Annotated in this window: 221 protein-coding genes, 1 tRNA gene and 5 pseudogenes (2 of these 227 only partly in view); 113 read left to right on the top strand and 114 right to left on the bottom strand. The window is 63.5% G+C overall.

What is annotated here, in order from left to right:
- Positions 1-433 carry the 5' portion of a response regulator transcription factor gene (locus tag FQ775_RS22080; RefSeq protein WP_146299331.1) on the bottom strand. It extends 230 nt beyond the left edge of the window, so the window shows 433 of its 663 coding nt (coding positions 1-433); its start codon is at positions 431-433; its stop codon lies off the left edge, out of view.
- Between the two features lie 239 nt (positions 434-672).
- On the opposite strand from FQ775_RS22080, the gene FQ775_RS22075 reads away from it, so the two are divergent.
- Both FQ775_RS22075 and FQ775_RS22070 read left to right on the top strand, forming a co-directional pair.
- Positions 673-1,086, top strand: coding sequence for a hypothetical protein (locus tag FQ775_RS22075; protein WP_146299332.1), 414 nt, complete (start codon positions 673-675; stop codon positions 1,084-1,086).
- A gap of 206 nt (positions 1,087-1,292) precedes the next feature.
- Positions 1,293-2,141 carry an acyl-CoA thioesterase gene (locus FQ775_RS22070; RefSeq protein ID WP_146299333.1) on the top strand — a complete coding sequence of 283 codons (849 nt, stop codon included), beginning with the start codon at positions 1,293-1,295 and terminating at the stop codon, positions 2,139-2,141.
- Between the two features lie 6 nt (positions 2,142-2,147).
- Here FQ775_RS22070 and FQ775_RS22065 read toward each other — a convergent pair whose 3' ends face one another.
- On the bottom strand, positions 2,148-2,579 hold the full coding sequence (locus tag FQ775_RS22065; RefSeq protein ID WP_146299334.1) for a nucleotide exchange factor GrpE: 432 nt from the start codon (positions 2,577-2,579) through the stop codon (positions 2,148-2,150).
- Positions 2,580-2,708: 129 nt separating this feature from the next.
- Between FQ775_RS22065 and FQ775_RS22060 the strand changes: the two genes are divergently transcribed.
- Together FQ775_RS22060 and FQ775_RS22055 are read left to right on the top strand one after the other, a co-directional pair.
- Positions 2,709-3,056 carry a DUF952 domain-containing protein gene (locus FQ775_RS22060; protein ID WP_146299335.1) on the top strand — a complete coding sequence of 116 codons (348 nt, stop codon included), beginning with the start codon at positions 2,709-2,711 and terminating at the stop codon, positions 3,054-3,056.
- Positions 3,053-4,135: a quinone-dependent dihydroorotate dehydrogenase gene (locus tag FQ775_RS22055; protein ID WP_146299336.1), complete on the top strand. Its 1,083-nt coding sequence runs from the start codon at positions 3,053-3,055 to the stop codon at positions 4,133-4,135. Before FQ775_RS22060 ends, FQ775_RS22055 begins: the two co-directional genes overlap by 4 nt.
- A gap of 64 nt (positions 4,136-4,199) precedes the next feature.
- Here the strand turns inward: FQ775_RS22055 and FQ775_RS22050 are convergent, their stop codons facing one another.
- Positions 4,200-5,564, bottom strand: a complete 1,365-nt coding sequence (locus FQ775_RS22050) for an MATE family efflux transporter (protein WP_146299337.1) — start codon at positions 5,562-5,564, stop codon at positions 4,200-4,202.
- Positions 5,565-5,738: 174 nt separating this feature from the next.
- On the opposite strand from FQ775_RS22050, the gene FQ775_RS22045 reads away from it, so the two are divergent.
- Positions 5,739-6,668, top strand: coding sequence for a histone deacetylase family protein (locus FQ775_RS22045; protein WP_146299338.1), 930 nt, complete (start codon positions 5,739-5,741; stop codon positions 6,666-6,668).
- On the opposite strand, the gene FQ775_RS22040 is transcribed toward FQ775_RS22045, so the two are convergent.
- Both FQ775_RS22040 and FQ775_RS22035 read right to left on the bottom strand, forming a co-directional pair.
- Positions 6,658-6,924, bottom strand: coding sequence for a DUF6460 domain-containing protein (locus FQ775_RS22040; RefSeq protein WP_146299339.1), 267 nt, complete (start codon positions 6,922-6,924; stop codon positions 6,658-6,660). The genes FQ775_RS22045 and FQ775_RS22040 overlap by 11 nt on opposite strands.
- Before the next feature lie 76 nt (positions 6,925-7,000).
- Entirely contained in the window at positions 7,001-8,083 is a 1,083-nt protein-coding gene (locus FQ775_RS22035; RefSeq protein ID WP_146299340.1) for an AbrB family transcriptional regulator, read from the bottom strand.
- Between the two features lie 156 nt (positions 8,084-8,239).
- Here FQ775_RS22035 and FQ775_RS22030 point away from each other — a divergent pair, with 156 nt between their 5' ends.
- Positions 8,240-9,505, top strand: coding sequence for a DUF2254 domain-containing protein (locus FQ775_RS22030; protein WP_146299341.1), 1,266 nt, complete (start codon positions 8,240-8,242; stop codon positions 9,503-9,505).
- Between the two features lie 10 nt (positions 9,506-9,515).
- On the opposite strand, the gene FQ775_RS22025 is transcribed toward FQ775_RS22030, so the two are convergent.
- Together FQ775_RS22025 and FQ775_RS22020 are read right to left on the bottom strand one after the other, a co-directional pair.
- The gene (locus FQ775_RS22025; RefSeq protein ID WP_146299342.1) at positions 9,516-10,718 is read right to left on the bottom strand and encodes a serine hydrolase domain-containing protein; all 1,203 of its coding nucleotides are present in this window, start codon (positions 10,716-10,718) and stop codon (positions 9,516-9,518) included.
- Positions 10,719-10,887: 169 nt separating this feature from the next.
- Positions 10,888-11,601, bottom strand: a complete 714-nt coding sequence (locus tag FQ775_RS22020) for a DUF1868 domain-containing protein (RefSeq protein WP_146299343.1) — start codon at positions 11,599-11,601, stop codon at positions 10,888-10,890.
- A gap of 335 nt (positions 11,602-11,936) precedes the next feature.
- On the opposite strand from FQ775_RS22020, the gene FQ775_RS22015 reads away from it, so the two are divergent.
- From FQ775_RS22015 to FQ775_RS22000, 4 genes are all read left to right on the top strand, one after another.
- Positions 11,937-14,126, top strand: a complete 2,190-nt coding sequence (locus FQ775_RS22015) for an anthranilate synthase (RefSeq protein ID WP_146299344.1) — start codon at positions 11,937-11,939, stop codon at positions 14,124-14,126.
- A 47-nt stretch (positions 14,127-14,173) separates the two neighbouring features.
- Positions 14,174-15,082 carry a cation diffusion facilitator family transporter gene (locus tag FQ775_RS22010; protein ID WP_146299345.1) on the top strand — a complete coding sequence of 303 codons (909 nt, stop codon included), beginning with the start codon at positions 14,174-14,176 and terminating at the stop codon, positions 15,080-15,082.
- 125 nt (positions 15,083-15,207) lie between these two features.
- Positions 15,208-15,468 carry a hypothetical protein gene (locus FQ775_RS22005; protein WP_146299346.1) on the top strand — a complete coding sequence of 87 codons (261 nt, stop codon included), beginning with the start codon at positions 15,208-15,210 and terminating at the stop codon, positions 15,466-15,468.
- A gap of 113 nt (positions 15,469-15,581) precedes the next feature.
- Complete coding sequence (locus FQ775_RS22000; protein ID WP_146299347.1) at positions 15,582-16,259, top strand: DUF1236 domain-containing protein; 678 nt, start codon at positions 15,582-15,584, stop codon at positions 16,257-16,259.
- A gap of 74 nt (positions 16,260-16,333) precedes the next feature.
- Here the strand turns inward: FQ775_RS22000 and FQ775_RS21995 are convergent, their stop codons facing one another.
- A complete protein-coding gene (locus tag FQ775_RS21995; RefSeq protein WP_146299348.1) occupies positions 16,334-18,013 on the bottom strand; it encodes a formate--tetrahydrofolate ligase in 1,680 nt (559 codons plus the stop codon).
- Between the two features lie 293 nt (positions 18,014-18,306).
- On the opposite strand from FQ775_RS21995, the gene FQ775_RS21990 reads away from it, so the two are divergent.
- Positions 18,307-18,642: a hypothetical protein gene (locus tag FQ775_RS21990; protein ID WP_146299349.1), complete on the top strand. Its 336-nt coding sequence runs from the start codon at positions 18,307-18,309 to the stop codon at positions 18,640-18,642.
- On the opposite strand, the gene FQ775_RS21985 is transcribed toward FQ775_RS21990, so the two are convergent.
- The 3 genes from FQ775_RS21985 to FQ775_RS21975 all read right to left on the bottom strand — a co-directional run bounded on the left by FQ775_RS21985 (position 18,639) and on the right by FQ775_RS21975 (position 21,355).
- Positions 18,639-18,872, bottom strand: coding sequence for a hypothetical protein (locus FQ775_RS21985; RefSeq protein WP_146299350.1), 234 nt, complete (start codon positions 18,870-18,872; stop codon positions 18,639-18,641). The two genes, FQ775_RS21990 and FQ775_RS21985, sit on opposite strands and share 4 nt — an antisense overlap.
- A 69-nt stretch (positions 18,873-18,941) precedes the next feature.
- Complete coding sequence (locus FQ775_RS21980) at positions 18,942-20,051, bottom strand: DUF2333 family protein (RefSeq protein WP_146299351.1); 1,110 nt, start codon at positions 20,049-20,051, stop codon at positions 18,942-18,944.
- A gap of 17 nt (positions 20,052-20,068) precedes the next feature.
- Entirely contained in the window at positions 20,069-21,355 is a 1,287-nt protein-coding gene (locus FQ775_RS21975) for a DUF6638 family protein (RefSeq protein WP_146299352.1), read from the bottom strand.
- Positions 21,356-21,618: 263 nt separating this feature from the next.
- Here FQ775_RS21975 and FQ775_RS21970 point away from each other — a divergent pair, with 263 nt between their 5' ends.
- Complete coding sequence (locus FQ775_RS21970) at positions 21,619-21,888, top strand: ribbon-helix-helix domain-containing protein (protein WP_146299353.1); 270 nt, start codon at positions 21,619-21,621, stop codon at positions 21,886-21,888.
- The gene (locus tag FQ775_RS21965; protein WP_146299354.1) at positions 21,885-22,241 is read left to right on the top strand and encodes a type II toxin-antitoxin system RelE/ParE family toxin; all 357 of its coding nucleotides are present in this window, start codon (positions 21,885-21,887) and stop codon (positions 22,239-22,241) included. Before FQ775_RS21970 ends, FQ775_RS21965 begins: the two co-directional genes overlap by 4 nt.
- Before the next feature lie 72 nt (positions 22,242-22,313).
- Here FQ775_RS21965 and FQ775_RS21960 read toward each other — a convergent pair whose 3' ends face one another.
- The 4 genes from FQ775_RS21960 to FQ775_RS21945 all read right to left on the bottom strand — a co-directional run bounded on the left by FQ775_RS21960 (position 22,314) and on the right by FQ775_RS21945 (position 27,266).
- Positions 22,314-24,224: an ATP-binding protein gene (locus FQ775_RS21960; protein WP_146299355.1), complete on the bottom strand. Its 1,911-nt coding sequence runs from the start codon at positions 24,222-24,224 to the stop codon at positions 22,314-22,316.
- Positions 24,225-24,257: 33 nt separating this feature from the next.
- Positions 24,258-25,403 carry a hypothetical protein gene (locus FQ775_RS21955; protein WP_146299356.1) on the bottom strand — a complete coding sequence of 382 codons (1,146 nt, stop codon included), beginning with the start codon at positions 25,401-25,403 and terminating at the stop codon, positions 24,258-24,260.
- Between the two features lie 9 nt (positions 25,404-25,412).
- Positions 25,413-26,501 (bottom strand): hypothetical protein, encoded by a 1,089-nt coding sequence (locus FQ775_RS21950; protein ID WP_146299357.1) that lies wholly within the window; start codon positions 26,499-26,501, stop codon positions 25,413-25,415.
- A 135-nt stretch (positions 26,502-26,636) separates the two neighbouring features.
- Positions 26,637-27,266, bottom strand: a complete 630-nt coding sequence (locus tag FQ775_RS21945) for a thymidine kinase (protein WP_146299358.1) — start codon at positions 27,264-27,266, stop codon at positions 26,637-26,639.
- 399 nt (positions 27,267-27,665) lie between these two features.
- Here FQ775_RS21945 and FQ775_RS21940 point away from each other — a divergent pair, with 399 nt between their 5' ends.
- From FQ775_RS21940 to FQ775_RS21885, 12 genes are all read left to right on the top strand, one after another.
- Positions 27,666-28,610, top strand: a complete 945-nt coding sequence (locus FQ775_RS21940) for a choline ABC transporter substrate-binding protein (protein ID WP_146299359.1) — start codon at positions 27,666-27,668, stop codon at positions 28,608-28,610.
- Positions 28,611-28,694: 84 nt separating this feature from the next.
- Positions 28,695-29,549 carry a choline ABC transporter permease subunit gene (gene choW, locus FQ775_RS21935; RefSeq protein WP_146299360.1) on the top strand — a complete coding sequence of 285 codons (855 nt, stop codon included), beginning with the start codon at positions 28,695-28,697 and terminating at the stop codon, positions 29,547-29,549.
- A complete protein-coding gene (gene choV / locus FQ775_RS21930) occupies positions 29,546-30,727 on the top strand; it encodes a choline ABC transporter ATP-binding protein (protein ID WP_146299361.1) in 1,182 nt (393 codons plus the stop codon). Before choW ends, choV begins: the two co-directional genes overlap by 4 nt.
- A gap of 428 nt (positions 30,728-31,155) precedes the next feature.
- Entirely contained in the window at positions 31,156-32,274 is a 1,119-nt protein-coding gene (locus FQ775_RS21925) for an ABC transporter ATP-binding protein (protein WP_167813191.1), read from the top strand.
- Between the two features lie 136 nt (positions 32,275-32,410).
- Positions 32,411-33,499, top strand: coding sequence for an ABC transporter substrate-binding protein (locus FQ775_RS21920; protein WP_146299363.1), 1,089 nt, complete (start codon positions 32,411-32,413; stop codon positions 33,497-33,499).
- Positions 33,500-33,573: 74 nt separating this feature from the next.
- The gene (locus tag FQ775_RS21915) at positions 33,574-34,833 is read left to right on the top strand and encodes an ABC transporter permease (protein ID WP_146299364.1); all 1,260 of its coding nucleotides are present in this window, start codon (positions 33,574-33,576) and stop codon (positions 34,831-34,833) included.
- Between the two features lie 10 nt (positions 34,834-34,843).
- Positions 34,844-35,695 (top strand): ABC transporter permease, encoded by an 852-nt coding sequence (locus FQ775_RS21910; RefSeq protein ID WP_146299365.1) that lies wholly within the window; start codon positions 34,844-34,846, stop codon positions 35,693-35,695.
- A gap of 223 nt (positions 35,696-35,918) precedes the next feature.
- Positions 35,919-36,680: a 3-hydroxyacyl-CoA dehydrogenase gene (locus tag FQ775_RS21905; protein WP_146299366.1), complete on the top strand. Its 762-nt coding sequence runs from the start codon at positions 35,919-35,921 to the stop codon at positions 36,678-36,680.
- A 16-nt stretch (positions 36,681-36,696) separates the two neighbouring features.
- Positions 36,697-37,854: a CaiB/BaiF CoA transferase family protein gene (locus FQ775_RS21900; protein WP_146299367.1), complete on the top strand. Its 1,158-nt coding sequence runs from the start codon at positions 36,697-36,699 to the stop codon at positions 37,852-37,854.
- Positions 37,855-37,886: 32 nt separating this feature from the next.
- Positions 37,887-38,678: a HugZ family pyridoxamine 5'-phosphate oxidase gene (locus FQ775_RS21895; protein ID WP_146299368.1), complete on the top strand. Its 792-nt coding sequence runs from the start codon at positions 37,887-37,889 to the stop codon at positions 38,676-38,678.
- A 151-nt stretch (positions 38,679-38,829) separates the two neighbouring features.
- The gene (locus tag FQ775_RS21890) at positions 38,830-39,150 is read left to right on the top strand and encodes an ArsR/SmtB family transcription factor (protein WP_146299369.1); all 321 of its coding nucleotides are present in this window, start codon (positions 38,830-38,832) and stop codon (positions 39,148-39,150) included.
- Positions 39,151-39,191: 41 nt separating this feature from the next.
- The gene (locus tag FQ775_RS21885; protein ID WP_146299370.1) at positions 39,192-40,037 is read left to right on the top strand and encodes a TrmH family RNA methyltransferase; all 846 of its coding nucleotides are present in this window, start codon (positions 39,192-39,194) and stop codon (positions 40,035-40,037) included.
- Here the strand turns inward: FQ775_RS21885 and FQ775_RS21880 are convergent.
- Positions 40,003-41,250, bottom strand: coding sequence for a coiled-coil domain-containing protein (locus FQ775_RS21880; RefSeq protein WP_146299371.1), 1,248 nt, complete (start codon positions 41,248-41,250; stop codon positions 40,003-40,005). The genes FQ775_RS21885 and FQ775_RS21880 overlap by 35 nt on opposite strands.
- 137 nt (positions 41,251-41,387) lie before the next feature.
- Positions 41,388-41,963 (bottom strand): DUF1134 domain-containing protein, encoded by a 576-nt coding sequence (locus FQ775_RS21875; RefSeq protein WP_146299372.1) that lies wholly within the window; start codon positions 41,961-41,963, stop codon positions 41,388-41,390.
- A gap of 320 nt (positions 41,964-42,283) precedes the next feature.
- Here FQ775_RS21875 and chpT point away from each other — a divergent pair, with 320 nt between their 5' ends.
- Together chpT and FQ775_RS21865 are read left to right on the top strand one after the other, a co-directional pair.
- Positions 42,284-42,913 carry a histidine phosphotransferase ChpT gene (gene chpT, locus FQ775_RS21870; RefSeq protein WP_146301911.1) on the top strand — a complete coding sequence of 210 codons (630 nt, stop codon included), beginning with the start codon at positions 42,284-42,286 and terminating at the stop codon, positions 42,911-42,913.
- 163 nt (positions 42,914-43,076) lie between these two features.
- Positions 43,077-43,445: a response regulator gene (locus FQ775_RS21865; RefSeq protein WP_146299373.1), complete on the top strand. Its 369-nt coding sequence runs from the start codon at positions 43,077-43,079 to the stop codon at positions 43,443-43,445.
- Between the two features lie 121 nt (positions 43,446-43,566).
- Here the strand turns inward: FQ775_RS21865 and ctrA are convergent, their stop codons facing one another.
- On the bottom strand, positions 43,567-44,262 hold the full coding sequence (gene ctrA / locus FQ775_RS21860) for a response regulator transcription factor CtrA (protein ID WP_146299374.1): 696 nt from the start codon (positions 44,260-44,262) through the stop codon (positions 43,567-43,569).
- A gap of 440 nt (positions 44,263-44,702) precedes the next feature.
- Here ctrA and FQ775_RS21855 point away from each other — a divergent pair, with 440 nt between their 5' ends.
- Positions 44,703-45,080: a flagellar export protein FliJ gene (locus FQ775_RS21855; protein WP_146301912.1), complete on the top strand. Its 378-nt coding sequence runs from the start codon at positions 44,703-44,705 to the stop codon at positions 45,078-45,080.
- A gap of 46 nt (positions 45,081-45,126) precedes the next feature.
- Here the strand turns inward: FQ775_RS21855 and FQ775_RS21850 are convergent, their stop codons facing one another.
- The 6 genes from FQ775_RS21850 to FQ775_RS21825 all read right to left on the bottom strand — a co-directional run bounded on the left by FQ775_RS21850 (position 45,127) and on the right by FQ775_RS21825 (position 52,365).
- A complete protein-coding gene (locus FQ775_RS21850; RefSeq protein ID WP_146299375.1) occupies positions 45,127-45,801 on the bottom strand; it encodes a hypothetical protein in 675 nt (224 codons plus the stop codon).
- A gap of 1,310 nt (positions 45,802-47,111) precedes the next feature.
- Positions 47,112-48,245: an ABC transporter permease gene (locus tag FQ775_RS21845; RefSeq protein WP_146299376.1), complete on the bottom strand. Its 1,134-nt coding sequence runs from the start codon at positions 48,243-48,245 to the stop codon at positions 47,112-47,114.
- 85 nt (positions 48,246-48,330) lie between these two features.
- Positions 48,331-49,248 (bottom strand): ABC transporter ATP-binding protein, encoded by a 918-nt coding sequence (locus FQ775_RS21840; RefSeq protein WP_146299377.1) that lies wholly within the window; start codon positions 49,246-49,248, stop codon positions 48,331-48,333.
- A gap of 139 nt (positions 49,249-49,387) precedes the next feature.
- Complete coding sequence (locus FQ775_RS21835) at positions 49,388-50,374, bottom strand: HlyD family secretion protein (RefSeq protein WP_146299378.1); 987 nt, start codon at positions 50,372-50,374, stop codon at positions 49,388-49,390.
- A complete protein-coding gene (locus FQ775_RS21830) occupies positions 50,371-51,075 on the bottom strand; it encodes a CerR family C-terminal domain-containing protein (protein ID WP_146299379.1) in 705 nt (234 codons plus the stop codon). Before FQ775_RS21830 ends, FQ775_RS21835 begins: the two co-directional genes overlap by 4 nt.
- 87 nt (positions 51,076-51,162) lie before the next feature.
- Positions 51,163-52,365, bottom strand: a complete 1,203-nt coding sequence (locus tag FQ775_RS21825) for an MFS transporter (RefSeq protein WP_167813105.1) — start codon at positions 52,363-52,365, stop codon at positions 51,163-51,165.
- Between the two features lie 180 nt (positions 52,366-52,545).
- Here FQ775_RS21825 and FQ775_RS21820 point away from each other — a divergent pair, with 180 nt between their 5' ends.
- Positions 52,546-53,451: a C40 family peptidase gene (locus FQ775_RS21820; protein ID WP_146299381.1), complete on the top strand. Its 906-nt coding sequence runs from the start codon at positions 52,546-52,548 to the stop codon at positions 53,449-53,451.
- Here FQ775_RS21820 and FQ775_RS21815 read toward each other — a convergent pair.
- Positions 53,415-54,203 (bottom strand): LytTR family DNA-binding domain-containing protein, encoded by a 789-nt coding sequence (locus FQ775_RS21815; protein ID WP_146299382.1) that lies wholly within the window; start codon positions 54,201-54,203, stop codon positions 53,415-53,417. The two genes, FQ775_RS21820 and FQ775_RS21815, sit on opposite strands and share 37 nt — an antisense overlap.
- A 110-nt stretch (positions 54,204-54,313) precedes the next feature.
- Between FQ775_RS21815 and FQ775_RS21810 the strand changes: the two genes are divergently transcribed.
- Positions 54,314-54,838 carry a DUF2306 domain-containing protein gene (locus FQ775_RS21810; protein WP_146299383.1) on the top strand — a complete coding sequence of 175 codons (525 nt, stop codon included), beginning with the start codon at positions 54,314-54,316 and terminating at the stop codon, positions 54,836-54,838.
- Positions 54,839-54,868: 30 nt separating this feature from the next.
- Here the strand turns inward: FQ775_RS21810 and FQ775_RS21805 are convergent, their stop codons facing one another.
- The gene (locus FQ775_RS21805; protein WP_146299384.1) at positions 54,869-55,495 is read right to left on the bottom strand and encodes an FMN-dependent NADH-azoreductase; all 627 of its coding nucleotides are present in this window, start codon (positions 55,493-55,495) and stop codon (positions 54,869-54,871) included.
- A 127-nt stretch (positions 55,496-55,622) separates the two neighbouring features.
- Here FQ775_RS21805 and FQ775_RS21800 point away from each other — a divergent pair, with 127 nt between their 5' ends.
- Positions 55,623-56,558 (top strand): LysR family transcriptional regulator, encoded by a 936-nt coding sequence (locus FQ775_RS21800; protein ID WP_146299385.1) that lies wholly within the window; start codon positions 55,623-55,625, stop codon positions 56,556-56,558.
- A 10-nt stretch (positions 56,559-56,568) separates the two neighbouring features.
- On the opposite strand, the gene FQ775_RS21795 is transcribed toward FQ775_RS21800, so the two are convergent.
- From FQ775_RS21795 to dut, 8 genes are all read right to left on the bottom strand, one after another.
- Positions 56,569-58,341, bottom strand: coding sequence for a SulP family inorganic anion transporter (locus FQ775_RS21795; RefSeq protein ID WP_146299386.1), 1,773 nt, complete (start codon positions 58,339-58,341; stop codon positions 56,569-56,571).
- A 4-nt stretch (positions 58,342-58,345) separates the two neighbouring features.
- Positions 58,346-58,606, bottom strand: coding sequence for a helix-turn-helix domain-containing protein (locus tag FQ775_RS21790; RefSeq protein ID WP_146299387.1), 261 nt, complete (start codon positions 58,604-58,606; stop codon positions 58,346-58,348).
- An 82-nt stretch (positions 58,607-58,688) separates the two neighbouring features.
- A complete protein-coding gene (locus FQ775_RS21785; protein ID WP_146299388.1) occupies positions 58,689-59,027 on the bottom strand; it encodes a hypothetical protein in 339 nt (112 codons plus the stop codon).
- Between the two features lie 141 nt (positions 59,028-59,168).
- Complete coding sequence (locus tag FQ775_RS21780; protein ID WP_146299389.1) at positions 59,169-59,783, bottom strand: LysE family translocator; 615 nt, start codon at positions 59,781-59,783, stop codon at positions 59,169-59,171.
- A gap of 90 nt (positions 59,784-59,873) precedes the next feature.
- Positions 59,874-60,851 (bottom strand): proline racemase family protein, encoded by a 978-nt coding sequence (locus FQ775_RS21775; RefSeq protein WP_146301913.1) that lies wholly within the window; start codon positions 60,849-60,851, stop codon positions 59,874-59,876.
- Positions 60,852-60,874: 23 nt separating this feature from the next.
- Entirely contained in the window at positions 60,875-61,678 is an 804-nt protein-coding gene (locus FQ775_RS21770; protein WP_146299390.1) for an isocitrate lyase/PEP mutase family protein, read from the bottom strand.
- Positions 61,679-61,799: 121 nt separating this feature from the next.
- A complete protein-coding gene (locus FQ775_RS21765) occupies positions 61,800-62,456 on the bottom strand; it encodes an HAD family hydrolase (protein WP_146299391.1) in 657 nt (218 codons plus the stop codon).
- Positions 62,456-62,926 carry a dUTP diphosphatase gene (gene dut / locus FQ775_RS21760; protein WP_146299392.1) on the bottom strand — a complete coding sequence of 157 codons (471 nt, stop codon included), beginning with the start codon at positions 62,924-62,926 and terminating at the stop codon, positions 62,456-62,458. The genes FQ775_RS21765 and dut overlap by 1 nt, the downstream gene beginning before the upstream one ends.
- Before the next feature lie 138 nt (positions 62,927-63,064).
- Here dut and FQ775_RS21755 point away from each other — a divergent pair, with 138 nt between their 5' ends.
- The 3 genes from FQ775_RS21755 to FQ775_RS21745 are packed head-to-tail and all read left to right on the top strand — an operon-like array spanning position 63,065 to position 64,481.
- The gene (locus FQ775_RS21755) at positions 63,065-63,403 is read left to right on the top strand and encodes an ArsR/SmtB family transcription factor (protein ID WP_146299393.1); all 339 of its coding nucleotides are present in this window, start codon (positions 63,065-63,067) and stop codon (positions 63,401-63,403) included.
- Positions 63,400-63,876 carry an SRPBCC family protein gene (locus FQ775_RS21750; protein WP_146299394.1) on the top strand — a complete coding sequence of 159 codons (477 nt, stop codon included), beginning with the start codon at positions 63,400-63,402 and terminating at the stop codon, positions 63,874-63,876. The genes FQ775_RS21755 and FQ775_RS21750 overlap by 4 nt, the downstream gene beginning before the upstream one ends.
- The gene (locus tag FQ775_RS21745) at positions 63,873-64,481 is read left to right on the top strand and encodes a glutathione S-transferase C-terminal domain-containing protein (protein ID WP_146299395.1); all 609 of its coding nucleotides are present in this window, start codon (positions 63,873-63,875) and stop codon (positions 64,479-64,481) included. The genes FQ775_RS21750 and FQ775_RS21745 overlap by 4 nt, the downstream gene beginning before the upstream one ends.
- Positions 64,482-64,511: 30 nt before the next feature.
- On the opposite strand, the gene FQ775_RS21740 is transcribed toward FQ775_RS21745, so the two are convergent.
- Together FQ775_RS21740 and FQ775_RS21735 are read right to left on the bottom strand one after the other, a co-directional pair.
- Positions 64,512-65,696 carry an MFS transporter gene (locus FQ775_RS21740; RefSeq protein WP_146299396.1) on the bottom strand — a complete coding sequence of 395 codons (1,185 nt, stop codon included), beginning with the start codon at positions 65,694-65,696 and terminating at the stop codon, positions 64,512-64,514.
- 96 nt (positions 65,697-65,792) lie between these two features.
- Positions 65,793-66,263, bottom strand: coding sequence for an Lrp/AsnC family transcriptional regulator (locus FQ775_RS21735; RefSeq protein WP_146299397.1), 471 nt, complete (start codon positions 66,261-66,263; stop codon positions 65,793-65,795).
- A gap of 124 nt (positions 66,264-66,387) precedes the next feature.
- Here FQ775_RS21735 and FQ775_RS21730 point away from each other — a divergent pair, with 124 nt between their 5' ends.
- Positions 66,388-66,609, top strand: a complete 222-nt coding sequence (locus FQ775_RS21730) for a DUF6356 family protein (RefSeq protein ID WP_146299398.1) — start codon at positions 66,388-66,390, stop codon at positions 66,607-66,609.
- Positions 66,610-66,662: 53 nt separating this feature from the next.
- A complete protein-coding gene (locus FQ775_RS21725; RefSeq protein WP_146299399.1) occupies positions 66,663-67,466 on the top strand; it encodes a class II glutamine amidotransferase in 804 nt (267 codons plus the stop codon).
- Positions 67,467-67,475: 9 nt separating this feature from the next.
- Here the strand turns inward: FQ775_RS21725 and FQ775_RS21720 are convergent, their stop codons facing one another.
- The 3 genes and pseudogenes from FQ775_RS21720 to FQ775_RS24205 form a co-directional block, all read right to left on the bottom strand.
- Positions 67,476-69,044 carry a tryptophan halogenase family protein gene (locus FQ775_RS21720; protein ID WP_246730211.1) on the bottom strand — a complete coding sequence of 523 codons (1,569 nt, stop codon included), beginning with the start codon at positions 69,042-69,044 and terminating at the stop codon, positions 67,476-67,478.
- Positions 69,045-69,302: 258 nt separating this feature from the next.
- A pseudogene (locus tag FQ775_RS24210) lies at positions 69,303-69,437 on the bottom strand (glutathione S-transferase family protein); the annotation flags it as partial.
- Positions 69,434-69,781 (bottom strand): MerR family transcriptional regulator, encoded by a 348-nt coding sequence (locus tag FQ775_RS24205; protein ID WP_146299401.1) that lies wholly within the window; start codon positions 69,779-69,781, stop codon positions 69,434-69,436. The gene FQ775_RS24205 and the pseudogene FQ775_RS24210, both read right to left, overlap by 4 nt.
- Before the next feature lie 280 nt (positions 69,782-70,061).
- On the opposite strand from FQ775_RS24205, the gene FQ775_RS21710 reads away from it, so the two are divergent.
- From FQ775_RS21710 to FQ775_RS21685, 6 genes are all read left to right on the top strand, one after another.
- Positions 70,062-70,721, top strand: a complete 660-nt coding sequence (locus tag FQ775_RS21710; protein WP_246730406.1) for a pentapeptide repeat-containing protein — start codon at positions 70,062-70,064, stop codon at positions 70,719-70,721.
- A gap of 71 nt (positions 70,722-70,792) precedes the next feature.
- Positions 70,793-72,385 (top strand): peptide chain release factor 3, encoded by a 1,593-nt coding sequence (locus tag FQ775_RS21705; protein ID WP_146299402.1) that lies wholly within the window; start codon positions 70,793-70,795, stop codon positions 72,383-72,385.
- Between the two features lie 65 nt (positions 72,386-72,450).
- Positions 72,451-72,609, top strand: a complete 159-nt coding sequence (locus FQ775_RS21700) for a YqaE/Pmp3 family membrane protein (protein ID WP_146299403.1) — start codon at positions 72,451-72,453, stop codon at positions 72,607-72,609.
- Positions 72,606-73,001, top strand: a complete 396-nt coding sequence (locus FQ775_RS21695) for a DUF4112 domain-containing protein (RefSeq protein ID WP_146299404.1) — start codon at positions 72,606-72,608, stop codon at positions 72,999-73,001. Before FQ775_RS21700 ends, FQ775_RS21695 begins: the two co-directional genes overlap by 4 nt.
- Positions 73,002-73,344: 343 nt before the next feature.
- Positions 73,345-74,241 (top strand): hypothetical protein, encoded by an 897-nt coding sequence (locus FQ775_RS21690; protein ID WP_146299405.1) that lies wholly within the window; start codon positions 73,345-73,347, stop codon positions 74,239-74,241.
- 451 nt (positions 74,242-74,692) lie between these two features.
- On the top strand, positions 74,693-75,844 hold the full coding sequence (locus tag FQ775_RS21685; RefSeq protein WP_146299406.1) for an adenylate/guanylate cyclase domain-containing protein: 1,152 nt from the start codon (positions 74,693-74,695) through the stop codon (positions 75,842-75,844).
- A 22-nt stretch (positions 75,845-75,866) separates the two neighbouring features.
- On the opposite strand, the gene FQ775_RS21680 is transcribed toward FQ775_RS21685, so the two are convergent.
- Entirely contained in the window at positions 75,867-76,340 is a 474-nt protein-coding gene (locus tag FQ775_RS21680) for an OsmC family protein (protein ID WP_146299407.1), read from the bottom strand.
- 276 nt (positions 76,341-76,616) lie between these two features.
- On the opposite strand from FQ775_RS21680, the gene FQ775_RS21675 reads away from it, so the two are divergent.
- From FQ775_RS21675 to FQ775_RS21665, 3 genes are all read left to right on the top strand, one after another.
- Positions 76,617-77,276, top strand: coding sequence for a peroxiredoxin (locus FQ775_RS21675; protein WP_146299408.1), 660 nt, complete (start codon positions 76,617-76,619; stop codon positions 77,274-77,276).
- 112 nt (positions 77,277-77,388) lie between these two features.
- The gene (locus FQ775_RS21670) at positions 77,389-77,742 is read left to right on the top strand and encodes an ArsR/SmtB family transcription factor (protein ID WP_146299409.1); all 354 of its coding nucleotides are present in this window, start codon (positions 77,389-77,391) and stop codon (positions 77,740-77,742) included.
- Positions 77,739-78,209 carry an SRPBCC family protein gene (locus tag FQ775_RS21665; RefSeq protein ID WP_206064795.1) on the top strand — a complete coding sequence of 157 codons (471 nt, stop codon included), beginning with the start codon at positions 77,739-77,741 and terminating at the stop codon, positions 78,207-78,209. The genes FQ775_RS21670 and FQ775_RS21665 overlap by 4 nt, the downstream gene beginning before the upstream one ends.
- A gap of 154 nt (positions 78,210-78,363) precedes the next feature.
- Here FQ775_RS21665 and FQ775_RS21660 read toward each other — a convergent pair whose 3' ends face one another.
- The 6 genes from FQ775_RS21660 to ubiE are packed head-to-tail and all read right to left on the bottom strand — an operon-like array spanning position 78,364 to position 83,296.
- Positions 78,364-78,912 carry a GNAT family N-acetyltransferase gene (locus tag FQ775_RS21660; protein ID WP_146299410.1) on the bottom strand — a complete coding sequence of 183 codons (549 nt, stop codon included), beginning with the start codon at positions 78,910-78,912 and terminating at the stop codon, positions 78,364-78,366.
- A 37-nt stretch (positions 78,913-78,949) separates the two neighbouring features.
- Positions 78,950-80,182 carry a bifunctional phosphopantothenoylcysteine decarboxylase/phosphopantothenate--cysteine ligase CoaBC gene (gene coaBC / locus FQ775_RS21655; protein WP_146299411.1) on the bottom strand — a complete coding sequence of 411 codons (1,233 nt, stop codon included), beginning with the start codon at positions 80,180-80,182 and terminating at the stop codon, positions 78,950-78,952.
- Entirely contained in the window at positions 80,179-80,604 is a 426-nt protein-coding gene (locus FQ775_RS21650; RefSeq protein WP_146299412.1) for a type II toxin-antitoxin system VapC family toxin, read from the bottom strand. Before FQ775_RS21650 ends, coaBC begins: the two co-directional genes overlap by 4 nt.
- A 5-nt stretch (positions 80,605-80,609) precedes the next feature.
- Positions 80,610-80,888, bottom strand: coding sequence for a FitA-like ribbon-helix-helix domain-containing protein (locus FQ775_RS21645; RefSeq protein WP_146299413.1), 279 nt, complete (start codon positions 80,886-80,888; stop codon positions 80,610-80,612).
- 49 nt (positions 80,889-80,937) lie between these two features.
- Positions 80,938-82,506 carry a 2-polyprenylphenol 6-hydroxylase gene (gene ubiB, locus FQ775_RS21640; protein ID WP_146299414.1) on the bottom strand — a complete coding sequence of 523 codons (1,569 nt, stop codon included), beginning with the start codon at positions 82,504-82,506 and terminating at the stop codon, positions 80,938-80,940.
- 13 nt (positions 82,507-82,519) lie between these two features.
- On the bottom strand, positions 82,520-83,296 hold the full coding sequence (gene ubiE / locus FQ775_RS21635) for a bifunctional demethylmenaquinone methyltransferase/2-methoxy-6-polyprenyl-1,4-benzoquinol methylase UbiE (protein WP_146299415.1): 777 nt from the start codon (positions 83,294-83,296) through the stop codon (positions 82,520-82,522).
- 107 nt (positions 83,297-83,403) lie between these two features.
- Between ubiE and FQ775_RS21630 the strand changes: the two genes are divergently transcribed.
- The 3 genes from FQ775_RS21630 (at position 83,404) to FQ775_RS21620 (ending at position 85,798) form a co-directional block, all read left to right on the top strand.
- A complete protein-coding gene (locus tag FQ775_RS21630; RefSeq protein ID WP_146299416.1) occupies positions 83,404-84,375 on the top strand; it encodes an adenosine deaminase in 972 nt (323 codons plus the stop codon).
- 119 nt (positions 84,376-84,494) lie between these two features.
- Positions 84,495-85,124, top strand: coding sequence for a uracil phosphoribosyltransferase (upp, locus tag FQ775_RS21625; RefSeq protein WP_146299417.1), 630 nt, complete (start codon positions 84,495-84,497; stop codon positions 85,122-85,124).
- 110 nt (positions 85,125-85,234) lie between these two features.
- On the top strand, positions 85,235-85,798 hold the full coding sequence (locus tag FQ775_RS21620) for a retropepsin-like aspartic protease family protein (RefSeq protein WP_146299418.1): 564 nt from the start codon (positions 85,235-85,237) through the stop codon (positions 85,796-85,798).
- A gap of 9 nt (positions 85,799-85,807) precedes the next feature.
- On the opposite strand, the gene deoA is transcribed toward FQ775_RS21620, so the two are convergent.
- The 9 genes from deoA to FQ775_RS21575 all read right to left on the bottom strand — a co-directional run bounded on the left by deoA (position 85,808) and on the right by FQ775_RS21575 (position 96,132).
- A complete protein-coding gene (gene deoA, locus FQ775_RS21615; RefSeq protein ID WP_146299419.1) occupies positions 85,808-87,127 on the bottom strand; it encodes a thymidine phosphorylase in 1,320 nt (439 codons plus the stop codon).
- 152 nt (positions 87,128-87,279) lie between these two features.
- The gene (locus FQ775_RS21610; protein ID WP_146299420.1) at positions 87,280-89,700 is read right to left on the bottom strand and encodes an aldehyde dehydrogenase family protein; all 2,421 of its coding nucleotides are present in this window, start codon (positions 89,698-89,700) and stop codon (positions 87,280-87,282) included.
- 7 nt (positions 89,701-89,707) lie between these two features.
- Positions 89,708-90,736: a deoxyribose-phosphate aldolase gene (gene deoC / locus FQ775_RS21605; RefSeq protein ID WP_146299421.1), complete on the bottom strand. Its 1,029-nt coding sequence runs from the start codon at positions 90,734-90,736 to the stop codon at positions 89,708-89,710.
- Positions 90,733-91,530: a purine-nucleoside phosphorylase gene (locus FQ775_RS21600; RefSeq protein WP_146299422.1), complete on the bottom strand. Its 798-nt coding sequence runs from the start codon at positions 91,528-91,530 to the stop codon at positions 90,733-90,735. The genes deoC and FQ775_RS21600 overlap by 4 nt, the downstream gene beginning before the upstream one ends.
- Positions 91,527-91,919 carry a cytidine deaminase gene (cdd, locus tag FQ775_RS21595; RefSeq protein WP_146299423.1) on the bottom strand — a complete coding sequence of 131 codons (393 nt, stop codon included), beginning with the start codon at positions 91,917-91,919 and terminating at the stop codon, positions 91,527-91,529. The genes FQ775_RS21600 and cdd overlap by 4 nt, the downstream gene beginning before the upstream one ends.
- A gap of 20 nt (positions 91,920-91,939) precedes the next feature.
- Complete coding sequence (locus FQ775_RS21590) at positions 91,940-92,911, bottom strand: ABC transporter permease (RefSeq protein WP_146299424.1); 972 nt, start codon at positions 92,909-92,911, stop codon at positions 91,940-91,942.
- A 1-nt stretch (position 92,912) separates the two neighbouring features.
- Positions 92,913-94,055: an ABC transporter permease gene (locus FQ775_RS21585; RefSeq protein WP_146299425.1), complete on the bottom strand. Its 1,143-nt coding sequence runs from the start codon at positions 94,053-94,055 to the stop codon at positions 92,913-92,915.
- A complete protein-coding gene (locus tag FQ775_RS21580; RefSeq protein ID WP_146299426.1) occupies positions 94,052-94,603 on the bottom strand; it encodes a cysteine hydrolase family protein in 552 nt (183 codons plus the stop codon). Before FQ775_RS21580 ends, FQ775_RS21585 begins: the two co-directional genes overlap by 4 nt.
- Positions 94,600-96,132: an ABC transporter ATP-binding protein gene (locus FQ775_RS21575; RefSeq protein WP_146299427.1), complete on the bottom strand. Its 1,533-nt coding sequence runs from the start codon at positions 96,130-96,132 to the stop codon at positions 94,600-94,602. Before FQ775_RS21575 ends, FQ775_RS21580 begins: the two co-directional genes overlap by 4 nt.
- A gap of 131 nt (positions 96,133-96,263) precedes the next feature.
- Here FQ775_RS21575 and FQ775_RS21570 point away from each other — a divergent pair, with 131 nt between their 5' ends.
- The 4 genes from FQ775_RS21570 (at position 96,264) to FQ775_RS21555 (ending at position 98,892) form a co-directional block, all read left to right on the top strand.
- On the top strand, positions 96,264-97,439 hold the full coding sequence (locus tag FQ775_RS21570) for an iron-containing alcohol dehydrogenase (RefSeq protein WP_146299428.1): 1,176 nt from the start codon (positions 96,264-96,266) through the stop codon (positions 97,437-97,439).
- Positions 97,440-97,453: 14 nt separating this feature from the next.
- The gene (locus tag FQ775_RS21565; protein WP_146299429.1) at positions 97,454-97,891 is read left to right on the top strand and encodes an acyl-CoA thioesterase; all 438 of its coding nucleotides are present in this window, start codon (positions 97,454-97,456) and stop codon (positions 97,889-97,891) included.
- Entirely contained in the window at positions 97,888-98,094 is a 207-nt protein-coding gene (locus FQ775_RS21560; protein ID WP_146299430.1) for a SlyX family protein, read from the top strand. Before FQ775_RS21565 ends, FQ775_RS21560 begins: the two co-directional genes overlap by 4 nt.
- A gap of 81 nt (positions 98,095-98,175) precedes the next feature.
- On the top strand, positions 98,176-98,892 hold the full coding sequence (locus FQ775_RS21555) for an anti-sigma factor domain-containing protein (RefSeq protein ID WP_146299431.1): 717 nt from the start codon (positions 98,176-98,178) through the stop codon (positions 98,890-98,892).
- Positions 98,893-98,908: 16 nt separating this feature from the next.
- Here the strand turns inward: FQ775_RS21555 and FQ775_RS21550 are convergent.
- The 6 genes and pseudogenes from FQ775_RS21550 to FQ775_RS21525 form a co-directional block, all read right to left on the bottom strand.
- A pseudogene (locus FQ775_RS21550) lies at positions 98,909-99,253 on the bottom strand (VOC family protein).
- Complete coding sequence (locus FQ775_RS21545; RefSeq protein WP_146299432.1) at positions 99,241-100,479, bottom strand: MFS transporter; 1,239 nt, start codon at positions 100,477-100,479, stop codon at positions 99,241-99,243. Before FQ775_RS21545 ends, FQ775_RS21550 begins: the two are co-directional and overlap by 13 nt.
- A gap of 124 nt (positions 100,480-100,603) precedes the next feature.
- Positions 100,604-101,593, bottom strand: coding sequence for a BMP family lipoprotein (locus FQ775_RS21540; protein WP_146299433.1), 990 nt, complete (start codon positions 101,591-101,593; stop codon positions 100,604-100,606).
- A 177-nt stretch (positions 101,594-101,770) separates the two neighbouring features.
- Positions 101,771-102,436 carry a peptide-methionine (S)-S-oxide reductase MsrA gene (gene msrA / locus FQ775_RS21535; protein WP_146299434.1) on the bottom strand — a complete coding sequence of 222 codons (666 nt, stop codon included), beginning with the start codon at positions 102,434-102,436 and terminating at the stop codon, positions 101,771-101,773.
- A gap of 13 nt (positions 102,437-102,449) precedes the next feature.
- A complete protein-coding gene (locus tag FQ775_RS21530; protein WP_146299435.1) occupies positions 102,450-102,788 on the bottom strand; it encodes a hypothetical protein in 339 nt (112 codons plus the stop codon).
- A gap of 115 nt (positions 102,789-102,903) precedes the next feature.
- Entirely contained in the window at positions 102,904-103,611 is a 708-nt protein-coding gene (locus FQ775_RS21525) for a hypothetical protein (RefSeq protein ID WP_146299436.1), read from the bottom strand.
- 308 nt (positions 103,612-103,919) lie between these two features.
- On the opposite strand from FQ775_RS21525, the gene FQ775_RS21520 reads away from it, so the two are divergent.
- Positions 103,920-104,009 (top strand) — tRNA-Ser (locus tag FQ775_RS21520).
- 436 nt (positions 104,010-104,445) lie between these two features.
- Here FQ775_RS21520 and FQ775_RS21515 read toward each other — a convergent pair.
- The 4 genes and pseudogenes from FQ775_RS21515 to FQ775_RS24065 form a co-directional block, all read right to left on the bottom strand.
- Positions 104,446-105,747: a hypothetical protein gene (locus FQ775_RS21515; RefSeq protein WP_146297815.1), complete on the bottom strand. Its 1,302-nt coding sequence runs from the start codon at positions 105,745-105,747 to the stop codon at positions 104,446-104,448.
- 40 nt (positions 105,748-105,787) lie between these two features.
- A complete protein-coding gene (locus tag FQ775_RS21510) occupies positions 105,788-105,979 on the bottom strand; it encodes a hypothetical protein (RefSeq protein ID WP_146297814.1) in 192 nt (63 codons plus the stop codon).
- A 20-nt stretch (positions 105,980-105,999) separates the two neighbouring features.
- Positions 106,000-107,070, bottom strand: a complete 1,071-nt coding sequence (locus FQ775_RS21505) for an IS3 family transposase (RefSeq protein ID WP_246730405.1) — start codon at positions 107,068-107,070, stop codon at positions 106,000-106,002.
- Positions 107,037-107,189, bottom strand: a pseudogene (locus tag FQ775_RS24065) (transposase); the annotation flags it as partial. The pseudogene FQ775_RS24065 and the gene FQ775_RS21505, both read right to left, overlap by 34 nt.
- 38 nt (positions 107,190-107,227) lie before the next feature.
- On the opposite strand from FQ775_RS24065, the gene FQ775_RS21500 reads away from it, so the two are divergent.
- From FQ775_RS21500 to FQ775_RS21380, 25 genes are all read left to right on the top strand, one after another.
- Complete coding sequence (locus FQ775_RS21500; RefSeq protein WP_146297812.1) at positions 107,228-107,953, top strand: AAA family ATPase; 726 nt, start codon at positions 107,228-107,230, stop codon at positions 107,951-107,953.
- 695 nt (positions 107,954-108,648) lie between these two features.
- Positions 108,649-110,241 (top strand): hypothetical protein, encoded by a 1,593-nt coding sequence (locus FQ775_RS21495; RefSeq protein WP_246730209.1) that lies wholly within the window; start codon positions 108,649-108,651, stop codon positions 110,239-110,241.
- Positions 110,238-110,969, top strand: coding sequence for a hypothetical protein (locus FQ775_RS21490; protein WP_146297810.1), 732 nt, complete (start codon positions 110,238-110,240; stop codon positions 110,967-110,969). The genes FQ775_RS21495 and FQ775_RS21490 overlap by 4 nt, the downstream gene beginning before the upstream one ends.
- Complete coding sequence (locus FQ775_RS21485; RefSeq protein ID WP_146297809.1) at positions 110,969-111,979, top strand: dipeptidase; 1,011 nt, start codon at positions 110,969-110,971, stop codon at positions 111,977-111,979. Before FQ775_RS21490 ends, FQ775_RS21485 begins: the two co-directional genes overlap by 1 nt.
- A 56-nt stretch (positions 111,980-112,035) precedes the next feature.
- The gene (locus FQ775_RS21480) at positions 112,036-113,151 is read left to right on the top strand and encodes an ABC transporter substrate-binding protein (protein WP_146297808.1); all 1,116 of its coding nucleotides are present in this window, start codon (positions 112,036-112,038) and stop codon (positions 113,149-113,151) included.
- A 105-nt stretch (positions 113,152-113,256) separates the two neighbouring features.
- Entirely contained in the window at positions 113,257-114,366 is a 1,110-nt protein-coding gene (locus FQ775_RS21475; protein WP_146297807.1) for an ABC transporter ATP-binding protein, read from the top strand.
- Positions 114,359-115,315: an ABC transporter permease gene (locus tag FQ775_RS21470; RefSeq protein WP_146297806.1), complete on the top strand. Its 957-nt coding sequence runs from the start codon at positions 114,359-114,361 to the stop codon at positions 115,313-115,315. Before FQ775_RS21475 ends, FQ775_RS21470 begins: the two co-directional genes overlap by 8 nt.
- Before the next feature lie 12 nt (positions 115,316-115,327).
- Positions 115,328-116,143, top strand: coding sequence for an ABC transporter permease (locus FQ775_RS21465; protein ID WP_146297805.1), 816 nt, complete (start codon positions 115,328-115,330; stop codon positions 116,141-116,143).
- Between the two features lie 45 nt (positions 116,144-116,188).
- Positions 116,189-116,905 (top strand): IclR family transcriptional regulator, encoded by a 717-nt coding sequence (locus FQ775_RS21460; protein ID WP_146297804.1) that lies wholly within the window; start codon positions 116,189-116,191, stop codon positions 116,903-116,905.
- 243 nt (positions 116,906-117,148) lie between these two features.
- The gene (locus tag FQ775_RS21455; RefSeq protein ID WP_167813104.1) at positions 117,149-118,396 is read left to right on the top strand and encodes a site-specific DNA-methyltransferase; all 1,248 of its coding nucleotides are present in this window, start codon (positions 117,149-117,151) and stop codon (positions 118,394-118,396) included.
- A 343-nt stretch (positions 118,397-118,739) separates the two neighbouring features.
- Positions 118,740-119,219 carry a phage terminase small subunit P27 family gene (locus tag FQ775_RS21450; RefSeq protein ID WP_167813103.1) on the top strand — a complete coding sequence of 160 codons (480 nt, stop codon included), beginning with the start codon at positions 118,740-118,742 and terminating at the stop codon, positions 119,217-119,219.
- 425 nt (positions 119,220-119,644) lie between these two features.
- Positions 119,645-120,838, top strand: a complete 1,194-nt coding sequence (locus FQ775_RS21445; protein ID WP_146299976.1) for a CaiB/BaiF CoA transferase family protein — start codon at positions 119,645-119,647, stop codon at positions 120,836-120,838.
- A gap of 28 nt (positions 120,839-120,866) precedes the next feature.
- Positions 120,867-121,631: an enoyl-CoA hydratase/isomerase family protein gene (locus FQ775_RS21440; RefSeq protein WP_146299975.1), complete on the top strand. Its 765-nt coding sequence runs from the start codon at positions 120,867-120,869 to the stop codon at positions 121,629-121,631.
- Between the two features lie 2 nt (positions 121,632-121,633).
- Positions 121,634-122,428 (top strand): enoyl-CoA hydratase/isomerase family protein, encoded by a 795-nt coding sequence (locus tag FQ775_RS21435; RefSeq protein ID WP_146299974.1) that lies wholly within the window; start codon positions 121,634-121,636, stop codon positions 122,426-122,428.
- Position 122,429: 1 nt separating this feature from the next.
- Positions 122,430-123,824, top strand: a complete 1,395-nt coding sequence (locus FQ775_RS21430; RefSeq protein WP_146299973.1) for an MmgE/PrpD family protein — start codon at positions 122,430-122,432, stop codon at positions 123,822-123,824.
- 11 nt (positions 123,825-123,835) lie between these two features.
- Positions 123,836-125,893 (top strand): acetate--CoA ligase family protein, encoded by a 2,058-nt coding sequence (locus FQ775_RS21425; protein ID WP_146299972.1) that lies wholly within the window; start codon positions 123,836-123,838, stop codon positions 125,891-125,893.
- Positions 125,894-125,900: 7 nt separating this feature from the next.
- Positions 125,901-126,668 (top strand): enoyl-CoA hydratase/isomerase family protein, encoded by a 768-nt coding sequence (locus FQ775_RS21420; RefSeq protein ID WP_167813102.1) that lies wholly within the window; start codon positions 125,901-125,903, stop codon positions 126,666-126,668.
- A 19-nt stretch (positions 126,669-126,687) separates the two neighbouring features.
- Positions 126,688-127,119: a PaaI family thioesterase gene (locus FQ775_RS21415; RefSeq protein ID WP_206064794.1), complete on the top strand. Its 432-nt coding sequence runs from the start codon at positions 126,688-126,690 to the stop codon at positions 127,117-127,119.
- Positions 127,120-127,192: 73 nt separating this feature from the next.
- Positions 127,193-127,621, top strand: coding sequence for a DUF3870 domain-containing protein (locus tag FQ775_RS21410; RefSeq protein WP_146299969.1), 429 nt, complete (start codon positions 127,193-127,195; stop codon positions 127,619-127,621).
- 273 nt (positions 127,622-127,894) lie between these two features.
- Positions 127,895-128,956, top strand: a complete 1,062-nt coding sequence (locus FQ775_RS21405; protein WP_146299968.1) for an alcohol dehydrogenase catalytic domain-containing protein — start codon at positions 127,895-127,897, stop codon at positions 128,954-128,956.
- A 75-nt stretch (positions 128,957-129,031) separates the two neighbouring features.
- Entirely contained in the window at positions 129,032-130,246 is a 1,215-nt protein-coding gene (locus FQ775_RS21400) for an ABC transporter substrate-binding protein (RefSeq protein WP_146299967.1), read from the top strand.
- Between the two features lie 85 nt (positions 130,247-130,331).
- Positions 130,332-131,219, top strand: coding sequence for a branched-chain amino acid ABC transporter permease (locus FQ775_RS21395; protein WP_146299966.1), 888 nt, complete (start codon positions 130,332-130,334; stop codon positions 131,217-131,219).
- Between the two features lie 52 nt (positions 131,220-131,271).
- Entirely contained in the window at positions 131,272-132,984 is a 1,713-nt protein-coding gene (locus FQ775_RS21390; protein ID WP_167813101.1) for a branched-chain amino acid ABC transporter ATP-binding protein/permease, read from the top strand.
- A gap of 3 nt (positions 132,985-132,987) precedes the next feature.
- A complete protein-coding gene (locus FQ775_RS21385; RefSeq protein WP_146299964.1) occupies positions 132,988-133,713 on the top strand; it encodes an ABC transporter ATP-binding protein in 726 nt (241 codons plus the stop codon).
- A 12-nt stretch (positions 133,714-133,725) separates the two neighbouring features.
- Positions 133,726-134,658, top strand: coding sequence for a hydroxymethylglutaryl-CoA lyase (locus tag FQ775_RS21380; RefSeq protein WP_146299963.1), 933 nt, complete (start codon positions 133,726-133,728; stop codon positions 134,656-134,658).
- Between the two features lie 422 nt (positions 134,659-135,080).
- Here the strand turns inward: FQ775_RS21380 and kce are convergent, their stop codons facing one another.
- From kce to FQ775_RS21325, 11 genes are read right to left on the bottom strand one after another with little or no spacing between them, the layout of a single operon-like run.
- Positions 135,081-136,010, bottom strand: a complete 930-nt coding sequence (kce, locus tag FQ775_RS21375) for a 3,5-dioxohexanoate:acetyl-CoA acetone transferase (protein ID WP_146299962.1) — start codon at positions 136,008-136,010, stop codon at positions 135,081-135,083.
- Positions 136,011-136,034: 24 nt separating this feature from the next.
- Positions 136,035-136,955 carry a 3-hydroxyacyl-CoA dehydrogenase gene (locus tag FQ775_RS21370; RefSeq protein ID WP_146299961.1) on the bottom strand — a complete coding sequence of 307 codons (921 nt, stop codon included), beginning with the start codon at positions 136,953-136,955 and terminating at the stop codon, positions 136,035-136,037.
- A gap of 50 nt (positions 136,956-137,005) precedes the next feature.
- Complete coding sequence (locus tag FQ775_RS21365) at positions 137,006-138,055, bottom strand: branched-chain amino acid ABC transporter permease (RefSeq protein WP_146299960.1); 1,050 nt, start codon at positions 138,053-138,055, stop codon at positions 137,006-137,008.
- Positions 138,055-138,939 carry a branched-chain amino acid ABC transporter permease gene (locus FQ775_RS21360; protein ID WP_146299959.1) on the bottom strand — a complete coding sequence of 295 codons (885 nt, stop codon included), beginning with the start codon at positions 138,937-138,939 and terminating at the stop codon, positions 138,055-138,057. Before FQ775_RS21360 ends, FQ775_RS21365 begins: the two co-directional genes overlap by 1 nt.
- A complete protein-coding gene (locus FQ775_RS21355; protein ID WP_146299958.1) occupies positions 138,939-139,664 on the bottom strand; it encodes an ABC transporter ATP-binding protein in 726 nt (241 codons plus the stop codon). The genes FQ775_RS21360 and FQ775_RS21355 overlap by 1 nt, the downstream gene beginning before the upstream one ends.
- On the bottom strand, positions 139,651-140,370 hold the full coding sequence (locus FQ775_RS21350; RefSeq protein ID WP_146299957.1) for an ABC transporter ATP-binding protein: 720 nt from the start codon (positions 140,368-140,370) through the stop codon (positions 139,651-139,653). Before FQ775_RS21350 ends, FQ775_RS21355 begins: the two co-directional genes overlap by 14 nt.
- 36 nt (positions 140,371-140,406) lie before the next feature.
- Positions 140,407-141,582, bottom strand: a complete 1,176-nt coding sequence (locus FQ775_RS21345) for an ABC transporter substrate-binding protein (protein WP_146299956.1) — start codon at positions 141,580-141,582, stop codon at positions 140,407-140,409.
- Between the two features lie 34 nt (positions 141,583-141,616).
- Positions 141,617-143,362, bottom strand: a complete 1,746-nt coding sequence (locus FQ775_RS21340; RefSeq protein ID WP_146299955.1) for a hydantoinase B/oxoprolinase family protein — start codon at positions 143,360-143,362, stop codon at positions 141,617-141,619.
- A gap of 10 nt (positions 143,363-143,372) precedes the next feature.
- Positions 143,373-145,442 carry a hydantoinase/oxoprolinase family protein gene (locus tag FQ775_RS21335; RefSeq protein ID WP_146299954.1) on the bottom strand — a complete coding sequence of 690 codons (2,070 nt, stop codon included), beginning with the start codon at positions 145,440-145,442 and terminating at the stop codon, positions 143,373-143,375.
- Positions 145,443-145,473: 31 nt separating this feature from the next.
- Entirely contained in the window at positions 145,474-146,781 is a 1,308-nt protein-coding gene (locus FQ775_RS21330; protein WP_206064793.1) for an aspartate aminotransferase family protein, read from the bottom strand.
- A gap of 46 nt (positions 146,782-146,827) precedes the next feature.
- Complete coding sequence (locus tag FQ775_RS21325) at positions 146,828-147,598, bottom strand: SDR family oxidoreductase (RefSeq protein WP_167813100.1); 771 nt, start codon at positions 147,596-147,598, stop codon at positions 146,828-146,830.
- 213 nt (positions 147,599-147,811) lie between these two features.
- Here FQ775_RS21325 and FQ775_RS21320 point away from each other — a divergent pair, with 213 nt between their 5' ends.
- A complete protein-coding gene (locus tag FQ775_RS21320) occupies positions 147,812-148,516 on the top strand; it encodes a GntR family transcriptional regulator (RefSeq protein WP_146299952.1) in 705 nt (234 codons plus the stop codon).
- Positions 148,517-149,110: 594 nt separating this feature from the next.
- Here the strand turns inward: FQ775_RS21320 and FQ775_RS24060 are convergent.
- Entirely contained in the window at positions 149,111-149,212 is a 102-nt protein-coding gene (locus FQ775_RS24060) for a YgjP-like metallopeptidase domain-containing protein (RefSeq protein WP_246730208.1), read from the bottom strand.
- Positions 149,213-149,395: 183 nt separating this feature from the next.
- Positions 149,396-149,650: a hypothetical protein gene (locus FQ775_RS21310; RefSeq protein ID WP_167813099.1), complete on the bottom strand. Its 255-nt coding sequence runs from the start codon at positions 149,648-149,650 to the stop codon at positions 149,396-149,398.
- A 269-nt stretch (positions 149,651-149,919) separates the two neighbouring features.
- Here FQ775_RS21310 and FQ775_RS21305 point away from each other — a divergent pair, with 269 nt between their 5' ends.
- The 10 genes from FQ775_RS21305 (at position 149,920) to FQ775_RS21260 (ending at position 160,597) form a co-directional block, all read left to right on the top strand.
- Positions 149,920-150,489, top strand: coding sequence for a helix-turn-helix domain-containing protein (locus FQ775_RS21305; RefSeq protein ID WP_349291489.1), 570 nt, complete (start codon positions 149,920-149,922; stop codon positions 150,487-150,489).
- A gap of 52 nt (positions 150,490-150,541) precedes the next feature.
- On the top strand, positions 150,542-152,656 hold the full coding sequence (locus tag FQ775_RS21300; RefSeq protein WP_146299950.1) for a hydantoinase/oxoprolinase family protein: 2,115 nt from the start codon (positions 150,542-150,544) through the stop codon (positions 152,654-152,656).
- A gap of 3 nt (positions 152,657-152,659) precedes the next feature.
- Positions 152,660-154,465 (top strand): hydantoinase B/oxoprolinase family protein, encoded by a 1,806-nt coding sequence (locus tag FQ775_RS21295; RefSeq protein ID WP_146299949.1) that lies wholly within the window; start codon positions 152,660-152,662, stop codon positions 154,463-154,465.
- Complete coding sequence (locus FQ775_RS21290) at positions 154,462-154,752, top strand: acetone carboxylase subunit gamma (protein WP_146299948.1); 291 nt, start codon at positions 154,462-154,464, stop codon at positions 154,750-154,752. Before FQ775_RS21295 ends, FQ775_RS21290 begins: the two co-directional genes overlap by 4 nt.
- A 3-nt stretch (positions 154,753-154,755) precedes the next feature.
- Positions 154,756-155,361 (top strand): helix-turn-helix domain-containing protein, encoded by a 606-nt coding sequence (locus tag FQ775_RS21285; protein WP_146299947.1) that lies wholly within the window; start codon positions 154,756-154,758, stop codon positions 155,359-155,361.
- Positions 155,362-155,376: 15 nt separating this feature from the next.
- On the top strand, positions 155,377-156,042 hold the full coding sequence (locus FQ775_RS21280; protein ID WP_206064791.1) for an isochorismatase family protein: 666 nt from the start codon (positions 155,377-155,379) through the stop codon (positions 156,040-156,042).
- A gap of 69 nt (positions 156,043-156,111) precedes the next feature.
- A complete protein-coding gene (locus FQ775_RS21275) occupies positions 156,112-157,068 on the top strand; it encodes a BMP family protein (RefSeq protein WP_146299946.1) in 957 nt (318 codons plus the stop codon).
- Between the two features lie 7 nt (positions 157,069-157,075).
- A complete protein-coding gene (locus tag FQ775_RS21270) occupies positions 157,076-158,644 on the top strand; it encodes an ABC transporter ATP-binding protein (RefSeq protein ID WP_146299945.1) in 1,569 nt (522 codons plus the stop codon).
- Positions 158,638-159,663, top strand: coding sequence for an ABC transporter permease (locus tag FQ775_RS21265; RefSeq protein ID WP_167813098.1), 1,026 nt, complete (start codon positions 158,638-158,640; stop codon positions 159,661-159,663). The genes FQ775_RS21270 and FQ775_RS21265 overlap by 7 nt, the downstream gene beginning before the upstream one ends.
- A 4-nt stretch (positions 159,664-159,667) precedes the next feature.
- On the top strand, positions 159,668-160,597 hold the full coding sequence (locus FQ775_RS21260) for an ABC transporter permease (RefSeq protein WP_146299943.1): 930 nt from the start codon (positions 159,668-159,670) through the stop codon (positions 160,595-160,597).
- 186 nt (positions 160,598-160,783) lie between these two features.
- On the opposite strand, the pseudogene FQ775_RS24200 reads toward FQ775_RS21260, so the two are convergent.
- The 7 genes and pseudogenes from FQ775_RS24200 to FQ775_RS21225 form a co-directional block, all read right to left on the bottom strand.
- Positions 160,784-161,064, bottom strand: a pseudogene (locus tag FQ775_RS24200) (trimeric intracellular cation channel family protein).
- A 41-nt stretch (positions 161,065-161,105) separates the two neighbouring features.
- Positions 161,106-162,104, bottom strand: a pseudogene (locus FQ775_RS21250) (TRAP transporter large permease); the annotation flags it as partial.
- 130 nt (positions 162,105-162,234) lie between these two features.
- Entirely contained in the window at positions 162,235-162,513 is a 279-nt protein-coding gene (locus tag FQ775_RS21245; protein ID WP_146299941.1) for a hypothetical protein, read from the bottom strand.
- A 168-nt stretch (positions 162,514-162,681) separates the two neighbouring features.
- Entirely contained in the window at positions 162,682-163,068 is a 387-nt protein-coding gene (locus FQ775_RS21240) for a hypothetical protein (protein ID WP_146299940.1), read from the bottom strand.
- A complete protein-coding gene (locus FQ775_RS21235) occupies positions 163,065-164,390 on the bottom strand; it encodes a recombinase family protein (protein WP_146299939.1) in 1,326 nt (441 codons plus the stop codon). The genes FQ775_RS21240 and FQ775_RS21235 overlap by 4 nt, the downstream gene beginning before the upstream one ends.
- Entirely contained in the window at positions 164,387-164,884 is a 498-nt protein-coding gene (locus FQ775_RS21230; RefSeq protein WP_167813097.1) for a DUF2924 domain-containing protein, read from the bottom strand. Before FQ775_RS21230 ends, FQ775_RS21235 begins: the two co-directional genes overlap by 4 nt.
- Positions 164,885-165,071: 187 nt before the next feature.
- Positions 165,072-166,409, bottom strand: coding sequence for a phage/plasmid primase, P4 family (locus tag FQ775_RS21225; RefSeq protein WP_167813096.1), 1,338 nt, complete (start codon positions 166,407-166,409; stop codon positions 165,072-165,074).
- Positions 166,410-166,794: 385 nt separating this feature from the next.
- Here FQ775_RS21225 and FQ775_RS21220 point away from each other — a divergent pair, with 385 nt between their 5' ends.
- The 3 genes from FQ775_RS21220 (at position 166,795) to FQ775_RS21210 (ending at position 169,457) form a co-directional block, all read left to right on the top strand.
- Positions 166,795-167,517, top strand: a complete 723-nt coding sequence (locus FQ775_RS21220) for a hypothetical protein (protein ID WP_146297701.1) — start codon at positions 166,795-166,797, stop codon at positions 167,515-167,517.
- A 362-nt stretch (positions 167,518-167,879) separates the two neighbouring features.
- Positions 167,880-169,127, top strand: coding sequence for a site-specific DNA-methyltransferase (locus tag FQ775_RS21215; protein ID WP_167813095.1), 1,248 nt, complete (start codon positions 167,880-167,882; stop codon positions 169,125-169,127).
- Positions 169,128-169,202: 75 nt separating this feature from the next.
- Complete coding sequence (locus FQ775_RS21210) at positions 169,203-169,457, top strand: P27 family phage terminase small subunit (RefSeq protein ID WP_206064789.1); 255 nt, start codon at positions 169,203-169,205, stop codon at positions 169,455-169,457.
- A gap of 54 nt (positions 169,458-169,511) precedes the next feature.
- On the opposite strand, the gene FQ775_RS21205 is transcribed toward FQ775_RS21210, so the two are convergent.
- The 7 genes from FQ775_RS21205 to FQ775_RS21175 all read right to left on the bottom strand — a co-directional run bounded on the left by FQ775_RS21205 (position 169,512) and on the right by FQ775_RS21175 (position 178,230).
- A complete protein-coding gene (locus FQ775_RS21205; protein WP_167813093.1) occupies positions 169,512-169,676 on the bottom strand; it encodes a hypothetical protein in 165 nt (54 codons plus the stop codon).
- A 26-nt stretch (positions 169,677-169,702) separates the two neighbouring features.
- Positions 169,703-170,632, bottom strand: coding sequence for an electron transfer flavoprotein subunit alpha/FixB family protein (locus FQ775_RS21200; RefSeq protein WP_167813092.1), 930 nt, complete (start codon positions 170,630-170,632; stop codon positions 169,703-169,705).
- 156 nt (positions 170,633-170,788) lie between these two features.
- On the bottom strand, positions 170,789-171,538 hold the full coding sequence (locus FQ775_RS21195; protein WP_167813091.1) for an electron transfer flavoprotein subunit beta/FixA family protein: 750 nt from the start codon (positions 171,536-171,538) through the stop codon (positions 170,789-170,791).
- Positions 171,535-175,047 carry an indolepyruvate ferredoxin oxidoreductase family protein gene (locus tag FQ775_RS21190; RefSeq protein ID WP_246730207.1) on the bottom strand — a complete coding sequence of 1,171 codons (3,513 nt, stop codon included), beginning with the start codon at positions 175,045-175,047 and terminating at the stop codon, positions 171,535-171,537. Before FQ775_RS21190 ends, FQ775_RS21195 begins: the two co-directional genes overlap by 4 nt.
- Entirely contained in the window at positions 174,963-176,171 is a 1,209-nt protein-coding gene (locus tag FQ775_RS21185; protein WP_146300953.1) for a CaiB/BaiF CoA transferase family protein, read from the bottom strand. The genes FQ775_RS21190 and FQ775_RS21185 overlap by 85 nt, the downstream gene beginning before the upstream one ends.
- Positions 176,172-176,188: 17 nt before the next feature.
- Positions 176,189-177,352 carry an acyl-CoA dehydrogenase family protein gene (locus FQ775_RS21180; protein ID WP_206064788.1) on the bottom strand — a complete coding sequence of 388 codons (1,164 nt, stop codon included), beginning with the start codon at positions 177,350-177,352 and terminating at the stop codon, positions 176,189-176,191.
- Between the two features lie 62 nt (positions 177,353-177,414).
- Positions 177,415-178,230 carry an enoyl-CoA hydratase/isomerase family protein gene (locus FQ775_RS21175; protein WP_146300952.1) on the bottom strand — a complete coding sequence of 272 codons (816 nt, stop codon included), beginning with the start codon at positions 178,228-178,230 and terminating at the stop codon, positions 177,415-177,417.
- A 76-nt stretch (positions 178,231-178,306) separates the two neighbouring features.
- Here FQ775_RS21175 and FQ775_RS21170 point away from each other — a divergent pair, with 76 nt between their 5' ends.
- From FQ775_RS21170 to FQ775_RS21160, 3 genes are all read left to right on the top strand, one after another.
- The gene (locus FQ775_RS21170) at positions 178,307-178,660 is read left to right on the top strand and encodes a DUF1330 domain-containing protein (protein ID WP_246730206.1); all 354 of its coding nucleotides are present in this window, start codon (positions 178,307-178,309) and stop codon (positions 178,658-178,660) included.
- A 24-nt stretch (positions 178,661-178,684) separates the two neighbouring features.
- The gene (locus tag FQ775_RS21165; RefSeq protein WP_146300951.1) at positions 178,685-179,638 is read left to right on the top strand and encodes a dihydrodipicolinate synthase family protein; all 954 of its coding nucleotides are present in this window, start codon (positions 178,685-178,687) and stop codon (positions 179,636-179,638) included.
- A 102-nt stretch (positions 179,639-179,740) separates the two neighbouring features.
- Positions 179,741-180,364: a TetR/AcrR family transcriptional regulator gene (locus FQ775_RS21160; RefSeq protein ID WP_146300950.1), complete on the top strand. Its 624-nt coding sequence runs from the start codon at positions 179,741-179,743 to the stop codon at positions 180,362-180,364.
- 31 nt (positions 180,365-180,395) lie between these two features.
- On the opposite strand, the gene FQ775_RS21155 is transcribed toward FQ775_RS21160, so the two are convergent.
- From FQ775_RS21155 to FQ775_RS21115, 9 genes are all read right to left on the bottom strand, one after another.
- The gene (locus tag FQ775_RS21155) at positions 180,396-182,021 is read right to left on the bottom strand and encodes an AMP-binding protein (protein WP_146300949.1); all 1,626 of its coding nucleotides are present in this window, start codon (positions 182,019-182,021) and stop codon (positions 180,396-180,398) included.
- Positions 182,022-182,078: 57 nt separating this feature from the next.
- On the bottom strand, positions 182,079-183,221 hold the full coding sequence (locus FQ775_RS21150; protein ID WP_246730205.1) for an ABC transporter substrate-binding protein: 1,143 nt from the start codon (positions 183,219-183,221) through the stop codon (positions 182,079-182,081).
- A 36-nt stretch (positions 183,222-183,257) separates the two neighbouring features.
- On the bottom strand, positions 183,258-183,965 hold the full coding sequence (locus tag FQ775_RS21145) for an ABC transporter ATP-binding protein (RefSeq protein WP_146302051.1): 708 nt from the start codon (positions 183,963-183,965) through the stop codon (positions 183,258-183,260).
- A gap of 50 nt (positions 183,966-184,015) precedes the next feature.
- The gene (locus FQ775_RS21140; protein ID WP_146300948.1) at positions 184,016-184,777 is read right to left on the bottom strand and encodes an ABC transporter ATP-binding protein; all 762 of its coding nucleotides are present in this window, start codon (positions 184,775-184,777) and stop codon (positions 184,016-184,018) included.
- The gene (locus FQ775_RS21135; protein WP_146300947.1) at positions 184,774-185,763 is read right to left on the bottom strand and encodes a branched-chain amino acid ABC transporter permease; all 990 of its coding nucleotides are present in this window, start codon (positions 185,761-185,763) and stop codon (positions 184,774-184,776) included. Before FQ775_RS21135 ends, FQ775_RS21140 begins: the two co-directional genes overlap by 4 nt.
- On the bottom strand, positions 185,763-186,620 hold the full coding sequence (locus FQ775_RS21130) for a branched-chain amino acid ABC transporter permease (RefSeq protein ID WP_146300946.1): 858 nt from the start codon (positions 186,618-186,620) through the stop codon (positions 185,763-185,765). Before FQ775_RS21130 ends, FQ775_RS21135 begins: the two co-directional genes overlap by 1 nt.
- Positions 186,621-186,743: 123 nt before the next feature.
- A complete protein-coding gene (locus FQ775_RS21125; RefSeq protein WP_167813090.1) occupies positions 186,744-187,514 on the bottom strand; it encodes an SDR family NAD(P)-dependent oxidoreductase in 771 nt (256 codons plus the stop codon).
- A gap of 74 nt (positions 187,515-187,588) precedes the next feature.
- Entirely contained in the window at positions 187,589-188,380 is a 792-nt protein-coding gene (locus tag FQ775_RS21120; RefSeq protein WP_146300944.1) for a 3-ketoacyl-ACP reductase, read from the bottom strand.
- Complete coding sequence (locus tag FQ775_RS21115) at positions 188,380-188,838, bottom strand: MaoC family dehydratase (protein ID WP_146300943.1); 459 nt, start codon at positions 188,836-188,838, stop codon at positions 188,380-188,382. The genes FQ775_RS21120 and FQ775_RS21115 overlap by 1 nt, the downstream gene beginning before the upstream one ends.
- Positions 188,839-188,928: 90 nt before the next feature.
- Here FQ775_RS21115 and FQ775_RS21110 point away from each other — a divergent pair, with 90 nt between their 5' ends.
- Positions 188,929-190,338, top strand: a complete 1,410-nt coding sequence (locus tag FQ775_RS21110) for an FAD-binding oxidoreductase (RefSeq protein WP_146300942.1) — start codon at positions 188,929-188,931, stop codon at positions 190,336-190,338.
- A gap of 38 nt (positions 190,339-190,376) precedes the next feature.
- Positions 190,377-191,207: a shikimate dehydrogenase family protein gene (locus tag FQ775_RS21105; protein WP_167813089.1), complete on the top strand. Its 831-nt coding sequence runs from the start codon at positions 190,377-190,379 to the stop codon at positions 191,205-191,207.
- Between the two features lie 14 nt (positions 191,208-191,221).
- On the opposite strand, the gene FQ775_RS21100 is transcribed toward FQ775_RS21105, so the two are convergent.
- Together FQ775_RS21100 and FQ775_RS21090 are read right to left on the bottom strand one after the other, a co-directional pair.
- A complete protein-coding gene (locus tag FQ775_RS21100) occupies positions 191,222-192,232 on the bottom strand; it encodes an NADP-dependent oxidoreductase (RefSeq protein WP_146300940.1) in 1,011 nt (336 codons plus the stop codon).
- 1,241 nt (positions 192,233-193,473) lie between these two features.
- On the bottom strand, positions 193,474-194,577 hold the full coding sequence (locus FQ775_RS21090; RefSeq protein WP_349291488.1) for a LysR family transcriptional regulator: 1,104 nt from the start codon (positions 194,575-194,577) through the stop codon (positions 193,474-193,476).
- Between FQ775_RS21090 and FQ775_RS21085 the strand changes: the two genes are divergently transcribed.
- From FQ775_RS21085 to FQ775_RS21060, 6 genes are all read left to right on the top strand, one after another.
- On the top strand, positions 194,531-196,135 hold the full coding sequence (locus FQ775_RS21085; protein ID WP_146300938.1) for an ABC transporter substrate-binding protein: 1,605 nt from the start codon (positions 194,531-194,533) through the stop codon (positions 196,133-196,135). The genes FQ775_RS21090 and FQ775_RS21085 overlap by 47 nt on opposite strands.
- Positions 196,136-196,165: 30 nt before the next feature.
- Positions 196,166-197,164 (top strand): ABC transporter permease, encoded by a 999-nt coding sequence (locus FQ775_RS21080; RefSeq protein ID WP_146302049.1) that lies wholly within the window; start codon positions 196,166-196,168, stop codon positions 197,162-197,164.
- Positions 197,161-198,060: an ABC transporter permease gene (locus FQ775_RS21075; protein ID WP_146300937.1), complete on the top strand. Its 900-nt coding sequence runs from the start codon at positions 197,161-197,163 to the stop codon at positions 198,058-198,060. Before FQ775_RS21080 ends, FQ775_RS21075 begins: the two co-directional genes overlap by 4 nt.
- Before the next feature lies 1 nt (position 198,061).
- A complete protein-coding gene (locus FQ775_RS21070; RefSeq protein ID WP_146300936.1) occupies positions 198,062-199,690 on the top strand; it encodes a dipeptide ABC transporter ATP-binding protein in 1,629 nt (542 codons plus the stop codon).
- A 29-nt stretch (positions 199,691-199,719) separates the two neighbouring features.
- Positions 199,720-201,534: an allophanate hydrolase gene (atzF, locus tag FQ775_RS21065; RefSeq protein ID WP_146300935.1), complete on the top strand. Its 1,815-nt coding sequence runs from the start codon at positions 199,720-199,722 to the stop codon at positions 201,532-201,534.
- 819 nt (positions 201,535-202,353) lie between these two features.
- Positions 202,354-203,436, top strand: a complete 1,083-nt coding sequence (locus FQ775_RS21060) for an ABC transporter ATP-binding protein (RefSeq protein WP_146302048.1) — start codon at positions 202,354-202,356, stop codon at positions 203,434-203,436.
- Between the two features lie 16 nt (positions 203,437-203,452).
- Here the strand turns inward: FQ775_RS21060 and FQ775_RS21055 are convergent, their stop codons facing one another.
- The 7 genes from FQ775_RS21055 to FQ775_RS21025 form a co-directional block, all read right to left on the bottom strand.
- Positions 203,453-204,295: a carbohydrate ABC transporter permease gene (locus tag FQ775_RS21055; RefSeq protein WP_146300934.1), complete on the bottom strand. Its 843-nt coding sequence runs from the start codon at positions 204,293-204,295 to the stop codon at positions 203,453-203,455.
- Positions 204,292-205,176 (bottom strand): carbohydrate ABC transporter permease, encoded by an 885-nt coding sequence (locus tag FQ775_RS21050; protein ID WP_146300933.1) that lies wholly within the window; start codon positions 205,174-205,176, stop codon positions 204,292-204,294. The genes FQ775_RS21055 and FQ775_RS21050 overlap by 4 nt, the downstream gene beginning before the upstream one ends.
- 54 nt (positions 205,177-205,230) lie before the next feature.
- Complete coding sequence (locus FQ775_RS21045; RefSeq protein WP_146300932.1) at positions 205,231-206,499, bottom strand: extracellular solute-binding protein; 1,269 nt, start codon at positions 206,497-206,499, stop codon at positions 205,231-205,233.
- A 50-nt stretch (positions 206,500-206,549) separates the two neighbouring features.
- The gene (gene arfA, locus FQ775_RS21040) at positions 206,550-208,058 is read right to left on the bottom strand and encodes an arabinosylfuranosidase ArfA (protein WP_146300931.1); all 1,509 of its coding nucleotides are present in this window, start codon (positions 208,056-208,058) and stop codon (positions 206,550-206,552) included.
- Positions 208,059-208,167: 109 nt separating this feature from the next.
- The gene (locus FQ775_RS21035; RefSeq protein WP_146300930.1) at positions 208,168-209,091 is read right to left on the bottom strand and encodes an ArsR/SmtB family transcription factor; all 924 of its coding nucleotides are present in this window, start codon (positions 209,089-209,091) and stop codon (positions 208,168-208,170) included.
- 184 nt (positions 209,092-209,275) lie between these two features.
- A complete protein-coding gene (locus tag FQ775_RS21030) occupies positions 209,276-209,728 on the bottom strand; it encodes a tyrosine-type recombinase/integrase (protein ID WP_146300929.1) in 453 nt (150 codons plus the stop codon).
- Between the two features lie 324 nt (positions 209,729-210,052).
- The gene (locus FQ775_RS21025; protein ID WP_146300928.1) at positions 210,053-210,454 is read right to left on the bottom strand and encodes a carboxymuconolactone decarboxylase family protein; all 402 of its coding nucleotides are present in this window, start codon (positions 210,452-210,454) and stop codon (positions 210,053-210,055) included.
- Between the two features lie 134 nt (positions 210,455-210,588).
- On the opposite strand from FQ775_RS21025, the gene FQ775_RS21020 reads away from it, so the two are divergent.
- Positions 210,589-211,275: a GntR family transcriptional regulator gene (locus FQ775_RS21020; protein WP_167813088.1), complete on the top strand. Its 687-nt coding sequence runs from the start codon at positions 210,589-210,591 to the stop codon at positions 211,273-211,275.
- Between the two features lie 39 nt (positions 211,276-211,314).
- Here FQ775_RS21020 and FQ775_RS21015 read toward each other — a convergent pair whose 3' ends face one another.
- The 4 genes from FQ775_RS21015 to FQ775_RS21000 form a co-directional block, all read right to left on the bottom strand.
- The gene (locus FQ775_RS21015) at positions 211,315-212,073 is read right to left on the bottom strand and encodes an SDR family NAD(P)-dependent oxidoreductase (RefSeq protein ID WP_146300926.1); all 759 of its coding nucleotides are present in this window, start codon (positions 212,071-212,073) and stop codon (positions 211,315-211,317) included.
- 23 nt (positions 212,074-212,096) lie between these two features.
- Positions 212,097-212,879 carry an SDR family NAD(P)-dependent oxidoreductase gene (locus tag FQ775_RS21010; protein ID WP_146300925.1) on the bottom strand — a complete coding sequence of 261 codons (783 nt, stop codon included), beginning with the start codon at positions 212,877-212,879 and terminating at the stop codon, positions 212,097-212,099.
- A gap of 2 nt (positions 212,880-212,881) precedes the next feature.
- On the bottom strand, positions 212,882-214,066 hold the full coding sequence (locus FQ775_RS21005; protein ID WP_146300924.1) for a serine hydrolase domain-containing protein: 1,185 nt from the start codon (positions 214,064-214,066) through the stop codon (positions 212,882-212,884).
- 66 nt (positions 214,067-214,132) lie between these two features.
- Entirely contained in the window at positions 214,133-214,942 is an 810-nt protein-coding gene (locus tag FQ775_RS21000) for an N-acyl homoserine lactonase family protein (RefSeq protein ID WP_206064910.1), read from the bottom strand.
- A gap of 134 nt (positions 214,943-215,076) precedes the next feature.
- Here FQ775_RS21000 and dctP point away from each other — a divergent pair, with 134 nt between their 5' ends.
- The 9 genes from dctP to FQ775_RS20955 all read left to right on the top strand — a co-directional run.
- Complete coding sequence (dctP, locus tag FQ775_RS20995) at positions 215,077-216,093, top strand: TRAP transporter substrate-binding protein DctP (protein ID WP_167813087.1); 1,017 nt, start codon at positions 215,077-215,079, stop codon at positions 216,091-216,093.
- A gap of 65 nt (positions 216,094-216,158) precedes the next feature.
- Entirely contained in the window at positions 216,159-216,677 is a 519-nt protein-coding gene (locus FQ775_RS20990) for a TRAP transporter small permease subunit (protein WP_146300921.1), read from the top strand.
- Positions 216,670-217,986: a TRAP transporter large permease gene (locus FQ775_RS20985; protein ID WP_167813086.1), complete on the top strand. Its 1,317-nt coding sequence runs from the start codon at positions 216,670-216,672 to the stop codon at positions 217,984-217,986. Before FQ775_RS20990 ends, FQ775_RS20985 begins: the two co-directional genes overlap by 8 nt.
- A 25-nt stretch (positions 217,987-218,011) precedes the next feature.
- Positions 218,012-218,944 (top strand): NAD(P)-dependent oxidoreductase, encoded by a 933-nt coding sequence (locus tag FQ775_RS20980; RefSeq protein ID WP_146300919.1) that lies wholly within the window; start codon positions 218,012-218,014, stop codon positions 218,942-218,944.
- Positions 218,941-219,657, top strand: a complete 717-nt coding sequence (locus FQ775_RS20975) for an SDR family oxidoreductase (protein WP_246730204.1) — start codon at positions 218,941-218,943, stop codon at positions 219,655-219,657. The genes FQ775_RS20980 and FQ775_RS20975 overlap by 4 nt, the downstream gene beginning before the upstream one ends.
- A gap of 636 nt (positions 219,658-220,293) precedes the next feature.
- A complete protein-coding gene (locus tag FQ775_RS20970) occupies positions 220,294-221,301 on the top strand; it encodes a BMP family ABC transporter substrate-binding protein (protein WP_146300918.1) in 1,008 nt (335 codons plus the stop codon).
- Positions 221,302-221,368: 67 nt separating this feature from the next.
- Positions 221,369-222,889, top strand: coding sequence for an ABC transporter ATP-binding protein (locus FQ775_RS20965; RefSeq protein WP_146300917.1), 1,521 nt, complete (start codon positions 221,369-221,371; stop codon positions 222,887-222,889).
- A complete protein-coding gene (locus FQ775_RS20960) occupies positions 222,886-223,956 on the top strand; it encodes an ABC transporter permease (RefSeq protein ID WP_246730203.1) in 1,071 nt (356 codons plus the stop codon). The genes FQ775_RS20965 and FQ775_RS20960 overlap by 4 nt, the downstream gene beginning before the upstream one ends.
- Positions 223,946-224,355, top strand: partial view of an ABC transporter permease gene (locus FQ775_RS20955; protein ID WP_146300916.1) — the 5' portion only. Its footprint extends 496 nt past the window's final position; only the first 410 of its 906 coding nucleotides appear in the window; its start codon is at positions 223,946-223,948; the stop codon falls past the right edge of the window. Before FQ775_RS20960 ends, FQ775_RS20955 begins: the two co-directional genes overlap by 11 nt.

Below are 224,355 nucleotides of genomic sequence, written 5' to 3'. Positions count from 1 at the left end.
CGGAAATCTCGGGATCGGGCTCGCTGCCCGTCGCAACCTCGGCGGGCGCCGAGATGCCGCCATCGAGTACGGTGCGCACGGCGCCGCGGATTTCATCCATGCTAGCCGATTTGGAGATGAAGCCGGAGGCGCCAAGTTCGAGGGCGCGGCGGATGGTGTCGACATCGTCGCGGGCGGAGACCACGACGACGGGAACGACCGCATTGACCGCCCTCAGGGACACCAGGCCGGACAGGCCGCTGGCGCCGGGCATGGTCAGGTCGAGCAGCACGAGGTCGATGTCGTCATTGTCCGAGACGATGCGCTTGGTCTCGGAAAAATCGCCGGCTTCGAGGATCGTAACGTTGTCGCCGATCGAGACCAGCGCCTGTTTCAGCGCGCCACGAAACAGCGGATGGTCATCCGCGATGACGAATCTGTAGTCCGCAGACAAGATGTCCTGCCCTCCCGCGCTTCCGCCTTTTTCGCCCGGGGACGGATAGCAGCGCGATTATGCGGGGATATGGTCTCATTTCAAGACGTTTGGCGTCGTGATGACAAGGACGGCATTGCCGGCGGCGACTGAGCGGAGTGTCGCGCCCAAATCCGCGCATCGCCTTTTTGTGACTTGCCGGGGAACGGATCGGGCGCAATTCTGTTTCAGCATAAGCCTTCCGCCATCGGGGTTCAGCCATGGAGCCGATTCGCCAGGTCGCAATGCTTTGCATCGGACGCGCCGTCATGTTCGGCGGCATCGCGATCGCCCTCATCATGCTTTCGTTCTCCTTCAATCCGGCGCTGGCGTTCCGCTCCGGCGCCATCGCCACCATGCTGATGGCGGGCGTGCTGACCTTCAAGGCGATCGCCGTCATGTCGCAAAACCCGAAAAAGACCGAGGTCTGGCTCAATCTTTCCGAGGCTTTTCGCCCGCAAAACCGTGAATCCAGGCAGGTTTTTCGCGGCGTTCTGCGCGAAGTCTACGGAAATTTCGCCCGCACCAGCTTTGCCATCGCCTGCGGCTTTTTCGCCGTGTCGCTGGGGCTGGGACTGATCGGCTTCGACGTCAGCTATATCCCCGCTCCGGCGCAGGCCAACGCGCTGCATTAGGCCAAAGCGCTCTCGACTGCCTATCCGCCTTTCGGCGGGAAGGCCGGAACGATCGCGCGCGTTTCGGCAGGGAGTGGACTTTCCAACCGGGTGCAAACCAGCGATATGGGAGCCGCAGCGACAGGGGACGACAAGGCGATGAAGGCGGCGCGAATGACGGAACGGCACCACCAACAGCACGGCGCCAGGACGCGGGAGCGCACGGCGTGAACGGGGCCGTCGAAAGCCATCGCTCCTTCATCAACACCTGGGAATGCGATGAAAACGCCCATCTCAACGTCCAGTTCTACCTGAAGCGATTCGACGAGGCGGCGCGGGTGTTTGCCTTCCAGCAGGCCGGGCGGCCGCTCGACGATGCGCTGCCAAGGGTGCGCCATGTCCGCTACCACGCCGAGCTCTTCGCCGGCGCGACGACGAGGACGGTCAGCGGCACGATCGCCGACGGGCCTTACCAAAGGCATGTCGTGCACCGCCTCTTCAACCTCGAAAGCGGCAAGCTCGCCGCGACGGCTCTGGACACACCCTTGCCCGGCTTTCGCGGCTGCGCGGTGAATGCGGCCGATGTCGAACGGGCGCTGCCGCGCGGCGTCGAGCCGGCGCCGGCGACGCCTATGACCGCGGAGGAGGTGCTGTCGGCGGGCGGGCTTTGCACCAGCCGCTCCATCGCGCTGCCGGGCGAATGCGATGCGGCGGGTGCTTTGACCGAACAGTTCTACGTCGGGCGCTTCACCGACGCCGCGCCGCATGTCTGGGAACAGGGCGGGGTCGGCATTGCCTGGCTGACGCAGAACGGTCTCGGCCGCGTGGCGCTGGAGATGAAGATCACCCATCACCAGCCGGCAAGGGCCGGCGACGGGCTGATGCTTTATTCGCTGCCGTCGGCCTTTTCCGGCAAGACCTTCCATCTGCGCCACGAGATGAAGCGGATGGCGGACGGCGCGCCGCTGGTCACGGGCGAGATCATCGCGGTAATCCTCGACCTGAAAACCCGCAAGACGGTTCCATTGCCGGAAACGGCCGGCGCGCGCCCCAGCAACGTGGCACTGGCGGACTGATATTGCTCAGGTCTTTTGCGGCGTCTCGTCCTCGGGCGCGCCGCCGAGGTCGCGATCGAAATCCCTGACGATGTCCATGAAGCGGCGGAAGAAGCGCTCCATGTAGCCCATCGTCTTTTCGAACTCGTCCTCGCTCGGAAGGCCATCGGGCGCCGGCCTGGCTTCCAGCGCGGCGAGCCTTTCCTCGATGGCGTCGATCTCGTCCTGCAGGCGGGCGATCTCGTCCTGGAGCGCGCTGCGGTCGTCTGCCGCCAGGCGACAGATGATGCTGCCATTGCTTTCCGAGCAATAGGACATCTCGCCGGTCGTGCGATCCATGCGGACATAACCGTCGCCGGACTTTTCGATCCAGTAGCGGCCATCGTCCTGCGCCGGCGCCGAAACGCTGGTGGCCAGCCATACCGCCGCCGCCATCAAGCCCGATGTCGTGATCCGCATGATGCCCTCCGATGCTTCCGCGCCACTGAAACACGGCTTTGCGCCGGAAATGGGGAGAACCGCCGCATTTCGGCGTCCGTCCGGCCATGTGTGCTTTCGCCCGGCGACGCCCGCCGCTATAGGGCTGGCATGAGCGACATCATCTACAAGATCTGCCCCGCCGTACTCTGGCGGCAGGCCGAGCAGGCGGGCGAGTTCACCGGTGCCTCGATCGACCTTGCCGACGGCTACATTCATTTTTCGACCGCCGGCCAGGTGCGCGAGACTGCCGCCAAGCATTTTGCCGGCCAGAGCGACCTGGTGCTGGTCGCGGTCGATGGAGAAAAGCTCGGACCGGCACTGAAATACGAGGTCTCGCGCGGCGGTGCTCTGTTCCCGCATCTTCATGCCAGCCTCGACCTCGGCGTGGTGCTGTGGGTACGGCCGCTGCCGCTTGGCGAAGACGGGGTGCACGTCTTTCCGGAACTCGGCGAATGAGGGGGCTTTTCGACCGGGTCGGCCGGCGGCTGCTTTTCGCCTTCGATCCGGAAACCGCACACGGGCTTTCGATCGCCGGGCTGAAGAGCGGGATACCGCTCTGCCGACCACCCGCCCCCGACCCCCGGCTGGCTGTGACGGTGGCCGGGCTCTCCTTCCCCAACCCGCTCGGGATGGCGGCCGGCTACGACAAGAACGCCGAGGTGCCCGACGCACTGCTTTCGCTCGGTTTCGGCTTCGCCGAAATCGGCACGGTGACGCCGCTGGCGCAACCCGGCAATCCGAAGCCGCGCATCTTCCGGCTCGAAGCCGACGCCGCCGTCATCAACCGGCTCGGCTTCAACAATGAAGGCCATGAGGCCGCCGCCGCGCGATTGCGGGCACGCGCCGGACGCGACGGCATCGTGGGGGCCAATATCGGCGCCAACAAGGATGCTGCCGACCGGATTGCCGATTACGAGGCGGGCGTGGCATCCTTCGCCACGCTTGCCAGCTACCTGACCGTCAACATTTCCTCGCCCAATACGCCGGGCCTGCGCAATCTGCAGGGCCGCGCCCAGCTTGCCGAACTGCTTGGACGCGTTTCGGCGGCGCGCAAGGCCTCGGACAGGCCGGACGTTCCGATCTTCCTCAAGATCGCGCCCGACCTCACGCAAGGCGACCTCGAGGATGTCGCGGCCGAGGTGGCGGCCAACGGCATCGACGGGGTGATCGTGTCGAACACGTCGCTGGCGCGCGACGGCTTGCGCTCGCCGGCCCGCGCGGAGACGGGAGGTCTGTCCGGCAAGCCGCTCTTTGCCCGCTCGACCGCCGTGCTGGCGCGCATGCGCCGGCTGGTCGGGCCGAAGCTCGCGCTGATCGGCGTCGGCGGGGTCGACTCGGCTGAAAGTGCCGCGGAGAAGATCCGCGCCGGGGCCGACCTCGTGCAGCTCTACACCGGCATGGTCTATGCAGGGCCGACCATGCCAGGCCGCATCGTGTCGGGCCTGTCGCAGCTCGCCGCGCGGGAAGGCGTCGCGTCGATCGCGGAACTGCGCGACGCCCATGTCGACAAATGGGCCGCCGCGCCGATCGAATAGCCCAACAGAACCGCTCAATTTCTCAAGCAATTCCAAACCGAAGACCGGCTTCCCTGGAATTGCTTCAGCCGAAGGTAGCGCGCATGCGCGCCGGCAGGATCGCGCCGAGACTGAAGCCGCGCACGACCAGGAAGACGTGCAGCGCCGCCCACAGCCCGTGATTGCCGAAGAAGGCGGGCAACGCGTAGAGCGCCGCCAGAAACAGCGCGAAGGACAGGAGCATCATGTTGCGCATGTCTCGCGACCAGGTGGCGCCGATATAGACGCCGTCCATCTGGAAGGCGAGCACGCCGGAGACGGCCGTGAACGCGGCCCATGGCAGGTAGAGGGCGGCGACGGCGCGCACATCCTCGGACGTCGTCACGATGGCGACGAGGTCGTTGCCGAAGGTGAGGCCGATCACGGTGGCGATGCCGGCCATGGCGAAACCCCAGATCGAGGAAAGCCGGACGGCATCGCCGAAGGCCGGCTTGTGGCGGGCGCCGACGGCGCGGCCGGCCAGCTGCTCGGCGGCGGTAGCGAAACCGTCGAGAAAATAGCCGGCGACGAGGAAGAAGTTCATCAGCACCGCGTTGGCGGCCAGCGTCAGCGTGCCGAGCTGGGCGCCCTGCCGGGTGAACAGCGCGAAGGCGCCAAGCAAAACGAAAGAGCGGATCATGATGTCGCGGTTGACAGCGACCATCTGCCTGAGCGCGGCCGGGTCGAGGAGTTCGGCACGGCGCGGATTGGGCAGCCGCGAGAAGCGCCGCAGGACGATCAGCGTGCCGACGACGAAGGCGATCGTTTCACCGCCGACGGTGCCCCAGGCGACGCCTTCGAGCCCCCAGCCGAGGCCAAGGCCGAGCCAGATCGAGAGCGCGATGTTGCAGCCGTTGAGCACGATCTGCAGGAACAGGCCAAGCAGCGCCTCGCCGCGTCCGAGCACGTAGCCGAGGATGGCGTAGTTAGCGAGCGCCACCGGCGCCGAGAGTAGGCGGATCAGGACATAGGTGCGCATGGCGCTGGTGACGCCCTCGCCGCCGCCAATGAACCAGGCGCCGACCCAGGCAATCAGCGGCGCGGCCGCGATCGTCGCCAGCCCGATCAGGATGGAGACGGCATAGGCACGCCAGAACCAGGCCTGTTCAGCGCGCGCGTCGCCACGGCCATAGGCCTGGGCGACAAGACCGGTGGTGCCGGAGCGCAGGAAGTTGAAGGTTGTGAAAACCAGGTCGAAAACGATCGCGCCGGCCGCCAGGCCGCCGAGCAGCACCGGATCGCCGAACTGGCCGACCACGGCGGTGTCGGTCAGGCCGAGCAGCGGCGTGGTCAGATAGGCAAGCGTCATCGGTACCGCGATCGACAAAACGAGCTTGTGGGTGACCGTGAAGGTGCGGCCATTGGCGGCAACGGCGGGTTCGAGCACGGAAGGATTGTTATCGTTTTGCATGACAGTGCGTTTCCTTCCCGGCGACGGGATGCGGGACGGAGGCCGGCAAGTGGTTGGAATCTGGCCGGGTGGATGCCGGTCCGAGCGAAGCGGCTCTACCCGGACCGGGGCCGAGCCACAATAGTGGCAGGGCAAGCCTTTTCTTGATGCACGCGACTCCCTAGCTTGTTGAACATGGCGCTGTCGATCGTTCACCATCCCGACTACGATGCGAAGTTCCCCGCCCATCACCGCTTTCCGATGGGCAAATACCGCTTCCTGATGGATGCGCTCGAGCGGCGCGGACTGGTGGCCGAGGGAAACCTGCATGTTCCCGAGCCGATCGGCGCCGATCTTCTGACGCTGGCGCACGAGCCACTCTATGTCGAGCAGGTGCTGACCTGTACCGTGCCTGCGAAGATCGAGAAGGAAATCGGCTTCCCGGTCGGCGAGCGGGTGGCGCGGCGCGCGCATCTCGCCACCTCGGGCACCCTGCTGGCGGCGCGGCTGGCGCTGGCGCGCGGCCTCGCCTGCAACACCGCCGGCGGCTCGCATCATGCGCGCCGCGCCCAGGGCGCCGGCTTCTGCACCTTCAACGATGTCGGCGTGGCCGCCTCTGCGCTGCTGGCCGAGAACGCGGTCCGCCGTATCCTGGTCATCGACCTCGACGTGCATCAGGGCGACGGCACCGCCGACATCTTCGCGACCGAGCCGCGCGTCTTCACCTTCTCCATGCACGCGGAGAAGAACTATCCGGTGCGCAAGATCCCGTCGGACCTCGATATCGCACTGCCTGAAGGCACCGGCGACGGCGCCTATCTGGACAAGCTTGCCGCCATCCTGCCGCTGCTTTACGACTACGGGCGGCCGGACATCGTGTTCTACAATGCCGGGGTCGACCCGCATGAAGGCGACCGGCTGGGCAAGCTGGCGCTGAGCGACAAGGGGCTGCGGCAGCGTGACAGAATGGTGATCGGCCATTTCCGCGGCGAGGGCATCCCCGTCTGCGGCGTCATCGGCGGCGGCTATTCGATGGACGTGCCCGAACTTGCGGAACGGCACGCGACGCTCTTCGAGGTGGCGGCCGAGTTCGCCGGGGAAGGCGTGCCCGAAACTACCGCCTGAGGCTCAATATCCTCAGAACGATGAAGGCGGGGATGACGACGGCGGCGCCGAGGGCGAGATATTCGCCGAAGCGGCCGAGCGCGGCAAAGCCCATGTTCCAGATGTCGAGCACCATCTCGCGCAGCGCGTACCAGACGTCCAGCGGCGACCAGCCGAAGGCATTCATGACGATGCCGACCAGGAAGGAGACGACGGCGAGCTTGACGACGACGCGCAGCGGGCTGTCGCCGAGAAAGCGGGTTATCGATCCAGACACGCTCGGGCCTCGCCTTGCTCGTGAAATGAAGCCTGGCACATAGAATGAGACGGCGGCGCCTTCAAGGCGCGGCCCGTCAGGGCTTGATGCGTCCGGCGATCAGCCGCGCCAGCGGCGGCCCGAACAGGAGCACGATCACGAAGCGCGCCATCTGCAGCGTCATGACGAAAGAGAGGTCGACGTCGCGCGAGGCGGCGGCGATGATGGCAATGGAATCCATGCCGCCGGGACTGGTGGCGAGAAAGGCAGTGAGCGGATCAACGCCGAGGACCGGCGCCATCACGGCGCCGATGGCCGCGCAAAAGGCAATCAGCAGCAGGATCGCCAGCACGACCTGCGGCAGGGCGCGCGCCGCGTGGACGAGGATCGGCCGGGTGAATTTAAGCCCGATGGTCCAGCCGACGATCGTGTAGCTGAGGGCAAGCAGCCATTCGGGCAGTTGCAGAGCCACCAGCCCCGAAAGTTGCAAAGCGGCACCGAGCAGGATCGGCGTCAGGAGCGCGCCACCGGGCAGCCGCAGCGCCTTGCCGCCGAAAGCTCCGACGAGGGCGATCGCGAGGGTCGCCGGAAAGTCGGGCCAGGCAAGCGGCGGGAACCACTCGATCGCCGGGACTGGAGCGCCGGTCGTGTCGACGAAAAAGCGCGCCAGCAGGGCCGCCGACAGCGAGACGAAGATGACGCGCAGATATTGCATGAAGGCGACCAGCCGCGCGTCGGCGCCGAAGGCGTCGGCCATCACCACCATCGCCGACGCCGCGCCGGGCGCGGAACCCCAGACCGCCGTGGTGCCCGGCAGGGCGCCCCAGCGGCTGACCATCGCGCCAAGGAGCCCGGAGGCGGCGAGCGTGGCGAGGACGACGCCCAGGAACAGCGGCCAGCGCGCGACGAAAGCGGCAAGCATCTCCGGCGCCAGCGCGGTGGCGACCAGGCAGCCGACCACGCCCTGCGCGGCGAGATAGGCGGTCGGGGGAACGCGAACGGTGGCGCCGTTGGTCCCGCAGACGACCGCCGCGATCATCGGGCCAATCAGCAGCGCAGCAGGCAGGCCGGCAAGCTCCAGCACGCCGGCAAGGCAGACCGACAGCACGAGGAGCGCCGCCCATTGCAGGGCGGGCTGCCAGGCGCTGATGGGCGGTTCGGGCTCTATCTGCTTCTGCATGGGCCGGGAGTTCGAAGAAACTGGGCCTGTTATGCGTTGGCGCTGGGCCGTTGCCAATGGCCGCGGCGAGCAAAAGGTTCTCGCCGATCGTTGCACCCTTAGCGGGCGCCCCGCATAAGAGAGAGATCGCAAAGGATCGAGGAAGAGCACAGGATCATGCTGTCACGCTGGGGTTGGCTTCTGCTCCAGATCACGCGAAGGCTCTGGTTCAGGGCCACGCTGATCTCTCTGCTCGCGGTTGCTGCCGCGCTGGTGTCGCTGGTCGTCTCCCCGTTCATCCCCGAAGGCCTCGCGGAGCGGCTCGGCGCGGACTCGGTGGAGAATATCCTCGACATCATCGCCTCCAGCATGCTGGCGGTGACCATCTTCTCGCTGAGCACTGTGGTCGCCGCCTACGCCGCGGCAACAACCAACGTGACGCCGCGCGCGACGCGGCTGTTGATGGCAGACACGACGACCCAGAACGTTCTCGGCACCTTCGTAGGCTCGTTCCTGTTCAGCCTCGTCGCCATCATTACGCTGTCGATGGGCGCCTATGGCGAACGCGGGCGCGCGGTACTCTTCGCCGTCACCCTGTTCGTGGTCATCCTGATCGTGGTGACCCTGCTTCGCTGGATCGACTACCTGCTGCGTCTCGGCCGCGTGGGCGACACGACCCGGCAGGTCGAACAGGCGACGATGAAGGCCGTGCGTGACCGCAAACGGTTGCCATGGCTGGGCGGACAGCCGCTCGAGTCTACGAAGGCGATGCCGGTCGGCAAGGCCGTCTTCCCCGAACGCGTCGGGTATGTTCAGCATATCGACATGCGCGCCCTGTCGGAAATCGCGGAGGCCGCCGGCAGCGACCTCGTCGTCGAGGCCCTTCCCGGCACCTTTGTCGATCCTGGGCGGCCGATCGCCCGTTTCGACCACAACGGCAGCGACGGGCAGCTGGCCGCGATCCGTGCGGCGTTCACGGTCGGAGAAGAACGCTCCTACGACCAGGATCCGCGCTTCGGCCTGGCCGTGCTGGCGGAGATCGCCTCACGGGCGCTGTCGCCGGCGCTCAACGATCCCGGCACGGCAATCGACGTCATCGGCCGTGCCGTGCGCATCCTCTCGGTGTGGGCCGAGGCCGACGAACCGGAGGAACCTACCTTTCCGCGCGTCCGCGTGCCGTCGCTCTCCATGGCCGACATGTACGACGACATCTTCGCGCCGATCGCGCGCGACGGGGTCGGGCTGGCCGAGATCCAGATCCGCCTGCAGAAGGCGTTCGCGGCACTGGCGCGGGCAGGCGACGGCCGCTGCCGAGAAGAGGCCGTGCGGCGCTCTGTTCTGGCGCTGCAGCGGGCCGAGGCCGGGCTTTCCTTCGAACCGGACCTTGAGCGGGTCAGGGAAGCCGCGAGAGCGGTGAACCCGGCGCATTCGCCCGCGGCGTGATTATGCCGGCTCAGACGATCGCCTGGTAGGCGCCTGTCCAGAAGTCGGTGTAGGTCGGCGGCGGCGCCGGCGAATCCATCATGCGCTGGGTGAGCAGGATTCCGGCAAGTCCCTCGGTCGGGTCGGCATAGGCCGAGGTGCCATAGCCGCCGTCCCAGCCGAAGCGACCGGGATTCATCCACAGATTGTCGCGGGCGAGCGCCACCGCCATGCCGAGACCCCAGCCGGAATTGCCATTGAGAAACATGGCTGCGTGCGGTCCGGCCTTCTGTGCCGGCGAAAGCTGGTCCGTGGTCATCAGCGCCACCGAGGCGCGCGACAGGATACGCTTGCCGTCAAGACTGCCGCCGGCAAGCAGCATGCGCTGGAAGGCGAGATAGTCGTCGGCCGTGGTGACGAGGCCGCCGGCGCCCGATTCGAAGACCGGCGGCCGCGGGAATCTGCTGCCGGGATCGTCGTGGACAATGAGCCGCCCGGTCGCATGGTCGTTGCGGTAGAGCGTGACCAGTCGATCCCGCTTGGCGGCAGGGACGAAGAAGCCGGTGTCCTTCATGCCGAGCGGAGCGAACATCCTTTCGCGCATGAAGTCGCCAAGCGACTGCCCGCTCGCCCGGGCGATCAGGATGCCGGCAACGTCGAGACCGTTGTTGTAGAGCCATTCCTCGCCCGGCTGGGCGGCGAGCGGCAAGGCGCCGAGGGCTGCCATGTAGGCATCGTTGTCGAGCGCCGGCAGCTCGAAGCCCGGCGCGACGCCGGCCTCGGCCATGGCGTGCTGGATCGGATGCTGCGGCGGCCAGACCATGATCGCGCCAAGGCCAAGACGTTGGGTGAGCAGGTCGCGCAAGGTGATCGGACGGTTGGCCGGTACGGTGTCGTCGAGGCCGCTTGCGATCGACCTCAAGACCTTGCGGCCGGAGAGTTCGGGTAGGAAGGGGTCGACGGGATCGTCGAGACGCAGCCGACCTTCCTCGACCAGGATCATGGCGGCGGCCGCCGTCACCGGCTTGGTGATCGAGGCGCCGCGAAAGATGGAATCACGCCGCATCGGCGCGCCCCCGAAAGCCTGGTGGCCGAGCGTTTCGAGATGCAGCTCGCCCTTGCGCCATATGGCCGCGACGAGGCCGGGCACGAAGCCGCTTTCGACATGGCGGGCGAGCATGTCGCGCAGGTGAGGCAGTCGTTCGGGATGAAAGGCGGCGCCGGCGACGGCCATGGCAGCCTCGTCCGGAAGGGGGCCGCCCTCCCGAGGGGCGGTTGCGCGCAGCGGGCCGATTGCTTCTTTTTTGCAACTGGTTTCTTAATAAGACCATTGATTGCAGAATGCAAGCGGTTTTGTCCCGGCCTGAGGGCCAGGGACGACGCAAACCGACGAGGTCCGCCGCTCAGCCGAGCGCGATCAGGGGACGGAATTCCTTCATGTCGTCGAAGACGCAAAACTCGGGCGGACCGAGTTCGAGCGTCGGCGCGGCCTCGACGATCCGGCGGGTGATCTCCGCAAGCGCTGGACGGTAGGCCGCACCCGCATCGGCCGGCAGCCAGGCCGTCTGGTAGGCGAGCGTGACGTGGAAGACGTATTCGTCATGGTCGGGATGGCGGTAGTCGAACAGCGCCGTGAGACGGTCGCGCCAACCCCGGATCGCCTTCTCGTCGGCGTCGGTGGCGCCGGCGACGACCAGGCCCAGCGGGGTCATCTGAACCGGCCGCATGCGAAAGGACGGCGCGGGCGGGAGGCCCCGCAGGCGCGCCGCGAACCATTCGGTCGTGTCATCGATCGGCATGTCGGCGGAAAGCCCGGCCGGCCAGTAGTCCGGCCCGCGGCGACCCTCGATCGTGCCCTGGAACACCGTCATGTGGTAGCTCGACGGCGGCGTGCAGGTGAAGCGGTCACCATGGGGGAGCGCCTTCAGCGCATCCCGCGCGGCCAGCAAGGCTGCCGCCGTCGCCGAACCCGCCACGACATGGCAGACGATGGTGTTGCCGGGCTCGGGCAGGAAGCGGCCCTCGACGTCATAACGAGTGCCGAGGTGGCGCGGCGGGGCCTCCTTGCCGATCTCGGTGAAATGACACTCGAAAGCGTCAGTCGTTTCGTAGCTCATGCGCGTATTCTCTCCTGCCTGGTCCGTCGTGATCTATAGCCGGCGCTTGACGGTTGCGTGACCGTGGGCGGGGTTGCCGCTTGCGGGGCCGTCGCGCGGGACGCCTTTCCTGGCGGGCTTCCGGCACTTCCGACCGTTGGACCAAAAGCTGTTGCGCGTGACCTGCTTCGCGGCTATTGAAACCGTCATGAACATGTCGATCGCACAGGCTTGGTGGTGGCGCTGCTGAAAGCGGCCCGATCAACTGCGCGTACGCGACAAATGATGGCCGCTTCGGGAGTACCGGGCGGCCTTTTTGATATGCCGGGCTTCCGACGAACCGAAGGGAAACGGAAATGACGTTGGAAGTCCTCGATGACGGCGCCGAGCGCTATGGCACCCAAGGCGGCCTCACCATAACCAGACGCCGCAGCGACACCGGCTATGCCGGCGCGATAGAGCCCTATCTCGACGGGCTCGACAGCCGCCGCGGCTGCGTCTTTTCCTCCAACTACGAATATCCCGGGCGCTATACCCGCTGGGATACGGCGATGATCGACCCGCCGCTGGCGATCTCGGCGCGCGGCCGGAAGATGACGGTCGAAGCCTTCAACGCGCGCGGCGAGGCGATCCTGCCGGCGATCCTGGCCGTGATCGACGGACTGGACGAGGCCAGCGTCGACGAACGGGGCCCACGTTCGGCGACGATCACGGTCGCCGAACCCAAGGGCGTTCTCTCGGAGGAGGAGCGCTCCAGGGTACCTTCGGTCTTCACCGTGCTGCGCGCCGTGGTGGGCCTCTTCCGCAGCGAGCACGATCCCGATCTCGGCCTGTTCGGCGCTTTCGGCTACGACCTCGCCTTCCAGTTCGACCCGGTCGACTACCGGCTGGAGCGGCCCGAAAGCCAGCGCGACCTGGTGCTCTACCTTCCCGACGAGATCCTGGTCGTCGACCATCATGCGGCGCGGGCGTGGATCGACCGCTACGATTATGCCGGCGACGGCTTTACGACCGAAGGCCTGCCGCGCGACAGCGTCGCCGAAGAGTTCAGGCTTTCGGACAGGGTGCCGCCGCGCGGCGACCACGAGCCGGGCGAATATGCGAGGCTGGTGACCAAGGCGATCGAGAGCTTCCGGCGCGGCGACCTGTTCGAGGTGGTGCCCGGCCAGATGTTCTACGAGCGCTGCGAGACGGCGCCATCGGCGATCTCGCGCCGGCTGAAGGAGATCAATCCGTCGCCCTATTCCTTCTTCATCAATCTCGGCGACCAGGAATATCTGATCGGCGCGTCGCCGGAGATGTTCGTGCGCGTCAACGGCAGGCGGGTCGAAACCTGCCCGATCTCCGGCACGATCAAGCGCGGCGAGGACGCGATCTCGGATTCGGAGCAGATCCTGAAGCTGCTCAACTCGAAGAAGGACGAGGCGGAACTGACCATGTGTTCCGACGTCGACCGCAACGACAAGAGCCGCGTGTGCGAGCCGGGTTCGGTGCGGGTCATCGGCCGGCGCCAGATCGAGATGTATTCGCGCCTGATTCACACGGTCGACCATATCGAAGGCCGGCTGCGCGAGGGCATGGACGCCTTCGACGCCTTCCTGAGCCACGCCTGGGCGGTCACCGTCACCGGAGCGCCCAAGCTGTGGGCGATGCGCTTCATCGAGAAGCACGAGCGCAGCCCGCGCGCCTGGTATGGCGGCGCGATCGGCATGGTACATTTCAACGGCGACATGAACACCGGACTGACGCTGCGCACCATCCGCATCAAGGACGGGATCGCGGAAGTGCGCGCCGGCGCGACGCTGCTCTATGACAGCATGCCGGAGGAGGAAGAAGCCGAGACCGAACTCAAGGCCGCCGCGATGCTTTCGGCCATCCGCGACGCGGGAACGAAGAACGATGGCGGGGTGGAGCGGCAGAGCGCGCGAGTGGGCGAAGGGATCGACATCCTTCTGGTCGACCACGAGGATTCCTTCGTGCACACGCTCGCCAATTATTTCCGCCAGACCGGCGCGCGCGTGACCACGGTGCGTACGCCTGTCGCCGAGGAGGTGTTCGACCGGCTTGCACCCGACCTGGTCGTGCTTTCGCCGGGGCCGGGCAGCCCGGCCGATTTCGACTGCAAGGCAACGATCGACAAGGCGCGCCGGCGGCAACTGCCGATCTTCGGGGTGTGCCTCGGCCTGCAGGCGCTGACCGAGGCCTATGGCGGAGAGTTGCGACAATTGCACATCCCGATGCACGGCAAGCCGTCGCGCATCCGCGTCAACCGGCCCGGCATCGTGTTTTCGGGCCTGCCGAAAGAGGTGACGGTCGGGCGCTATCATTCGATCTTCGCCGACGCGGTGCGGCTGCCGGACGATTTCACCGTGACCGCAGAAACGGACGATGGCGTGGTGATGGCCATCGAACATCGGTCGGAGCCGGTGGCCGCCGTCCAGTTCCATCCCGAATCGATCATGTCGCTCGGGCAGAATGCCGGCATGCGCATGATCGAGAACGTGGTGGCGCATCTGCCCCGGAGGGCGAAGGAAAAGGCGGCGTGAGGATCGCCCTTGCATTCTCGCCCCTCAAAGGGAACTGAACGCGTGCGATGACCGCCAAGGAAAAAATCCGCTGGCTGGCCTTCTGGTCGATCTTCGTCGCGCTGGCGGTGATGGCGATGAAATTCGTCGCCTGGCGCATGACCGGGTCGGTAGCGCTTTATTCCGATGCGCTCGAATCGATCGTCAACGTGATCGCCGCCGGCGCGGCGTATTACGCCATCCGGCTCAGCCACAAGCCCGCCGACGCCGACCATCCGCACGGCCACCACAAGGCGGAGTATTTCTCCGCCGTGCTCGAAGGCGTGCTGATCGTTTTGGCGAGCCTGCTGATCTTCGGCGAAGCCTGGTCGGCGCTGCGCACTCCGCGAACGCTCGAAGAGCCGCTGGCAGGGCTCGCCATCAACGGCCTGGCAACCGTGGTCAACGCGGCGTGGGCAACGCTGCTGATCCGCACCGGGCAAGCGGCTCGCTCGCCGGCATTGCAGGCCGACGGCCGCCACATCATGACCGACGTGGTGACCTCGGTCGGCGTGATTGCCGGCCTCATCATCTCGATCCTGACCGGCTGGCGCGTGCTCGACCCGCTGCTGGCGCTGATCGTGGCGATGAACATCCTGTGGCAGGGCTGGAAGGTGATCGGCCAGTCGGTGCAGGGGCTGATGGACGTTGCCGCCGACCCGGAACTGACGCTGAAGATCCGCGACGTCATCTCGGCCAATTCCGGCGGCGCGCTCGAGGTTCACGACCTGAAGACCCGGATCGCCGGGCGCGCCACCTTCATTGAGTTCCACCTTGTCGTCGACAGCGCGATGACGGTGGGCGACGCACACCAGATCTGCGACCGCATCGAGGCGGCACTCAAGGCGGAGGTGCCTTCCGTGCGCGTCATCATCCATGTCGAGCCCGACGACGAGGCCAAGCTGCCGAAAGGCACCAGCGCGGTGCCGTTCGCCTGACGGCTGCCGCGGCGGCCACTTCTGCCTCGTTGTTGCGCGCAGGGCCGCGCTTTCCGGGACCAGCGCCACCTGAATCAACCTGTGGTTCCTTGACCTCGATCGGTATGTTCTTGTTTTGTTCTGTCATGACAAGAGCGATCGACACCACCGGAGCGGCTGCGCGCCACAACATGCTGTTGCGGGTGGAGTGCCTGATTTGCGGCCATGTCGGCCACCACAGGGCGCAAGTGGTGGCGCAGGCGGTCGGCTATGGCTGCCCGCTCGACAACCTGCCTTTCGTGTGTTCGCGCTGCCGCAGCCGCAAGGTGCGCACGGCACCGCAGGAATTTCATCCCGACAGGCCGCCCAAGGTCACCGTCTGGGTGCCGATGCAACTCAGGCGATAACACCGCCAGCAGCTTCGCCGTCTCCCCCGATTTGCCACGAAATGGTCACGGAACCGGGCAGCGAGAGCAGCGTTGTGGCGCCGAGGGACGTCATCAACCGAAAGGAATGAAAAATGATGCGCAAACTGCTTCTTGCTTCGGCGGCCGTATCGGCACTGACCATTGGTTTTGCCCAGGCCCAGGAATCGCCGGTCAAGCAGCCGGCCACCGACCGGGCCGATGACCAGATCACCACGCAGAGCACCAACGACAACGTCGACACCGGCGTCGCCGTCGGCGGCACCGCGGGTGCGGTCACCGGTGCGGTGATCGGCGGTCCGGTCGGCGCGGTGATCGGCGGCTTTGCCGGCGCCATGCTGGGCACCGCGGCAGCGGTTCCGCAGCCGGCGGTCGACTATGTGGTCGCCAACCCGGTCGAGCCGGTGATCATCGAAGGCCAGATCAGCGAAGGCACGGCGCTGCCGGAGACGGCGACCATCCAGCCGATCCCGGAATATCCGGACCTGGGCTATGTCTATGTCGACGGACGCCCGGTGATCGTGAAGGCCGACAGCCGCGTCGTGGTCTTTTCGCCCGGCTACCTCGTACCCGACGAGACGGTGGCTTACGTGAAGGCCAATCCGGTCGACCCGGTGACCGGGGCCAGCCTGGCACTCGGCGCCACCGTGCCGGCAGAGGTGCAGCTGATCGAGATTCCGAGCGATCCGGCCTACGCCTACGTCTACACGGACGCCGGCCCGGTGCTGGTCAACACGTCCAGCCGCACCGTGGTGTGGGTACAGGGCGGCTGATCAGGCCCGCCTAAACAGGAAGGCCCGGCAGGCAACTGCCGGGCCTTTTTGCCGTCCTGGCAAGCCCGGGCGGCCTAGAAAAGCCCCTCGATATAGCCGGCGTCATTGAGGAAGATCTTCTCCGAGGACGGCTGTTTGGGCAGGCCGGGCATGGTCATGATCTCACCGCAGATGGCGACGATGAAGCCTGCCCCGGCGGCCAGCCGCACCTCGCGTACCGGCACGACATGGTCGACCGGCGCCCCGCGCAGATTGGGGTCGGTCGAGAACGAATATTGGGTCTTGGCCATGCAGACGGGCAGGTTGCCATAGCCGGCCTGTTCCCACTGGTGGAGCTGGTCGCGCACAGCCTTGTCGGCGATCGCCTCGGAGCCGCGATAGACACGGCGCACGATGGTGTTGATCTTCTCGAACAGCGGCATCTCGTCGGCGTAAAGCGGCGAGAACTGCGCCGAACCGCTCTCCGCCAGCGCGACCACGCGCTCGGCCAGTTCCACCGTGCCTTCCGAACCCTTGGCCCAGTGCATGCACACGATCGCTTCGGCGCCCATCGAGCGGACATAGGCCTTGACCGCCTCGATCTCGGCGTCGGTGTCCGAGATAAAGTGGTTGATCGCCACGACGGCCGGCACGCCGAACTGCTTCACGTTTTCGATGTGGCGGCCGAGATTGGCGCAGCCCTTCTTCACCGCGGCCACGTTTTCGGCGCCGAGGTCGTCCTTCTTGACGCCGCCGTTCATCTTGATGGCCCGGATGGTGGCGACGATGACGGCGGCGGCCGGCTTGAGCCCGGCCTTGCGGCACTTGATGTCGAAGAACTTCTCGGCGCCGAGATCGGCGCCGAAGCCAGCCTCGGTGACCACATAGTCGGCAAGCTTCAGGGCCGTCGTGGTCGCCACGACCGAGTTGCAGCCATGGGCGATGTTGGCGAAGGGGCCGCCATGGACGAAGGCCGGGTTGTTCTCGAGCGTCTGCACCAGATTGGGCGCCATCGCATCCTTCAGAAGCACGGCCATGGCGCCGTCGGCCTTGATGTCGCGCGCGTAGACCGCGCTCTTGTCGCGCCGGTAGCCAATGATGATGTCGCCGAGGCGGCGCTCCAGATCCTTGAGGTCGCTGGCCAGGCACAGGATCGCCATCACCTCGGAGGCGACGGTGATGTCGAAGCCGGCCTCACGCGGGAAGCCGTTTGTCACACCGCCGAGCGAACAGACGATCTGCCGAAGCGCGCGGTCGTTCATGTCCATCACCCGCCGCCAGGCGACGCGGCGTGTATCGATCTCGAGCGCATTGCCCCAGTAGATATGGTTGTCGATCATCGCCGACAGCAGGTTGTGGGCCGACGTGATGGCGTGGAAATCGCCTGTGAAGTGGAGGTTGATGTCCTCCATCGGAACGATCTGCGCATAACCGCCGCCGGCGGCGCCGCCCTTGACGCCGAAGCAGGGGCCGAGCGAAGGCTCGCGCAGGCACACCATCGCCTTCTTGCCGATACGGTTGAGACCGTCGCCCAGGCCGACCGTGGTCGTCGTCTTGCCCTCGCCGGCCGGCGTCGGGTTGATGGCGGTGACGAGGATCAGCTTGCCGTCCTCGTTGTTCTGCACCGAACTGATGAACTCTGCCGAAATCTTCGCCTTGTCGTGACCGTAGGGGAGCAGGTGCTCGGACGGGATGCCGAGCTTGGCGCCAATCTCCTGGATCGGTTTCTTGGACGCCGCGCGCGCGATTTCGATGTCGGATTTCACTGCAGCCATGTATACAATCTCCCCTCCGGATCGACACGGATTTAGCCATAGATCGGCAATTCATCTAGCGCCATTCGCCAAGGATGTATACCTGATGGCGTGCCGAGCGCGCGTGCTTCGCAATCTCCGCTGCGGGCGAATAAAGCGAAGCGCACGGTAGAGCGCCATCCTGAAACTGCCGCGCAATGCGCGAAATGCGACAGGGTCGCGAACCGGTTGCTCTCTTCACCTCAGAACAAGGCGGAACAACCGGCCGCTACAGGGCGTTCGTCCGGTTGATCACGTCCGAAAGGGAGCAGGCGATGAACATCTATCGATTGACACCGATTGCCGCGGCCGACGATCCCAACTGGGACCTCGGACCGTCGCAAGGGATTGTCGTGGTACGCGCCGAATCCGCAGCCGACGCGCGCATCGTCGCCAGCGAGGCCGAGGACGATTTCCTGGAAACCGACGGCAAACCCTCGCACGGCGCCTCGACCCGGTTCGCAAGCGCGTTCCGCGACAACAAGCGCTACAGCGTCAGCGAGATGTCCAACAGTCCGCACCCTGCCGACGGGCCGCGCGAAGTGCTGGAAGGCGACATCGGTCCGGCGATCATGCGAGGCGATGCCGCCAGCCGGCATGGACCCGACTAGCTGCTTCCTCGCATTGCGCCCTTGTTCAGATCCTTGCGCGCACGTTCGTCCTTGTCGAGCTTCCTGAAACTCTCCACGACGCCGTCGGTCTGCTTCTTCGCATCAGGAGCCGCATGCCGTTCATTGCGGACGTTTTCCTGATCATCGCCCTGCAGATCGTTCCGGCCCATCTTCTCTTGGGCGAGGTCGGTTTCGGTAAGGCGGGCCTTGCTCGTGCGTTTCTCTGTCATCGCATTCTCCCTTCTCAGGGAGAACGTGAATGACGTGGCCGCGTTCCCTCGGCAGCGACCTGCGCCGCCTCAGCGGTCCAGGACGTCGCGTATCTCGGTCAGGTTGGTGCGCACGCGCAGGACGTAAAAGCCCATGGTGGCAAGGTGGGTCGGCATGATCCAGCCTGCCTCGCGCCCGTTGGAAATGATGAACGGACGCACGGCCAGAGCAGCCGTGAACTGATCGTCGAGCCGGTTCCAGAGCGGGGTCAGGCCGCGCGACTTGATGATGGGATCGAAATCGGCGCGCGCAGCTTCCATGATTCCGTAATAGCCGTAGAGCTGACCATAGGCGAACCAGAAACGGTCATCGGCGCGGGTGTCGAACCAGCCGCGATTGTAGTTCTCGGAGCGCTCGCGCAGGATGTCGGAGGTGGAGCCGATGTCGTTGGCGATCCTGTCGATGAAAGTCAGGAGATTGTCTGCGCGGCCGTCGAAGGTCGCGTTGCAGCTGCCGAGCCGGTCATTGAAGATGCCGAGATCGCGGATCGCCGAACGGTAGAAGGACGGCGACGGCGTCTTCGGCCCGAACGGGTTGAGCCCGAAATACCAGGTTTCCTCATCGAACTGCATGTTGCCGCGCGCGTCCTGCAGGTTCTGGTCGACCTGCGAGGTGCCGCGGACGCGGCCCAGCGTGTCGACGAGTTCGACCGTGGTGCGCCGCACCGCCTGGTTGATGCCGCGCTGGAAAGAGGCCTGGTTGTCGAGGAAGGGCGTGTCGTCCCAGTCCAGCCCGAACAGGCCGAGCTTGTAGAGCAGCATCGACGAAATCCACGCATTCTCGTTGACATTGTAGTCGATCAGGTCGGCGGTGACGTCGGCGATCGCGGAACGCGTGCAGGTGCCGGCCGAGCCGGCGACTTCCTCGCCCGCCGCGCTGTTGCGCCCGTCGAGCGCATAAGCATCGACGTAGTCGGGATCAAAATTGTTCCAGCTCTGGGTGTTCCAGATGAAATAGGCGTAGAAGGCGAACAGCACCAGCAGGCCGATGCCGATCGGCCCCTTGATCAGCCACCCGCGGCGCGCATACCAGCGACTCGCGGCCAGGAAAGGCCACAAGATCCAGGCGATGACGAGGCCGATGCCACGGCCGATCCACTGAAAGATGCGGGTGAAGAATGCAACGATCGGATCCAGCATGTGCCCTGTAACCTCTTTCAGTCCTTCAGCCCGTAGAGCTTTGCGCGGAACTCGGCCTTGTCACGCAGGTAGGTGGATTTGAGCGTCTCCACAACGTGATGGCGCCAGTTGCCGCTCATGTCCTCGTAGTCGCGGTAAAAACCCTGCTTGTTGAAGACATAGCGCGAAACGAAGTCCTCGGGCACGAAATCCGAGATCAGCCGGTTGGTGAGCCATGCGTCGGGATGGCCCGGCTTGGCCCGCACGACCAGGAAGCGCCGTTCGGACGGAACCTCGTCGAGGTCGATCTGGCCGGTCTGGGCCGCCTCCCGCTTGGCAGCGTTGAGGAAGGGAAAGGTTCCGTCGCGGCGGATGAGGTCGGCGTGGCGATGGATCCAGGTCTGGAGCCAGACCTTGTCGACCCTGGTCAGGTCGGTGTCGGGCTCCTCGGCGCGGATCAGCTTTCGCACCGCCATCTCGGCGCGGTGCTCGAGATAGCCGGAACGGCCGAGCCAGGATTCGCGCGGCAGGTCGAGCCGACCCGAATCGAGCAGGAAGCGGAAGACCCGGTCATGATCGCGGCTCGACAGGTAGCTGACCTGCCAGGGCCGAGAGCGGCGATAGCCGGGTGCGTCCGGGTCTGAGATCACGGTGGTCACGTCGGGATCGACAAAGACGTAGAGCCCGCCGAAATGGCTGGTCCAGAAGGCGTTGTGGCGGAAGATCACCTGGTCGGGCACCAGTGCGTTTTCGCGGATGTCGCCGGTCACCGTGGCAAGCTCGACCATGCGCTTGAGCAAGGCATCGTCGCGCCAGGCGTCCGGATCCTGCTTCAGCCGGTCGGCCAGGCGGCCAAGCTCGGCTGCCTTGCCGAGCACGTCCTCGGCCGACAGCACCCGGAACTCGACCTGGTTGATGGAAAGCAGGTCCTCGATATCCTCGACCTTGGCGACCGTGTCCTCGATCTCGCCGTAGATGACGTCCTTGATGGTCAGCGCGTCGATCGCCCGGCGATTGCGGGTGAAGAACTCGTACATGAGTTGAGAGGTGTTGGAGAACGCGGTGTGGACCACCGGCAGTTCGGCCTGCTGCGGCGACAGGATGATGAAACGGCGGTTGACCTCGTTGGGATCAAGGTAGTGGTTGTCGCCGAGTTCCTCGGCGATCTGCGGAGAAAAGCCGGTGCGGTCGATTTCGAAGGCATCGAGCTCGCTCGGCTTGAGGCCGAAGGCGGCCAGCGCCTTGTTGTAACGCGCCACGAGGTGCGGCTCCTCGACCCGCATCAGCCGCCCGTAGATCAGTTCATTTTCGCGCAGGAGGTCCATGAACCGAAGATGAAATCCGATGCGTTGCCACGTATTTGCCCGACCAACCAAGAACGGACGATGATTGCGGCAGAGCACGATCAGCGCGATCTACGAGGGCGGACACGAACTCGTAAACGTTCGCGGAACGCTTCTCAAGCTTCGCAAGGCGCTCACGATACCGGTTGTCGCGCCAGGCTTAGGCCTGGCAGGACCGCCATCACCCGAATTGCAACTCTCTCGAGATGAAGGCATACTACTCAGTAGCAATTCAGGAGACACAAATGTCGGTCAAGGCTTCCGTTTCCATCTCCAAATCCCAGGACGCCTACGCCCGGACGCTTGTCGAGGAAGGACGCTACGCCAGCCTGAGCGCGGTCGTGCAGCGGGGTCTCGAGCTTGTGCGCGCCGAGACCGAGGCCCGCGATCTGGAAACGGCGGCGCTAAGGGCCTTGCTCGAAGAGCGGGCGAAGGGCCCGTTTGTCCCGCTGGAAGAATCCCGGGACGAGACGAAAGCCATGTTGGCGCGAAAGCGCTCGGAACTCGGGCTTTGAAGCGACCGTTCGCCGTCGTCCGGTCGGCGGCGGCGCGCAATGACCTCGAACTGATCTTCGACCACCTTTTCGCCTCGTACCGCGAGTTCGGCGACATGCCGGATGAGGCTTACCGCCGCGCGGCCAACCGTATTCACGTCATCGAAGACGCCATGGGGCGCCTTGGCCGGGCGCCTTTCCAGGGGACGCTACGGGAAGACCTGCTGCCGGGGCTGAGACAGGTCACAAAAGATGCCGCGATCGTCTATTTCACAGTCGATGAGCACAACGAGCGCGTCACCGTGCTCGCCATCTTCTTTGGCGGACAGGATCACCAAAAGCATATGCTGAAGAGGCTGTTGGGCGGCACATGACCGCCGGTGCGGTCTAGATCGGGGCAACGAATGACACGGCGTATCTTCTCCCCGTAGACGGGGAGAGGATGTTCACGCATTCCAGCGCCCTTGCTTCTTCATCTCCTCGATCTCGCGCACGGCACGCTCGCGCAGGCGGGCGTCGCGGATCATGGTCGAGACGGCGGCATCGTCGGAGCGGTCGGAATAGCGGAACTCGGAATCGGCGTAGCGGTTGATCTCCTGCATCACCATGGCCATCGAGAACGGGCCGCGCAGTTCCTCGATCATCGCCTTCTTGTCGTCGTAGGACTTGTGCATGAAGGTCTCGGGCTTCTCGAACCAGTCGTCGGGAAGCTCGATGTCCATGGCCCGCATCTTGATGGCGTCGGTGATGTTCTTGATCGCCCGGCCGGTGAAGCGCGGCTCGGCCTCCTTGATCATGTGCAGGTAGGCACCGATATCGGCCATCGTCCTCGGCTCGCCATGCGCGCCGAGATAGTGCTCATAGACCTTCTGCAGCCCCTCCTCCTGCGGTTTCGAATGCTGCTCGTAGGCGGTGTTGACGGCGCGCTGGATGATCTGGGCGTCGAAGAGCTGGTGGTCGCCGAGCGGGATCTTGTGGTTCTTGCCGGCCAGAAGCACGAAGATGTCGATATAGTCGTCGCGCGTCTGCGGACCATCGACCAGCCAGCGGGCGCCGGCACGCTGGCGAAGCGCATCGTCGACATTTTCGGGATAGTTGGAAAACATGCCGAAGGAACAGTTGCCGCGCACGACAGTGGAGGCGCCGGCGAAGCTTTCCATCAGGACGCCGGTGATTTCCTGCTGGCCGGCCGAGGCGCGGTCGTCGGAGCGCTTGGCCGCCACCTGGTCGATGTCGTCGACAGTGCCGAAACCGATGGCGCGCGGGTTCAGCACGTTGTTGACGAACTGCTTGCAGTTCTGGCCAGACTTGCCCTGATAGGAAGAAATCTGGTCGACGCCGAAATTCTCGTAGTGGAACGGGTAGCCGGCGATCCGGCAATATTCGTTGATGAGCCCGGCGGTCATCTGGATCAGGATGGTCTTGCCGGTGCCGGGCGCGCCGTCGCCGATGAAGGTGAACAGGAAGCCGCCGAGATCGACGAAGGGGTTGAGCTGGCGATCGAAATCATAGGCCATCAGCATCTTGGCAAGCTTCATGGCCTGGTATTTGGCAATGTGGTTGCCGACGATCTCGTTGGGCTTCTTGAACGTCATCACCAGCGGCTTGCGCTTCTGGCCCGGCGCGACGTCGAAACCGTCGATGGTGAAGTCGTCCTGGTCGATGCGGATATGGGCGTCCTCGAACGGACCGAGCCCGTCGAAGCGGCCCTTGCGCGACAACAGCCCCTCGATGGCGGTGCGGGCGAAGGCGCGCGCCCGGCTCATCAGATCGTGGTCGTCCTTCGAGCCCCCGATCGCGGCATCGAGGCCGGCGACCATCGATTTCAGCGCGTCCTGCGGGGTGTCGAACAGGAAATCCGGCTCCTCGACATCGTTAGGCGCCTCGGCATCGCTCTCGATGGTCTGGAGCAGATAGGAAGCAAAGCTGAAGGCGGCGACATAGGCTGAGGCGGACAGGAGCCGCTTGAAGCGCGAGGCCTCCTCGCCTTCGAGCGGCGAGCGGCTGTTCTTGGCCTGCAGGCTTTCAAGCTCGGAGCCTTGCGCAAACACCTCGCCGATCGCCAGCGCCACGGCGATGCCGCGGCGGGCGCGGAAAAGCAGCGTGTGCTGGAGGATCGAAAGCAGGACGTCGTCGGCGCGGACGGCCTCGATGGTCTTTGTGAGCTCGACCTCGCGGGTGCGGCGCACCGAGCCGGTGGACACGGTGGAGACAAAGCGGCGGCCGGTGCCGGCAAGCGCGGTCGAGGAGCGGCTGCCGCTGTCCTCCATGACGATGACTCGCGTGACCATGCCCTGCGCGACGGCGCGGTGCTTTTCGATGTCGGCTTCGTCGATCGTCGTCAGACCGGTATCCATGCTCGTCCCCGCATTTGATATGCAGCCTACGTCTCAGACATCGCTGATGACCCGCTCGCCGGACAGGATGTGGACCTTGTAGCCGGCAAAGACCTTCTGCGCCTCGCCGGCGGCATAGAGCGCCTGGTAGGCCTCGTGCGGCACCAGGGCATGCTTCTCGTAGGAACTCACGCCCTGGCGCGCCGCCTCTAGGTCATCGGTGTTGATGAAAAATTCGTCGCGGGCCGGCTCGCTCGACCACAGGCCGCGGCGCGCCGGCTTCTCTCCCTTGGAAAACACTTCCTGGATGGTCCAGGTCAGGAGCCAGGCGTTCTCGGGCTTGCGAACCTTCTCGAGCACCTCGGCGACGCGCGAATTGTGCTCGGTGATGCCGGCCGAATAAAACGGCCCGAGCACGACGCGGCGCAACTGCTTGGGGTGCAGAGTGTCGAAATCCTTGTCGAGATTGCCGGCGATGGTGGCCGGCGACAGCGAATAGGCGGAGTTCTTCTCGGCGAAATCGTCGAAACGGTGCGCCAGCTGCGGGTTAAGCAGGCCGTCGACCGGCAGCGGCACCGGCACGCTCTCGTTGAGCTTGCCGTCGCGGGTGACCAGCGCCTCGACCATATCGGGCGAAGAGTCCTCGATCATCGCCATGTAGACCAGCGGCAGGTTGGCGCTGCCGTCGAAGGCCCCCCAGTGGACCAGGCAATAGGGCCGCATCGTCTTGGGGTTGACGGAAACCCGCACCGTCTTCGGCAGCACGAAGGGCGGAAATACCAGGCCGGTGCCGACATCCTCCAGATAGAGCCGCTCGGCCATCGAACGCTGCAGCGTTTCGGGAAAGGCCTTGTGCCTCAGGATGAAGTCGACCATCTCGGCTCGCAGTTCCCCGGCCTGCGGGATGGCTGCGAGCTTCTGCTCCGCGGTGCGGCGGTCGCGGTCGAGCTCCATGACGTTCTGGAACACCGGGAAGCCGCTTTCGGCGCGCGAGATGCGGAAGCTCTTGGTGAAACCGAGCCGGTTGCGCCAGCACGAGAACGAGTTTTCAAGCCGCACGATATATTCGGCGACGATCTGGGCCACGAGGCCGTGGCCGTAAAGCGGCGAATTGTCGTGGCGCAGAAAGATGTCCAGCCCCGACAGCGCGGCCGAAATGGCGTCGAAGTAGCGGATCGCTGAGGAATTCGCGTCGGTCATGCGGCCTGGCTACTGCCGCACGTAGTCGGCCGCGTTGTGCTTCTTCATCACGTCCTCGAAGCGGCGCGCGAAGGCATCGTCGGCGAGTTTCTTGCGCCGCTGGATGTCGGCGGTCGTGACCATGTTCTTCTCGTGCAGCTCGAGCAGATCGCCGATGTGGCGCTGGGCGGCGGCGCCGATGCCGGCCATCGTCTCCTCGGCGGTGTTGTCGACCTGGCTGCCGAGCGTGTTGATCCGGTGGGCGACATCCTGCTGGGCGGCCGTCTTCAAAGAGTCCTCCAGCGCCTTGTACAGAACAATGCGCTGCTCGGTATCGATGGTCAGTTTGTTGATCAGCGTGTTCTGGGCCGCGATCTGGTTGTTGAGCGAATCGACGAAGGTCTGGAACATCGACGTGTAGCGCTCCAGCGTCTGGCTCTCGGCCAGCAGTTCCTGCTCCTTGGCCTGCTTCTCATTGTATTCGGTCGCGAGCTTGGAGCGCTCGCCTTCCAGCTCGGTGCGCTCGGCCTGGCTGGTCGAGGCGGAGATGCGGTTTTCGATGTCGAGCAGCAGCGGGTTCAGTTCCTCGATGCGCTTCTGGGTCGCCGTCAGCTCGTCCATGGTCGACTTGCGGCGCTCGATCACCTGAGCAAGGCTGGCCTCGGAGGTCTTGTAGCGGTCGTCGAGCACCTGCTTCTGGTCGGTCAGGATGCCGACGATGGTGTCGGACTTGCCGAGCAGTTCCTGCAAATTGCCGGCCAGCGACATGTTGCGCACGCGCTCCGTGCGCATCCGCTGCTGGCGCTGCTTGGAGAAGAAGCCGACGAAGGTCTCCCAGCCGGTGTAGCTCTTCATGCTCTCGAATTCGCTGCCGAAGACATTGGTGGCGTCCTCGAGACCGATGATCAGGTCGGCGATATTCGCCTCCATGGTCTTCTGCTGCTTGATGACGTCCTCGATGCGAGCGTTCTCGATGTCGAAGTCGACCTCGCCGATCTTCTTGTCGGTCTGGGCGATCTTGTCGAGCACGATGCCGGACTGCTCGATCTTGGACCGCATATCCTCGACCGTCTTCCTGGTCTTGGCAATTTCGGCATCGAAGTTCTGCAAGGTCGCCATCCAGTTCCTCCAACGGGCTGATCGAATACCGGCGGTCGCGCGGCAGCGGGACCGAATATATGGGGCGATTGTTGCGAATGAAAGTCGCGGTGTTGCCTGCGGTTCAGCCGGTCGGAATCTGCACTACCACGCGAATTAGCGGGCGCGACTCCGCTCGCCGGCAAAGCCGATCAGATCCTCGGCCGGCCAGCGGCCCATCTCCTCTTCCCAGTGCCGGCGGCAGAGCGAGACATATTTGTCGTCGCCGCCGATCACCACCTGGTCGCCCTGCCGGGCAACCTTGCCGTCCGGTCCGAGCCGCACGACCATCGTCGCCTTGCGGCCGCAGCGGCAGATGGTGCGCACCTCGCGCAGTTCGTCGGCGATCGCCAGCAGCGCATGCGAGCCGGGAAAGAGCTTGCCCTGGAAATCGACCCTCAGGCCATAGCACATGACCGGGATGTCGAGCCGGTCGACAACGCGCGCCAGCTGCCAGACCTGTTCCTCGTCGAGAAACTGTGCCTCGTCGACGAAGACGCAATGCACCGAGGTATGGTCGTGATGCTCGGCGATGCGGGCAAAAAGATCGTCGCCATGGCGGAAGGTCTCGGCCTCGGCGGCCAGGCCGATGCGCGAGCCGATGCGGCCGCGACCGGCTCGGTCGTCGAAGGCGGCGATGAACTCCATCGTCGTCATTCCGCGCTCACGGTAATTGTAGGACGCCTGCAGCAACATGGTCGACTTGCCGGCGTTCATGGTCGCGTAGTGAAAGTAGAGCTTGGCCATTCGTCTATTAGGCCAAGCCGCAGCCATGATGGGAGTCGCCAGTCGCAGCGTTCCACTGGAAAAGGCGCCGCGAAGCCGAACAAGTCGCGCCTTGCCCGCACCCAAGAGACGGAATCCTGGCGCAATCCGTTTCCGGCTTGACATTGCCGGTCGGCTCGACTTTTTTTGATTGACTGCACAATCAATAAAAAATCGGAGGGATATCGGCAAATTTTTCCAAGGCGTGCCCCGGTAATCTTGAGCCGCGATCGCGACGATCTTCGCGCCCAAATCCGATTGACTGAGACAACCCGGATGCCCCGCGCATCCAGACACGCTTGAATACGGCCTGAAATGGTGTTTGGCTTATTGCCAGCAGAGCCGCGATGGGCCGCCAACAACAACAGGGAGAACACCTCAATGCCTCGCCAGACGATATTTGCCTTGTCGCTCGGACTCGCAACGGCACTCACCTCGCAGGCGCTCGCCGCCGATCCCGAAAGCTGCAAGGAAGTGCGCTTCTCGGATGTCGGCTGGACCGACATCACCGCCACGACGGCGACCACCTCGGTGGTGCTGGAAGCGCTGGGCTACGAGCCCACGGTGGAAATCCTGTCGGTGCCGGTGACCTACACGTCGCTCGCCTCGAAGGATATCGACGTCTTCCTGGGCAACTGGATGCCGACCATGGAGGCTGACATCAGGCCCTATCTGGACGACGGCACGGTGGAGACGATCGCCACCAACCTGGAAGGCGCCAAATACACGCTGGCGGTTCCGAAATACACCTTCGACGCGGGCCTGCAGACTTTCGGCGACATCGCCAAGTTCAAGGACAAGCTCGACGGCCAGATCTACGGCATCGAGGCCGGCAATGACGGCAACCGGCTGATCCTCGACATGATTTCCAACAACCAGTTCGAGCTCGACGGCTTCGAGCTGGTGGAGAGCTCGGAAGCCGGCATGCTGTCGGCCGTCTCCAAGGCGGTCGGCGACAAGGAGGACATCGTCTTCCTCGGCTGGGAGCCGCATCCGATGAACGCGAATGTCGAGATGGCCTATCTGGCCGGTGGCGACGACGTGTTCGGTCCGAACTACGGCGGCGCGACGGTTCACACCAATGTCCGCGCCGGCTACGTTACCGAGTGCCCGAACGTCGGCAAGCTGCTCACCAATCTCGTCTTCTCGCTCAAGATGGAAAACGAGATCATGGGTGCGATCCTCGACGACGGCCAGGATCCGCAGGACGCGGCGACGGCGTGGCTGAAGGCCAACCCGGACACGGTCGGCCCGTGGCTCGAAGGCGTGACCACGATGGACGGCGGCGACGCCATGGCCGCCGTGAAATCCGCCCTCGGCATGTAATCGGCGATACGCCGGAGCAGACAGGCGAACGGCGGCTGACCCGACAGGGCGGCCGCCTTTCGCGTGCCACGGAGCGAGGGGGCAATGGATCCGATTTCGGAGTTGATATCGAGCTTCAAGATACCGATCGGCCGGTGGGGCAAGCAGTTCTTCGATTTCCTGACCACCAATTTCGAGTGGTTCTTCGACAGCATCGCCGATGCCTTCAAGTTCGTGCTCGACGGGTTGGTCGACATCCTCCTCGTGGTGCCCCCGGTGCTGCTCGTCGCCGCAATTGCCGGCCTCGCCTGGTATCTGCAGCGCTCCTGGAAGCTGGTCGCCGGCGTGGCGCTGGGGTTACTTTTCATCGTCAACCAGGACCTGTGGGAAGAAACCGTCGAGACGCTGGTGCTGGTCGTGGCCGCGACAACCTGCTCGATGGCCATCGGCGTGCCGATCGGCATCTGGGCCGCGCACAAGGAACGCGTCTACCGTTATCTGCAGCCTCTGCTCGACCTGATGCAGACGCTGCCGACTTTCGTCTATCTGATCCCGGTGCTGATCCTGTTCGGCCTCGGCATCGCGCCGGGCATGATCGTCACCGTCATCTTTGCGTCGCCGGCGCCGATCCGGCTTACGTATCTGGGCATCACCTCGGTGCCGAAGCCGATGCTGGAGGCGGGTGAAGCCTTCGGCGCCACCAAGCGGCAATTGCTGTGGAAGGTGGAACTGCCGGCAGCACTGCCGACGATCATGGCCGGGCTGACGCAGTGTATCATGCTGTCGCTGTCGATGGTCGTCATCGCAGCGCTGATCGGCGCCAACGGGCTCGGCAAGCCGGTGGTCAGGGCGCTCAACTCCGTCAACATTCCGCTCGGCCTGGAAGCCGGCCTGGCGATTGTCATCCTCGCCATCATTCTCGACCGCATGTCGCGCATCGGCAGGGGAGACGCCAAATGAGCACCGCCGTCGATTTCCGCGATGTCGACATCATCTTCGGCGACCAACAGGCCGCCGCGCTGGCGCTGCTCGACAGCGGCGCCAGCCGCGCCGAAATCCTCGAAAAGACCGGCAGCGTGCTTGGCTGCGCCGGCTGCAACCTCACCGTCGAGGAGGGCGAGATCTCGGTGCTGATGGGCCTTTCCGGCTCGGGCAAGTCGACGCTGCTGCGCGCGGTCAACCGGCTCAACGAGGTGACCCGCGGCGAGGTGATCGTCCATGACGGCGACTGGCAGGCGGACGTGGTCTCCTGCTCCGAAGCCGAGTTGCGCAAGATCCGCCGCGAGTGCGTGGCCATGGTGTTCCAGCAGTTCGCGCTGCTGCCCTGGCGCACGGTCGCGGAAAATGTCGGCTTCGGGCTGGAACTGGCCGGGGTGCCGGACGCCGAACGGCGCGAGCGCGTGGCGCGGCAGCTCGAACTGGTGCATCTGGACCAGTGGGCCGGCAAATATGCGCACGAACTGTCGGGCGGCATGCAGCAGCGCGTCGGGCTGGCGCGGGCCTTCGCGACCGAGGCACCGATCCTGTTGATGGACGAGCCGTTCTCAGCGCTGGACCCGCTGATCCGGACCAAGCTCCAGGACGAATTGCTGCAACTGCAGACGGACCTGAAGAAGACCATCGTCTTCGTCAGCCACGACCTCGAGGAAGCACTGAAGATCGGCAACCGCATCACCATCATGGAGGGCGGCCGCATCGTGCAGTCGGGCGCGCCGGAAGAGATCGTGCTGGCGCCGGCCAACGACTACGTGCGCGACTTCATCGCCAATGTGAATCCGCTCTCGGTGCTGACCGCCTGGAACGTGATGCGCGACCGCCGCGACCTGGAAGCCGGCGGCGAGGGCTGGGTATGGCTCGACCGGCGGCGCACGACGCGCTTCCGCCTCGACGACAACATGCTGGTGACCGGGGCCGAGCGCAACGGACGCCCGGCGATCTGGGCCTCCTGCGACCCGCTCGAGACGCTGCCGGAAGATACGCACCAGGTCTACTGGGCCAAGCCGGGCACACCGCTGAAGGCGGTGATGCACGCCATGCATCAATCGCAGACCGCACCCGTCGCGGTCTTCGACGAGCAGTCGCGCTTCACCGGCGCCATCGGCGTGCGCGACGTTCTGGGAGCCGTGCTGAGGCGCTAGGCAAGGCACACTTGCCGAAGGGAGCCGGACGGCTCCCTGTCCAGCGCGGGGCGCGGACGTTCAGCGCCGCCCGGCAGGCCGCATGCAAAGTCCGATTACTTCGATACCGACAGGCTCACCTTGCAGGTTTGCGCGCCGTCTTGACCGACGCCGTGTCAAGATCGGAAGCGATACTCCATATAAATGCGGCACAATGGATGCCATCGAAACATAGCAATGATATTGCAAGTAGATTTCTTTGAACAACTTGTAAATACTTGATTTCTTCCAATACTTATTCGTTTCATTCTTTATCTTCAAAAAGACACACCACTCACCCCTGGAAGGGTTTGATCACACCGCTATATTCCTCTAGGGTCACGAAAAATGACCAGCGGGAGATAACATTGAATGAGCTAGTCGACGCGGAACGCGGTGTCGGGGCAACGATGCCCCTGGGGAGCGACGCGCAATCCGACCGACCAATGGTCCTCTTCGAAGAAGTTCAAAAATCCTACGACGGCGAGTCGCTCGTCGTGAAAAACCTCAATCTCCGCCTCGAGCGGGGAGAATTCATGACCATGCTGGGGCCGTCGGGCTCGGGCAAGACCACCTGCCTGATGATGGTGGCCGGCTTCGAGCCGGCGACGCATGGCGAGATCTATCTCGACGGCCAGCCCATCAACAGCGTGCCGCCGCACAAACGCGGCATCGGCATGGTGTTCCAGAATTACGCGCTGTTCCCGCACATGACGATCGCGGAAAACCTCGCCTTTCCTCTCGAGGTTCGCGGCTTCGACAAGGCCGAGCGCGAAAAGAAGGTGCAGCGCGCCCTCGACATGGTCCAGATGGGCGACGGTTCGTTCCATGGCCGCCGCCCGGCGCAGCTTTCCGGCGGCCAGCAACAGCGCGTGGCGCTGGCGCGCGCACTGGTGTTCGAGCCCGAACTGGTTCTGATGGACGAACCGCTCGGCGCCCTCGACAAGCAGTTGCGCGAGCACATGCAGTTCGAGATCAAGCACATTCACGAATCGCTCGGCGTGACCGTCATTTACGTGACCCACGACCAGAGCGAGGCGCTGACCATGTCGGACCGCGTCGCGGTCTTCAACGACGGCGTCATCCAGCAGCTGGCGACGCCCGAGGTGCTGTACGAGAAGCCGGAGAACAGCTTCGTCGCCCAGTTCATCGGCGAAAACAACACCCTGCAGGGCAAGATCAAATCGATCAATGACGGCATCGCCAAGGTCGAACTCAGCGATGGCGAGCAGGTGATGGCGCTGGCGATCAATGCCGGCCCAGGCGAACGCACCCAGCTTTCGATCCGGCCCGAGCGCGTCGAGATCGACCCCGACGAGAGCATCACCGACCACACGGTCACCGGGCGGGTCGAGGAAGTCATCTATCTCGGCGACCACATCCGCACGCGGATGACGGTGGCCGGCAACAGCGATTTTGTCGTGAAGACCCGTAACCGGCTCGGCGCCCGCCGCTTCAAGCCGGGCGAGGCGGTGCGGGTCGGATGGGCGACGGAAGACTGCCGCGCCCTCGACCGCGGCGACAACTGACCGCCGCGCCCTGGCGGGCGCGGACCGGATAGGTCATCCGGCGGACCTCGACATCCAGAAAAACAAACGCCGGACACCAACTCTTGTGTCTTTCAAACCCAGATGAATGCAGAAAAAATCAAAGGAAGGTGTCAGTATGAAACGGGTTCTGATCTTGACCGGTACGGTCGCGGCTCTTGCGCTTGGCGGCGCGGTCGCACAGGACAAGCAACTGACGATCGTCTCCTGGGGCGGCGCTTATTCGAAGTCCCAGATCGAGGCCTATCACAAGCCCTATACGGAAAAGACCGGCGTCGAGATCCTCAACGAGGACAAGTCGGCGAACGCGCTGGCGGGTATCCGCGCGCAGGTGGAAGCCGGGAACGTGACCTGGGATGTCGTCGACATGCTGCAGGCAGACGCCCAGCGCGCCTGCGACGAGGGCCTTGTGCTGGAAATCCCGCATGACGAATGGCTTGCCCCGGCGCCCGACGGCACGCCGGCCTCGCAGGACTTCATCGAAGGAACGCTCGGGCCCTGCTTCATTCCGCAAATCCTTTATGCGACCATGTTCGCCTACAACACCGAGGCGTTCCCGGATGGCGGACCGCAGACGATCGAGGATGTCTGGGACGTCGAAAAGTTCCCGGGCACGCGCGCTCTGCAGCAGATTCCGCAGAAGAACCTCGAATGGGCACTGATCGCCGATGGCGTCGAGCCGGACAAGGTCTATGAGGTGCTGGCGACCGAGGAAGGCCAGAACCGCGCCTTCGCCAAGCTCGACGAGATCAAGGACAACGTGATCTGGTGGTCCGAGGGTGCCCAGCCGCCGCAGATGCTCGCCGACAAGGAGGCCGTGATCGCGACCGCCTATAACGGCCGCATCTTCAACGCACAGGTCAACGAGGACCAGCCGTTCGAGATCATGTGGGATCACCAGATGTTCGAGACCGACGGCTGGGTGGTTCCGGTCGACACCGGCAACGAGGAGACCATCAAGGATTACCTGAAGTTCGCCACCGACACGCAGCGTCTCGCTGACCAGGCGAAATACATCTCCTACGGTCCGGCACGTCAGTCGTCGGCGCCGAAGGTCGGCAAGTTCGAAGGCACCGACATCGACATGAAGCCGCACATGCCGACCAATCCGGAGAACCTGAAGACGGCGATCCCGTTCGACGTCCAGTTCTGGGCGGATTACGGCGACGCGCTCGAAGAGCGCTTCAACGCCTGGGTCGCAGGCTGATCCACGGGAACAGGCGGGGCGCTCCGACGCGCCCCGCCTACCCCTCGCACGACTGACAACATCCGGACGACTCCATGGCATCGGCATCGAAGACCCCTGAACTGCTCGCGGCGGACGGCACCCCGCTCAAGCATGCGCTGCGTCGCTCGCAGGCGCAGGAACGACGCCGCGCGTTTTTGCTGGTCGCGCCCTTGCTGGTGTTCCTGCTCATCGTCTTCGCAGTGCCGATCCTGTCGATGATCTGGCGTTCCGTCTACAATCCCGAGATTCGCGGCTACCTGCCGCAGACCGCGGCCGCCCTGCAGCAGTGGGAGGGCGCGGACGTGCCGCCGGAGCCGGTCTTCCAGGCCATGGCGGCCGACATGATCGTGGGCGTCGAAAACCGCACCATCGGGCGCGCGGCAGCGCGCATCAACCGCGAAATCCCCGGCGCCCGCAGCACGGTGATGCGCACCGCGCGGCAGGTCGACGAATGGTCGGCGCCCTATCGCGAAAAGTTCCTGGAGGCCGACGAGGACTGGGCCAATCTGGAGTTCTGGCGCATCCTCAAACGCGAGTCGCGGCTGCTGACGCCGACCTACTACCTGCTGGCGATCGACTACGAATACAACGCGCAGGGCGAGATCGCGCCGCGGCCGGAAGTCTACCAGGTGTACAAGGGGCTGTTCTTCCGCACCGCCTGGATGAGTATCCTGATCACCGGGCTTTGCGTCGTGCTCGCCTATCCGATTTCCTACATGCTGGCGACGCAACCGGCGCGCGTCGCCAACCTGCTCCTGATCCTGGTGCTGTTGCCGTTCTGGACCTCACTGCTTGTGAGGACCTCGGCCTGGATCGTGCTGCTGCAGCAGCAAGGGGTGATCAACGAACTCCTTGTCGCAACCGGCATCATCGACGGGCAAGGGCGGCTGCGCATGATCTACAATCGCACCGGCACCATCGTGGCCATGACCCACATCCTGCTGCCGTTCATGGTGCTGCCGCTCTATTCGGTGATGAAGACCATCCCGCCAAGCTATCTCAGGGCGGCGAAATCGCTCGGCGCACACCCGTTCCGCGCCTGGTGGCGGGTCTATTTCCCGCTGACGATACCGGGGCTCGCCGCCGGCTGCATCCTCGTGTTCATCCTTGCAATCGGCTACTACATCACGCCGGCGCTGGTCGGCGGCGACAGCGGTATCTTCATCTCCAACCTGATCGCCCAGAACATGCAGGGCTCCAGCGCCCAGCTGAAACTGGCGGCCGCACTGGCAACGATCCTGCTGGTGGCGGTGCTGCTCGTCTACTGGGTCTTCAACAAGCTTGTCGGCGTCGATCGGCTGAAGTTCGGATAGGAAGCGCATCATGGCCCTGCCTTCATACGCAACACCCGTCGAACGCGTCTGGCACTATGCGTTCAACATCATCTGCGGGCTGATCTTCTTCTTCCTGATCGCGCCGATCATCGTGATCATCCCGCTGGCCTTCAACGCCGAGCCCTATTTCACCTTCACCCGCGAAATGCTGTCGCTCAATCCGGACGGCTATTCGCTGCGCTGGTTCGAAGCGCTGTTCGGTTCATCGGAATGGATGAGTTCGATCGGCAATTCGTTCATCATCTCGATCTGTTCGACGATCATCGCGACCGCGCTCGGCACGCTGGCGGCACTCGGGCTCAACCGGCCCAACATGCCGGCGCGCGGCATCATCACCGCGGTGCTGATCTCGCCGATGATCGTGCCGCTGATCATCACCGCGGCGGCGCTGTTCTCGTTCTTCGCCCGCGTCGGCTTGTCGCAGACCTTTCCGGGCATCATCCTCAGCCACGTGGTGCTGGGAACGCCTTTCGTGGTGCTGACGGTGACGGCGTCGCTGGCCGGATTCAACGAGACGCTGATCCGCGCCTCGCAAAGCCTCGGCGCCAACCAGACGCGCACCTTCTTCAAGGTGATCCTGCCGCTGCTGCTGCCGGGCGTGATCTCGGGGGCGCTGTTCGCCTTCGTCACCTCGCTCGACGAGGTTGTGATCGTCAATTTCATGGCCGGTCCCAACCAGACGCCGATGACGGTGCGCATGTTCTCGGGCCTGCGCGAGGAGATCAGCCCGACGATCCTTGCGCTCGCCAGCCTTTTGGTGGCGCTGTCGATCCTGCTGCTGACCACGCTGGAGATGATCCGGCGCCGCAACGAGCGGCTGCGCGGAATGTCACCCGCCTGATCCACAGGCAAGAGGGGAATTGGCGGCGCCACGAGGCAAAAGCCCGGCGCCGCCTTTTTTTGCACCGGCCACGACACGCGGCAACCATCGTCGGGACGACCGTGCGCGACAAAGACTACGACCCGTTCGCTTGTGTCGCATGGAGCCTTGCGCGGGCGCCATGCATGCCGCTACGATGATGCAAATTAGTTTTGTTTCATAACATTCTGGGAGGACGACTTTCATGAACCCATCCGGCGCGATCGCGATCATCACCGGCGGCGGATCCGGCCTTGGCGAGGCGACGGCCCGCGCCCTCGCCGCCAAGGGGGCGAAGGTCGCTATCCTCGATGTCGGCATGGAGCGGGCGGAAAAGGTCGCGGCCGAACTTGGCGGCATCGCGGTGCGTTGCGATGTCTCCAGCGCCGAAGGCGCCGAAGCGGCGATCGCCGAAGTGGCCGACAAGCTCGGCGAACCGCGCATCCTGGTCAATTGCGCCGGCATCGGCATCGCGATGAAGACCACCGGCAAGGACGGCGCCCATCCGCTCGACGTCTACAAGAAGGTGATCGAGGTCAACCTCGTCGGTACCTTCAACATGATCCGCCTGTTTGCCGTTCGCTGCGAGAAGCTGGAGCCGCTCGATGGCGGCGAACGCGGCGTCATTGTCAACACCGCCTCGGTGGCGGCGTATGACGGGCAGGTCGGCCAGGCCGCCTATTCGTCGTCCAAGGGCGGCGTGGTGGGCATGACGCTGCCGGTGGCGCGCGACCTGTCGCGGGCCGGCATCCGCGTCTGTACGATCGCGCCCGGCATCTTCCGCACGCCGATGATGGCCGGACTGCCCGAAGAGGCGCAGAAGTCACTCGGCCAGCAGGTGCCCTTCCCGCCGCGCCTCGGCGAGCCGCCTGAATATGCCGCGCTGGCCGCCCATATCGTCGAGAACCAGATGCTCAACGGCGAGACCATCCGGCTCGACGGCGCCATTCGCATGGCGCCGCGCTGACGGGGGTCGACCCGCCATGAGCCACGCGCGGCGCCAGGGGCCGCTGGCGGGCCTCAAGGTGATCGAGATGGCGGGAATCGGCCCGGTTCCCCTTGCAGGACTGATGTTGTCGGAGATGGGAGCGAGGGTGCTCCGGGTCGAGCGGCTGAAGACCGGCCGTGCCTTCCTCGACCTACCCGACGCCTTCAATCTCGACATCCATGGCCGCGAGACGCTGAAGGTCGATCTGAAGCGTCCCGAGGGGGTGGAACTCGTCACGCAACTGGCGGCGGCATCCGATGTGCTGATCGAAGGGTTCCGGCCGGGCGTCATGGAGCGCCTCGGGCTGGGCCCAGAGCCCTTGCTGGAGCGCCACGAGGGCCTGGTCTATGGCCGCATGACCGGCTTCGGCCAGGACGGCCCGCTGGCCAGCCGCGCCGGGCACGACCTCACCTATCTGGCGCTGTCGGGCGTGCTGCATGCGATCGGGCCGGCCGACGGCAAGCCGGTGCCGCCGCTCAACCTTGCCGCCGACTATGGCGGCGGGACGATGTTCCTGATCACCGGCGTGCTGGCGGCACTGTTCGAACGCTCGCGCTCGGGCAAGGGCCAGGTCGTCGACACGGCGATGATCGACGGGGCGTCAATGCTGGCCGCGCCTTTCTTCGCGTTCATGGGCGCGGGCATCTGGCAGGACCGACGCGGGTCCAACCTGCTCGATTCCGGTTGCCCGTTCTATGACACCTACGCGACCGCCGACGGCCGCCATGTTGCGGTCGCCTGCCTGGAACCGCAGTTCTTCGCCGAATTCGCGCGGCTATTGCCGCTGGACGAGCACCTGGCAACGGCGCAATACGACCTGGCGCACTGGCCGGCGATGCGCGAGGCGATCGCGGCGCGGCTGGTGGGAAAGCCGCGCGACGAATGGGCCGCGCTGTTTGCCGACACCGACGCCTGCGTGGCGCCTGTGCTGTCGCTGGCCGAGGCGCCTTCGCATCCGCATAATCTGGCGCGCAAGACGCACCGCGACGTCGGCGCGTTGAAGCGGCCCGGCCCCGCGCCGCGCTTCTCGCGCACACCGTCGCAGGTTGCACAGCCACCATCGGCTCAGCCCGCCGCAAAACTGCTGACCGAATTCGGCCTCGATCGCGAGCAGACCCTAGCGCTCGCCGAGCAAGGTGTGATCGGTAACTGATCGGCACCGGCCATCAACAAGGATAAGACGACATGGCGGACAAGGCCAAGAACGTGATCCGCAAGACGGATGGCGAGGCGATCGCGCTGGCGCGGCGGCTGATCCGCTCGGCCCGCCACGGCGCGCTGGCCGTGATCGAGCCGGAGACGGGAGCGCCGTTCGCCTCGCGCGTGGCGACGGCCACCGATCTCGACGGCTCGCCGATCATCCTGGTGTCGACGCTTTCCACCCATACCTCCGGCCTCGCCGCCGATCCGCGCTGCTCGCTGCTTGTCGGCGAACCCGGCAAGGGCGACCCGCTCGCCCATCCACGCATCACGCTTTCGTGCATGGCAGAGCGCCTGGAGCGCGGAACACCAGCGGGTGATCGGGCGCGTCGCCGCTACCTGAACCGGCATCCCAAGGCGAAGCTCTACGCCGATTTCGGCGATTTCTCATTCGTGCGGCTGGCGATGGAGCGGGCCAGCCTCAATGGCGGCTTCGGCAAGGCCTATTTGCTCGGCCCCGACGACCTCGCTCCGCATCTGCCCGCCAATGCCGGGCTCGCGGACACCGAGCAGGGGGCACTCGAGCACATGAACGAGGACCACCGTGACGCGATCGACCTTTACGCGCGCCATTTCGGCGGCGCCCGGTCGGATGGCTGGCTGATCACGGGTATCGACGCCGAGGGCCTCGACATCGCGTCCGGGGACGAGGTGCACCGCGTCCTGTTCCCGGCACCGCTCGGCGAGGCCGGCGCGTTGCGCGCGGTACTCGTCGACATGGCCAAAACGGCTAGGGCGATGGAAACGAACTCCCAACACGCGGCCAATCCGACATAATTGCCGCCGTCACGCTTTCGTTGCGGACGAATCTGGACTAATTTCGTTGATACAGGGGGTGTCGTACGGGCGTGGAGAACCCGTGCGTCTGGGCCGTGGCTCCGCCGTCTGTGACGAACGAACAGATCAATCCCCTCGCAGGAGGCGGAAATTGGCAACGGCACAACTCGCGGCACATGCCGACACCGCAGCGGCCTTTCTCACGGCGTTCGCCAACAGCAAGCGAATCCAGATCATGTGCGAGATTCTCGGCCGAGAATTGCCCGTCGGGGTGATTGCCGACAAGGTCGGGCTGAGCCAGTCCGCCTTGTCGCAGCATCTTGCACGGCTCAGGAACCTGGGTCTCGTACGGACTCGGCGGGACAAGCAGACCATCTACTATTCTTGCGGCTCGGACGATGTCCGCCGCCTGTTCGACACGCTCGACAACATCTTCGTCGACGACGAGCGGCGCGGAAGCACCCTGCCTTGAAGCGTTGATCCTGGCGGGCAGCTTGCGCTAGCGATACCAGCATGGTCGCCCGCCTCATTCACGTCGAGGATCCCGACGATCCCCGCCTAGCGCCTTACCGGGACATCCGCGAAAAGGATCTCGTCGGACGCGACGGCAGGTTCATCGCCGAAGGCAAGGTGGTGCTGAACGTGCTCCTGAACGGGAGCCGTTTCGAGGCGGAGTCACTCCTGATCCTGGAGAACCGCCTCGCCGGGGCGCGGCCGCTGCTTGATGCGGCGCCCGACGGCCTGCCGGCCTATGTGGCGAAAGCGCCCGTGATCGACGCCCTTGCCGGCTTTCATGTCCATCGCGGCGTGCTCGGCCTGGGACGCCGCGGGCCGGAGCGCACGCTCGAAGGCGAACTCGCCCACCTGCCGGCAGAAGCGCTGGTGGTGGTGATGGCCGGCGTCTCGAACCACGACAATGTCGGCGCGATCTTTCGCAACGCCGCTGCCTTCGAAGCCGACCTTGTCCTGCTCGACGAAACCTCGAGCGATCCGCTCTATCGCAAGGCGATCCGCGTCTCCGTGGGGGCGACGCTCAAGGTACCGTTCGTTCGGGGCGGATCGACGAAGGCAATCACGGCCTCGCTAATCGGCGCGGGGTTCCGCTGCCTGGCGCTGTCACCAAGCGGAGGGAGCGACATCGCCGCAATCAAGCCCGGCGGGCGCAACGCGATCTTCCTTGGCAGCGAAGGCGACGGGCTAGCGCCAAGCGTGATGGCGTCGATGGAAGCCGTGCGGATCGGCATGTCGGCCTCGTTCGACAGCCTCAACGTCGCTGCCGCCTCGGCGATCGCGCTGCACCGGCTGTGGCGCGGCGCTGGCCAGGTCAGCGGACCGAGGCCGCCTCCTTCAGGGCCTTGACCCGGTCGGCCAGGCTGACGGGCCGGCCGTCACCGCCAGTGGCGGGCCGTGCCCCGGCATCCCTGGCAAGCTCGACGCCGATCGGAGAATCCGGACCGTCGAGCATTTCGGTCAGCTTCACCACCTCGGCGGCGAGATCGTTGATCTGTTCGCGCAGCAATGCATTGTCGCGCCGCTGCTCGTCCCAGTCCTCGGTCGAGGCGCGCGCATGGGCGGAGACTTCCGACTTCAGCTTGCGGTTTTCGCGCATCAGGGCGGTGACGCGCTTTTCAAGCCGGTCGCGCTCGCCGCCGAGCTTTTCCATGGCCTTTTCAACGTCGCCGCCGGTAGCCCCGGACAGCAGCGTCGACATCTGCAGCGTCAGGTCGGCGATCTCCGCCTCCAGCTTCACGCGCTGGCTCTCGGACGAGGCAAGCTGGGTGCTGAGGTCGTTTTCGAGCCCCGAGGCGCTCTTCAACTGGCCACGCAGCCGCGCCAGTTCCTTTTCGCGCCGGTCGAGTTTGTCCTCGCGGTCGGTCAGCGTTGTGGTAAGCCGCTCCAGCCGCTTTTCGAGATCAGCCACCTTCTTCTTTTCGGCGCGCAGCGCTTCCTGCGCACCCTTGGCCTCGGCGACCGCATCGCGCAACCGGCGTTCGGCTTCCTTGCGCTGCGCGCGCAAGCTGCCGACATCGCCCGATACGCGCTCGAAATCGGCCTCGCGCGCCACGAGCTCGATCTGGCGGTTGCTGGCCGACAGGCTCGCCTCGTCATACATGCGCCCGAGCTTGTCGAGTTCGAGTGCCTTGGCCTCGATGTCCTGCTCGGCTGCGGCGAGCCTGTCGCCGACGCCCTTCAACTGATCCTCGCGGCGACGCAGTTCCTCGCGCAGTTCGCTCGCCTGCTTTTCGAGTTCGGTGATCGTATCGGACTTTTGGGCGCGCTCGCTCGCCAGCTTCTTGAGCTGTTCCTGATTGCGGTTGATTTCGATGATCTGGCTTGCCGCCTTCTCGCGGAAGGCCTGGATGCTCATCTCAAGGCGCCGCGTCGACATGGCGAACTCGGCGCGCATGCGGTCCTTGTCGGCCTCGATCTCGCCCAGCGACATCGGCACCGCCGCTTCGATGCGGCGGCGCGTCAGCGCTACGGCACGGCGCCATAGCGCCGGCGCGATCATCAGCGCCAGGAAAGCCGAGCACAAAAAGCCCAGCGAGAAGAACAGGATCGATTCTATCAAGGCCGCCCGCCCCGCAATGGGTTCATCATCGCACCGGACGATGAAAATGCCATGTCGCCCCCCGCATGATCCATAGCACGGCGCCGTTTACTTGGCCTTAAGGTTAAGCCGGCGCCGGGGCAATGCAGGCGAACGGTTCAGAACGGATTCCAGGTCGGACGCTGGGTCAGTTTCAGATAGCCGATGTTGACGCCGAGACGCGCGCCGATGCCCGTGCGCACCGGAACGAGCAGGATGTTGCCGTGCTTCATGACCGTGAAGCCGATGCCGGCGACTGCGTAGGCGGAACCGGCGACGCCGAGGAAGCGATTGTAGAGCGCGTCGACGGCATCAAGATTGTAGACCAGGATCATGGTGCGCGAACCCTGGCCGCCGAAATCCCAGCCGACGGAGGGCCCCTGCCAGAATACCGGATGGTCGCCGGCATTCTTGGTGTAGAGCGTGCCCTCACCGTAGGTCAGGCCGCCGACGATGGCGCCGGAGCCTTCCTCGCCCAGGATATAGCCGTTGGGAAGGCCGTAGGCGGAGAAGATCTTCTCAACGATCGTGGCCAAGCCACCCGAGGTCGCGCCAAAGAACCGATGGCCGGAATCCACGATTTCCCGGGCAGTGTATTCCTGCGCGCGCGCCGGGCCGGAAATCGCCAGGGTCAGCACGAAAAATGCAAACGCCGCGGCCAGCGCACGCGCGGCGGGGTTTGTCCTTGACAGCATATGGTCGTTCTCCAGTTCGGAGCAGCTCTGAGGGGCGCATCCCTGCGGGCGGCTCTGGCGGCCGCCTTTCCGGTTCGAATCGCACGCTAGTCAGCAAACGTTCGTCATCGATTAAGAAACGGATGAAGATGGCGGCACGAAGGCCGGAAATGGACAGCGGAGGGACGGGTTTTCTTGCGGGCACCGGCGGCTTGTGCAACGACGGTCGGGTGGGGTTGGCGCCGATGATTCGCAAGTGGCGATCGGCGACCGGGACAGGTGAGGCAACGGAGCGTTCCCGTCGGCGGAGCGCCTCCGCTTCCGCTAGGAGAAACGGAGACATGTCCGAACTCTTTACGCTCACGGCGCCGGAGCTGGCGGCCCTTTTGTGCAGCCGTGTCTGCCATGACATCATTTCGCCCGTGGGGGCGATCAACAACGGGCTGGAACTTCTGGACGAGGGCGGCGCCGACGAAGACGCCATGGCGCTGATCCGGCAGAGCGCACGAACCGCCTCGGCGCGGCTGCAATTTGCGCGCATCGCCTTCGGCGCGGCCGGTTCGGCCGGCATGCAGATCGACACCGGCGACGCGGCAACGGTGGCCGACGCGCTATTCAAGACGGAAAAGCCGGACCTGGAATGGAATGGCGGGCGGGCATTGCTGCCCAAGAACAAGGTCAAGCTGCTGCTCAACCTGCTCCTGGTGGCCACCGGCGCCATACCGCGCGGCGGACGGCTTACCGTCGATCTCGCCGAGCTGGAAACAGCGCCGCGCTTCACGATCAAGGCCAGCGGGCCGATGGTGCGGGTGCCGCCGAAATTCCTCGAAATGCACTCGGGCGGCAAGCCCGAGGAGCCGATCGACGCCCATGCAATCCAGCCCTATTACACGCTGCTGCTGGCACGCGAGGCCGGGATGACGATCGCTATCCGCGCCGGCGCCGAGGACGTCGTCTTCACCGCCTCCTGAGGGTCGGCTTCGCTCCCCCTTCCATCTCCCGCATGCATGACCGGCGGCTTTTTTGCAATTTTAGCCGCCGGATTGGCCAATTCCTTTACGATCTTCGCCTAAGGTGAGGTTCGGGGTGATGTTTGGCCGGGTGACACCCGGCTCGTGAGCAGGGACCGGGACCATGAACCGCTGCATGATCATCGACGATTCCAGCATCATCAGGAAGGTCGTCAAGCGCATCCTGGGCAGTCCGGAGATCGTCGTGGTCGAGGCTACCAACGGCAGCGACGCGCTCGCCATGTGCGGCGCGCAGATGCCCGACACGATCATCGTCGACGGCGTATTGCCGGACATGGCGGCCACTGATTTCATTCGTGATGTCAAGGCGTTACCCGGCGGCAAGGGTGTGCGCATCCTGATCTCGATCCTGGAGTTCGACATCGGCATGATCATGCGGGCCAAGCGCGCCGGCGCCAATGGCTACATGTTCAAGCCGTTCAACCGTTCGCAGCTGATCGAACGCTTCCGCGAACTGCAAAGCGCCGCCTGACGCGATCCCGCGCACGCCGGCATATCGGCTGGCTGCCACCCATCCGGTAATCCCAACGACCGACAAATGAAAATGCCCGGCCGAAGCCGGGCATTGCTGAATTCTGGGGCATGAGCCGGCGTCAGGCGCTGGCGCGGATTTCCTCGGGCTCGCGCAGCACATAGCCGCGGCCCCAGACCGTCTCGATGAAGTTCTGGCCGCCGGACGCCGCATCGAGCTTCTTGCGGAGCTTGCAGATGAAGACGTCGATGATCTTCAGCTCCGGCTCGTCCATGCCGCCATAAAGATGGTTGAGGAACATTTCCTTGGTGAGCGTGGTTCCCTTCCGCAGGGAAAGCAGCTCCAGCATCTGGTATTCCTTGCCGGTCAGATGCACGCGCTGGCCACCGACCTCCACGGTCTTGGCGTCCAGATTGACGATCAGGTCGCCTGTGGTGATCACCGACTGGGCATGGCCCTTGGAGCGGCGCACGATGGCGTGGATGCGCGCCACAAGCTCGTCCTTGTGGAACGGCTTGGTCATGTAGTCGTCGGCGCCGAAGCCGAGGCCGCGCACCTTGTCCTCGATGCCGGCCAGGCCGGAAAGGATCAGGATGGGCGTCTTGACCTTGGACAGGCGCAGCGTCCGCAGAACCTCGTAGCCGGACATGTCCGGCAGGTTCAGGTCGAGAAGGATGATGTCGTAGTCGTAAAGCTTGCCGAGGTCGACGCCTTCTTCCCCGAGGTCGGTGGTGTAGACGTTGAAGCTTTCCGACTTGAGCATCAGTTCGATGCTCTGCGCGGTCGCACCGTCGTCTTCAATCAAAAGGACGCGCATTTCATTCCCCTTCTCTGCCGCCCGGCCGCCATTGCGGCTCGACCGTCCCGGGAGCAGCCATCACCTGAGTCGGAGGCTGCCAGTAAATGGTTAACAAAATCTGATTCCGCCTGGCAAGTCGCCCGGCGGCATTCAGCATGTTTGATCACCTTCTTGAATCCAAACACGAATCGCGATGCTTCATCGTTAACGTTCAGGATAAGGAAACCGGGACAAGTGACTCAGGCGACTCGACTTGCCGGCTGTGGGCCCGGCTCGGCGTGGTTCTTTACCGTGCTTTAAGCCCTCGCGACTATGATTAACGGTGCCCGTAAACGAATGGTTACCGCCGGCAAGAAAGTTGAGGATATCTTGCCGCCGCGACCACGCTAGCGGGAGGGCGCTTGCGGGCCGCATTCCGCCGGGTCGCCGTGTACGCGTATGTGTTTGGAGTATTGGGTATGAAGTCACGTGCGAACCTGGTCCGGCTGAAGCAATTCAAGGTCAACGAAGTCCGCCGGCAACTGACCCAGCTGGAGATGATGATCGCGGAGTTCGACCGCATGGCGGCGGAACTGGATGCCCAGATCCAGCATGAAGAGAAGAAGTCCGGCATCACCGACACCGCCCACTTCGCCTATCCGACCTTCGCCAAGGCGGCGCGCCAGCGCCGCGACAACCTGACCAATTCGCGCCTCGACCTGATCGAGCAGAAAGCCAATGCAGAAGCCGCGCTTGCGGAAGCCGAGGGCGAACTGGCCAAGGCCGAGCAACTGGAAACGCGCGACGCGCGCGTGCGCGAGGCCGAAACCGAACTGCGCCGCGCCATCGTGGGTTGACGGCGCCGACCTGTCCGAACGGCGCCGGGTTCGCGGCGTCGTTGCGTCAACCCTGCATCTGTTCTTCGATCGGAAACGGGCTCGGCTCCCAGAAGCGATCAATGCCGACGGCATGAGCCGCCTGGCGCTCCCACCCATGAAGCATCACCATCAGGCCCGCGATATCATCGCGCGACATGAACGTGCAGATCGGCAGCACGACCGCTTCGATTTCTTCCCGCCACATGCCGGCTTCCCATTCGGAGCGCGTGCGTTCGGCCAGCGCGCACCAAGCTCGTACGCGCGCCAGATCACCTCGGACGGCATGCACGGCGATATCCTGAAAGAGCTGGCTACCGACGGGGTCTTGCCGAAGCGGGCCAGGGAGCGCGGTTCGCTCCAGCAAGGACTCGAAGGAGGAAATGGAGCGTATCGTTGGCAAGGCACTCTCGTCCACCTCCCGGTAAAACGCCTCGGGCATGCCCGGATCGGTCCACGACCACCCGCCGCGAGTCGAAAAACGCTGCTCGAAAACGAGCGGCATCAGGTGGGGCGGCGATACCAGGCTGATCGCCATGCATTTCGGATAGAAGCCATCGGCGCTGCTCGATCCGTCGATCTTGATCACTTTGAGGATATGACGAACCGGAACAAGCAGCGCCCATGAGCGATCCAACACCACGTCACTGTAGCATCTGGTGATGGGTTCCAGCAGCGTCCGAATCTGTTCGCGCGTGGTCATTCGTAGGGTCTTATTTCCGAGATGATAATCACTCTCCCCCGCGAGCGCAGGCTGAGCCGCCTCGCAAATTCGCGCACTCGCTTCGATGTAAGCCCGCGTCTGCCGGTCTTGATATCGTATACGCAAATCGGTCCGATACCACTGTCTTCGACCACGTCAATTCGGATCGACCCCGGCCTGAGCAGCGCCTCATCGAGAGTTTTCGAAAGCGACAGCTCCGCCTTTAGGTCCGGATCAGATAGTGCGTCCACTTTTCGACGAAGCCTTACATGAACCGCGGTACCGAATTCGGATGGTCTCCGATATCTCAGAGGATCGCCAGCTTCGCGCGTTGCTTCGTCTGTGAGGCGTTGTACTTGCCGCAATCGGCGGCAAGCAGCGTCAACTTCCTCCCGTGATACGGAGCCGGCATACACCATGTTAGCGGAGAACCTACCCGGCCGGTATTTCACGGCCCTGAAAGCCAGACAGGCTCGCCGCTCGGAGCTGTTCGACGTTGACAGCCAGTTGTAGAGTACAGCGCCCGCTTGCTCGACGTCTTGTAGCTGATGACCAGATATGGCTGCAGGGCGGGAAACAGGGAGCCTGACAGGGCCGTTATTTGTCCACTCCGAGCGAAGAAGCGGATTGCCGCTCGCGTCGCGCACGGTTTGAACGCCGTCCTCGACCCTGAACAGGAGCGGCGCACCGTCCTTAGGTTTGACGATGTGACTCGCAGCGACGACCTCACCATTCGCGGGCGCCGCCTCCAAAATCCGGCTACCGTCACGCATATCGACGGCGCGACCCGCGACCGATCCATCGGCGCGGCGAACGTCGCTGTAACGTTCCCAAGCCTCGCGGCCCGACGTGTCGCGTATCGCACGACCACGCGACGTCGCGCGAAATGTCGCCTCCACTACCTCAATGCCATTTGGGGCCTTGCCCGCTGACACCGGCTTCCGGGGAGCTTCCGGAGCGGTGGACCCCGTTGGTTTTCGTCGCGCCGATGTTGTCGCCTCCACCCGTCGACCGGTGCCGACACCAACCCTTGTCCATTGTCCACCAGACGGATTGCCCGCCGGAACCCTTGGCTGGTCGGGATCGAACCCGGCCTTTCCCCGCAACCGCTGAAACGCCCGTCGGAATTCCTCTGCCGCGAGATCGTTCTCAGCAACAGAGCGGTATGATCGCGTTCGGGGAGATTTGGTGGCATGGACTGCTCCTTACGGGACGGTCCGACCAAGATATTCCCACATTTAGCCACGTGGACAAACTGATGGCGCCAGGTTCCCTGGTCCTGATGTGCGGAGCGGCGGCGCTGGAACTCCTCAATCCAGCGTACGCCTGAAACGCGCCAGCGCCAGGGCGGAAAAGAAGACGACGAAGCCGGCGAGCCACGCGATCTCGGTGCCGACGGCTGCCAAGTCGGCCCCCTTCAGCATCACGGCGCGGATAACGCGCAGGAAATGGGTGAGCGGCAGAATCTCGCCGAAGGCCTGCGCCCAGCTGGGCATGCCGCGATAAGGAAACATGAAACCCGACAAGAGGATCGACGGCAGGAAGAAAAAGAAGGTGAGCTGAAGCGCCTGCATCTGGGTGCGGGCGATTGTCGAGATGGTATAGCCGAGCAACACCAGCGCGAGCACGAACACTAGGATTGCGGCCAGCAAGAGTGGCAGCGAGCCGATGAAGGGCACGGCAAACAGCAGCTTCGCCGTGACCAGCACGACCACCACCTGCACGGCGCCGACAACCAGATAGGGCAGCACCTTGCCAAGCATGATCTCGGCCGGGCTCGCCGGCATGGCGAGCAGGTTTTCCATGGTGCCGCGCTCGGTCTCGCGGGTCAGCGCGATCGACGTCATCATGACCATCGTCATTTGCAGGATGACGCCGAGCAGGCCGGGCACGATGTTGTATTGCGAGAGGCCTTCCGGGTTGTAGCGGCGGTGGACGATGACATCGAGCATGGCGCTCGCCTCGCCGGCTCCGGGAGCGATGCCGCGCTCGCGCTTCAGCGCACTGGCGGCAAGCGTCGTCAGGGTAGAGACCGCGCCGGAGGAGGCGGAAGGGTCGGTGGCGTCGGCCTCGACCAGGATCCGCGGGTCGTCGCCGCGGTCGACGCGGCGGGCAAAATCGGACGGGATGGTGACGACGAAGGAGACAGCGCCGCTGGCGATCAGATGTTCGGCTTCGGCCGCGCTCGTCGCGACGTGATCGAAACGGTAGTAGTCGGTGTTCTGGAACGCCGCGACAATGGCCCGGGTGTAGTGGTCGTTGCCGATCGCCACCAGCGCCGCCGGCAGGCTCTTGGGGTCGGTGTTGATGGCGTAGCCGAAGAGCAGGAGCTGCATCAGCGGTACGCCGAGCATCATGGCGAAGGTGATGCGGTCGCGCCGCATCTGGATGAACTCCTTGATCAGCAGCGCGCCCAGGCGACCGAAGGAAAACAGACCGGTCATCGAGCTGCTCCATTCGGCGCCCGACGCCTCGCCGGGGCAAGCCACGCTTCCTCTGGCGCGGGTAACGCCAATCTCCGACGGGCCGTCATTGCATGTTGTCCCTGGAGCCGGCCATGAACTGGATGAAGACATCCTCGAGGCTGGTCTCCCCCGGCGCGACGTCGACATCGTCACGACCGCGGATATCGGCAAGCGCCGCCTCCAGCCTGCTACGGTCCGAGCCGACGACATGCAGCGTGGTGCCGAAGGGCGCGACCTGCTCGACGCCATCGCGGCCTTCCAGCAGGTCTGCGACCTCGTTCAACCTGGCGCCGGAGACGATGAAGGTGAAAAGCCCGGCGTCGCTCACGACCTGGTCGACCGAACCGGTCGCCAGCATCCTGCCATAAGAGATGTAGGCGATCCGGTGGCAGCGCTCGGCCTCGTCCATGTAGTGCGTGGAGACGAGCACGGTGAGCCCGCCCCGCGCCAGATGATGGATCTCGTCCCAGAACTCACGCCGCGCCTTGGGATCGACGCCGGCGGTCGGCTCGTCGAGCAGGAGCAATTTCGGGTGATGCATGATGCAGGCGGCAAGCGCCAGGCGCTGCTTCCAGCCGCCCGACAGCGTGCCGGCAAGCTGGTTGCGGCGCGAGGTCATTCCGAGATCGGCGAGCGTGTCGGCAACATGCTTGCGCACCGGCCTGAGCTGGTAGAGGCGGGCGACAAATTCGAGGTTCTCGGCAATCGTCAGGTCTTCGTAGAAGGAGAACTTCTGCGTCATGTAGCCGACCTCGCGCTTGATCTTCAGCGCTTCGGTTCTGAGGTCGAAGCCGAGCACGCGGCCCGAGCCCCCGTCGGGGGTGAGCAGGCCGCACATGATGCGGATGGTGGTGGTCTTGCCGGAGCCGTTGGGGCCGAGGAAGCCGACGATCTCGCCCTCGGCAACCTGCATGGTGACGTCGTCGACGACGGTCTTTTCGCCGAAGCGCTTGACCAGACCGTGGACATCGATCGTGTTCACGGCAGGTCTCCACAAACCTGCCGACGGCGGGGAAGAGTGGACAGGGTGCGCAGGCGGCGACCGGTGACAGGCGCGGGGGAGTGCCGCACCAGCCGCATGGATGCCAACGAAATGGATGGAAGGCCCATTCCGCTCATCTTTACCGCGCCCCCTGCCCGCTTTTCCCCGCCGTGCCGTCGCCGCCGTCGGGCAGGCGGACGTCGACGATCTGGCCCGGCTTGAGCCGCGCAGCGCCCTCGTCCGGCCGCGCCTCGACGAGATAGACAAGCTTCTGCCGCGTCTCGAGCGAATAGATGACCGGCGGCGTGAACTCCGGTTCCGGGGAGACGTAGGAGACCTGTGCGGAAAGACCTTCCGCGCAGCCGTCGCAGCGCACGTCGAGGCGATCGCCGACGGCGATGGCGGCAAAGGACGGTTCGGGCACGAAGAGCTTGAGCTTGACGGCACCATCGGGGAGCATCGAAATGACGGGCGCGGACGGACCAGCAATGTCGCCGGGACTGCGGATGACATCGTCGACGCGGCCGGCGGACGGGGACTTGACCGTTCGCTCCGACAGCCGCCAACGGGCATTTTCCAGCGACGCCTCGGCCTGTTCGACCTGGTTTTCGGCCGCCTTGATCGCCTCGGCTCGCGCCGGCAGGCCGGCGACCTCGCGATTCGCCTCCGCCTGATTGAGCTGAGCCTCGGCCATCTCGACGGAGGTCCGGGCTTCATCAAGTTGCGCCTGGGTGGCGATGCCGCGGCGAAACAGGTCCTCGATGCGGGCAAGCACACGCCGCGCCTCGCGCAGTTGCGCCTCGGCCGACTGCACGGCGGCGTCGAGGACGGCGATCTCTTCGGGCCGCTTGCCGAGCTTGAGGTCGGCGAGTTGGGCCTTGGCCTGGCCGAGCGCGGCCTGGGCCTGAGCGACGGCGATTTTCGCATCGGCGTCCTCGAGCCGCGCGACTGGATCGCCGGGCGCGACACGGTCGCCGCGATTGACCGCCACCTCGCGCAGCTGCGCGACCTCGATCGGCGCCAGGAGGACATATTCGCCCTCGACATAGCCTACCGCCAGAGGCTCGGCAGGGGCGCAGGCGGCAAAGAGAAAGGCCGCCCAGGGGATGGCGCAGAGCAGGCTCATCGTACGGCCTTTTCGCGCCGCGCGGCCATGACGGCGTCAAGATTGTCGCGCGCGACATCGACGATCGCGGCGGCCTCGCGCTCGCCGATCTCGCTCCAGCCCATGCGGCGCATGACCGCGACACGGCCGATGCGGAAATAGACCACCTGGCCGATCATGGTGAAGACCGCGATGCGCGTGCGCTCGCTCTCGGCCGGCTCGCCGGTCGCCGCCTCCCACAGCATGCAGAGGCGGCGATGGGTCGGCTCGAAGACACCGGAATAGATGCGGTCGAGCGCACTGGTCGGATGGGCAAGCTCGCGCAGGATGAACTGGACGATCTCGCCCGCCTCGGGGCGCGCGACCACGAACGACACCATACGTTCGAGCGCGGCTGAGAAGGCCGCATGCGCGGCCTCGGGCGACAGGTGGTCCGGCCCCTGCCCCTCCTCAAGCGGGCCGAGCGCGCGCGCCGCCATGGTCTCGATGGTGGTCACGATGTGATCGGCGCAGGCCGCACGCAGTCCTTCCTTGCCGCCGAAATGATAGGCGATGGAAGCGATATTGGCCTTCGCGGTGGCGGCGATTTCGCGTGTGGAAGTGCCATCAAAACCGTTGGCGCCAAAGAGCTTGAGACCGGCGCGGATCAAGGCAAGCCGGGTCTGCTCGGCGGACGGCAGCGCGGTCTGGCCGCGGCGGGGCGAAGGGGCACGCTGGTTCATGCCAGCAATTTAATCAATCGAATGATTAAATTCAAGCACGGGCGTGGAATGCGATTGGCAAGCATGCCAATCGGCGCCGCGGGCCGATCAGGCGTGCGCGGCCATGCGCGGCGCCATCAGGCGTTCGGAGAGGAAAAGGTGAGCGACACCGAGCGCCATCGCGATGCCGCCGACGATGCCCAGCCAGTCGAGGCCGAGGCGGGCGACTGCAATCCCGCCGGCGGCCGAGCCGAGCGAGGCGCCGACATAGATGCAGGCGGCGTTGAGCGACAGGACGACGGCCTGGCGATGCGGGGTCTGCCGCACCAGCCGCGCCTGTTGTGGCACCATGAACGACCAGCCGAACATCGCCCAGAAGAAGGTGAGGATCGCCAGCGCCATGAAGGGCAGCGGCAGGAAGGAATAGAACGGCATGATCGCCACCTGGACGATTGCCACGCAGGCAAGCGTCGCCACCGGCCCGACCCGGTCCGTGACAAGTCCGGCCGACCAGCTGCCCGCCACGGCGCCGGCGCCGTAGAAGACCAGGATCAACGCGATGCCGTTGCGACCGAGCCCCATCGAGCTCTCGAAGAGCGGCGTGACGAAGGTGTAGAGGATGTAGGCCGAAGCGGTGAAGCTGGCGGTGACCAGCACCGAGACGACACTTCGCCAGTCGGCCAGCGCGGACGCCAGCGTCGTCAGCGAAGTTGGCTGGAAGGCGATGCCGCGCGGCACGTGGCGTATCACAAGCAGCAACGATAGCGCCGTGAGCAGTACGACGACGGCAAAGGCAGCCTGCCACCCGAACGTATAGCCGACGAAACTTCCGACCGGCAGCCCGAAAGCCTGGGCAAGCGTCATGCCGACGAACACGTTGGCGAGCGCACGGCCACGGCGTTCCGGCGGGCTGGCGGAAAAGACGACGCTCGCCGCGACCAGCGTGAACATGCCAGCGCCAAGCGCGCCGAGAACACGGGCGGCGTAGAGCAGGATCGCGTTTGGCGCCAGCATCGAGAGAACGGCCGAGCCCAGAAACAGAGAAAGTGCCGCGATCAGCACCGCGCGGCGGTCGAAGCCGCCAGTAAAGGAAACAAGCAGCGGCGACATGAGCGCATAGGCAATAGCGTAGACGGTCATGACCATGCCCGCCGCAGCAGTCGACATGCCGAGGTCGGCGGCGAGCGGCGACAAGACGCCAATGACGACGAAAGCGCCCATGCCGATAGCGAAATTTCCGGCGGCGAGGGTGGCAACCAGCGCGGCGTTGCCGGCGGCCGCATGCACGTCGCGGACGTCACCCTGCGCCATATGCCTGCCGCATCGCGTACCTCCTGTTGCCGCGCGAAGGTAGCGGCAGGTCCGGCGCGCGCAAGCCCATGGCGGCGATGGCGACGACTGCGCCAACATTTGCCGCGCCGCTTGGGCCAGCGAACGACCCGCGCTTCACCTTCGCGGCCATGGAGTCCATAGTCCGCGCCGGAGGTTCGAATGAGTGCAGAAGCCGACACGCTGCTCGACCGGTTCGGCCGCTTCCTGGCCGACAGGCTGAGGACGGAGTCGTCCGGCTACCAGCCTTATACGCCGTCGGACCCGGAGACATTGCGTCGGACGCTGCGCGCCGGCGACATCCTGCTGGTGGAAGGCAACCAGCGCATCTCGGCGGTGATCAAATATCTGACGCAGTCGACCTGGAGCCACGCCGCGCTTTATGTCGCCGACGCCCTGCCGGAACCGGACGACGGCAGCGAAAGGCCGCGGCTGATCGAGGTCAATCTCGGCGAAGGCTGCGTGGCGGTGCCGCTGTCGAAATACCGCACCTACAACACGCGAATCTGCCGGCCGAGCGGACTGACGCCGGAGGACCGCGACGCGGTGGTGGCGTTCATGGTCGAACGCATCGGGCTGAAGTATGACATGAAGAACATCTTCGACCTGCTGCGGTACTTTTTCCCGACACCGCCGGTGCCGGTGCGCTGGCGCCGGCGCATGATCGCCTTCGGGTCGGGTGAACCGACGCGGGCGATCTGCTCGTCGCTGATCGCGCAGGCCTATCAGGGCGTGCGTTATCCGATCCTGCCGCGTATCACGCGGGCGCCGGGCCAGATGACCGCGCAGTCGCGCTATTCGCGGCGCGAGATCATGTCGATCCGCCACCATTCGCTGTTCACGCCGCGCGATTTCGACCTCTCGCCCTTCTTCGAGATCGTCAAGCCGACGCTGGTCTACGGCTTCGACTACAAGCGCGTGCGCTGGGAGCGCGATCCGGCACAAGCGAAGCCTGAGGCCGAGAAGGCGGAGACGGGGGAAAAAGGCGAACAGCAGGATACGCCGGCCGCTGACAGCACGCTCGCCGCCAATCAGGCCAGCCCGGCCTCGCGCACATCGGACACATAGGACCGGCTGACCGGCAGCTCGGTGCCGTCGTCAAGCCGCAGGAAGAGCCGGCCGTCACGGCGCACGGCTTCGGCAACGGCGTCGCTGGCCACCCAGTGCGAGCGGTGGATCCGGAGGCCCTCGACGCCTTCGGTCTCGGCGACCGCATCCTGCAGGCGCATGAGCAACAGGGCACCGCCGCGGTCGGTGCGGACATCGACATAGTGGTCCTGGACACTCAGATGCCTGAGCCGGCCGCGCTTGGCGGGCGGTAGCCGGTCGAGGATGCGCGGCCTCTGCGGAACGCCGGCCGCGCCACTGGCGGCGCGCGCCATCTCATAGTCCCGTGAAAAGACGGCGATCAGCACCGACACCAGCCCCGAGATGACGATGCAGTAGAACACCAGCGGCACGAAGCCGATCGCGGCGCCGTCGGGCCAGGCGAAGACAACCCAGTTGATGAGCCAGACAATTGCGGCGACCGGCACGCCGGCGACGGCACCGGCGAACCCCAGCCGCGTCATCCCCAGCGGCGATGCCGGGGATGTCAGATACGCCAGCAGGAAAACGCAGAAGAGGCCGGTCAGGTAGGTGGCGAGCACCGTAACCGCCCAATAGGCCAGCCGCACCGGCAGCGTCAGGCCGTCATAGGTCCCGAACGGCCCGACGAGCCCGAGCAACAGCGCGGCACCGGTGATCGCCAACCAGAAGCGCGGCGCACGCAAGGTGCGCCGCAGTTCGCGCATCGTGAATTGCAGGGGGCCGTCGGTCACGAAGAATCCCGGTCGCTGGCGAATGGCGCTTTGCCGGGAACTCTACTCGCGCGTTAGCCGATGTCCACGCCAAGGCGCAGTGTACCGCCGACCGCAAGAGGACAATATCCATGACTTTCGAACCGCTGTTTCACGCATCGCCAGCGATCCAGATTCACGCGCTGGCGGCCATCCTCGCCTTCCTGCTCGGCGGGCTGGTGCTGTTCCGACGCAAGGGCGACAGGCTGCATCGTATCGGCGGTCGCGCCTGGGTCGCGCTGATGCTGGTCGTTGCCGTTTCGTCCTTCTTCATTCACACCATCCGCATCTGGGGACCGTGGAGCCCCATCCACATCGTCTCCGTGGTCACACTCTATTCCCTGGCCCAGGGTGTCTGGCTGGCGCGGCGACGCCTGATCACCGCGCACCAGCGCACCATGCAATCGACCTATGTCGGGGCGCTGATCGTGGCCGGCACCTTCACCTTCCTGCCCGGCAGGATCATGTACGAGGTGTTCTTCGAGGGCTCCTCACCGATGACAGGCATCGCCGTACTGGCCACGATCCTTGCCGGTGGCGGCGCCATCGCCTGGCGCGGCATGGGCGGGCGGGCGCCGCGCAGCAACGACAAGGCCGCCACGCCGGATCAAGCGTGACGGCCTGGCACCTTGTGTAGAAGAGCGGGATCAGGCGGCAACAGCAAACTCGGCGCCGGGGACCTTGCCAAGGGCGCGGGCAAGGATGTCTTCATCGGGTTCGATGCCGAGGCCGACGCCTTCAAGGTCGATGAATTCGACGTCGGTAACGCCGAAAAAGCCGAGCATCGACTTCAGGTAAGGCCGGGCGAAATCCATCGGCGCGGCCGCGGCACCATTGGTGTAGGTCCCGGCCGAGGCGATAACGACATAGACCTTCTTGCCACCGGCGAGGCCTTCCGGACCCTCGGCGGTATAACGGAAGGTCTTGTGGGCGCGCGCCACATGGTCGATCCACGACTTCAGGGTCGAGGCGATGGAGAAGTTGATCATGCCACTGGCAAGCACCACCGCGTCGGCGTTCAGGAACTCGTCGGTCGCCTCGTCGGACGCCGCGAGCAGCGCAGCCTGATCGGCCGTCAACTGGTCGGCCGGCGCCTTCACGGCGACGGCAAAATCCTGGTCGATATGAGGAAGCGGATGGGCGGCGAGATCGCGGTGAACGATCCTGGCGTCGGCGGTACGGCGGGCGAGCGCCTCAGCAATTGCGCTGGCTGCGCGGGTGGAGACGGAGGCATCGCCGCGGGGGCTGGAGGTGACAAGCAGAATCGAGGACATTTCGGACACTCCTTCGGGGTGGTGTTGGCCGGCGGCCCATGCCGGTCGCCCGCTTCGCGTCAGAAATGGCGCTTTACTTCCATCCATAAAACCGCGAAAAGTTCGATCAAACTTATCGGAACGATAGATGGACGCAAATCCGACCCTCGACCAGTTGCAGATCTTCATTGCGGTCGCCGATGCAGGCGGCTTCTCCGCCGCGGCAAGACGGCTCAACCGTGCGCAATCGGTGATCAGCTACGGCATTTCGAACCTCGAGGCGCAGCTTCAGGTGCAACTGTTCGACCGCGACGGGACGCGGGTGCCGCAACTGACGGAGGCGGGAAGGGCATTGCTGACGGACGCGAGGCGCATCCTTGCCGGCCTTGAAGGCATGCGGGCGCGCGCCGGCGGGCTGAGGCAAGGGCTGGAGGCCGAAATCACCCTTGCGGTAGACGTCACCGTGCCGGCCGAGGCACTGGCGGAAGTGCTGCGGGCTTTCGAGACCGAGTACCCGACCGTTGCGATCAGGCTGCATGTCGGCGCACTCGGCGTCGTCTACGACCAGGTGATGCGACAGCTCGCCGACCTCGGCATCAGCGGCAGTGCGACGATCGAGGACGAAACGCAGATCGTGACCGCCAGCGTCGGAGCCTCGTCGATGATCCCGGTCGCGGCGCCCGATCATCCGCTAGCGGTAGCAGGGACACCGGTGCCGCCCGAACTGGTGCGGGAACAGACCCAGCTCGTCATCACCGACCTGACCGACCAGACCCGCGGCAAGGATTTCGGGGTGCTTTCCTACCGCACCTGGCGGTTGACCGACATGGGCATGAAGCGGGCGCTGATCGCTGCCGGCCTCGGCTGGGGCGGGCTACCCTACGCAATGGCGCAGAAGGACATCCAGGACGGTCGCCTGGTCTGGCTCGATATCGAGTCCTATCCCGAGCGGGCATTCCCGCTCTATGCCATCCACCATGTGCGGCGCACGCCGGGCCCGGCGACGCGCTGGATGATCGAGCGCTTTCGTCTCGCACTCGCCGCCTGCGACGCGCATCGTGACATCGCGCGGCAATCGGCATAACAGGTGCGGCCTATCTGCGCCTTGCGACGGCGCGCTTCACCTTCGCGACCGAGTTCTGCGCCTCCTCGACATTCGCCGCGTAGGTGGCGAAGGGGCGCCGTACGCCCTGACGCAGAAGCATGCGGCGTACCGGCGGCGAGGCGCCGGCCACGACGAAACGCACCCCGGCGCCATGTGCCTTGCGCGCCGCGCCGGCGATGACGTTGGCGGCAGTGGTGTCGAGGAACGGCACAGCCGAGCAGTCCAGGATGAAGTTGCGGCTCCGGTCGGCGATACGATCGAGCACGGCGCCGACGGTCGCGGCGGAGCCGAAGAAGAAGGCGCCAGTGATGCGGTAGACGACCGTGTCCGGCGAACTGCCGACCTCGGCGTCATAGGCCGCGCGGGCGCCATTGGCGGTGTCGGCAAGATCGTCGGCCATGAACGGCACGTGTGCCTCGACGGCGATCGAGCGCGCCATGCGGTCGAGGAACAGCACCGCGCCAAGGAGGAAGCCGACGACAATTCCTTCAGTGAGGTCCCGGAAGACGACGAGGGCGAAGGTGACGCCCAGCACAAGCGCTTCGCCGCGCGAGGAGCGCACGATCGCCGCGATGGCGTGGCGCTCGACCATGTTCCAGGCGACGAAAGCGAGCAGGCCGGCAAGGGCCGCCAGCGGGATGAAGCGCGCCAACGGTGCGGCAAGGAGCATGAAGCCGAGCAGGAAGACCGCGTGGAGCATGCCCGCGACCGGGCCGCGGGCGCCGGCGCGGACATTGGTGGCGGTACGCGCGATCGTGCCGGTGGCACAGATGCCGCCAAACAGAGCCGACCCGACGTTGGCGATGCCCTGCCCGACAAGCTCGCAGTTGGAACGGTGACGGCGGCCGGTCATGCCGTCAGCGACGACCGCTGAAAGCAGCGACTCGATCGCGCCCAGAAGCGCGAAAGCCACCGCGTCCGGCAGGACGGCGACGATCTTCTCCCAACCGAGGGGTGGCAATGAAGGCGCGGGTGGCAGGCGCGGTATGCCGCCGAACCGGGTGCCGATGGTTTCGACCGGCAGCGACAGCACCACCGTGAACACCGAGGCGAGCGCAATGGCCACCAGCATGCCGGGCCAGCCAGGCCGCAGGCGCTTCAATGTAACGATGACCGCTACGGTGAAAAACGCGACCGCAAAGGCGGCCGGGCTGGCCGTATCGGCGGCGCGCCAGAGCGCGGGAAGCTTTTCGACCAGCGGTCCGGGCTCCGCGCCCGGCAGGGCCAGCCCGAACAGGTCGCGGAGCTGGCTGGCGAAGATGATGACCGCGATACCGGCAGTGAAGCCGACGGTGACGGGGTAGGGAATGAATTTTATGTAGGTGCCAAGCCGCAGCAGACCAATCGCGACCAGGAAAAGACCTGCCATGAGGGTGGCCAGCAGCAGGCCGTCGACACCGTGCCGTTCGACCGTGGCCGCCACCAGCACGATGAAGGCGCCCGCCGGGCCGCCGACCTGGAAGCGGCTCCCACCCAGAGCCGAAACAAGGAAGCCGCCGACGATGGCGGTGAACAGTCCGCGATCGGGGGAAACCCCCGAGGCAATCGCAATCGCCATAGACAACGGCAGCGCGACGATGGCGACAGTGAGCCCGGCCACGGCATCGGCGCGCAGCGCCGAGAGCCCGTAGCCCTCACGCAGGACGGTGATCAGCTTGGGCGTAAAGAGATCGCGGAAGCCGGGTTCGGCATCACCCAGCTTGTGGGAAAGCGTCGACTCCGCGCTCTTGCTGTTTCCCCCCCGGCCCAAATCCGCCGACATACCGTCAAGCGCCTGACGGCGGGTTCTTCAGGCGCACGCCGCGTCCGCCGCCCCCGCTCGGCTGGTTGTCGCCGATCAATTCGACGCCGGCTTCGTCGAGCGCCTGCACCACCTTGACCAACGTGTCGACCACACCCCGCACCACACCCTCGGAGGCTTCCATGCGCTGGATGGTCGGCAGCGACACCCCTGCATGCTCGGCGAGCGTCTTCTGGTCCATACCCGCCAGGGCCCGGGCGGCCCGCATCTGTGCTGCCGTGATCAACCTCGCCTCTCAAACCTCATTATGTACGTTCTGATTATACACAATGATGTTTGGTACATCAATAATGAGGCAAAAGGCCAGTCTAACGCCCTGTCAGATAAGGCCCGAGGGAAACCAGCGTGACGGCAAGGATCGCAAAGGCGATGCCGCTACCCTGCACGGCGTCGATCCGTTCGCCGAACCAGGCGAAGGCGACGATGTTGACGGCGACAAGCTGGATCACGGCGGAGAGGCTGAGGGCGACGCCCATGCCGAAATCGCGGATCAGCCGCAGCATGACGAGGTTGCCGATCGTGTAGAGCGCCAGGGTCAGGACCAGCCGGCCCGACGACGGCGCCAGGGCCCAAGCCTTGGCAACACTTGCCGCGGCAAGGAAAATCGCCGTCGAGATGACAAGCTGCAGCAAGCCCCAAGCACTCATGCCCGCGACCGCCCTTTCCGTCATGGGGTATGGAAGAGCGCTTGTGCGCCCGGCCGCGACGGCCGTCAAGCAGGATTTGCAGCGCAGTGGGACGAGGGTCTACGACCGCGTCCAGGCGCGCCCTGGCGGGGAGCGCAGCAGTCAGCCGCGTGCGGCGATGGCGGCCGCCGCACCGCCCAGGAACGCGGCCGCGGTGCGGTTCAGCAGCTTCAGTGCGCGCGGTCTGGAAAGCAGGATGCGGGCACGGGCGGCAAGCGCCATATAGGGCACCAGCACCACCACCAGAACCGCCGTCGTGAGCGCGACCAGTACCATGTAGTCGACGAGCGAAATCGAGGCGAGATCGACCACAGTCGGGGTGATCGCCAGGTAAAAAATCATGGTCTTGGGATTGCCGAGCGTGACGGCGATCCCGGCAAGAAAGCTCGCGGCAAGACCGCGCCGCCCTGTCTCGGCCTCGACCTTCCCGGCCGAAATGCCCGCCGTCCAGAAGCGGAAGGCCAGCCAGGCGAGATAGGCGACACCCGCCCATTTGATCACCAGGAAGACGAGGCCGAAGCTCTGCGCGACGACCGCAAGGCCAAGCACCACCGCCGTCAGATAGGTGAGATCGCCAAGCACGAGCCCGAAGCACATAACGAGCGCGGGGCGGAAACCCGAGCCGAGCGCGCGGGCGATCAGGGCGGTGATGCCCGGACCGGGAATCGCTGCCGCGATGGCAAGCGCGGCGGAGTAGGCGAAACCGGCAAGGGTCATGGTGCGTCACTCGACAAGGCCGCGCTCCCTAGCACGGCGTCGGTCTGCGGTCGCGCGAAATCGGCTGGGCCAGCGCCGAATCGCGCCCGCTCAGCGGAGGAGGAAGCCATCCCTGAGCGGATCGCCCTCCTCCACCACGAATTCGGCCCGGCCCGAATAGTACGCCTTGCCGCCGATGCGGGCGATGATGGCGGGCAGGCTGCCTGCCACGGCCGTTCGCTCGACCTGGCCGGTGAAGACGGCGCCGGTGATGCTTTCGAACAGCCGCGTCTCTCCGATGGCGAGTTCGGTCTTCGCATGCATGGCGGCCAGGCGCGCGGTCACGCCGGAGCCGGTCGGCGAGCGGTCGACCTGGGCGTCGGCGAAGACGCAGATGTTTTTCGTCGGACGCCCGTCGGAACCGTCGCCGCCGTCGGTCAGGATCGAACCATAGAGGAAGGCGAGGTCTTCGTGATCGGGATGTGAGAGCGGATGTGCACGCTTGACCGCCTCGGTGAGTCCGGTTGCCGCGTCGACGAAATCACGGACCCGGTCGCGGCCGAATTCGAGACCGAACTGGCCGGCATCGGCGATCGCGTAAAAAGCGCCGCCATAGGCAATGTCGAAGGCGACCTCGCCCCTGCCGGGCAGTTCGGCCGAGGCCGCTTGCGCAAAGAGGAAGGAGGGGACGCTGGCGAAGGATACCGCACCGGCGCGGCCTTGCTCGACGGCGACCTCGGCTTCAACCAGCCCGCACGGGCATTCGATGCCGACCGCGGTGACCGGTTCGCGCGCCGCGACAAGCCCCTGATCGATGGCGTAGCGCCCGAGCGCGATCACGGCGTGGCCGCACATTGTGGAGTAGCCTTCATTGTGCATGAACAGCACCGCAAGGTCGGCGCCGGGCAAGTCCGGTTCGACCAGAAGTGCTCCATACATGTCGAAATGTCCGCGCGGCTCGAACATCAGGGCCCGGCGCAGATGATCGAGATTGTCGCGCACGTAGGCGCGCTTCTGCAGGATCGTGCCCTGCGGCAGGGGCGGATAGCCGGCGGTGACGATGCGCACCGGCTCGCCGCCGGTGTGCATGTCGACAACGGCGAGCGGTGCCGTCACGAGTTGCCGGCCGAATAGAGCTTCTGCAGCTTGATGAAAGGCATGCCGGCCTTCGAGAAGTCGAAGGTGCCCTTGTCGAGCATCTCGCGCGACGCGGCCTCGAGGCTGCCAAAGGCGGTCGTCGTCAGCTTGGAGCCGAGAGAGACACGCTTCACGCCGGCCTCGGCGAGTTCCGCGACAGAGATGCCGGGCATGGCGAGGAAGTTGACCGGTTTCGACACCGATGAGCAGACGGTGCGCACCGTCTCGATATCACCGAGCGCCGGGGCGTAGAGGACGTCGGCGCCGGCTCTCTCATAGGCCTGAAGCCGCCTGATCGTGTCATCGAGGTCGCGAATGCCCCAGAGAAAGTTCTCGGCGCGCGCAGTGAAGACAAAGTCGTGGCCAAGCGCGCGGGCGGCCTCAACCGCGGCGGTGACACGCTCCACCGAAAGCGTGAAATCGAAGATCGGATTTTTCGGATCGCCTGTCGAATCCTCGATCGAGCAGCCGGCGAGGCCGGCAGCGTCGGCGGCGAAGATCGTTTCGGCCGCACTGTCCGGGCTCTCGCCCTTGCCGTGCTCGAGGTCGGCGGAAACCGGCAGATCGGTCGCGGCGACGATCTCGCGGCAATGGGCAATCATGTCCTCGAAGCCGACCCCGCCGTCGGGCAGGCCACGCGAGAAGGCGTAGCCGGCGCTGGTGGTGGCAAGCGCCGTGAAGCCCAGCGAGGCGAGCAGCTTGGCGGTGCCGATATCCCACGGATTGGGAATGATGAAAAGTTCGTCGTGCAGCGCACGAAAGGCCTTGCCCCTATCCATGGTCCGTCTCCGCCAGTGCGTTCGGAGCGGATGCTATGCCTTCGGTGGCCGCGCTGCAAAGGGCGGAAATTGGTCCAGACGCAGGAATGCTGACAAGGCCGGTTCGGCGACGCGGGCGCGGTCAGGCTAATGACAAGAGCCGCGGAAGGTCACGCATGTCGTCGAAGAGAATGCCGCCCGCCGCGGCGAGGCCATCGCGGTCGGCCATTGGATCAGCGGCGTAGGAGAAAACGGTCATGCCGGCGGCAATGCCGGCCTGGGTGCCCGGCACCGAATCCTCAATGACGACCGCGCCTTGCGACGGCTGGCCCAGTTCGGTGGCGGCATACAGGAAGAGGTCGGGGAACGGCTTCGAGCGGCCGACCATGGTGGAGGAAAACATGGCGTGCTCGAAAAGCGGCAAGAGCCCGGTGGCGCCGAGCGTGATATGCATCTTGGTGACGCGGGCGGAGGAAGCGACGCAATAGGGGAGCCCGGCATCCCTCACCGCCTCGACCGCGCCACGGACATGCGGGATCGCCTCGACCCGGCCCTCGAAGAGTTCGGCCAGGCCGTCGTTCCAGCGCTCGACAAAATCGGCGCCGAGCGTAACGCCGGTCCCTTCCACCTCTTCCTGCACGGACTTCATCGAGCGGCCCGAAAAATACCGACGGCAGTGATCGAAATCGGTGGCGAAGCCGGCGCCGTTGAGAAGCGCGGCAAGACGATGGTTGGCGATGGTTTCGGTGTCGACCAGCACCCCGTCGCAATCGAAGATGACGAGATGCGGCCGCGCCATCAGGCGGCCCCGGTGGAGCCGAAACCGCCGGCGCCGCGTTCGGTAGCCCCGGCCCGGTCGCGCTCCTCAAGCGGCAACCTCACCACCGGCGCGATCACCAATTGGGCGATCCGCATGCCGCGGGTGACGGCGAAATCCTCATCGCCGTGATTGACCAGGAGCACCTGGAGTTCGCCGCGATAGTCGCTGTCGATGGTGCCCGGCGTGTTGAGGCAGGTGATGCCATGCCTGAGCGCCAGCCCGGATCGCGGCCTGACCTGGCCTTCATAACCGTCGGGTATCTCGAAGATGAAGCCGGTCGGCACCAGCACGCGACGCCCGGGCAAAATGATGAGTTGGCGGTCGCCAGCCACCGCCGCGCGCAAATCCATGCCTGCGGCGCCGGCCGTCTCATAGGAAGGGAGTGCCAGATCCTCGCCATGGGGCAGGCGCACGACCGACAGCGCGGGCAAGGAATCAACGACGAGCATGGAGCGACCCTATCGCGCGAGCGGTCACCGTCAATTCTGCCCGGGCGCAATCCAGAGAAATCGACATCCCACGCTTGACAGGGCCGGATATCGTCTATATTGAACCATCAGGTTACATAACTACTTGGTTCAATAGAAATGACCGCCGATCCCCTCAGCATGACGCTTTCCGCCCTGGCCGACCCGACCCGGAGGGCCATCGTTGCCCGCCTGGCCACCGGCGAGGCCACGGTGTCGGAACTCGCCGAGCCGTTCGACATGAGCTTTCCGGCCGTCTCCAAGCATCTGAAGGTACTGGAGCGCGCCGGCCTCGTGGAGAAGGGGCGGATGGCACAGTTCCGGCCGCGCAGATTGAGGCCCGACCCGCTGCGCGACCTCGCGGCATGGCTGGAGGAATACCGGCAGTACTGGGATGACCGGCTCGACAGCCTCGACGACTATCTCAAGCAAATCCAGAAAGGTGACGAAAAGAAATGAACGCGCCTGCGAAGGCCGGAATCCGGCCCGAACTGACCATCAAGCGGATCTTCGACGCGCCGCGCACGCTTGTCTATGCCTGCTGGACCGACGAGGACCACACGAAGCACTGGTTCTTCCCGAAGGACTTCACGGTGCCGTTCGCCGAAAGCGATATACGGCCAGGCGGACGCTACCGCAGCTGCCTGCGCGCGCCTGACGGCACGGATCACTGGGTCGGTGGCGTCTACAGGGAACTGGTTCCGCCGGAGAAAATCGTCTTCACCCACGCCTGGCAGGACGAAGCCGGGAACGCCGAGCACGAGACCCTGGTGACGATCACACTGAAGGACCTTGGCGGCGACCGTACGGAACTCACCTTCCACCAGGCGTATTTCCTTTCGGAGGCATCCCGAGAAGGACATGCCGGCGGCTGGAACGAGACGTTCGACGAACTGCAAGGCTATCTGGCCGGGAAGGTTGCTGGACGATGAAGCTCTACTACTTCGCCGACGGCTGTTCGCTCGCCACTCATATCGCCTTGCGCGAGGCCGGCATCGTGCCGGACCTGTTCAAGGTCGACGTGGCGACGCGCGAAATCGAAAATGGCGGCGGCCCCTTCGCGGCCGTCAATCCGAAGGGCTACGTGCCGACACTCATCTTCGACGACGGATCGATGCTGACCGAAAATGTCGCGCTGCTCGACTGGGCGGCACGGCAGGCCCCGGCATCGAGCCCGAGGAACGACATGGAGCGTACGCGGCTGATCGAGGCTCTGTCCTTCATCTCGACAGAGATTCACAAGCAGTACATGGCGCTTTTCTTCCTTCCCGGCGACGACGCGAAACCGATGCTCGCCGAGCGGATCGTCGGCCGCTTCCACTATCTGGCGGATCGGCTGGAGGGCGACTATCTGCTCGGTGACCGCTTCACCACAGCCGACGCGTTTCTCTACGTGATGCTGAGATGGGCGAAGATGTCCAATCTCGAAGTGCCGGCGGTGTTCAAGGCCTATGTGGCGAGAATCGAAAACCGGGACAGCGTGCGGGCGGCTCTCGACGCCGAGGGCATCAAGCCGGCGGCCCGGAAAGCCGCCTGAGGCGGAGTCGTTCGCGGCGACGTGAACGACCTACTGCCGGATACGACGCAGCGGCATCATGGCGGCGATGCCTACGGCCGGACCCAGAGCGAGCGCCGCCAGCACGATCGGCCAGCCGAAGGCCGCGGCGGCGATCGGAGTCACCTGCACGGTGACGATGGTCAGGGCAAAGCCGATGGCCGTCTGCAGGGTGAGGAGGCTGCCGACCATGTCGGCCGGCGCATTGTCGGCGACGATGGCCGAGAACTGGGCCGAATCCGGTATCACCGCGATGCCCCAGATCACCACAAGTACGAAGGTGATCCAGGGCGGCCCGCCGAAACTCGCCGCGGTGAGGACGGCGGCACTGCCGCTGACGGCAAGCGCGGCAATCGTCACTTCGGCCTTGCCGACCCGGTCGGCGTACCAGCCGGCGGGAACACATGCGAAGGCGCCCAGCCCGATCGCCAGGAAGGTCGATATCTTGGCGAGGCTTTCAGCCCGCAGGGCGTCCATCGATACCGAGTAGGAAGCAATCAGCGCAGTTCCGATCCACGCCCACATGGCGAACAGTTCCCACATATGGCCGAAATAGCCGAGATAGGCGCGCCTGATGTTCGGCATCGTCCAGGCGAGCCGGATCGCGGCGGGCTCGAAGCGCTGAGACCGCGCATGGTGCGGCCCAAGGCGCACGGCCATGGCAAGCAGGCCGCCGACAAAGGCGAGCGCCGAGATCATCACGATCGCCGGGCGCCAGTCGGTACCGCCAACCCATGCCGCGAGGTAGGGCATCGCCTTTCCCGCGGTGAGCGCGCCGACAAGGACGCCGACCAGCAGGCCGCGATCGCGCGTACCCCAGCCGACCGCGATCTTCATGCCGATCGGATAGACGCCGGCGAGCAGCGCTCCGGTCAGGAACCGCAAGGCGATCGCCATGTCGCCACCGAGCGGCGCGACCAGAAGCCCTAGATTGGCCAGTGCCGCTGCGGAGGCGCAGACAGCGATCACCCGGCGCGGATCGAGCCGGTCCGCCAGTCCGGAAATCGCGACCGCCAGCGCCCCCGCGACAAACCCTGCCTGAACGGCGCTGGAAAGAAGCGCCTGGCGATGTGCGGCAATGTCACCTTCGCGTGCCATGTCGGGCAGCACCGCCGCCGAAACGAACCACAGGCTCATCCCCGCCATCTCTGCGACAACGAGGATCAGGATGGCGACGGCCTTGGGGCTCGGCTGCATCTCGCTCCAACTGCTTGCTTGCCGACAAGCGGCGGCTACCGACAGTAGCCAAAGCAGCGACAGATCGTGCGGCCACGACCGACTTCCTTTTGGGCCTCAGAGCACGCCGACCGGCAATGCAGTCGTCTCGCGTATCTCTTCCATGACGAAGGATGCGGAGCAGTCCGACAGCGGGACCTTGGCGATCAGGCGCTGGTAGAGCCGATCGTAGGCCTTCACGTCGCGCACCCTCGCCCGCAGGACGTAATCGAGATCGCCGGACATGCGGTAGATGCCCGTGATCTCGGGCAGCGACATCACCGCCGAACGGAACTTTTCCAGCCAATGCGGCTCGTGGTTGGACGTGCGGACGAGGATGAACACCGACAGGCCGCAATCGAGCTTCTCGGCGTCGACCAGTGCCACACGAGCGGTGATGACGCCAGCCTCCTCCAGCATCTTGACCCGACGCCAGCAGGCGTTGCGCGACAGGCCGACACGCTCCGACAACTGCTCGGCCGACAAGGTGGCGTCCCTTTGCAGCGCGGCGATGATCTTGCGATCAATCGTATCGATTTCGAGGCCCATCTTGGGATGAATGTCTCAAATACCTGGCGAACGCAAGGACAGATTGGGAAACAATCAAACCACGGACAGGATATTCTGCACGGAGAAGATCGCCGCTCGCGGCGCCAACAAGACGGGGAACAGCATGACCGCACGCATCGCCAGGCTCTTTACCGATCATCCCGGCTCTATCGACGAAACCTATCTCGGCCACATGGCCTTCGCCGCCTGGTTTGCCTCGCGGCTGGCGCTCGCAGCGGGCGCGGCGCTCGTTCACGCTTTCTTGCCGTTTCTGTTCGAGACTACGGCCAGCCGGATCGTGCGCGAACTTTACGAACGCACCAGCCGGCGCGGGCGCGGCTCCTGATCGCCCGGAAAGAGGCGCGGGGCCCTTTCGGCAGCCGCAACGGGGAACATTCGATGTGCCGCTGGGCTGCCTATCTCGGTCCCGAACTCTTCCTCGAGGACATCGTCACGGCGCCGTGCCATTCGCTGATCGCGCAGAGCCATCACGCGCTGGAAGCCAAGACGGCCACCAATGGCGACGGCTTCGGCATCGCCTGGTATGGCGAGCGGCCGGAGCCGGGGCTCTATCGCGACATCCTGCCGGCCTGGTCCGATGCCAATCTGAAAAGCCTGTGCCGGCAGATCCGCTCAGGCCTTTTCCTGGCCCACGTCCGCGCGGCGACCGACGGCGCCACCAGCCGCGCCAACTGCCATCCCTTCGTCTCCGGCCGCTGGTCGTTCATGCATAACGGCCAGATCGGCGGCTTCGACAGGATGCGGCGGCGGCTCGAGGCCAGGCTGTCCGATACCGCCTACGACGAGGTCCAGGGCACGACCGATTCGGAGCTCTTTTTCATGCTGATGCTGGAAGAAGGCCTCGAAAGCGATCCCGAGCGCGCTTGCGCTCGAGCGGCCGGAGCGGTCGTTGCGGCGGCGGAAGCGGCCGGCGTGCCGGTTCATCTGAGGCTGACGGCGGCGTTTTCGGACGGCGAGAGGCTGTACGCGGTGCGGTTTGCGACCGACAACCACGCGCCGACCCTCTACATGACCGAGATGCGCGACGGCGGCCGTTCGATCGTTTCGGAGCCCTATGACCGAGACGGCGCGGAGTGGCACGCCGTGCCGCCGTCGAGCTTCGTCACCTTGACAAGAACCAGCGCCTCGATCCGGCCGTTCGCGCCCTCCATGCAGGCCGCACGACTGGCAAAGGTCGGCTAGTCCGGCCCGCTAGTGCCACTGGAAAGTCACCGCGCCGTCGGCGACGAGATCGAGATAGGTCTTGTGGCCGATGCATTTGGTCGCCGCCTTCTTGTAGTCGCGGACATGCGCATCGATGGTCTTGCGAGCGTAGGCGCGCAACTTGGGGTTTGCCGCCATTTCGCAGCGCGCAGCCTCGCGCGAAAGATGGCCAAGGCCGTCGAGTACCGGGTAATAGAGCTGTTCGTTGATATGGGCGAGATCGCCAGGGAACGGCGTGAAGTCCGAGCGACGCGGCATGTGCGAGGCCCAGTGGTCGAGCATATCCCTGGTGGTCTCGTGCAGGCAGTCCTCGCGGACATGGCGCCAGAACGGCTCCTCGCGCTGGCCGACATAATGCAGGTTGATGAAGATACGGAAATCGTTGAGCTGGCGCGCGACGACGGCGTTGTATTTGTCCCGCATGCCCTCCGTGGCCGCGCAGGCACCGCCGAGGAAGAATTTGGTGAACAGCTGGATCTGGACCACGGTGCCGTGGATCGAGGTCGCTTCCAGCGGCTCGAGGAAACTGGACGAAAGGCCGAGCGCCAGGCAATTGCCGATCCAGGCGCGATCGAGCCGGCCACTGTCGAAGCGCAGATCGGCGCGCGGCTCGATCGGGCGCCCGAGCACGCGCTCGATCTCGGCCTGCGCCTCTTCGGGGCCGATGAATTCGTCGCTGTAGACATAACCGCAGCCGATACGGTCCTGGGTCGGAATCGACCACATCCAGCCCGCTTGCTGCGCCCAGGCAAGGGTGAAGGGCGAGACGTCGCAGCCCTCCTCATGGTCAAGCCAGAACGGCATCGCCCGGTTGACCGGCAAGTGTTCCCGATAGGAGATCCACTTCGCGCCCATGCCCTCGCCGATCAGCTTGCGTCGGAAGCCGGTACAGTCGATGAAGAAATCGCCGGCAAGTTCCGAGCCGTCGGTCATCACCAGCGCCTCGATGTCGCCGGTTTCGCCGTTCCTCTTCAGCTCCGCCACTTCGGCGTCGACGCGTTCGACCCCTTGCGTAATCCTGCGCAGATAGGCGCCGACCCTGGCCTGGTCGAAATGGAAAGCATGCTGGAACGGCCCGGCCGGGATCAGTTCGTGATCGTCCTCGAGGCCGAAGGGCGACTTCTGCCGCTGCATGAGTTCGCCGAAGAGGTGGATGTCCGACACCCTGGTACCGCTCGACACGGCCTGGATATGCAGCATCGATTGCTGCTCGCCGGGCATGAAGTCGCGACAGAGCGCGAGGAGGTTCGGATCGTCGATCGGTCCGTCATAGGAATGGCCCTTGCGCTTCCAGTCCCTGTGGCGGATGCCGAACTTGATGGTGGCGCCGGTCTCGCGAACGAACTCGGTTTCGTCGACCCCGAGATCGTGCAGCGCCTGGCGGAAGACAGCGGTCGTACCCTCCCCGACCCCGATGGTCGGGATGCGGCTTGATTCGACCACGCTGATCTCAAGTTGCAATTCGTTCTTCGCGGCATGACGCTGCAACATCAGCGCCGCGATCCATCCGGCCGTCCCGCCTCCCACGATGACGAGCCGGGTCCCCCCGGTCTTCATATGCGTCCCTGATCCTCCCTCATCCCCGATGGGCATCCAACGGACTTGCGGTTCGCCTGTCAACCGTCGGCAGTAAAACCGTAGGGGAGGAGGAGCGGGCGACGCCGAACGACGTCGCCCGGGCCTTCTCAGGCCAGGATCGAGAGCCATACGGCTTGCAAAAGGCTCCTCAGCGGCCAGCGCCTTTGCGAATGGCTCTTGCACGATCATCTCATCCCGATAGGCGGCCAAGAGAGGGAAGCGATCGCGATCGATCGCAAAGCCGAAATAGTGGTAGTTCACCAAGGTGGAAACGAGCGCGATGTCGGCAAGGGTCAAGCCATCGCCGACCAGGAACGGCCGGCCACACACCGATTCGAGATATCCGAAGACGCCGGGGAGGACCTCGTTCAAGATGCGGCCGATTTCCGCGTGGTCGGTTTCCTGTCCGCGGCCGGTCGGCTGCAATATCTTCTGGAAGAACAGGCCGTGGACGATGTTGCGAAAAACCGCTCCGCCGGCGTAGCTCTCGAACCAGAGGCAGCGGGCGCGATCGCGCGGCCGATCTGTTCCAGCGTCAGTCCGAGTTCCTTGAGCGCCAGGATGGCGTTGAGGCGCGGCAACTGGCGGACACTGTAGTAGCGATAGCCGGTCGCGCGATCGACATGCTCGGGATGCAACAGGCCAAGTTGGTCATAATAGCGCAGTTGCCGCCCCGACACCTGGGCGATCTGGGCAAACTCGCCAATCCTGAACATGTTTCACCGCCAATTCCGAAAAGCTTCGTGCATTGTGTGCGGGTTTGACGCGGCGTCAAAGTCAAGCCTCGACGAGAAAAAAGAACGCGGCTGGCGATACCGGCAAGCGTGTACGCTTTCGATGCGGCGCGACCTGCGATATCAAGACAAGGTCGCAGATGTCGGGAGGTGTCATATGAGCCAGCAGACCGAGGCATTCGCCGGCAACCGGCGCGCGGCTAAGAACACGGCCGAGCGCACAGTGACATCGCGTCATGGGGCGACCCTGGCGGGAACGGCCATGCTCGTGCTCCTGCTGTCGTCGACGGGAGCGGCCGCAGCGAGCTGCAAAAGCTCGCCCGAGCCGGGGATCGACTGGCAAGGCTGCAAGAAGGCCAATTTGATCCTGCAAGGGGCTGACCTCAAGGGCGCGACGCTTGTGAATACCGATTTCAGCGAAACAGACCTGCGCCGTGCCGATCTGCGCGATGCCAATATGGAAAAGGCAACGCTGTTGCGGGCATCGCTCGCCGGCGCCAATGCCGACGGCGCGAACCTGGCCAAGGTCGAGGCCTATCGCATCGACCTCTCCGGCGCCTCGGCCAACAACGCATCGTTTGCCAGCGCCGAACTGCAGCGCGGCAAGTTCATCGACGCCTCGCTGAAGGACTCGGACTTCCAGAAGGCCGAATTGGGCCGGGCCGAATTCACCGGCTCCGCGTTTGCAGGCAACAGCTTCGCGCTTGCCAATCTGTCACGGGCCGACTTTCGCGGCGCGACGATCGAGGGACCGATCGATCTTTCCGGTGCGTTCCTGTTCCTGACACGGTTCGAGGGCATCAATCTGAGCAGCGCCACGGGGCTCAACCAGGAGCAGATCGACATCAGTTGCGGAGACGAGGGCACCGTGCTGCCGGAAGGACTATCAGCGCCCGCCGGCTGGCCCTGCACCTTCGAATAGGCAAGCAAATTCCCGTTCGACAGGCGCGCCGACGGCCGGTATAAGCCCGCCGACCCAAGGATATCCTCGAAATGGCCGAGACAATCGACAAGGCGGTCGCGCGCCGCCGCACCTTTGCGATCATTTCGCACCCGGACGCGGGCAAGACGACACTGACGGAGAAGCTGCTGCTTTTCGGCGGCGCGATCCAGCTTGCCGGCGAGGTGAAGGCGAAGAAGGACAAGATCCAGACGCGTTCCGACTGGATGAAGATCGAGCGCGAGCGCGGCATCTCGGTGGTTACCTCGGTGATGACCTTCGAATATGGCGATCACGTCTTCAACCTGCTCGACACACCGGGCCACGAGGACTTCGCCGACGACACCTACCGCACGCTGACGGCGGTCGATTCGGCGGTCATGGTGATCGACGCGGCCAAGGGCATCGAGCCGCGCACGCTGAAGCTGTTCGAGGTGTGCCGCCTGCGCGACATCCCGATCGTCACCTTCGTCAACAAGATGGACCGCGAGACGCGCGACCCGTTCGAGATCCTCGATGAGATCGAGGCCAAGCTGGCGCTCGACACAGCGCCGGTGACCTGGCCGATCGGGCGCGGCAAGACCTTCGCCGGAACCTATCATCTGGCGGACAATGCCGTCAGGCGCGGCGACGACGAGGTGGAGCGTGTCAAGGTCAACGGGCCGGATTCCAACCGCGTCGCCGGACTGCTGCCGGAAAACGAGCAGCCGGATTTCATCGAGGAGCTGGAACTGGCCCGCGAAGCATGCCGCCCCTTTGACCTGCAGGCTTTCCGGGAAGGCCATCTGACGCCGGTCTATTTCGGCTCGGCGCTCAGGAACTACGGCGTGCGGGACCTGATCGAGGCGCTCGGCGCCTTTGCGCCGCAGCCGCGTGCGCAAGAAGCCGATTCACGCAGGGTCGACGCGGCGGAGGCGAAGATGACCTCCTTCGTCTTCAAGATCCAGGCCAACATGGATCCCAACCATCGCGACCGCATCGCCTTCGTGCGCGTGTGCTCGGGCAAGCTTTCGCGCGGCATGAAGGCGAAACTGGTCAGGACCGGCAAACCGATGAGCCTGTCGGCGCCGCAGTTCTTCTTTGCCAAGACGCGTGTCACGGCGGACGAGGCCTTCGCCGGCGATGTGGTCGGCATCCCCAATCACGGCACGCTGAGGATCGGCGACACGCTGACCGAGGGCGAGGAGATCAACTTCCGCGGCGTGCCCAACTTCGCGCCGGAGATCCTGCGCCGCGTCAGGCTGGGCGACCCGATGAAGGCGAAGAAACTGAAGGAAGCGCTGCAGCAGATGGCCGAGGAAGGCGTCGTGCAGCTGTTTTCGCCCGAGGACGGGTCGCCGGCGATCGTCGGTGTTGTCGGCGCCTTGCAACTCGACGTGCTGAAGGAGCGGCTTGCCAATGAATACGGGTTGCCGGTCGACTTCGAAGCGGCGCGATTCTCGGTATGCCGCTGGATATCGGGCGACAAGGGCGAACTGCACCGCTTCATCGAGGCGCATCGTGGCGACATCGCCCGCGACCTCGACGGCGACCCGGTGTTCCTGGCGCCGCACGAATTCGGCCTCAACTACGAGGCTGAACGCTGGAAGGCAGTGCGCTTCGACGCGGTGAAGGATTATCAGGTGCGCGAGGCGAAGGCGGCGTAGGCGCACCGGCGCGGAAACAAAATCCGAGCAACACCGTTATCCCGGATCATTTCCGGGAGATCCGCATGGATGTCGTTCGCATCCTTTCCTCTATCATCCTTCCGCCGCTTGGCGTGTTCCTGCAGGTGGGCATTGGTCTGCATTTCTCGCTCAATATCCTCCTAACGCTGCTGGGCTACGTGCCCGGCATTATCCATGCGGTATGGGTGGTGCTCAGGAAATGAGCGCGTTGCAGCGGGCGCACGACGGGGTTCTGGAACAGTCATCCGACCCCGGAATCAGGGAACTGGACGATCTCGCCTGGCTGCTGGACGCACGCTGGCGCATACCAGGCACCGGCATCCGCTTCGGTGCAGATGCGGTGGCCGGCCTGATCCCCGGCATCGGCGATGCCGCGACCGGCCTGATTTCGGCCTATATCGTGCTGCGCGCCGCCCGCCATGACGTGCCGAAACATGTGCTGGCGCGCATGGTTGGCAATGTCGTCGTCGACACGGTGGTCGGTTCCGTGCCCGTGCTCGGGTCGGTCTTCGACCTGTTCTTCAAGGCCAACCGGCGCAACGTCAGACTGCTGCGCCAGCACCTGGAAAAGACCGGACGACCGCACGCCCGGTGAACCTGCCGCTATTCCGCCCGCTGGTGAATGCCAATGCCGGCGGCCGCAACGCTCTCGCCGGCAAGATGATCCACTCAATCACTAAAATGCCGGTCGCCAGAGGCTACTGAACCCGGGCTGGCGCCCAGCCGGCGCGATGCGCACGCGGAGGCTCTTTGCGATCGCGAGGAGCTGGGATCGGGAACCAGAAGGCACGTTGGGCGTTAAAGTGTCACCTTATCGGGAGGCAAATCCATGAACGGTATTATCTATCTCGTCGGCCTGGTGGTCGTGATCATGTTCATCCTGTCGCTGCTCGGCCTCGCTTGAGCGCCGGCACAGCCTTACCCGACAGGAGAACAACATGGCCATGACAGAAAACACCGAAGCGCTGGTCGTTGCAGAAACCGGCAGCAACGAACATACCAGCTATGTCGACTGGCCGGCGATCATCGCCGGCGCGATCCTGGCATCCGCGATATCTCTCGTGCTCCTGGCCTTCGGCTCAGCACTGGGACTCAGCTTGACCTCGCCATTCGAGAATGAGGGCCTATCTGCCATCGGTTTGGCAATCGCCTTCGGCCTGTGGCTCGTCTGGGTCCAGGTGTCGAGCTTCATGGCGGGTGGCTATGTGACCGGCCGGCTGCGCCGGCGCCTGTTCGACGCGACCGAGCATGAATCGGACGTGCGCGACGGGATGCACGGGCTTGCGGTGTGGGGAACAGGCGTGGTCATCGGCGGACTGATGCTGACGTTCGGTGCCACCGGCGTGCTTGGTATCGCGGCCGGAACCGCGGGTAATGCGGCTGGTAACGCGGCGGCTGCTGCAATCACAGAGCTGAGCGACGAGGACAGGATTGGCTACGCTGTGGGCTCGGCCTTCCGCGCGAGCGCACCCGGCGAAACTGATCCCACTGACGCGCGCGCCGATGCCACATCGATCATCGCCAACGGCATTGCCAACGGCGAAATTCCGACATCTGACCGCGATTATCTGGCGACGCTGATCGCGCAGCAGACGGGGCTCCCGGAAGAAGAAGCGCAGGCGCGCGCCGACACGCTCGTGTCTTCCGCGCAGGCAATTGCCGAGGAGGCCAGAATTGTGGCCGAGCGGGCTCGCAAATTCTCGATCGTGGCAGCCTTCGTTGCCGCAGCATCGCTCGCCATCAGCGCCGTGGGCGCCTGGTGGGCAGCCGGATGGGGCGGCAGGCATCGCGACGAAGGCACTGTCGTGCCGGTGTGGTTTGACCGGCTGCGCTGACATACAGCGAAAGGAGGTTCCGATGCGCTCGATATTGCTCTGGCTACTTGGCGTGCCGATCCCGATCATCATCCTGATCGCACTGCTTACGTGAAGTCCGGCCGGGGCATTTTGCTCCGGCCCTCACCCCCGCCGCTCGGGCCATACCGGATGACAAGGGCGAACTGCACCGTTTCATCGAGGGACATCGTGGCGGCATTGCCCGCGACCTCGACGGCGACCCGGTGTTCCTGGCGCCGCACGAGTTCGGCCTCAGAACGGGTGCAGTCTCAGCCATCCCTACTGGAACTGCATCCAAACGGCGAAACGATGCCGCGTGATCAACACGCAGATTTCGCCGAACAAGCCGGACCTGCTGAACCGGACGAAGCTCAACATCGGCACCAACTAGGTTCGCGACAGGAGCCGCCCGGCTGCGCTATGCTCGGCCGAGCATCGCGGAAGACCGGCAATGATCGACAAGAAGGCCATCGACGCGCTCTGCGCATGGATGATCGACGGGGCACGACCGAGCGCCAATGCACGCGACATCATCGAGGGCATCTGCCGCCGGCTCACCGCCGCCGGTGTGCCGATCGGCCGCTTCGCCCTGTTCATCAATACCCTGCACCCCAACGTCGCCGGGCGCCGTTTTGCGTGGACGCCGGAAGAGGGGGTGACGCTGCGCGAAGGCGGCCTCGGCCTCTTCACGATGGACGAATACGTCAACAACCCGCTGCCGCTGGTGACCTCGAAGCAGGTGACGCTGCGGCGACGCCTGACCGACCCCGATGCCCTCTCCGAATATGTCATTCTCGGCGAACTGGCGGCGGAAGGTTTCACTGACTATCTGGCGCAGCCGCTGATCTTCACCACCGGCGAAACGCACGCGGCGACCTTCTCGACCAAGGCGGAGCACGGCTTCCCGGAAGAGGCCATCGCGGCGATCGAGCATATCCGGCGGCCGCTGGCGCGCCTCGTGGAGGCCTATCTGCTGCGGCTTAACGCGGCCTCGATCCTGTCGGCTTATGTCGGCCGCAACAGCGGCGACCAGGTGCTGGCCGGCAAGGTGCATCGCGGCGACGGCGAGGAGATCAAGGCCGCGATCCTGTTCACCGATCTCGTCGGCTTCACGGCGCTGTCGAACCGCCATTCCGGGCCGGAAATCGTAACCCTCCTCAATGACGCCTTCGACGTCATGGTGCCGCCGGTGGAAGAACGCGGAGGGGAGATCCTGAAGTTCCTCGGCGACGGCTTTTTCGCAATCTTTCCGTATCGACGCGAGGAGGACGTCGCCGGCGCGGTGAAGGCAGCGAGCGAGGCGGTGATGGAGGGCGAGGCGAGGCTTGCCGAAAGCGAGGCGGGCAAGACTGCCGGCTTCCGCTCCGCGATCCATGCCGGGCGTTTCCACTATGGCAATATCGGTGGCGCCAACCGGCTCGATTTCACCGCGATCGGCCGGCCGGTCAATTATACCGCAAGGCTCTTGTCAGCGGCGTCGGCGCTGGCGCAAAAGCGGGTCGCCTCTGCCGAAACCGCGCCGCATCTGTGCGTGCCGCCGACGCTCGCCGGCGAAGTGCCGTTCAAGGGCTTCGACGGTCCGCAGAAGGTCTTCGCCTACTGACGAGGTGACACGAGCGACACGTCTACGTGCGCTCCGTGTAGGTCGCCTCGTAAGACATCGGGAAATTCACCGAGCGGGCGATGTAGCAATATTTGTGAATCTCGTGGTGGATCGCATCGGCGCGCACCAGGTCAGCACCCGCGGCGACCTCGATGCGCGGTCGCAACGTGGCGCGCAGGAAACGCCCAGCTCCGCTCGGCTCGCTTTCACCCGTGGCGAGCGGCTCGTCGACATAGGAATGCACGACGATGCCGGCATTGCTGGCGAGGTGCAGGTACCAGAGCATGTGGCAGGCCGAGAGCGCTGTGAGCAGCAGGTCCTCGGGATTGGGCAAGGTCGGATCGCCGCCGAGCAGCGGGTCGTTGGAACATTTCACGACCGGCTTGCCGGGCGTGCGGATTTCCCAGGTACGGTCATATCCCCGATAGGTCTTCGTGCCCTCGCCGCGATTTCCGGTCCAGTCGACGCGGCAGGTGTAGTCATGCTCCTTGGCCATGCCATCTCCTTTCGGTTCGCGGCGGCGAATATCGAGTGCACGCGCGATTGGCGATAGGGCCAGATGCATCTTGCCACCGGACAGCTCTGTCCCGGCTCGTGGACGCCAGCACGCTTGCACCGCAAAGAATTCGCGCCTCCCGGCCCGCGAGCGGATTTTCGTTCTGCGCACCGCGTCATGGCGCCACCTTCATCCTCGAATCGTCATGCGTTTCGGCTAGAATGGCTGCAAGGATTTTTCCGGGATTTCACCCGGAGCAAAGCAAGGAGACGCATCATGGGCCTTCGCATCAACGACACCGCCCCCGACTTCACCGCCGAGACGACCAAGGGCACGATCAGCTTCCACGACTGGATCGGCGACGGCTGGGCCGTCTTGTTCTCGCACCCGAAGAACTTCACCCCGGTCTGCACGACCGAACTGGGCACCATGGCCGGCTATGCGCCCGAGTTCGCCAAGCGCGGTGTCAAGATCATCGGCATTTCGGTCGACCCGGTCGAAAGCCACGCCAAGTGGAAGGCCGACATCAAGGTGGCGACCGGCTTCGACGTCGACTACCCGCTGATCGGCGACAAGGCGCTTGAGGTGGCCAAGCTCTACGACATGCTGCCGGCCGAGGCCGGAGATTCGTCAGAAGGGCGCACGCCGGCCGACAATGCCACGGTGCGCTCGGTGTACGTGATCGGGCCTGACAAGAAGATCAAGCTGGTACTGACCTATCCGATGACCACCGGCCGCAACTTCGACGAGATCCTGCGCGCCATAGATTCCATGCAGCTCACCGCCAAGCATCAGGTGGCCACGCCTGCCAACTGGAAAAACGGCGAGGACGTCATCATCACGCCTGCCGTTTCCAACGAGGACGCCGAAAAGCGTTTCGGCAGCTTCGAGACGGTGCTGCCCTATCTGCGCAAGACCAAGCAGCCTGGCGCCTGACCGCTAAACCCAAGACGCATTGACAAAAGGCCGGCCGCCGCGCCGGCCTTTTTCACCAGAAAATATTCAACCACCTGGTTGACAGTTATCATCCCTCCTTTAATTAAACCATATGGTTGAACAAAGCGAACGTCTCGACGCCATCTTTCACGCGCTTGCCGACGGCACCCGGCGCGGCATGCTGGCGCAACTGGCCATCGGCGAGCACAGCGTCGGCGACCTCGCCGCGCCGCACACGATGAGCTTCGCCGGAGCTTCCAAGCACGTGAAGGTGCTGGAACGGGCCGGCCTGGTGCGGCGCGAGGTGCGCGGGCGCACGCATTGGTGCCGGCTCGAGGCGGCGCGGCTCGCAGAGGCCCAGGCCTGGCTGAAGCACTATGAGCGTTTCTGGACCGAAAGGCTCGACACGCTCGCCGCCCTGCTTGAGGGGAAGGATGAAATCTCGACGAACGGAGATACGACATGACAACCGCAGACATGGTTTCGTTGACGGTCAGGCGTCGCTTCGCCGCATCTGCAGAGCGCGTCTTCGACGCCTTCCTTGACACGGCCATGGCGCGCATGTGGATGTTCACGACACCCGACACCGCGATCTCGCGCTGCGAGATCGACGCGCGCGTCGGCGGCCGGTTTACCATGATCGACCACCGCCCCGATGGCGACATCGAGCACGTCGGCGAATATCTGGTTATCGACCGCCCGCGCCGGCTTGTCTTCACTTTTGCCGTGCCGTCCCTCAGTCCGGACTATGACCGGGTCGAGGTCGACATCACGCCGGACGGGAATGGTTGCGTGCTGACGCTGACCAACGTGATGACGCCCGAAGTTCACGCCGAGTGGGGCGACAAGGTGCGCGAGGGTTGGACGATGATGATCGGCACGCTGACCAACCTGCTCGACGCGGAACAGGAAGCTCCGGCGGGCAAACCGTAAACAACGGCGTTTCGTCCAAGGTCGAGGTGAGGGAGTAGCATCCGCCGCATCGACTTGCGATCAGTTGGCCGGACGATGGCCACGAGAGCGAGGTGACCTTCGATCTTTTTGCCGCCTATGACCGAGGGCCGCCCACCCTGGCGGGCTCTGCGGTCTATTGCCCCGGCCTCGGCCGCCTGAAAACAAGCGTCGGCTCGCCATGATAGGCGGTTCGCGTCTCCAGTCGGTAGCCGGCCTTCTCGGCGAGGCGGATCGAGGCAGCGTTCTCCGGATGGATGATGCAGACGGTGGAGGCATGGCCGAGGATACTGTCGCCCCAGTCGTGAATGGCCGACACTGCTTCGCCGGCAAGGCCGCGCCCGTGCATCTCGGGCAAAAGCATCCAGCCGGCCTCCGGAGTGCCGGCGAAGGACGGCGCGATGTCGCGCTTCAGGTCGTGAAAGCCAGCCTCGCCAATGAGCCGGCCGCAGGCCTTGTCCTCGATCGCCCAGAAACCGTAGCCGAAAAGCTGCCAGTGGCCGCGGTAGCGCAAGATCCTGATCCAGGCGTCCTCGCGCCCGAGCGGCCGTCCGGTGGTGAAGCGGGTGACCGCCGGATCGGCCCACAGGCCCGCATAGGCATCAAGATCGTCCGAGCGATGCGGCCTGAGCACGAGCCGCTCGGTCTCGACGGTGGGCATGTGGGAGACGGCAGGAGCCTTCATCGCATGGTTCGCATGAACGGGATTGAATGCACGCGGCTCAGGCAGGATCGCCGGCAAGCCGGGCGGCGACAAGATCGGCCAGACGTGCCGCGACCTCGCCCTTGGTCATCTCCGGCCATTCATCGATTCCGGCTTTGGACACGATGCGGACCCGGTTGCGATCGCCGCCCATGACGCCGCCCGGCCCGACGCCGCTGTCATGCGAGACGTCGTTGGCGACAATCATGTCGGCGCCCTTTCGTTCGAGCTTGGAAGTGGCGTTTTTTTCCAGATCGGCCGTTTCGGCGGCGAAGCCAATCACCAGGCGCGGCCGCTGGTCGTGATGGCCGACGGTCGCAAGAATGTCCGGGTTCTCGACCATCTGAAGCGACGGTGGGCCGTTGCCGGCGACTTTCTTGATCTTCTCGTCGGCCGAGTTTTCCGTGCGCCAGTCGGCGACGGCGGCCACGAAGATGCCGGCGTCGACCGGAAGCAGGTCGAGCACCGCGTCACGCATCTCCCGCGCCGTCTCAACGCGGACGGTGGTCACGCCGGCGGGATCTGGAATCGCTACCGGCCCGGAGACGAGGCGGACATCGGCGCCGAGCGCCGCCAGCGCGGCGGCAATGGCATGGCCCTGTTTGCCCGAGGAGCGGTTGGCGATATAGCGCACCGGGTCGATCGGCTCGTGCGTCGGGCCCGAAGTGACCACGATCGTCTTGCCGGCAAGTGGCCTAGGCGTATCGTCGAAAATGCGCTCGATCGCCGCCACGATCTCGAGCGGCTCGGCCATGCGGCCCTCACCCGCCTCCCCGGTTTCGGCCATCTCGCCCCTTGCCGGACCGACGAAAGCGATGCCGTCCTTACGCAACGTTTCGAGATTGCGGCGGGTCGCCGGATGTTGCCACATCCTGGGGTTCATGGCGGGCGCGGCAAGCACCTTCTTGTCGGTCGCCAGGAGCACCGCGGAGGCAAGATCGTCGGCAAGCCCGTTCGCCATCTTGCCCAGGAGATCAGCGCTGGCCGGCGCGATGACGATGAGGTCTGCCTCACGCGACAGGCGGATATGACCGACATCGTGCTCGGCCTGGCGGTCGAAAAGGTCGGAAAAGACGTGGTCGGCGGTCAGCGCCCCGACCGCGAGAGGTGTGACGAACTCATGCGCGGCGCGCGTCATCACGCAGCGCGCCGAGGCGCCGCGCTCGCGCAGGCGGCGGATCAGGTCGAGGGACTTGTAAGCGGCAATGCCGCCGGAAATGATCAACAGGATACGCTTGCCGGCAAGGTTCATGCGGCGGCCTCCCATGGATTGACGAGGTCGATGCCGCAATTCTCGAAATCGCGGACGTTGCGGGTGACGAGCGGGAGGCCGTGTGCTGCCGCAGTCGCCGCGATCTGCGCATCAGGTTCGGTAATCGGGCGCCCCATCCTGCGCCGCCGCGCTGCGATGCCGGCGTAGTGTAGCGCCTCGTCCTTGCCGTAGGACAGGATACACGCTTCACCACCTGCGTCGATGAACGCCTCCGTCATCGCCGTCAGCGAATCCCTGCGCCGCCCTTGCGACATCAGCGCCAGACCCAGATAGAGCTCGCCAATGACGACAGACGGCAACAGAAGAGCCGCGCGCGGTGTTTCCTCAAGCCAGCGCACAACACCGATATCGGGCTTCGGCCTGAACATCTCGGAAACCACATTGGTGTCGATGACGAACATCCCCTTCAGTCGAAGACCGGCCGATCGCCGGCGATCGCCCTGCGTTCGGGGACGTCAAGGTCGAAGGTGCCGTATTTTTCCCGCAGCTTGCGGATGTCCTCCCAGGCGCCATGCGAGACTGATCGGCCGCCGCCGGAGAGCTCGTCCAGTGCGATACCGGAACTCACCACGGCACGCAGGATCGATCGAGCCTCCTCTTCCATCGACGCGCCACGCCGGGCCGCCCTCACCCTCAGGCGGTTCTTTACATCGTCGTCGATGTTACGGATCGTCAGTGACGCCATTTCTACCAGCCTCCAGTTGATTGCAATGTAAGCATTGCTAGCAATGCAGTCAAACCAGCTTCCAGGCGATCCAGACCAGTGTCGCGGCGATCACCCACAGCGCCAGGCGGCCCGAACGCGAGGCGCGGGCCTCGGCCTTGCCGATCGCCTTCGCTGTGGCGTCGTCGAAACGCAGGCCGTCCTCGGCCATGGCGTCGATCTCGCGCGACAGCTTCTCGGTGCGTGCTGCCAGCTCCGGCGCCTGGCGGGCCAGCGAAAGCGCAGCGCTCAGACCATCGCGCGCATCCGACAGGACGGCGCGGGGGCCGAGATGCGAAGTGATCCATTCGCTGACCACAGGCTCGGCCGCCTTCCACATGTTGAAGGAGGGGTCGAGCGAGCGCGAAACTCCCTCCACCACCACCATGGTCTTCTGGAGAAGGACCAGTTCGGTGCGGGTGGTCATGTCGAAGAGTTCGGTGACCTCGAAAAGCAGCGTCAGCAGCCGCGCCATCGAGATCGTCTCGGCCGGCTGGCCGTGGATCGGCTCGCCGATGGCGCGAATGGCCTGGGCAAAGGCGGCGACATCGTGATTGGCCGGCACGTAGCCGGCCTCGAAATGGACCTCTGCCACGCGGCGATAGTCGCGGGTGATGAAGCCGTAGAGGATCTCGGCCAGGAACCGGCGCTCCTTCTTGCCGAGCCGGCCGGTGATGCCGAAATCGACCGCGACAATCGTGCCGTCGGCTTCCACGAACAGGTTGCCCGGGTGCATGTCGGCGTGGAAGAAGCCGTCGCGCAAGGTGTGCCGCAGGAAGGTCTGGATCAGCGAGACGGCCAGCGCCTTGAGATCATGGCCGGCGGCGCGCACGCCATCGAGGTTCGAGAGCTTGACGCCGTCGATCCATTCCAGGGTCAGCACGTCACGGCCGGTGCGCTCCCAGTCGACGGCCGGCACCCGGAAACCCGGATCGTCCTTCGTGTTTTCCGCAATCTCGGAAAGGGCGGCCGCCTCGAGCCGGAGGTCCATCTCGATCTTGGTGGTCTGGGCGAGCGTCTCGGTCACTTCCACCGGACGCAGCCGGCGTGCAGCCGGGATGAAACGCTCCTGCAGGCGCGCGGCGACGAAATAGGCTTCTAGGTCGTGGAAGAAGCGGCGCCGGACGCCAGGGCGAATGACCTTGACGGCGACCGGCGCGCCGGTCTCGGCAAGGCGCGCGCGATGCACCTGCGCGATCGAAGCGGCGGCCACCGGCTCGCCAAGCTCCTCGAACAGTTCGCCGACCGGCCGCCCCAGCGACCCCTCGATCGCCGCGACCGCTTGCGACCTCGGGAAGGTCTCCATGCGATCCTGGAGGTTGGCGAGGTCGAGCGCGACTTCGGCGCCGACCACATCCGGCCGCGTGGCAAGGAACTGGCCAAGCTTGACGTAGGACGGCCCGAGCCGGGCGGCGGCCTTGGAAAGGTTTTCGGATCGCTCACGGCCGGCCGCGCGCCGGCGGGCAAACAGCTTGGAGACACGCCAGCCGAGTTTCGGCAGGCCGACGAGCTGGTCGCCCGGCAGCGCCACGAAGACGCCCTCGCGCAGCATGACCCAGCCCGCGCGCGCGAGCCGGAAATAGGCCCCGACCGTGGTCATTGTGCCAGAGCCCTCAAAGCTTCCAGCCCGAATGCAGTGCCGCGATGCCGCCGGTGTAGTCGCGCCAGGTGACCCGGCCGAAGCCGGCGGCCGAGATCATCGCCGCAAAGTCACGCTGGTTCGGGAATTTGCGGATCGATTCGACCAGATAGCGATAGGGCTCGCCATCGCCGGCAACCGCCTGGCCAATCCGCGGAATGGCGCGGAACGACCAGAACTCGTAGGCGCGGTCGAGCAGCGGCATGTCGACCTCCGAAAATTCGAGGCAGAGGAACCGGCCGCCCGGCTTCAGCACCCGGAACGCTTCCTCGAGTGCGCGCTGGATCGACGGCACGTTACGGATGCCGAAGGCGATTGTGTAGGCGTCGAAGCTGTCGTCGGCGAAAGGCAGCTGCTCGGCATTGGCCTCGACGAAGTCGACTTTGTCGCCGAGGTCGCGCTTTGCGGCGCGCTCGCGTCCGACGGCCAGCATCTCGCCATTGATGTCGAGCACGGTGGCATGCGCCTGGCGGTTGGACGCGTCGACGATGCGGAAGGCGATGTCGCCGGTGCCGCCGGCCACGTCGAGCACCTCGTAGCCCGGCCGCCGCGGCGGGTTGAGCCAGGTGACCATGGCGTCCTTCCAGACCCTATGGAGGCCGCCGGACATCAGATCGTTCATCATGTCGTAGCGGCGCGCCACCTTGTCGAACACGGCGTTGACCAGCGGCTGCTTTTCGCCCGCGCCGACGTCACGGTAGCCGAAAGAGCCTTCCATGCCGCCGGCGGCGGTCGTGCGTTTTACGGACATGATCCCGATCCAGAGAAAACGGCGGGACCATAGCCGATGATCTTTCGGGGCGCTATTGTCATCGGCGCGGTGATCCGCCGCGCCCAAATCACCGAAGCCGAGGCATCATGATCCTGAAAGCGGAGCTGCATTGTCACATCGAGGGAGCGGCGGCGCCCGACCTCGTCGAAAGGCAAGCCCAGAAATACGGCGCCGACGTCTCCGGGTTCATCGCCGATGGTGCGTTCATCTGGCACGATTTTACCAGTTTTCTGGCCGCCTACGACGCCGCCGCGAACCTCTTCCGCGACGAGAACGACTATGCGCGCCTGGCCGAGCACTATCTGACCAGCCTGGCGCGCGAAGGCGCCATCTATGCCGAGTTCTTCACCTCGCCGGACCATGCCGAGCGCGCCGGGCTGTCGCCGGCGGCCTATACCGCGGGGCTTGCCGAAGGAATGCGCCGCGCCAAGGCCAAGACCGGCATCGAATCGCGCATGATCGTCACCGGCGTGCGCCATTTCGGCGTGGAGTCGGTGGAAGCAGCGGCGCGCTTCGCCACGCGCTGCGGCGAGCCGCTGGTGACCGGTTTCGGCATGGCCGGCGAAGAACGCTTCGGTCAGGCTGAGGATTACGTGCGCGCCTTCGAAATCGCTCGCGAGGCGAAACTGGGGATCACCGTGCATGCAGGCGAGTTCGGCGGCTGGGAAAGCGTCCAGGACGCGCTCGACCATCTGAAGCCGGCGCGCATCGGCCATGGCGTGCGCGCCGTCGAAAACGCCGAGCTGGTGCGAAGGATCGCGCAGGAAGGCATCGTGCTCGAGTGCTGCCCGGGATCGAACGTGGCGCTCAACGTCTTTGACGGCTTCGACAACCACCCCTTCCCGCGCCTGCTGGCGGCCGGCTGCAAGGTCACCCTGTCCTCCGACGATCCGCCCTATTTCGCCACCAGCCTCGCGCGCGAGTACGATTTCGCCAGGCAGCATTTCGGCCTCGACGCCAAGGCGCTCAACGCCATCACGCGCACGGCGATCGAGGCGGCCTTCGTCGACAAGAAGACCAAGGCGGCACTTCTGGCGCGGCTGCCGGCAATGAAATGAGGCAGGTATGACCATCGCGCGGAAGAATGTTGTGCTTTTTGGCCCGTCGCTCGTTTGACGGTCTCGGGCAAAGGGCTAGAACGGCAACAAGCGCACAAAAAAGAGGGGAACCCGGCTCCATGCAAGGCGTCACCGTCGTCGACCATCCGCTCGTCCAGCACAAGCTCACCATCCTGCGCAACAAGGAAACCTCGACCGCTGGTTTCCGACGCCTGCTGCGCGAGATATCGCTGCTTCTCGGCTACGAGGTGACGCGCGAGCTGGAACTGACGACAACCACGATCCAGACGCCCCTGCAGGAGATGCAGGCTCCGACGCTGGAGGGCAAGAAGCTGGTCTTCGCCTCGGTGCTGCGCGCCGGCAACGGGCTTCTCGAAGGCCTGCTCGACCTGGTGCCGGCAGCGCGCGTCGCCCATGTCGGACTTTACCGCGACCACGACACGCTGGAAGCGGTGGAATATTTCTTCAAGGCGCCGGGCGACCTCGCCGACCGTCTCGTCATCGTCGTCGACCCTATGCTGGCGACCGCCAATTCGGCGATCGCGGCCATCGACAAGCTGAAGGAACGCGGCGCCACCAATCTGCGCTTCCTGTGCCTGCTGGCCGCGCCCGAAGGCGTCGAACGGTTTCGCAAAGCGCATCCCGACGTGCCGATCGTGACGGCGGCAATCGACGATCATCTCAACGACAAGGGCTATATCGTGCCGGGGCTAGGTGATGCCGGCGACCGCATGTACGGCACAAAATGAGCCGTTAACCGGCGGTTAAGACTGCGCGCGAATTGGGCGGCGCCAGACGTCACGGTTAAACGCCGATCAATCAATCGCGCCTATGCTGGCCGTCCGGAAAGGTGAACGGCATGCGCAAACTGATCGCCCTCAGCATCATCGTCGGATGTTCGGCCTCGGTGCCGCTGATCTACCAGACGAAACCGGAACTGTTCCAGGCGCTTGTCCGCGACCAACTTTCGAGCGCCAAAGAGGTGGAAGCCGAGCAAGACACGCTGCTCGCTGCAGCGCGTGTTCCCGTCCGCGAGCAAAAACAGCTGACCGGCAGGAGGGTCGAGGTGCCGATGGATTCGCGCGGCCACTTCCTCGCCGAGTTCAAGATCAACGGACGCCGCACCACCGCGATGATCGATACCGGCGCGACGCTGGTCGCATTCAACGAGACGACTGCGCGGCGTCTCGGCATCCAGCTTTCCCCGAGTGAATTCCGCTACCAGGTGAACACCGCCAACGGCACCGTGTCGGCCGCATCGGCAAAGATCGACAGCCTGCAGATCGGCCGCATTCACGTCGAGGACGTCGATGCGCTCGTGCTCGAGGACAAGGCTTTGTCGGCGACGCTGATCGGCATGAGCTTTCTCAACAGGCTGCAGAAGTTCCGCGTCGAGAACGGCGCCATGCTCCTTGAACAATAGGCGGCCGGTTCAGTCCCCTGCCGTAATGCGACGCAGCACTGCCTTGCGACGCGGCGGTCGCGATGGCGCGAGCTCGTAGGCGGCAAGCACCGCCTTTACCGCCCTCGCCGCTTCCGCATCGTTGCGCGCATGGACCATGGCAAGCGGTTCGCCCTTGGTTGTTTCGGCGCAGACCGGCAAAAGGTCGGTCAGACCGACAGCATGGTCGACGGGGTCGCCTGGCCGGGTGCGCCCGCCGCCGAGCGCCACCACCGCGACACCGACAGCGCGGGTATCGATCGCGGTTACGAAGCCGTCGGCAGGGGCCGGCACCGGGCGGATCACCGGCGCGACCGGCAGGTGGACGCGGCAGTCCTCCATGAAGTCGGCAGGGCCGCCGAGCTCGGAAACCATGCGGGCAAAGTGTTCGGCAGCCGCGCCGCCGTCGAGCGCGGTACGTGCCTTTTCCTCGGCCTCGCGATGCGACTTCGCAAGTCCCGCGGCTACGAGCATCTCGCCCGCAAGGGCAAGGGTAACCTCCTCAAGGCGGGGATCACGACTGCGCCCGGTCAGAAAATCGACCGCGTTGACCACTTCGACGGCGTTGCCGGCGGCCGATGCGAGCGGTTCGTTCATGTCGGTCATCAGCGCCGTGGTCGACAGCGCCGCGCCATTGGCGACCTCGACCAGGCTGCCGGCAAGAGCAGCCGCGTCGCGGCTTTTCTGCATGAAGGCGCCGTTGCCGGACTTGACGTCGAGCACCAGCGCCTGCAGCCCGGCGGCCAGTTTCTTGGACAGGATCGAGGCGGTGATCAGCGGGATCGACTCGACCGTCGCCGAGATGTCACGGATGGCGTAGAAACGCTTGTCGGCGGGCGCCAGTTCGCCGGTCTGACCGATGATCGCGCAGCCCGCCTTGCGCACTGCACGGCGGAATTCGGCATTCGACGGCTGGCTCTTGTAGCCGGGGATGGAATCCATCTTGTCGAGCGTGCCGCCGGTATGGCCAAGGCCGCGCCCGGAGATCATCGGAACATAAGCGCCGCACGCCGCGACGATCGGGGCCAGCATCAGCGAGACATTGTCGCCAACGCCTCCCGTCGAATGCTTGTCGACGATCGGGCGGTCGAAATCCGCCCAGGACAGCACGTCGCCGGAATCACGCATGGCAAGCGTCAACGCGACGGCCTCTTCGCGGGTCATGCCCTTGAAGAACACGGCCATGGCGAAGGCCGCGACCTGGCCCTCGGTGACCTTGCCGTCGATCATGCCCGAGACGAAGGCGGCGATTTCGCCTTCATCGAGCGGCTCGCCGTCGCGCTTCTTGCGGATGAATTCCTGCGGGAGCATCAGGCTGACGCCCCCTCCACCGCCTCCGGCGGTCCCCCTCCCCCGCTCCGCAGGGGAGGATTTACACAATCCGCCAGCGCCTGGCCTCTCTCCCCTGCGAAGGAGAGGAAAGCGACATCGGCGCGGTGCCGGGAACCCTGCGAACTCACGCGTCAGACCCCGTACGGCGTCCAGATCGACTTGATGCGGGTGGCGTGGAACAGGAACTCCTCGCCCTGGCCCTGCATCGGATCATACCAGTCGCGCGCCTTGCCATGATTGACCCAGGTGGCCTTCAGGTTGCCGGACGATTCCTTCTCAACAGCGGCAGAGCCGTCCGCGGAGCCGAAATACCAGCAGGCGGCGATGTCGTCGTGCTTGGCCTTCACGGCGGCGAGCTGGTCGCGGTCGCCGGTCACGATGTTGACGACCCCGCCCGGCACGTCGGATGTGTCGAAGACCTGATAGAGATCGCAGGCGGCGAGCGGATGATGCTGCGACGGGGTGACGACGACGCGATTGCCCATGGCGATCGCAGGCGCGACCAGCGACACGAAAGCCAGCAGCGGCGCTTCGTCAGGGCAAGAGATGCCGATCACCTCCCAGGGTTCAGGCAGCGCCAGCGCCAGCATGCGCCCCTGCGGCGCGCGCACGCGGCCGTCATATTTGTCGGCGCGGGCGGCGTAGTGGATGATGCGCGCGACGGAGGCGGCGACCTCGACCGCGGCCTTCTTCGCCGAGACGCCCGTCATCTGCGCGATGCGGCCCGCGAACTCCTCGCCGCGCAGTTCCAGGTTCTCGGCCAGAAAGTAGAGCACCTGGGCGCGGGCATGGCCGGTCATGTCCGACCATGCCTCAGCCTTGCGCGCCGCCTCGACCGCGTTGCGGATGTCCTTCCGATTGCCGTAGCCGGCCTCCGTGATGATCCTGCCCTTTGCATCGAGCACCGGATAGGAATAGCCGGAGTCCGGCCGCGCCTGCTTGCCGCCGACATACATCTTCACGGTGCGGTCGAGCCCGACCGGCGGTGAACCGGGACCGGCATCATCGTCGACGGGAACAGGCGCGGCGAGCGGCTTGCCGACGGGCAGCGCAGCGACCTTCTTCTGCCACGCCGGCACCAGATATTCGAACATGCCCTCGCGGCCGCCCTCGCGGCCGAACCCGCTTTCCTTGTAGCCGCCGAAGCCGACAGCGGCGTCGAACTGGTTGGTGGAATTGATCCACACGACGCCGGCCTTTAGCCGGCGCGCGGTGTCGAAGGCGGTGTCGAGGTTCTGCGACCAGATCGATGCCGCGAGCCCGTAGCGGCTGTTGTTGGCGAGCATGACGGCTTCGCCCGGCGTGCGAAAGGTCATCGACACCAGCACCGGACCGAAGATCTCCTCCTGGGCTAGCGGCGAGGCGGGCGAGACGCCAGTGAACAGCGACGGAGGGAAAAAGCAGCCGTCCCTGGTAGCCTCCAAAAAGCCGGCATTGGCCCAGCTCGGCTGATGAAGCGTCGCGCCTTCCCTGACGCCCGCCTCGACACGTTCGCGGATCTGGTCGATCTGAACCGGCGCGACGACGGCGCCGATGTCCGTCGACTTGTCGAGGGGATGGCCGACACGCAGGGTTTCCATGCGCGCCCGGAGCTTGTCGTGGAAACGGTCCGCAACGCCCTCCTGGACGATGGCGCGCGAGCCGGCACAGCAGACCTCGCCCTGGTTGAACCAGATCGCGTCGACGACGCCTTCGATGGCGGCGTCGATGTCGGCGTTATCGAAGACGATGAAGGGGGATTTGCCGCCGAGTTCGAGCGACAGCTTCTTGCCGGTGCCGGCGGTCTGGCGGCGCAGGATGCGGCCGACCTCGGTCGAGCCAGTGAACGCGATCTTGGCAAGGCCGTCATGGGCGACGATCGCCGCGCCGGTCCTGCCGCCGCCGTTGACGAGATTGAAGACGCCGGCGGGCAAGCTGGCCTCGCGGCAGATTTCGGCAAAAGCGAGCGCGGTAAGCGGCGTGTGCTCGGCCGATTTCAGCACCACGGTGCAGCCGGCGGCGAGCGCCGGGGCGACCTTCCAGGCCAGCATCAGCAGCGGGAAATTCCACGGTATCACCTGGCCGCAGACGCCCGCGGGAGCGTAGCCCGGGAACTCCTCGTCGCGCAGCGCGGCCCAGCCGGCATGATGGTAGAAATGCCGTGCCACCAGCGGGATATCGATGTCGCGCGTCTCGCGGATCGGCTTGCCGTTGTCGAGCGTTTCCAGGACGGCGAGGAAGCGCGCATGTTTCTGCACCTGGCGAGCAAGTGCATAGAGGTGACGCGCGCGCTCGGTGCCCGAAAGCGCCGACCAGTCGGCAAAGGCCTTCGTGGCCGCCTTGACCGCCGCGTCGACATCCTTTTCCGACCCTTCGGCGATCTCGGCCAGCTTTTCACCGTTGGACGGGTTGAAGGCGGCAAAGCTCGAACCTTTGCCGGTGCTGGTGAACGTGCCGCCGACGAAATGGCCGAAGCGGCCCTTGTGACGCTTGAGCCAGGCGCGGACATGGTTGTCCTCTTCCGGCGCCGGCCCGTATTCCATGCTCTCGAGAATGTTGGCGATCTTGTTCATGGAACCCTCACGCCACGCCGTGGCGGTCGTTGGCCGAATAGCGGCCGGTGACGAAATGCTCGAGCTGGCGCTCGATATCGGCGAGCAGGCCCGAAGCGCCAAAGCGGAACAGCTCCGGCTCCATCCATTCGCGGCCAAGCTCCTCGCGCATCAGGATCAACCAGGAAAGCGCGTCCTTGGCGGTCCGGATGCCGCCGGCCGGCTTGAAGCCGACCTTGCAACTGGTGCGGGCCAGGTAGTCGCGAATGGCGCGCACCATGACCAGGCTCACCGGCAGGGTGGCGTTGACGCCCTCCATGCCGGTGGAAGTCTTGATGAAGTCGGAGCCCGCCTGCATGGCGACCATCGAGGCGCGGTAGACGTTGGTAAGCGTCTTGAGGTCGCCGGTGGCGAGAATCGCCTTCATATGGGCCTCGCCACAGGCCTCCCGCATTGCCGCGATCTCGTCATAGAGCGCGGACCAGTTGCCGGTCAGCACATGGGCGCGCGTGATGACGATGTCGATCTCATGGGCGCCCTCGCCGACCGCGTAGCGGATTTCGGCCAGCCGCTGCTCCATCGGCGTCAGCCCGGCCGGGAAGCCGGTGGCCACCGAGGCAACGGGGACACCTGAGCCGTCCAGCGCCTTCACCGCGTCCTTGACCATGGTCGGGTAGACGCAGACCGCACCAGTGGTCAGCCGCCGACCCGAAAGGCCGAGTGCCGCGACGAGATCGGCGCGCAGCGGATTGCGCGCCTTGGCGCAGAGCCGCGCGACGCGGCCCGGCGTGTCGTCGCCGGCCAGTGTCGTCAGGTCGATCGCCTCGATCGCCTTGACCAGCCAGGCGGCCTGCCAGTCCTTCTTGACCGTGCGGCGGGTGGCGAGCGTCGCGGTCCGGCGCTCGACCGCGGAGAGGTTGATGTCGACTGCGTCGAACCAGGAAGCGTCGAAAGCGACGCCCTCGTTGCGCGCGTGCGGCTGGGTGACCCGCACCAGATCGCGCGCGGCGCCAGCCTTGGCCGCGTCGGCAACGGCCTGTTGCGGGTTGACGTTCATTGGAAATCTCCGATCGCCCGGCGCAGGATGGCGGCAAGGCGCTTGCCGCCAAGCGGGGCCATGTCCTTGGTCTCCTGATGCGAGAGTTCCTCGCCGGTCATGCCGGCGGCAAGATTGGTGATGACCGAGCAGGCGGCGACACGCAGGCCGAGGAAGCGGGCGAGGATCACCTCGGGCACAGTCGACATGCCGACGGCGTCGGCGCCCAGCGTCCGCGCCATGCGGATTTCGGCCGGCGTCTCGAAGGAAGGGCCGGAAAACCACATGTAGACGCCCTTTTTCAAAGGCGTGCCGGTCTTTTCGGCCGCATTTTCGACAGCCGCGCGCATGCCGGCATCATAGGCCTCGGTCAGGCCGACGAAACGCCTGTCGGTCGGCTCGCCGAACAGCGGATTGGTGCCGGAAAAGTTGATGTGGTCGGTGATCAGCATCACCGAGCCCGGCGGCATGTCGGGATCGAGAGACCCAGCAGCATTGGTCAGGAACAGACGCCTGATGCCGATGCCCGAGAGCACCTCGAGGGCCGGGCGCATGGCGGCGGCATTGCCATGCTCGTAATAATGCGCGCGACCGGCCAGCATCAAAACCGGAACACCTGAAAAGGTGCCGGCCACCACCTCGCCGGCATGGCCGGTGACGCCGCTTTGCGGGAAGCCGGGAAGGTCGGCATAGGGGACACGCACCGCGCCCTCGACCTCGTCGACGAGGCTTCCAAGGCCGGAGCCGAGCACCATCGCCGTTTCCGGCGCCAAGCCGTCAAGCCTTTCGACGAGCAGATCGACCGCAGCCTTCATTTCAGCACATCTCCGCGGAAGCCGAGAGGGAGCAGCGCGCCCATGGTCGTGGTCTCGACTATACCCTTGTCGTCGCACAAATGCAGCTTCGTGTCGGCACGCGCGAACTCGGCAAGCCGCTGCCGGCAGCCGCCGCAGGGCGTGATCCTGGCCATGCGCTCGGCCACGACCACAATCTCGGCAATCTCGCCGCCGCCGGCCATGACGAAATGCGACAGGGCCGTCGTTTCCGCGCACCAGCCCTCGGGATAGGAGGCATTTTCGATGTTGGCGCCGGCAAAGACACGGCCGTCGGCGGTGCGCAATGCCGCGCCGACAGGAAATCTCGAGTAGGGCGCATGCGCCCTGGCCATCGCCGCGACCGCGGCCTCGAAGAGATCGTGGGACATTGTTCGCGCCGCGCTTTCGCTCACCGTTCCTTCACATATGCCACGCCACCGGCCTTGGGCGGGATGGCCTTGCCGATGAAACCGGCAAGGAGGATGACGGTAAGAAGATAGGGCAGTGCCTGCATCAACTGGACCGGCACCTTGCCGATCATCGGCAGCGCGATGCCCTGGAAGCGGATCGCGAAGGCATCGAGAAAGCCGAACAGCAGGCACGCGAACATCGCCGGCACCGGACGCCATTTGGCGAAGATCAGCGCGGCGAGCGCGATGAAACCCTTGCCGGCGGTCATATCCTTCACGAAACCGGCATTCTGCGACACCGCGAGATAGGTGCCGGCAAGCCCGGTGAGAACGCCCGTGCAAATGACGGCGCGGTAGCGCAGCCAGGTGACCGAGATCCCGGCGGTATCGACGGCTGCGGGGTTCTCGCCGACGGCGCGCAGGCGCAGACCGAAGCGGGTGCGGAAAAGCACCCACCAGGTGAACGGCACCATCAGAAAGGCTATGTAGGCGATCAGCGAATGGCCCGAGATCAGCTCGGAATAGATCGCGCCGACGACCGGCACGTCGCGCAGCGTATCGGCGAAGGGCAGCGTGATGGCATTGAACCGCGCATCGGCGGCGAGCGACGGCGTGCGCCCGCCCTGGCTGAACCAGGCCTGGCCGAGAATGATGGTCGAGCCGGCGGCGATGAAGTTGATCGCGACGCCGGAGACGATCTGGTTGCCGCGATGGGTGATGGAGGCAAAGCCGTGCACCAGCGCGAAGGACACCGAGATCGCGACCGCGGCGAGCATGCCGAGCCAGGCCGAACCGGTGACGGCTGCGGTGGCTGCCCCCGCGAACGCGCCAGCCAGCATCTTGCCTTCAAGCCCGATGTCGAAGACGCCGGAGCGTTCCGAATAAAGGCCGGCGAGACAGGCAAGCAGCAGCGGAACCGAGACGCGAATGGTCGCGTCGAAGAGTTGCAGCATGAGGTTGAGGAAGTCCATCTCAGGCACCCTCCCCCTTGGCTTCGGCATCCATGCCCACCGAACGCGGACTGAGGCTGGCGAAGGCCGCCTGCACTGCCGGGCGGAACATGTGCTCCAGCGCTCCAGCGAACAGGATGACGAGGCCCTGGATGATGACGATCATGTCGCGGCTGATATGCGGCATGACGAAGGAGATCTCCGCGCCGCCCTGGTAAAGCATGCCGAACAGGATCGCGGCCGGCACGATGCCGGCCGGGTGCGAGCGTCCCATAAGGGCAACCGCGATGCCGACGAAACCGGCGCCGGTAACGAAGTCGAGCTGCAGGCGGTGCTGGTCGCCCATCACCGGGTTGAGCGCCATCATGCCGGCCAGTGCACCGGAGATGGCCATGGTGATGACGACGATCCTGGCCTCGTTGATGCCGGCGTAGCGCGCCGCCTTGGGCGAAAAGCCCATCGTGCGAATCTCGTAGCCGAGCTTGGTGCGCCAGATCAGCGCCCAGACCACGACCGCCATGACCAGCGCCAGGATGAAGGAGAGGTTGAGCGGCGTCGAGCGCACCGAGAAGCCGAAAAGTTCGAGCAGCCAGTTGAGCTTGGGCAGATGCGCGTCCTCCAGGAAGGTGCGCGTCTGCGGCGCCATCGACCCGGGCGGCTTGAGCGGGCCGACCAGCAGATAGACCATCAAGCTGGCAGCGATGAAGTTGAACATGATGGTGGTGATGACGGTGTGGCTGCCGCGCTTGGCCTGCAGCCAGCCGGGAATGGCAGCCCAGACGCCGCCGATCGCCGCGCAGCCGAGGATGGCCAGGAAGAAGTTCAGCCACCATGGGAAAATGCTGTCGAAGGAGAGGCATACCAGCGCGACGCCGAGGCCGCCGACATAGGCCTGCCCCTCGCCGCCGATGTTGAAGATGCCGCAATGGAAGGCTACCGCCACGGCGAGGCCGGTGAAGATGAAGCTGGTGGCGTAAAACAGCGTATAGCCGATGCCGGAGCCGGAACCGAAGGCGCCCTTGAGCAGCAGGCCGGCGGCCTCGATCGGATTTTCGCCGACGAGGATCACGACCAGGCCGGCAACCAGGAAGGCCACGACGAGGTTGATGAGCGGAATGAGACCGTAGTCGGCCCAGGCCGGCAGCTTGGCGTAAGGTGTGCTCATGGCAGCGCCCCGATGACTTCTCCGGAGGTGGATATGCGCGCATATTCACCATCGAGAATGGCTAGGTTCAGCGCATGGACGTCTTCGGCCTGCCACAGGCGGCCATTGCGGTCGGTGCGATCGACGCTGGCGACGGCATCTTCCGGGATGACGACATCAAATCCGAGATTTCCCGCCATCCTGACCGTCGAGCCGACGGAGTTTTCCAGGAGCACACCGGCCACGACCAGTTGGCGACACTGGACCTCGTCGAGGAGGTCCATCAGGTCAGTGCCGATGAACGCGCTGTTGGTGCGCTTGTCGATAACGGGCTCGCCCGGCACCGGAGCGACGGCAGGCTTGAACTCGTTGCCGGCATAACCGGGCCGGTAGGGCGAATCGGGATCGGTCGAGTCATGCCTGACATGGATCACCGGCAGCCGCCGTTCGCGCCAGGCTTTCAAAAGATCGCCGATTCTGTCTTCCATCTCCGGCTGGCCGCGCCGGCCCCAGACCGGATCGTCGATCGCGTTCTGGACGTCGATGACGAGCAGCACGGGCGTGCTCATTCGGCCGCCTCCTGCGCCTCGACGCCGGCCATGAGCAGGCCGAGCTCGCCTTCGGTGGCGTCAGGTCCGCGCTCGCCGACGATGCGGCCGTCGAACATGACCAGGATGCGGTCGGACAGCGAACGTATCTCGTCAAGCTCGACGGAGATCAGCAGCACCGCCTTGCCCTGGTCGCGCATGGCAATCAGCTGCTTGTGGATGAATTCGATGGCACCGACGTCGACGCCGCGCGTCGGCTGGCCGACGACGAGTACGCCGGGGTCCTTCTCCATCTCGCGCGCCAGAACGATCTTCTGCTGGTTGCCGCCGGAAAAATTGGCCGTCCGCAGCCGGCAGTCAGCGGGGCGGATGTCATATTTCTCGATCTTTTCGCGCGCGTCCTTGCGGATCGCCTCGATGTCGAGAAACGGCCCGTTGAGATAAGACTCCTTGCCGTGATAGCCGAGAATGGAGTTCTCGTTCTCCTCGAACGGCAGCACCAGACCGACATGGTGCCGATCCTCCGGCACATGGGCGAGGCCGCGTTCGCGTAGTTCGCCCGGATCGGCCGTCCCGGTGACGTCGATCGGCTTGCCGTCGAGCATGACCGTGCCGGCCTCGGCGCGCCTTGTACCGGCTATCGCCTCGATCAGTTCCGACTGGCCATTGCCGGCAACGCCGGCGACGCCGACGATCTCGCCGGCGCGGACGTCGAAGGAGACGTTGTCGACCATGGTGACGCCGCGCGAATCCTTGACCGTCAGGTTCTTGACCGAAAGCTTGAAATCGCCGGGGTTTGCTTCGCCCTTCTCCACCCGCAGCAGGACTCGGCGGCCGACCATGAGCTCGGCCAGTTCCTCCACCGTCGTGTCGGCGGTCTTGCGGGTCGCCACCATCGTACCCTGGCGCATGACAGAGACGTTGTCGGTCACCGCCATGATCTCGCGCAGCTTGTGCGTGATGAGCACGATGGTCTTGCCCTCTTCCTTCAGTCGCCGGAGGATACGGAAAAGGTGATCGGCCTCGGCCGGGGTCAACACCCCCGTCGGCTCGTCGAGGATCAGGATCTCGGCACCGCGATATAGCGCCTTGAGGATTTCGACACGCTGCTGGAGGCCGACCGGCAGTTCCTCGATGATCGCCTCGGGGTCAACCTCGAGGCTGTATTCCTCTTCGAGCCGCTGCAACTCGGCGCGCGCCCGGGCGATCCCGGTGTTGAGCAGGCTGGCGCCCTCGGCGCCGAGGATGATGTTTTCCAGCACGGTGAAATTGTGCACGAGCATGAAATGCTGGTGCACCATGCCGATGCCGGCTGCGATGGCATCGTTCGGCGAGTCGATCTCGGCCTTGTTGCCATTGACGAAGATCTCGCCGGCGTCGGCCTGATAAAAACCGTAGAGGATCGACATCAGCGTCGACTTGCCGGCGCCGTTCTCGCCGATGATCCCATGAATGGTGCCTTGCGCGACCTCAAGGTTGATGTCGCGATTGGCGTGGACCGCGCCGAAACTCTTGTCGATCCCCTTGAGCTCGATGGCAGCCTGCGCCATGCGACCGCTTACCCCTCTTGGTTTTTATCGTTTGGTAAAAAATCTAGCATGGCGGCGAGCCGTTTGCCAATCCGCGCCGGTTCCCAGAGTTACTCTCGACAAAAGCGCGCCGCCTTGTCAATTTTCAAGACATGACAAACGCCGCATTCGCACCCTTTGCCTTCAACACGACTCCCTCCGTGCTGTTCGAGCCGGGAGCGGCGCGCCGCTTTGGCGCGGTCGCGGCGCCAAGGCTCGGAAAGTCGGTGCTTTTCGTGACCGATCCAGGCCTGCGCGCGCTCGGCCTTTGCGACGCGGCACTGGCCTCGCTGGAAAACGAAGGAATCAAGGTCACCGTCTTCGACCGTGTCGAGGCCGACCCGTCCTTGGCCACGCTGATGGCGGCGGTCGAGGCCGGCAGGAGCGCGGGTGCGACCGGCGTCGCCGGCTTCGGCGGCGGCTCCTCGCTCGACGTCGCCAAGCTGGCAGCGCTGCTGATCGGCTCGGGCGAAGATCTTGACCAGGCATGGGGCGTCGGCAACGCCAGGGGCCCGCGGCTGCCGCTGGCACTGGTGCCGACCACGGCCGGCACGGGATCGGAGGTGACGCCGGTCTCGATCATCACGGTCGGCGAGGAGGAAAAGCGCGGCGTGTCGAGCCCGGTGATCCTGCCGGATATCGCCGTACTCGACCCGGACCTCACCATCGGCCTGCCGCCGGCGATCACGGCGGCCACCGGCATCGACGCCATGGTACATGCGATCGAGGCCTATGCCTCCAAAAGCACCAACAACAACCCCGTCTCGCGGGCGCTGGCGCGCCAGGCCCTACAACTGCTCGGCGCCAATATCGAGACGGCGGTCTTCGACGGCAAGAACGTGGCGGCGCGCGGCGCCATGCTGCTCGGCTCGATGCTCGCGGGACAGGCCTTCGCCAACTCCCCGGTCGCCGCCGTGCACGCGCTCGCCTACCCGATCGGCGGCACCTTCCACGTTCCGCATGGTCTCTCGAACGCGCTGGTGCTGCCGCATGTGCTGCGCTTCAACGCACCGGAGGCCGCGCATCTTTATGCCGAGATCGCGGCGGACGCCTTTCCCGACCTTGCCTCGGAGGAAGGGACGCAAGGCCGGTGCAGCGCCTTCATCGAGGCGCTGGCAGCGCTGTCGCGCAAGGTCGGTCTGCCGGCGCAATTGCGCGAGGTCGGCATTGGCGAGGATCATCTGCCGAAAATGGCGACCGACGCGATGAAGCAGACGCGGCTTCTGGTCAACAATCCACGCGAGGTCCTGGAAGCCGATGCGCTTTCGATCTACCGCGCGGCGTGGTGACGGTTACCGGCGCCATGACTGATCGCTCCGAACCTTCGACGCGCTCCGCCTACCGCGCTTTCCGGCCGATCACCACGCGCTGGATGGACAACGATCTTTACGGCCACATGAACAACGTCGTGCATTACTCGCTGTTCGACACCGCCGTGAATGGCTGGCTGATCGAAAATGGCGTGCTCGATATCCATGCCGGAGAGCAGATCGGCCTCGTCGTGGAGACCGGCTGCCGCTATTTCGCCGAGCTCGCCTTTCCGGACCTCGTCACCGCCGGCATCAGGGTAGCGCGGCTCGGCAGTTCGTCGGTGCGCTACGAGGTCGGCCTGTTCCGCAATGACGATCAAGCCGCGGCGGCCGAAGGCTTCTTCGTGCACGTCTATGTCGACCGGGCAAGCCGGCGGCCAAAACCGCTGGCCGGGCCGCTGCGCGAGGCCCTCGAGGGAATCGCGGCATGAGCGACGACGACCGGGTCGCCAGGCTTGAGATGATCGTGGCCGAGCAGGAGCGCACGATCGAGGAACTTTCCGGCGAACTTGCCGAGCAATGGAAGCTGATCGAGCGGATGCGCAAGCAGCTCGAGCGGATGACCGAGCGCTTCCTGGCACTGGAAGAACGCGCTGCCCCGGACGTCCCCATCACCAGGCCCCCGCATTGGTGATTCGATCGGAGCGCAATTCGGCTTCAAACCGGCGCACAATGGTTCTAGGTTCTGCGCGGAGACACGTCGCGGGCTGGACGGATGACAGGCGATAATGACCGCATGGCGCGGGCCGGCGATTTCGTGCTCGGCCGCATGAACGAGGCCGAACGCGAGCGGGCGCAGAAGGACCTGGAACGCGACCCGGCGTTCCGCGACGCGGTGATCCGGCTTGCCGAACGCCTGCGCAGCCACGGCCTCGGTTCCGGGGCGCAGACCGCGAGTTTGTGGCGGCTGGTGGAGTCCGATATCGCCAGCATGCCGCAGATGAAAGCTGCACCCATTGCAGCGGCGGCGCCCGCAACGCCCGGGCCTGCTCCGGCAGCTGCGCATGCGCTCGGCGGCTGGCGCGGCGCACTGCTCGCCGCCTGCCTTGCCGCCGCTTGCGGCGTCGGCTTTGTTGCCGGGCGCCTCGCCGCAGAGGCCGAGGCGCCGGTGCGGCTCACGGTCCTGGAGGACGGAGGCGGGCAGGCCATCGGACTTGTGGAGGGCCTTGCCTCCGGCGCCCTGCGATTCCGGCCGCTTGTCGCCATCGAGGCCGCGGGCGGAAAGACGCCGATGCTGTGGGCTATCCGTGACGACGGCTCCGTGGCGGCACTTGGGCCGCTGGACAGTCATCTCCCGACAGATATCGGCGCCGGCCCTGCGCCCGGGTCGCGCTACCGCGTCACGATGGAGGACGCGTCGACCGACCTTTCCGCGCCCAAGGGGTCTTTACTCGCCGAAGGCGCCGCCATAACCTTACCGGCCGGCGACTGAGGAAAGGCGCCTCTCGTCAGGTAGCAGGGCCTGCCGGCTGCCAGAGCTCGACCGGATTGCCCTCCGGATCGTGGATGCGGCAGAAGCGGCCGACCTCAGAATCCCAGTCTGCGCGAGTCTCGACGGCGATACCGGCCGCCTTCAAACGCGTCATCATCGCGTCGAGAAATTGACCATCCACGCCTGTGCCGGCCGGCCGAAATAGTCGGTGTCCTACGCGAAGGACAGTCGGTTCCGCCTGCTGGCTCCTCACCAAGCTGTCGATGTCATCGATACCGAGATGGGTCTGATACCAGGCGGCAAGCGCCTTCGGATCGCGGGCGCGGAAGAACAGGCGGCCGATTCCCGTCACCTTTGCCATGCCGGCTTCCTCCTCGCGAAAAGCAGTGGCGCGATACACGCCAGGCCGCACAGGCTGAGCACGGCGAGCGCCCAGCCGAAGCCCGGCCAACCGTAACGCTCGATGACAAGGCCGGCAAAGGGCGGTCCGGCGAGCGTGCCCAGCCCGCCGGACTGGGCGATGAGACCGATGACGATCGCGGCGGACCCGCCGGCCGGTACGATGTAGGGAACGCCGGCGAAGACCGCGGCCGCGATAACCCCGCCGGCGATGGCGAAGACGGCGGCGGCAAGGGTGGCGGTCAGCGGAGTACTGGCCGAAAAGAAGGGAACGGCGCTGACGGCACTCACCAGGAAACCGCCGGCGATCAGGGCCGCCACGAAACGCACGTCACGGCCGCGCAACAGCGCCCCGGCAAGAAAATTGCCGATCGGCACCAGAAGCGCGATCACCCCGGCCGAAAGCATGACCGCAGGACCTTCGGCGACAAAGGCGGGCAGGAAGGTAAAAAAGCCGATGGAAAGGACGACGTAAGCACCGAAGGCCAGGGCAAAAGCAATGACCGGCCATGAGAAGGACGACGACAGCTGGTTCGAGCCGGTTTCGCGCGCCCAATTCGACGCGACCGCATCCCCGGCAGGGCCGAGACCGGCGGCAAGCAACGCGCCGGCCAACGCCAGAACGGCGAACGCGCCCGCGCTGGCCAGCAGGAAGGCCTGCGGGGTGAAGGCCAGCAGCATGGCGGCCGACATGAAATCCGCCACCGCATAGCCGAGCGGCACGAAGCCGCCCCAGATGGCCAGCGCCGGCGCCCTGAGGCGGTCTGGCGCCAGGACGGCCAGGAGGGCCGGGATGGCGATGACGATGACCAGGTAGCCGACGGCCTCGATCAGGCGCGCGCCGATCACGGCCACCGGCGATTGCGCGAGCGCAAGCACGATGCTGCCCAGGGCGAGTGCGGCGGCGGAAAAGACATAGGAACGATAGAGCCCGACGCGGTCGATGACGAAGGCAGCCGGAAGTGCCGCCAGAGCCACGAACAGGCCCAGCGTCGAGGTCAGCCAACCAACGGAGACGAGCGACAGCCCGGCTTCGGCCTGATACCAGGGAATGAGCGGTGCAATCTTGCCGAGTTGGGTCCCGGCGAGGATCCCGGCCATGAGAAGCAGAACGAGGGCGGCGACCCGTCGCGCTCCGCCCAGCGCAGGTTCAGGTATGCCGGGCGGCGCGTTGTCGATTTCAGCCATGGCCGCGTTCCCTAAACGACGCCGACGCCGGGCGAAATGGCCCAGCGATGCAGCGATGGCGGACCAGACCAAAAAGAAACCGCCGGGCGATGCCGGCGGTTTCGAAGTCTCCAGCAGCGCCGGATCAGTATGGGCAGGAATTGTCCGACATGTAGTCGTGGACCTTGATTTCGCCGGAGATGATATCGGCCTTGGCCTTTTCGACCGCGTCGATCATCTCGTCGTTCACAAGATCCTTGTTGTGCTCGTCCATGGCATAGCCGACGCCATCCTCGGCGAGGCCGAGCACGTTGAAGCCGGTCTCGAAGGAGCCGTTCTTGGCGTCCATGAAGGCGTTGTAGACGGCGACGTCGACGCGCTTCAACATCGAGGTCAGCACCTTGCCGGGCTGCAGGTGGTTCTGGTTGGAATCGACGCCAATGCCGAGGTTGCCGGCGTCCGCTGCCGCCTGCAGCACGCCAACGCCGGTGCCGCCGGCGGCGGCGTAGATGACGTCCGCACCCTGATCCATCTGCGACTTGGCGATCTCGCCGCCCTTGGTCGGGTCGTTCCAGGCCGCCGGGGTGTCGCCGGTCATGTTCTGGATGACGTCGGTCGCGCCGGCCGCCTTGGCACCGCCGACATAACCACAGCCGAACTTGCGGATCAGCGGGATGTCCATGCCGCCGACGAAGCCAACCTTCTTGGTTTCGGAGGCCATGGCGGCCATCATGCCGACGAGATAGGAGCCTTCGTGCTCGTTATAGACGACCGAGCGCACGTTCGGTGCGTCGACGACCATGTCGATGATGGCGAAATTGGTCTCCGGATATTCGGCGGCCACCTTCTCGAGAGCGGCGGCCCAGGAGAAGCCGGCCATCACGATCGGATTGCGGCCGTCCTCAGCAAAGCGGCGAAGCGCCTGCTCGCGCTGGGCGTCATTGGAGATCTCGAACTCGACATATTCGATGCCGGTTTCTTCCTTGAACTTCTCGGCGCCGTTGAACGACGCTTCGTTGAAGGATTTGTCGAACTTGCCGCCCAGATCGAACAGCAGGCCCGGCTTGATGTCCTCGGCAAAGGCCGGGACGGCGAAGACGGTTGCAGCCAAAAGGCCGAATACGAAACGCTTCATGTGATCCACACCCTGTTGGTCTTCCAAAGCTTCTTTGTGGGCTTCAGCACCCGACGCATAGACGTCCGCGCGAAGCCGCCGCGGGGTTCGTCGCCCCGCTCGGCACGCACTGTGGCACGGCGTCGCCGAAAATTCACGTGGAAATTTGACCTTCTGGAAAAGAGCCGTGGCGGCGGCTCACTCGGCGACGACACCTGGCAGCGGGCAGGAAACGCCGGTGCCCTTCAGCCCGCAATAACCGGCGGGGTTCTTGCCCAGATATTGCTGGTGTTCGGCCTCGGCGAAATAGAACCGAGGCGCAGACGCGATCTCGGTGGTGATGCGGCCGCCTCCGGCGCGCTTCAACTCGGCCTGGTAGGCGTCGCGCGAGGAAAGGGCAGCCTCCATCTGCGCTTCGCTGGTGGTGTAGATGGCCGACCGGTAGGTGGTGCCGACATCGTTGCCCTGACGCATGCCCTGGGTCGGGTCGTGGCTTTCCCAGAAAATCTTCAGAAGCTCGGCGTAGGAGACCTGGGTCGGATCGAACACCACCAACACGATCTCGGCATGGCCGGTAAGCCCGGTGCAGGTCTCCTGATAGGTCGGATTGGGCGTGAAGCCACCGGCATAGCCGACCGCCGTTACCCAGACGCCCGGGGTCTGCCAGAACAGGCGTTCGGCACCCCAGAAGCATCCCATGCCGAAATAGGCCAGTTCGAGGCCGTCCGGATAGGGACCGGCCAGTGCGCGCCTGGAAACGAAATGTTTGGTCGCGGTGGGGATCGGCTTGTCGCGCCCGGGCAATGCGTCACCCGGCTTCGGCATTTCCAGCTTCTTGTTCAGCATGTCGCTCAGGAAGAACATCTTTTGGCTCCTTTCAAAGCGCACCGCGGCGCGCCACGCCGAGGCTGCCAGCGCGGCCTCGCGGGCGACGGCCGATGGCGTAGAACAGGAAGGCGAGCGCGAAAAAGACGGCAAATCCAGGCAAGGTCAGGATCCAGATCATGACCGGGTCCCATACCGCCGGCAGAACGTAGCGCTGGATGACCGCCTGGGCCAAATTAAGCGTCTCGGGGGAGACCGCGTACCAGCTGCTGCCGAGCGGGGTAAGGACGAGTTCTGACGCCGCGACCGAGCGCGTGGCGTCGAGCACGGCCATAATGATGGCGACGGCGAGAAAGATCAGGGCCAGCAACCGGAACAGGAAACGGATCAAAAAATCCTCCGCGCGCGAAAAATACCCTCGACGAGGGCGTGTCCTGCCGACGAGACATATTGCGCGGTGGTGCCGCGTGCAATCGGCGCACGCGAAATTGACGGCGCGTGAGGCTTTAGCCGGCGTGGCGCCGACGTGTGATCCTGAAGGCGAGCAGAGCACCGGCGAGCGCGCCGAGCACCAGCCCGCACAGGCCGATAAGAGCGGCGAAATAACCGCAGGCGCCCTCGAAGCAACTCATCCGCGTCGCCTCGGCGATGAAGATCCCGACCGCGAAGCCGCCGCCGGTGCCCGCCGCCCCGCCAAGAAAAGCGCCGAGCACGGTGTTGATGATAACCGCTACACCGGAAGGATTGGCGCCGCGCGGCTCATGGAAAACCGCGGCTGTCGCCACGGAACGGCGCATATGGGCAATGAGTACAAACCCGATCACGACGCGGGCGAGCGGCACCACAAAGCTTGCGAGGCTGAAAACAAAAACGTCGCTCACAAGCACAACCGCCTCCAGCGCTACTATCGCCACGACATTGGCGACATGCCAGACCGTGAAGGCGCGCGGGAAGGCGGCGGCGCGGCGGTGCGCCAGGCCAAGCAGCCACAGCCCCCACAAGATGTTGGCGAGGCTGACCACCATGCCGGCGTAGAGCCAGTTGACGACAATCGCTGGCAGGTCGAAGTCCTGTGACGCCGGCCACGAGCCGACGATCGACCACAGGGAAAGCGCCATGGTGGCCGCGATCCAAAGCGCCGGCAAAAGAAACACGCCCGCCGGGCGTGGCGGCTGGCTTTCGACGGCGCCGGGAGGCTCCTCCGCCTTGCTCATCTTTTCAAGGGTCCCCACCAAGGACGCATGGATTTGAGCCACAGGGGCAACTCGGCGTCAAGCGTCTCTAAGGGGGCGAAGAGATCGCGTCCAACCGACATCTCGCCTGCAAAGCCGAAGGCCGAGCGCCGCGAAAGTGCCAGGAACCAGAGGAGGGAGGCAAAGGAGACCGCACCGCGTAGGGTTCAGGAAGCGCAGGATCGTTTGCCGGACCAGCGAAATCGCCCTCGGCGACGGGCTTGGCATTCGTTGCCATATCGACTAGATGAGCCCGGTCGACCGGCCCCGCGCCGGGCCAGGCGCTTCGCGGAGAGGTGGCCGAGTGGTTGAAGGCGCACGCCTGGAACGCGTGTATACGGGAAACCGTATCGAGGGTTCGAATCCCTCTCTCTCCGCCACTTGCCCATTCGAAAGCGTTCTCCCGATCCGGCTGCGGCCGGATTTTCTCGTTGTTTTCGAGGGTTATGCGGGTGGAGCTGAGCACCGGCCCCGGCGCCAAGAGCCCCGAAAGCGGTCTCTCAAGGCCGATATTCTCTGGACCTGATGACTACGCTGATTTGGTGAATTTCTTACAAATTATTGAAAAAGTGTCTGTTTTCGATGCGTGCGCCTGAACACTCCGACGGTAGTGGCGTTTGCCAGAAGGAACTCATCTCGAAACCTTGCCTGTCGGCGAGGCAGTTCGCAGGATTGGCGGGATGAGTGCACGTTACTGCATCTCGATGAATGACCTTGTTGGGGCCGGTTGCTGACTTTCCGGTTCTGGTCGGAAAGCTGGGGAAGCCGACGTTCATCGAGCCGAAATGGGAAATCCAGTTCAATTGGGGGTCCGATCTAGTTGCTCTCCTGCGCTGCCTTCGCTGCGTTGTTTCCCGCAGCCCAGGTTCGATAAATCAGGCCATCGTCCGCGAGGAAGAACTCACCACCCAGCACCTCCGCCCCATCGTCGACAAGGCGCTTCTTCATGGCATCTTCGCCAGCAATCGCAATGTCTGCGTTGGCGTATGGTGCGGTGTCGGGCTGAGGGCTGGGCTTGAAGACTTCCCAATTGAAAGCCCCCCTAGGGTAAGCGCTCTGGATCTGATCGCGGCGCGCCTGGGGGCTCTTCGAGAAGCCGACCTTGATGATGTGCTTGTCTTCGAGTTCATCAATTCCGCGCCCGAGATAAGCAGCGATGTCGCCCGCAAGTCGGAGGATGTAAAGGTGCTTTGGACCGTCTGTTTCGCCCACCCAATAGGGTTGTGAGGCCGGTCTCACGGCGCGGCTTGGGCTGAGGGCGGATTCCAGCGTCTGGATTGTGGGATCGACCGGATTGGTCTGCCCATAGACGGGCACTTCGTAGACATCCAGCTCATAGAGCTTTGCCGCCTCTTCCGTCGGGAGTGGCACTCCGCTGGCGCCGATGAACTCTGGGTGGGAGCTGCCGTAAGCTTGCGGAAACAAGTCCTCGACCTGACGCCAATCCTCCGGAATGATCCTCCACGCTCTCGTCGCCTTCACTGCAAAAAGCCACTTCCCACGGGAGTCGGGATCCAGCTCCTTCTCGGCCCAGCGATCACCGGAGATGAACTCGCGCGCGTGACCTATCTCGTGGGATATCTCGAGCACCCCCACGACCTTGCCGCGCATGTTTTCCGGGCCTTTTCCCTTGGTCACGTAGGTCGCGACCAGCGTCCCCGGCTTCGAGTTGCTCAGGTAGCGCGTCCGTCGGGCCTCGTCGGCGAAGCCGATACATCCCCAGCTGGCTGGATCGAAGCCCCAGAACGAAGTCAACCAAGCCTGCCGTCCGTCGGGCAGCGTATCTGCAGTTGGGGCAAGGTCCGGAACCGACGCCCAATCGAATGCGAACACTTCCTGCTGAGCGGCCTCGATGTCGATGGCTCCGAGTACGCCCCGAATGTAAGTCATCGCGTCTTCAGCCGGATGCCGCTCCCCCTTCTTGACCAGGATCGTGGTGAGAGGGGGCAGACCGCGGTCCGCCAGCTCGTGCAGAATAACCTCGAGGTTTCGTCCCAGCCCGCGACCCGTTGGATGGCTCCAGCCTACTGCCTCGCCGACCTGCTGATAGGTCGTCCGGCTCTTCTGCAGAGCCTTAGCAGCGAGAAATCGAGCGATGGCGAATTGCAGTGCATCCATGCGCTATTTGGCTTCCAGTGACATGAGGAGCGTGATCATTTCATTCTCGCCAGTGGGTGCTGATGTACCGATCGGTTTCTTCGTTCTTCAGCTGCTTCGTCAGATTGCTTGTCCGAACGTAGAATTCCTGCGTGCCGCCGTCTTTCAGGTAGGCAGGTTTCGGGGCCCGCTCCTTGATATCGACGATGGCTACTAGCTTCTCTTCGTGCGTAGCGAAGCGCACTTCATACAACGTGACCTGCCACTGAACCGTCATCCAGCGGCGATTAGAGCCTCGACCGTTTCTGTTACGCCGTAGGGCGCGGGTTGAGCAACCGGTGGAGGCGCGAAGCCCTTATCGAGCGCAGCGTCGTAGCCGGTTGCGGCGAGGGTTCCGGCGAAGGCTGCCGGGGTCTGGTATCCGAGCGAGGAGTGCGGCCTCGCAGTGTTGAAGTCCTGCCTCCATTCGGCGATGGCGCTGCGGGCATGGTCAAGGCCGAAGAACAGGCTCTCGTTCAAAAGCTCATCGCGCATTCGGCCGTTGAAGGACTCGACATAGCCATTCTGCATGGGCTTTCCGGGCGCGATGTAGTGCCACTCGACGCGATGATCCTTCGACCAGGCGAGGATGGCGTTCGAGGTGAACTCGGTGCCGTGGTCCGACACGATCATGTCCGGCTTGCCGCGACGGCTGATCAGGTCGGTCAACTCACGTGCCACCCGTCGACCGGAGATCGACGTGTCGGGGATCGCGGCCAGGCATTCGCGCGTGACGTCATCGACGATGTTGAGCACCCGGAAGCGCCGCCCGCAGGCGAACTGGTCATGCACGAAGTCCAGTGACCAGCGCGCGTTCGGTCTCGCCTCGACCAGGATCGGCGCTCGTGTGCCCACCGCGCGTCGCCGCACACGGCGCTTGCGAACCGTCAACCCTTCCTCACGGTAGAGCCGGTAGATGCGGTTGATGCCAGACGGTTCGCCCTCCCGCCGCAGCAGGATAAACAGGCGACGATAGCCAAAGCGTCGCCGCTCGTTGGCGAGATCCCGTAGCCGGCCGCGCAGTTCGGTCTCCGGCGGGCGGCATGACCGGTAACGGATCATCTTGCGATCGGCACCGACGAAGGAGCAGGCCCGACGCTCCGACAGGCCCATGACGGCCTGCAGATGCGCGACGGCTTCGCGCTTGGCGGCGGGCCCTACCATTTTTTTGACAGAAGCTCGCGAAGTGCCGAGGCTTCCAGCATCTGGTCGGCGAGCAGCTTCTTCAGCTTCGCGTTCTCGTCCTCCAGTGCCTTCAGGCGCTTGGCGTCGGACACGTCCATGCCGCCATACTTCGCCTTCCAGTTATACAGCGTCGCCTCGCTGACACCGTGCTTGCGGGCCAGGTCGCCCGCCTTCGCGCCCGCCTCATGCTCGCGCAAAACCGCAATGATCTGATCTTCCGTGAACCGCTTCCGCTTCATCTGTCCGTCCTTCAATCGAGGCCGGACCCTAACTCCAGGTGGAGGAAAAACTCAGTGGCAGGTCAAACCGCATCAATATGCTGTTTCCCGGAGAGCGAAATCGTCCGGATCTCGCTCGACTTGAATGGGTCAACGATGCGCCGTCCCTGAACAAGGGGTTCATTGCCGGCCTGGAGGATTGGCGAACGTCGGTTGCCGACCCCAGGCTGGTCGTGATCGATGTGTTGCAGCGGGTGAAACCGGCAGGCAAGGCCGGACAGACGTCATACGAAAGCGACTATGATGCGATGTCGGAGCTGCAGCGTTGGACCGTGGACCACCGGGTGACGGTGCTCTGTCTGCATCACACTCGCAAGGGTGGTGCCGACGACCCGCTGGAGGCGTTGAGCGGCTCCAATGGCCTGTCAGCCTGTGCCGACACAACACTCCTCCTGGATCGGGATGGAAGCGGCATCACCCTCTATGTGCGCGGACGCGACGTGGAGGAGAAGGAGAGCGCCCTGAGATTCTTATCGGGGACCTGGAATCTTATCGGTGAGGCAACCGAGGTGAGGCGGACGGACGAACGGGAAAGGATCTTATCCGAGCTCCTTATCGCTGATGCTGCGATGAGCCCACGGGAGATCGCAATGGCGACCTCAATGCCCCGAAACAATGTCGATCAGCTGTTGTTCAAGATGGGAAAGGCCGGAGAAGTGCAGAAAACTGGCCGAGGCTGCTATGTCCATCCGGACCGTACAGACCTGATCGAACACCCCCGATAAGGTCGATAAGAAGATAAGATCGAACGCCTGGAAGGCTGCTGCGGCAGGCGTTTCTTACTTCCTTATCGATCTTATCCCGATGGAGCTGTGTCACTGGCTAGCGACCGAGGGGAACGAATGAGCTTCTCCCCAGCGTATCCAAGCCTTTCCTTAACTGGCGATCCGCATCGATAACGCCGAATGATGCATTCCTTCGCTCAGTGCCCTAGCCGCGCATCGCGCAGGAGAGCACCCGCGTTCCCGGTGCGTTCAGCAGCGGTGGGTGTTTGCGTGCCTGAGACGGACGGCACGTGTGCGCGAGCCCGGCGTCGGCCCCGATTGCCAGTCTAGCGATATCCAACTCCGATCTCCTTCGGTCATCTGGCAAGGGTTCTCATTGGCTAACCCCGAGCTTTCGGCGCGTAGACGGCGAAAACCGCAAGGCTATCGAGTCTGCGAAAAAATACGCCGGCGAGGCTTGACGGCCGCAGTGGTCCCGCTCTACGTTTTCTGTAGAAAGACAATGTCTTCTATTAAAAGACAATCTGAGAGCAAGAATGCAGAAAATAGTTGATCACCAGCCTTTCGGCGGAGCGGTCGAGAGAGACGTCATGAGCGCCGCAGCCGGCCCAAGAATGCGCGAGCCCCAACAACTCCTGACACCAGCTAGGCTGAGCGTAATGCAATCGAGCCGCGTCAGTGCAACGAGGTTGCTCATGTCAAAGGCGATCAACGCGCGCTGGTCGATCGATTGTCTGGATTGGAAGATCGACGAGGAAGCGCGCGGTACCGCTCTCTATCGCATCGAGACTGCCAACATGCCGCTCGATTTCATCGTGCACTCCAGGAAGCCGCAGAAGGAAGGCCGTATCGGGCGCATCATAGGACAGACCTGGGACATGATGGCAGCGCTTGTCGAAGGACCTGCCTCCGAGCACGACATCGCAGTGACAGGCGAGGAAATCCAGAAGCTCTACGCCGGACGCGCAACCGACAAAACCTTGGTCTGGGCTCGGTCGAACCGCAGCGGCCGCGCTTTCGACCATACCGTAGAAGCTCTTGCTGCAGGGCGACAGCCCAGCATCGATGTCCTGTCCGACGTCTGCTACCTGATGCGAAATACTGGACTGGACGGCAACGGAACCTTCGGGACGCGCAGCTTCCGCACGCTGGAGAAGGACCATCCGCTCAAGCGACCGCTCGAGGCGCAAATGCTCTGCGCCTACCTGATGCGGGTTTTCTCGATCGATCTGGTGAACCATCTGGCTCGCTGCCAGTCCCCGCATTCCGCACGCCTAGCGCCCGAGATCCAGCGCTTTCTCGGTGTCGGAAACGGATCCGCGCTGGGTCTCAACCTGTTCGTGAACAATCATCCCAAGCTCGTGCACAACTTCCTGACTGCGCGTGAGAAGGCGATCGTCGGAGCGAAGTCGCTTGAAGTCGGCCGACAAGATCCGTCAGTCGCATTCCTCATTGGTCTGGTCGAGCGCGCAATAAAGTTTCGTCGGCAGGACCGTATGACCTATGAGCGCTTCGCCGAAAGCAGCCTCGTGGCGGACGATCTGGAGAAGGTAAAGGGTGTTCTCTCCTATTTTTACGAGACGGGTCTGGTCGGCGGATCCGAGAGCCGTTTCCCCCTAAGCGAGATCGCAGACTGGTCAGAGCGCGAAGTGCATGACGAAGCGCATGAGACCCTGCTCGGGCTGATGACCGAACTCGTGCCGGATCTGTGCGACTCTCTCGCGGAGGAGCTTGCTGCGGACGAGGAGTTCTCGACCGATCCGAGCATGTCTCTCGGGCACCTGCGCGACCTGCTTCACAGCGAATACGCGTGGGCCTTTGACATGGATCTAGAGTCGGAGAGTTCGCGGCGCTTTGTCTGGTACAAATCCGCGACGGCTGAGGAGCCGCGACGCGGGGCCATCGACGAAGTCGGATCGGTATTCAATCTCGGTCTAGACTTGCCCCGGCTCGTGACAAGGCTTGATCAAGAAATCGCAAGCCGCGATCCCGCGCTGTCGGTTGCGCGCTTTCTACTGACGGCACCAGAATTTAGATACATCGTAGCGCGAATCCAGTCGCTCAGCGGATATGCCTACCACTCGCCGCATATGAACATGATGGGCGAGGAGTTTACGCCGTCGGATGTGACTCGCTTCATCAATATCTGCATCCACGGGCTGGACAAGACGCGGGACTACCTCAACCGAAGCTTGCGGGGCGTCATCTATCAGGGAGCGCCTACCGTCGACGATTTGCGCGCAGGCGCGGATCCGATCTGGTTCTACCCTGCGGAGCCGCGGGTATGACTGCTGCTGGAGAAATGAGATCTCGAACCATCCACGTCTCTGTGCGCGAAGGGCGTCTGGTTGTGGATCGGGTACTGCTTACACTGGCCATTCCCGCTGGCTACATTCCTGCGGTGCGCGAGGTCATCTTGACGTCAGAATCACTTGGACTTGGTGGTTTCGGGCACCTTCTCCAAGCGGTCGACTCGGTTGCCGAGCCGTTTCTCGACGCGGTCACCGTTCAGGAAACTCCAGATCGGGGTATTCGTATCGACGGCGGCGAGATCCACGCCTGGATGCTTGCGCCAACCGCAATTGATCTGCTTGTCGACCAGGCGCGGCGATCCGGAACGTCTACGATTTCCTTGACGGGCATTCGTGAGCCGCGAGAACTCGAGGTGATGCAAGGTCTCGCTACGCGATACGGAGCGAGAATATCGGTCGATGTCGACGCTCATAAAGGTGGCATCACCCTGACGGCGCGAAACACGTCCCCGCCACGCTCGCTTGAGGATTGGGACCCACTGCTGTTTCGGGCGATGCGCGATCGTTTCCCCGTTGAAGAAACAACGTGGCGCGCGCTCTACACACTTTCAAATCGGGCCCTTGCCCCCGACAGCGTGCTTTCGCGACGCCATGCGGGACCGGTCATCCTTCTTGAGGACGGGACCATCGTGGGCAGGCAGCCCGCGGATGATGATTTTGATCCCGAGATGCTGAAGTCCGTAGGCGAACGAAGGAGCGGGTGATGCCCACAACGAACAACGGCACGTCCCGTCTGATCGTAGATGGCCTTTCAATGCCAGCTCCGGAACGGCGTTGGCTCGAAGCCTATCGGAACGCCGGACTGGCCTGTGTCAACACTTGCGTAGCTGTATGGGAAAACGCCGGCGAAGCCTTGTCGGTGCTTGGCAGATGGCGGCGGCTCGTCGAGGAAAACAGCGATCTGGCCGCCATCGCGACCAGCGTGGCGGAAGTCCGCGATATAGCCGATTCCGGCCGTACGGCAATCCTGTTTGGCTTCCAGAATACGGCGCCGATTGAGCACAACATTGACCTTTTTGGCGCCTTCCGCCGGCAGGGCGTGTGCATCATGCAACTCACCTACAATCTGCAAAACTACATAGGCTGCGGATACTGGGAAGAGAAGGATACCGGTGTGTCCTCGCGCTTTGGAGCCAAGGCGATCGAAGAGATGAACCGCAACCGAATCCTCATCGACCTGTCGCATTGCGGCGAACGTACAACGCTCGATGCGATCGAGATGTCGACGGTGCCGGTAGCCATTACCCATGCCAACCCGCGGGAGTATGTCGGCAGTCCAGTCTACGGGTCGGGTCGACTGAAGACGACGGAAGCCCTCAAAGCGCTTTCGGCGCGCAATGGCGTGATTGGCCTTACTCCGAACCGTAACATGACGAAGCGCGGCGCTGAAACCACGTTGGAAGAGTTCGGCGATATGATTGCCTGGGCTGTTGACCGTTTCGGCATCGAGACGGTTGCAATCGGCAGCGACTACTGTCCAGGGCATCCACGCCACATCCGGACATGGTGGCGCTACGCTCGCTGGTCGCGCGAAAGCGCTCCGGCAGAGCAGATGAAGGTCGCACCCCACGAAGGCTGGTCCGAGTGGATGAAGACCCAGGAAGGAATGCACAACATCGTAGCCGAACTCGATCGCAGAGGCTTCCGGGCCGATGAGGTCGACGCTGTCATGGGCGGGAACTGGATGCGCCTGTTCGAGCAAACCATCGGCTGACGACCCAAGATGCGGCGGAAAAGATAGGAAAACCTCCAACAGAAGGAATCCGGAGAATGAATAGTGAAAATCGAATCCGGAAGATCACATCCGATATGGGGAACCAAAGCCTTTCCGTGTCCAGGCGGATGTTTTTGGCGGGCGCGGGTGGCGCAGCGCTGGCCTTGGGCATGCCCCCTCTCGTCAGGGCGGCAGGAACGGAGTTGCGTGTCGGTACATATGGTGGAAGCTGGCAGAAGGCGATCGAGGATTTCATCGCGCCAGCGATTACCTCGGACGGCGACACGATCAACTATGTCATCGGTTCCGCTGAGGACAATCTCGCCAAGGTCATTGCCTCCAAGCGTCAGGGACAGGTACCCTTCGATGTGATGGACGGCACTGCCTATTTCTATGATGATGCGTTCAACAGCGGATATCTCGCCGAGATCGACTACAGCAAGCTTACCAATACGAAGAATATGCCGGATGGCATTTTCGACAAAGCACAGGTCGTGGTAGAATGGACACCCGACTGTATCGTCTACAATCCGGACAAGCTTGCCGAAGCAGGCATCTCTCCCCCGCAGACATATGCCGATCTGGCCAACCCCAAGTTCGCGGGACGGGTCGCCTTCCCCAATGTCGGTCATCCGCAGCACTGGGCCGCGGTTATCGGCTTAGCCAGGGCGAATGGTGGGGACGAGAGTAACCTGTCTATGGTTCCGGAACTCGTGAAGGAGATGGCACCAAGCTACTTCTACTCGGGTTCGACGGAGCTTTCCACGCGATTCGCCTCTGGCGACATATGGGCCGCTCCCTGGGGGGCGGGATGGGCCGTGCGCATGAAGCGTGGCGGCATCCCTGCTGCGGTTTCCTATCCGCCGATCGGCGACAAAAAGGGCGGCTTATGGCCGAACATCAAATGGATGATTGCCGGCACGACAAATGGCGATCTGGTGCACAAATACATCGACGAATGGCTCGGCGTGGAAGGTGCAGCCAAGTTCTGCGAGGCAACCGGCACCGTTCCGACCAATCCGAAAGCGCGAAAGCTCATGAGCGAGAGCGAGCAGAATCGTGAAATGCTGCTCTTGTCGGATGAGGAAATCGCCAACGCCTACCGCGTCGACTGGGCCAGCTTCGATATCGATGCGTGGCGCGACGTCTGGCTGAGAACCGTGCAAAACTGAAAACCAGAGAGTAGTGGGCGATGGCGCACGCTGTCGCCCACTTATTGGCAAGACATGCTCTCAACGGGCCGGCTCAGATACCAGCCCTCTTGATGGGAATATGCAATGTCGACCATAGAGCTGCGTCACGTCCGCAAGTCCTTCGCCGGTAATATTGTGGCTGTCGAAAATGTGGACCTGTTCGTCGATGAAGGCGAATTTGTCGTCCTGCTTGGTCCATCGGGATGTGGCAAGACAACTACTTTGCGTATGATCGCTGGATTCGAAAAACCTTCGAGCGGGCAAATCCTGTTTGGCGGCAGGGACGTGACACATACGCCGACCCGGCAGCGCGAGGTCGGCATGGTGTTCCAGAACTATGCGCTGTTTCCGAACATGACGGTGGCTGAGAACATCGCCTTCGGGCTGAAGCAGCGAAAGATCTCGAGCAAGGCGATCGCGGACCGCGTGAACGAGATGCTAAGTCTCGCTCAGCTAGCCGATCGCCGCGACCAGTACCCCGCCGAACTTTCCGGCGGCCAACAGCAGCGCGTGGCACTTGTCCGAGCTTTGGCCATTTCGCCGCGCTTGCTTCTGATGGATGAACCGCTTGGCGCACTCGATCTCAAGCTGCGCGAGATGCTGCAGATAGAGCTGAAACAGCTTCAACGCAAACTCGGCATCACGACGGTCCTTGTAACGCACGATCAGCAGGAGGCTATGAGCTTGGCCGATCGTATCGTGGTTATGCAAGAGGGCCGCATGCGCCAACTTGGCTCTCCCGAAGAACTCTACAACAAGCCCAATAGCCGGTTCGTTGCCGAATTCGTCGGCAAGAACAATGTCCTTAGCGGTATTGTGAAGAATGCTGGCAAGGACGAGCTTTCCATTCAGATAGGAGAAGGCGATTCGGCCTGTGATGTTGTCGCCGTGCAGGCCAAGACCGACTCGTGGAAAGCCGGCGATCAAATTGCCCTGGGTTTACGCCCTGAACACCTGTATGTGGCGCCGCCGGGCGAGGAGGTACAGTCATCCAACTGCCTGCCAGGCAAAGTTTCCGAGCGGCGATTTCTAGGGAATTTTGTACATTACCATGTGGAACTACCCTGGAAGCAGATGGTCATCATCGAATGTCCGACACGGCTGTCTCAATATGAGCCGGGTTCCGACATTGTTGTGCATTTCAAGCGGCAAGATTGCCAACCCTTAGCGGCGAGCAGCGTGGTCGATGCCTGAGCAACTGGTTGCAAGGCTGACGGACCGGGCAAAGCCAATCCCCAAAGGGAAAGATGAGAAAGTGCCGGCCTCAAAGGCAACTGCTCGGAACAAAGTCAACTGGTCTGGACTCATCTGGTTTCCGGGTGCGCTCTCGTTCGTCCTTCTCGTTCTGCCGCAGTTTGCATTTCTTGAGGCCAGCTTCCATGCAGATATCGGTCTCGGGCAGGTAGCCCATACCTACAGCTTGGACAACTATGTTCGTGTCTTGGCCGATCCGTTCTATCTCTGGTCAATCTGGCAGACGTTCTACCTTTCGGCCACTGCCACAGCGTTTAGTCTCATGCTGGCTGTACCAACGGCCTACACGCTGGCACGCGCAGGAGGTAATACCGCAAGCCTGTGGCTCAATGTGATCTTGGCCACGTCATTGATCACTGTTGTCATAAAGCTGATGGGGCTCAATATCATCTTTGGACAAGTCGGCCCCATAAATGAAGCACTGCGTTGGCTGGGTCTCGTCGACCGGTCGTTGCCATTCGTCAACAACGAGATCGGCGTTCTGATCGGCCTTGTACAGTACACGCTGCCGATCCTGATCTTGCTGCTTTTCGGCGTCGTACAGACGATACCCTCGCATCTCGAGGAGGCCGCTGAAGTTCACGGGGCCAAGCGCGCGACTATCTTTTTTTCGATTATTGTTCCGCTCCTGAGGAACGGCCTGATAAGCGGCGGGCTCATTGCTTTCAACATGAGTATGGGCGCATTCACCTCAGCGGTTCTCATGGGAGGCGGCCGCGTCCTGATAATGCCCGTGTTGATCCAGCAGCACATCATTCAGCGCGCCGAATACGGGACGGGTGCGGCACTGGCGGCAGTGCTGTTGGTGTTTGTCTTCGCGATCAATGTTGGAACAGGCGTTTTTCTCATGCGCTCCGAGCGCAAACGCGCTGCCAGAGCAATGAACTGAAGGAACCGGATCATGCCGTTCCCCAGACTAAGCACGATCACCGCCATTTTCACGATCGGCTTCCTTGTTTTGCCTTTTGTCGTGGTGGTCGGGGCCTCCTTCGACACCAGCAACCAGTTCACGATTCAGTTCCCGCCGCGGGATCTTGCATTGGATCGATATGCCGAAATCCCGATTAGGTATGCCGAGCTCTTCTTGAATAGCCTTATCGTAGCTGTTTCAGCCGCGATATTGGCTGCATTGTTCGGCACGCTCGCCGCACTCGCCTTAGTTCGCGGACGTCTTGCGATGCCGGAGATGATCCATGCCTTTTTCCGCCTTCCGATACAGATACCGCTAATCGTCACCGGCGCGGCGTTCCTGCAGTTTTACACGATGGTTGGCGCGCACACCGATATGTATCTGACGCGGAGCCTTCTCGGCCTCATTCTTGCGCACTTGATTGTGGCACTGCCATACGCGATTGGCTCTGTATCGGCTGTGCTGGCGCGCATTGATTCGGCATACGAAGAGGCCGCCGAGAGCCTTGGCGCATCGAGATGGGTTACCTTTCGCGACGTCACGTTTCCGGCAATACGGCCGGGCATTCTCGTTGGAGGATTCTACGCGTTTGCGGTATCTTTTGGAGATGTCCCGATTTCGATCTTTTTGGTCAACGCGGACACGATGACCCTGCCCGTGGCGATTTTCAACGACATGCAAGTCGACTTCCAGCCATACATACTCGCGCTCTCCACCTTGGTCATCGTGATGTCTCTTGCCATGATGCTGGCCATCCAGAAAGTCGTCGGCCTTGACTTCGTTCTGTCTGCGAGGCGCAAGCAATAGGTATGAGAACTGCGTTGTGCCCTTGAGCTAGAGGACCCGGTTATTGTGGCGGTCAAAGTCCTAAGTTCTGTAGTTAAGACGCTTTCATTGCTCGAGGTGATCGCAGAGCACGATGATCCGATCCGCTTGGCTGATTTGAGTCATAAGCTTGGCGAGGGACGCGGGACGATCTACCAAAGGCTGATGACGCTAGTTGAAGTAGGTTGGCTGGAGCAGCCCGAGCCTGGCACGTATCGCTTGTCCTTGCAGCTAGCAACGATAGGACAAGCTGCGCTTGAGCAGGCGAGCTTCGGCGAGCGTACAACCGCTGTACTCAGAGAATTGGCTCTCGATACAGAAGAAACTGCGTCATTAGCTGTGCTCAGTGGTATCCAGGCTCAGATTATCAAACGCGTCGAGTCTCATGTGGTAGTTCGTGCCGAAGTTCGGGTTGGAACGCTTCTTTCTTTGTCGGATAGCTCATCAGGTCGTGTCTTGACCGCATTCGCGGACGCCGATTATCGAGGTTTGCTTAAGCAAAAGGGCGCTCGCTTAGCCTCGGAGAAGCTCCTCAAGGAGGTGCGTGACCGCGGCTATGCCGTATCGAGCGGAAAGGACGTCGCGGGTGTTCGCTCTGTGGCTGTGCCGTTGTTCGACAAGAAAGGCAATTGCGCAGCTGCACTTTCGGTGGTTACACCGGAAGCCCGTTTTGATAGTGACCGCTTGATCGCACCCCTCTTGCAAGCATCGCGTAAGCTCAAAAACGCCACCGTATTGTATTGACGCCTGTTACTGCCCGCACACCGAATGTGAGTCACTGTAAGGCGACGAAAGATCCCACCAAGTGACCTTCTGGTTCGCTTTCATCCTATCCGTCTGTCAGGCTTCAGTTGCTCTTGTCGTAGGGCAACGTAGTTCTGCGTACGAATGACGTCAAATGTCATGATTCACAGATGGTTGTGACCGATATATCATGCTGTGAATGAAGTATGAGGCTTTGTTCCTTGCAAGGTGCTCCGGGCAATCATGACCACAGGCGATCGTTCTCTTCAGCTGGATTACAGACCCCTCGACATACTGATCCCGTACGCCCGCAACGCGCGCACTCATTCCGAGGCGCAGGTGGCAGAGATCGCGGCATCCATCCGGGAGTTCGGGTGGACCAACCCCATCCTGGTCGACGGCGAGAACGGGGTCGTTGCCGGCCACGGACGGTTGCTGGCGGCGAGAAAGCTCGGCATGGCACAGGTTCCGGTCATCGAGCTCGCAGGTCTCAGCGAGGCACAAAGGCGCGCCTACGTCATCGCCGACAACAGGCTGGCGCTCAACGCCGGGTGGGACAACGAGCTGTTGGCGCTGGAGTTCGGCGATCTGGAGAGCCTGGGCTTCGATCTGGCCCTAACCGGCTTCGGCGAGGAGGAGATCGCGGCGCTGACTGCGCGCGGCACGACCGGCCTCACCGATCCGGATGCCATCCCTGCCCCGCCCGCAAAGCCTGCAAGCCGTCGCGGCGATCTCTGGGTCCTCGGCAACCATCGTCTGATCTGCGGTGATGCCACCAGTGAAGCGGACGTCGCCCGCCTGCTGGGTTGCGTCTCCCCTCACCTGCTGGTCACCGATCCTCCCTATGGCGTCAACTACGATCCGGCCTGGCGCGGGAAGCTGAATGGTGCCGAGGGGCTTGCGACCGGCAAGGTGGCCAACGACGACCGCGCCGACTGGCGTGAGGCCTGGGCACTGTTTTCCGGCGATGTCGCCTATGTCTGGCACGGCGCCCTTCACGCCGGGATCGTGGCGGAAAGCCTCGAGGCCTCGGGCTTTGCCATCCGGTCCCAGATCGTATGGGACAAGACCCGCCTGGTGATCGGCCGCGGGGACTATCACTGGCAACATGAGCCGGCGTGGTACGCTGTGCGCAAGGGCAGGAAGGGCCACTGGAAGGGCGACCGCAAGCAGACGACCGTCTGGCAGATACCGCACCGCAAGAACGACAGCGGCCATGGCACGCAGAAGCCGGTGGAGTGCATGCGCCGCCCGATCGAGAACAATTCCTCTCCCGGTCAGGCCGTCTACGAGCCGTTCAGTGGATCCGGCACGACGATCATAGCCGCAGAGATGACGGGGCGGTGCTGCCATGCCATCGAGCTCGACCCGGCCTATGTCGATGTGGCGGTGAAGCGCTGGCAGTCCTTCACCGGCGAGACGGCCATGCTGGAAGGCGGCGATGCGTCCTTTGCGACTGTGGCTGCCGAACGCGGTGCGCAGGCAAGCTGATGCCAATGCCGGACGCAAGCAAGGGAACATCCAGAGGGATTGAGGAGACCAAGAACGCCCGCTGCAGGATCAAGCGTGCCCGGGAACCGAAGCAATGGCAGGCCCCCCGGGGGGGGGGGCGGTTCGGATCTCTGGAGAATCCGACTGGGGACCGCGCGGGGTCCTTTCTTCACACATGCGCGAAATTGGCAGGGGGGTCCCGGCACCATGACGGTATCGAGAACCGCGCAAATCCGGGGTTTGTCTTGTGAAATGAAGGCCAGAGACAGGCTCCGGCAGTCGACCAACTCCACAGTCGCCGCCGTGCTTTGCGCAAGACAAGCCGGGCACTGAGGGCAACCCGATGCGCGGACGCAAGCCTCTTCCGACAGCGATGAAGATCGTGCTTGGCAACCCTGGCAAGCGGCCGCTCAACCACCTGGAGCCGAAACCCGTGACCGCCATGCCCACCTGCCCCGCCCACCTGTCACCGACGGCCAAGGCCGAATGGAAGCGGCTTGGCCGCTATCTCCACCGGCTCGGCATCATGAGCGATCTCGACCGGGCCGCCTTCGCTGCCTATTGCCAGGCCTACGGCCGCTGGGTGGAAGCCGAAAAACGGCTGAAGGAAACGCCGACGCTGCTCAAGACGCCTGCCGGCTACGTGCAGCCTTCCCCCTGGCTGGCGATCGCCAACAAGAATGTCGAGCTCATGCACAAGTTCATGTGTGAACTCGGCCTCTCTCCGTCATCCCGGAGCCGGGTGACCACCAGCTCTCCCCTCGGCCCGAAGCCATGGGAGTTCAGCGGCCTGGAAGCCGAAGACGACGAGTTCTTCTCGTAATCCCGATCCTGGCCCGGAGCGACTTGCCGCCAACGACTGTACGATTGGCAGGAGGCCCTCAGTTGAGAAGGCCATTGTGGGCCGCAAGGGGCTCTGCGTCGGCTTCTGGGTGGAGTCCTGCTCGCAGTTTCCAAAGTCCGGTATCGCCGCAACGTTGGCGGGGGCGAAGACCACCCGACACGGGTTTGACAATGTTCCAGAGGTTGGTTAGCCTTTTCGCGACGACCGGATACCAATCGTTCTCGAAGGTATCATCGGTCTTTGTCAATGCCGCACCGGATCAGGTGGAGCGCCTCCAAGCGTTCAGTTCCGCCGGAAGCTCAAGCTGACACTCTCCAAACCGTACTGTCTACGGAACGAGCGTTGGTATTGTCTCGCGGCGTCTTCCAGTTTTTCCTGCAGCCCAGCGGCCGGAACCTGCCGGCATGAGTGCGCATGGCCCGCTGTTCGGCGAAAGCGTTCTGGACCTCACACGCGCGTTTGGGGGGCCTCTGTGCACCATGATGCTGGGCGAGATGGGCGCCCAAGTCATCAAGGTGGAAGAACCCTCGTCCGGCGACGAAACACGCACCTGGCCGGTGAAGCTGGGAGCGGGTCTCAGCACCTATTTTGCAACGCTGAACCGCAACAAGCACTCTCTTACGCTCAATCTGAAGTCGGATGAGGGCCGTGCCATCGCGCTGGAACTTGCCGGGCGCAGCGGCATCTTCGTCGAGAACTTCACGCCCGGCGTCGCGGAACGGCTCGGTGTCGGCTACGAAGCCATCCGCAGCAAGCGGCCGGATGTGATCTACTGTTCGATCTCGGGCTTCGGCCAGAGCGGCCCCTACCGCAATCGCAAGGGCTACGACCCCATCCTGCAGGCGATGGGCGGCCTGATGGGCGTCACCGGAGAGAAAGGCGGCGGACCGATCAAGTCCATGATTCCCGTCGCCGATATCGCTGCAGGGCTCGCGGCATCGAATGCGATACTTGCCGCAATCGTCCATCGCGAAAAGACCGGCGAAGGCCAATATCTCGACATGTCGATGATGGACGTGATGGTTTCGCTCACGACCATCTTGGGCACGGCTGTCCTCAACGGAGGGCGTGTACCGCCCCGCTCGGGAACGGAAAATCCGGTGCGGGTACCATCAGCGGCATTCGAGTGCAGCGATGGCAAGTACCTGCAACTCGTTCCCAACCAGCGCCAGTGGAAATCCTTCTGCGACGTCGTGGGCGCGCCGGAACTCGCCGACGATCCGCGGTTCATCGACAATCTCGCAAGGATCGACAACCAGGACGAGCTCTACCCGCGCCTGCGCGCGATTTTCCGCACCCGCACATCGGCAGAATGGGAAGACAAGCTTCTGGCAGCCGGCATACCGGCCGGGCCAATCCTGCTGCTCGACGAACTGTTCAAGAATCCCCAGGTTGTCGCGCGCGAAATGGTCTTCGAATACGACCATCCGACCGGCGGTCCGGTAAAGGCTCTCAACCTGCCGTTTCGCATGAGCGGGTCACCGGTCCGGATGAACTGCGTGCCTCCGGACCTCGGTGAGCACACCGACGATATTCTCAAAAGCCTTGGACGCAGTTCGGAAGACATCCGGCGAATGCGTGAATCCGGCGTGGTGTAGCGTGATCCGGAGGAAGGAAATCGGAGCAATGGGTGAATCGGTGCTTGAGCGCGTCGAAGGCGGCACCGCCGTCCTGACGCTCAATCGACCCGAAGCGCGCAACGCACTTAACCGCGCACTTGTGGACGATCTCAAGACGCGCCTGCGACAGCTCGACGGCGACCCGGCCATCACGGCGATCGTCATTACAGGCGCCGACCCCGTTTTCTGCGCTGGCGCGGATCTGAAGGAAATCGCCCCGGTCGGCGTGGAGGCGGCGTTCGCGCGAGCCGAGGCGTCGATGGACTTGCATCGCCTGCTGCCTCGGCTTCGCAAACCGGTAATCGCAGCCGTCAACGGCCACGCCCTCGCCGGGGGGTGCGGTCTGGCGCTGGCGTGCGACCTGGTCGTGGCCGCCGACACCGCGCAATTCGGCTATCCGGAAACTCCCCGCGGCCTGGTTGCTGCACTTGTGATGGTGAACCTCACACGGCTCGTCGGGCGCCGGACCGCGCTTGAACTTCTGCTTACCGGCCGCCGGGTCACCGCCGAGCGTGCACGGGAGTTGGGGATGATCAATGAAGTCGTGGGGAAGACGGACCTGATGCCGCGCGCTCTCACGCTCGCAGCGGAACTCGGCGGCCATCCGCCGACAGCGGTCAGTTTCACAAAGAGCCTGTTTTACGAAGTGGCCGAGCTTCCCTTTGATTCCGCGCTGGCGCGGGCGCGGGATGTTAATCTGAGGATGCGCATGACAGATGCAGGCATGCGCGGCGCGGCGGCTTTTTTCGAAAAAGGCGGCAAAGGGAAATAGGCATGGCACGATCCCACAGCAATTTCGAAACGCTCGACGTCACTGTCGAGGACCATATCGCCCGAGTCGCCATCAATCGCCCGGACAACCTCAATGCGATCAACATGGTACTTTATGAGGACATCTTTCAGGCGTTCCGAAGCATCAATGATGACACCGCCGTGTGGGTTGCGATCCTGACCGGCAACGGCAGGGCGTTTTCGGTCGGCGCCGACCTGAAGGAGCGCCAGACGATGACGAAAGCCGACGTCCAACGCCGCCGTCGGCTAGCCCCGCTAATGTTCGGCGCGATGAGCGCCGCCCGCTGCCCGGTCATTGCCGCTATCAATGGCTTCGCATTCGGCGGCGGTTTTGAGCTTGCCCTCGCCTGTGACGTCCTGGTGGCGTCAGAAAATGCGGAATTCTCGTTGCCGGAGACGAGGCTTGGCGTGATACCCGCCGGCGGCGCGACCCAGCGCCTCTCGCGAATGATCGGGGTTCACAAGGCGAAGGAGATCATTCTGACCGGCCGCAAGATGACGGCTAGGGAGATCTTCGATCTCGGCATCCTCAACAGGCTGGCGCCCGAGGGCGAAGCGGAGCGAGTGGCGCGCGAGATAGCCGACGAGATGAAGCAGAGCGCGCCCATGGCGCTCACCCAGGCAAAGAAGGCGGTGAACGGCTCAATGAACATCGGTCTCGACGTAGGCCTTCAGTTCGAAGCGGAAGCGTATCAGGCATGTCTTGCCTCGAAGGATCGCGACGAGGGTCTCGCCGCGTTCAGGGAGAAGCGGAAACCCCGCTACACGGGCGAGTAAAATGGCGCGGGATGTTGCCGAAGACCTCGCTGAGTTTGCGTCCGGCGTTGCGGACCTTCCGGTTCAGGCGCAAGCGTCAGCCTTAAATGATCTCATCGATACGCTGGCCTGCGCCGCGGCGGGGCTAGGCTCCGGCGGCGTCGGAGAAATCCGCGGCATAGTATCGGATTGGTCGGGCAAGCCGGAGGCGCGACTGTGGTTCGGCGCCGAGGCGGCCCCCGCCCCCTGGGCGGCGCTCTATAACGGGCTCGTATCCCACGCCGTCGAGTTCGACGACACACATGACGACGCGATCCTTCATGCGGGCATCACCGTCATTCCGGCAGTGGCAGCCGCCGCCGAAAGGCGCGGCAACGTCGCGGGTTCGGAACTGATCGCAGGCATTGCCGTCGGGGTCGATGTCGCCTGCCGGCTGGCGCTCGCCACAAACCGCGGTCCGGGTGAAACCGGCTGGCTCCTTACCCCCCTGTGCGGAACCTTCGGGGCCGCGGCAGGCGCGGCCCGCACGCTCGGTCTCGATGCGGAGCAGACGCTCAACGCGCTCGGCTTGGCCTATGCTCAGGCGGCGGGTAACGGCCAGGCGACGATTGACGGCGCGCTTGCCAAACGCCTGCAGGCGGGGCTCGCCGCAAAGGCGGGCACGCTTGCTGCGATCATGGCCGCCGCCGGCATAACAGGAGCGCGGCAGGTGTTCGACGGTAAGCGCGGGTTCTATGCGGTCTATCAGGCGGGAGACTACGACCGCTCGAAAATTACTGACGGTCTCGGAGAGCAGTTCGAGATCAAGAAGCTGAGCTTCAAGCCCCATCCGTGTTGCCGATGGACACACGCCGCATTGGAAGCCGCGCTCGCAGCGCGTGCCGAAAACGTACCTCCCGCCAGCCTTGAATCGATCCATGTCTCGGTGAACCGACAAGCCTACAACAGCACCGGAGATCCGATCGCGGTGAAACGGAAGCCGCGCAACGTTGTGGATGCGCAATTCTCCATTCCGTTCGCAGTCGCGGCCGCGCTGGTCGACGGGCAAGTGGGTCTGGAGCATTTCACGGAAGCCGCCATCGCGCGCGCTGACCTGTTGGAAGTGGCGGCCAAGGTATCGGTCGATATCGGCGACGACTGGTCCTGCAATCAGACCCGCTCGGTTTCACCCGCGAGGTTGACGCTGCTGACCGCGGACGGCCGCGAAATCACCAGGACGGTTGACCGTCCGAGCGGCGGGCCCGGCGATCCGAACATCGATCGCATCCTGCGCGACAAATTCGTTCGGTGCTGCGGCATCACCGGGCTCCGAGAGGAGCTGGCGGCCGCCAGGCTGGAAGCGCTCACCGCCATCGGTAGCGCCGACAATGCCGTGACCGTACTCCGGAACGTCACCGGCGCCGTTGCTCCGGCTTGAGGGATAACCGCATGTTGAACGCCAGCCGCAGTCTGGACCGTATCTTCGCCCCGAAGTCGATCGTCGTGGTTGGCGCAAGCAATGATCCGCGCCGGATCGGCGGTCGACCACTCCGCTATTTGCGCGATCATGGCTTCGACGGCGACGTCTACGGCGTCAATCCAAAGTATGACGAGGTACAGGGACGTCCATGTCTCCCGGACATCGCAAGTCTGCCCGACGGTATCGATCTCGCTGTACTGATGCTGGCAAGCGCCCATGTGATCGACGCGGTTCGCGCATGCGGCGCGAAAGGCATAGCCGGTTGTGTCGTGACAGCGGCGGGCTTCGCCGAGGCGGGGCCCGAAGGGCGCGTACGGCAGGAGGAGCTTGCCAGGGTGGCCGCAGAATGCGGCGTACGCCTTATCGGCCCGAACACGATCGGCTTCCGTAATCACAACACTGCCGTTTACGCCACATTCGGCACCGACATCGACAGCGGCGTACGCCCCGGAAACGTAGCCGTCGTCGCGCAGAGCGGCGGGCTGGGCGGGTATCTGGGCGCGGCGCAGCTCCGGGATCGGGGTGTCGGAACCCGTTGGATGATCGATACCGGCAACGAGGCCGATATCGATTGCGCGGAGTGCGTGGAGTTTCTTTCCCGCGAGCCCGGAATAAGCGTGATCGGCCTCATCATCGAAGGCTGCCGCGACTCCACCCTGTTGCTGGAATCCATCGCTACCGCCCGCCACCGCGGCATTCCGGTGGTGGTGCTGAAAATCGGCCGTTCGGAAGCCGGGGCGCAGTCGGTTCAGCTTCACACCGGCGCACTATCGGGCCAGGACGCGGTATGGGATGCGGCGCTTGCGGCTGCCGGCGCGATACGGGCGCGCGACGAGGCGCATTTCATCGACCTCGTGCGGATCCTCGACATGCCGAAGAAACCAGCTGGTTCCAATTTGGGCATCGTCACGCTGTCAGGCGGTGTTGCCACCGTTCTCCTCGATGCAGCCGAGCGATCTGACATAGCGGTTCCGCCGGTCGGTCCCCCGCCTCCCGACCTGAAGGCGCGATTGCCGCTGGTCGGATTTTCCAATCCACTCGACGCCTCCGGGCAGATGGCAAATACGCCCGACGGGCTCGAGCCGCTGATCGACTACATGCTCGGGCAGGACAGCGTCGATGTCGTTGTGGTCTGGCTGGCCTACGCGCTGTTGTCGGATGTGCTGGGGCCGGTCATGGCGGAGGGCGTCACCAACGCCGCGTTACGATCGGACAAACCGGTCATCGTTTGCGGAATGGCTACGCCCGAACTGACTGAGCAACTGATCAAAGACGGCGTGGCGCTGACGCCATACCCGACGACGACCGTCGAGGTGCTCGCGGATTGCCTCCGGCAGCCCCTTCCCCAAGAACCGCTCCGAACCGAGTTCGCACCCGCGGCGGTAGGCGAGGAGCAGATCGTCACCGGCTCCGAGGCGGAAGCCTTGCTTCCGGGCGTTCCATTCGCACAGCAATATGTCGTCGCCGACCGCGAAGCGGCAGGAGCCGTACTGCATACCGTCGAAGCGCCCGCGGTTTTCAAAGCCGACGTGCCGGGGCTGGCGCACAAGTCCGACATCGGGCTGGTGCGGCTGGGGATCCAGTCGCGAGCAGAGGCCGAGGATGCATACGAGGCCTTGCAATTGGCGCTGGAGAAGGCCGGGTTGGCCGGCGAAATTCTGGCGCAGCGTCAGTATGCGGGACTTGAACTTTTCGTGGGGGCGAGCCGGGACGCGGTGTTCGGACCCACCATCACACTCGGTCTCGGCGGCATCTTCGTGGAAGTCTTCGAGGACACGGTCACGCTGCTGGCGCCATGCAGCAGGGACAACGCTCTGGAGGCCATGCGCAGGTTGAAGGGCTGGCCGCTGCTGGAGGGCGTCCGGGGTAGAAAACCCGTCAATCTTGAAGCATTTGCCGCGTTGGTCGAGACGGTGTCGCGGCTTGTGGCGGAGACCCCGGAGATTGCCGGCGTGGACCTGAATCCAGTCATCGCCACCGCCAACGCCGTGGTTGCGGTGGATGTCGTCGTCAAGAAAACCCGCTGAGGCGGTCATGAGCAAGCAAGTCGTCCTAACATTTTCGAACGATGTCGCAACCATCGAACTCAACCGTCCGGAAAAGCTCAATGCTGTCGGCCAGGAGCTCGCCGACGCCTTGGAAGCGGCGGTCGAAGAAGTCGCCGCGCAGGGTGCGCGCTGCGCTGTCATCAGCGGCCGCGGGCGGGCCTTCTGCGTCGGCGCCGATCTTGGTGGCGGCAACAAGGATGACCCTGTCGCGGCCGAGGCCTGGATCAACCGCATTGTCACCCTGCTGAATGGAGTGCAGCAACTGCCCTGCCCGCTCGTTTCCTACGTCCATGGATATGCACTTGGCCTGGGCGCTTCTCTCGCGATGGCCGCGGATCTGGTCCTCGCCACGGATGAAGCCCAGTTCGGCTTTCCGGAGGTCCATCACGGACTGGTGCCGGGGGTGACGATGGCGCTGCTTGCAGAGCGTGTGAACATCCTCACCGCAGGTGAAATCATCCTGTTCGGCGAGCGGTTCGACGCGAGCAAAGCCGCGCAATATGGGCTCGTGAACGAGGTGGTTCCCGTCAGCGATGGGCAGAGCGCGCTGGATGACTGGACGCAGCGGCTGAGCCGCGGCAGTCCGATGGCTATGCGCGCATCCAAGAGGCTCTTGCGCGAAATGCTGTCGCTGACGCCGAAATCCCGGATGGCAGCCGGCGCTGACGCAGTGCTTGTCGGCCGCCAGACCGAAGACGCGAAGGAAGGGTTTGTCGCGTTTCGGGACAAACGGAAGCCGCGATGGGCGCCGTGATTCAATCAAGGGGTCAATGATGGAAGTGACAGATAGCTCGGCAATTGGGTCCTGGCCGGACAAGATGCGCCAACTCTACGACGCTTCCCCAATCCATGCCTATATGGGCTTCACCTTGAAAGAAGTCGGCGACGGCGAGGTCACGGTGGTGCTGGCGGCCAAGCCGGAGTTCGTTAACGGCATCGGGGTCATACACGGCGGTGTGATAACCGCGGGGCTCGATTCGGCCATTCTTCAATCGGTGCGCTCGCGCTGCGCCGACGGAGACCGGTTGACGACCGTCGAACTCAAGGTGAACTTTCTCGAAGGCGCACATCCGCCGCGGCTGGTCTTCAGAGGACGAGCCGTTCGTGTCGGTGGCAGCCTAGGTGTCGCTCTGGGCGATGCCTATGACGAAAACAAAAACCACGTGGCCACGGCAATGGGCACGATCTCGATCCGCCGGCGATGAAGCCACATGTTGCGCCGCGCCAAGTTGCGACTAACATGTAACGAAACGACAGAACTGATAAGGGTGGGAACAAATGGCCATTGAAGAACCTACCATTCTGCTAACCGGATATGCGCCAGCACCCAAGGGAACCGTAATGCAGGAGAAGCAGCGCCTGTTCGGCGTGGTGCTGGAGGTCGAAATGCGCAACGGCCGGATCGTCGGCGCGGACGTTCCGGGCGTGACCGACCTATCGAAGGATTTTTTCAGGCGTGTCGCCATCGGTTACGAACTCTCCAGTGGTGTCGACAAGCTTTGCGAGAAGGTGCGCGCGCGCTATTGGACATCGTCTACCGATTCCCTGATCGCCTGCTTGAAGATCATCGGTCAGCGTTACGAAGAAGGGCTCAAGCGCCTGGCTTGCGGAGACCCGCGAAGCGCTTCCCCGTGCGACCCCCAATCGACTACGCGCGTAAGAGAATTACGCTCCGCGTTGCGGCCCCAACTGGCGCGGCAAGCTTGACAGGGCGTCCGCCGGTCAATAGGATTTAACCACGCGACAGGGTACAGGTTTCTGGTCTGTTTGCGTGCGCGGACAGCCAAAATCCGCAAAGGGCTGCTGATAGGCAGCTTATATTTGCGGAAGTTTCAAGGCTCGCGATAGTTCCAATCTTTTTGGAATTGCGAGGCTTGTTTTGGCGAGTTTTCCCTTTGTTTGCACCATTCCTGTCGTTGCTTGCGAACGGACTACAGGAATAGATGACAATACCCTCCATCCTCGCTCGGGGAGGGGGTGGTGAGTTCGCGCGCCGCGATACCAGAATCGATGAATGCGCTGTTGCTGAGCCGTTTCGGCGGACCCGAGCAACTGGTGCCAAGCGTTCGCCCCGTGCCGAAACCAGGGCCGGGCGAGGTACTGATCCGCGTCGCCTATTGCGGCATCTGCCGGCACGATCTGCTGACGCGCTCCGGCGCATTCGCAAAGACACCACTTCCAGTTATTCCCGGTCACCAGATCGGTGGAACAATCGTTTCGCTTGGTTCAGGCGTCACCGGCGTCCAGACGGGTCAACGCGTATCCTCCCTTATACGCATCGGCTGTGGCAACTGCGCGCAGTGCCGCGGCGGCAACGAGGCGTACTGTGAAACTTTTCGCGCTCGCTTTCTCGGCGAGGATCTGGACGGGGGTTACGCTGAATTCGTGAAGATTCCCGACCACGCGGTGATACCGCTCCCCGACGGCCTACCCCTTGAAACCGCCGCCGTTGCTAGTTGCACGTTCGGGACGGCCTATCACGCCATACAGACGCGCGGTCAGGCGCAGCCTGGCGAAACCGTTGTCGTGACCGGTGCCAGCGGCGGGGTTGGGCTGCATGCGCTCGAGTTGTTGCGCCATTTCGGCTGCAGATGCATTGCAGTGACCTCCAGCGGGGAAAAGTCGGAGCTGCTTCACCAGGCTGGCGCCGACGAGGTCATTACCTCTGAGGATCTGATATTTGCCGATCAAGTGAAGGCGCTTACGGGCGGGAGTGGTTGCGACCTCGTCATCGAAGTCGTGGGGGAGCGGACTCTCGATCAGTCCATTCGAGCGCTCCGCAAAGGCGGACGGGTGGTGCTCACCGGAAACATCACCGGCAAGAAGGCGCAGATCACGCCAGCCCATTTCATCCTAAAGGAAATCAGTCTGATCGGAACCCGCACCTGCACCAAAACTGAGTTGCAGGAAGTTTACGAACTTCTCGTGTCCGGTGCGATACGCGTCCATGTGGACCGGATATTCCCGTTGGAAAAAGGACCGGAGGCGCATGCGCTAATGGAAGCAGGTGCCTCCCAAGGGCGTTATGTGCTGGAGGCATGACCCGACCGAGGGGGTCGGCGGCAATGGCTGAGGCCGCCGCATAACAAGCAATAGGGGCAAACAGGAGGAAACATCATGCTCTTTGAAAAACGAAAGGCGCCGAAGCTAGCGGTGGTCGGCGCGGTCTTCGCCGCAACGATGGCAGTTGCGAGTCTAGCTGCAGCGCAAGAGACCGTGCACAAGATCGCGATCACTTTCCCACTGACCGGCATCGCCGCCTCGCAAGGTGAAGTCGCGTCGAAGGCGGTCAATCTTGCCGTCAAGGAGATCAACGAAAGTGGGATGCTAGGCGAAGGCGCCCGGATGGAGCCGTTTTTTTTCGATTCGCAGGCAAAGCCGGATGTGGGCGTTCGCGCGTTGCAGCAAGCGATTTCGATCGAGGACGTGCCCTATGCTTTGACGGGCTACAGCGGCGTATCTCTCGCTCAGGCGCCGGTTGCCGAAAGGAACGAGCGGCTACTGGTCAATGTCGGGGGAGCCTCGCCAGCACTGTCTGACTTGTCACCGTGGTTTTTCAACGCCATTCCGCTGACGCATCTCCAGGCACCGGTGCTTGCGCGCTACCTCGCTGAGGAGCTCGGCGAGGAGAAGGTCGCTCTGATCTACCGCGACGACGACCTTGGCCGGGGTATTCAGCAAGTGCTTGCTCCAGCCATGGAAGCCTTCGGCGGTGACGTGGTGGCCGAGGAGTCGTTCCTGCCTGGTGCCCACGATTTCCGCCTTCAGCTGTCGCGAATTCGCGCTGCAAATCCTGATGTCGTCTATATCGGCGGTGTCGCGACCGAAGTGGGCGCCATCATCGCGCAGGGTACGAGCCTGGGGCTTACGCCTCGGTGGGCGAGCTACGGCGCGTACAATCATAAGTCGACTATCGAATTGGGCGGCGAAGCCGCCAATGGCGGCGTTTACACAAACCCGTCGAATTTTGGACCGGACCTAGAGCCTTTTCCGGCCTACCAGAAAATGAGGGAGGCATGGGAGGCAGAATACGGCTCGACCGATGATCTCGATTACGTCGCTTCGCAATTCTACATGGGCACACGCCTCTATGCAGAGTTGATCAAGCGTCTGAAGGAAGCGGGTCAGGACGTGACTCCAGCCAACATGCGCGACTTGATGGATGATGCCGTGTTTGAGGATACGGTGACTGGCGGAATGTCGTTTGACGAGGAGCGTAACGCCATCACGTCTATTGCCATCTACCATCTCAAAGATGGCAAGTTCGCGCCGATAACCGTCTACACGGCAGGTCAGGTGCGCGAAATCAACGAGGTGATGCACAACAACTGATTTGTGAGTTGCGGGTCGCCGCCCATGCGGCGGCGGCCGCGCACTCGCACATGCTTTTTTGCCCTGTCACCCAGCGGAGCCACGAATGGATCTCGCCCTGCAGCTAATGGTGGTCGGCCTGTCACAAGCCGCGATATATTCAATGGTGGCGACCGGTTTTGGCCTTGTGCTTGCGGTATCCCATATCTTTCATTTCGCTCACGCTGCGGTTTTCGCTCTTGCGGGCTTTCTCGCCTATGCGTTGATCATGCAAGTGGGAATGCCGTTCTGGCTGGGATTTGTGATAACGGTCGCCCTGACCGTTGCAGCCGGACTCCTGATACAGTTCTTCATCTACACGCCATTGAAGCGACGGAACGCCGGCACTTTCGCGCTCGTGCTCGCCTCGATCGGCATCCAGTTTGCGATCGAAAACCTCATCGCACTTGGATGGGGTACCGGCGGGCGATATCTTGAAAATCCGTTCGGCGGGGTTTTCTACGAGATCGGGGCAGTGGTCATATCGCTGACCGACATCATTACACTTGCCGTTGCGATCGGTGGTTTCGGCGCAACAATGCTCTTTCTTAAGGCAACCCGGATCGGCCGCGCCATGATGGCCTACGCGGACAACCCAACAATGGCTGAGGTCGTCGGCATCAATCCCACGCTTGTGAGCGCAATCGCCATCACCATCGCCTCGCTGCTTGTAGTCCCTGGCGCAATCGCGACAGGCTGGTATTCAAGCCTCGTGCCAACGATGGGCCTAACGCCGCTGCTTTACGCTGTCGCAGCGGTTGTGGTGGGCGGTATAGGAAGCACTGTCGGCGCCTTCCTCGGCGCGTTCATGCTCGGCCTGCTCGCTGCGATGATCAGCCTGCAACTGCCCGCATTCTGGTCGGACACGATTGCATTTCTCATCATGATGGTTGTGGTGGTGTGGCGGCCTAGCGGACTCCTCGGCAATGCCAGCGCCGCAAGAGCCGCCAGATGACCGAATTCTCCTTGACCCTGCAGGCCATGTACACAGCGGACGGTGGCTGACGATGGACTATCTGTTTCTAGTGCTCACGCTCATCTGCGTTTACGCGCTACTGGCTACGTCGTTGAACCTTATCAAGGGCTATGGAGGGCTCTTCTCTGTAGCCCACGCGGTCTTCTTCGGGATCGGCGCCTACGCGTTCACGATTGCACGCATTGAGTATGGCGTACCGTTTCCACTCGCTCTCGTCATTGCTTTTGCCATGGCTGCCGCCGCAAGCCTTGTGCTGTCAATCCCATCGCTGCGAGTGTCCGGAGAATATCTTCTCCTCGCCACATTCGCGGTCCAGATTCTCGGCACGTCGCTGTTCCTCAATCTCGATATCACTGGGGGACCCGCTGGCATACGCGATATCCCGCATGCGGACCTTTTCGGCTACGTGTTTCAGACGAACGGCCAAGTGTTCATTATTACACTGGCCGTTTCGGCTCTATGCTGGTGCATGATGTACGAGACGGCACGATCCCCGTTCGGCCGGGTCATGAAAGCCATCCGCGAAGACGAGATTGGAATAGCGGCGCTCGGCAAAGACACGCTCTGGTTCAAGATAGCGGTCTTCTTCATCGGATGTGGATTTGCCGGTGTGGCGGGCGGGCTGTTCGCCACCGTAATCACTTTCATCAATCCCGACAGCTTTGTCATCTACGTCTCATTCACAGTCGTAATAATGGTGTTGCTCGGCGGGCTTGCAAATCCGTTCGGGGGGATTGCCGGGGCGGCGGTTCTGATCACGCTGGAGGAAACGCTCCGCGTCATCATGCCGACAGCGGTCGGAGCGCACCTCGCCATGGTGCTGTTCGGTCTGATACTCGTTGGCGTCATCATGCGTAGGCCGCAAGGCCTGCTACCGGAACACGCAACGAGCAATCTCGTAGCCGACGGTCGGGGACTCGAAGGGCGGGGGCAGCGCCAGGCGATAAAGCTGAAAAATGTCGACCCACAAGCGTCCGCCGCACTCATACACGGGCCGTTGCTGAGGATCGAAAACGTAACCAAGTCATATGGCGGGCTTGTTGCGGTCCGCGGTACGAATATCTCGGTAGACGCCGGTGACATCATCGGCATTGTCGGCCCCAACGGCGCGGGCAAGACGACGCTGTTCGACCTCATAGGCGGCAACATCAGGCCGGATACTGGTACGATAGTCTATCGCGGACAAGACTTCTCGAAGCATAAACCCTACCGGATCGCGCAAGCCGGAATTGGACGTCTCTTTCAGCATGTGCGCCCCTTCAGCAACATGACCGCGCTCGACAACGTGCTCGTATCGTTTCCGCGATCACTGCGCGAAAGCCCTTGGTTCGCCTGGCTACCCATAGACCGATCAGGCGAGGCGGAGCGCCGCGACAAGGCACTGGAACTCCTGCAGTATATGGGCCTAGAGGGCCATGCGAACGAAAAGGTCGGCGAGCTGAGTTTCGGCCAGCAGAAGCTGGTCGGTTTCGCAAGGCTGTTGGCGCAGGGCGCTTCCGTCTGGCTGCTCGATGAGCCCGCCGCAGGCATCGACCCGCAGATGCGCCAAGATATCCGCCGCACGATCCTTCGCGTGCGCCAGGATCTCGGGGTCACCATGCTGATCGTCGAACACAATATGGATTTTCTCGAAGGGCTGGTCGATCGTGTGGTTTTCATGGCCGAGGGCACTGTCGTGAAAGTTGCCAGCTTCGACGACATTATGGCGGACAGGGAACTAAACCGCCTGTACCTCGGAGTATGACTGATGAGCGCGCAAAGCGGACAGGCACCAATTCTCGGGGTAAGAAACCTCGCAGGCGGCTACGCCAACAATCGTATTTTGCATGACGTTAATTTCGCTGTAGCTCCGGGGGAGATCGTACTATTCGTAGGGCACAACGGAGCGGGCAAATCAACGATACTGCGTGCCATCACCGGGCTGCTTCCGTGGTGCGAGGGCAAGGTATCGGTGGACGGCGAGCCGATAGGTACTCCGAACGTTCGGCGCAACGTGGAGACCGGCCTAAGCATCGTACTGCAGCACCACGGTTTTTTTCCGAATTTCTCGGTGACAAACAATCTCCGCCTCGGTGGCTATCTGCTGGATTCGGCGTCGCTCGTTGACGAGAGAATGGCACGTATACTGGAGTTCTTTCCGCGACTGGCTGAACGACGCGATTCGGCTGCGAGACTGCTGAGCGGCGGAGAACAGAAAATGCTGTCGATGGGAATTGCCCTGATGCTTGAACCCCGCGTGCTGCTCGTGGACGAGCCGTCGGCCGGCCTCGCGCCCAGTCTCGCGACGCAGGTGCTGGACCAACTAAAGACGCTCCGCGACAGCTGGAACACAACAATTTTACTCGTTGAGCAGAATGTGAATGCAGGAGTTCGCATCGCCGACAGGGTGCTGGTGGTAAGGCTCGGAACCATTAGCCAGACCTACGATGCAAGCACATTGCGGTCTGGCGAGGAAACGCTTCAATTGCTCTAGGGTTGCGGCAGCATGTCACGCCAAATTACGATTTGTGAGTGTGCGGCCCGGGACGGTCTGCAGCACGAGGTGGCGTTTGTCGCCACGGACGCGAAAGTGTCCTTGATCGACAGCTTTACGGAACTTGGCTTTCGCCGCATCGAAGCGACGTCGTTCTCACATCCCAAACATGTCCCCCAATTTGCCGACGCCGAGGACGTACTGAAGCGCATCATCCGGCGCGCCGGCGTTTCGTACAAGGCGACCTGTGTGAACGACCGCGCCGTGGAGCGCGCGATTCAGGCAGTCGTCGACGGCGCCGGACCGTCCGAAATCAGCATGGTCGTGTCGGCAAGCGAAGCGCATCAAGTGAGAAACACCCGCCGTACCCACGCTGAAGTTCGAAGCGGATTTGAGCGTATGGTCGAAGCCGCGCAAGAGAGTGGGCTGCGGATCGTCGGTACGATCGGCACAGCGTTCGGCTGTCCGTTTAGCGGTGAGGTACCGCTGGCAGAGGTGGAACATTGGACCGCCTTCTTCTCCGACATGGGCATCGACATGATCACCCTAGGCGACACGACTGGAATGGCGGATCCTGAATTCGTACGCGAGCGGTTTGGAGCGCTACTGAACCGTTTCCCGGATATCGTGTGGGTCGGACATTTTCACGACACGCGCGGCACCGGACTGGCGAACGCGCTTGCGGCGGTGGAAGCCGGCGTAGACTATCTCGATTCTTCGTTTGGGGGGCTGGGCGGACACCCCGCTGCGATCAAGTATGCGGAAGGCCATACGGGAAATGTGGTGACAGAGGATCTGGTCGCAGTCCTGCAGCAGATGGGCTACGACACGGGAATTGACATGGACCGCCTGATTGAGACGGCAGAGGGCGTTGAAAAGACGCTCGGCCGCGAATTGCACGGTCGAGTCACGAGATCAGGGCTCGTCACTCGCCGGATTGACTAGCCTCGACGACAGGCCGGCGTTACAAGTCCGCGCAGGACGGTACGCGCCTCCGGATCATCGCGACTATTTTCTTTCGCCGGCCGACCGTTCGGCAAACACCAAGATTTGCCTGTGTGTCTCGCGGGCGCGATCACCGTTTCTCGTTCTAGATATGTGATCGGCCTCGACGCCGACACTGCTCCATAGTCGTGTCTTGTAATCCGCAAACTCCGACGTGATCCACAGCGTGCCATGCGAATGATTACTCGTTCAATCATATTGCGCCGGAGTTGGACTTCACGCGCGAGGCATACGCGACGCCTCGGCCAGCGGCAGGGCATTTGCGTCCAAACGGAATTCACAAAGCGGCTCCAGCCGGTGCGTAGTGATTTGGACAAGGCACTGCGTCACTATTCTGTTATCCTCACGCTCCTCTATTGTGGTTAGAATCCAACCTTATCGCCGCCTTTCAGCCCTAGGACTTTGCGCGCCTCTGCGGGCGTGGCGATTTCCAACCCGAGTTCCTCAATGATCCGCCTTATCTTGGTTACTTGTTCGGCGTTTGACCGGGCGAGTTGGCCGCGTCCGATGTAGAGAGAGTCCTCAAGTCCCACCCGTACATTTCCCCCCAGCAATGCCGTCATCGTCAAGAATCCCATCTGGGCCTTCCCGATGCCGAAAGAAGACAGTCGGTAGTCCGACCCGAAGAGCCGGTCTGCCGTCTGCTTGAAGAACATTAGGTTGTCGAGTTCGGCGCCCATCCCCCCGGCGATGCCGAATACCCCCTGAATGAAGAATGGGGGCTCGACCAGGCCGCGGTCGACAAACTGCTTCAGGTTGTAGAGATGGCCCAGATCGTAGCATTCGAACTCGAAGCGGGTGCCATAGGCTTGGCCGACCTCCACCATAATGCGCTCGATCATGTCGAAACTGTTGGGATAGATCGTACTCCATGAGTTCTCCACGTAGGACTTTTCCCAGTCGAACTTCCAATCCGTGTACTTGTGCGCGAGTTGGGCGACAGAGAAGTTCATGGAGCCCATATTGAGGCTAGTGACTTCAGGCTTCGCGCGGTGGGCTGGCGCCAGGCGTTCGTCCAGCGTCATGCCGAGCCCGCCGCCCGTCGTCAGGTTCAGCACGGCATCGGTCGATTGCTTGATGCGGGGCAGGAACTGCATAAACAGTTCCGGATCCTGTCTCGGTCTCCCGGTCTCGGGATCGCGCGCGTGCAGATGGATAATTGCGGCGCCCGCCTCTGCTGCCTCGATTGCCGACGCGGCGATCTCCTGCGGCGTGATCGGTAGATGCGACGACATGGTTGGCGTGTGGATGCCGCCGGTTATCGCAGCGGTGATGATAACTTTTTCCGTCATGAAATCGACTCCTTGCCGCTGGTATTAAAGCTCATTCTTCAGGGACATGAGGCGCATGAGCGCCCGGTCGCGCCAGCGCATCCGCTCGCCGACCGCCGCGCGGGGGGTATCCCTCCGCCTCCTGTCTTCGATCGTCTGCAAAGTATCGTTTTGCCAAGCGTCCGCGACGTGCAGGTCGCGCCCCATTGCTTGGTAGAGGTGACCGTAACGGGTGGCGTAGTCGAGGAATCCGTCGGGGGCGTTCAGGTCCATGGTCTCGAATGGTCCCATCAGGCTCCAGCGGAGCCCAAGGCTGTGTTTCATCACCGCGTCCACGTCCGCGGGATCCATCACGCCTCTTGCGACAAGCGCGACGGCTTCGTTCACCACCGCCGTCTGCAGTCGGTTCATGACAAACCCTTCAATCTCCTGGCGCACCACGACCGGCACCTGGCCGATTGATGCAAGCAGTCGGCAGGTCTCGCCTACAAAAGCATCGGCGTGCCACGGCGAGGGTGCGACCTCCACCACCGGCATGAGGTGTGGCGGATTTGCCGGATGGGCCACTATGCATCGGTCGCGCCCGCGGATCCCGGATAGGAACCGACTCCCGATGATCGTGCTGGAGGAGCTTGCGACCGGCACTCCTTGCGGCGCCTGTTTATCGAGAAGCTCGAACACGTCACGCTTCGCATCTACGTTCTCCGGGACGTTTTCTTGGACGTAGTCAGCGCCGTCCACGGCTTCCGAAAGTGTATCTGCGACGACTACTCGTGCGGCCGCAGCGGCCGGATCGGCGACAAGTCCAACTGCCGCCATATCGTCAAGTGCCGTCTTGATCGAGGAGAGAGCCGAGGCGGCGACGGCAGGCACGTGGTCCCATATGCTGACGTCCCAGCCCGCCCGGGCAAATGCTGTTGCCCAGCCGCGACCAATCAGACCCGTACCGATGATGCCCGCACGCATGATCCCGCGCCCTTTCTGTTATCGCAGTTAAGCTCGAAATCCGCCGGCCGTCAATCTGATATCGCAGTATTGACGTGGTCTTCCTGTGGCTGAACTCCGCGTCGGCGAAGGTTTGCCAGGCTGAGTTCGCGGTTTCCCATGATGCCGCTCGGTCGCAACATGAGGACGGCGAGCATAATGATCGCCAGCGCGACCTCGCGGAGGCCCGGCATTGCCGGAACAGTCAGCCCGGCGAGGGTGAACCCGCCGGCAACGGTGCGGAGCATTTCGCCGAGGAAGGCAATGACAATCGCACCGACCACCGCGCCCGAAAGGCTGTTCTGGCCGCCGATGACGAGCATTGCCAGTGTGAGAAAGGTTAATTCCAAATAGAACTGGCTGACGGAGAGTATGCCGATTGCATGTCCTTGCAGGACGCCGCTTGCCCCCACGACGGCCGCCGAAAGGATGAAAGCGGCGAGCCGCAGCCGACGAACTGCGATGCCCGAGGCGAGCGCGGCCACCTCGTCTTCGCGCGAGGCCCGAAGCATCAAGCCCGCCCGCGAACCGGCAAAGACGCTAGCCACCAGGAGCGAGGCAAGAACCACGGCCGTGGCGACTGGCAGGTTGACCAAAAGAGGCAACCCGATCAGCGAGGCCGTTCCCTTGGTCAGGCCGGTCGCGTGCGACATGGTGGTGTTTACGATAGCGAGGAACGCCAGAGTCGCGATGCTCGCGCCGATGCCCGCCAGCCGAACCACGGCGACGCCAAAGATGGCAGCCACGAAGGCAGCGAGCAGCATCCCCGTCGCCATCCCACCCCAGAACCCCAAGTCGGTCGAAAGCACGAAGGCAGGGAGGTCGGGCAAAAACACCTTCTTGGTCATCACGGGGATCGTAAACCAGGCCGCGGCGTAGGCCGCGATCCCCGCGAAGGCCGCATGTCCGAACGAAAGGATGCCGGTGTTCGAGACGAAGATTGAGAGACCGATCACGAACGCCAACTTGATCATCATGTCGATCGCGAAGCGCGCGCTCGCTGCGGACCCGAGATATCCGGGTAGCGTCGCCAGCAGGATCAGCCCTGCGAGCAGGAGGTATGTCTGCGCCCGCGATCGCATCAGACGCGCTCGCGGGCGGACGCGGGTCGGAAGAGGCCCTGCGGCCTCAAGACGAGGACGAAGATGACCGCCAGGTACACGAACGCCTCGCGGAAGGGACGCAGGTCAGACGGCAGCAGCACTTGCAAGAATACCGTGACCATGCCAACAGCCAGGCCACCGAGAACCGCGCCGGGGAGGCTGCCCATGCCGCCGACCACGGTCGCCACAAAGCCGATAAGGGCGAGGTGAAGCCCGAGGCGAGGTTCGACGACGCCCGTTTGGGCGACGTAAAGCACCGCCGCTGATGAGGCCAAGATGCCGCTCAGCCCGAAGGCCACCGCTATGACCCGGTTGGCGCGTATGCCCAGCAGCCGCGCCATCTGGAAGTCCGCGGCGGCCGCTCGCATCTCGATGCCGATTCGCGTTTTGCGCAGGAAGGCGCCCGTGGCAAGGAGCAGCAGGATAGTCACGCCGATCGTGACGACCTGGATCATGGGGACGCGCACGTCGCCGATCAGCAGCGGCCTGGAAAGCGAAGGCAGGATGTTCAATCCCATCGGGCGAGCTCCGAAGACTAGGACCAGAGTGTTCTGTAGCAGGTAGCTGAGCGCGAAACTGGTGATCAAAAGCGTCGAGGGATTGGCCCCCCGGACGGGGCGGAACGCCAGCCGCTCCGACAACAGCGCCAACAGAAGCGCGCCGCCCGCCGCGAGAAAGAGAGCTACGGGAAAACCCAGCCCGATCGCCAGCACGAGAATGTAGACTGTCACGGTGATAAACTCGGCATGGGCGAAGTTGATTAGCCGCATGATGCCGAAGATAAGGCCTATGCCGAGCGCCGTCAGAGCGTAGATTGAGCCAATGCTCATGGCGTCAATCAGGGCCTGGATGACCCAGCTCATCAGGCGTGCCCTTCGCCGGAAAGGTAAGCGTTTTCCAACCGCGCGTCTCCGAGCAGATCGGCGGCCCTTCCCTCCAGACGCACCGCACCCCCGGAGAGCACCATCACGCGATCGGCCACGAAACCTATCCGAACTGGATTCTGCTCGACCAGCAGGATGCTAAGACCAGTAGCGCGCAATTCCCGAAGGACGTCATAAACGCGATCGACCAGAAGCGGTGCAAGTCCGAGTGACGGCTCGTCGAGGATCAGGAGGCGGGGGCGCGAGAGCAACGCGCGAGCGATGGCGAGCTGCTGCTGCTCGCCGCCGGAGAGCCGGGTTGCCAAGCCGTTGCGGCGCTCGGCGAGGATCGGAAACATGGCGTGGATCTCTGCCAACGCCTTGCTTCGCGCCGCACGGTCTCCGAGCCTCCGCGACATCCCCAAAAGCAGGTTCTCGTGGACGGTCAATCCGTCGAAGATGCGGCGACCCTCAGGCACCAGCGCAATACCCATCAGGGCGACATCCTCTGTCCGGAGGCCGTCGATTGGCCGCTGGTCGAGCCGCACGGTCCCTGCGGCTGCGGGCAGCGCACCGGCGATGGCGAGCGTAAGCGTGGTCTTGCCAGCGCCGTTCGGCCCCACGACCGCGAGCGTCTCCCCTTCTTCGAGCGAAAGTGACACGTCCCGCAGCGCCGGGACCGGACCGTAGCTTACCCAGACTCGGTCGAGCTCAAGCAGCGCCATGTGGCACCCCGCCGAGATAGGCCGCCCGGACGCTCGGATCGGCGCGCACCGCAGCCGGCGTCCCGCTCGCGATGACGCGGCCCACGTCCAGGGCGACCAGCCGCTGACAGACAGACATGACGAGATCCATGTTGTGCTCGACCAGCAGCAGCCCGATTCCCCTGCCCTCGACAAGCTCCTCGAGTGCGACGCCCAGCTGTTCGGCCTCCTGCGGCGACATTCCCGCGGCAGGCTCGTCGAGGAGCAGAAAAGCCGGTTCCAGGGCTAGCGCGCGGGCGATCGCCAGTTTCCTCTGATCAGAATAGCTCAGGGTCGCGGCCTTCCTGTCGAAGTCACCTGTTAGCCCGACTGCAACGACGAGCTCCTCTATGGCAAATGCCGGACTCCCCACGACTGCGGCCACCGCGGCCACGTTCTCGGCGATGGTGAGTTCCCCGAACAGCCGCACGCCCTGGAATGTTCGAACCACGCCCGCCCGCGCGACCGAGTGAGGGGGAAGTTTCAGCAAAGCCCGGTCGCCCAGAAAAACGTCGCCGGCCGTCGGCCGCTGGAAGCCCGACATTACGTTTATGAGCGTGCTCTTCCCGGCACCGTTGGCCCCGATCAGGCCGACGATTTCGCCGGGCCTGATCTCAAGGGAGACGTCGTGGAGTGCCAGCACGCCGCCGAATCGTACACCGATATTATGGGCACGAAGCGTGATCACCTTCGCCGTCCGGTTCTCGTCAATACCCCTTTCGCCTCAGAATGTGATCTCGGGGGTCTTTTCGGCGTCGAAAACGCCTAGCGAGGCCGCTTTCCCACCATCGATTTTGATAATCGTCATGGGCCGGCTGTTGTTGATGTGCAGGTCGCTAGTGAAAAATGTCTTCCCGACCAGCAAATCCTCGCCGGCGAAAGCGTCGAGTTTTGCGCGAACGGCATCCGCTTCGAAAGAGCCTGCGCTTTCAACCGCCCGCGCCCAGGCTTCGATCACCCCATAGCCGGTGAGCGCGTGTCCCGTTACCGGCGGCTCTCCGTACGCCTTCGTGAATTTCGCCACAAAATCGTTGACACGGGAACTGGGGTCGTCGCCGTGAATACTCCCGTAGCTGAGGTTGTAGAATTCGCTCAAGTCCGGAACCGCCTCCAACCAGTATGTTCCGTCCATCGACTCGCCTGTAATCATGGGCAGGTCGATGCCAGCAGCGCGGATCTGGCGCACGTAGGAAGCGCCGTTGATCGCTCCGCAGAACATAATCACGTCCGACTTCGCCTCAGCGTCCTTCATACGACTGACCTGCGCGGGGATGACGGTGTCGTTGCCGGCATTGTATTCGTCATACCCGGTAACGCCCTCGCCGCCGGCAAGTTCGCGCCAGCGCTTCTCAAAGTTGGAACACAGCGACTTGTTGTATTCGACCTGGAGGTCGTTAAGGATGTAGACGTTCCGCTTGCCGAGCGTGTTCCAGGCGAACTCTGCCAAGATGGCGCCCTGGTGGTTCGTGGCCGTGGCCATGGTATAGGCATTCGGGCCTATGCCCTGCACGCCGAACTTGGCGTCGGCGGCGCAGGACGAGAAGGCGATCTTGTTCTGCGACTGGGCGACGAGGGCGGCGGGTGCACCGAAATCGAAGTCGCAGGTGACCATTACGAGTTCGGCATTCTTGGATAAGACGTCCGTGGCCGCCGTTGCGCCCTGTGCAGGATCGGACGCGGTATCGGCTGATACCTCTATAATCTTGCGCCCGAGGAGCCCGCCCTTCGCATTGATATCTTCAATTGCGAGCTTGGCGGCCTTGTAAGGCCCGTCGTCATAAGGCGCGACAAAGCCGGACAGTGCAATCGCGAAGCCGACCGTCACGTCTTCCTGGGCGGCGGCGGTAAGCGGCGTCGTCGCGACAAGTGCAGTCAGAAAGAAGCGCGTTCCCGTTTTCATGTAATGGTTCCTCCTTCACCAGTTGCAGTCGTGCTCATGCCGCCGCGCGAAGCCGCGCGGTTGCTTCAGGTTCAATCGAACCGTCCATGCCCAGCGCCACGCCATAGACGGCGCGCGCACGTTCGGCTGTGATCCGCCCCAACCGCACATCGCGGGCGACCTTCTCCGCCGGCCGTGACTTCGGGTCTCCGTAGCCGCCGCCGCCAGCAGAAATGGACAGGACGAGTTGACCGTCCGCCACGTCAACTTGCGCGCAGGACGGCAAGGGTTCGCGACTCCCGTCCTCCTTGATCAGATATTGGTTGGCCGGGCCGCCTCTCCCGCCGCCACGCGTGCCCAGCGCGGCGTTGACGACCCCGTCGCTGACGTAGCCGACAGAGATGTCGCAACCGACAGGGCCGAATTCGACCGCAATCGACGGCGCCCCGACATGCTCGCCGGCGCCCTCCGTGTCCGGCAGCAGCCGGCGTGACGCGACATAGAGCGGCTGGCGCAACTCGTCGAGTTCGATCGAATCCAGGTTACACATGCCCGCGTTACCGACGTGGCCAATGGTCAACCAGGCGTCTGCGTCGGGGCTGCCTGCGCCGCCGGTCATTCCCAGGAACACCTGGTTTATGAAAGGTTTGCCGTCGCGTGGGTGGATGCCCGAAATCACCGCGACCGAAGGCGGGATGACGGCGCCGCATTCGGCCATTCCCTTGCTCTCCGCGATCTCCGCGATGGCGCATTGGACCGGGTTTGCGACACGGTCTGCCACGTTGGTGGTAGCCACCGAGCAGGAGGTCGGATGGCGGGGCACCCCGACGACGCAATTCTCCCTGAGCTTCAGGTCGATGCGTCGGAAACTGCCGGCGTTCTTCGGCACGGAATGATCGATTGAATTGAAGATGCCAACCATGGCGGCTGTGCGCGTGCAGGCCTCCGAAAGGTTGAGGCCGCAAGGAAGGCAATCCATGTTCTCGGTGAGATCGACGGAGATTCGCGCGGCTTCGGCGTCGACCACGACATGTACCGTGACCGGGATGCCGTCGTCCGGCGTGCCGGGGAACGGATCGTGCCTGCTTACACGGCTCGCGCGACCACTGGGCAGGGCGCGCAGCGCGTCGATCATGCGCTTTTCGGAATAGTCGAGCCATTCCCGGCTGAAAGCCTCGAGCGCGTCCCATCCGACTTCAGCCGCCATTGCCCTAATTTCCTGTTCTCCGATCCTCGCAGCCCCAAGCGCCGCCAGGAAATCTCCCCACCACTGATCCGGGACGCGGATACGCATGCGGCACATGCGAACAAAATCCTGGTTGGTCCGATAGTTCTCCTGCACCCGCACCGACGGGAAGATAAGCGCGCCTTCCTCGTAAACGTCGCGTGCCGCACCGTGATAGGTAGTGGGAATTGAGTTGCCGATGTCGGCCTGATGAGCCTTCGCCAGCACCGTGAACCGGTGTCGTCCCGCGTCGTCGACGATCGGCACCAGAATCGTGTGATCGGCCGCGTGGCTGCAGCCGTGGTAAGGCGAATTGTTGATGAAAGCGTCGCCCGCTTTGAGATCGGGGCAGTATTCCTTCATGAACTTAGCCATGATGTCTGGTCCGGAGAGCACGTGGATGGGCAGGCCCTCGTTGGCGACCAGAAGCTGCGCGTCGGCAGTCACGATGCAACAGGAAAAGTCGCGCGCGATATTGAGCACACCCGAACGTCCGGTCCTGAGCAGCGTGTTCGCCATCTTGCGGGCAACGCCTTCAAAGCGATTGTTCAACAGTGCGAGTGTCACGAGATCCATGGCCGTTTCCTCACTGCTGGCCGACGTCAATGACTAGACTGCCGGACGGTCGCCTCTCGGCGCTCGCGCCCGGGTCTACGATGACCGTGGTGTAGTCGTTCTCCACGATGGCCGGACCGTTGATCCGTTCCCCCGCCTTCAATGTCTCGAAGCGATAAACGGTGGTCTCCGCCCACCCGACGCCCGCAAACCAGGCGTTGCGGACCCACTTTTCCTTGATGCCGGCGGGCGAAGCGAGACGCAGGTCCTTCCTTTCGGATAGCCGGCACGTCACCGACGCCGTCCAGCCGACCACCTCGATGAGGGACCCTTCGTCACGGAACGAGAAAAGCATTTCGTGCGTACGGTGGAAATCCTCGACGAACTCCAACAGCGCGTCGGCGTCGGCGATCGCGCCGTCGCGCAGTGGTACCTCGATCTCCCAGACTTCGGTCGCGTAACGCGCGTCGGCCTTGAACGAAATCGTGGTCTCCATTGCGCCGGCCCCCGGTCCGGCGGCAAATGCCTTCGCCCTTCGCGCCAGCGCGGCCAGCGTGGCGTTCACCGCCTCGTGGTCGAAACTGTCGGAATGAGCAACCTGCGCGGCATGGTACTCCGCCTTCAGTTCCGACATCAGCGCACCGGCGGCAGAAAGCGCTGGACCGGTTTCCGGGATTATCAGCGTCCGGCAGCCGAGGCGCCGTGCGATCCGGACGGAGTTAAGGCCGGCCGCGCCGCCGCCGCCGATGAGTACTGCCTCGCGCGGGTCGATGCCCTGCTTGACGGTGATGTCCAGAATGGCCTGCACCATGTTCTCGGTCGCGATGGTCAGGACCGCATCAGCTGCCTCGGCGACCGGGAGTTGCCCGGGCCTTGCAACGTCCCGCTCGACAGCCTGGCGCGCCGCCTCCGCGTCGAGCGTCATCGCGCCGCCAAGGAAATATGCTGGATCAATGTGACCGAGAGCAACGGCGGCATCGGTCACCGTGGCATGTGTGCCGCCGCGGCCGTAGGATGCGGGACCTGGGACCGCACCGGCGCTCGCGGGGCCGACCCGCAGCAGGCCGCCGCCGTCAATCGAGGCGATCGATCCGCCGCCTGCTCCCACGCTTTTGACGTCCACCCAAGGGAATCCGAGCATGATCCCGCGATATCGCGGTCCGATCCATGTCTCGCGTGTGGTCGGGATGTTACCCTTGCGCACGATCGACACATCGTAAGTTGTGCCGCCGGTATCCGCTATGATCGTGTCCGCGGCCGAACTGTCGATCGCTGCATAGTAGCGACCGGCGATAGGTGCCATCGACGGGCCAGAGTTCACGATATGGATCGGCGCCTGCGCAGCGTCCGCGGCATCGATGACGCCTGCCTGAGAAGTGACGATGAGCACTCGGCCGCGGAAGCCGGCGTCGCGCAGCCGCCGCTCCAGATCACTCATATAGCGTGCGATCATCGGCTTGAGCGATGCATCAACCGCAGCGGACGATGCCCGCCGAAACTCGCGGATGGCCGGGTTGAGCCTGTGTGACAGCGTAAAGGGGATGCCGGGAAGGTGTTTTTCGAGAAGCTCGCCGATCCTAAGTTCGTGCGCGGGATTGACGATCGACCATAGGAGGCATACGGCGACCGCCTCCACCGACTTTTCTTTCAGCTGTTCGATCTGCGACAGCACTGCCTGTTCGTCCAGTCCATGACGGACAGAACCATCGGCCATCACCCGCTCGGGAACCTCAAAGGTCAGACTGCGGGGAATATAAGGTTCGGGGAACTCATGCGTGAAATTGAACGTTTCTGCGCGACCGCCTTCCCGCAGAACCAGAATGTCGCCATGTCCCAACGTCGTGAGCAGGGCGGTGCGGGCCGTCCTGCCCGTGATAATGGCATTGATGGCATGTGTCGTGCCGTGCAGCAGTGTGCTACCGCCGGCAAGGAAGTCTGGGAGTGACCGGCCAGCGGCGTCCGCTGCCACGGTAAGCGCATCGAGCATCCCGGCGACTGGATCGTGTGGCGTCGTAGCTGCCTTGTAGAGTCGGCAGATGCCGCTGTCGTCCTCGACGACGAGGTCCGTGAACGTGCCTCCCGTATCAACCGCAAATCGCATGTCGCCCCCGTTGCCCGATGCCTCGTCAGTCTTACCCGCCAAGCGCCGCCCAACGCGGAGCGCGCCGGGACACCGCCTCGACCAGCGCGTCGCATTCCGCGTCCCCTATCGGCAGGCTTAACGCCATCAGCCCTCGGCGGGCGATGTAGAACCCGTCTTCAAGCAGATCGAAGAAGAAGAGATCGCGCATTCGCTGGTCGGCCGCAGCAAGGTCGGCCGGCTGCCTCGGCTCGGTTTCCACCGGGTGGATGTTCATGAGCGAGCCTATCCCCGAGACGACTATGCCGGCCCCGGCCTCGGACATCACGGCGTTGATCCGCCGCCGCAGCAAATCGCCGCGCTCATTGAGCTCGCGGGCGGCGGCGGGCGTAAAGCGCCCCGTAAGTCCGGCGAGGCCTGCGGCCATGGTGAGGGCGTTGTTGTTGAACGTGCCGGCATGCGGCAGGGAGCCGGCCTTCGAAGGGTCGAAATGGGACATTACGTCGGCTCGGCCACCAAAGGCACCGAAAGACATGCCCCCGCCTATGTACTTGCCGAGAGTGGTGAGATCCGGTCTTATCTCCAATTCCGACTGCAATCCGCCTGGGCTCAACCTGGACGTCATCACTTCGTCAAAGACGAGGAGTGCACCTGCGGCCTTGGTCTCCTCGCTTAACATCCGCAGAAAGGCGGGATCGCCTGGAATGCAGCCGCCGGCGCCCATCATTGGTTCGACGATCACGCAAGCGAGGTCGGTACCCGTATCGCGAATAGCCTCCCGGGTCGCTTCGATCTCGTTGAAACGGGAGAACACGTAGTCGTGCGGCAAGTTGACAGGAACCTCGGAGGCGGGAAACGTCAACGTGCCACCATGATAGGCTCCTTCGAACACCATCACCTTGCCGCGCCCGGTTGCGTGTTTGGCGAGCGCGAGCGCAAGCATGTTCGCCTCGGTGCCAGAATTCGTGAAGCGCAGCAGCTCCATCGACGGGTACCGCTCCTTGATCGCCTCCGCGAACGCTGCTTCCTGCCGCCCATGGCTTCCGAGGTTTATGCCGTTGGCGACCGCCTTGCCGATGGCCTCCGCGATCAATGGATCGGAATGGCCGTAGAGACCCGCGGTGAACTCGCCGAGGAAATCGACATAGGTATGGCCATCCGCATCCTCCAGGCGACAGCCGGAGCCTGAGACCATCACCAGCGGGAACGGGTCGTAATAAAGTACCGTGCGCGTGTTGCCGCCGGGCATCACTTGCCGAGCGCGTTCGTGAAGAGCTTGGCTCTCCGGATTGGCCGCGCTATAGGCATTGGCTGCGCTGGCGAGCACGGCTGGCAAAGCGTTGTGACCCTGCATCGTCATTGCGCCAACCCCCTACTCGCGACCATCCACCGGGCGTGATCCATCTTCATTCTTCCCACTCGACGTTCCCGTCGACGCCGATCATCTGCCCCGAGATGCGGACGCCGGCGGCCGAAGCAAGGAAGACGATCATCGCGGCGATATCGTCCGGTTCCACCATCGTGCGTAGCGAGACGTAGCGAAGAAGCTGCTTTTCGTAGTCGATACGGTCGATCCCGAGTGCGGACGCCTTGGCGTCGATCACGCGATTGATGCGGTCACCACGAATGGCTCCAGGAAGGATGGCATTGACCCTGATACCGTGCGGTCCCAGTTCACGCGCGAGGTTCTTCGTCATGCTCAATACCGCGCCCTTGGTCACCACGTATGGCAGCCTCATGGGAAGACCGACCCGGGCACTTCCGGAGGAAATGTTGAGGATGAGGCCGCTACGTCGCAGCTTCATGCCGGGTATTACGGCGCGGGCGAAAAGGAAGTGGCTCGTCAGGTTGACTCGGATCGATTCGTTCCAGTCCTGGAGCGTGATGTCCTCGGCATTTGCGGTCGGCCCGGCAATGCCGACATTGTTGACGAGGAGATCCACGCGACCGCCTGCGCCGCGAACAATATGCTCTATAGCGCTTTCATCTCCTGCGTCGGCGTGGATGGCGTGGATTGTGGGATTGCGCGACGTCAGAGCGGTCAGACCTTTCGCATCCACATCGCATGCGAAAACCTGCGCGCCTGCCCGGGCGAGCGTGTCGGCGATGACCGAACCCGCACCGCCGCCGGCGGCCGTTACCACCGCAATCTGGTCCTGGAGCAGCGATTCAGCCACTTGTTCGACGCTTTCCCGTCCCGTATCAATCTGATATAGCAAAAACAGAAAAGCAGCTTGATGTCAAATTGCTATCGCAGAAAGATAGTTGTCGATCTGTCGGGGGGTGATAGGCATCATGCTTCCTGAAGAGGAGGCTCAGCGTGCGATTGCTTGGTATCGACAATGCATCGTATCGCTGTATAGCCGGCCAAGCAGGTCGGTGGAGGTGCGATGTCGGAAGTCAACAGGCGGCCCGGTCCCGGTCGGCAGCAGTCACAGGCGCCTGAACTTGACGCGATCAACGTCGAGCTTGCCGAAACAGTCGAGAGACAGGTCTATCGCAGCATCCGCCAGGCCATGATGAGCGGCCGCGTTGCCCCCGGCACATCGCTAACCAGCCGTTCACTCGCGCAAGTGCTCAAGGTCAGTGCTCAACCGGTGCGCGACGCATTAAAACGTCTTGAAGCGGATGGCGTGCTGGAGGGACGTCCGCAGAGCGGCTTCTTACTTCGTCACGTCTCGCAACAGGAATATCGTGAGATTATCGAGATCCGCCAGCGCCTAGAAGGACTAGCCGGGCGCGTCGCGCTCAGCAGCATGAACATCGATACGATCGGCAAGCTCGAGCGGATCAACGTACGAATGTCACGCCTCGATTCCGCCAAGGAAGCGCTCGCAGAGAACTACCGCTTCCACTTCACTATCTATCGCATGGCGGACAGGCCGACACTCCTGGCTCTCATCGAGAACCTCTGGGTCCGCATGGGCCCTGCCCTTCATCATCATCCCTACAAGATCAACAGTGCAGATACGATGGAGCGACACGACGAAATCATCACCGCCCTCAAAAACCGCGATCCTGACGCAGTGGAATCAGCGATAGCGGAGGACCTAGGTGCTGCTGCCAATCTCGTGGTACCTCGTCTGCCTAAATGATAGGAACCCTGAGTACAACAAGCGGCATATACTCAGAAGTGCCGAGCAATCAGCTCCTCATTTTAGGAAAGGGGCGGCACCGCAAGGTGGGATGTCTGACAAGACCGAGGCCTCGGCGTACACTGAAGGCTCGATTCCAAGCAGTAATTGCTAAACAACGTCAGGCTAGTTCGAGAAGCGGTGGCAGCGATCCGATTCCAGGGCTTGAGAATAGGCTATCGTCCCCGGTTCATGGGCATCGGTCTCAGTCCGACGACCTGAGGAGACCGGAGAGAATTCGCGCACGAAGCAGGTAGAGAAGGTTAGACGCCAAGCGCGTTCCCTCCGCCACCTGACCTTTGCGAAAGCGTTCTCCCGATCCGGCTGCGGCCGGATTTTCTCGTTGTTTTCGAGGGTTATGCGGGTGGAGCTGAGCACCGGCCCCGGCACCAAGAGGCCCGGAAGCGTTCTCTCGGGGCCGATATTCTCCGGACCTGATGACTACGCTGATTTGGTAAATTTCCTGTACGCCGTTGTTTTGATGAGGGAAAATCCCGCTAAAGAAACTGTTTGGTTTGGAGTCGCGTCTGCACCTGCCGCGACCGGGCTCGGAAGTCAGGCCAAGGCTCGTTCCAACCGCTGCTTCTGACGCTCCCAATCGGGCATCACCTTCTCGAGGAGCTCGTGGAAGGCTGCCCCGTGATGGGGCTCAGCCACGTGGCAGATTATCTCGCGGCTCGCGCCTCGGCGATGCCTGCGAGCGGGCCTTGCAACTGGGTTTACGGCGCCGCCGAGGGACAAGGGCCAGGACTTCCGCGGTCAGTCGCTGCGCATTTTCGCCATCGGCCATGCGCTCGACAATCTGGTAGTCGCCTGACTGTGCGGCGCGGGCCTCGACCTCTATACCGCGAGGGCAACCGCCCAGATGGCGGCCAGTTTGGCTTCTCCGTCGTGGGCGGACGGTTCCGCGGCCATGTCGACCGCGTCACCACGGCCGGGGTTGAAGGCTTCGGTCGAGCCGCTCACAAGGACACGGTCGAGTTCCGCCACGAACTGGTGCCCCTTGATGTCGATCTTCCGCAGCGGATGTCGGATCGCGGCGTTCGGATCCTGCAGGCGATGTTTGCCGCCGGTGATCAATTGGGCGCCGCGCACTGGGATGTGGGTTTCCTCGCTCGCGAACCGAGCAAGCGAACAAATCATTGACGGTTCTGTTAGAGAGCAGCTTCGAATGCCTCCGCTGTACTAGCCGGAATTGGCATGCAAGCAGGAAAGTTTTTTTTGGCACCGGTGGGGTAATTCTGGACCTGCGCGCAGCGACCGTTTCGGCAATGTGCCTGCGGCGTCGACCCGTCCAACGAGGGCAATTTCTCAGCAGCAGGTGCTTGACAGGCATTTCAAATCGTTTCTTACTAAGGAACTAAGTGAAAGTCCTTGGGAGGGGATGTCCGGTGAGCCTATTCGGCCAGAAGGAACTGCGTCAGCTTGGGCATAGCATCCGCCGTGCTCGGGAGCAGGGGGGGATGAGCCAGTCTCAGTTGGCAGAAAAGTCGGCTCTTTCCACGCGCGCCGTGCGTGAACTCGAAGCTGGCCGTACGAACCCCAGCCTTGCAACCATGGTTGCGATCGTCGATGCGCTCTCGCTTTCGCTCGACGAGTTGATCCGCAACGCACAGGCGGGTCAGGCCACAGTGGACCTGACGCCGGCAGCCGATATCTCTCCTGGCGTCACCGGTCTCACGCACACGCTTGCTGAGCCGCGACTCAGCGCAACGATGCTTGATATCGACGCTTCCAGATCGGTGGTCCTGCCGGAGGGACCGATCTTTGCCCATGTGCTGAGCGGCCAGGCGCAAGTTTTGCTCGACGAGGAGCGCATGGTGCTGCGCCACGGCGACAGTCTTCATGCCCGATCGGGCGTTCTCAAAGACCTAAAGGCCCAGGGTGGCCGCGCGCGAATACTTGCGGTCGAGGCTCTCGGGTTGAACCAGTGAGCCAAGGCTGTGGATGGCTCCGGCGCATCACAGTGAAGGGGAATAGGCCAGCATGAACCAAACCACCTATCTCGTGGCGACCGATGTCGGCGGTACCTGTACCGACACGATCGTGGTGTCCTCGGCAGGCGAGATTCACATTGGAAAAGCGCTCTCGACGCCGCCCGATTTCGCGACCGGCGTGTTGAACTCGATTCGCACGGCGACCGATGCAATGCATCTGAGCCTCAATCACATCCTCGAGAACACGACGCTTTTCATTCACGGCTCGACGGTGGTGGACAACACCGTCTTCACGCGGGAAGGGACGCGCACCGGGCTGATCGCCACCGCCGGGTTCGAGGACACGCTGCTGGTGACGCGAGGGGCCTACGGACGCTGGTCGGGCCTCACCGAGGAGGGGATCAAGAACCCCGTCAAGACGAGCAGGGCGCCCGCCCTGCTAGGCTGGGACGCGATCGTGGGCGTGAAGGAGCGCGTCGATTGCGACGGAGACATCATCGAGGCGCTCGATGTCGAAGGCGCCAGGAAAGCGATCCGGCATCTGGTCGAGGACCAGAAGGTCGAGGCGATTGCGGTTGCGCTGCTTTGGTCGTTCTTCAATCCGCAGCACGAACGGACCATCCGCGAGTTGGTGAACGAGGTCGCGCCCGGAACCTATGTCACGCTGTCGAGCGACATCGCCCCGGTGCCTGGGGAGTATGAGCGTACGTCGACAACCGTCATCAATGCCTATGCAGGCCGCGTGACGCGTGATTACCTCAATGATTTGGAAAGCCTTCTGGCAAAGAACGGCTATGGCGGCCAGACCATGGTCATGCAGGGCTATGGTGGGCTACTGCCGATCGACGAGGCTGCCGTGCGCGCCGTCGGCATGATCGAATGCGGACCGGCGGCGGGCGTCATCGGCGCCAAGTTCCTCGGCGACATGATAGGCGACGAAGACATCATCGCCGCGGACATGGGCGGCACCACCTTCAAGGTCGGCGTCATCCAGAACGGCGAACTCGATTATGCCCGCGAGCCGATGGTCGACCGCTTCCACTACGTCGCCCCGAAGATCGACGTTGTTTCAATTGGTGCCGGTGGAGGAAGCATCATTGGACTCGACCCGAAGACGCGCCTGCCGTCCGTCGGGCCGCAGTCGGCGGGTTCGCGGCCCGGTCCTATCTGCTATGGGCTCGGCGGGACGGAGCCGACGCTGACCGACGTCATGATGCTGATCGGCTACATGGAATCGGGCCACTTTCTGCGCGGCAGCATGGCGCTCGACGCGGACTCCACGCGGCGCATCTTCAAGAAGAAGATCGCAGACCCGCTGAGTGTCTCTGTCGAAGAGGCGGCGATCGGAATCTATCGTATCGCGTCGGCACAGATCACCGACCTTATCCGCAAGATCACCGTGGAACGCGGCCTCGATCCGCGAGATTTCGTGCTCCACTCGTTCGGCGGCACCTGCGGCATGTTGGCCTCGGCGTTCGGGGAGGAACTGTCGGTGAGGCGGATCGTCATCCCTTACACCGCCTCTGTCAACTGTGCCTTCGGACTTGTGACGGCCGATGTTCGCCACGAATACTCTGTAACAAGGACCTTGCCGGCGGAGGTCGAGCCCGAAGAAATCAACGCCATCTTCGCTCCGATCGCGGAGCGCGCCGCCCGGCAGCTCGCCTCTGAAGGCTTTTCGAGGGAAGCGATCTCGATGAACTGGTCAGTCGACTTCCGGTACCGCCGGCAGGTGCACGAAGTTACGACGCCGGTGCGCTCGTGTACCCCGCTCGACGCGGCCGGCCTCAAGTCCCTGATCGCCGACTTCGAAAGCCTCTATGAGCGCAAGTTCGGCCGAGGCTCTGCCTACCGCGAGGCAGGCATCGAGATGACTATGTTCCGCCTGACGGCACGCGGAAGGCTGAACCGTCCGCAACTGCCTCGCATCGCCGAGGGAGGGGCCGATGCCAGCCGCGCCAAGATCGGCACGCGCCGCATCTTCGTGGAGCGGCAGGGCGACCTTGCCGAGGGGGCGATCTATGATTTCGAACGGCTGGAGCCGGGCAACAGGCTGAGCGGTCCGGCCGTGATCCACACCCCGATTACCACCATCGCCGTCCAGGAGAGGCAGACCGCCCGAATGGACGGATACAAGAACATCGTGCTGGAAATGGAGCGCTGACAGATGGACCCGATGACGTTTTCCATCATCCGCCATCGGCTGTTCCGCATCGTCGATGAAGCGGTCATCACGCTGAAGCATGTGTCGGGAAGCGCGATCACCAATGAAGGCCACGACCTCATGGTGTCGCTCTACGGCGCGGACGGATCGCTGCTCATGGGCGGCGTCGGCTTCCTGCACCACCTGACCAGCGCGGCCGAAGCGTGCAAGGCGATCATACGGCGCTTTGGCGACCGCATCCGTGAAGGCGACGTCTTCCTGCTCAACGATCCTTATACGGCGGCGCTCCACACGTCCGACATCTACCTGGTCGCGCCGATCCACTTCGACGGGAAGCTGGTCGCCTGGAGCGCCTGCTTCGTCCATGTCTACGACATCGGCGCCATGAATCCGGGCGGCTTCAGCCCGCAATCGACCGACATCTTCACCGAGGGATTCTCTTCGCCTGGCATGAAGATCGTCGATCAGGGCGAAATGGTGCAGGACGTGGTCGACACGCTCCTCAACATGGTGCGTTCGCCGGAAATGGTGATGCTCGACCTGCGCTCCATGATCGCCTGCAACAACGTGGCGCGCGAGCGGATGCAGGCGCTTATCGCGAGATACGGGGCCGACACAGTGGAGGAGGCCGGGGCGGCGCTCATCCGCCAGTCCGAGGAGCTTTTCCGCTCCCGCCTGTTGGAGCTGCCGGACGGCTCATGGCAGTCGCGCCAGTATCTCGATGTCCAGGGCGAGACCGCAGCGGTCCGCCTGACCATGACCAAGAAGGCTGACCGTCTGATTTTCGACTTCTCCGGCTCGAGCAAGCAGAGCCGGCACTCCATCAACTGCACGCGCTGGGCGGCACTGGGCGGGCTGTTCGCGCCGCTGTTTCCGCTGCTGTGCTACGACATCACCTGGAACGAAGGAATCATACGGCTGGTGGAGATGATCGCGCCCGAGGGCACGATCGTGAACTGCACGCGGCCCGCGCCGGTTTCCGTGGCGACGGTCGGCGCGATTCAGTCGGTGAACAATGCGGCCTGCTCGACCATCGGCAAGATGTTGGCGTCCAGCGACAGGTATCGCGACCAGGCGACGGCCGTCTGGCATGCCAACCACTTCGCGATCTTCAAGTTCGGGCGCAACCAGAAAGGCGGCCAGTCGATCGGCATCCTCACCGAGACATTCGCCGGCGCCGGCGGCGCGAGTTCGTTCGCCGACGGGGTCGAGATCGGCGGCGAGGTACCCAATCCGATCTCGCGCATGGCCAATGTCGAAACGGTCGAGGCGAGCTTCCCTGTCCGCTACCTGTTCCGCAAGCGCATGCCGGATTCCGGAGGGCCCGGCCGCTGGCGCGGCGGCACCGGCGGCGAATTGGCGATCGTGCCGCACAAGGCTCCCGACGGCGGTCTCCACTACGTGATCTCCGGCAAGGGCGACCGTCACCCGATGAGCGACGGGCTGGCGGGCGGCTATCCCGGCGCACCCAACAGCTACAGGTGGGCCAAGAGCGGTGAGGAGAAGGCGGCCGGCGACGACGTGCGGCTGCCGGGCGCATCGCATGCCGTGTCATGGGGCGTCTTCCCGCTGATGGGCGAAGATGCGCTCTACGTGCGCTGGAACGGCGGCGGCGGTTATGGCGACCCGCTCGACCGCGAACCGGAGCGCGTGCTGGCGGACGTTGCCGAATCGCTGGTCAGCGTGGAAGCGGCACGGACGGCCTACGGGGTCGTCCTCTCCGACGACAATGAAGTCGATCTCGCCGCCACGACCGCGCTTCGCGGCAAGATGAAGGCTGATCGTATCGCCAAGGAGGCCATGTTATGAACAAAGTCAGATCCTGGTCCCCGACGCTGGTGAGCATGGCCGGCAGCAAAGGCCGTGTGGTGGCCTGCCGCGCATGCTCGACGCCGATCTGCGCAACTGAGGCCGTGTGGAAGGAGCATGCTGTCCTGCAGGAAATGCCGCTGCGTCAGGCCGGCGGGTCTGCCTTCGGCAGCGCCGGAGAGGACGTTGTGCTGCGGAGGTTCTTCTGCGCTTCGTGCGGCGCTTCGCTAGACAGCGAAGTGGCGCTGCGGGGCGAGCCCTTCCTGTTCGACCGGCTGTCGGAGTAGCCCGTGGCCCGTGCCCGAAGCCCGAACGCGCAGGTGCACCCAGCCGGACCGGCTGGGACGCTTGGATCGCGCCTGCGCGAACTGCGCCACGAGAAGGGTTTCAGCATCGCACAGCTTGCGGCTCTGGCGAGCGTGCCATCCAGCACCATCAGCAAGATTGAGAACGGCCTGCTCAATCCGAGCTTGGTCAATGCGATCAATCTCGCGTCGGCGCTGGACGCCAATCTCGGGTTCCTGGTCGACCGCGCCCGGGCACGCCATGCCCGATATGCGATCGTGCGACGCTCGCAACGGGGCCGCAGCAGCTTTCCGGAAATGGCGCTGATCCTGGAGGACCTGAACATCGGCTTCGTGCCCGGACTGCTCGAGGCGCGCATCGGCACCATCAGTCCGGGCGCGCATTCCGGCAAGGAATACATGACCCATCCGGGCGACGAGATGGCGCACATCCTGTCCGGCACCCTGGACTACGACATTGACGGCGAGGGGTTCGTCCTCAGCAGCGGCGATTCCCTGCATTTCAAATCTCATGTGCCGCATCGCTGGATGAACAGAAGCGACGAACCGGCTGAAGTCCTCTGGATCTTCTCCGACGGCCTCTCATTTTAGAAAGGAACAATCGACATGATCAGCCAGCATATCATCGACCGCGTGATCGCAAGACGTGGACGGCTGCATTTGTTCGATACGCTCGAAGCGAAGCGCACCGCGCTCGTCGTGATAGACATGCAGAAGACGTTCTGCGAGCCGGGCGCGCCGGCGGAAGTTCCCGCCTCGCGCACAATCATCGGCGCGATCAACCGACTGGCTGCGGGCCTGCGCAAGGCGGGCGGCAAGATCATCTGGTGCACGCACGCCAATGTTGGCGTCGACGACAGCAGCGACTGGCGCAACTTCTTCGATCATTTTGTGGCCGACGACATCCGCTCGAGTACCATCGAGAGTCTGTCGCCTGACGGCTCGGGCCAGGACATCTGGCACGAACTGCAGACCTCGGACGAGGACATCAAGCTGCTCAAGAACCGCTACAGCGCGCTCATCCCCGGCTCCTCGCAGCTGGAGAGAATCCTGCGGAGCCTAGACATCGACACGCTACTGATCTGTGGCACGAAAACGAACATCTGCTGTGAATCCACAGCCCGGGACGCCATGATGCTGGATTTCAAGGTCGTCATGGTTTCGGATGGTACCGCTGCGCTCTCGGAGGAGGAGCACCGCGCCGCGCTTGAAAACGTCATCCAGCAGTTCGGAGACGTGATGTCCGCGGACGAGATCCTGCAACGGATCTGACGACGGCACAGCCATCAGGTTCCTGCAGGTAATGACCAGAACATTTCATCCAACGGGAGGAGAACAACCATGACGAAGCTTCTTGCGACAACAGCCCTGGCGATGGTCACGCTGCTTTCGGCGGCCCACGCCGACACCAAGCGCGTGGCCTTGGTGCTGCCGGGCCCAATCACCGATGGCACCTTCAATTCCGCCGCCAGCAAGGGCATCGAGGCGGCGAAGGAGAAATACGATATCGAAGTGGTGGTGCGCGAAAACACCGATTTTGCCCAGATCCAGGATGTGCTGCGGTCCTATGCCGAAGAGGGCTATGACATGGTCATCGGGCACGGCTTCCAGTTCGCGGAGCCGGTTATGGCGATCCATGCCGAGTATCCCCAGACGTTCTTCGTGGTGAACACCGCCCAGGTTGCGGCCGAACCAAACGTCGCCTCGTTCGACAATCGCTGGGGAGATGCAGGCTACATGGCCGGCGCAGTCGCCGCCCTTTATTCGAAGAGCGGCAAGATCGGGCATGTCGGCGCGATCCCGGTGCCAGTGATCGAGCAGTATAATCTCGGCTTCGAGCGTGGGGCGAAGTACTTTCGCCCGGAGGTGCAGGTCCTGTCGGCCTATGTGGGCTCGTTCAGCGACATTGCCCGCGGCGCCGAGATCACGACATCGTTGATCGAGCAGGGCGCCGACGTGGTCACCTCTACCGGCAACGAAAATGTGATGGGTACGATCCAGGCCGCGCAGAAGGCCAATGTCAGCGCCATCGGCACCGCCTTCGACAGTGCCGCCATGGCTCCCGATACCATCATCACAACCGCTCTCATCAACATGGACGTCAACATCGATCTGGCCGTCGGCAGGTTCATCGAGGGGACGCTGAAGCCGCAGACCTACGTCCTCGGCCTCAAGGAGAACGGCATCGGCTTGGCGCCTCTTCGCGGTTTCGAAAACAAGATCTCCGCCGAGGACAAGGCCAAGATCGACGCGCTGGTGACTGATATTGCCGAAGGCCGAATCACCGACCTGCCTTGATCGATCGATGAGCGTCCCCTCCCCTGATGACGCGTTCATCGCGCTTCGCGGTGTATCCAAGCGCTTCGCCTCTGTCGTGGCCAACCGCTTGGTCGACCTCTCCGTGAGGCGTGGAGAGATCGTGGCCCTGGCTGGCGAGAACGGCGCCGGCAAGTCCACGATCGTCAATATGCTTTCGGGCCTGATCGAGCCGGACGAGGGGACGATCCTGCTGGAGGGCATACCCGCCCGCCTCAACTCCCCCTTGGCTTCGGTCGAGGCGGGCATCGGCACGGTACACCAGCATTACATGCTGGTGCCGACGCTGTCGGGTCTCGACAACATCGCCCTCCAACTGGGCGAACTCGGCCGCGGGCGTCTCGACCGGGCGGGCCTTGCGCGGCGCGTGGCGGAAGTCTCCGGCGCGCTCGGCTTCGACATCGAACTTGACCGCAGGATCGACAGTCTCGATGTGGCGCAGCAGCAGCGCATCGAAATCGTCAAGGCGATGATGCATCGCGTCAAGCTACTGATCCTCGACGAACCCACCGCAGTGCTCGGCGCCGACGACAAGCGCCATCTGTTCGACACCATCCGACGGCTCAGGGAACACGGCACCTCCGTGATCCTCATCACCCACAAGCTGGAGGACATTTTCGCCGTTGCCGACCGGGCTGTAATCATGAAGGCCGGAAGCGTGGTCGCGCAGGCGGATGTCGAAGCGCTGACCCCGGCGGCGATCGTGGGCCACATGGTGGGCGCCAGTGATGTTCAGGAAGCCGAAGCCATCGTAAAGGGCTTCGGCCGTGCACCCCGGACGACGGAGGTTGCCGAGGCGCTCTGTTCGGCGCGGGACCTGACCTTGCGCAGGCCCAACGGGTCGCTGGCCGTCTCCGGCCTGACGCTTGACCTGCATGCCGGCGAGATCGTCGCGCTCGCCGGCGTCGATGGCAACGGGCAGAGCGAATTCATGCGATGCCTTGCCGGAATGGAGAGGCCGTCGGCGGGAGTGGTCGAATGTCTTGGCGAGAGCACCGAAGCCGGGTCCTGGAGCCCGGCTCTCCTCAGGCGTCGGGGCGTCAGCCATATTCCCGAAGATCGCAGGCGCTTCGGCATCGTCGCGCAGATGACCCTGATGCAGAACTATCTGTTGGGAAACCAGGAACGGCCGGGCCTCTTCAGGTGGGGCTTACTTCGCGCAGGACGGCTTTCTGATCTGGTGGCGCAGCGCCTGTCGGAATTCGAGGTTCGCGCACCCGGTCCGACGGCGCCGATGCGCACCCTGTCCGGCGGCAACCAGCAGAAGATGGTGCTGGCACGCGAACTCGACTATGCGCCCAAGGTGCTCCTGGCCGCGCATCCCTCGCGCGGCCTCGACATCAAGACCATAAGGTTCGTCCACCGCAGCCTGGACCGGGCGCGCGCCGAAGGGATGGCGGTGCTGGTCCAGTCGTCCGACATAGACGAAATCATGGCCATAGCGGACAGGCTGATCGTGTTTTCCGGCGGGCGCGTTTTCGGACCTGCGCCATGCGAGTCCGTGAGCCGCAACCAGCTCGGCGCATGGATCGCCGGCCAGGAGGAGATGCCATGGTGACCGCCGCTAGCCGAAAACTGCCAGCCTTCGCAGCGATCGGGTTCGCGCTCCTGCTCGTGGTCGGCGCCATCCTGCTGGCGGGCGCGGACCCTCTCGCACTCGCGGGCAGTGTGGTGCAGCGCGCATTGCTGACGAATGCCGGCTTCCTTGAGGCATTGCTGCGAGCTATCCCGCTGACGATCATGGGGCTCGGCATCGCCCTGGCGTTCCGCGCGCGCATCTTCAACATCGGCATGGACGGACAACTCATCGCCGGCAGCGTAGCCGCCGTCGCATTGGCGCCATGGCTGCCAGGCGGCCCGGTCGGCATGCTCGCCTTTCTGGTGATCGGACTCGCCGGCGGCGCGTTTTGGGGCGGGGTGGCCGGCGTGATCAAGGCGCGCTTCGGCGGCAACGAGATCATCAGCACGATCATGCTGAACTATGTCGCTATCCAGATACTGTCCTGGCTGGTGCGCGGCCCAATGCAGGAAAAGATGCGCATCATCCCCCGTAGCGATCCGATCGACGCATCGCTGCGGCTGCCCGTCTTGTTTGAAGGCACGCGCATTCATGCCGGGCTGATCGTCGTCGTGATCGTGGTAGCGCTGTCCGCGGCAGTCGTCGCGCGCGGCCGCTTCGGCTTCAAACTTGCCGTAGTCGGCCAGAATCCCGATGCCGCCCATTACGCCGGAATCAGCCCGTCGGGAGTCGCTGGTATCGTCTTGGCTATTTCCGGCGGCCTGGCCGGCCTCGCCGGTGCGGTGGAGATCTCGGGCGTCTATGGACGACTGCAGGAAGGCTTCGCGCCGGGTTTCGGCATCAGCGCGATTGCCGTCGCCCTCGTCGCCCGGCTTAATCCCCTGCTCGTGCCGGTATCGGCGCTCGGCTTTTCGCTGCTCTATGCCGGCCTCGGCTCGGTCGCGCAGAAGGGGATGGTCCCGTTTCCCATGATCAACATCATCGAGTCGGCGATCATTCTCGTCTTCCTCGCCGGCTCGACCATTGCAATCCGCTCCGGACGCGCGAAGGAGGTATAGGCCGATGGATGAAGCGGTTTTCGTCAGCGCCCTTCTGGCGGCGGGTATCCGGCTGGCGGCGCCAATCGCCCTGGCTGCGCTTGGCGAGACGCTCGCACAACGGTCCGGCGTCATCAATGTCGGCCTGGAGGGCATCATGCTGGTCGGCGCCTTCGTCGCCGTCCTCATGGCAGTGCAGACGCAAAGCCCCTGGATCGGCCTGGCCGGCGCGATCTTCTGCGGCGCGGCGATGGGTGCCCTGCACGCCTATTTTTCGGTCATCCTGAAGGTCGAGCAGATCGTCACGGGCATCGCGCTCCTGTTCCTCGGCATGGGCCTGTCCGGCTACGGCTATCGTCTCACCATCGGCATGTCGGGGTCGCCGGTCGCCGTTCCCGGCTTCCGGCCGCTCGATCTGTTCGGCCTGTCCGATCTTCCGGTGGTGGGGGCCGTCCTGTTCGGGCAGCATGCGCTCGTGTATCTCACCCTGGTCGCGGCAGCCCTCATGGCCTGGATGTTCCGTGCCACGCGCCTCGGCATCATGATCAAGGCCGCCGGCGAGTATCCGGTCGCTGCCGCAGCCGCCGGCATCGACGTCGACCGCATACGGCTCGCCTGCGTGACGGTCGGTGGGGCTTTCGCGGGTGCGGCCGGCGCGTTTCTGTCGACGGCTCATCTGTGGGGCTTCGTCGAGAATATGACGGCCGGGCGCGGCTTCCTGGCGATCGCCTGTGTCGTCTTTGCGCGCTGGAAGCCCTGGCTTGCGGTGGCCGTGGCGTTGGTCTTCGGCATCGCCGACGCGTCACAAATCCGGATCCAGTCGGTTCTGCCCATGGTGCCATACCAGTTCTTCGTCATAGTCCCCTACATGTTGGCTATCGTGGCGCTTGCGTTCGGATCCGGGCGAAACGGCATGCCGGCGGCGCTTGGAACACCGTTCACCCGCCATAGCTAGGGCCTATCGGCCCGAAACTGCGATTTGTTTTGGCACGTGAACGGTCGCTGCGGTCATGTAAATCTCGCGCCTCAGGATGACGCTCGGCTTGTTCCTGATCGTATCGCGGGAAAATGCCTCCCGCCGTACCGCTGAACAGCCCCATCACCACGGCGACCAACCCCGCATCGCCGAGTTCGAGCGCCTTCAGCGATCCCACGACCGCGGCGACCGAAAGCCCGAGGCGTCGAGGTAGAGGATCCAGCGCCGGCGCGTCATGACCAGACTCGCGACGAAATGCATACCAACGGACAGGGTAAGCGACCTGGGGTCGATGACCCAGCAGACATCGCTCCCGAGCAGGAGGTCACGCAGGGTGCCGCCGCCGATGCCGGTCGAGCGCCGAGCCACATGAAGACGAAAACGTCCATCTCTTTTCGCAAGGCCACGAGGGCTCCTACCACCGCGAATGCCCCCGTCCCGCACATGTCTGCCCCACGGAGCAGGCCGGCCAGGCTCATCGGATCGTCTAGCCGAGCCAGAGTGAGATTGCCGGGAACAACACGAGGATCGCGAGGCGGACGACGTCGGCCGCGATGAAGGGGACGAGCCCGGTGAAAATTTGCTGGATCTTCACATTAGGCAGCACGGCCTTGAGAACAAACACATTCATCCCGATCGGCGGGGTGATCATCGCGATCTCGGTTGCGACGACGACGACGATGCCGAACCAGACGAGGTCGAAGCCCTGGGCGACAACAATAGGCGCGAACAGCGGCACGAAGATCAGAATGATCGCCATCGAATCCATCACGCAGCCGAGCACGAGGAAAACGAGCAGGATAACGAAGATCAGCGACACCCCCTCGATCCCGGTGGCCTGCACCATCTCGAGGACGTCCGACGCCAGCCCCGACATGTTGAGCAGTTTCGACAGCATCAACGCGCCGAACAGTACCGTGTAGAGTGCCACCGACGTGTAGGCGGTCTCGATGATGACCTCGCGCAACACCTTGAGCGTGAGGCGACGGGTTGCGAAGGCGATCAGGATCGCGAGTCCCGCGCTCATGCCGGCGGCCTCGGTGGGGGTGAACAACTTGCCGTAGAGGCCGCCTATGATGAGCCCGAACAGCAGGACGAAGGGCCAGACGCCCGCAAGCGCCCGGATCTTGTTGTGCCAGGCCACGGGCTCGCCCCTCGGCGCGTGCTCGGGGTTGAGCCCCGCGACGATGCGCACGGCCAGCATATACATGGCAAGGCCGAGGAGCCCCGGGATCACACCGGCGATAAACAGGTGGCCAAGGTTGGTCTGGGTCAGGATGCCGTAGACCACCATAATGATTGACGGCGGGATCAAGATGCCCAGCGTGCCGCCCGCCGCGATGGTTCCCGCGGCCAAGGAGTCCGAGTAGCCGTATTTTTTCATCGACGGGTAGGCCACCTTGGCCATCGTCGCCGCAGTGGCGTAGGACGAGCCGGAGACCGCGGCGAAGCCTGAGCACGCGGCCATGGTCGAGAGTGCCAGCCCGCCGCGAAGGCGGTCTTAAAGTTGATCGCAAGCCCGATGCCGACGACCGAGGCGCCGAGAAGCGCGAACGCCAGAGGTACGCGGAGGAAGGCTAGCACAATCGCCGTTGCCATGGCCATGGAGCCGACAATCACAGCGCGTCCTCCATATGCTCTGTCCCGCCGGTGTGTAGCCGGCCCAAAGGAATGGTCACGAGGGCCATCACCGCCGAAAGTGCGGCGGAGAGGCCGAAGTATACGTAGAGCGGTGCCCGCGGGATTCGGAGCGCCTGGCTGACCTCGCGGATTGCTTGTGCGTTGGCGGCCTGATTGAAAAAGAGCCAGGCAACGACGGCCAGAATTACGGCCACAGCGACGCCGATCAGGATGCTCCACCAGCGCACCGCGGGAAGCGGAGTCGGAACGGCCATGAAGGCAAGTGGTGCACCTCTTGGAACCCCAGATGTTCGATCAACTGCCCCGGCAAACTCCCCGACCCATGTTCACGACACACAGGGGATCTGCGTGCGATACGTTTGGAGTAATTCCAGCTTCGGGCTCAATTCCGAGCATCGTTCCGCAGTTCAACAACGGCGGCTTCAGGAGATAATCTCGAAATGGTGCGATTGGGCTGCCCACTCCACCGGAAACGGCTCCAGCGCCAGCGTCACCTCCGGTCCCTGCCTGCCGTCGAGGATCGCCTCGACGATATCTGGCGCGAGCAGCGTCAGTCGCAGGACGCGGGTCACGTAGGAGGGCGCGATCCCCTCACGCTCGGCCAGGTCGGCGATGGTGGCGAACTCGCCCGACTCCAGCATCCGTTTCCAGCGGAACGCGCGGGCCAACGCCTTGACCAGCGTGTTGTCCGTCCGCCGCGGTTGCGTGGTGCCCTCGGGCATCTGCATCTCTTTCCGCCCGCCGCGCTTCACGATGCGGAACGGGACATGAAGAGTCACTGTCTCGGGGATGGGCGCGCCGTGGTTCATGCGGCCTCTCCGATGTCGGCTGTCAGCATTTCGCGCGTTAGGCCGCCGAGCCCGTCGACGCGCAGGCGGACGCTGAGCCCGTCAGTGCCGATATCGACGCGCTCGACCAGCAACGTCACGATGCGGGCCTGCTCGGCGGGGAACAGTTCGTCCCATAGCGGATCGAGCTGCTGCAGGGCCGCGCGGGCGTCGGATTCGGTGATGCCGTCGGCGTGGACGCGTGCAGCTTTCCACGTCCCTGCCACGATCTCCGGCTGGCGGAATACTGCACGGAGCTGGTCGATGACCGCGGACTCGATCTCCCCTGCTGGCACGCGGCCGACCGGGCAGGATCCGGCGCCGTGCTTCAGCACCGTTTGGCTGACATAGTAGCGGTAGAGCTTGCCGCCCTTACGCGTGTGCGTTGGCGAGAAGGCGGCACCATCGGGCCCGAACAGCAGGCCCTTCAAAAGTGCGGGCGTCTCGGCGCGGGTGCGCGCGGCGCGTTTACGGGGGCTTTCCTGGAGGATGGCGTGGACGCGGTCCCACGTCTCGCGGTCGATGATCGCGTCGTGCTCGCCGGGATAGCTGTCGCCCTTGTGGACCGCCTCGCCGATATAGGCGCGGTTGTTCAGCATCCGGTAGATGTATTTCTTGTCGATCCGGTTGCCTCGGGTCGTCCGGATGCCGCGCTGAGCAACCTCGCGGGCCAGTTCCGTGCCCGAGCCGATCTCGAGGAAGCGGGCGAAGATCCAGCGGACATGCGCGGCGGCTTCGTCGTCGATGACCAGTTTCCGGTTCAGGGCGTGGTAGCCGTAGGGCGGCATCCCACCCATCCACATGCCCTTCTTGCGGCTGGCGGCAAACTTGTCGCGAATGCGCTCGGCCGTCACCTCGCGCTCGAACTGGGCGAAGCTGAGCAGGATGTTCAGCGTCAGCCGGCCCATGGACGTCGTCGTGTTGAAGCTCTGTGTGACCGAGACGAAGGTCACGCCGTTGCGGTCGAACACCTCGACCAGCTTGGCGAAGTCGGCGAGCGACCGACTGAGGCGGTCGATCTTGTAGACCACCACCACGTCAACCAGTCCGTCCTCGATATCCTCCAACAGGCGCTGCAGACCGGGGCGGTCGAGCGTACCGCCGGAGATGCCGCCATCATCGTACTGATCACGGACCAACACCCAGCGCTCCGACCGCTGGCTGGCAATGAAGGCCTCGCACGCCTCGCGCTGGGCGTGCAGCGAGTTGAACTCCTGTTCCAGCCCTTCCTCGGAGGATTTGCGCGTGTAGATGGCACACCGCTGCTTGCGCACGATCTTCTGGTTCTCCGAGAGCTTCGTCATGTCCGCGCCCTGTGGTTCTTGAGGCCGAAGAACACCCACCCGTTCCAGCGCGTGCCAGTGATGGCCCGCGCGATCGCCGACAGCGACTTGTAGGGCCGCCCCTGCCATTCGAAGCCGTCAGCGGTCACTGTGACGACCTGTTCTTCACCTTGCCATTCCCGCAGCAACCGCGTGCCGGTGATCGGTCGGTCGCGGTCGGCGCGCAGGCTGCGCTTTTTGCGGTCGCCGCCGTCCAGTTCCTCTCCCAGCCGCTCCAGCCGGCGGATCGTCTCGGGCCTCAACCCTCCATAGGCCAATTCCTGGATGCGGTAGGCGAGCCGGCTTTCCAGGTAGCGGCGGTTGAACGGCGGCGGTTCGCTGTCGAACAAGTCTCGCCACTGCGCCTTCAGTTCGGGCGCCGTTGCCGCCTTGAGCGCGGCCAGGCGGGCAAGAACGGCCGGATCGTCATGGCGGCCTCCCCTGCCGGTCGCGTCGTTCGTGGAGACTGTTGTCATCGGAACTCTCCCTTGCGGTCGTCCCGACACACGCTCTCCCGGGCGCCGAAGTGAAGCGACTTGTCTGCATCATCGCCAGATAGTTCGCTTGACTGTCGAAGCCTCAGCCGGATCAGGCCGAGAGCAAGGATGGCTGCAAGGACAGCAAGACGTTCCCTTGTCGACATATAGCGGGGATGAAGCGGATTCACGCCAGGTCCCCCTGCTCTCTCAACGCTAGCCCGCGGATGAGGCGCTGCGTGGCGCTACGGGCTGGCGGGTGGCCTCGGGACTGCAATTCCTGGACGAACGCCCGCTGTGTGCTTGCCTGTTCGCCTGCCTCGTCGGCCCATTTCAGCCAGCTCTTGAAGAGCGTCGTACTGCCGACTGAGAGGCTTGCATCGACCTCGCAACGGTCGGCAATGAAACGGCCGATCGCATCCTGGTTATCCAGATAGAACCGCGCGAGTTCATTAACGGCCGCCGGTGGGTTCAATCCCTGGCGAAACCACTCGCGACAGCCTTCGATCGCCCAACTGAATATGCCGTCGCGCTCATGTAGCAGATCGTCGATCAATGACGGGTTCCGCTCCACCATTGGAACGACCTTTCTGAATGGAATGATCTGAAGCCTCCGTCTTACGGCCTCGTCGACACCATCCAGGAGCGGCAACTGATTGCCTGTGACCATCAGCTTGAACTGAGGCACATAGGTGAAGAAGTCCTGGCGCATGAAGCGCGCGGCGATCTGGTCGCCGCCGGTCAGCGCCTTGAGGCGGTTTTCAGCGAAGCGGACACGTCGCTCTACCTCGGGCACAAGGACCAGGCGTTGGCCCTGCAGATGCGCCAGTTCTGTCGGATGACGAGCTAGATGAGTCGCCGTGAGCAGGTCGGTCGCCGCCGTCGAGGCATAGTCGCCGAGAAGTGCGCTCAGGACGCTCGTAAAGACGGATTTGCCGTTGGCTCCTCGTCCGAGCAGGAAAAACATCGCATGCTCACGGGTCGAACCCGTCAAGCAGTAGCCAGCAACCCGCTGGAGATAGGCCGCCAGGTCGTTGTCGGCCTCGGTAATCTGTCCCAGAAACCGCTCCCAACGCGGCGCCGCACCGCCCGGCACAGCCCCTGCGAGCTTCGTCATCGACCGCTGCGGATCATGTGCTTCCAATTGGCCGGTCTGCAGGTCGATGATACCGGCCAACGTGTTGAGTTGCCATGGATCGCTGTCCCAGCGCTCAGCGCGGGCAACGAGACGGCTGTCCGACCGGGCAAGGGCTTCGACCGCCGTCACTTTGGCGGCGGAGGCAAGCCGCATGGCGACATTCCTGTCTTCGGCTTCGGCGGCCGCTTCTCGACACACCCGGCGGATGGTTTCCCGAACCGTGTTGCGATCGGGACGCCAGCACACGCCGTTCCAAACCATCCATGATCCGGTCTCGGGGATCAGCCTGATGTAATCCTCCTGGGCCTGGGCGAATTCCAGAGCCAGTGCATCGTCGCTGAGAGCCGGGGCACCATTCGACAGCTGATTGTCAGATCGCCGTCCCATCAGGCATCGCCTCGTTCCGAATGCTCGGTCGTGAACGGCAGGACCCGACATTTCCGTTCGAACGCAAGGACGTCCGACAGATCGTAGGCGATGCGCCCTCCCAACCGCAGATAAGCCGGTCCGGTTCCGATCTGGCGCCAGCGCTGAAGCGTTCTGGTGCTTAGGTGCCATCTCTGCGCCAGGCCGTGTTCGTCGAGATGCGATGTCATGATGTTCGTTGCCTCGTGCCGCCGTTCATGCGCACAGACTGCCGGCATTCGCCACGAACCCAAAAACCGGCCACCAATGGCCGATTTATTCACGCGCGGTTTACGACAGGTCCCGGAATTGCAAGCACGGGCGCGCAAATTCGGCCATAGAGTCACCAGTGCATGGGTCGAAGCCATTGACTGGAAAGCACCGCAAACCCTGGGTAGCCGACGAATCGGAGGACGAGTTCTTCGAGCGTGATCCGCGCCCGATTTGGGAACGCATGGACCCGGCTGATGGTGTACCCCCGTGGGAAGCCTTGTTTCATTTCGTCCGTCCCCGTCTTGCAGAGATGGCCTATGAGCTGGACCTCGCTGGCTATGGCGACGAGGCGAATATCGATCCAATGTGGGACGCCGCAGAGACCCTCGAGTTCCAGAGGAATCATGCGAGGTTTCGTCTTCGACTCCTCGATCTGAGAGCCGAACTCTTGGGAAAGCTCTTGCGTGGAGAGGTGATTGCTCGTGGATATTCGAGCCAGGCTCCGCTCGACGCTCCGCGACAGGCCATCAGGGCCGATCGCTGGCGAGACCTGGAGATCGACATCAGGAGGGCGACGGCATCCGGGCCGGGGGTTGAGGTCACCCAGATCCTGATTTTCCCCGCACATGTCGAGGCTGGCGACGAGAAGGACAGGGCAAAGGGCTTCTCATCATCCGCGCTGCGCAAATGGTACAACAACCGTGTCGAACAATGCGCATCCTCCGGGCGACAACCCTCCAGAGAAGAAGACCATCAGGAGGCAAACGAGGCCTTTCACGGCGCCATCCCGAAGCGCGCCGTAGAGGCGTTGCGCCGTGAGCTGGCCCCGGAGGCATGGAAGCGGAAAGGACGCAGACCGAAAAAGAGTGGCGACTGACGCTCACATAGACAGACCACCTCCGACGTTGCGATCCTCAGGGGTGACTGACACTTGTGACGCTAGTGACGCTTGCCTGATGTTATCCGTCTGACGAGCATTTCTTGTCGAAGTGATAGGAAGGCGGAAGCGTCACAAGCGTCATTGCCGTCATCATCCGGAGTCTGTGCCGAAACCTTCAACCGCGGTTTCGGCGTCCCTGGTTTCGCGGGCAAAGTCGAGTCCGACCGATCTGTCGCAGGAGAGCGTAGCGGCGCGTACGAATGACGTCAAATGTCATGATTCACAGATGGTTGTGACCGATATATCATGCGATTAATGAAGTATGCGGCTTTGTTCCTTGCAAGGTGCTCCGGGCAATCATGACCACAGGCGATCGTTCTCTTCAGCTGGATTACAGACCCCTCGACATACTGATCCCGTACGCCCGCAACGCGCGCACTCATTCCGAGGCGCAGGTGGCGGAGATCGCGGCATCCATCCGGGAGTTCGGGTGGACCAACCCCATCCTGGTCGACGGCGAGAACGGGGTCGTTGCCGGCCACGGACGGTTGCTGGCGGCGAGAAAGCTCGGCATGGCACAGATTCCGGTCATCGAGCTTGCAGGTCTCAGCGAGGCACAAAGGCGCGCCTACGTCATCGCCGACAACAGGCTGGCGCTCAACGCCGGGTGGGACAACGAGCTGTTGGCGCTGGAGTTCGGCGATCTGGAGAGCCTGGGCTTCGATCTGGCCCTGACCGGGTTCGGCGAGGAGGAGATCGCGGCGCTGACTGCGCGCGGCACGACTGGCCTCACCGATCCGGATGCCATCCCTGCCCCGCCCGCTACGCCTGCGAGCCGTCCCGGCGATCTCTGGGTCCTCGGCAACCATCGTCTGATCTGCGGTGATGCCACCAGTGAAGCGGATGTGGCTCGCCTGCTGGGTGGCGTCTCCCCTCACCTGCTGGTCACCGATCCTCCCTATGGCGTCAACTACGATCCGGCCTGGCGCGGGAAGCTGAATGGTGCCGAGGGGCTTGCGACCGGCAAGGTGGCCAACGACGACCGCGCCGACTGGCGTGAGGCCTGGGCGCTCTTCCCAGGCGATGTCGCCTATGTCTGGCACGGCGCCCTTCACGCCGGGATCGTGGCGGAAAGCCTCGAGGCCTCGGGCTTTGCGATCCGGTCCCAGATCGTATGGGACAAGACCCGCCTGGTGATCGGCCGCGGGGACTATCACTGGCAACATGAGCCGGCGTGGTACGCTGTGCGCAAGGGCAGGAAGGGCCACTGGAAGGGCGACCGCAAGCAGACGACCGTCTGGCAGATACCGCACCGCAAGAACGACAGCGGCCATGGCACGCAGAAGCCGGTGGAGTGCATGCGCCGGCCGATCGAGAACAATTCCTCTCCCGGTCAGGCCGTCTACGAGCCGTTCAGTGGATCCGGCACGACAATCATAGCCGCAGAGATGACGGGGCGATGCTGCCATGCCATCGAGCTCGACCCGGCCTATGTCGATGTGGCTGTGAAGCGCTGGCAGTCCTTCACCGGCGAGACGGCCATGCTGGAAGGCAGCGATGCGTCCTTCGCGACTGTGGCTGCCGAACGCGGTGCGCAGGCAAGCTGATGCCAATGCCGGACGCAAGCAAGGGAACATCCAGAGGGATTGATGAGACCAAGAACGCCCACTGCAGGATCAAGCGTGTCCGGGAGCTGGGTGGAAGCCGAAAAACGGCTGAAGGAAACGCCGACGCTGCTCAAGACGCCTGCCGGCTACGTGCAGCCCTCTCCCTGGCTGGCGATCGCCAACAAGAATGTCGAGCTCATGCACAAGTTCATGTGTGAACTCGGCCTCTCGCCGTCATCCCGGAGCCGGGTGACCACCAGCTCTCCCCTCGGCCCGAAGCCATGGGAGTTCAGCGGCCTGGAAGCCGAGGACGACGAGTTCTTCTCGTAGGCAAAGTGCTGGCCCGGAGCGACTTGCCACCAACGACTGTACGATCGGACGCCCTCACCCGCCGACCACGTCACGCGAGGTCACGCGCTCGACGTGATAGACCTTGTCGAGCCGGCGGATCGTCATTTCGCGGCGGTCAGTCGAGCCGCGATGCCGTGCGCCAGGTGTTTCCAGGAGCCTGTGCCTTTGGTAGAGCGCAAAGCAAAGTCGCTCGTGCATCGGTCGCTTACGAAGTGTCCGACCACCTAAAGCTTACCGTTGAGTTCCGGCAGGGCCTGGAAGAGGTCGGCGACGAGGCCGTAGTCGGCGACCTGGAAGATGGGCGCTTCCTCGTCCTTGTTGATGGCGACGATGACCTTGGAATCCTTCATGCCGGCCAGGTGCTGGATGGCGCCGGAAATGCCGCAGGCGATGTAGAGGTCGGGCGCGACGACCTTGCCGGTCTGGCCGACCTGCCAGTCGTTGGGCGCATAGCCGGCATCGACCGCGGCGCGGCTGGCGCCGACGGCCGCGCCCAGCTTGTCGGCGACCGGAAGGATGACCTCCTGGAACTTCTCCGACGAACCGAGCGCACGGCCGCCCGAGATGATGATCTTGGCCGAGGTCAGCTCCGGGCGGTCGCTTTCCGACAGCTTGTTCTCCACGAAGCTCGACACGCCCGGATCATCGGCCGCGGCGACGGTCTCGACCGACGCCGAGCCGCCTTCGCCCGCGGCCTGGAAGGCGGCGGTGCGTACCGTGATCACCTTCCTGGCGTCGCTCGCCTCGACTGTCTGGATGGCGTTGCCGGCATAGATCGGCCGCTTGAAGGTCTTGGCGTCGACGACCTCGATGATGTCGGAGACCTGCATGACGTCAAGCAACGCGGCCGCGCGCGGCATCACGTTCTTGCCCATGGTCGTGGCCGGCGCCACCAGTGCGTCGTAGCCGTCGGCAAGCGACACGATCAGCGCGGCCAGCGGCTCGGCCAGGCGCTGGTCGAGCGCGTCGGCCTCGGCCAGCAGCACCTTGCGCACGCCGGCAAGCTTTGCGGCGGCGTCGGCGACGCCCTTCGCGCCCTTGCCGGCGACCAGGATGTCGACGTCACCGCCGAGCCCGGCCGCGGCCGACAGCGCCTTGGCGGTCTGGTCGGAAAGGGTTTCGTTGTCGTGTTCGGCAATCAGCAATGTGGCCATGGTCTTTTCCCTTGCTTGCCGCCCTGGCACCGGACGCCGGAACTCCGGTCAGATCGTGCCGAAAGCGGCTGGATTCGAGACCCGGAGCGGAGCGTACTTTGGTACGTGTGCACCGGAAGCGAAAAAAGCCGGCCGCTTACAGGCCGGCGGAATTCCTCAGAGCACGCCGGCTTCGTTCTTGAGCTTGTCAACGAGCTCGGCCACGTCCTTGACCTTCACGCCCGCCTTGCGGCCGCCCGGCTCCTCGGTCTTGAGAACCTTCAGCCGCGGCGCGGTGTCGACGCCGTAATCGCCCGGCGCCTTCTCGTCGAGCGGCTTCTTCTTGGCCTTCATGATGTTGGGCAGCGAGGCGTAGCGCGGCTGGTTCAGACGCAGGTCCGTGGTCACCACCGCCGGCAGCGTCAGTTCCACCGTCTGCAGGCCACCGTCGACTTCGCGCGTCACTTTCGCCTTGCCGCCGTCGAGCTCGACCTTGGAGGCAAACGTCCCCTGCGCCCAACCCAGAAGCGCAGCCAGCATCTGTCCGGTCTGGTTGGAATCGTCGTCGATCGCCTGCTTGCCGAGGATCACCAGTTCGGGCTTTTCCTCGTCCACGATGCCCTTCAGGATATTGGCCACCGCCAGCGGTTCGACCGAGTCGTCGGTCTTGACCAGGATGCCGCGGTCGGCGCCCATGGCAAGCGCGGTGCGGATCGTCTCCTGAGCCTGCTGCGGGCCGATCGAAACCGCCACGATCTCCTCGACCTTGCCGGCCTCCTTGAGACGGATCGCTTCCTCGACCGAAATCTCGTCGAACGGGTTCATCGACATCTTCACATTCGCCAACTCGACGCCCGAGCCGTCGGCCTTCACCCGCGGCTTCACGTTCGCATCGATCACCCGCTTAACAGGAACGAGGACTTTCATGCGGCAACTTCCTCTTCAACTATCGGGGAGGCAAACCTCGACATCAGGCGCGCGCGAGCGGCAGCGGCCGTTTCAATCGCCTTTTGCTTGACGGGTCCGAAGCCGCGAATGGCATCCGGCACGGACGCGACCTCGACAGCGAGATCGAGATTGGCCTCCGTCAGACTGGAGATGAGTGTTTCCAGGTCCGCCTCGTAGCTGCGGATGAGATCCCTTTCCTGCTGGCGCTCCCTCGAATAGCCGAATGGATCGAGCCTCGTTCCCCGCAGGAAACGCAGCTTCGAAAGGACAGCCATGGCGTGGAATATCCAGGGGCCAAACTTCATCTTCTTCGGACGGCCGGTTTCCTTATCGATCCGGGCGAGCAGCGGTGGCGCCAGCCACAAAGAGAGGCGTTCCTGCCCCTCGAATGTCCGCGCCAGACGTGCCTTCCAGGCGGAGTCGACATAAAGGCGGGCGACCTCGTATTCGTCCTTGTAGGACATCAGTCTGGCAAGGTTGATTGCCGCTGCCTGCGCCAGGCGTTCCGACCCCGGTGCGACACGTTGCTCTGCAAGCCGGACCTTGTCCACAAGTGCCTTGTAGCGCCGCGCCCAGCGCATATTCTGGAAACGGGTCAGGTGGGCGCTGCGGTGCGCAATGATTCCTTCCAGGGTATCGGGTATGCCCGAGACCTCGATGTCGGGGCGCACCGCGTTGGGCTCCACGACGGCCAGTCGCCCGAGCGCAAATGCGTCAAGATTGAGCTGAACGGCCGCGCCGTTGAGTTCGATCGCCTTGATGATGGCTTCGCTTGCCAAGGGCAGCCAGCCCTTCTGATACGCATAGCCGACCATGAACATGTTGGCGCCGATCTTGTCACCCAGCAGGCGCTCGGAAACCTCCTCCGCGTCGACGGCGATGGCTTCGTCGCAAGCCATCCGGACAGCGGCGATGAGCGCCTTGTCGTCAATGCGGTAGTCTCGGTTCGACTGGAAAGCGGCGGTCGGCGCAGGCTGCGCGCCGAGCAGCGCCTTGGTCTTGGCAGGCGAGCAGGCCTTCAGCCCGTCGGCTCCGGCGGCGGTTACCAAATCGCAGCCGAGTACGAGGTCGGCGGTGCCTGAACCGATTTGCGAACCGCGAAGGCCGTCCGGAGAGGACGTCAGCCGCAGGTGGCTGAAGACGGCGCCGCCCTTCTGCGCCAGGCCGGTCATGTTGTAGCTGCTGGCACCCTTGCCCACCAGATTTGCGGCCATCGCAAGTACGCTACCGATGGTGACGACACCGGTGCCGCCGACACCGGTTATGAGCACGTTGCAATTGTCGAATTCGGCGACCGGGACGTCGGGGATGGCTGCAAGCCGGCTCCGGTCAAGCTTACCGGAATCCCTGCGCAGCCTGCCGCCCTCAACCACCACGAAAGACGGACAGAATCCCTCGACGCAGGAGAAGTCCTTGTTGCAGGAGGACTGGTCGATACGCCGCTTGCGTCCAAACGCCGTCTCTTTGGGCAAGATGCTCATGCAGTTGGACTGGACGGAGCAGTCTCCGCATCCCTCGCAGACGTCTTCATTGATGAAGACCCGCGCTGCGGGGTCCGGCATGAGCTTGCGTTTGCGCCGGCGCCGCTTTTCAGCTGCGCAGACCTGCTCATAGACCAGAACTGTGGTCCCCGCCACCTGGCTCAGTTCCTTTTGGACGCGCAGCAGCTGGTCGCGCTTGACAACCTCCACACCCGCGACGTCGACGGTGGTGCGCTCAAGATCGTCGGTTACCACGACGACACGTGCCACATCCTCCGCCAGGACTTGGCGCACGATCTGCTCGGTCGTCAAGGCGCCCTCCACGGGCTGCCCCCCGGTCATGGCAACGGCATCGTTGGCGAGGATCTTGTAGGTAATGTTGACGCCTGCGAGAACCGCTGCGCGGATCGCCATGAGCCCGGAATGAGAATAGGTGCCGTCCCCCATGTTCTGAAAGACGTGGCGCATGGTGGTGAAGTGAGAGAGGCCGATCCAGTTGGCTCCCTCGGCGCCCATCTGCACCGGCTTCAGCGTATCGCGATTCATCCACATCGCCATCGAGTGGCAACCGATTCCCGACATCGCGAAGGAGCCCTCGGGGACCTGGGTGGAGGTATTGTGCGGACAGCCCGAGCAGAAGTAGGGAATCCGCTTCGGACGATCAGGCGGAACGGTCACCGCCTCGACTCGCGTTGCCTCGGCCAGTGCCTGACGCAATTGGTCGTCCGCCAGGCCGCAGGCCTCCAGCCGCTCCACGAGTGCGGTGGCGACCGTCAGCGGGTCTAGCTGGACGTCAGCGGGCAGCAGCACCCCGCCTGCGCCGTCCGTTTTGCCCGCAAGCCGGGGGCGTGCCGGCCGGTTGTACAAGATTTTCGCGGCCTGGTCTTCGAGGAAGGCGCGCTTTTCCTCAATGAACAACAACTCCTGGCAGCCTTCGGCAAACGCCTCCAGACCGGTCGGCTCCATTGGCCAGATGAGCCCGACCTTGTAGACGGAGAGGCCAAGGGCATCGGCCCTTTCTGCGTCGATCCCGAGAAGTGCGAGACCATCCACCAGATCGGCATGGGCCTTGCCCGAGGTGACGATGCCGAGTCGGGCGCCTGAATGACCAAGCGTGCGGACGTCGAGGTGATTGGCGCGCGCATATTCGTGAACGCGCGGCAACCGCAGCCGCATGACGACCGTCTCGTCGCGCTGCGGGCTGTAGTCCGGCTGGGGGCGTATGTCGGCGCCGTCGGCCGCGGAATTCGGTGTCACGATGCGCGGCGCGCCCTCGGCGACCTCTACGGTCGCCGTGGTCTCCACCGTTTCGTTGACCGTCTTCAGGCCGACCCACAGGCCCGAATGGCGCGAAAGCGCCCAGCCGTGGAGACCGTACTCGATGATTTCCTGGACGTTCGACGGATAGAGGACCGGCATGGAATTCGCGGCGAGTGCCTGCTCGCTTTGGTGTGCCACCGTCGAAGACTTGCCCGGATGGTCGTCGCCGAAGACGACGAGGACGCCCCCCTGTTCGGTCGTTCCGGCATAGTTGCCATGCTTGAAGGGGTCCCCCGACCTGTCGACGCCAGGCCCCTTGCCGTACCAGAGGGCGAAGACGCCATCCACGTTCTTGCCAGGCAGGCTGTCGATCTGCTGCGTGCCCCAGACTGCCGTGGCCGCGAGGTCCTCGTTAACGCCTGGCTCGAAGACGACCGAGGCCTCCTTCAGTATGTCGCGGCACTTCCAGAGCTCCATGTCAAAACCGCCGAGTGGCGACCCGCGGTAACCCGAAACGAAGCCCGCAGTGTTGAGGCCAGCCTTGCGGTCGCGCTCACGTTGCGTGAGCAACAACCGCACCAGTGCCTGCGTTCCGGACAGGAAGAGCGTACCGGAGGACCGTTCGTAACGGTCCTTCAGCGAGACCTCTCTGAGCGCAATGTTCATGAGCTTCGCGCAGCCTGACGCGCTGACCCCGGGTTGATAACACCTTGCTCGACCATGGCCTCGATCTCCTCGGCGCTCCATCCAGCTTCGGCTAGCACCTCCCGCGTGTCACCGCCCAGGTCGATAGGCATCCGGCGCAATGCGGGCGCCGCACCATCGTAGCGGACGGGATGAGCGAGAACGGTTGCCCGGCTTGCTCCGATGTCGAACTCCTGAAAGCACTGGTTTTCCGCCACCTGAGGATCATTGCGGATAGCGTCGTAGTCCTGCACGCGCTCGTACCAGAGCCCGTGCGGCGCGAGCGCTGCGTCGAGACGCTCATAAGTCCAGCCCTTCAGCTCCTCGCCGAGGATTTTCATGAAGGAATCGCGGTTCGCCATGCGGTCATCCGCCAGCGCAATCAGGTCAGCGTTACCGATTGCCTCGGCGAACTTCTCGATGTCGCCGCCGAGACTGATGACGGCGTGACAGTCGGCCAGGCGGAAGACCCCGTAGGGGGCGGGTAGAAACCACGAGGCAAGCCGGTGGTCGCGGCGGAAGCGGTCGGCTCCTCGCCGTCCCGAGTGATATGCGGCGATAGATTCGGCCTGCAGGTCGAGACCGGCGTTGAGAAGATTGGACTCGATGCGCGTGCCGACGCCGGTCGACAATTTGCGGGCGAAGGCTGCGCTGATCGCCATCGCCATCAAAGCGGCGCCATGCTGATCCACGATCGGCACACCGGGGACCGTCGGCGCCGTTTCCATATCCCCGGTGACCGAGATGAGGCCGCAGCGGGCCTGAACCAGAAGATCTTGTCCGGGGGCTTCGGCCATGGGTCCTGACGAACCCCAACCCGAAGCGGATGCATAGATGATGTCAGGCTTTGCTGCCTTGACCGCCTCGTAGCCGAAGCCCAGACGGTCCAAGACTCCGCCGCGGTAGTTTTCCAGAACCACGTCCGCCTCGCGTATGAGCGAATAGACAACTTCCTTGCCGCGCGGGTTCTTCAGATCCACCGACAAGGAGCGCTTGTTGCGATTGACCGAAAAGAAAGTCGCGCTCAGGCCGTCGATGAACACGGAATCGGCACCGTAGCCTCGTTCATAGGCGCCGTTGAGAGGCTCGACCTTGATGACGTCAGCCCCCATGTCGGCCAGGTATTGGGATGCGGCCGGCCCCTGCACAAAATGCGTGAAGCTCAGCACCTTCATGTTATCGAGCATGTCGGCTCCGCTCAGGTTCAGAGGGACTGCCTGCCGTTTTTCAGCAGACTGCGCGCAATGATGACGCGATGAATGTCCGAGGCCCCGTCGAAGATGCGGTATACCCGGGCATCTCGATAGAGTTGCTCGAGCGGCATTTCGCGGCAGTAACCCATGCCGCCAAAGATCTGCACGGCCTTGTCGGCGACACGGCCGAGCATCTCGGAGGCATAATATTTGACCATGGAGACTTTCTCGCGAGGATCCATGCCCTGATCGGTCTCCCACGCGGCGTTGAGAACCATCATCCGTGCGGCAAATATCTCGGTGGCCATGTCAGCCAGCATGGCCTGAACCATCTGGAAATCGCCGATCTTCTGGCCGAACTGCTTGCGGTCGTTGGCATACTCGATCGACATCTGCATGAGCTTGCGCGCCATGCCGACGGAGCGGCCACCAACCATGCCGAGACGAACCTTGTTGATGGTGGAGAGCGCCTGATAGAGGCCCGAGCCTTCCGGACCCAGCATCTGCGTTTTCGGCAGTCGAACGTTGTCGAAGACTAGCTCCGAATGATTGGTCGCCCGCAAGCCCATCATGTACTGGATGCGGCCAAGCGTGAATCCCGGCGTGTTCTTGTCGACAAGGAAAGCGCTGATGCCCTTGGCGCCCTTGGACGGATCGGTGACGGCCGTGACGATGATGGCGTCCGCCACGTCGGCATCGCTTATGAAATGCTTCGTTCCGTTGAGGACGAAGTCGTCACCTTCGCGGCGGGCGCTTGTCTTGATGCCGGCCGCATCAGAGCCGGCATTCGGCTCGGTCATGCCGAGAGCGACGTTGATGTCGCCGGCGACCGCCGGATAGAGATACTTGTCACGCTGCTCGCCGACGCAATTGACAAGCGAACCGGGAATAGCCCCGAAGGCGCGTCGTACGAGCGCATCCTTGGTGAAGCCGAACTCCTCCTCGCAGAGACACATGTCGACGGCACTCAAACCGCCACCGCCGACATCCTCGGGCATTCCCATGGCGAACAGACCAAGCGCCTTGGCCTTGTCGCGCAATTCGCGCGCCAGTTCCGGGCGTACGTACTGCACCTCCTCGACCTCGGCCTCGTGCGGCTGAAGCTCATCCTTGATAAAGCGCCGGATCGTATCCAGCACCAACTGCGTTTCCTGGGGAACGGAAAAGTCGATCACTGCCTGTCTCTCCCGGACCGGACCAGCCCGATCCACAACTTCATGTCTGCAAATGGCGTTCGTCAGCGGGTGACTTCGAAGGCCGCGATATCGAGGGTGCCCTCAAAGTTAGCTCTGCGCTTTTCTCTGAAGGCCGTAACGCCCTCCAAAAAATCTGGAGTCTGGGAAAGAGCTTCGCTGAGGTCCAAAGTCCTTGCGATCGCCTCTTGCTCCGGCAGGTCAAAGGCATAGCGCAATGCGACCTTGCAAGCATAGGTAGCTTGGGCGGCGGCGCTTGCCAGCCGGGCGGCCAACTCACGTGCCAGTGCGAGCGCGCTACCCTTCGGGGCCACGCGATTGACGAGCCCCCATTGTCGCGCCGTCTCCGCGTCGATCGCGTCGCCGAGAAGCATCATCTCGCTTGCCCGTCCGAAGCCGATGCGCCGGGTCACACGAACGGTGCCGCCGCTGCCGGGAAAACCGCCCAGAAGCACTTCCGGAAGGCCCAGCCTGGCGTCCTCCGAGGCAATAACGAGGTCGCACCCGGCGGCCAATTCAAGGCCGCCGCCAAGCGCAAGACGCTCGATTGCCGCGATTGTAGGCTTGGGGAAATGCGCTACGGCGGAATAAGTCTCGTTTTCGTAACCGAGTTTCTTGGAAACGATTGCTTGTTCGGCAATGAGCCCGGGAAACTCCTTGATGTCGGAACCGGCGCAGAAGGCGCGATCGCCTTCGCCGGCCAGCACGAGTGCACCCACATCCGCATCGTTCGCTAGATGGTTGAGCGCCGCATTCATCTGACGTGTCAGGTCGAGCGTGACGACGTTCATGGGCGGATTGCTGAGATAGAGCGTGGCGACGCGATCTTGGACCTCCACGCGGATCTTCCTGTCGGGCATTTCGGGGCGTCCTCCTGAGCGGGAACTTGACTTACACTGACTTGCAGGTCAATAAGTTTTTTGACGAGAACACGCCTTGGCCGATCCCCTGCCGGACAAGGGTCCGACGCATCGAAGTCACATCGTGGAGGAGAATTTCACCATGCCCGCCATCGTCGTCGCACGGGTCCAGGTAACGGATCCAGAAAGGTACGAAACCTACAAGCCTCTCGCCAAGGAGGCGATCGAAGCCTTCGGCGGACGCTACCTGGTACGCGGGGCCGAGCCGAACACGCTCGAAGGCGCGGCGGCCCCCTGTCGCTACGTAATCGTGGAGTTCGACTCGGTCGAAACAGCGCGCGAATTCTACAAGTCACCGCTCTACCGCAAGGCGCGCGAAGCACGCATTGGAGCCGCGGACGCTGAAATAATTGCGCTTCAGGGCGTGTGAGACGCCCAGACAGGAGAAATTCCCATGCCAAGAAAGAGCTACGACTGTTCCGGTGTCATTCCGGCTTGCCTTCTGCCACTGCACGATGACCTTTCGATCGACGAAAAGAGCTACCGCAAGCACCTGCGTGACGTGGCCGGCGTTAAAGGCGTGGCGGCCATTACCGTCAACGGCCATGCCTCAGAGGTTTCTTCCTGTACTTTCGAGGAGCAGGAAATGCTGCTGGCAAGTGCTCTCGACGAGATCGGCGACAAGGTGCCGCTCGTCAACGGCGTCTATTCTGATGGTGGCACCGATGCGGTGCGGATTGCACGGATGGCCGACCAGAAGGGGGCGTCGGCGCTACTGGTGTTCCCCTCGAATGTCTTCATCCTCGGCTCGCGACCGGAAATGATCCTGGACCACTACCGTCGGATCGCCGACGCTACCGACCTGCCGCTCATCATTTTCCAGTTTCCCTCGAACACGCCGCTTGGCTACTCGCACGAGGTGCTCGCGCGCCTCATCGAAGAAATCCCCTCAATTAAGGCAATGAAGGACGGCTGCGGCGATCCTGCTCGTCACGAAATGACGGTCCGAGAACTGCAGTCCGACTCACGTCCCTTCCATGTCCTTTCGACACACAGCGCTTGGCTTCTGTCGTCACTCGTGAATGGCTGCAATGGTCTCCTGTCAGGCGCCGGAAGCACGATCGCAGACCTTCAAGTGCAACTGTTTGACGCGGTAAAGGGCAACGATCTGGCCAAGGCTAAAGAGGTTGCCGCCAGAATATACCCTACGACCAGCGCTTTCTATGGCGCACCCGGCGTCGACATGCACAACCGCATGAAGGAAGCGCAGGTGATCCTCGGACGGTTGCCGAACGCGGCCGTGCGGCCGCCTCTGCAGAAACTCGGCGATGCGGAAATCGAGCGCATCCGGAAAGCCATGCAAGCCGCGCGGATCACCGCCGAAGGAGCACTCCCGGCCGCCGCCTGACGCGGCTTGGCGATTGCGCCATCCGCGAAAAACAGGATAAATGGGACCGTGACATAGTGGAAGCGATTCAGATGCTTATCGAGATACTGTCGCGGTCCCCATATGCGTGAACAGATCAAGCGCGTGGCTGAGGAACTCCTGGTAAAGCACGGCTACCGGGGAGTCAGTTTTCGCCAGATTTCCGAGATTCTCAACACGACCCGCGCCAACTTGCACTACCATTTCGGCAGCAAGGACGGTCTGGTCGAGGAAGTTCTCGAAGACTATGCCAACCGCACGCTGGACGCTTATCGAGATATCTGGACGGACACGCGCACCAGCCTGCGCGAAAAGGTAGAAGCGGTGGTGCGAATGTCTCGCGAGCGCTACCGGCACTATAACCAGAAATCCGACAAGGGAGAGCCTTGGAGCCTGATGATCAGGCTGCGTTCCGACAGTGACGCAATCACCCCCAGAATGCGTACCAAGCTCCAGGAGGTGACGCACGAGTTCGAGACCCTGGTCCGGGTCGGCGTGCGAACGGCGATCCAATCGGGAGAACTCGTCGAAGACGCTCCACAGGAACTGCTTGTCGTCCAACTCGTCAACATCATCCACTACGCCGGCTCGGTCACCCGCGATCATGGGCATTTCGGCAGGCTGGCCGACCTGTGGGAGGCGACGCTCTCCACAATCGAGCGGGCCTATGGCCGCGAAACCGCGGTCAAAACGCGCGCGACAGCCTGACCAAACTCGTGTCACTTCTGGCAGACGGGGCTTAGTCCTCCTGCCTGCGCAGGGACCGGAGGTTCAGACCGGCCGCCTTGCGGTCCCAAGTGTCAGCGGTTACGCCCGTTTCGCGCAGAACCGCCTTCCTCGGCTTGCCGGTAGGCGTGCGCGGCAAGTCCGCGAGGACCTCAACGTAGCGCGGAACCATATGATGCGCGAGCTCGTCCAAGAGGTGGGTGATGAGCGCCACGGGATCAAGCCTCGCTTCGGGATGCATCACCACGCACAGCTTGATATCGTCGTCGGAGGCGTACTCAGAGCTAACGCCGACGGCGGCGCTTTCTGCCACGCCGGGGTAGCGGTTTGCCGCAACCTCGATGTCGAAAGACGAGATGTTTTCGGCGCGTCGCCGGATACGGTCTCCCAGGCGATCGACAAACCAGACCCAACCTTTGGCATCACGGTAGCCGCTGTCACCGGTATGGAACCAGAGGTTCCGCCATGCCTTCACCGTGGCCTCGGGGTTGCGGAAGTAACCGGGGCTGACAATCCAGGGCAGTTTTGGCCTGACAACGAATTCCCCTACCGTGCCGGCCGGAACTTCCTCGTCTGTGTCGGGATTCACGACACGAAACTCGTACCATTCTTCACGGATACGGCCGCACGATCCCGGGCGGAGTGGCTCCTCGAAGGGGTGCCAGCAGGGAATGTTGATCTCTGTCATGCCCCAGGTTTCGATACCTTTGACGCCGAAGCGACGCTCGAAATCTTGCGCTATGTGGCGGGGGAACGGGGAAGTTCCGATGCGCGTCAAGCTGGTTTCCGCATCGTCGTCTCGCTCAGGCTGGGCGTGGATCATTTCGACAAGCGGCCCGTGGCCGATCGTCACCGTAGCACCGGTGGCGCGGATCCGGTCGATCCAGCGCCGCGCGGAAAAGGCGGCATCAAGGCAGACCCGCGCGCCAGTAAGCAGGGCGGCATAGATGACGCAGAAGCGTGGCGACATATGGAAGAGCGGATGGGCGCAGTAGAACGTGTCATCGGCGGTAACGCGCATGCCCTCGACGCTCTGCCGCGCCGTAAGGAAGGCTTGCGCGTGCGTCACCATGACACCCTTGGCCGGACCTGTGGTGCCGGAGGTTGCGAGGATGGAGGAAACGCCGGAAGGCGACAGAACCGGAGGCGTGACGGTCGCGCTTCCGGCCTCAGCGAGGGGGCCGGAATTTGCACCGGTGCACGATTCGTCCGGCACCTCGCCAGAGCCGAACCACCTGATTGGCCTCATCTCTCCGCTGGTTTCCAGCGCGGCGTGTACGGCCGGCAGCAAGCCGGCCTCGGCTACGACAAGGACCGGGTCGATCAGGGTCAGTGCCTGTTCAAGAAGACGGCCGGAGAATGCTGGATTGATCGGCGCGTCGGTGGCGCCAAGCAGGTTTGTGGCAAACCAAAGCGTGACGTGGTCGATCGAATTTCCTGCCACGAGTGCGACCCGGTCTTCCGAACCGACTCCCGAGGCGGCGAGGTGCCCCATGCAGTCGCGAACGGACCGTCCGAAAGTCGCGAAGGAGAGTTCCGTTCCGTTCTCTGAAACGAGGAATGGCGCATCCGGGGTTTCCCGGATACGCCATTCCAGTACGCGGTCGGGCGTCCATTGGGAGGAAAGAAACGCGTTCATGAGACGTAGCCGCCGCTGCCGGGGCGGGCCCGCCGGAGCGAGCCTCGCCGCCGAAGGTCATTCCACGGTGATGAATTCGCCGTTGCGAATCTCGACCGTGATGAGGGAATCTTCGGCGATGCCCTCGTGCTGCTCCTTGGAGTAGCAGAGCTTGCCATCAAGATAGGTGCCCTCGAAATCACAGATCGTCTCCAGGGCGTCCCGAATGGCAGCACCAGTCACATCACCCTCGACGCGGCGGACCGCCTCCGCGAGCGCCATGAAGCCTGTCGAGCCGAGCAACTCGCCGTAACCCTTGGGCTCCTTGCCGGCGGCCGCGAGAACTTCGCCCAGTTCCTTCTGTCGTTCCGAGGGGTCGTTCCAGTTACCCATCGAAACGACCTGGACGCCCTCGCCCGCGTCGCCTGCGGCGTCGATGAACGGCTGCTGGTTGAGCGAGCCGGAACCGATGATCGGCGCCTCCAGCCCAACCTGCTTGGCGGCGCGCACGAAAGCGGCACCGAGAGCGGGTGCGGACGTCTGCAGCAGAACCACATCGGGCTCCGCGTTGCGAATCTTTGTGGCGGCGGCCGTCAGATCGATGGCGCTCAGTGGCGCACCGACAGCTGCGACGACCTCGATATCGTGCTCCTGCGAGAGCTCGCTCGCGTACTCCATGCCGGCCTCGCCATAGGCGTCCTCCTGATACATGATCGCGAACCGCTTGTGCCCCGGTGCGAACACACCCCGCTCCATGATGCCTGACAGGATCACGCGGTCAGTGGGCGCAACGCGGAACACCCAAGGCCAGAAGTCATGGCTCTTGTCCGTGACGCTGATCGTCCCGACGGGAGCAAGTACCGGTACCTCGGCCTTGGCGGCCACGGGCATGAGCGCAAGCGTTCCGGTTCCGGTCGTGGAGCCCACGATCGCCTGTACGCCGTCCTGGCGGATCAGCCTGGTCGCACACCGCGCGGCTTCGGTGGGGTTTGTCTGATCATCGCACATGATGATCTCAAACTTCTTGCTGTCGATGCCACCTTCCGAATTGAGATTGTCGGCCAGAATCTGGACGATGTCCCGCTCGGGAACGCCGAACGGCGCAGCGGGGCCGGTGACAGAAAAGATACCGCCGACCTTGATCGTTTCTTCGGCCTGGACGCCCGAGGCGACTGCAGCGCACATGGCACCGGCAATTGCGGTCGATAGGATACGCTTCATTTCATTCTCCCTTTTTTGATCCACGCCACAGTGGCGCTATCCGTTACCGGCACCCATGAAGGCGTCGGCAAGCTCCTCCGGATTCTCCAGATCTTCCCTACCGCCTGTCTGGACGACGCTGCCGTAGGACATGATGATGTAGCGGTCGGCTACCCGTGCTGCGAAAGGCACGTTCTGCTCGGCAAGAAGCAGCGCGAGGCCTTTTCGCTTGAGGATGTCGAAGGCGTGCTCAAGAATGTCAAACACGGCCGGCGCCAGTCCCTGACTCGGTTCGTCTAGGATCAGTACGTCCGGGTTTCTGCCGAGCGCCAGCCCGATCGCCAGCATTTGTTGCTCGCCACCGGAAAGCACGCCGGCCATCGCCTGATCACGCTGCTTGAGAATCGGAAACAGTTCGAGAATGAATTCGCGCTGCAGCTCGCGTTCGCCCGGCGGAAGGAGTCGTAGCCCAACGTCGATGTTTTCCCGCACTGACATCGTGGCGAAGATATTGCCGCGCTGTTCGGGCACGAATGCTATACCGGTGGCGGCCCTCGCCGGGGTGCTCAGCCGTCCGACGCTGCGGCCTCGGACGCGAATTTCACCTCCGCCGTTCACTATCCCGGCAATGGCGCCAAGCATGCTACTCTTGCCGGCGCCGTTGGCGCCCAACACCGCCAGCAACTCGCCGGCGTGCAACGACAGGTCAACCCCCGAAACGACAGTGATGCGGCTGTAGCGAGCGGTGACGCCCTTGCAGGTCATCACCTCTACTGCGGTCTCGGACGCGCGCGGCGCGGTTTCAGTTGCAACGCTCATTGACCCGCCCTCCCCAGATACATGTCGATGAAAGCTGGATCTTTGGCGATGTCTGCGGGCTTGCCCTCAAGCAGCACCACTCCTTCCTTCAGGACGACTACGTGCTCGGCAAGCTCGCGGATGAGGTTGAAGTTGTGCTCCACGAGGAGCACCCCGACCCCCCTGTCCGCAAGGCGGCGTACTTCGTGCGCGAGCATGCGTTGCTCGTCACGTGCCAGGCCGGCCGCCGGCTCATCCAGCAGGATGTAACTGGGTTCGTTCGCCACTGCACGCGCGACCTCAACGAGCCGAACTCGGCCCATCGGAAGCTCACTCATCTGCAGCTGGTGGAACTCCGAAAGCCGCAGGTCATCGAGGATTTCCTCGCAGCGCTGGCGGAACTTTGCTTCTTCCGATGAAGCAAAGGGCGTGCGAAACATAGAGCCACAAATGCTTGCCTTGTGCACAGGGTAGAAGCCGCACATGACCGCTTCCGCGACCGTCACCTTCGGGTCGAACCGGGGCGTCTGGAAGGTTCGCGCAAGGCCGAGACCGATTCGCCGGTGCGCTGGCAATGCATCGATCCGCTTGCCATCGACGCTGACGGTTCCGGCGGTGGGTCGCACCATGCCTGTAATGGCGTTGAACATTGTGCTTTTGCCAGAACCGTTGGGACCGACAATGGAAAGGATATGCCCCTTCTCGAGCGTCAGAGACGCGTCCTTGAGTGCGGTGACGCCACCGAAGCGTACGGTGATATCCGAAACCTGGATGCTCATGCCGCGCCTCCCCGTGCCTCGGCCGTTCGCCGCCGGGCCGCATCAGCCTGGGCACCACGCGGCCGGAACATTCGCTTCCAGTCAGTCCCCAGAACGCCGTTCGGCGTCACTATCAGGACAAGGATCAGGACCGCACCGAAGATCATGCCCTGGGTCTCGGCGGCAGGTAGGTAAAGGGTGATGAGGGTTAGGAAAGTAGCGCCGAGCACGGGCCCCAGAAAGGTCGACGCCCCACCGATCACCGCCATCAGCAGGATACGGATCGACACGTGCATCGTCATGGAGTCGGGGCCCATGTAGGAGAGATGATGGGCGTAGAACCACCCCGCGAGGCCGGCAACCGAGGCCGAGATCGCGAAATAGACTGCGAGAAGGGCCGGCACGTTGACACCGTCGGCGGTTGCGCGCAGCGGATCGTGCTTGGCGGTCTTGACGGCGCGACCGATGGAGGAATCAGTCAGATTGGCATAGAGAACGAGGACCACCACAACCAGTCCCCATCCCAGCACATGCATCGAGAAAAGGCTGTCCGCGAACCAGAGCGAGGGAATGCCCGAGATGCCGATGTACCCACCGGTAAAGTCTCCGCCCTCTCGGATGGCCAGTTCGAGCACCAGGCTTAGCAGGATGGTGGCGATCGACAGTGGCAGCGGCGACAGCCGCGTGATGGCGCGGGCCATTGGATAGGCGAGGAGCATGGGCAGGAGCAAGGCCGCGACCAATCCGATGAATGGCGACAACTCGTAGCGGGCCGTCAGGATCGCGGTCGCATAGGCCCCGAGCGCGCCAAAGGCCGCCGGGGCTATTGAGAGGATACCGGCCTGCCCGTAGGCCATGCCGGCCGACAAGGCGAGGAGAGCGAAGACCGCCACGAGGACCGAATTGTCGAGCCAGAACGGACTGGCGCCGATTGCGGGCGTGATGACAGTGACTGCGCCAATGACGACTAGCGCGGGCACCATCCGCGAGGCAACACTGTTGGCCATTACACACGTCCTCCGGTGGCAGCGATCTGATTCATCCGCCCGACCGAAAGGATGGCAAAGATGAATAGGAGCGGCGTAGCAGTCGCCCATCCTCCCGGCAGGTAGCCGGCCGAGAAGGCCTGAATGACACCAATGACGATGCCTCCGGCGAAACCGCGCAGCGGACTGTTCAGTCCAAAGATGATGGCTGAACCGAAGCCCCAGATGGTGAGATTGAAAGCGGTCGAGTAGTCGGCGCCGGTGGTGAAGAGAATGAGCACGCCGGCGATGCCGGCCAGCAGGCCACCGATAACATAAGTGGAAAACCAGATCTGCTTGACCGGAATGCCGTTTAGCGCGGCGCCAACCGGGTTGATTGCGCTAGCGCGCATTGCCCGTCCGAAGGGCGTCTTCTTGAGAACGATGAACAGCGCCGCCAGGATCGTCACGCAAACCGCGACGTTGATGCCCATTTGGGGGCTGACACGAATGCCGCCGAGATCCCAGAAGACAGAGAAGGGCTGGCGGATCATCGGACTGGTGCCGAAGATCGTCAGAATGAACGACTCGATGAAGGTAGCCAGGCCGAAGGTTCCGAGCACCGCAATCACGTGATCGACATGCCCGGGGCGGTTAAGCCGCATGGATATGACGCCGACCGCGGCTGATGCGAGCACGGCCGCGCCCACGGCGGCAGCGACACCCAATGGGCCGCCAATCACGTACATGATCGCCGCCGCGAGGACCGCGTACGCCCCCAGAGCCACGTCGACTGAGCCCGTCGTCGAAAAGAGCAGGCTGACCGGAAAGGCCAGCAATCCGTAGGTAACGCCGAGTAGCGCCCCACGAATGAGATACTCAGATAGCTCGAACAACATTTCCTCCCGATGCTTGTCCGGCCTCAGCCGTCAGCTGATGCATGATTTGCATACTTACCTGTCAGTAAGTTGCAAACGATCGTCACTGTCAATACGGGTTCAGCGACGCCGCACTCGCTCCATTCAGTTCATCCACAATCCGCCAGTCACATTGATGGCCTGACCCGTCATGTAGTTGGCGTCGACGGAAATCAGAAAGGCGACGATCCCCGCCACGTCCTCGGGTTCGCCCAAACGTCCGAGTGGGATGAGATGCTGGCGTTCGGCCGAAGGAGCCAGTCCCATGGCGGCTGCCTGCGTATCGGCCTGTTCGCGCATCCGCGTGTTGGCGATCGTGCCTGGGCAGACTGCGTTGACGCGAACGCCGCTGCCCGCATAGTCCAGTGCCATCGACTGCGTCATGCCGATAATGGCGAACTTCGACGCACAGTAGGCGAGAGACTTCGGCCGACCCGATTTCCCAAACCAGGACGCCATGTTCACAATATTGCCGTCCCCCTGCTCCACCATGTGCGGCATTACGGCGCGGCAGCAATTGTATGTGCCTCCCACGTTCACTGACATCGTGTAATCGAACACGTCGGGTTCGGTATCGAGAAGGGCTCCGAGTTGGCCAATGCCGGCGTTGTTGACCAGGATCTCGGGGCCAGCGCCCCACGCTGAGACGGTGGCCTCGAAGACGGCACGCACGGCGGCTGCGTCCGCGACGTCGACCTCGAACGCTTGCGCGTTCGCTCCAATTTGCTGCCGGGTCGCCTCGATTCCGCCGGCATCGATGTCCCACAATGCGAGCGAACAACCTTGCTGCGCGAGGCGCAAGGCGACAGCCTTGCCGATCCCGTTCGCCGCCCCAGTGACGATCGCTCGCCGGCCTTGGTAGTCATATGTCGTCAAACCCTCGTCTCCCGTAACTCCGAGTCGGACCGGCCCGCTTAAATCGAGCTCCAGAAAAAGTTGCCTTTGCGAAATTACGTGCGCCGGATGTGAATCCCGCCGTCAACGTGAAACGCGTGGCCGGTCGAATAGGGCAATAGCCCTGCCGCGAGCGCCCCCGCCGTGCGCCCCACGTCCTCTGGCTCGCCCCAGCGAGCGAGCGGCATGCCACCCGCCTTGACCCACTGGTCATATTTCTCGAACACGTCGGCCGTCATGTCGGTCCGTATGATGCCGGGTCGGATCTCATGAACGGCAATTCCGTGCTCGGCGAGCCTGAGAGCATAAAGGGACGCCATCATGGCGATGCCTGCCTTGGAGATGCAGTAGTCGGCCTGCGCAGGCGTCGCGATGACGGCATTGCCCGACGAGATGAATATGATGGAGCGCTGCGGTCGCGCCGGATCGCCCGACGGTTGCTCCATCATCGTTTTCGCGATCTCTTGGGTAAGGAAATAGGCACCGCGCAGGTTCACTGAGATGAGCCGGTCGAAGCTTTCCACGGGCACGTCGAGCATGTCGCCACGATAGGCCGTTTGCACTCCGGCATTGTTGACCAGACAGGAAAGCGGACCGAATGCGGAAAGGACGTCTGAGATGAGGCGCTCGTGATCCTCGATGTCCGCGACATTGCCCTTCACGAAGGCGGCGCGGCACCCCTTAGACTCGATCTCGGCAAGGGTCTGCCTGGCCGCTTCATCGCATTCAAGATCGGTTATCACCACGTCGAAACCGTGGTCGGCCAGCGACACGGCGATGGCGCGGCCGATGCCGCGACGTCCGCCGGTGACAAGCGCGACGCGCGATGCCTGCTGCGCGGGGATCATCAGGCGGCCTCGCTTACCTGGACCGGAACCCAGCGCATCACGTGTGTGGCCCTCGCAACGGTTTCACCGCGCTGGTTGGTGGCGACAACCGCCGCCAGGGCGCGGCGTTTCGTGCCCTCGAGCTTGTCGATCGTGTAGGCGATGGTCACCGTGTCGCCGAAAAAGACCGGGGCCATGAAGCGCACGCTGTCGTAGCCTTGGGAGACTGGTGTGAGCCCGACGTATTTGTCGACGTGGGGAGTATACATGACGGTCGATGCCGTCGACATGAACCCCATGCACAGCACGCCATGGGCGATCCGCTGGCCGAAGGCGGATTTGCTCATGTATTCGGCATTGCAGTGAACGTCGGAAAGATCGCCCGTGATACCCGCGAACAGGTAAACGTCGCTTTCGCTCACCGTCTTGCTGAAATGGATGCTGTCGCCGACTGCGACGTGAAAATCCGCGTCGTTCATCACTTCCTCCCGAAAAGTGAGGCCATGCTTATCCCTGACTTGCATGTAGGTCAATAACCGCTATGAAGTTTCTCGACAAGGAGATTGTCGATGACCAGCACGAAGTTCGCCTTTAGGAAACGCGATATCCAAGCGGCCATAGCGGCCCTGCAGATGCGGTTTGGCGAACGCGTCTCCACTGCCGCATCGGTGCGCGACCACCACGCGAGCCAATTGACGTGGATGTCCAGCCAGCCGCCGGACGCGGTCGTCTTCCCCGAAAGTACGGATGAGGTGCGCGAGGTCATCGCCCTCTGCGCGGAGTACCGCGCGCCCGTCATTCCCTTCGGTGCCGGTTCGTCGTTCGAGGGTCATCTCAATGCGCCGGAGGGCGGTATCTCGATCGACCTCTCGCGTATGAACAACGTGCTTGCCGTGAACGCCGAGGACATGGACTGCGTGGTGCAGCCCGGCATCACGCGCGGCGCGTTGAACGGGTACGTTCGCGACACGGGCCTGTTCTTTCCCATCGACCCGGGCGCGGACGCCTCCATCGGCGGGATGGCTGCCACGCGCGCCTCCGGCACGAATGCCGTTCGCTACGGCACCATGCGTGACAATGTCGTGTCCGTTACAGCTGTGCTGGCCAATGGCGAAGTGATTCGTACCGGGCGACGTGCACGTAAGTCGTCCGCCGGCTACGATCTGACGCGGCTCCTTGTGGGTTCGGAGGGTACGCTAGGCGTGATTACCGAACTGGTTCTCAAACTGTCTCCGATGCCCGAGGCGATCTCTGGCGGGATCTGTTCTTTTCCCGATATCCGCTGCGCCTGCGACGCCGTCATCGCGACCATCCAGCACGCCATACCGGTCGCCCGCATCGAGTTGCTGGACGAATTGACAGTTCATGCGCTCAACAGGCATTCGCAGCTCAACCTTCCCGAATCGCCGCTCCTGCTACTTGAATTTCATGGTTCGCCAAACAGCGTGGCCGAGCAGGCCGACCGCTTCGGCGAAATCGCGGAGGCCTTCAGCGGCGGCCCCTTTCGGTGGTCGGCCAACGCGGAAGAGCGTACACGACTGTGGAAGGCGCGGCACGACGCCTATTGGGCCTGTCTCGCGCTCAGACCCGGCGCGCGGCCAATCCCCACGGATGTCTGCGTTCCGATTTCCCGGCTTGCGGACTGCATCGCTGAAACCAAGGCCGAAATCGCCGCTCTCGGTCTGCCCGCTCCATTGGTGGGGCATGTCGGGGACGGGAATTTTCACGTCCAGCCACTGGTAGTCATGGATAATCCCGACGAGATCGAGAAGGTGCGGGGCTTCATGGCGCGAATGGTGGAGCGCGCCCTATCGATGGATGGCACCTGCACCGGTGAGCATGGCATTGGGCAGGAGAAGCGAAAGTACATGGAACGCGAGCATGGGCTGGGCACCATCTCTGCTATGCAAGCTGTCAAGCGAGCACTAGACCCCGAGAATATTATGAATCCCGGAAAGATGCTGGAGTTTGACACATGAACGATTGTTTCGCGTCACCGGGCCTGCGCGCTGAATCAGTGGATTTCGTCGACGGGCGAACGCGCCTTTACGGGATCATAGGACATCCGATCGAGCAGGCGCGTTCGCCGGAAACCGTTACGTTCGAACTGAGGCGCCGCGGGGTGAACGCGGTTCTGGTTCCGGTCGACATCGATCCAAGGGATTTCGACCAGGTGTTTCCGCAACTGCTGAAGCTTGGGAACCTGGATGGGCTGGTGTTGACAATACCCCACAAGACGGCCGCCTATCGGCACCTCGAGCGGCATGGTCCCCTCGCCCGCTTCAGTCATAGCGTCTCGGTCATGGCCCGATCACTCGATGACCAGTGGATTGGCGAGGCGTTCGACGGCGAAGGTTGCGTGTCTGCAATCCTGCAACGCGGGATCGCCCTGAAGCGCCAGCGTATCCAACTGCTGGGCGCCGGCGGCGCGGGCGCCGCAATAGCGGCGGCGTTAGCGCTACGCCAGCCGGATCGGCTATATGTGTCCGAGCCCGATGAGCCGCGCTGCGAGACCCTTCTGAAAAAGCTGTCGCAGGCCTTTCCGCGAGTTCGCGTCCATAGCGGGCTTGCCCCGCTGGCGGATATCGACGTGCTGATCAATGCCTCGCCGATCGGCATGCTCGACGCGAACAAGATGCCGATAGAGGCCGACAGCATTCCTGCCCACGTGGCGGTGATGGATGCGATTATGGAGCCTGACCGGACGAAACTGCTTCGCATGGCCGAAGCGTCCGGATGCGTTACCATCTACGGGCGCGAAATGCTCGATTCCCAGATCGCCGGCGCCTGCGATTTCATGCTGGGCGCCCGCGAACAACTTGCCGACGACGTGGTCATTCACACCTGAGGCCGGGTTGCTTTTCAGGCTATGTGGATCACAAGCTTGCCGCGATTGCGACCCTTGAGTAGGCCGATGAAGGCTTCTGGTGCATGTTCCAACCCGTCGACAACATCCTCAAGCGACACGATTGCGCCAGTCTTGACGAGCGGGGTAATCATTTCGAGGAACTCGCCGCGGTGGGCGGCAAAGTCAGTCACGATAAACCCGCGCCACGATAGCCGCTTGACCAACGTGTCGCGCATGACGCTGGCGAGCCGAGTTCCATCGGACTCATCGCCGTCATATTGCGAAACAACGCCGCAAACGGGTATGCGCGCAAAGTCGTTAAGGAGCGGCAGGACCGCATCGAGAACACGCCCACCGATATTCTCGAAATAGACGTCGACGCCGTCCGGGCAGGCTTTCGCGAGGTCGCCTGCCAGGTCTCCGCCACGATGGTCCACGGCGGCGTCAAACCCGAAGTGATCGACGGCCAGCCGGCATTTCTCCGGACCGCCCGCGATGGCGACGGCGCGACAGCCGGCTCGCTTGGCAAGCTGGCCGACCATAGAGCCGACAGGACCGGTGGCTGCCCCCACCACGACCGTCTGGCCCTGCTTTGGCATGCCGATCTTCATCAGCCCGGCGTAGGCGGTGAAGCCGGGGCTACCCAGAACATTCAGAAAAGCTGTCGGCTCGACAGCCTCGTCGACAATTCGCAAGGACGAGGACGAAGCGACCGCGTAGTCCTGCCAGCCGCCTTGGGCCAGCACCATCTGCCCTGGTCGAAAAGCGGAATCGTCGGAACGCACGACCTCCGCTATCGTCGAGCCGACCATAGGATCGTCTATCGCCACGGGCGGCGCGTAGGACTTCGCGTCGTCCATCCGCCAACGCATGTACGGATCGAGGGAGAGGTATCGGTTCCGGATCAAGATCTCTCCCGGGCGCAAGGTCCGCGGGACCGCAGCCTCAACGAACTCGAAGTCATCTTTGGCCGCCTCGCCCCGAGGACGTCGTGCGAGCCGCCACTGTCTATTAACATCACCCATTTCGCTTCACCTTGCATGAGTCCTTGTTAGTAACTTACTTACATGAAAGTCACTATTAGCATCAACCGTCAGTACCTGGCCTTGCCGACGGAGTCCTCCGAATGGCACGGTGGTGGCTGGAGAACGTTGGATTCCCGTCCCACTCCCTCCGCCATAGTTATCTGTCATGTTGTTGATTTTACGTCTATTTTTCGGTTTCGAGCTACCCAGCCCATCTTTCAGCCCCACAATCGGCCTCGGCTGACCGCACGGTCCGACCAGCCCATCACCAATCGTTGCGTCGCTTGCCGAATCGCTACAATCTGAAGCCATCTGTAATCGCGAGCGCATGACGTGCCGCCAACCGCAGTCGCGGAGGCACGCTCATGGCGCAACGATCAGCGTCGCAAACCGATCTATTTGAGAATGCAGCCGCAGGCGAGCCGCCGAGCGTGGCGCCCTGCTTGTCTGGGCCGCTGCGTGATGCCACAGGCGCTGGCGCGACCCAGTCCAGTCTGCCTGCGGACGCTACCGGGCATCCCCGTCGCCACGTCGAAAGCTTCCTTTCGGATCGGGACGTCGCCAAGCGCTACCGTGTTTCCCGCCCGACCATCTGGAGATGGTGCCAGAACAATCCCGCCTTCCCGCGACCAAGACAGATGTCGCCGGGAACCACGCGCTGGCTGCTATCCGAGCTCGAACGTTTCGAGGGCGAGCTTCCAGCGGCGGCCTCTGTAGGCTCTACCGAAACGCCGGGGACCCGGTCCGAGGCCGGGCCGAAGCGGCCATGACCAGGTCCTATCGGTCGGTGAAGCCGAAAATCCACCGCGTCTATTCCGTGGAACAAGTGCTCGCGCTCTACGGTATCTGCCGCAACACGCTCTATAACTGGCTTCCGCTGGGGTTGCGCCCTGTCGATGACTGCCGGCCCCGGCTCTTCACGGGCACGGAACTCGTTTGGTTTCACGGTCACAGAGCCTGCACATTGAGAGGCTGAGAAAGCGCGGGCAAAGCCAAGCTCCCGCACGCGACGAAACCAATGCGCAAGAGTGACGACCGCGAGACCTCATTCGTCTTCCGGAACAATACGATGAAAGGCGCGAAAAGGGGGCCGACTGCGGACAGGCAGCTTCCGGTTTTCGGGAAGCGCTAGCCGACTTTCGATTTGCGATGGAAACAATCCAATCTCTGATGGGTCGGCGACTCTGGTAACCACCGAACGTCTCGTAACTTGTACGAGTCTGAGCGATTCCCAGTGGGTATCAGTTCTTATGCGGGATTGGTTGGCCTTCGGTCTCGGAAGACGTGAAGTTCTTGAGCGCATTGGCGAGTTGCATGGCAAATCGGGCGGAGGCAACCGGCAGCGTACGCCCGCGCATCTGGCCCAGGATAAGATTGCCCGGCGGCAGGTCGCGCTCCGAAATCGGCTTGAAGACCAGCGATCCGTCGCCTGGATCGCGGAGGCCGATAGGTATCTGAAATCCGATGACGTTCTCGTGCATCACATAGTGCCGGATGAGTTCGAAGCTCTCCGTCTCGACGACCGGTGATATCCGCCGCGTGCCGCGCCTGGCGGCAAAATCCATGAGATGCCGGACACCGTATTTGATCGAGGGGGCGACATGAGCCGTATCCAGACAATCGCGCAGCCGGATCTCTTCCTTGGCAGCCAGCGGATGGTCGGACCGCATGACCACGTTGATTGCCTGCGGAATGACGTGAACAACCTCGAAGTCAACGAGGTAGACCGGTTCGAACACCAATGCGAGGTCGCTCGCATAGTTTGCCAGTTCTTGTTCGGCTTGAGCCCGGTCCCTGACGTTGACGGTAAACGTCACGCCGGTGTGGTCGGCGCGGTATTTCGAGATCTCCTGAGGCAGGAAATACGGCAGCATCGCCTGCGAACACGCGATCGACACATGGCCGCGGCGCTCGCCCGAAAGATCCGCAACCTGGCTGTGCACGCGCGAAAGGTCCGACAGCGTCGTGCGGTAATGCTGCAGCACTAGCTCGCCTGCCGGATTGAGCCGCATGCCGCCCGGCAGTCTTTCGAACAATTCGGCCCCGAATTCTGCTTCGAAACGCTGGACCCGACGCACCAGCGCGGAAGCGGTGATGTTCATGTCCTCGGCCGCTCGCCGCATTGAACCTGCTCGGGCAACGGCCTCGATAAGCCGGAACGTCTGGAGGTGTTTCATGAAGCCGCTCCAAGGGCGATGCATTTTTTTCACCGCATTGGTGAAATCATAGCAGTTTTCGCTAACACGAAAAACTGCAACCTGACTGACGGAATTTCCTCCTTTTCCGAAAGGTCCTGCCATGTCGATCAGCAGACGCCACTTCCTCGCGACCGGCGCCGCCGTCATGGGCACATTGCCCTTCGCCCGTGCCATCCCCGCACTCGCAGCCAGCGACACGCTGGTCGCCGTTAGCGGTCAGACCATCAATTCGCTTGACCTGCACCGCACCGGCACCAATCGCGCGAGCTATCAGATCGCTATCAACTGCTATGACCGTCTGGTCACCTTCGGCACCAAGGAGGCGCCGGGCGGGGGCCTCTCCTACGACTATTCGACTATCGAACCCGAACTCGCCGAGAGCTGGACGATCTCCGACGATGGACTTGTCATCACCTTCAAGTTGAAGCCAGACGCCATCTTCCAGGACGGATCCAAGGTTACGGCAGAGGATGTCAAATGGTCCTTCGACCGGGCCGTCTCGGTGGGTGGTTTCCCGTCCACGCAGATGAAAGCAGGCGGGTTTGAACGCCCCGACCAGTTCGAAGCAGTCGATGCCGAGACATTCGTGGTCAGGCTCGACAAGCCGTCCAAGCTTTCGCTACCGGACCTCGCGGTGCCGGTTCCTTTCATCATCAATTCGAAACTCGCCAAGGAACAAGCGACCTCCGACGATCCCTGGGCCACCGAATACCTTCACCAGAACACCATCGGCTCCGGCGCATACAAGGTGACGCGCTGGGACAGCGGCCAGCAGGTCGTCTTCGAAAGGTTCGACGGATGGGTCGGCGGTCCGCTGCCACAGGTACGCCGCATCATCATGCGTGAAGTGCCGTCGGCGGCGACGCAGCGGGCGCTAGTGGAGCGTGGCGATGTTCACATCGCATTCGACATTCCCGACAAGGATGCGGCGGAGCTGGCCGACAAGGTCACCGTCTATTCGACCCCGATCGAAAACTGCATCCACGCGCTTTGCCTGAATACGAAATTCGAGCCGTTCCAGGACCCGGATGTACGCAAGGCCATCGCCTACGCAGTGCCGTACGAGGCCATATTCCAGGCTGCAGCCTACGGACGGGGCGCTCCGTTGTGGGGCGGCGAGGCCGAGATTAGCGACATCGCCTGGCCCCGCAAGACACGATACGCCACCGATGTCGACAAGGCCAAAGAGCATATGGCGAAGTCGAAATATCCTGACGGCTTCGACACGACTCTCTCGATCTCGACCGATCTCGCCTACTGGATGGAGCCGGCCGCTCTGCTGATCCAGGAAGCCGTCGCCAAGCTCGGCATCAAGGCGGAGGTCGAGAAGATCCCGGGCGCCAACTGGCGCACTGCATCGCTGGTCGAGAAGCGGCTGCCATTCCACCTCGAAAATTTCGGTGGCTGGCTCAACACGCCCGACTACTACTTCTTCTGGGCCTATCAGGATGGCCACCTGTTCAACTCCTCGAACTACTTCAACGAGGAGGTGGAGCAATTGACCAACGAAACGCTCCACATGGCGATGGACGACCCCGAATACGCGCCGAAAATCAAGCGCATGTTCGAGATCGTTCTCGAGGATCTGCCACGCATTCCGCTTTGGCAGCCGGCCCTGAATGTCGCGATCAACGGCGCGGACGGGTACGAGTTCTGGTTCCACCGCCAGCTCGATGTTCGACCGCTGCAGTCCGCCGAGAGCTGATCCGTGAACGGACGCGGCACCGCCATATTGATGCGCATCGCGCAGGCGGTGCCGGTCGTCATCGGTGTCGTCATCATCAGCTTCGTGCTGACACGAGCACTGCCGGGTGACCCGGCAGTGCAGTTCGCCGGAATTGCGGCGACGCCTGAATCTATCGAGGAAGTCCGCGTCCAGCTTGGTCTCGACAAGCCGCTCCCGGAGCAGTTCGTCATTTATGTCGGCCAGCTCCTCCAGGGCGACCTCGGCCAGTCCGTATCGACCGGTCGTCCGGTAACCACTGAGCTGGCTTCGCGGCTGCCGGCCTCGCTCGAACTCACGCTATGCGCGCTCATCCTGTCCTGCGGAATCGCCATTCCGCTTGGCGTGCTGGCCGCCACCAGGCCCGGCAGCTGGATCGATCAGCTCTGCCGGCTGCTTGTGACGGCAGGCGTGTCGCTGCCGACATTCTTCACCGGCATCGTGCTGATCTACGTTTTCTATTACCTTCTGGGCGTCGCACCCTCACCACTCGGGCGGCTCGATTTCATCTATCTTGAGCCTCCGCACGTCACCGGTTTCTTCCTCATCGATGCGGCAGTTGACGGTGACTGGGAGACATGGCTCGGCGCGCTGAAGCAGCTTGTCCTGCCAGCGATCACGCTTGCCCTGTTCACGCTGGCGCCGATCGCGCGCATGACCCGCGCCGCGATGCTGTCTGCGCTTTCCGCCGACTATATCCGCACCGCGCGCGCGGCCGGCCTGGGTTCCCGCGAGGTGCTTTACGGGTATGCGTTTCGCAATGCGCTGCTGCCCGTTGTCACCACGCTCGGCATGGTCTTCTCCTTCGTGCTCGGTGCCAATGTGCTGGTGGAGAAGGTTTTCGCCTGGCCCGGCATTGGCTCTTACGCCGTCGAGGCGCTCGTCGTTTCCGACTATGCCGCCGTGCAGGGCTTCGTCCTGTCGATGGCGTTGCTGTTTGTCTTCCTCAACCTCGTGATCGACCTGACCTACTCGGTAATCGATCCGCGCTTCGGGACGGCAGCGAAATGACCGAGACAAGCGTGACAGCCTCGGGCGCTCTGGCGAGCGATACGAATAGACGCTCCGGAACCCTTGGATACGTGCTTTATGTGCTCAAGGAAAATCCGGTCACGGCCGTTTCCTTCGGCATGTTCGCTTTCTTCCTGCTGTCGGCGCTCATCGGCCCCTATCTCGTGCCCTACGATCCGCTGGCGACGAATGCCGCCATTGCATTGCAGCCGCCATCGTGGAGCCACTGGTTCGGCACCGACAGTCTGGGGCGCGATGTCTTTTCGCGCGTGATTGTTGCGACGAGGCTCGACCTCATCATCTCGGTTGCCGCCGTCGCGCTCTCTTTCGTGATCGGCTCGCTACTGGGCGCGGTCGCCGGCTATCGCGGCGGTTGGACCGACAATGTGCTCAACCGCATCCTGGACACGATCATGGCGTTTCCGCTTTTCGTGCTGGCAATGGGCATCGTTGCCGCGCTGGGCAATTCGGTCGCCAACATCATTTATGCGACGGCCATCATCAACATCCCCTTCTACGCCCGGGTGGTCCGCGCGGAGGTCAACATCCGTCGCGAGGCCGGGTTCACGCTCGCCGCCAAACTTGCCGGCAATCCGGACTGGCGCGTGCTGGCTGTCCACATATTCCCCAATGCGCTGCCGCCGGTGATGGTGCAGGTTTCGCTCAATCTGGGCTGGGCGATCCTGAATGCCGCCGGTCTCTCCTTCATCGGCCTGGGTGTGCGCCCGCCAACGCCCGAATGGGGCATCATGGTCGCCGAGGGCGCCAATTTCATCGTCTCGGGCGAATGGTGGCTGGCGCTGTTTCCAGGCCTCTGGCTGATGCTCGCGGTTTTCACCTTCAACCTGATGGGCGACGGTCTGCGCGACATCGTCGATCCACGGCGGAGGACCTGACATGCTGTCGATCAAGGAGCTTCAGGTCGGTTTTCGCACGCGGCGCGGCGACGTAGAGGCGGTCAAGGGGATCAGCTTCGAACTCGCGAAAGGCGAAAGGCTCGGCATCGTCGGCGAAAGCGGATCAGGCAAGTCGGTCACGTCCTATGCTCTCATGCGCATCCTCGATGCGGGCGGGTCGATCCGAAACGGCGAAGCCATTTATTCGGGTGTCGATTTGCGCCGCGCTTCCGAGAGTGCGATGCGCGACATCCGCGGTCGCGAAATTTCGATGGTCTTCCAGAACCCGCGGGCGGCCCTCAACCCGATCCGCAAGGTCGGACACCAGATCGAAGACGTGTTGCGTCACCACGGACGCGCTACGCGCCAGGAGGCCCGCGAAAAAGCAATCGCGGCGCTCGAAGCTGTGAAGATCAACGATGCCGCCGCGCGCTACGAGGCCTATCCGTTCGAACTCTCGGGCGGCATGTGCCAGCGCATCGTGATCGCAATCGCGCTGGCCTGCGAGCCAACGCTTCTGATCGCCGACGAACCGACGACCGGTCTCGACATCACAACCCAAAAGGCCGTGATGGACCTTGTCGATGAACTTGTCCGTGCGCGCGGCATGTCGTCGATCCTGATTACCCACGACCTCGGGCTTGCCTCGCAATATTGCGACCGTATCGTGGTGATGAAGGACGGGCTGATCGTCGAGGAAGGCCGGCCTGCCGACCTGTTCACGAAGCCGAAGCATCCCTACACGACCAAGCTGGTCAATGCGACGCCGCGGCGCGGCGCCACCATCCGTTCGCTGCTGCCGGAAGACCAGCGCAAGCCATTGGAACCACGCTCGATCGGCAACGCGCCCATGATGGAGGTGGTCCGGCTTACCAAGACCTATGAGGGCAAGTCGGGTCCGGTCCATGCGGTGAAGGACATTTCCTTCACCATCCGCGAGGGGGAAAGCGTCGGCCTCGTCGGCGAGTCCGGCTGCGGCAAGTCCACCACATCGTCAATGATTGTCCGGCTGCTCGATCCGACTTCGGGCCACATTCTCTATCGGGGCCAGGACCTCGCGACGATTGCCGCTTCCGGGTTCGCCCGAAATCCACTGCGGTCCAAGATCCAGATGGTGTTCCAGGATGCGACGGACAGCCTGAACCCGCGCCAGACTGCGCGGCAGGCAATCGCCGAACCGCTCAAGCACCTCACACCACTCAAGAGGGAGACGCTTCGAGCCCGGGCTGAAGAACTTGCTGCGCTTACCGGTTTGCCGCCGCATCTGCTCGACCGGTTCCCGCACCAGCTTTCCGGTGGCCAGAAGGCGCGCGTCGGCATTGCGCGCGCCATTGCACCAGATCCCGACCTGCTCGTCCTCGACGAGCCGACCGCAGCTCTCGACGTTTCCATTCAGGCCGTCGTGCTCAACCTGCTGGCCGATCTCAGGGCGAAGCTCGGCATGAGCTACCTGTTCGTCAGCCACGACCTGAATGTCGTTCGCCTGCTCTGTGACCAGGTCGTGGTGATGAAAGGCGGCTTGATCGTCGAATCCGGGCGGACCGAAGACGTCATGGACAACCCTGAGGATGCCTACACCCGCCAATTGCTTTCCGCCGCGCCGCAGGCGCCGGACCGGAAGGCGGCATGAGCATTACAACAGCCAGAAGAATCGTGCCTATGAATATCAAAGAACTGCCATTCACGATTGATGCAATCGCCAAGGCATATGCGGAGGGCGTACGGCCGGAAGCGGTGATTGCGGAGGCGTTCCGGCGCCTGGAGGCCGTGGGCGACCCTGGAATATTCATCCATGAAGCGCGCGAGACAGCGCTTGCGGAAGCGGCAGCGCTGGGCAAGCCCGACGGCCGTCCGCTGTGGGGAGTTCCTTATGTCGCCAAGGACAACATCGACGTAGCCGGCATGCCCACGACGGCCGCTTGCCCGGACTTCGAATATAGGCCCGCTGACGACGCCTTCGTGGTTTCGAAACTGCGCGCCGCCGGCGCGATATGCCTCGGCAAAACCAACCTCGACCAGTTCGCCACAGGTCTCGTCGGTGTTCGCACGCCTTACCCGGTGCCGCGCAACGCGCTCGACCCCGAGATTGTGCCGGGTGGGTCGTCCGCCGGATCGGCGGTGGCGGTGGCGCAAGGCATGGCGGCATTTTCGCTTGGAACCGACACTGCGGGATCGGGCCGGGTTCCAGCTGCGCTCAACTCCATTGTCGGCCTGAAGCCGACACTCGGAGCACTGTCGAGCTCGGGAGTCGTCCCCGCCTGCCGGACGCTGGACACGATCTCAATTTTCGCGATGACGGTGGCCGATGCTTGGACAGTTTTTGACGCCGCCTGCAGTTTCGACGCAAAAGACGCCTACTCGCGCGACATCTCCGTTTCGGACCTGTCGGCGGTGCCACCGGCCCTCCGCATCGGCGTCCCGGATACAAAGAGCCTGATCGCATTCGACAACGGAATGCAGGAGACCGACTTTCGCGGTACTGTCGCGAAACTTGCATCGTCGGGCGCCACAATCGTCGAGCTCGACTTCGAGCCGTTCTACGCAGTCGCGCGCATGCTCTACGAGGGCGCATGGCTTGCCGAGCGGGTATCCGCTGTCGGCGACCGTCTGACCGAAAAGCCCGAAACGCTCCATCCCACCACACGCGCCATACTCGAACCCGGCCTCGCGCTCAGTGCGGTCGACGCTTTTGAGGGCCAGTACCGCTTGAAGGAGCTGGAGCGGGCCTGCCTGAACCTTTTGGCGAAGGTCGACGCGCTCTGCGTTCCGACCATCCCGTCATTTGTTTCGGTGAAGGAGATCGAAGCCGATCCGATCGGCCCCAACTCGCTTCTCGGCACCTACACCAATTTCGTCAATCTGCTCGACATGTGCGGGATCGCAATTCCAACGGGCACCCGCGCGGACGGTCGGCCGGGCAGCGTTACGCTGCTGGGGGAGAAGGGCCGGGACGCGCTTTGCGCCGCAGTCGCCCTGACGCTGGAAGCCGGCTCGATGGGCGCGACTGTCTGGGAGCGGCCCACGCACACGGCGATCGAACCCGGTGCACCCCGCGACTCCGAAATCGCCATCGCTGTCTGCGGCGCGCACATGTCGGGTCTGCCGCTCAACCACCAGCTCACCGATCTGGGCGGTCGGTTCCTACGCGCCGCGCACTCGGCACCGGAATACGGGCTCTACGCCCTCGCCGGAGGCCCGCCCGCCAGGCCGGGCATGGTGCGCCAGGCGAAAGGCGGCGGATCGATCGCGCTAGAGGTGTGGGCGCTGCCGAAGTCCGGAGTGGGAGCATTCCTCGCCGGCATTCCGGCGCCGCTTGGGCTGGGTACCGTCACGCTCGATGACGGCAGCGCGGTGAAGGGTTTCATTTGCGAAGCGCATGGAATTGCCGAAGCGAAAGACATCACCGCGTTCTGTGGCTGGCGCGCATGGCTGGCGGCCGGACAGAAAACCGCAGCCCAGGAGGCTGTCGCCTGATGCCAGCTACGATACCGGCCGCCGACGTTCCGCGCCCGCCGCCGGTGGCACATGTCAGCACGATAACCGATCTCATGTGACCAGCTTGCATCATGTCGCCGGCACGATGTCGGCATCTGCTGATTCACGGTTTCCGGCGCCCAGCGCCGTCACATCGAGGTGCTACCCCTCATCTGATTGACCTATTCACCAGAACCGCGCCGGCGGACAAGGTTGTGCAAATAAATCAGGCGGCAGGTGAGTTAAGACGAGTCGTCCGATGCGGTCAGAAGCCGAAGCCCAGTCGTATTCCAGGGGCTGAAACGGGGCCGCATGCGGACTGGAAGCTCTTGCAGAGGCAAAGTCTGCCCCAATGACCGAAATGAGGGTGCATAGCCGACGGCCGTTGCGGGGCCGTCTTCGGACGGTCAGCTATCGGATGGCGCGGGCGGATAGCTGCCGTTCTGCACCCGACCCATGCCTGCCGTTCGGCGAAAAATTTCCCACAATAGCTGACGTCGATCCTGCACTTAAGCGCGCTGTAGACTTCGCGTAAACTTGGGTCAAAGAGGAGGTTGCCGTGCGTCGCGTCAAGTACCGCGTGCCAGGATGTCACTAGTCTAGAAATCAGTGACGAGATCCGGAAGAGTGGCTACATATTTTTCAGCAGTCATCGGCCGAACGAGAGCATCGTCGCGATCGCAGAGCGTTTCGGCAAACCTCTGGTCCCGTGGAAAAATGGACTCGTGCAGACGCTCAGCGCACATCCAGATCAATGCTTCAATGTTTGACTCTGGATACGTAACCGCAAATATGGATAGATGCCTTTGGGAGGAGCCAATGGCAGATATCGAACTGGCGAACGTCTCAAAGAGCTTCGGCACTGAGCGGGTCATCGACAACCTTTCGCTGGTGGTCAATTCGGGCGAGCTCATCGTGTTTCTCGGGCCTTCTGGTTCGGGAAAATCCACCTTGCTGAGAATGATTGCGGGCCTCGAATCGATCGATAGCGGAACGCTGACAATCGGCGGCAAGCGCAGCGAGCATCTGGCGCCCGGCCAGCGCGGCGTGGCGATGGTATTCCAGAACTACGCGCTGTATCCGCATATGACCGTTCGCGAAAACATGGCGTTCGGGCTCCACAACATCCGCATGGCGAGTGACGAGATCGAGCGCCGCGTTCACGAAGCGGCGCGTATTCTCGAAATGGGCGAACTGCTCGGACGGCGCCCGGCCCAGCTTTCCGGCGGGCAGCGCCAGCGCGTCGCGATCGGCCGCGCAATCGTGAAGGAACCGAAGGCATTTCTTTTCGACGAGCCGCTCTCGAATCTGGATGCGGCGCTCCGGGTCCGTACCCGCGTTGAGCTAGCCGAACTGCACCAGCGCATGAAAGCGACGATGATTTACGTCACGCACGACCAGACCGAGGCGATGACACTGGCCGACCGCATCGTCGTTCTCCATGATCGGAAGATCGAGCAGATCGGGACGCCGATGGAGGTGTATCTCAGACCCGCATCGCGTTTCGTAGCGGGTTTCGTCGGCAGCCCGGGCATGAACTTCATGCAGGCGGACGTGTCGGGCGGCGGCCAGGCCATCGCGAGGCTCGGCGACGGCGCCGCGATGCCGCTTGACATCGGCAATCCTGCCTCGGGTTCCTACGAACTCGGCATCCGGCCAGAGGGCATCCGGGTTGTCAATTCCGGCAACGGCAAAGCGGCTACGACCCACGCCAAGGCAGGTGTGGTCGAGCGGCTCGGCGAACGAACCCTGATTTACTGCACGCTGAAGGATGGTACGGAGGTGATTGCGCAGGACGGCGGCCGTTCCGAGGTTTCGCCCGGCGACGACATCAGCCTCGATTTCGATTCCTCGGCGGTGCACCTGTTCGACCGGTTCGGCCAAGCCTACCACTCGCACTGAACGACCGTGTTCGCGCCTATCCCTTGATGCCGGCGCTCAGCGTGATGGCTTCCGTCACCCTGCGCTGGAACAGCAGATAGGCCAGCGCCACCGGGAACCCGGCAAGGACGGCGGCGGCCAGTTCGCTGGCGTAGTAGACGCCGAAGCTGTCGTTGGTTTGTGTGATCCCCACGGTGATGGTCATCAACTCGGTCTTGGTGACCGCCAGGAACGGCCACAAGAACGCGTTCCATGCCCAGATGAAGGTGACGATCGACAGCGCGGTCGTAACACCCCAGTTCATCGGAATGTAGACCTTGAACAGGATCCGCCATTCCGACGCGTTGTCCATGATGGCCGCTTCGCGGAAATCCTTGGGCACCTGATCGAAGAACTGTTTGTAGACGATGATGATGACGGGGTGGATGAGCTGCGGCAGGATGATGCCGGCCCAGGTGTTCAGCAGGCCCATATTCGCCATGAGCACGAAGTGATTGATGATCAGGACCTGCGTGGGCACCATGAAGCTGGCGAGGATGAACCACCACAGCGCCGTCCTGAACGGAAAGCGCAACTGGGAGATCGCGTAGCCGGCGAAGATCGAGCTGCCCACCGTCAGCACCATGACGCCGAGGGCCGTGGCGATCGAGTTCATGTACCAGTAGCCGATCTGCGTCTGGGTCAGGGCGAACACATAGTGCTCGAATGTCAGCGTGTCGGGCCACAGCTCGATATAGGGCCGCACCACCTCGTTGTCGGGCTTCAGCGAACTCACGACCCCCCAGTACATGGGAAATGCCCACAGCACTGCGAGCACCACTGTCAGCAACGTGATCGCCAGTCCGGCAACATTGAAGCGGCGGGCGGTGACCGGGTTCATCGCTTGCCGCTCCCTGAAAACCGGGTGAGCTGGAAATTTAGCACCGAGACGACGACAACGATCACGAACAGGACAACGGCGATCGCCGCCGCCCGTCCGCCATGGTTCGACTGGAAGGCGCGCTGGAAGATGTAATAGACCATGACCAGGTTGTCGTTCGGCCTGCCTCCCACCGAGAACAGATAAACCTGGTCGAATATCTTCATCTGCAGGATCAGCTGGATCGTTAGGTTCAGGGCGGTGATCGGCCACAACAGCGGCCACGTCACCTTGCGGAACGTCGTCCAGCGCCCGGCATTGTCGAGCGACGCCGCCTCGTAGATTTCCTGCGGGATGGCGCGAAGGCCGGCCAGGAACAGCAGGATGTTGAAGCCGCAGGTCCACCAGATCGTGATGAAGGCGACCGCCGGCATGAACCATGTCGTTGTCTTGAATACCGGCACCCTGGCGATGCCCAGCATGTCGAAGACGTGCATGGCGATGCCGAACTGGAAGTTCATCGTCCAGTCCCACAGGCGATAGACGACCGAAACCGGCAGGATGTAAGGCAGGAAAAACAGCGCCAGGATCAGCGCCTGCATGCGCCCCGTCAGCCTGCTGACGCCAAGCGCGATCGCCAGCGCGACGGCGGTGCCGGGAACGACCGACAGCGCGACGAAATAGGCGGTATTCCACATCGCCGTATCGAAGCGGCGGTCGCGGCCGAGGCGGGTGTAGTTCTCGATGCCGACATAATCCCCCTCGCCGATCAGCGGGGCGTCCGTGAAGGACAGCAGGAACATGTCGATGGTGGGATAGACGAAGATCAGCCCGTACACCGCCAGGAAGGGTGTAAGCAGGATCAGGGCGACAAGCCACTCATTCTTCGTATCGCGTATCAAGGTGAGACTCCAGGCGAACAGGGTGCCCGCATTGGGGCACCCTGCCGGGGAGGATCACAGATCGTTCAGTTCGACCTTGATTTCTTCGACCGCTTCCGCCGGATCCATTTCACCGTTCAGCGTCGGGACGAAATAGGTGGACATGACGTCGAAGATCGGACCAGCGATACCAGCCAGCGTCGACTTGGGATCGAAGATCATGTTCTGCGTGAGCGGCGAATAGGTCGCGTTGGGCTCCATCGCCTTGTACTCGGCGCTTTCGGTGACCGGGCCGTAGGCCGGGATGTGGCCGGCGGTCGCCCAGAACAGCGAGTTCTTGGAGATCCAGCTCATCACCTCAAGCACGGCGTCGCGCTTTTCGGCGCTCATGTCGCCGGCGGGAATCGCGAAGGCGTGGCTGTCGGCGTAGGTCGAGGGATGATCGAAGATCACCGGCAGTTCAACAGCGCCCCACTCGAACAGCTTGCCGTCCTTGTGCAGGTCGGTCATCGTCGGGACTTCCCAGACGCCGTTGATCATCATCGCCGCTTCGCCCGAGGTGAACAGCGCGACCGTTGCCGGGTAGTCCGTATAGGTCGACTGCAGGCCCTCATTCGTCCACTCGGCAAGCACGGAAAGCGCGTTCTGGAGTTTCTGCCCATTGTCGCCGACAAGGAACTCCCCATCGGTCATCAACTCGCCGTCCTGCTGTCCCATCAGCGAGTAGATGGTGCGGAACATGAAGTTGCCGTCGGCGGTGACCGATCCAAGCGGGAACTTGACCGACCCGGAATCCTTCAGTGCCTGAAGCGTTTCGGTAAAGCCCTCGCGACTGTCCATGCCCATCGGTGTGCCGTCGTCGTTGAGCCGCCCGGCCTGCTTGAGAAGGTCCTTGTTGTAGTAGAGGACGATCGGGTGCGTATCGAGCGGCACCGCGTATTGCTTGCCGTCGATGGTGACCGCATCCCAGGTCGAGGGCGCATAGTCGCTTTTGGCCAGGTCCATCTTCGACCAGTCATCCGCCGTGATTTCCGACAGCAGGTTCTGGTCCACGGCCAGCGGAATGCGGCTGGCGTGATAGGTCATGATGTCGGGCGCTTCGCCGACCGGCACAGCCGTCTGCACCTTGGTGTAGAACGGAACGCCCCATTCCAGCGTGGTGGCATCGATCTTGATCTCGCCTTCGTGCGCGGCATTGAAATCAGAGATCATCTGCTTCATGCGCACGCCGTCGCCACCGCCAAGGAAATCCCACCAGACAACGGTTTCTTCTGCATAGGCGGCGGACGACATCAGTACCGCCGCCGCCAACGCGCTTGTTTTGAGAGCACTCAGTTTCAACATCTGCTTTTCCTCCCTAGGTGTGCGGCCGTGATGCCGCGCTGAAATCATTCCTAAAGCTGTACGCTGATCATCGAATAGGAATGTGCCGGCATGCTGACGGTCAGCCGACTGCCCGACAGCTGCGCTCCCTTTCCGGCTTCGGGTTTGACGTTCTCCGGGTTCTTTTCTGTATTGGTCGCTTCGAGGTCGTCATTCTTGATCAGCGTGTGGGCGACGGACTTTGCTTCGCCGAAGCCCTCGATCGAGATGCTGATATCCATGGGCTCCTTGCCGTTCCGGTTGACGGCAAAGAAGGTCAGCGTTCCGGCGTCGCTGTCGTGAACACCGGCGATGTCGAGATAGTCGACGCCTGCCGCTATGTCGGCGTCATATGCGGGGCAATCGACATCCAGTTGGAGAGCGGTTCCTCGGCCGTAGCGCGATGCTAACTGGAACGGGTAGTAGATCGTCTGCTTCCAGGCAGAGCCTCCCGGCGCAGTCATGATCGGCGCGATGACGTTCACGAGCTGCGCGATGCAGGCGATGCGCACAACGTCGGAGCGGCGGATGAACGTGTTGAGTATGCAGCCGACCTGCAGAACGTCTTCGAAATTGTAGATGTCTTCCAGAAGCGCGGGCGCGTGCGGCCATCCCCACTCTTTCATGCGTTTGGCGTCGTTTTTGCGCTCGTGATACCAGACGTTCCACTCATCGAATGAGATTCTGACGGTGTTCTTCGCCCGCCGCTTCGCTTTGACATAGTCGATGATGCCGCCGACTGTGCCGATATAGCGATCGAGCTTCATCGGCAGCGCCAGATATTCGGCGGTGTTCTTTTCGTAGTTCTCGAAATACATGTGCAGCGAGATGTAGTCGACCTGCTCATATGTGCTCTCCAGCACCGTGGCCTCCCACTGCGGGTAGGTCGCCATATCCGAATGCGACGAGCCGCACACGACGAGGTCCAGCCTGTCGTCGAACGCGCGGAGTGCCTTGGCGGTTTCGTTGGCCAGATGGCCGTATTCCGCCGCGCTCTTGTGTCCAACCTGCCAGGGGCCGTCCATTTCATTGCCCAGGCACCACAGCTTCACGTCCCATGGTTCGGCGCGGCCGTTCTTCTTGCGCAGGTCCGACCAATAACTGCCGCCCGGATGATTGACGTATTCGACGAAGTTGCGCGCGGCATCCAGCCCGCGCGAGCCGAGATTGACGGCGAGCATCATTTCGGTGTTCGCGGATTTCGCCCATTCCGCGAATTCGTGGATGCCGACATGATTTGATTCCGATGTATGCCAGGCGAGATCCAGTCGCGTCGGACGCTCGTCCTTCGGCCCGATGCCGTCTTCCCAATTGTAAGCTGAAACGAAATTGCCGCCGGGATAGCGGCAGATCGGCGTATCGAGCTCGCGCACGAGGTCGATGACGTCGCGGCGCATTCCGTTTTCGTCGGCGCTCGGATGGTCGGGCTCGTAAATGCCGGTGTAAACAGCACGCCCGAGATGCTCAAGGAACGATCCGTAGAGACGATTGTCAATGTCGGCGATCACATAGCGCGAATGCGCCGTGACGTGTGCTTCCACGCCGTTCCTCCCGCATTTATAACGTCATTTCCGGTTTGTACCAGAATTGACGTTATTGTAAGCGTCAGTAAAGGCTGTCCGTCAAGGCGATTTTTTGAGAAGCGGCTGGTCAGGTGGCTATGCGCAGCACGATATCCTGATCGTAATTGCCGAATCCGCGGCCGAATATGTTCATTCCGCCGGGATGTTCGGCGTCTTCTTTCACGCCGATGCGCATCCGGATAGAGCGGTGCTGTTCGATCAGCAGATCATCGAGCGTCACGTCGGATATCTGGACGCCGTCGATGAAACTGCCTTTGCCGTTTATTCGCCAGTTCTTCAGCTTGCCGTATTGGGATCCCGCAAGCTTCCACCAGTCTGGCGTATAGACGCCGCGCTTGTCGCCGAAATCCCCGGGCGACGTCCATGTCCCGACATCGATTCCGTTTACCTGCAGGAAGATGTCCGACGGCCAGTCGGCGGCCGTGCCGGGGACCTCGGAGCTCAGCTCCATCGAGAATTCCAGCGCCGTCGGTTTCGTGCGATTGAGCTTCGTATTGTTAGGAAACTGGTACTCGACATAGCCCCTGGTAAACCAGAGAAGGCCGGTTTTCATTCGATCGGGATCGAGGAAGGTATCGGGAACATCGAGCAGGCCGATGACCCCGTCCACCGAGCAGAGCCCGCATGGGCCGGTCACCTCGCAGCTCGTGTAAAGACCGAGCGGCATGGATACTTCGATCGTTCCGTCGCCGGCCTCCGGCAGGTCGTCACGGAACCCCACAAGGATTTCGGTGAAGGCCGTCCTGCAGACTTTCTGACTTCCCTTTCGAGCCTTGCGGCTTGCCGTCGTAATGAGGCCGGCGTCTTCCAACACCTGCAGATTGGATGAAACCGTCGACTGGGGCAGGCTGAGCTGTTCGGCGATCTGATTAACGTTTTTCTCCTCGCCGTTTCGCAGCAGTTTGAGGATGGATACGCGTATCTCGCTCGCCAGACCCCGGATGAGATCAGGGCGTTCCGAGGGGTCTACGACAAGTACTCTGCCACTCATGCGGTCTGATCCGTCGAAGGGGATGATCGCCGCTACATATCAGCATATATGATATAAATAAAGGTTCTGTTGGTAGGCACCGGAGCAGGCTTTAGGAGTATCCCTGACGACCGAGATGAAAGCGCTTTGCTGCTGTCCCTGACATACGCGGCCCCGCTCGGCACGAAGCCGCGCACGTCAAATTTCAGTGGTGCTCTGCCAATTCCAGAGCATCATGCCCGAGCAAGTTCTGGATCGCACGAAGATTGCCAGTAGCCTTGTAGATCATTGCCGCCTTCGTGCGACGTAGTGAGTGCGTGCCGTAGTCTTCGCGGCGCAGCCCAATCGCAGAGACCCACTCATCGACCACCAGTCTTGCGTACTGGCGGGTGCTAATATGATCGGCGTGATCGACACGGCTGGGAAAGGCGACGTCATCGATCGTGCCACCTCTTCGTTCAAGCCACGCAAGCAAACTTGCCCTGACATCGGCTGTGATCTCGAACTGGACGGGGCGCCCAGTTTTCTGCTGGACGACCATGCCGCGTTTCCGCACTTCTTGGCCTATTACAAGAGTGCCAATCTTTACGCCGACCTTCCGGCCGGCATTCCATGCTGGGCGTCCCAACGCAGCAGGATCGTATTGTGCAATGCCCATTTGAGTTCTCCTTCGGCCACCATTGGCCGTCGGAACAATGCCCGAACGCGAAGAGTAGTGAGGGGGCCGTGGCGGACTGCCCGCTAGGCAGTGCTCAGCTATATCCGGACATTTTGACGAAGTAGCCTTATGTCCGCTTGCGGGCAACATAGCCGACGGGCCGTGAGCGGACTGTCTACTTCTCTGCCTCGTGACAGTGTTAGCTGCCGTCCAGTTTGACGCAGGTATCGACGCGAGCGCGGTCTGACCTGCCGCTGGACTTCATCCTGCCCCGACCAGAGCCTCGACCGTTTTGCGTTGATCCGTTGGGACCTTGAATCCACTTTACTCGAATGCATTCATTTCGGCGAGGACTTCGTTCGCGGCCTTGAACGCGTCGAGACCGGCCGGGATGCCGCAATAGACGGTGGCATGCAGCAGCACCTCGCGGATCTCCTCGACGGAAACACCGTTGTTGACGGCGCCGCGCACGTGCAGCTTGATCTCGGCTGCGCGGTTCAGCGCCGTCAACATGGCAAGATTCAGCATGCTGCGGGTCTTCAGGTCGAGCGTGTCGCGGCCCCAGGAATAGCCCCAGCACCATTCCGTGGTGATTCTCTGGAAAGCCATCATGAATTCATTGGCGGACGCCATCGACTTGTCGACATATTCCGACCCAAGCACCTGGCGGCGAAGGGAAAGCCCCTCCTCGAACAGCGCGGCGATGGTCTTGTCCTTGGCGGTCATGGTTGATGTTCCTTGTTCATTGACATACAATCACACAATTCGTAGTGGGCCATGGCCGTCCTGCGCCCCATTCTCGCGAACACAATGTCAGCGGAGCGCCGCCGTGCGGCTGCGACCGGAGGAGGAACATGCCCGTGACCAGCCAAACCCCCGATCTGTCGATGCGCGTCCAGACGCTGCCGGGATTGCGCGAGCAGGTGGCGGAGCGTCTCAGGCTGGCGATCGCAACGGGAAAGTTCGCTCCGGGCGCGCGGCTCATCGAACGCGAACTCTGCGAGATGATGGGTGTGTCGCGGACCTCTCTGCGCGAGGCGCTGCGCGAACTGCAGGCCGACGGCCTGATATCTCTGCAGCCCAACAAGGGACTGAGCGTCAGTGTCGTGACGCCCGAGACGGCGCGCTCGATCTACCAGGTGCGTGCCACGCTGGAGGGTCTCGCAGCGCGCCTGTTTGCCCGCAACGCGAGCGACAGCCAGATGGCGCAGCTGAGGAAAAGCATCGATCGGCTCGCGGAGGTTTACGACAACTTTTCGGCCGAGCGCTTCATCGCTGCCAAGACGCATTTCTACGACATCCTGTTCGAAGGCGCCGGCAACGAGATCGCGGCCGAGATGCTCAGGCGCATCCACACGCGCGTGTCGCAATTGCGTGTTGTGTCGCTGTCGAGTGCTGAACGGGCACAGAAGTCGATCCGCGAACTGCGCGACTTCATGGACGCGCTGGAAGCGCGCGACGAGGACCGCGCCTGGCAGGTCTGCACAGCCCATGTCGAGGCCGCGGCGGCCGCGGCACTGAAATCCATAGGATCGACCAGTGGCTGAGGAACGCGGCTGAGCCGCGGTTTCACGGGTTGGCATCGGTCACATCGACTTGACGGAGATGCCGCCATCGACGTGCAGGACCTCGCCAGAGACGAAGCTGGCGTCGGGGCCTATGAGGAAGGCGATGGCTGCGGCGATTTCATCTTCCGCGCCCAGCCGGCCGAGCGGGGTCTGCGCACGGCGCTTGGCATAGCCGGCCTCGTCGACGATGCTGCGTGCCCCTGGCGTCGGCACTGCGCCCGGCGTAACCGCATTGACACGCACGCCTTGCGGTCCGAGTTCCACCGCCTGTTGTCTCGTCAGCGCCGCGATCGCGCCCTTCACGGCGGTGTAGGACGACGTGTTGGCGGTGCCGAGGTCTGCGACCGGCGAGGCAATGTTGACGATCGAAGCCGGCACATCGGCATCGCGATATGCAAGCAGTGCCTGCCCGCCCCAGAACGGACCCTTGACGCCCACCGCGAGCATCCGGTCGAGAACCTCCTCCGTAACGCCGGAAAACGGCCCGTACCGGATCCAGATGGCGTCGTTGACCACCGCGGTCGGCGCACCGAACTTCGCCTTCAGCTCCGCAGTCGCCGCAAACAGGCTGGCGCGGTCCGCAACGTCGGCGGCGAGCGCGAGCGCCTTGCCGCCGGAGCCGATGATATCGCCGGCCGTGGCTTCGGCGAGGCCCGCATCGATGTCGAGCAAACCGACGGCGGCACCGCGCGCGCAGAGAAGCCGCGCGGTGGCCGCCCCGATGCCGCGCCCGGCGCCGGTCACGAGCACCACCTGGCCGGCGAGCTGCTGTGTCATTTGGTTGTCTCCCCGTTCCTCATTCAGTCCGGCGACGGCACGCCGCCATACATGCCCCACAGCTGTGTCGCGAGAACGCCGGCATCGACCGGAAGCTCGATGCCGGTGATCGCGGCCGCGTCGTCTGAAAGCAGATAGGCGATGGCGCTGGCCACCTGGGCGGGCTGCACCAGCCGGCCGAGCGCCGTCTGACGCGTCATGGTTTCGGGATCGCGCTCGCCGCGGGCATAGCTCGCCTCGACGGCCGGCGTCCGCGTGGGGCCTGGGCACACACAGTTGACGCGCACGCCCTTGCGCCCCCAGGCGACGGCAAAGTTGCGCGACATGTTCAGGATTGCCGCCTTGGTCGGACCGTATCCCTGCAGCGGGCTCGAATTGAAGGCGGTGATGGAGCCTACCGTAACGATCGCGCCGGCGCCCTGTTCGATCATTCCCTTGCCAAAGGCCACCATCGTGCGGAACGTGCCGGTGAGGTTCACACGGACGATGTCGTCCCACTCGCCAAAGTCCTGGTCTTCGGGCGCGTGGGGATTTTCCAGATGGGCCGCCACCGCAGCGAGCCCCGAGACCCGTCCCATCCGATGTTCGACCGCGGCCGCCGCGGCCTCGATGCTCGCAGCGTCGCCGATGTCGATTTCGAACGCTGTCGCGTCGTGCTTCTCCGCCACCTTACGTGCAAGGTCCATGTTGCGGTCGAGCACCGCGACCTTCCAGCCCTCGGTCCTGAGCCGGGCGACGCAGGCTTCACCGATGCCGCCTGCGCCGCCCGTTATCGCGGCTACACGTGCCCGGGAGGGCGCATTCATGCTCACAGTACCTCGTAGAGCGCTTCTATGATGCGGCGCGCGCGCGGGCCGTTGTCGCCGCGGGCATGCATCTTGTTGCAGGAATAGGAGAAGCCGATCCTAGCGTCGGGATCGCCCATTCCGATCGAGCCGCCGAAGCCATGATGACCGAAGGCGCGCTGATTGGGACCCATCCAGACCGAAACCGGCGTGTTGAGCAGCACGCCCATCGCCTGATGATATGGACGATCCTGCATCTTTTCCGTCTGGTTGTGCTGCTCGACCAGCATGGCTTCGACCGTTTCGGGCCGCATCAGGCGCACGCCGTCGAGTTCCCCGCCGCGTGCGTAGGCTGCATAGATGCGCGAAACCGCACGCGCGTTGCCGTGGCCGGAGGCGCTGGTGATCTCGGCCCTGCGCCATGCCGTCGAGTTCAACGTCACCGGCAGCGGCTCGTCGGGAAACTGCGTGAAGCCTTTGGCGACCAGCGCATCAGGATCCGTGTCGCGTGTGGCGAGCAGGGTGCCCTCGACGGTTGGTACCAGAGTGGCGCAGCGCGCGAGGTCGGCGTCGGAGAGATTGCCGTATTGATAGTCGACGCCGAGCGGGCCAAGCACCTCGTCGGCAATGAACTGCGGGAACCGTTTGCCGGTGACGCGGCGGACGATCTCACCCAGCAGGTTGCCCTGGGTGTGTATGTGATAGGCCGCAACTGTCCCCGGCTTCCACAGCGGCGCCTGCTTTTCCAACGCTGCGACGATGGCGTCGTTGTCGAAGACGGCTCCCTTCCACAAGGGATCGCGCACGATGGGCAAACCGGCGGTGTGATCGAGGATATGGCGTACGAGGACTTCTTCCTTGCCGTTCTCGGCGAATTCCGGCCAATAGGTCGCGACAGTTGCCTCGGGATTCACGAGCCCCCGGTCGATCAGGATATTGAACGCCATGCCTGCAATGCCCTTGGCGACCGACATCATGCAGACGACGGTGTCCTTCTCCCAGGGCAAAGAATAATCGGGATCGCGGTACCCGCCCCAGACATCAACCACCTTCCGGCCGTCGACGTAAACGGCCGCGGCCGAACCGATCTCCTCCTCGGCCGTGTAGTTTTCCACGAATGCATCCGCGACGCGCCGGAATGCGGGATCGCACTCGCCCGTCAGCCGGAATTCACGACCGCGGGCCGCGACGGTGGTGTCGAATTGCATGAGACCTCCCAGGAAAGCTGAACCGGAGGTATCAGATTGTATGACAGTACGTCAACCCTACAGTCTTCACTCATCGACAGTCGGGGCTTCATGCAGGCAGACGATGTCAGGTTCGTCCTGCGAGAGGCTGGGCCACCGACGCGTCACCGCCGGATCGTGACCGGGGATGAGAAGATCATCCCGCCCATCCGCGAGTTCTTCGCAGCGCAGAAAGCCTTCGAGCATGTCGCCGACATGGAAGACCAACGGGAACGGAGCGCGCCGTGTGCGGTTCTCTGCGAAATGGAAGGCGTCGGAGGCGAGCACAAGCGGCCCGCGCGCGGTCGCGACACGCACTGCCTGCAGCCCGCCTGTATGGCCACCGACCCGGTGCAGCGATATTCCGGGAAAGAGTTCGCGGTCGCCGTCGTGGAATTTCACACGCCCGGTATGCACCAGGCCCACAGCCTCCATGACATCACGCGCGTCGAACGGCGCGCGCAAACAGGCGTGGCACATGGGGCGACCGGTCGCATAGCGCATCTCCTCATCCTGGAGATGGAATGTCGCTGCCGGAAAATCATGAAGTCCGCCGGCGTGATCGTAGTGCAGGTGCGTCAGGATAACGTCCCTTACGCTCGCAGCATCGACACCCAGCCTGGCCAGTAGATCTATGGGCCGATGCAGCAGACGGCGCTTGCGGGCGGCGGCAGCCTCGGCGTCAAAACCTGTGTCGACGACGACCGTCCGCTCGGGACTGCGGATCACCCAGATGAAATAGTCGAGCGGCATCGGTCCGTCATGCAGATCCAGGCCGGGCAGGAAATTCTCGCGGCGGGGCCGGTCGGGCTCTGTGACGGCATAGCGAAGCGCATAGACTTCGTGGTGCGGCAACATGGGCATTGTCCCTCCTAGATTCGAGCTTGAATCATCATACCGTCATGTTGTATGACAAACTGGCATTCAGGCAAAGCGACCTCTCCGGTCGCGTTGCCGACCGCCATTCGGACCACGCTCATTGGGAGGAACTCATGCGTATCGCACGCCTCGTGGCATCATTGATCTCCGTACTCGGACTGACGCAGGCCGCTGCCTATGCCGAGAACTACCCGGAAATGAACCTTCGGTATTCGTCCAACATTCCCGAGGTGGTCAACACCTCCAGGATCGACACCTACTTCTCATCCGAGATCGAGAAACGCAGCGGCGGTGCGATCAAGATCCAGCACTTCTGGGCAAACACACTCGGCGGCGAGGCCGAAATCGTCGATCTGGTGGGCTCAGGTGCCATCGATCTCGGCCTGATCGTGATGGGCAACCAGGCAGCGCGCATGCCGTTTGCGGCGGTCACGAACGCGCTGCCCTTCACCTTCACCGACGGCCCGACCCTCAACCGCCTGACCGCCGACATATTCGCCAACAATCCGACCGTTAAGGCCGAGCTCGATGCGGCGAACCTTCATCCTCTGCTGTTCCGCTACCTGCCGGACTATCGCGTCTACTGCAACGACCCGATCAAGACGATGGACGACTTCAAGAGCCGAAAGATCCGCTCCTACGGCGCCTTCGTGCCGGTGATGTTCGAATCGCTGGGCGCCGTGCCGGTCAACATCCCGCCGGTCGACATGATCCAGGCGATGCAGTCGGGAGCGATGGACTGCACCTACATGTTCAATTCCGCCGTGAAGGCGTTCAAGATCGACCAGGTCGCGAAATACGGCACCGACATTTCCTTCGGCGTCATCAGCGCACATACGCTGTTTGTATCCAAGGAGAAGTGGGAATCCTGGCCCGCAAACGTGCGCGCGCTGTTCGAGGAAGTTGCTGCGGACGCCGAGCAATACGGTAACGAACTGATCGCCGCCGACGAAGCCAAAGCCGTCGAAGCGCTCCAGGAATCCAAGATGGAGATCGTGCCGTTCGAAGAGATGGACAAGCTCAAGGCTGCCGTTCCGGACATGTTGGACGTGTGGGTCAAAAAGATGGATGAAGCCGGCAAGGGTGAAGAGGCGAAGGAACTCGCCGACCATATCCGCGCGCAACGCTGACGCCATTCCGATCGCGCTGGGCCGCGGGTTGGTTCGCCAGCCCGCGGCCTTCAGTAGGAACTCCGATGTCTCTTTTCCACCGGCTTGATATTGCGCTGAGACGGATTTCGCATCTCGGCTTCATCGCTGCCTCCGCCCTGCTGCTGTTTGTGGGCGTCATCGGTGCTGCGGACGTGGTTGCGACCAACGTGTTGCTCCGGCCGATCCCGGGCATGGTAGAGCTGTCCGGCGCGCTGCTCGCAGTTATCGTCTTCCTCGGGCTGGCCGAAGCTCAGGCACGCGGCGCCAACATCGTCATCGACATCGCTACGCAACACATGACCGGCTGGACCAGGCGGCTGTCGGCCATCTTCTCGCTCGCAATCGGCATGGTGCTGATGGGCTTTATCGCCTGGCAGGCAACCAAGCTCGCCGCAACGTCATGGCGCTTCAACGAGACCGCCCTCGGCGCGCTGGGCTTTCCGCTCGCGCCCTTCAAGAGCGTCGCCTGCTTCGGCGCCTGGCTCGCTACAGCCGAATTCGCCCGCCAGCTCCTGCACCGCATTGCCGGAATCGATGGTGAGGAGGAACGCGCCGATGATTGATCCGTTGATGATCGGCCTTCTCGGCATTGGAGCGATGCTCGTCCTGTCGGTTCTGGGCGTCCCGGTCGGGCTCGCCATGGCTGCAGTAGCCACGGTCGGCCTTTGGGTGACCGGCGGCCCTGCCTTCGCGCTCAACGTTCTCACGAACCTGCCCTTTGCGACAGCGTCGGACTACAGTTTCGTCGTCATTCCGATGTTCGTGCTTATGGGCGCCATCGCATCTGCTTCCGGAATCACCCAGGAACTATTCGGCTTCAGCAATCTGGTTCTGCGATCAACCCGCGGCGCTCTCTATCAGGCGACTATCCTGGCTTCAGCGGGTTTTGCGGCCATATCAGGATCGACGCTCGTAAACGCTGCGCTGTTTACGCGTATTGCCCTCACCGAAATGCTGCGGCTTGGCTACAACCGCGCCTTTTCGGCCGGATGCATCGCTGCGGCCGGAACGATCGCGGCGCTTATTCCTCCGTCTATCAGTTTCGTCATTTACGGGCTGCTGACCGGAGAATCGGTTGCCGAACTGCTGATCGCTGGCATCGTTCCAGGTTTGATGACTGCGGGTGCCTACATGGTTGGCACGGCGTTCCTGGTGCGCGTCAAGAAGGACCTTGCGCCGCCACCGGAACCGCGCGCCACGCTCGGCGAGATCGGAGCCAGCGCCATCGGGCTGTGGGCGACTTTCCTGCTCGCGGCCCTCGTGATCGGCGGCATCTATCTCGGATTTACGACTCCTTCGGGCGCGGGCGCGCTGGGCGCGATGGGCGCTTTGCTGATTGCCTTGACACGACGCAAGATCAGTCGGGCCGACTTGGCCGACTGCCTGCGGTCGGCCGCCGGCGTCACCGCCGCACTGTTCATGGTGATCATAGGCGGTCTGATGTTCACGCGGTTCTTCCTGGTCGCAGGAACTGTAACCTCGGCAACAGACCTGTTGATGTCATTCGAGCTCTCCCCGATCCTGTTCATGCTTCTTCTTGTCGCGGTGTTCGTGGTGCTGGGAATGTTCATGGACCCGCTTGCCATGCAGGTGATGACGCTGCCCTTCGTCTATCCCATGGTCACCGCGCTTGGGTACGACGGCATCTGGTTCGGCGTCATCATGGTCAAGCTGGTCGAGCTAGCGGTGCTTTCGCCGCCTGTCGGAATGAATCTTTTTGCCGTCATAGGCGCCTCCGAGGGTAAGGTAAAACTGCCCGACATCTACCGGGGCATTCTGCCCTTCATCGTGATCGAAGCTATCGTACTCGCACTGCTGATCGGCTTCCCCGAGCTTTCGCTCTGGCTGCCCCGGCAGATGTTCGCGAACTGACGGCAACCAGACAGGACTTGAATTAATGAACGACATGCCCCGGATCGGCTTCATCGGGCTCGGCGCGATGGGGCAACCGATGGCCACCCTTGTCGCCAAGGCGGGTCATCCGCTTGTGATCTTCGATGTCAACGCAAAGCTGACGCGTGAGATTGCCGATGCGACCGGCGCTCGCGCGGCTGCAACGCCAGCCGACGTCGCTGCGGACTGCGACATCCTCGTGACCATGCTGCCGAGCAGCGCGGTGGTCGACGTGGTGCTGAACGGCGAAGCCGGTGCGCTCGACGCGCTGGGGGCGGGAAGCCTCATCGTAGAGATGTCGAGCGGCGTGCCCGAATCCACCAAATCCATGGCACAGGCGGCAGCAGCGCGCGGCGTGAGCCTGATCGACGCGCCGGTCTCAGGTGGCGTATCGCGTGCGCGAACAGGCGAACTCGCGATCATGGCCGGTGGCGAGGCGGCCGCGATCGACAGGGCAGAGCCGGTCCTGCGCATCATGGGCAACTCGGTCGTACGGACTGGTGCGGTTGGTTCCGCCCACGCGATGAAAGCACTCAACAACCTCGTCAGCGCCGGAGGGTTCCTGATCGGTATCGAGGCGCTGCTGATCGGCGCGCGCTTCGGCCTCGACCCGGAAGTGATGGTCGATGTGCTCAACGCCTCGACCGGCATGAACAACTCCACCCAGAAGAAGTTCAAGCAGTTCGTCCTGTCGCGCAAGTTCGATGCCGGCTTCGGGCTCGACCTGATGGTCAAGGACCTCGGCATCGCGCTCGGTGTCGCGCGAACCACCGACACGACGGCGCCCTTCGCCGGCCTGTGCCGTGACATCTGGGCGGCTGGCCAGAAATATCTCGGGCCCGGGCAGGACCACACCGCGATCGCCTGTTTCAGCGAAATGGTCGGTGGTGCTGAGTTGAGGCTGAGCGCCGCCAACCAGAACGGCAAGCCGGCGTGATCGGAAGATCGCTTGAGGACAAGACCGTCGCCGTCTTCGGCGGTTCCTCGGGCATAGGCTTCGCCGTCGCCGGGCAGGCGCTCGCCGCTGGCGCCAGGGTCACGATCCTGTCGCGCGATCCGGCGCGGCTGGCTGCCGCGTCGTCGCGGCTCGACCGCGCTGACACCTTTGCGCTTGACGTAAGAGATGCAGCCGCGGTGGCGGCGTTCTTCGCAGCAAGACCGGCATTCGACCATGTCGTCGTAAGCGCGGCCCAACTCTCGGTAGGGCCTCTTCGCCAGCGCCGGCTCGAGGACGAGCGCGCGGCAGTGGACAGCAAGTTCTGGGGCGCGGTCCACGTGGCGCATGCGGCAAGCATCACTGCCGGCGGCAGCCTCACCCTGGTGTCTGGAATGCTGGGCGTCCGGCCCTCCGGCAAGGCGACTGTACTGAGCGCCGTCAATGCCGCGCTCGACACGCTTGCCTGCGCGCTCGCGAGCGAGCTCGCACCGGTGCGCGTAAATTGCGTTGCGCCCGGCCGCATAGACACCGAATGGTGGGACTACCTTCCTTCAGGTCAGCGTGACGCACTTCTGGAGCGTACCGCCGAAGCCCTGCCTGTCGGACGGGTCGGGCAGCCGCAGGAGATAGCTGCCACGATCGTCCACTGCATGTTGAACGGTTTCCTGACCGGAAGCGTCTTATCGGTGGACGGTGGCGGCAGCATCGCCTGAACAATCTGCTGGCTGCACTCCCGGGACGCTGAGCATCCGCGCGTTTGGCAACCTCCAAGCCCTACACCAATGTGAGCGCGCGACGTCGGCGTTTCAAGAATGTCGGCAGCCGCCCGGCCGTGCCGCACGTGCCCCTTCAATTCCTATGCCTCGCGCAAGCGACACCCAATCGAGTACAGGTTCATCGATCTCCAGCATCTGGCGTGCAGAGCCCCGGTTGCCCGGTTACCCGCTGCAGATGTGCCTTTCCCAGGCCCCCATCATCTCTCGCCTGACCTCCAGTAGGTCCGTCCGATGATTGGCCGCTTCCGTAGCGTTCCTTATCGTGTGGGCAAGGGCGCGCTCGGCAAGATCGCGGGGCGCAATCCGCGCTTTCGGCTGGACCAACTGGTGCCGCTCGACGGGGATCGCATCGTCGCAAGCGGCGCTCATCTGTGCCCGACGCCGGCCTCCCCGACAAATGCAAGTCAAATTGACAAATGCCAATTCCAGCCGCAAACTTTGCGCCCAGTGAATAACGTCTGGACAATCGGTTCTCGCCGTGTGGCTACTGGCCTAGCGCCGCGCCGGCGCCAAAAATGAGATGAAACGTCCGGAAACGCCGCGGCGGTTCCGGCAAGTTGACAGGGGAAGCAGATGAGTGGGTTGTGGAAGTCGATAGTTGCGGCGGGAGCGATGAGCCTTGCCGCCTCCGTAACATTCGCGCAGGAAAACATGTTCATCTACGTGTCGCCGGACCCGATCGGCGTGAACGCGTTTCTGCAGATGGGCAAGACCGGCATCGAGGCCGCGGGCGAACAGTACGGGGCCGAGGTCAAGACCTTCGAATCCAAGACCGCCGCCGAACGCATCGAAAACGTGAATGCCGCGGTGAACGAAGGCGCGAGCATCGTCGTCATGCTCGGCTTCGAGTTCAACGACATTGTCAAGGAAGTTGCCGCCACCGCGCCGGACGTTGAATTCCTGATCGTCGATCAGTGCATCGAGGATCGCCCGGCCAACGTGCACTGCGCCGTCTTCCGCGAATACGAGGCGAGCTACCTGATGGGCGTCGCGGCCGGCATGCTGACCGAGACCAACAAGGTCGGCGTCGTCGGCGCGCTCGATATTCCCTTCCTGCATCGCTACACGGATGGCTACGCACAGGGCGTCAAGTCGGTGAACGCCGACGCCGAGGTCGATATCCGCTGGGTCGGCGGCGAAAACCCATTTGCCGATCCGGTCCGCGCCAAGGAGCAGGCGCTGGCCATGCACGCGGCTGGCGCCGATTACATCTATACCGCCACCGCGGGCGGTGACTTCGGTGTCTTCGAGGCCGCCAAGGAGCAGGGCTTCAAGGTCTTCTCCGTCGACATCAACCATTGCCCGGCTGTGCCCGGCATCATCATCGACCAGAGCCTCAAGCAGGTCGACAATGCGATGGTGCAGGCCATCGGCGCCATTCTCGAAGGCCAGGACAGCGTCTTCATGGCCCTCGGCCTTGCCGAAAACGGCGTCGGCGCGATCGCGCTCGACGAAGGCGGCATCGCCGGCAGCGAGTGCCTGATCGCGGATCACCCGGAGGTCGCCGCCAAGATGCGCGAAGTAGCGGGCCAGATTGCCGACGGCTCCTTGAAACTCGAAGACCCGATGTTCGCCAACTGAGGCGGCCACGCCTGAAGCAGCGGGCCGGCACCCAGCCGGCCCGCGTCTCCTACGAGAAAAGCCAGCAATGCACGCCGCGCTCACCGGCATTACGGTTAGGTTCGGGCCGCTTGTCGCGGTCGATGACGTGTCGATCGGGATCGATGCCGGCGAGATTCACGCTGTTGTCGGCGAAAATGGCGCCGGCAAATCGACGCTGATGAACGTGCTGTTCGGCCTGATCAGGCCCGATGCCGGCACGATCGAGGTCGATGGCGAACTTCACTCCTGGTCCTCCGCGCAGGACGCCATCCGTGCCGGTCTCGGCATGGTTCACCAGCACTTCATGCTGCAGGAAGAGATGACCGTGCTGGAGAACATCGTGCTCTGCGGCGAGCCGGCGAACCGCTTCGGCTTCGTCGACTTCAAGGGTGCACGGCAAAGGCTCGCCGATGGTTTTGAAGAACACGGCATCACCATCGACCTCGACGCGACGGTTGGCCAGTTGTCCGTCGGCCAGCGGCAGGTGGTCGAAATCCTGAAGATGCTCTACCGCGACGCCCGGCTGCTCATTCTCGACGAGCCGACAGCGGTGCTGACGCCGCAGGAAAAGGATCGCCTGTTTGGCATCCTGCGCAGCTTCGCCAGATCCGGCCGCTCGATCGTCATCATCACCCACAAGCTCGATGAGGTCATGGAGATCGCCGACCGCGTCAGCGTCATGCGCGGCGGCAAGCTGATTTCGTCGGGACCACTCGCAGAAACGTCAAAGGACCGCATCGCGCGCGAGATCATCGGCGGCGACCTGCCGCCGCCATTGAAGCCGATGGCGCGCGAGCCGGGCGACGTGGTCCTGTCGGTCACCGACCTGCGGGTTGAAGCGCATAGCGCCCGCGTCGGCCCCCTCTCCTTCAACGTTCGCGCCGGCGAGATCGTCGGCATCGCCGGGGTCAGCGGCAACGGCCAGGCGGAACTGATCCAGGCGCTCGCCGGGTTGCGGTCGATCGTGACCGGCGAGATATCGCTGTCCGGGCAGCGCATCGACAGGTTCGATGTCGCGGCGCGCCGCCGTGCCGGCCAGAGCTACATTCCCGAAGACCGCCAGCGCGTCGGGCTCGCGCTCGGCGCCACGGTCGCGGAAAACGCCAATGCCGGCCGCGACGACGTGGCCGGTTTCGTGCGCGGACCGTTCCTGGACCGTCAGGCGATGGCGCGATATGCCCGCGCGATCATCGACCGCTACGCCATCAAGGTCGGGTCCGCCTCCGCGCTCGCCTCAACCATGTCGGGCGGCAACAAGCAGAAGCTTGTGGTCGGGCGCGAACTGACCCGCGAGACGCCGCTGGTCATCGCCGAGAACCCTACCTGGGGTGTCGACATCGGCGCCATAGAGCTCATTCATGCCGAACTCCTGCGCATGCGCGATGCCGGCCACGCGGTGCTGCTGGTGTCGACCGAACTCGACGAGGTGCTGCGCCTGTCCGACCGTATCCTTGTCATGTATTCCGGCACGCTTTCCGACGAGATTCCTGCCGCCGAGGCCGACCGAAACCGCATCGGCGCCCTGATGACATCGCAGTCTGACACTGCGCTGAGGCAGATCGCATGACGGCGCGCGCCGAACGCCTGATGAGCGGCGACCTGTTGCCATGGATCTATACGCTCGCATGGATCCTGGCGATCCTGTTTGGCCTGATGCTGCTGGTCGGCGCGCCTTTCGGCGAGGCGCTTTCAGGCTTCCTTACCGGCGCTTTCGGGGGCCGCCGCATGGCTTATCTGATGGCGACGCTGTCGCGCGCCACGCTGATCGTCGGCATGGCGCTGTCGGTCATGATCTCGTTCCGCGCCGGGCTGTTCAATATCGGCGGCGAAGGCCAACTCGTCGCCGGTGGGTTCGTGTCCGCTCTGGTTGCAATCCTGCTGCCAGGGCCGCCGTTATTAGTGCTGGCCGCCGCGATCCTCGCCGGCATGGCGGCCGGTGCGCTGTGGGCGCTGCTGGCGGGCATGCTCTACATCTATGTCGGCGTGCCGCTCCTGGTCGGCTCGCTTCTGCTCAACTTCCCGATCCGCTACATCGCTTCCTACCTCGTCGCACACCCCTTCCGCGACGTGCAGTCGGGCATGCTGCAATCGCATCTCGTGCCCGATGGAACGTGGCTGGCCTACTTCCCCGGCGTGCGGCTCGACGTCGGCATCCTGTTCATCGTCGCGACCAGCATTTTCGCGATCGCCTACAGCCATACGACGCTGCACGGCTACCGCGCCCGCCTGAACGGGCTCTCGCCAGACTTCGCTCGTGCGGTGGGCTTGCCGGTGACGCGGCTGACGCTGCAGACGCTGGCCATGAGCGGTGCGATCGCAGGGCTGGTCGGCGCCATCGCGGTGTTCGGCATCCACCATCGCTATGTCGACGGCATGCTCGTCCAGCCGCTCTACGCCTGGACCGGCATCATCGCGGTGTTGCTCGTCGGCATGATCCCGGTACTGGTGCCCTTCTCGGGCTTCTTCTTCGCCGCCATCCAGACCGGGGCCGCCGGCATGGAGCGATCGGCGGGAGTACCAAAGGAGATCGCGCTCGTGATGCAGGCGGTGATCATCCTTTTCGTCGCAAGCCGCGTTTCCGGGGCGATTCTGTCGTCGCAGAACCGGGCGAAGGGAGGCGACGATGGGTCTTGAGCTCCTTTTCGACGCGTCCTTTCTTGCCTCCGTGCCGCGCTTCGTCACGGCGATCCTGCTTGCCGCCCTCGGTGGCGCCATCTGCGAGCGCGCCGGCGTGTTCAACATCGGCCTGGAAGGCATGATGCTGACCGGCGCCTTTTTCGCCGTGGTCGGCGCTTATTTCTCGGGTTCGGCCCTTGTTGGCGCCTTCACGGCACTGGTGGCCGGCATGCTGATGGGCGCCATCTTCGCCGAATTCAACCTTCGCCGCGGCGGCGACTCGATCGTCGTCTCGATCGCCATCAACCTGCTGGCCGCCGGCATATCAACGTTCCTGCTTGGCGCGATCTTCGGCGTCGCCGGCGCTTTCAACGATCCGGGGATCGCCGGCCTGGAAGCGGTACGTATCCCATTCGT

The organism is Nitratireductor mangrovi (genome assembly GCF_007922615.2).
Lineage (GTDB): Bacteria > Pseudomonadota > Alphaproteobacteria > Rhizobiales > Rhizobiaceae > Mangrovimarina > Mangrovimarina mangrovi.
This window is presented reverse-complemented; position numbering and strand designations above follow the sequence as displayed.

What these genes read in the sequence shown, in the direction of transcription:
- FQ775_RS22075 (WP_146299332.1), top strand. Translation starts at nt 673, where the DNA reads ATGGAGCCGATTCGCCAGGTCGCAATGCTTTGCATCGGACGCGCCGTC.
- FQ775_RS22065 (WP_146299334.1), bottom strand. Translation starts at nt 2,579, where the DNA reads ATGCGGATCACGACATCGGGCTTGATGGCGGCGGCGGTATGGCTGGCC.
- FQ775_RS22060 (WP_146299335.1), top strand. Translation starts at nt 2,709, where the DNA reads ATGAGCGACATCATCTACAAGATCTGCCCCGCCGTACTCTGGCGGCAG.
- FQ775_RS22055 (WP_146299336.1), top strand. Translation starts at nt 3,053, where the DNA reads ATGAGGGGGCTTTTCGACCGGGTCGGCCGGCGGCTGCTTTTCGCCTTC.
- FQ775_RS22050 (WP_146299337.1), bottom strand. Translation starts at nt 5,564, where the DNA reads ATGCAAAACGATAACAATCCTTCCGTGCTCGAACCCGCCGTTGCCGCC.
- FQ775_RS22045 (WP_146299338.1), top strand. Translation starts at nt 5,739, where the DNA reads ATGGCGCTGTCGATCGTTCACCATCCCGACTACGATGCGAAGTTCCCC.
- FQ775_RS22035 (WP_146299340.1), bottom strand. Translation starts at nt 8,083, where the DNA reads ATGCAGAAGCAGATAGAGCCCGAACCGCCCATCAGCGCCTGGCAGCCC.
- FQ775_RS22030 (WP_146299341.1), top strand. Translation starts at nt 8,240, where the DNA reads ATGCTGTCACGCTGGGGTTGGCTTCTGCTCCAGATCACGCGAAGGCTC.
- FQ775_RS22025 (WP_146299342.1), bottom strand. Translation starts at nt 10,718, where the DNA reads ATGGCCGTCGCCGGCGCCGCCTTTCATCCCGAACGACTGCCTCACCTG.
- FQ775_RS22020 (WP_146299343.1), bottom strand. Translation starts at nt 11,601, where the DNA reads ATGAGCTACGAAACGACTGACGCTTTCGAGTGTCATTTCACCGAGATC.
- FQ775_RS22015 (WP_146299344.1), top strand. Translation starts at nt 11,937, where the DNA reads ATGACGTTGGAAGTCCTCGATGACGGCGCCGAGCGCTATGGCACCCAA.
- FQ775_RS22010 (WP_146299345.1), top strand. Translation starts at nt 14,174, where the DNA reads ATGACCGCCAAGGAAAAAATCCGCTGGCTGGCCTTCTGGTCGATCTTC.
- FQ775_RS22005 (WP_146299346.1), top strand. Translation starts at nt 15,208, where the DNA reads ATGACAAGAGCGATCGACACCACCGGAGCGGCTGCGCGCCACAACATG.
- FQ775_RS22000 (WP_146299347.1), top strand. Translation starts at nt 15,582, where the DNA reads ATGATGCGCAAACTGCTTCTTGCTTCGGCGGCCGTATCGGCACTGACC.
- FQ775_RS21995 (WP_146299348.1), bottom strand. Translation starts at nt 18,013, where the DNA reads ATGGCTGCAGTGAAATCCGACATCGAAATCGCGCGCGCGGCGTCCAAG.
- FQ775_RS21990 (WP_146299349.1), top strand. Translation starts at nt 18,307, where the DNA reads ATGAACATCTATCGATTGACACCGATTGCCGCGGCCGACGATCCCAAC.
- FQ775_RS21985 (WP_146299350.1), bottom strand. Translation starts at nt 18,872, where the DNA reads ATGACAGAGAAACGCACGAGCAAGGCCCGCCTTACCGAAACCGACCTC.
- FQ775_RS21980 (WP_146299351.1), bottom strand. Translation starts at nt 20,051, where the DNA reads ATGCTGGATCCGATCGTTGCATTCTTCACCCGCATCTTTCAGTGGATC.
- FQ775_RS21975 (WP_146299352.1), bottom strand. Translation starts at nt 21,355, where the DNA reads ATGGACCTCCTGCGCGAAAATGAACTGATCTACGGGCGGCTGATGCGG.
- FQ775_RS21970 (WP_146299353.1), top strand. Translation starts at nt 21,619, where the DNA reads ATGTCGGTCAAGGCTTCCGTTTCCATCTCCAAATCCCAGGACGCCTAC.
- FQ775_RS21960 (WP_146299355.1), bottom strand. Translation starts at nt 24,224, where the DNA reads ATGGATACCGGTCTGACGACGATCGACGAAGCCGACATCGAAAAGCAC.
- FQ775_RS21955 (WP_146299356.1), bottom strand. Translation starts at nt 25,403, where the DNA reads ATGACCGACGCGAATTCCTCAGCGATCCGCTACTTCGACGCCATTTCG.
- FQ775_RS21950 (WP_146299357.1), bottom strand. Translation starts at nt 26,501, where the DNA reads ATGGCGACCTTGCAGAACTTCGATGCCGAAATTGCCAAGACCAGGAAG.
- FQ775_RS21945 (WP_146299358.1), bottom strand. Translation starts at nt 27,266, where the DNA reads ATGGCCAAGCTCTACTTTCACTACGCGACCATGAACGCCGGCAAGTCG.
- FQ775_RS21940 (WP_146299359.1), top strand. Translation starts at nt 27,666, where the DNA reads ATGCCTCGCCAGACGATATTTGCCTTGTCGCTCGGACTCGCAACGGCA.
- choW (WP_146299360.1), top strand. Translation starts at nt 28,695, where the DNA reads ATGGATCCGATTTCGGAGTTGATATCGAGCTTCAAGATACCGATCGGC.
- choV (WP_146299361.1), top strand. Translation starts at nt 29,546, where the DNA reads ATGAGCACCGCCGTCGATTTCCGCGATGTCGACATCATCTTCGGCGAC.
- FQ775_RS21925 (WP_167813191.1), top strand. Translation starts at nt 31,156, where the DNA reads ATGCCCCTGGGGAGCGACGCGCAATCCGACCGACCAATGGTCCTCTTC.
- FQ775_RS21920 (WP_146299363.1), top strand. Translation starts at nt 32,411, where the DNA reads ATGAAACGGGTTCTGATCTTGACCGGTACGGTCGCGGCTCTTGCGCTT.
- FQ775_RS21915 (WP_146299364.1), top strand. Translation starts at nt 33,574, where the DNA reads ATGGCATCGGCATCGAAGACCCCTGAACTGCTCGCGGCGGACGGCACC.
- FQ775_RS21910 (WP_146299365.1), top strand. Translation starts at nt 34,844, where the DNA reads ATGGCCCTGCCTTCATACGCAACACCCGTCGAACGCGTCTGGCACTAT.
- FQ775_RS21905 (WP_146299366.1), top strand. Translation starts at nt 35,919, where the DNA reads ATGAACCCATCCGGCGCGATCGCGATCATCACCGGCGGCGGATCCGGC.
- FQ775_RS21900 (WP_146299367.1), top strand. Translation starts at nt 36,697, where the DNA reads ATGAGCCACGCGCGGCGCCAGGGGCCGCTGGCGGGCCTCAAGGTGATC.
- FQ775_RS21895 (WP_146299368.1), top strand. Translation starts at nt 37,887, where the DNA reads ATGGCGGACAAGGCCAAGAACGTGATCCGCAAGACGGATGGCGAGGCG.
- FQ775_RS21885 (WP_146299370.1), top strand. Translation starts at nt 39,192, where the DNA reads ATGGTCGCCCGCCTCATTCACGTCGAGGATCCCGACGATCCCCGCCTA.
- FQ775_RS21875 (WP_146299372.1), bottom strand. Translation starts at nt 41,963, where the DNA reads ATGCTGTCAAGGACAAACCCCGCCGCGCGTGCGCTGGCCGCGGCGTTT.
- chpT (WP_146301911.1), top strand. Translation starts at nt 42,284, where the DNA reads ATGTCCGAACTCTTTACGCTCACGGCGCCGGAGCTGGCGGCCCTTTTG.
- FQ775_RS21865 (WP_146299373.1), top strand. Translation starts at nt 43,077, where the DNA reads ATGAACCGCTGCATGATCATCGACGATTCCAGCATCATCAGGAAGGTC.
- ctrA (WP_146299374.1), bottom strand. Translation starts at nt 44,262, where the DNA reads ATGCGCGTCCTTTTGATTGAAGACGACGGTGCGACCGCGCAGAGCATC.
- FQ775_RS21855 (WP_146301912.1), top strand. Translation starts at nt 44,703, where the DNA reads ATGAAGTCACGTGCGAACCTGGTCCGGCTGAAGCAATTCAAGGTCAAC.
- FQ775_RS21850 (WP_146299375.1), bottom strand. Translation starts at nt 45,801, where the DNA reads ATGACCACGCGCGAACAGATTCGGACGCTGCTGGAACCCATCACCAGA.
- FQ775_RS21845 (WP_146299376.1), bottom strand. Translation starts at nt 48,245, where the DNA reads ATGACCGGTCTGTTTTCCTTCGGTCGCCTGGGCGCGCTGCTGATCAAG.
- FQ775_RS21835 (WP_146299378.1), bottom strand. Translation starts at nt 50,374, where the DNA reads ATGAGCCTGCTCTGCGCCATCCCCTGGGCGGCCTTTCTCTTTGCCGCC.
- FQ775_RS21830 (WP_146299379.1), bottom strand. Translation starts at nt 51,075, where the DNA reads ATGAACCAGCGTGCCCCTTCGCCCCGCCGCGGCCAGACCGCGCTGCCG.
- FQ775_RS21825 (WP_167813105.1), bottom strand. Translation starts at nt 52,365, where the DNA reads ATGGCGCAGGGTGACGTCCGCGACGTGCATGCGGCCGCCGGCAACGCC.
- FQ775_RS21820 (WP_146299381.1), top strand. Translation starts at nt 52,546, where the DNA reads ATGAGTGCAGAAGCCGACACGCTGCTCGACCGGTTCGGCCGCTTCCTG.
- FQ775_RS21810 (WP_146299383.1), top strand. Translation starts at nt 54,314, where the DNA reads ATGACTTTCGAACCGCTGTTTCACGCATCGCCAGCGATCCAGATTCAC.
- FQ775_RS21805 (WP_146299384.1), bottom strand. Translation starts at nt 55,495, where the DNA reads ATGTCCTCGATTCTGCTTGTCACCTCCAGCCCCCGCGGCGATGCCTCC.
- FQ775_RS21800 (WP_146299385.1), top strand. Translation starts at nt 55,623, where the DNA reads ATGGACGCAAATCCGACCCTCGACCAGTTGCAGATCTTCATTGCGGTC.
- FQ775_RS21795 (WP_146299386.1), bottom strand. Translation starts at nt 58,341, where the DNA reads ATGTCGGCGGATTTGGGCCGGGGGGGAAACAGCAAGAGCGCGGAGTCG.
- FQ775_RS21785 (WP_146299388.1), bottom strand. Translation starts at nt 59,027, where the DNA reads ATGAGTGCTTGGGGCTTGCTGCAGCTTGTCATCTCGACGGCGATTTTC.
- FQ775_RS21780 (WP_146299389.1), bottom strand. Translation starts at nt 59,783, where the DNA reads ATGACCCTTGCCGGTTTCGCCTACTCCGCCGCGCTTGCCATCGCGGCA.
- FQ775_RS21775 (WP_146301913.1), bottom strand. Translation starts at nt 60,851, where the DNA reads ATGCACACCGGCGGCGAGCCGGTGCGCATCGTCACCGCCGGCTATCCG.
- FQ775_RS21770 (WP_146299390.1), bottom strand. Translation starts at nt 61,678, where the DNA reads ATGGATAGGGGCAAGGCCTTTCGTGCGCTGCACGACGAACTTTTCATC.
- FQ775_RS21765 (WP_146299391.1), bottom strand. Translation starts at nt 62,456, where the DNA reads ATGGCGCGGCCGCATCTCGTCATCTTCGATTGCGACGGGGTGCTGGTC.
- dut (WP_146299392.1), bottom strand. Translation starts at nt 62,926, where the DNA reads ATGCTCGTCGTTGATTCCTTGCCCGCGCTGTCGGTCGTGCGCCTGCCC.
- FQ775_RS21755 (WP_146299393.1), top strand. Translation starts at nt 63,065, where the DNA reads ATGACCGCCGATCCCCTCAGCATGACGCTTTCCGCCCTGGCCGACCCG.
- FQ775_RS21750 (WP_146299394.1), top strand. Translation starts at nt 63,400, where the DNA reads ATGAACGCGCCTGCGAAGGCCGGAATCCGGCCCGAACTGACCATCAAG.
- FQ775_RS21745 (WP_146299395.1), top strand. Translation starts at nt 63,873, where the DNA reads ATGAAGCTCTACTACTTCGCCGACGGCTGTTCGCTCGCCACTCATATC.
- FQ775_RS21740 (WP_146299396.1), bottom strand. Translation starts at nt 65,696, where the DNA reads ATGCAGCCGAGCCCCAAGGCCGTCGCCATCCTGATCCTCGTTGTCGCA.
- FQ775_RS21735 (WP_146299397.1), bottom strand. Translation starts at nt 66,263, where the DNA reads ATGGGCCTCGAAATCGATACGATTGATCGCAAGATCATCGCCGCGCTG.
- FQ775_RS21730 (WP_146299398.1), top strand. Translation starts at nt 66,388, where the DNA reads ATGACCGCACGCATCGCCAGGCTCTTTACCGATCATCCCGGCTCTATC.
- FQ775_RS21725 (WP_146299399.1), top strand. Translation starts at nt 66,663, where the DNA reads ATGTGCCGCTGGGCTGCCTATCTCGGTCCCGAACTCTTCCTCGAGGAC.
- FQ775_RS21720 (WP_246730211.1), bottom strand. Translation starts at nt 69,044, where the DNA reads ATGAAGACCGGGGGGACCCGGCTCGTCATCGTGGGAGGCGGGACGGCC.
- FQ775_RS24205 (WP_146299401.1), bottom strand. Translation starts at nt 69,781, where the DNA reads ATGTTCAGGATTGGCGAGTTTGCCCAGATCGCCCAGGTGTCGGGGCGG.
- FQ775_RS21710 (WP_246730406.1), top strand. Translation starts at nt 70,062, where the DNA reads ATGCTCGTGCTCCTGCTGTCGTCGACGGGAGCGGCCGCAGCGAGCTGC.
- FQ775_RS21705 (WP_146299402.1), top strand. Translation starts at nt 70,793, where the DNA reads ATGGCCGAGACAATCGACAAGGCGGTCGCGCGCCGCCGCACCTTTGCG.
- FQ775_RS21700 (WP_146299403.1), top strand. Translation starts at nt 72,451, where the DNA reads ATGGATGTCGTTCGCATCCTTTCCTCTATCATCCTTCCGCCGCTTGGC.
- FQ775_RS21695 (WP_146299404.1), top strand. Translation starts at nt 72,606, where the DNA reads ATGAGCGCGTTGCAGCGGGCGCACGACGGGGTTCTGGAACAGTCATCC.
- FQ775_RS21690 (WP_146299405.1), top strand. Translation starts at nt 73,345, where the DNA reads ATGGCCATGACAGAAAACACCGAAGCGCTGGTCGTTGCAGAAACCGGC.
- FQ775_RS21685 (WP_146299406.1), top strand. Translation starts at nt 74,693, where the DNA reads ATGATCGACAAGAAGGCCATCGACGCGCTCTGCGCATGGATGATCGAC.
- FQ775_RS21680 (WP_146299407.1), bottom strand. Translation starts at nt 76,340, where the DNA reads ATGGCCAAGGAGCATGACTACACCTGCCGCGTCGACTGGACCGGAAAT.
- FQ775_RS21675 (WP_146299408.1), top strand. Translation starts at nt 76,617, where the DNA reads ATGGGCCTTCGCATCAACGACACCGCCCCCGACTTCACCGCCGAGACG.
- FQ775_RS21670 (WP_146299409.1), top strand. Translation starts at nt 77,389, where the DNA reads ATGGTTGAACAAAGCGAACGTCTCGACGCCATCTTTCACGCGCTTGCC.
- FQ775_RS21665 (WP_206064795.1), top strand. Translation starts at nt 77,739, where the DNA reads ATGACAACCGCAGACATGGTTTCGTTGACGGTCAGGCGTCGCTTCGCC.
- FQ775_RS21660 (WP_146299410.1), bottom strand. Translation starts at nt 78,912, where the DNA reads ATGAAGGCTCCTGCCGTCTCCCACATGCCCACCGTCGAGACCGAGCGG.
- coaBC (WP_146299411.1), bottom strand. Translation starts at nt 80,182, where the DNA reads ATGAACCTTGCCGGCAAGCGTATCCTGTTGATCATTTCCGGCGGCATT.
- FQ775_RS21650 (WP_146299412.1), bottom strand. Translation starts at nt 80,604, where the DNA reads ATGTTCGTCATCGACACCAATGTGGTTTCCGAGATGTTCAGGCCGAAG.
- FQ775_RS21645 (WP_146299413.1), bottom strand. Translation starts at nt 80,888, where the DNA reads ATGGCGTCACTGACGATCCGTAACATCGACGACGATGTAAAGAACCGC.
- ubiB (WP_146299414.1), bottom strand. Translation starts at nt 82,506, where the DNA reads ATGACCACGGTCGGGGCCTATTTCCGGCTCGCGCGCGCGGGCTGGGTC.
- ubiE (WP_146299415.1), bottom strand. Translation starts at nt 83,296, where the DNA reads ATGTCCGTAAAACGCACGACCGCCGCCGGCGGCATGGAAGGCTCTTTC.
- FQ775_RS21630 (WP_146299416.1), top strand. Translation starts at nt 83,404, where the DNA reads ATGATCCTGAAAGCGGAGCTGCATTGTCACATCGAGGGAGCGGCGGCG.
- upp (WP_146299417.1), top strand. Translation starts at nt 84,495, where the DNA reads ATGCAAGGCGTCACCGTCGTCGACCATCCGCTCGTCCAGCACAAGCTC.
- FQ775_RS21620 (WP_146299418.1), top strand. Translation starts at nt 85,235, where the DNA reads ATGCGCAAACTGATCGCCCTCAGCATCATCGTCGGATGTTCGGCCTCG.
- deoA (WP_146299419.1), bottom strand. Translation starts at nt 87,127, where the DNA reads ATGCTCCCGCAGGAATTCATCCGCAAGAAGCGCGACGGCGAGCCGCTC.
- FQ775_RS21610 (WP_146299420.1), bottom strand. Translation starts at nt 89,700, where the DNA reads ATGAACAAGATCGCCAACATTCTCGAGAGCATGGAATACGGGCCGGCG.
- deoC (WP_146299421.1), bottom strand. Translation starts at nt 90,736, where the DNA reads ATGAACGTCAACCCGCAACAGGCCGTTGCCGACGCGGCCAAGGCTGGC.
- FQ775_RS21600 (WP_146299422.1), bottom strand. Translation starts at nt 91,530, where the DNA reads ATGAAGGCTGCGGTCGATCTGCTCGTCGAAAGGCTTGACGGCTTGGCG.
- cdd (WP_146299423.1), bottom strand. Translation starts at nt 91,919, where the DNA reads ATGTCCCACGATCTCTTCGAGGCCGCGGTCGCGGCGATGGCCAGGGCG.
- FQ775_RS21590 (WP_146299424.1), bottom strand. Translation starts at nt 92,911, where the DNA reads ATGGACTTCCTCAACCTCATGCTGCAACTCTTCGACGCGACCATTCGC.
- FQ775_RS21585 (WP_146299425.1), bottom strand. Translation starts at nt 94,055, where the DNA reads ATGAGCACACCTTACGCCAAGCTGCCGGCCTGGGCCGACTACGGTCTC.
- FQ775_RS21580 (WP_146299426.1), bottom strand. Translation starts at nt 94,603, where the DNA reads ATGAGCACGCCCGTGCTGCTCGTCATCGACGTCCAGAACGCGATCGAC.
- FQ775_RS21575 (WP_146299427.1), bottom strand. Translation starts at nt 96,132, where the DNA reads ATGGCGCAGGCTGCCATCGAGCTCAAGGGGATCGACAAGAGTTTCGGC.
- FQ775_RS21570 (WP_146299428.1), top strand. Translation starts at nt 96,264, where the DNA reads ATGACAAACGCCGCATTCGCACCCTTTGCCTTCAACACGACTCCCTCC.
- FQ775_RS21565 (WP_146299429.1), top strand. Translation starts at nt 97,454, where the DNA reads ATGACTGATCGCTCCGAACCTTCGACGCGCTCCGCCTACCGCGCTTTC.
- FQ775_RS21560 (WP_146299430.1), top strand. Translation starts at nt 97,888, where the DNA reads ATGAGCGACGACGACCGGGTCGCCAGGCTTGAGATGATCGTGGCCGAG.
- FQ775_RS21555 (WP_146299431.1), top strand. Translation starts at nt 98,176, where the DNA reads ATGACAGGCGATAATGACCGCATGGCGCGGGCCGGCGATTTCGTGCTC.
- FQ775_RS21545 (WP_146299432.1), bottom strand. Translation starts at nt 100,479, where the DNA reads ATGGCTGAAATCGACAACGCGCCGCCCGGCATACCTGAACCTGCGCTG.
- FQ775_RS21540 (WP_146299433.1), bottom strand. Translation starts at nt 101,593, where the DNA reads ATGAAGCGTTTCGTATTCGGCCTTTTGGCTGCAACCGTCTTCGCCGTC.
- msrA (WP_146299434.1), bottom strand. Translation starts at nt 102,436, where the DNA reads ATGTTCTTCCTGAGCGACATGCTGAACAAGAAGCTGGAAATGCCGAAG.
- FQ775_RS21525 (WP_146299436.1), bottom strand. Translation starts at nt 103,611, where the DNA reads ATGAGCAAGGCGGAGGAGCCTCCCGGCGCCGTCGAAAGCCAGCCGCCA.
- FQ775_RS21515 (WP_146297815.1), bottom strand. Translation starts at nt 105,747, where the DNA reads ATGGATGCACTGCAATTCGCCATCGCTCGATTTCTCGCTGCTAAGGCT.
- FQ775_RS21495 (WP_246730209.1), top strand. Translation starts at nt 108,649, where the DNA reads ATGTCAAAGGCGATCAACGCGCGCTGGTCGATCGATTGTCTGGATTGG.
- FQ775_RS21490 (WP_146297810.1), top strand. Translation starts at nt 110,238, where the DNA reads ATGACTGCTGCTGGAGAAATGAGATCTCGAACCATCCACGTCTCTGTG.
- FQ775_RS21485 (WP_146297809.1), top strand. Translation starts at nt 110,969, where the DNA reads ATGCCCACAACGAACAACGGCACGTCCCGTCTGATCGTAGATGGCCTT.
- FQ775_RS21480 (WP_146297808.1), top strand. Translation starts at nt 112,036, where the DNA reads ATGAATAGTGAAAATCGAATCCGGAAGATCACATCCGATATGGGGAAC.
- FQ775_RS21475 (WP_146297807.1), top strand. Translation starts at nt 113,257, where the DNA reads ATGTCGACCATAGAGCTGCGTCACGTCCGCAAGTCCTTCGCCGGTAAT.
- FQ775_RS21470 (WP_146297806.1), top strand. Translation starts at nt 114,359, where the DNA reads ATGCCTGAGCAACTGGTTGCAAGGCTGACGGACCGGGCAAAGCCAATC.
- FQ775_RS21465 (WP_146297805.1), top strand. Translation starts at nt 115,328, where the DNA reads ATGCCGTTCCCCAGACTAAGCACGATCACCGCCATTTTCACGATCGGC.
- FQ775_RS21455 (WP_167813104.1), top strand. Translation starts at nt 117,149, where the DNA reads ATGACCACAGGCGATCGTTCTCTTCAGCTGGATTACAGACCCCTCGAC.
- FQ775_RS21450 (WP_167813103.1), top strand. Translation starts at nt 118,740, where the DNA reads ATGCGCGGACGCAAGCCTCTTCCGACAGCGATGAAGATCGTGCTTGGC.
- FQ775_RS21445 (WP_146299976.1), top strand. Translation starts at nt 119,645, where the DNA reads ATGAGTGCGCATGGCCCGCTGTTCGGCGAAAGCGTTCTGGACCTCACA.
- FQ775_RS21440 (WP_146299975.1), top strand. Translation starts at nt 120,867, where the DNA reads ATGGGTGAATCGGTGCTTGAGCGCGTCGAAGGCGGCACCGCCGTCCTG.
- FQ775_RS21435 (WP_146299974.1), top strand. Translation starts at nt 121,634, where the DNA reads ATGGCACGATCCCACAGCAATTTCGAAACGCTCGACGTCACTGTCGAG.
- FQ775_RS21430 (WP_146299973.1), top strand. Translation starts at nt 122,430, where the DNA reads ATGGCGCGGGATGTTGCCGAAGACCTCGCTGAGTTTGCGTCCGGCGTT.
- FQ775_RS21425 (WP_146299972.1), top strand. Translation starts at nt 123,836, where the DNA reads ATGTTGAACGCCAGCCGCAGTCTGGACCGTATCTTCGCCCCGAAGTCG.
- FQ775_RS21420 (WP_167813102.1), top strand. Translation starts at nt 125,901, where the DNA reads ATGAGCAAGCAAGTCGTCCTAACATTTTCGAACGATGTCGCAACCATC.
- FQ775_RS21415 (WP_206064794.1), top strand. Translation starts at nt 126,688, where the DNA reads ATGGAAGTGACAGATAGCTCGGCAATTGGGTCCTGGCCGGACAAGATG.
- FQ775_RS21410 (WP_146299969.1), top strand. Translation starts at nt 127,193, where the DNA reads ATGGCCATTGAAGAACCTACCATTCTGCTAACCGGATATGCGCCAGCA.
- FQ775_RS21400 (WP_146299967.1), top strand. Translation starts at nt 129,032, where the DNA reads ATGCTCTTTGAAAAACGAAAGGCGCCGAAGCTAGCGGTGGTCGGCGCG.
- FQ775_RS21395 (WP_146299966.1), top strand. Translation starts at nt 130,332, where the DNA reads ATGGATCTCGCCCTGCAGCTAATGGTGGTCGGCCTGTCACAAGCCGCG.
- FQ775_RS21390 (WP_167813101.1), top strand. Translation starts at nt 131,272, where the DNA reads ATGGACTATCTGTTTCTAGTGCTCACGCTCATCTGCGTTTACGCGCTA.
- FQ775_RS21385 (WP_146299964.1), top strand. Translation starts at nt 132,988, where the DNA reads ATGAGCGCGCAAAGCGGACAGGCACCAATTCTCGGGGTAAGAAACCTC.
- FQ775_RS21380 (WP_146299963.1), top strand. Translation starts at nt 133,726, where the DNA reads ATGTCACGCCAAATTACGATTTGTGAGTGTGCGGCCCGGGACGGTCTG.
- kce (WP_146299962.1), bottom strand. Translation starts at nt 136,010, where the DNA reads ATGACGGAAAAAGTTATCATCACCGCTGCGATAACCGGCGGCATCCAC.
- FQ775_RS21370 (WP_146299961.1), bottom strand. Translation starts at nt 136,955, where the DNA reads ATGCGTGCGGGCATCATCGGTACGGGTCTGATTGGTCGCGGCTGGGCA.
- FQ775_RS21365 (WP_146299960.1), bottom strand. Translation starts at nt 138,055, where the DNA reads ATGCGATCGCGGGCGCAGACATACCTCCTGCTCGCAGGGCTGATCCTG.
- FQ775_RS21360 (WP_146299959.1), bottom strand. Translation starts at nt 138,939, where the DNA reads ATGAGCTGGGTCATCCAGGCCCTGATTGACGCCATGAGCATTGGCTCA.
- FQ775_RS21355 (WP_146299958.1), bottom strand. Translation starts at nt 139,664, where the DNA reads ATGGCGCTGCTTGAGCTCGACCGAGTCTGGGTAAGCTACGGTCCGGTC.
- FQ775_RS21345 (WP_146299956.1), bottom strand. Translation starts at nt 141,582, where the DNA reads ATGAAAACGGGAACGCGCTTCTTTCTGACTGCACTTGTCGCGACGACG.
- FQ775_RS21340 (WP_146299955.1), bottom strand. Translation starts at nt 143,362, where the DNA reads ATGGATCTCGTGACACTCGCACTGTTGAACAATCGCTTTGAAGGCGTT.
- FQ775_RS21335 (WP_146299954.1), bottom strand. Translation starts at nt 145,442, where the DNA reads ATGCGATTTGCGGTTGATACGGGAGGCACGTTCACGGACCTCGTCGTC.
- FQ775_RS21330 (WP_206064793.1), bottom strand. Translation starts at nt 146,781, where the DNA reads ATGACGATGCAGGGTCACAACGCTTTGCCAGCCGTGCTCGCCAGCGCA.
- FQ775_RS21320 (WP_146299952.1), top strand. Translation starts at nt 147,812, where the DNA reads ATGTCGGAAGTCAACAGGCGGCCCGGTCCCGGTCGGCAGCAGTCACAG.
- FQ775_RS21300 (WP_146299950.1), top strand. Translation starts at nt 150,542, where the DNA reads ATGAACCAAACCACCTATCTCGTGGCGACCGATGTCGGCGGTACCTGT.
- FQ775_RS21295 (WP_146299949.1), top strand. Translation starts at nt 152,660, where the DNA reads ATGGACCCGATGACGTTTTCCATCATCCGCCATCGGCTGTTCCGCATC.
- FQ775_RS21290 (WP_146299948.1), top strand. Translation starts at nt 154,462, where the DNA reads ATGAACAAAGTCAGATCCTGGTCCCCGACGCTGGTGAGCATGGCCGGC.
- FQ775_RS21280 (WP_206064791.1), top strand. Translation starts at nt 155,377, where the DNA reads ATGATCAGCCAGCATATCATCGACCGCGTGATCGCAAGACGTGGACGG.
- FQ775_RS21275 (WP_146299946.1), top strand. Translation starts at nt 156,112, where the DNA reads ATGACGAAGCTTCTTGCGACAACAGCCCTGGCGATGGTCACGCTGCTT.
- FQ775_RS21270 (WP_146299945.1), top strand. Translation starts at nt 157,076, where the DNA reads ATGAGCGTCCCCTCCCCTGATGACGCGTTCATCGCGCTTCGCGGTGTA.
- FQ775_RS21265 (WP_167813098.1), top strand. Translation starts at nt 158,638, where the DNA reads ATGGTGACCGCCGCTAGCCGAAAACTGCCAGCCTTCGCAGCGATCGGG.
- FQ775_RS21260 (WP_146299943.1), top strand. Translation starts at nt 159,668, where the DNA reads ATGGATGAAGCGGTTTTCGTCAGCGCCCTTCTGGCGGCGGGTATCCGG.
- FQ775_RS21245 (WP_146299941.1), bottom strand. Translation starts at nt 162,513, where the DNA reads ATGGCCGTTCCGACTCCGCTTCCCGCGGTGCGCTGGTGGAGCATCCTG.
- FQ775_RS21240 (WP_146299940.1), bottom strand. Translation starts at nt 163,068, where the DNA reads ATGAACCACGGCGCGCCCATCCCCGAGACAGTGACTCTTCATGTCCCG.
- FQ775_RS21235 (WP_146299939.1), bottom strand. Translation starts at nt 164,390, where the DNA reads ATGACGAAGCTCTCGGAGAACCAGAAGATCGTGCGCAAGCAGCGGTGT.
- FQ775_RS21230 (WP_167813097.1), bottom strand. Translation starts at nt 164,884, where the DNA reads ATGACAACAGTCTCCACGAACGACGCGACCGGCAGGGGAGGCCGCCAT.
- FQ775_RS21225 (WP_167813096.1), bottom strand. Translation starts at nt 166,409, where the DNA reads ATGGGACGGCGATCTGACAATCAGCTGTCGAATGGTGCCCCGGCTCTC.
- FQ775_RS21215 (WP_167813095.1), top strand. Translation starts at nt 167,880, where the DNA reads ATGACCACAGGCGATCGTTCTCTTCAGCTGGATTACAGACCCCTCGAC.
- FQ775_RS21205 (WP_167813093.1), bottom strand. Translation starts at nt 169,676, where the DNA reads ATGCACGAGCGACTTTGCTTTGCGCTCTACCAAAGGCACAGGCTCCTG.
- FQ775_RS21200 (WP_167813092.1), bottom strand. Translation starts at nt 170,632, where the DNA reads ATGGCCACATTGCTGATTGCCGAACACGACAACGAAACCCTTTCCGAC.
- FQ775_RS21195 (WP_167813091.1), bottom strand. Translation starts at nt 171,538, where the DNA reads ATGAAAGTCCTCGTTCCTGTTAAGCGGGTGATCGATGCGAACGTGAAG.
- FQ775_RS21190 (WP_246730207.1), bottom strand. Translation starts at nt 175,047, where the DNA reads ATGGAGCGCCGAGGAGATCGAGGCCATGGTCGAGCAAGGTGTTATCAA.
- FQ775_RS21185 (WP_146300953.1), bottom strand. Translation starts at nt 176,171, where the DNA reads ATGCTCGATAACATGAAGGTGCTGAGCTTCACGCATTTTGTGCAGGGG.
- FQ775_RS21175 (WP_146300952.1), bottom strand. Translation starts at nt 178,230, where the DNA reads ATGCCCGACAGGAAGATCCGCGTGGAGGTCCAAGATCGCGTCGCCACG.
- FQ775_RS21165 (WP_146300951.1), top strand. Translation starts at nt 178,685, where the DNA reads ATGCCAAGAAAGAGCTACGACTGTTCCGGTGTCATTCCGGCTTGCCTT.
- FQ775_RS21160 (WP_146300950.1), top strand. Translation starts at nt 179,741, where the DNA reads ATGCGTGAACAGATCAAGCGCGTGGCTGAGGAACTCCTGGTAAAGCAC.
- FQ775_RS21155 (WP_146300949.1), bottom strand. Translation starts at nt 182,021, where the DNA reads ATGAACGCGTTTCTTTCCTCCCAATGGACGCCCGACCGCGTACTGGAA.
- FQ775_RS21150 (WP_246730205.1), bottom strand. Translation starts at nt 183,221, where the DNA reads ATGAAGCGTATCCTATCGACCGCAATTGCCGGTGCCATGTGCGCTGCA.
- FQ775_RS21145 (WP_146302051.1), bottom strand. Translation starts at nt 183,965, where the DNA reads ATGACCTGCAAGGGCGTCACCGCTCGCTACAGCCGCATCACTGTCGTT.
- FQ775_RS21140 (WP_146300948.1), bottom strand. Translation starts at nt 184,777, where the DNA reads ATGAGCATCCAGGTTTCGGATATCACCGTACGCTTCGGTGGCGTCACC.
- FQ775_RS21135 (WP_146300947.1), bottom strand. Translation starts at nt 185,763, where the DNA reads ATGGCCAACAGTGTTGCCTCGCGGATGGTGCCCGCGCTAGTCGTCATT.
- FQ775_RS21130 (WP_146300946.1), bottom strand. Translation starts at nt 186,620, where the DNA reads ATGTTGTTCGAGCTATCTGAGTATCTCATTCGTGGGGCGCTACTCGGC.
- FQ775_RS21120 (WP_146300944.1), bottom strand. Translation starts at nt 188,380, where the DNA reads ATGATCCCCGCGCAGCAGGCATCGCGCGTCGCGCTTGTCACCGGCGGA.
- FQ775_RS21115 (WP_146300943.1), bottom strand. Translation starts at nt 188,838, where the DNA reads ATGAACGACGCGGATTTTCACGTCGCAGTCGGCGACAGCATCCATTTC.
- FQ775_RS21110 (WP_146300942.1), top strand. Translation starts at nt 188,929, where the DNA reads ATGACCAGCACGAAGTTCGCCTTTAGGAAACGCGATATCCAAGCGGCC.
- FQ775_RS21100 (WP_146300940.1), bottom strand. Translation starts at nt 192,232, where the DNA reads ATGGGTGATGTTAATAGACAGTGGCGGCTCGCACGACGTCCTCGGGGC.
- FQ775_RS21085 (WP_146300938.1), top strand. Translation starts at nt 194,531, where the DNA reads ATGTCGATCAGCAGACGCCACTTCCTCGCGACCGGCGCCGCCGTCATG.
- FQ775_RS21090 (WP_349291488.1), bottom strand. Translation starts at nt 194,577, where the DNA reads ATGACGGCGGCGCCGGTCGCGAGGAAGTGGCGTCTGCTGATCGACATG.
- FQ775_RS21080 (WP_146302049.1), top strand. Translation starts at nt 196,166, where the DNA reads ATGCGCATCGCGCAGGCGGTGCCGGTCGTCATCGGTGTCGTCATCATC.
- FQ775_RS21075 (WP_146300937.1), top strand. Translation starts at nt 197,161, where the DNA reads ATGACCGAGACAAGCGTGACAGCCTCGGGCGCTCTGGCGAGCGATACG.
- FQ775_RS21070 (WP_146300936.1), top strand. Translation starts at nt 198,062, where the DNA reads ATGCTGTCGATCAAGGAGCTTCAGGTCGGTTTTCGCACGCGGCGCGGC.
- atzF (WP_146300935.1), top strand. Translation starts at nt 199,720, where the DNA reads ATGAATATCAAAGAACTGCCATTCACGATTGATGCAATCGCCAAGGCA.
- FQ775_RS21060 (WP_146302048.1), top strand. Translation starts at nt 202,354, where the DNA reads ATGGCAGATATCGAACTGGCGAACGTCTCAAAGAGCTTCGGCACTGAG.
- FQ775_RS21055 (WP_146300934.1), bottom strand. Translation starts at nt 204,295, where the DNA reads ATGAACCCGGTCACCGCCCGCCGCTTCAATGTTGCCGGACTGGCGATC.
- FQ775_RS21045 (WP_146300932.1), bottom strand. Translation starts at nt 206,499, where the DNA reads ATGTTGAAACTGAGTGCTCTCAAAACAAGCGCGTTGGCGGCGGCGGTA.
- FQ775_RS21035 (WP_146300930.1), bottom strand. Translation starts at nt 209,091, where the DNA reads ATGAGTGGCAGAGTACTTGTCGTAGACCCCTCGGAACGCCCTGATCTC.
- FQ775_RS21030 (WP_146300929.1), bottom strand. Translation starts at nt 209,728, where the DNA reads ATGGGCATTGCACAATACGATCCTGCTGCGTTGGGACGCCCAGCATGG.
- FQ775_RS21025 (WP_146300928.1), bottom strand. Translation starts at nt 210,454, where the DNA reads ATGACCGCCAAGGACAAGACCATCGCCGCGCTGTTCGAGGAGGGGCTT.
- FQ775_RS21015 (WP_146300926.1), bottom strand. Translation starts at nt 212,073, where the DNA reads ATGACACAGCAGCTCGCCGGCCAGGTGGTGCTCGTGACCGGCGCCGGG.
- FQ775_RS21010 (WP_146300925.1), bottom strand. Translation starts at nt 212,879, where the DNA reads ATGAATGCGCCCTCCCGGGCACGTGTAGCCGCGATAACGGGCGGCGCA.
- FQ775_RS21005 (WP_146300924.1), bottom strand. Translation starts at nt 214,066, where the DNA reads ATGCAATTCGACACCACCGTCGCGGCCCGCGGTCGTGAATTCCGGCTG.
- FQ775_RS21000 (WP_206064910.1), bottom strand. Translation starts at nt 214,942, where the DNA reads ATGTTGCCGCACCACGAAGTCTATGCGCTTCGCTATGCCGTCACAGAG.
- dctP (WP_167813087.1), top strand. Translation starts at nt 215,077, where the DNA reads ATGCGTATCGCACGCCTCGTGGCATCATTGATCTCCGTACTCGGACTG.
- FQ775_RS20990 (WP_146300921.1), top strand. Translation starts at nt 216,159, where the DNA reads ATGTCTCTTTTCCACCGGCTTGATATTGCGCTGAGACGGATTTCGCAT.
- FQ775_RS20985 (WP_167813086.1), top strand. Translation starts at nt 216,670, where the DNA reads ATGATTGATCCGTTGATGATCGGCCTTCTCGGCATTGGAGCGATGCTC.
- FQ775_RS20980 (WP_146300919.1), top strand. Translation starts at nt 218,012, where the DNA reads ATGAACGACATGCCCCGGATCGGCTTCATCGGGCTCGGCGCGATGGGG.
- FQ775_RS20970 (WP_146300918.1), top strand. Translation starts at nt 220,294, where the DNA reads ATGAGTGGGTTGTGGAAGTCGATAGTTGCGGCGGGAGCGATGAGCCTT.
- FQ775_RS20965 (WP_146300917.1), top strand. Translation starts at nt 221,369, where the DNA reads ATGCACGCCGCGCTCACCGGCATTACGGTTAGGTTCGGGCCGCTTGTC.
- FQ775_RS20960 (WP_246730203.1), top strand. Translation starts at nt 222,886, where the DNA reads ATGACGGCGCGCGCCGAACGCCTGATGAGCGGCGACCTGTTGCCATGG.